Genomic DNA, 230,686 nt, shown 5'->3' on the forward strand with positions numbered 1-230,686 from the left:
GTTTCAGGAAGAACTATGTGTATGTGATTTGTCGGAGCTGCTGGAAATGACACACTCCGCAGTTTCCCATCAGCTGAGCGTTCTTCGGCAGAATCGCCTGATAAAGTACCGCAGAAGCGGGAAAAATATTTACTATTCTCTGGATGATGAACATATTCAGCTCATATTTGATGCAGGTTTATCCCATATTATGGAGGGATGATATGCTGTCGAAAAGGTTTTGTTTCAGGAAGGCACAGCCTATGACCTCTGGAATTCTGTATCCTTGCAGGATAGTGTCGCAGTTTCGCAGGCCAACCGGCTTTGGCGGACGCTGTGCAACGCGAGTAATGAATATTATGAATCGCGCACAGTATCACCGGGTCTTAAAGGAGCTGCCGCTGCAGGGATGTATTCTGGATATCGGCTTTGGAAACGGGAACATGCTGAAGCGAGTGTTGAAAAAGGGCTGCTGCAGTGTTTATGGGACGGAAATCAGTGAAAGCTGTATGACTGCGGTGGAATGGAAGCTGCTGCCAAGCCTGCAGCAGGGATATCTGAAGCTTGCTATGGGCAGTGCAGAATCCTTGCCATTTGCAGATGCCTGTATGGATACGGTATACAGCATTAACACGATTTATTTCTGGGAATCACTGGACAAGGGGCTGTGTGAGATAGCACGTATACTCAAGCCGCAGGGTACGCTGCTTTTGGCCTTCTATGATAAGCGTTTTATGTCACGTCTTCCCTTACGTGAATACGGCTTTCAGCTATACGATCCAAAGGATGTGAAAGCGGCACTGAAGCATAACGGATATACGTCTATTGAGGTTCATGAAGTGAAAAAGGAAAAATCCTATTGTATTCGTGCAAAACGCGGAAATGTTTAGGAACGTAGAACATAAAGCTTTTGTACAATTTTATACAGAAGAGGCAATAACACAAGTAATTATAAGGTAAGGAGGCAGCATATGGAACGCATATATATACTGGATGAGCTTGATTGCGCCAACTGTGCAATGAAGATTGAAAGGCATGTAGGAAAAATCAAGGGTGTGAAGGAATGCTCGGTGGATTTTGTTAGTAAAAGGATGTTTGTAGATATGGAGCATGAGGGGATTGAAGCTGTGCTCGAAGAAACGGTGCAGGCGATTGAACCGGATGTAATCCTGCGGCGTAAGGATGATAAAAAGGCAGCTTCTGCCGGAAAGCAGGGGGCAAGCGGGAAAGCTGGACATTCCAAGGCAGAGGAACACTATTCTGCACAGGAAGACTGCGGCTGCAAAAAAGCGCATCATCACGACCATGCAGATTGTGCCTGTGCACACACGGATGGACATGATCACCACGATGCCTGCAATGGGTCGCATGCACATGAAAACGACGGACACCATCATCATGAAGGCTGTGGCTGCGGGCATGACCATGCTCATGAAGCACATGAGGATCGTGAAATTCAGGGAGCACTCAAGCTGTATGTGAAAAATCTCGATTGTGCAAACTGTGCAAATAAAATCGAAGCATATGTCCGCAAGATGGACAATATAAAGGATGCCAGTATGAACTTTTCACAGGGAGTTCTGTTTGTTGAGCTGCAGGATGCAAGCCGCAGCGAGGACACCATCAAAGCGATTATGGCGGTTATACCTACCCTGGAGGACGGTGTGACTGTTGAGCGGGAGAAATCTACAGAAGAGGAAAAGCCTTCCCGAATGTTTTCCTTTCAGGAAAACGCACGGCTGTATCTGGGAATTCTGCTGTTTGCGGCAGCTGTTGTATTGGAAGCACAGTCCTGGTCTGTCTGGCTGTTTCTGGCTGCCTATGTGATGGCAGGAGGTAAGGTGGTCTATATTGCACTGCGCAATATACTGAAGGGGGAGGTTTTTGATGAAAACTTCCTGATGAGTGTTGCGACGATCGGAGCACTGGCTATCGGCTCCTATGAGGAAGCAGTTGCTGTTATGATTTTTTACGAAATCGGGGAGATGTTTCAGTCCTATGCAGTGAATCGTTCCAGAAAATCGATTTCCTCCCTGATGAATATCCGTGCAGACTATGCCAATCTGTGGAAGGATGGAAAAGAGGTCAGAGTTTCACCGGAGGCGGTTGGCCTTCATGATCTGATTGTGATCAAGCCGGGTGAGCGGGTACCGCTGGATGGTGTGATCGTTGAAGGAACGAGCTCTCTTGATACCTCGGCTCTGACAGGAGAATCCCTTCCAAGAGATGTCGGTGTGCAGGATGAGGTACTTGCAGGCGTCGTCAATCTAAGCGGTGTGCTGAAGGTGGAGGTCAGCAAGGCGTATGGGGAATCTACCGTATCGCGTATTCTGGAGCTGGTGGAGAATGCGAGCAGTAAAAAAGCACCGATGGAAAAATTCATCACACGCTTTGCAAAGGTGTATACGCCAACGGTTGTCTTTCTGGCAATCGCACTGGTTGTGCTGCCGATGCTGTTTATACCGGATGCCGTCTTCACTGACTGGCTGTATCGGGCACTGACCTTCCTTGTTGTGTCCTGTCCGTGTGCACTGGTTATCAGTGTTCCTCTGGGCATGTTTGCCGGGATTGGAGCAGCAAGCAAATCCGGTATACTGATTAAGGGCGGCAATTATCTGGAGGCATTGAAGGATATCGATACGGTTGTGTTTGATAAAACCGGTACTCTGACAAAGGGCGTATTTACAGTGACACAGATACATGCCATACAGCGCAGTGAGGATGAACTGCTGGAAATGGCAGCCTATGCGGAAAATTATTCCACTCACCCGATTGCACTTTCCATTCGCAAGGCATATGCAAAGACGATCGATGCGGAAAGACTGAGCCGGTATGAAGAGGTTGCCGGAAACGGGATTCATGTACAGCTGGATCAGCATGAGCTGCTGGTGGGAAATTACAAGCTGATGCAGGCAAATGGTATCACCTATGAAGAACATGATGCATTGGGAACAATCGTGCATATCGCCGTTGACGGCACATATGAGGGCTATATTGTTATTGATGATGAAATCAAGGAAACTAGTAAGGAAGCCATTGCTTCTTTGAAAAGCAGCGGTGTTAAGAAATGTGTTATGCTGAGCGGTGACCGCTATAAGGTGGGAGAGCATGTTGCGTCCGTTCTTGGATTGGATGAGGTTCACATGCAGCTGCTTCCTGCGGATAAGGTGGAAAAGGTCGAAGAACTGCTGCAGCAGGAGAGTGAGCATGGCAAGCTGGCCTTTGTCGGCGATGGCATCAACGATGCGCCGGTACTTGCAAGAGCTGATATCGGTGTTGCGATGGGAGGCATTGGAAGTGATGCCGCAATTGAAGCGGCGGATGTCGTCTTGATGAAGGATGATCCTTCTGCATTGAGCACTGCAATCCGCATCGCAGGAAAAACCATGCAGATTTTATGGCAGAACATTGTATTCTCTCTGGGAATCAAGGTTGTAATCCTGATCTTAACAGCCTTTGGCATGGCAAATATGTGGATGGGCGTGTTTGCGGATGTCGGTGTGACACTGATCGCCATTCTGAATTCCATGCGCGCTTTAAAGATACGGTAGTCTAACTGTTTGTATTGCATAGAAAGAGAAGCTTTTGGAAACAGAAGCCTCTTTTCTTTTGCTTTGTTTCACAGCTGCTTTTTTCTGATAGGAAGGAAAGCGATTATCCATACATATGACAGTGAAAGAGGAAGACTCAGCGTTTCAATGTGTCTGATTGCTGTTGAATAATGTAAGGGAAATGGGTATAATAGGGAATATTCCGAAAGGATGAGGTGATATCATGAAAAAATTTATACTGTCTGTTTTCTGTTGTATGCTTCTGCTTACCGGCTGCAGTAATAAGGTGCAGGAAAAGGGGAAGGTGCAACAGATTGGAATCGAGGATGCGTTTTCCAAAATGGATAAAAAAGAAACGTTTCTGCTTATGATTACAAGAGATAAATGCTATTATTGCCAGCTGATACACAAGATGCTTGACGATACGATCGAGGATCATCCGACGACCATCTATAATGTAAAAATGGATGATTCCACGACCGAGAATCTGTACGCGGATAATGACCTGTTGAAAACCAGACTGGAAAAGCCCGGGACAACACCGCATGTTTATTATATTAAGGATGGGGTGGTCAAGGATGACATCACCGGCTTTGATGAAGAAAATCCGCTGGAGTTCTGGGAATGGGTAAAGAAGCATAATATCGAGAATCTGAAATAGAAACAGGAGGATGGAAAAACGTTTATTTCATGCTTTAGAATATCGTTGCATCCTGGGACAGAAGGGAATCAATTTCATCGCTTAAAAACAATGAGGTTGATTCTTTTTTGTCTCGGTCATTACGACTTTGCCTATTTTCAGGTAGGAATCAGACAGGGGGTATTCTCTTATGTTATGTGTCCTGCACAGATTTTATGACAGGAGAATGACATAAAATGAAAAAACTTATGAAAATCTTTTAAAAGGATTGATAATTTTTTTCATAACCGCTATAATAGTAAAGTGAGTAAGAAAGCTTTTCATGGAAGTTGAAGAAAGTGATGTGTTGATATGAAAACGTGGCAGGAGGTTTATGCAAACGCAAAAACTCTGTGCGCAAAATGCAGATGCTGTCCGGTATGCAATGGATTGGCATGTCGAGGCGAAACACCCGGTCCCGGAGGAAAGGGCAGCGGGAGTGCATTTGTAAGAAATGCTGAAATGCTGAAAAAGGTATTCATTACCATGGATACAATCAGTGACAATACGGAAATCGATACGACTTCCGAATTTTTTGGCCATAAGGTATCATTTCCGGTGTATGCGGCACCAATCAGCGGTATCCTGCAGAATTATGGTGCAGAGCTGGATGATATGAGCTATACCAGAGCGCTGGTGGATGGCTGCCGCCGTGCGGGTACGCTGGCATTTACCGGAGACGGTATGCATGATGAAATGTTCAAAGGTCCGATGTCTGTGGTCGCACAGCATGAAGGCTTCGGTGTGCCGACGATTAAGCCGTGGAGCAGGGAACATATGGCTTGGCGGATCGAACTGGCGAAAGAAGGACATGCGCTGGCAATTGCCAGTGATATTGATGCCAGCGGTCTGACAAATCTGAGAACAAGCATTACACCAGTCGGGTTTAAAAATGTTGAGGAGCTAAAGGAAATTACGCGAATCTGTGGAGATGTTCCTTTTATTCTGAAGGGGATACTCAGCGTGAAGGGAGCCCGCAAGGCACTGGAGGCAGGAGCATCCGGTATTATTGTAAGCAACCATGGCGGCCGTGTTCTGGATGACTGTCTGTCCGGTATCGAAGTGCTGGAGGACATCGTAAAGGTGGTAGACGGACGTATGAAGGTATTTGTGGACGGCGCGTTCCGTACAGGAAATGACGTTTTCAAAGCACTTGCACTGGGAGCTGACGGCGTATTGATCGGCCGACCGGTATCCCAGGCGGTTATTGGAGATGGCAGCGACGGCCTTGTGACCTATTTGGAAAAAATCAGACTGGAGTTAAAAGAAGCGATGGCAATGGCTGGTTGTAAGACGATTCAGGATATAACCAGAGATTGCGTCAGCGTAACATTCTAAAGGAGGAGATCATTATGAATTCTTTTGAGAACAATGCATTTTTCTGGCAGAAGCTGGATACTTTGTTTTTATCAAGCAAGCTCGTAATCGACAGGCCTAGAAATACCTGTCATTACAAATACAGCAACCTGGTATATCCGGTGGATTACGGGTATCTGAATGATACCACAGGCTCTGATCAGGCACCGATTGATGTGTTCAGAGGCAGTGAGAAAAGCAATCTTGTACAATCCGTTGTAATCAGCGCAGATATATTGAAAAAAGACTGCGAGGTCAAGCTGCTGGTTGGCTGTACGGAGGAAGACGAAAATGATATTCTGGAATTTCTGAATCAGACAGAATTTCAGAAGGCTGTATTGATTCGTCGCGGAAATGAAGTTCCGGAATGGGCACAGAACGATTAGGCTGAAGTAATTCAGCTTTTTTTCATATTTATGGACAGGGAATAAAGCTGTTTTGTGATACAAGGCATATATAGAACGGGGAGGTGCTATCCCCTGTATGTGGAAAGAGCTTCCTGCCGTTTCCCGGTATTTTATGCAGGAGCTGTTGTTTTTTTGATTCTTACCATGCATGAATTCTTCTTTTTTTCCATACAGTAGAAAAGGAGGTCTTTTGCATGAAAAAACTATTGATTATAGGATTGCTGCTATGCCTGATGAGCGGGTGCCAAAAGAATACGGGTACCTTTGCACAGGGGGATAAAAATCTTTCCAGCGTATTTGCGGATATCAACGAACAGATTGCGGACGGAGCCTTTTCAATTCCATTGTTAAAGGACACTGCGCTGAGTGAGCGGGAGGTGGAAGCACTCTATCAGCTGGATATGACGAAAATAGAAAGCTGTATGGTGAAAACCGCTGCTGTGCAGGCACAGCTTGGAGAAATTGCATTGTTTCAGGTGAAGAAGGAACATGAGGGGGATGTGAAGAAGGCGATCAAAAGCCGCAAGGAAGCATTGAAAAAGCAGTGGGGCGCTTATGTTCCGGAGGCGGCAGACCTGCTGTATCAGGCAAAAGAAGGCAGAATCGGTCAGTATTATTACTTTGTTCTTGGTTCAGACAGTGAAAAGGTGGTAAACTATATGCAGAAGATGGATGCATAACGCATGCATTTATGGTATAGTAGAGCAGTTAATGAAGCAAGGCAGGTGAAGGTATGAAGTGGATCATGGATCTGTATCGGGAATTTACATCGTTTGAAGGAAGTCTCTTTAAATACTCCCTTTCTTTTTCTCTGCTGCTGGCACTTGCCCCCAGTCTGCTGCTGATTGCGATGCTGTTTCGCTTTGCATATCTGCCGATGGATATCATTATGAAGTTTCTGATCAGCTTTATGCCGGATATGAGTATGGACGGACTGGATCAGGTATTTCAGTTCTTCGCAAATCAGAATTACAACATCACCTCCTTTATTGTGACAATGTGCGTGTCCTTTTATCTGGCAAGCAGGAGCATTTTCTCCTTTCTGCTGATCAGTGCCTCCCATGAGAGTGTAGAGGTTCCCAAGTGGTCGATTCGCATTAAGTCCGTGGTGCTGTTTGTGTCCCTTGTTCTGTTGCTGGTCTTATCCATATTCATAGCAACAAGGCTGAATGAGTTTCTGCCGATTGTGTCCGCAGTTATCATGCTGCTGTTGTTCACCATGATGTATCGGGCATTGAGCTTTCGGAAGCGGAACTGGTCATTCGGTATCATCGGAGCGATGTTTTCAACCATCTGCATCCTGGGGCTGGCTGCCTTATTTGTAACAATTGTCAGTCATTTTACATCCTATAAGGATGTTTACGGCCCTCTTGCATCTCTGGTCACCCTGCTGCTGGCCATCTATCTGATATCCTGCATCATTTATCTGGGATTTTGTCTGAATCTGATTTGTGAGGAGGATTATGGCAGAGAGGAAGCACTGCCGTTAAAAAATGAGAAGTTTTTTATTCTGTGCAGTGAGCTGACGAAGAGAATACGCAGCCGTTTTTAAAGAAGGAAGAGGAAGAATTATATGAAAGTAACTATAAAGAAAACAGGGATCAACGGGGAAGGAATCGGGTATATCGACCGCATGCCGGTATTTGTACCGCAGGCACTGATCGGTGAGGAAGTGGAAATCCGCATTGTGGATAAACAGAAGCGCTATGCGACAGCGGAGCTGCTGCGGGTGGTTAAGAGCAGTAAGAACCGCATCCGTCCGAAATGTTTTATTCAGAATACCTGCGGTGCCTGTCCACTGATGATTGCCCGTTATCCGGCACAGCTGGAATACAAGCAGGATCTGTTGAAGCAGTCTCTGATAAAATATGCGCAAATCGATCCTAGAAAGGTTGCCCGTGTAAAGGCGAGTGAGGATGTATTCGGTTACCGGAATCAATTTAAGCTGCCCTGTGCCATGGAGGAAGGACGTCTGGTCAGCGGCTTGTTTATGCCGAATTCCAATTATTTTATCGATGTAAAAAAATGCTGGATACATGAGGACGGTCTGGAACGGGTCCGTATGGATATCATGCATGTGTTGAATACACACGGCTGTGTGTCCTATAATCCGCATGATAAAAAAGGTATCCGCAATCTGGTGGTTCGCGGCTTTGACAATCGCTACCAGTGTACAATTGTTACGGGCAATGATGAGCTTGATGAACGCCTGGTTTCTGATCTGATGCGGATAAAGGGGCTTACGAGTCTGTGGCAGAGTATACATACAATTAAAAAGACACCGGAGGTGTTCGGTAATAAAATGATGCATCTGGCAGGTGAAACGAGTCTTTCAATGGAGCTGGATGGCTTAAAGCTTCGAATTTCACCGCGGTCATTCTTTCAGCTGAACAGCAAACAGGCAGTGCAGCTGTATCGGACGATTGCATCCATGGTGAAGGAGGACAATGAGCTGATCGTGGAGGCCTACAGTGGTATCGGTGCAATTTCCTTATATCTGAAGGATAAGGCAAAGGAAATCATCGGAATCGAAAGCATAAAGGATGCGGTCGTGAATGCCAATCAAAATGCAGCGCTGAATGGCTGTGAGCATGTTTCCTTTCTGTGTGACGATGCGGCAAACAAGCTGACCTATCTGTCAAAGAAACGCAGTATTGATGTACTGGTTGTGGATCCGCCAAGAAGCGGTCTGGATGACGCCATGCTGGAATGCATTCTGCGAAGTAAAATAAAAAATATCATTTATGTTTCCTGTAATCCGGCAACGCTTGGAAAGAATCTGGCTGTGCTGTGCTCACGTTATAATGTAGACAGGATTCAGCCAATTGATATCTTTCCTCATACTCCACACGTTGAGAGTGTTGTCTTGATGTCACGAAAGAATAAATAAAGTGTCAAAGAACATCTAAAACAAGGGATTTCTGGTGTCAGGCGGAAAAGTGCTGGATATTGGAAATTCCTTTCCTTATATTTGTCAGAGTCAATCTATCTTTTTTCCAGAGGGTTATGTGTAAATAATCGCAAGGATACTAAGGAGACAGCCGTATGGATAGCGAACAGAAAAGAAGAATCCTAGATGCCCATATGCATCTGCCGACCCAGGGAATATCCTTGTCGGAGAAAAAAGAAATACTCCTTAAGGAAATGCAAAAAAACGGCATTGATGAGGGAATCGTCATCAGTGATTCCGCAATTACAAGTGAAATTGGAAGCTTAAAGGATTGTCTGGAACTGTTCTCAGATACCTGCTATGTTCATGTCGTTGGCGGAATCAGTCCTTTCTTCAATTACAAGGAGCAATGTAAACTGCTGGATACGGCTCTATCTGAAAAAAAGATTGTAGGAATCAAGCTGTTTTGCGGACATGAGTCGTTTTATCTGTCAGACAATATACTGGAGCCGGTTTATGCGCTTGCTGAAACATATAATGTGCCGGTGCTGTTTCATTCGGAAAAAGACAGCTCACAATATGCATCCTATTTTGCCGTATGCGAAGCGGTACGACAACATCCAAATATCACCTTTGTCTGCTGTCACTGCCATTATCCGAATGTAGAGGCATGCTTTCAACGGTATAAAAATGTAAATAACATCGTGTTTGATATTTCCTCCATTGCGGATGTACAAATGACAGCGGATATGAGAAAGGCTGTTCAATCCGAATTGCAAAGACATCCGGACGCTATCATGTTCGGCTCTGATTATGCAGGGTGCTCTCAGGCAGATCATTTGGAATTCGCGATGTCTCTGGCAGTATCGGATGATATACAAAGCAGGCTGTTGTATAAAACTGCATACCGTGTTTTTCATTTGGCGTAGGAAAATGAAGCACTGCATAAATTTATGAATATATATAGCCATATTGATATACATACAGCCTGTGTCTGTAGCTATCCACTATGGTGGACAGACAACTCGTGCAGTTGTATCCAATACATTCAGCTTTTCCTATGCCATTGGATGATTTGTATGCAGAATTCGCCTTTTTTTGCGGACTTACAGCAAAGAGAGTTCCTCTTTTCAACAATCTATAGTATAATACCTGTAATTGAATGTTGAGAGGGGGGCGCATATGTATTCCCTGGGAAAAAAGCAGAAAACGCATACAAAGCTGACCATCGGTATTCTGATTCTCATGATCATAACAATGATTGGTTTGAGTTCTATGATGATACAGCAGAGCAAATCACTGATTATGAATGAAACACAGCGGTATCTTTCTGAATTATCGAAACAGACATCAAGCAGAGTGGATCAAAACATTGCAAAGAATATTGCACAGCTGCGTGAGGTCAGTGCAAATCTGTCAGAGATTGCCACAACCGATGCTGTCGGACAGACCATCATAGACAGTGTTCTAAAGGAGAACGACTTCTCCTGGATTGGCTATGTGGATATGAACGGTCTTCTGCATGTAAAAAATCATAAGACAGTCTCTGTCACAAAGCTGGAAATCGTTCTGGATGCTCTCCATAAGCAGAAAAGCGGCGTGAGTAAGCAGCTGGAAACGCTGTATGATGAAACGGGAATTCTGTATGCGGTTCCTTTTTATGTACAGGGGCACATAAAAGGAGCGATGGTTGCCTGGAGCAATACGGAAAATCTGCAGCTGCTCTCGGATACCGATACCTTCAACGGCGTTGGCTTCAGCTATATCATTTCGCAGGATGGCGATTTTATAATGCATTCCAGTAATCCATACGCCGTATTCCTGAAAAATGACTTCTATAAAAGCATTCAGGATGTGGCGGATATCGACAGCGGAAGCTCTCTTTCTAAAATGAAGTCGGATATCCATAACAGAAAAAGCGGTACCATACATTATATGGTGCATCAGGATGTCCGTGGAGAACCTGAGGAAAGGACTCTGTACTATACACCTCTGCAGGAGGGGAGCTTGTACCTGTTGTCCATAGCACCAAGTATGATTTATGCCAAAAATATACAGGACTATACGAATTTTTCCGTTATGATCAATGTATTTATCTTTCTGGTCTTCGGTATCCTTATTCTCTATATTTTGTTTACGAATACGAAATTCAATAAGGAAATCTATCGTGTTGCCTATGTGGATCCTGTGACCAACGGCTTTACTGCACCACGGTTTGAAAAGGAGATGCAGGGAATTCTGGATAATTTTCAGCCCTTTGCGTTCGTTTCCGTCGATATTCGTAAATTCAAGCTCATCAATGACTCCTTCGGGAGCAGGGATGGAGATCGGGTATTGCAGTATGTGCATGACTGCCTGCAATCCTATTTGAAGGAAGGTGAATTTCTTGCCAGAATCTCATCGGATACATACAATCTGGTGTTGTTTACAACGGATATGGCAGAGATTCGTGAACGTCTGGAAGCAATGACGGATAAGGTGAACTCCTATAATCAGAGTAAGGAACAAACCTATTATCTGCCGTTGGATTGCGGCATCTATATTGTGACAGACAGCAGTATTGATATCGTCAATATACGTGATCGGGCAAACACCGCCAGAAAAAACAATAAGGACATGATCAGTCGCCATATGTGCTCCTGTGTATTTTATGATGACTATGACCGTGTGCAGATGCTGAAAGAGAAGAAAATGGAGAATTCCATGCAGCAGGCTCTTGAGAATGGTGAATTTATTGTATATCTGCAGCCGAAAATCAATCTGGAGAAGAGTGAAATCGTCGGAGCAGAGGCACTGGTTCGCTGGAATTCACAGGATGGACTGATATCACCCGGGGAATTTATTCCGTTCTTTGAGAAAAACGGCTTCATTGTCAAGCTGGATCTGTATGTGTTTGACTGCGTCTGCCGTTCTTGCAGGACTGGGAAAACAGGGGAATCGCGCCTATTCCAATCTCTGTGAACCTGTCAAGAAATCATCTTTTGGATCCGCAGTTTTTGAAAAAGTATGAGGCAATACAGAAAACATATGGTATAGCTTCCCATCTGCTTGAGTTTGAGCTTACGGAAACTGTGGTATTTGAAAATCTGGAGCTGCTGAAAAATGTCATTGCACAGATTCATGCGGCAGGCTTTCAATGCTCGATGGATGATTTTGGAAGCGGCTATTCCTCCCTGAACGTATTGAAGGAAATACCGGTTGACATATTAAAGCTGGATGGTGCATTCTTCGATAAGGAAGGGGATCCAAGAGGCAATGATGTTGTGGAGACTGCGATTGAGCTTGCCAGAAAGCTTGGGATGAAGACTGTGGCAGAGGGCGTGGAAACCTTTACACAGGTGGAATTTTTGCGAAATGCAGATTGCGATATGGTGCAGGGATATGTATTCTCCAAACCGTTGTCAATTGAGAATTTTGAAGTTTTGGCGTTTTCGGCAAGGAAAGCAAAAACGGACACGAATTCTGAATACAACAGGACGGGGAAGACTTCAAACGAATAAAGACGAAAACTGCCACAAACACAGGGCAGCCTTTCTGAAATTCAGTTTTAGTGGGATATGATGATCAATATCACCTGAAATACAGGTTTTGTGGCATAGGATGATCAATACCACATATTTGTCATAACCAATACGTTTGAAAGAATAACGGGATCGATTGAGACTCGTTCAGAATCATGTATTTCAAAACAGGCACAAGAGGAATATGAGATGATGCAGTTTCTCAGGTGCTTTCTCGATTTGTGGGTAAACTTAACATAGGGAGACATTCATACGATTGTAGTTATCAATAGAAGTTGAAGTCTCCCTTTGCAAACACCCTAAAGTAAGAAAGAACCGTTTCTCGATTTCCTCTTTTTCTTATACCGTTTTCAGAATTCATGATACGTTTGAATGATATATGCTTTTGTGCACAGGGTTTCTTTCAATGCAGCTTTTCGCATAACTTGCGATCATGCTTTGTTTTATTCGCAATCTGCAGGATAAGCTGCAGTATTACTTCACCGGCTCACTCTTATCCTGTGGTAGTATAGGAGCTGTACCTGAGCGATATCATATAAGGAAACATGTCCTGTTCTTACAAGCCGTTCAGGAGCACCTGTGATATCATACGTAAAAAGAAAGGAAGCGCAGCAGAATAGGCACTGCGCAGATTAGACAATGACAAACCTGGATATAACAAAAACAGGCCGATGGATGCATTGCAATGCCAGAGGGCTGGAGCTGGCAAAATGGCGTTTTTACTTTGAGGGTGGTGATGCAGGGGCAGTGGTTGACGAATTGCAGTATTATCAAAATACAGATGGAGGATTCGCTCATGCTTTGGAGGCGGACTGCTGGAATCCTGCCTCTGCACCCTCTCAGATGTTTTATGCGATACATATTCTTCATGAGCTTGATTACAAGGATAAAACACATCCGGTTATACAGGGGATGCTGCGCTATCTGGAAAGTGGAAAGGATATGGAGGACGGCTTCTGGATCAGTATTCTTTCCTCCAATAATGAATATCCGCATGCTCCATGGTGGACGAAGACAGATATAAAAACATTTGATGTCTATATGCCGAATGCAGATATATGCTGGTTCATTCTGAATTTCGCACAGAAAGACAGCTCTCTGTATACTAAAGCGGAATCAATGGTACAGCGGATGCTGGATTTATTCCTTTCGCAGAAAGAGGTTGAACCGCATTCTCTGGAGTCTATGATGTTTCTTCTGCGTGAACTGCAGAAGACGGGAAGCTTTTGCGGACCGCAGACAGATGCTGACGCTGCCCATGGAATTCAGCTGATGCGGGGATTGATTGAAGAAGATCCTGATCATTGGAATGCATACTGCATTACGCCGTCATTTTTCATACACGATCGTCTTCATCCGCTATATCCGGAGTATAGTACGCTTCTGAAGCTGGAGGTTCAAAGAATTACGGAAACAAGGGATGCCGAGGGTTGCTGGAATATCAACTGGGTATGGCAGGGGTATGAGAACGAATTTCGCCTGAGTGCAAACTGGTGGAAGAGCAGCGTTACCATGCAGAAGCTGATGCTGTATGAGACCTTTGCATAAAACCGTGCATTGTCGTAAGACTGTATCAAATCTCTGCTGTAAACGGCTGGATCCATCACATCCATGCCTATAGGACAGCATAGCCAACGGCTTGTGATAAAGCGGTTTTATGTCAGGGTAAATGTTTGACAGTAACGGAAAAATGAATGATTTATAGGAGGATGACTTATAGCGAATGCCTGGTCATCTTCTTTTTCATGCTTACAGGGAGGAGGCTGTGTGAGATCGTGGGAAGGTGAATATATGTAGGATATGTTTCATAAAAGTAATTGCTTCATCAGTATAACAAAGAACACGTGGTGATAAAAAATAGAGGATACAGGGAAGATACCGGAAAGTGAAGTGAACCCTTGGCTGTCCAAACTTTGGGGTTCGTTTCAAAGCATCTGTTTTTTACAGATTCAGCTGATCCTGTTTACTCACTATTATGAAATGCATATAATTATCAGGAACGCTTTTTCATACAAAAACAAACAAAAGGGAAAACAGATGGTTTACCATGAGAAATTACATTTTCTTTAGATGAAATACTATGACGATAAAGGAACTGCAAATCCAGGCTCTCAATATAATGGTTTAGGAAACGCATTGTCGGGATTATAAAGTAAGGGGGTCTATCCGTTAAGCCGCCTATGCATGGCTTGAAAGTGGAAAGCCATACGGATTTCTCTAAAAGACTTTTTATTTCAGGGGTTTTGTACTAGAATAAAGGAAGAGCATAAGAGGAGGGTATTATGAAGGATACAATTAAATTAAAGGATTTTCTGGATTTTACATATCTGAGTAATCTGTCATTTGCACTGGATGAGGAGCATGGTGTTTTTGTCGGAAGTAAGTGTGTGGAGAAAGATAACAGCTATCAGATGAAGCTGTATCTGACGGATGGCGATACTGTGCGGCAGCTGACCAGCCATGGAAAGGAACAGCTCTATTTATGGGATGATAATGAAACTGTTCTGTTTGCCAATATGCGGGATGAGGAGGATCGAAAGGCTGTTGAAAACGGAGAGGAGAGAACCTGCTTCTATCGAATCAGCATTCATGGAGGAGAGGCTGTTAAGGCTTTTACCATACCATTACAGGTAACTTCCATCAAGAAGGCGGCAGATGGAGAATATGTATTCTGTGCGGATTATCATTTGGAATATTCCCGCATGTATCAAATGAATGCCGATGAGAAGGATAAAATCCTTCAGGAAAAGAAGGATATGCAGGATTATGAGGTTCTGGATGAGCTGCCCTTTTATGGAAATGGCATGGGATATACGAATAAGAAACGAAACAGCCTGTTCCTGTATCGCGAGCATGATGAAGATATAGTGCGCATCAGTGAAGAAACCTGCAATGTATATGATGTAGAGCTTTCGGATAATCATGAGATTGTATATTACACAGGTGAGAGCTACGCATGTAAACCCATAAATAAGGAAGGGGTATATGCTTATTACCGAAATACAGGAGAGCATCGTGAAATTCTTCCTGCAGGGCAGTGGTCGATTGGGAAAATTCTGCCATGGAAGGATAACATTATGATGCTGGCGAGTGAACAGAAGCGCTACGGTCTGAATGAAAACGGCATGTTTTATCAGCTGAATCCAAAAAGCGGAGCGGTAGAGCTGTTTGCCTCCTATGAGGATGCTGTTGGCTCCAGCGTAGGCAGTGACTGTCGTTATGGTGGCGGTAAGAGCATCTGTCTGTATAAGGATACGGTGTATTTTATTACGACATTGTTCAATAGGAGCAGTGTATATGCATTGCATAGTGATGGAAGCATTACACCTGTGTATGACAGGGAGGGAAGTGTGGATGTCATCGCACTTGCAAAGGACCGTTTGTATTTTGCAGGTATGCAGGATATGCGTCTACAGGAGCTGTATTCATATGATATGCACGGAAAAAGCTGTAGGCAGTTAACCGGATTCAATGAGGAATTTTACGCGGAGAAGGATATTCGTCCATGCGTACCATGCAATTTCACACAGGATGGAATGGAGCTGTATGGCTGGGTGCTGGAGCCAAGGGGGGTTGATCCAAAGAAATCCTATCCGGCAATTCTGGATATTCATGGCGGACCGAAGACGGTGTATGGCGAGGTCTATTATCATGAAATGCAGGTGTGGGCAAATCAGGGATATTTTGTGTTTTTTATGAATCCGCGTGGAGGCGATGGCAGAGGTAACAGCTTTGCGGATATCCGTGGTAAGTACGGTACGATTGATTATGAGGATTTGATGAAATTCACAGATGAGGTACTGAAGAAATATCCGGCGATAGATACCGCGCGTGTCGGTGTGACAGGTGGCAGCTATGGCGGATTCATGACAAACTGGATCATCGGTCATACTGATCGATTTAAGGCTGCGGCAAGTCAGCGTTCTATCTCCAACTGGATAAGCTTTGCGCACACATCGGATATCGGAGAAATGTTCGGTGCTGATCAGCAGGGTGCTGACACATGGAAAAATGTAGATAAGCTGTGGTGGCACTCTCCTTTGAAATATGCAAATCAGTGTACGACGCCGACGCTGTTTATCCATAGTGATGAGGATTTCCGTTGTCCATACAGTGAGGGAATGCAGATGTACAGTGCCTTGTGCGAGCATGGTGTTGCGACACGCTTGTGCATGTTTAAGGGAGAGAATCACGAGCTGTCCAGGAGTGGAAAGCCAAGACACAGAGTAAAGCGTCTAAAGGAAATTACGACCTGGATGGATACCTATCTGAAGGATTAAATAGAAAAGAAAAACGAGCAGACTGTATTTGTTGAGGATACGAAGTCTGCTCGTTTTAATGCGGTTCAATTTCAAATAAGAGAGTAGGGTATTGTGACTTAGCAGTGCGGAATGCCGGTATGATTGGATATTTCTGAGCTGGTTGTGCAGAGATCTTCCCTGCTGAGGTCGTGAATACAGGTGTGTCCGCTGATTCTTGCGAAGGATTTCAATTCCTCCCGTAGTACATGCAGATAGTTTTCCAGGCGTTTCGCCCCTTTGTCTATGGAAAAATTCTTGCGTAGCTCAGGATCTTGCGTGGCAATGCCCATCGGGCATTTTCCATTGTGGCAGATACGGTACTGCTGACAGCCGATTGCTATCATGGCAGCACTTGCTATTGCGATGGCATCCGCTCCCATTGCCAGTGCCTTGATCATTTCTCCACTTGTACGAAAGCCTCCGGTAATGATGAGCTCCTGTGTCATATGGTGCTGATTCATGTATGCGCGGGCGCGGGCCAGGGCATATACGGTAGGCACTGTAGAGTTGTCTTTCAGGTATTTTGGAGATGCTCCAGTTGCGCCACCGCGGCCGTCAATGGTAATGAAGTCAGGCTGTGCATATGCTATCCATTCCAGATCTGTTTCGATATGCCCGGCTGCGATTTTTATACCGATCGGACGTCCGTCACTGCGTTCTCTGAGAGAGGTGACCAGCTGCTTTAAATCGTCCTTTGTTTTGATTTCTTCAAATTTCGATGGGGAAATGATGTCCTGATGCAGTGGCTTTCCACGTATGGCGGATATTTCCTCAGTGACTTTTTCTGCAGGAAGATGACCGCCCATGCCTGGTTTTGATCCCTGGCCGATTTTGATTTCGATTGCATCACTGCGTTTCAGGTTTTCATCGGTGACACTGTATTTGTTGGGAACATATTCAAAAATGTATTTGTAGGCATGATCGATTTCATCCGGGAGGATGCCGCCTTCTCCGCTGCATTGCGCGGTATGTACGGCTGCTGTTCCTTTTGCCAGTGCAGTTTTGGCTTCTTTGGAGAGGGCGCCGAAGGACATGTGGGATACGTAGACGGCATGATTAAGAACCATTGGCCTGCGTGCATTTTTCCCAATGATGGTTGTTGTATCAACATCAGCTTTATCAGCAAGTGGCGGGTGAGCGAGTTGTCCTCCTAATAGCAGGATGTCGTCCCATCCTGGTACGGATTTGTGTGTGCGCATTGCTTCGATACGGCTGGCGTTGTGAATAGCCATTTCATGAATGAGGGACATGCTGGTTTCCAGGATGTCTTCCTTTTTGGCATTTTTCTGTATGGCAAGGGAGGTGGCATCGTTGCTTTTGGATGTAGCTGACGCGTCTTCCTCTGATGCTACTTTTTTAAAGCATTCCTTTGGAGCGGTGCATAGCGGGCATTTCCATGTGCTATCAAGGTTGACCCAGGAGGTGCCTTCAACAGCTTCATCATACATGTAGCCGCATATTTCGCATACATATTTCATATAAAAAATCCCCTTCCTGTAAGCGTTTACTTTATGTGTTTATTGTACGCTGTTTAGAGAGAGATTGCAAATGGTATTGGATGGGAAGTAGTGTGGAGGAATGCAAAATCTGTACTGTGCTGTTTGATCGCCAAGCTCTGAAAAAGAGCTTGGCGGACAATTCAATCATACTGTCGATAAAGGCTGGAAATTTAGATCAACAAGCTCCGCGAAAGAGCTTGACCGTATTTTTCGGAAAAGATAAAATACAACAAAGTATTTAGATCCACAAGCTCCGCGAAAGAGCTTGACCGTATCGAAGGTCAATGACCATGACGCACCGTTATTTAGATCCACAAGCTCCGCGAAAGAGCTTGACTTCCTATAATGTCCATAGGGTGACCGCAACAATGAGATTTAGATCCACAAGCTCCGCGAAAGAGCTTGACCATATGGATACGTAAATAACTTATTGTTTTTAGATTTAGATCCACAAGCTCCGCGAAAGAGCTTGACAGGAGAAAGGTGGTATCCATGTGGAACTGGAGGATTTAGATCCACAAGCTCCGCGAAAGAGCTTGACGGAATGTATCACAACTGTATACGATACTGTGAGAAATTTAGATCCACAAGCTCCGCGAAAGAGCTTGACGGGTGCATAGACCAGATACCGTCTGACGACTTCGTGATTTAGATCCACAAGCTCCGCGAAAGAGCTTGACCGAATCCATCTATGGAATTCATGCCGGTTTTAAAAACAATTTAGATCCACAAGCTCCGCGAAAGAGCTTGACCTAGGTATTCATTCACTGCTGTTACACCAGCGTCGATTTAGATCCACAAGCTCCGCGAAAGAGCTTGACATATACATGATACGCACCTAGATTGCTGGAAAGTAATTTAGATCCACAAGCTCCGCGAAAGAGCTTGACTTTGCGCTGTACAGCCTTATAATTCGTCATATAGCCATTTAGATCCACAAGCTCCGCGAAAGAGCTTGACCATCAGCATCAATCATCCCTCCGCAATCTTCCACATTTAGATCCACAAGCTCCGCGAAAGAGCTTGACAATAAGCAATTTATATATTTACGTAGGTATAAAAGCATTTAGATCCACAAGCTCCGCGAAAGAGCTTGACTTGACATTAAATCATTCTTCTGTTATAATTAAGGAATTTAGATCCACAAGCTCCGCGAAAGAGCTTGACCTATCATATGGATTTATTTCCCATAACGACCATATTTAGATCCACAAGCTCCGCGAAAGAGCTTGACTTTTTAACCTTTAAAGTAGATAAATACAGTAATAGGATTTAGATCCACAAGCTCCGCGAAAGAGCTTGACAGGTAACCCCATCTTTGCGGAGTTCTCGACGATTATTTAGATCCACAAGCTCCGCGAAAGAGCTTGACATATAAGCGTTCGTATTAGTAACAGCGCTTAAAGATTTAGATCCACAAGCTCCGCGAAAGAGCTTGACCCTATTTTAATTAGACCTTGTTCTAACCACTGCTATTTAGATCCACAAGCTCCGCGAAAGAGCTTGACTGCGAGATTTGTGATAAACCACTCCGAATGTAACAAAAAATATTATTTACATTTAATTATCTATCGTACTTTTATTGTAAATTGTTACATTTTGTTTTAAAACACAATTATGTGGCGCGAACCTCCCTGGAAAATCATGTGAGCTTGGGGTTCGCGCAAAGAACATGTGAGTGGATATGATATCTCTACTTTTATTATAACAGAAACTTTACAAAGTGCTAAACAAAAATGTAATTGAGGTCAGTTTTTAGAATCTGTTAGTGTACACCATACGAAGGTTGTGAAATTCACCCATCAGCTATTGAAGGGACCGGTCTTTTCTTTTATAATGAGAGAAATATGAAATATCAGGAAAGAGGGAGAATATGAAATTTTCCAAACGAATGGATTTACTTGCGGAAGGTGTTTTCAGCAGGCTTGATGAAGAAAAACAAAACATGCTGGCTAGTGGGAAAGCCGTGTATGACTTTACAATAGGATCCCCTAACATAGCACCAAGTAAGGAGGTCATGGATGCACTAATCACTGCTGCACAGCAGCCGGAAAGCTATATGTATTCACTTCATGATACAAAAGAATTAAAAGAAACAATACAAGCCTGGTACAGAAAACGATATCAGGTAGAATTGGATACAGAAACAGAGATACTGTCTCTGCAGGGATCTCAGGAAGGACTTGCACATGTCGCATTGGCACTATGTGATGAGGGTGATATTGTTCTCATCCCTGCTCCCAGCTACCCTATCTTTGCGAATGGACCGAAAATAGCAGGGGCAGAGTTATATGAAATGCCGATGCTGAAAGAATATGATTATCTGATTCAATTCGATGCAATTCCTGAAGAAATAGCAGAAAAGGCTAAGATGATGATTATATCCTATCCGAATAATCCAACAGGCGCTACGGCTCCAGATAGCTTTTATGAAGAATTAATTCAATTTGCAAAGGCACATGATATTATCGTCATTCACGATACAGCCTACAGCAATCTTGTGTTTGATGGAGAGGAAGGAAAAAGCTTCTTATATTATGCGGGTGCAAAGGATATTGGTATCGAATTTAATTCCTTTAGTAAAACCTATGGCATGGCTGGAGCACGTATTGGAATATGTGTGGGTAATGCGGAAATCGTCGGTATTCTGAGAAAACTGAAAAGTAATATTGATTACGGTATGTTTTTACCTATTCAAAAAGCCGCAATCGCAGCTTTAACGCAAGACCAGAGCATTGTGAAGGAAACCCGTGAAACCTACCAGAGAAGAAGAAATCGTATTGTTGCTGGCGCTGCAGCTGCAGGCTGGCACATCGCTTCATGCAAGAGTACCATGTTCTTATGGGCACAGATACCGGAAGGCTATGGAAGCAGTGAAGAATTCGCTTTAAACCTGTTAAAATGCAGCGGAATGCTGGTGACTCCTGGCAGTTCTTTTGGAGCATATGGTGAGGGCTTTGTACGAATTGCACTTGTTCAAAGTGATGAAGTTATCGAACAGGCATTGCAGGCTTTAAAGGAAAGCCGGTTCTTTCTGAAATGAAAACACTGATTGCAATCGGCGGCGGAAGCTTTCAAAAGCAGGAAACAATGTCAATCGACACCTATGCGATTTCCAGGTGTGGAAAAACACAACCACATGTATTGTTTATTCCGCTAGCAAGCAGAGACGATCAGGGCTATGCGAAACGCTTCAAGCAATATTACCGCAGCCTTGGCTGTCAGGTCGAAGCTTTGCGTCTGCTGCATACAAAGCTGAGTAATGAAGAAATATATAAGAAATTCCGTTCACAGGATATGATATATCTTGGGGCAGGCGATACCGTGTTTCTCATGAAGCAGCTGAAACAGAGAAAGCTGGATTTGCTTTTAAAGGAGCTATCCCAGCAGGGAATCGTTATCTGCGGAATCAGTGCCGGGGCGAATGCTCTCTTTGAATATGGCTACAGCAACATCGCATCAGACACATTTGAACTTGTGAATGGTATGGGTATGATCGAAGGAGCGTTCTGTCCACATTATCAGAAGGAAGAACGTAAATCCTTCGATATGGTATGCAGGAAACAGAATTTGCCGGCTATCGGCTGTGCGGATCAGTGTGCTTATGTAGTTACGGATGAAAAGAGATTTTTCCTCGAGTGAAGAATCTTTTTCTTTTATCAGATCTTCGGGTAATATTACTTGCAAATTGTTTCATTTTTGTCTATAATGTACAAGTCTATAGAAACATCGTATATACTTTCGACATGATGGTGAAAGCGTTTCTACCTGAAAACCAATTTCAGACTACGATGGAAGCTTATATACGAATACTGCGGGTTGCGGTGTTTTTTTGTTTTGGGAGACAGAAAAGAGGGAATTATGTTAGAAAAATTATTCAAATTGAACGTGAAGCAGACTTCTGTGAAAACCGAGGTAATTGCCGGTATTACAACCTTTCTGGCAATGGCCTATATTCTTGGGGTAAACCCGTCTATTCTGCATGATGCAGGTATGGATCGCGCATCTGTTTTTATGGCAACAGCTATTTCTGCAGGCTTTGCCTCTATCGTTATGGGATTGGTGGCGAACTATCCGGTTGCGCTTGCTGCCGGTATGGGGGTAAATGCATTATTCGCCTACACGATCTGCGGGCAGATGGGGATGAGCTGGCAGGCTGCATTGGCTGGCGTATTCATTTCCGGTTTGATTTTCATCGTGATTTCTGTTACCGGTATTCGTAAGGCGATTATCAATGCAATTCCAAAGCAGCTGAAGATGGCAATTGGTGCCGGTATCGGTTTCTTTATCGCTTTTGTTGGATTGAAAAATGCAGGAATTGTCGCAGGGAGTGCATCTACCTTTGTGACAATCGGTAATTTTGCGGATCCACAGGTGTTGCTTGCACTCTTCGGTATTCTGCTGACCATCGCTTTGCTTGTTAAGAAGGTACCGGCTGCTGTTTTTGTCGGAATGGTGATTACTGCGGTGATTGGAATTGTCTGCGGTGCAGCATTTGGTTTAAAGGGAATGCCGGCATTGCCTGATACATTCTTCGAAATGAATTTTCATCTGAATGCGGCAGGTTCTTTTATGGATGGTTTCGGTGAGCTGTTCGCGAATCCGTTGAATGCGTTTGTTGTGATTTTCTCCTTTCTGTTTGTGGATTTCTTTGATACTGCCGGTACGCTGGTTGCTGTTGCGAACCGAATCGGTCTGGTGAATGAAAAGGGTGAGCTGGAGAATGTGGAGCGTGCACTTGTTGCGGATGCAGTAGGTACTGTTGCAGGTGCTGCGTTAGGAACTTCTACGGTTACCTCCTTTGTGGAATCAACTTCCGGTGTTGAGGTTGGCGGTAGAACCGGTTTAACTGCATGTACGACGGGTATACTGTTCTTTGTATCCATTCTGTTTTCACCCATCGTGTTATCTGCGGTAACAAATGCGGTTACGGCTCCTGCTCTTGTTGTTGTGGGTATTCTGATGGCGCAGCAGCTGAAGGAAATCGAATGGGATAACATGGTTTATGCGACAGCCGGATTCATTACTGTTCTTATGATGATTCTGACATATTCCATTTCCAATGGGATTGCGTTTGGATTTATTGCCTATGCGATTGCAATGACGGCTGCCGGTAAAACAAAGGAAGTACATATCACGGTGTGGGTATTGATGGTGATTTTCCTAATCTACTTCGCACTGCCGCAATTTATGTAGAAAAAGATTTTAAAATCAGAAAAATAATGATATTATAATACACGGAAATCTTAGTATTTCAACGACGCCGATACTATACATATTCGCTATGGTATCGGCTTCTTAATAAGGAGGATACATTCATGGCTGATAAAATTATCGTACTTGACTTCGGAAGTCAGTATAACCAGCTGATAGCACGTCGTATTCGTGAGTTTGGTGTTTATTCTGAATTGCACCCGCACACGATGACACTGGAAGAAATTCTGGCACTGAAGGATGTCCGGGGAATCATTTTCTCTGGTGGACCAAACAGTGTATATGATGAGGAAGCGTTTAAATGCGATTCTGCAATTTTTGAATCCGGTATTCCTATTCTTGGTATCTGTTATGGTATGCAGATGACACATTTTATGAATGGCGGAAGTGTGAAGGCTTGTGAAGCAAAGGAATATGGAAGAACAGAGATTACGGTTGAGACGGATTCTCCGATTTTCAAAGGACTGCCGGAAAAGCAGATTGTTTGGATGAGTCATGGTGATCAGGTGGATACACTGGCTGATGGCTTTGTGAAGGATGCGTACAGTGATACCTGTACATTTGCGGCTACTAGCAATATAGAGAAGAATATTTATACGCTGCAGTTCCATCCGGAGGTACGTCATTCCGAGTATGGAAACGAGATACTGAAAAATTTTGTTTTTGAGGTCTGCAAGGCGAAGAATGATTGGTCTATGCACAGCTTCATTGATATGGAAATTGAGAAGATTCGCAAGACTGTCGGTACAGACAAGGTGCTGTTGGGATTGAGCGGAGGCGTGGATTCCTCTGTTGTTGCGGCACTGCTGCATAAGGCGATCGGGGATCAGCTGATTTGTATGTTTATTGATCACGGCTTGCTGCGTAAAGGCGAGGCGGAAAGCGTTATGGAGACATTCGGGCGCGAGATGAATATCAATCTGGTGAAAATTGATGCAAAGGAGCGTTTCCTGAGTAAGCTGGCCGGTGTGAGTGATCCGGAGAAGAAGCGTAAAATCATCGGAAATGAATTTGTGTATACCTTTGATGAGGAAGTGAAGAAGCTGACTTCAGGTGAGGATATCAAGTGGCTGGCACAGGGTACGCTGTATACGGATGTCATTGAGTCGGGGACAAAGACAGCACAGACGATTAAGTCACATCACAATGTTGGTGGGTTGCCTGAGGATATGCAGTTCAAGCTGATTGAGCCGTTGAATACGCTGTTTAAGGATGAGGTGCGTGCATTGGGTACGGAGCTGGGATTGCCTGATGAGATGGTTTGGCGGCAGCCGTTCCCGGGTCCTGGCTTGGGTATCCGTGTGCTGGGCGATATTACAGAGGAGAAGCTGGAAATCGTTCGGGATTCTGATCTGATTCTGCGTGAGGAAGTTGCGAAAGCAGGGCTGCAGAAGGAGATTTGGCAGTATTTTACGTGTCTGACGAATATGCGTTCCGTTGGTGTTATGGGGGATCAACGTACATATGATTATGCGGTGGCTATCCGTGCGGTGACTTCGATTGACGGAATGACGGCGGATTGGGCAAAAATTCCGTATGAGGTGCTGGATGTTATCAGCAATCGTATTGTGAATGAGGTGAAGCATGTGAATCGGGTAGTGTATGATATTACGAGCAAGCCTCCAGGGACGATTGAGTTCGAATAAACAAAAATGCTTAGTAAATCCAGCGTTTATGCGGGTTTGCGGCATTTCAAAAGGTCTTTTGATAACAAATTGATAACAGTCGTTTGAGTGCGATTATTCTTACTGTCAAGTGGTTTGTTGGTGGGGAATGATTGAGAAGTGGCTGGCTAATGTTCAGAGCCATACTCGGAAATATTACATATTTCCGAGTTGTGGCGTATCCGCCAAATGGCGTTTTGCCAATATATGCTCTTGAATGTAAACATTCATCGCATATATTGTCCAAACTCCGCTTGGCTCTGAACGAATCCATATTAAAACGCCCTTAGCTGTGGGTAGGAACTCATGGCTAAGGGCGTTTTTGTCGTGCTTTTTAATTGATGAATGGGGGTGATGGTTAAAGTATTTTTTCCATAATGTAATTCGTCAAGGGGATATTTGACCTGATTACCTGTTGTTCCTTAATTGTGTTATATCCCCTGTGAAGAAAGAACGGCTTTGCAGTGATGGAAGCATGTGTGGTTATTTTGCTTACCTCAAAAGCATGTTCCAGTTTATCGCAGATAGAGGTGGCAATCCCTTGGCTTTGACAGTCTTTGTGGACATAAAGTCTGTCAAGGTAGCCTGTTTTGTCAATATCGCCAAACCCTGCTATAATGCCGCCTTTTATGGCAACAAGCGAGAAATGTTCGGATAAGGATTGATTCCATTCATTTATGTTTACATTGCCAGTTGCCCAGACATTTAACTGTTCGTCTGTATAGTCTTTGACATTTATGGAATGGACAGTCTGATAAAACAGCTCCGCTAAGTATTTACAGTCCGAGGGGTGGTATTCTCTGATAATCACGTTATTTACACCTTCCAATCTGGCTTTGTTATTCTGGCAGCTTGTCTTTGACCGCTTCAACTAAGGCATCGCCCAATTCTTTAGAGGGGACTTTCACCCAATGCTGCGTGGTGTCAAACTTCGGGTAATTGTACCGCCACTGGTCGTAATCTTCCTTGCTGATTTCCTCTGCAGAGAGCTTTGCAGCCTGTTCCTGCCAAGCGCAGAGCATTTTCATCAGTTCGGCGGTATCTTTGCTTTTGTCTTTGTTGACTTTTAAGCAGACTTCACCGTCTGTTTCGCTGACGGTAAGACCGTAAATATCTTCAAGGGCAAACAAGGTGTGCATAAGCCCGATGTAACTGTCAATGTCGGGTATTTCCAGAGCCTGCGGCGCAACATCGAGAGCCTGCGCCAGTGCAGCCGTCAAGTCTGCCTTTGGCTTTCGTGAGCCAGTTTCGTACTGTGCCAGCCGCACGTCTGCGCTCCGTTCGGGAAATCCGACAAGCATACCAAGGTATTTCTGTGTCATGCCCCGCATGATGCGGAAAAAATGTATTCTTTCACCAATCGCCATAATGTTTCACTCCTTGTGCTTATGTTTATAAGGAGTATAGCATATATGCTTAGAGAAAGTCAAGCATAAGCAAAACAAAAAAGTTTAATATTTTCTTACAAACCTATTGACAGTAGCAAAAATGTTTAGTATTATGAATTAAGCAAAAACGCTTAACAAGAAAGGAGAGGTTATATGGACAACAAATTTATCCGTGTGGACGAGGTGGCGCAGGAACTTTCTGTGTCAAAGCCTTACGCCTACAAGCTCATCAAGAAACTGAATGACGAGCTGAAGGAGCAGGGGTTTATCACGATTGCAGGGAGAGTCAACCGCCAGTATTTCCAAGAAAGGTTTTACGGGGCAGGAGAAAAACAGGGAAAGGAGATGGAGTAAATGCCAGTATTTAAGAATGAGGGCAACGGCACATGGTATGTGATGGCTCGGTATGTGAACTGGAAAGGGGAACGGAAACAGAAATGTAAGCGTGGATTTGCCACAAAGAGGGAAGCGCAGGAATGGGAACGGAAATTCCAGTTGCAAAATTCTGCTGACCTTGACATGGACTTTGAAGCATTTACGGAACTTTATGCGAATGATGTAAAGAACCGACTGAAAGAGAACACTTGGCTGACAAAGGAGTATATCATTCGGACGAAGATTATTCCGTATTTTGGGAAGATGAAGATTAGCGAAATTGGCACAAAAGAAATCATCGCATGGCAGAATGAGCTGCTTGCCTACCGCGATGAAAAACGTAATCCCTATTCGCAGACGTATCTGAAAACCGTCCATAACCAGCTTTCCGCTATCTTCAACCATGCAGTACGGTATTATGACCTCCGCTCCAATCCTGCGGCAAAGGCGGGGAACATGGGGAGCGAGGAACACAAGGAAATGCTGTTCTGGACAAAAGAGGAATATAAGAGGTTTGCGGATGAAATGATGGACAAGCCAGTTTCCTATTATGCGTTCCAGATGCTTTACTGGTGCGGAATCCGAGAGGGAGAATTATTAGCTTTAACCGCCGCTGATTTCAATTTTGATAAGGAAACGGTCACGATTAACAAATCTTACCAACGCCTGCATGGGGAGGACGTGATTACCTCTCCGAAAACAAAAAAGAGCAACCGCACAATCAAAATGCCGAACTTCCTCTGTGAGGAAATGCAGGAGTATATCAGTATGCTTTATGGGTTAAAAAAGAAAGACCGCATTTTCACGGTGACAAAGAGTTACCTCCACCACGAAATGGACAGGGGCGCAAAAGCCGCAGGGGTGAAACGCATACGGATTCACGATTTGCGCCATAGCCACATCAGTTTATTGATTGACATGGGTTTCTCGGCGGTGGCGATTGCTGACCGTGTAGGGCATGAGAGCATAGAAATCACTTATAGATATGCTCACCTGTTTCCGTCAAAGCAGACGGAAATGGCAGACAGGCTGGACGATTTAGGGAAAGGGGGTTTTTGATATGTCGGCAAAGAATTTAGACAACTGCAACCGTTGGAGGAACAAGACCGTCGCCTTTCGGGCATCTCCGGAAGAAAATGAGCAGATTGACAAAGCGGTGCGGCTTTCGGGGCTTACCAAGCAGGACTATATCACAAGGCGGCTCTTATGCAAAGACGTGGTCGTGCAGGGCAATCCGAGGGTATATAAGGCACTCCGCAATGAACTTGCCGCCGTCCTTGCAGAATTGCAGAGGATTGAAGCGGGTGAGGGTGTAAATGAAGAATTGCTTGACACAATCGAGCTGATTGCTGTTATCCTCGGCGGTCTGAAAGGAGAGTGTGAAGATGGCGAATAAAAAAGAAACGGCAGCCCCGAATGTATCTGTTGGCGCAGATACGGAGCAACCGCCTAATGTAAACAATAACAGTATAACCAATTACCCGCCGAAAAACAATAGCAAAGCTCTTGAAACTGTATCTATGGCTGAATTGTATGATTCTGTATATCCGAGCAAGCCGCCTTTGATTGACGGTCTGCTCTACCCTGGCACTTATCTTTTCGCAGGCGCGCCAAAAGTCGGCAAGAGCTTTCTTATAGCGCAGGTTGCGTACCATACCAGTATGGGAGTGCCGCTGTGGGAATATCCCGTCCGAAAAGGAACGGTCTTGTACCTTGCCCTTGAAGATGATTACCGCCGCCTGCAGGAAAGGCTGTACCGTATGTTCGGCACGGACGGGGCAGACAATTTATTCTTTTCTGTTTCGGCGGGTAATCTTGGCAATGGTTTGGATGAACAGTTGCAGGAATTTATGAAACAGCATACAGACACAAGACTGATTATTATTGACACCCTCCAAAAGGTGCGTGAAGTCGGCGGGGATAATTACAGTTACGCAAATGACTATGAGGTTATTACAAGGCTGAAACAGTTTGCAGACAGCTATGGCATCTGTATCTTGATTGTCCATCATACCAGAAAGCAGGGGGCTGATGATAAGTTTGACATGATTTCGGGGACTACTGGCTTGCTCGGTGCGGCTGACGGTGCGTTCCTGCTGCAGAAAGAAAAACGCATCGGCAACGCCGCCACGCTTGAAGTGTCGGGCAGAGACCAGCAAGAGCAGAAACTCTATCTTCTCCGCAATCCCGAAACATTGTTATGGGATTTTCAAAAGGCAGAAACAGAACTTTGGAAAGAGCCGCCAGAACCTTTACTTGAGGAAATAGATAAAAGAATTACTGCCGATTGCCCCTTGTGGAAGGGGACGGCGACGGAGCTTGCGGCTTGGCTGGAAACAGAGTTACAGCCGAATAGCCTTGCACGGAAACTGAATGTCCTGTCGGGACGTTTACTCAACGAATACGGCATCTTCTATAAACGTGAACGGTGCCACGAGGGGCGTATGATAAAGCTGTACCGTGGGGAGCGTGACGGTATGTGACGGTGTGACGGTATTTTTAGGAGCGGGGTGCGGTACGGAAATAACCGTCACATCGACGCAAACCGTCACGGATAAAGTTTTTGCGGGGTGCAGGGGGCTTTTTTCAAAAAGCCGCCCTTGCCCCTCGGAGAGCGCAAAACCTGCTTGCAGGTTGCATTTTTGTTGGCGTAGCTGACAAAAGTGCTTTTGCGTTACTTTCGGGAAAGTAACAAAGCCTACCAGCCGAAAAGAAAGGGCGTGATTTTATAAGACGGACGATTAGCGCAATGGTGGGGAAAGGCTCGGTCAACCATAACAGCCGAAAATTTAAGGCTGAAAATGTAGATGGGGAGCGTTCACATCTCAATGTAGATTACTGCAATGAGAATATAAAGAAAGTGTATCATAAGCTATTTGATGAAGCATTGCAGAGATATAACGAGAAACAGACAAGGACAGACCGACGCATTGCCGATTATTACGAGAAGATACGGAATTCAAAGCAGGAAAAGCCGTTCCATGAGTTGATTTTGCAGATTGGCGATAAGGAAAATATGAGTGCGGGAAGTGAAAACGGACAGCTTGCAAGGAAGATTTTAGATGAATATTATCATGGATTCCAAGAACGAAACACTAATCTCTATGTATTTTCTGCTTATATCCATATGGACGAAGCAACGCCGCATCTGCATATTGATTTCGTTCCGTTCACGACTGGCAGCAAGCGTGGGCTTGATACAAGGGTATCACTGAAACAGGCGTTAGCGGCGCAGGGATTCAAAGGCGGCTCCCGTGGCGATACGGAGTGGAGCCAGTGGGTACAGTCCGAAAAAGAGAGCCTTGCCGCTGTGATGGGGCGGCATGGCATTGAATGGGAGCATAAAGGCACACATGAAAAACATTTGTCTGTCCTTGATTATAAAAAACAGGAGCGGGAAAAAGAGGTTGTTCAGCTTGAGGGGCAGATTTCAGAGAAAAAAGAGGAATTTCAAGTATTGTCGAATAGGGTGGAGAACTACGACAAAGGCATGGAAAACCTAAAGGCGCTGGAGCAGGTGCTTGACACTTCTCCAGAATACCAGTTGCCAGAGCCGCAGGGGTTCATGTCAGCGAAGGCATACAGAAATAAAGTGGCAGAGCCTTTGGTGTTAAAACTGAAATCGCTTGTTAAAACGGCTCTTATAAGGTGTTTTGAAGCAAGGGACAGCTACTATCGGCTGAATGTTACAAACAGCAATCTCCACCGTGAGAATGAGGGTTTAAGGAAAACCAATGAGAAACTGGCAGGGGAAAATGAAAACCTCCGTGCGGAAAACAAAGATTATAAGCTGCTCCGCAAGGCATTTGGAAGTAAGCAGATAGACAATCTTTTAGAGCAGGCAAAAGCGGTACAGCAATCAAAACAGCGTGGAAAGCACTTTAAAAACAACAAAGAGGAAAGGTAGGAAACATTATGGAAAATAGGATTTATGACAAAAATAACGGTCTTTGGTATGCAAAGCAAGGCGACTATTACCTCACGATCTTGCATTACCTCCCGAAGAAGAAAAGCCGATAGGTATATGGGGACAGCGGCATTTGCGGTATCTCAAAGAGTACAAGCAGCTTGTATATCTTAATCTGCTGACAAGCGGCAGGTTGAATGAATATTTGTCAAGTGTGGATGAACAGGCAGAAGATATGTTTTTTCGGCTGGTAAAGGAGTATGCCGACAGGCAAGGTGTGACGGAACAGTTAAAGGCAGAAAATCAGCTTTTATGGGTTCAAAGGATGAATAATATTCGGGCTTGTGTGAGAGAAGTTGTGGAGAATGAGTTAATCTATTCATAAGTGATATATGGCACTTCTGCGGTATGTGGGAGTGCCGCTCAATTAAGTAAAGGCAGTTCGGAGAATTGAAAAATCTTATAATTTCGTGTATACTTAGAAAAAGGAATTAGACTGAGAAATCGGCATTTGTGGAGAAAAATAGAATGGATGTACAAGCTTTTTGGAATGTAATTGGACAATATAACCAGAATACAATTATTATTCAAGTAATACTGCTTATTTTAACTGTTATTGCATTGTCGCTGTCATATACCAACAAGGTAGCGTGTTTAGCGAAATTGATGTTGGGAATAGCAAATTTATTCATAGGAATGATGTTTTTCGGATACTATGGGACTCAACCGATTCAGAAATATTTTGCCTTTCCATTGTATTTGATTTGTGGTTTTCTGTTTTTATATGAATGCTTGCACAATAAAAATGATATACTTGAAAGACCTAATTTATTTCAGATTATATTGCTTTTGCTATATTGTTTATATCCCTTGATATCATTAGTGCTGGGAAATCAGTTTCCACAGATGGTTACACATATTATGCCTTGTCCTATTGTTAGTTTGAGCATAGCTGTGTATGCAGGGTATAAAAGAAAAAGTAAGTTGTTGCTTTTGCTATTGACGATATGGGGATTGACAGGAATTAAATCAGTAATTTTTGCCGCTTATGAAGATATTATTCTTTTGATATGTGGAATATATGGCTTATATCTTTTGGCAAAAGAATTTCGATTATTGAAATTGATGAAAGTAACTTAGAATATGCTATTCTAATCGAAAGAAGGAGAATCATGTGGATATTTATAATGTTGGAAACAGAATAATGAATACCTATGTGTATGCAAGCCCAAATGGTTACATTATGATAGATACAGGGTATGAACATAGTCTTAGAGATGTAGAGAAAAAGATAAATAAGGAGAATATTAGATTATCGGATATTAAGTATATATTTTTAACACATGCGCATGATGATCATGCAGGTTTTTTAAATGAATTATTGGGTAGAAACAAGGAACTCAAAGTGATTATGAGCAATAAAGCCATGATAACCTTGAAAAGAGGGCAGAACTCTTTTGAGGGAGGATGCAGTACATTTTTAGCATGGGTATTTTGTAAATTTATGGGGGCGTTTGGTAAAGCAGAGCACTTGTTTCCTTCAATTGAAGATAAATATGATGATAGGTTTATAGAAATTACAGAAGCAAACAAGACTGTATTAGAAGAATTGTTACAGGGAAAAATTTTGTATACGCCTGGTCATACTTCTGATTCAATTTCGCTTAGAGTTGATAATATCATTTTTTGCGGCGACGCTTCAATGAATGGTTTTCCAAGTATGAGAAGATTGACTATATGGATAGAGAATAAAGTTCAGTTTGAAAAATCTTTGGATATTTTGTTTGCAGAAGATGTTGATTGGATTTATCCTGCACATGGGAAGCCATTTCCAAAGAGTGACATAAAGAAATCTATAAAAGAAATTTCAAAGATAAAACTTTATAAATTAAAATAATATAGAATGATGAATTCTCATTTGATGAATTAGCAGATGTGGGGTTTTTCATAGACATGGATTATAAAATTCGACAAATTAGAAAAAATGAATATCCAGTATTATCTGATTTTCTGTATGAAGCAATTTTTATTCCAGAGGGCATGGACAAGCCGCCAAAATCTATTATTGAACAGCCAGAGCTGCAAGAATACCTTATTGAACATTAGCAGTTCAATAAGTAAGTATTGAGGATTTTGGGAAAGAAGATGATTGGTGTTTCGTTTTGGAAAAAAAGGAAAGATTGTAGGTGCAGTATGGGTTTGTATTATGAATGATTACGGGTATATTGATGATGAGACGCCCTCATTTGCTATGTCACTGTATGAGGAATACAGGAATATGGGCATTGGTACAGCACGTTTGCCTGTAGGATCCAGATAGCTCTTTGTGGAATCACTTTGAAAGGAATGACAATATGAAACAGTATCATTTACCTCCTGTATATTCAAAAAGGATCGTTTTAATCGGTCATTTCATATATATTTATTAACTATTCGAACTCGACAAATACTAATCAATTTTGTTTAGAAATTATTCTCTGTCGATTATGTAAATCTTTTGATTATTTGATATATCCATATTATCCTACCTATATGAGCTAATGTTATCATTTTGTTATCGCTGTTGATAAGATACCCTTGATTAGGTATCCATAATCTGATTTAGAAAGAAATTTTTACTTGATAAAAATGCTGTTGGAACTAATTCATTCATTCCTACAGGGAATATAGCAAAAAATGTGTAAATAGTAAGAAACGGGTGAGAATGTAGATATGAAACATACTTACAGGAGGAAAAATAGGTGCTCCAAAATTAGTTGGGGTTCACACAAAATGAACTAATAAAGTAACATGGGGTAGAGAAACCCCAAAAGGTCTTAAAGCAGTGAAAGAAGCCCGTATATCAAGAACGGATATCAGGCTTCTTTTTTAAGGGTATAGGGATCATTATACAAATGGCACTCAAAGACGACCATACCTGTGAGGTTCATAAAAATGTCCATATAACCATCGGAAGTATAAACACGAACCTGATTAGCCGCAATAAGTTCCAGACGCACAGCAGATTCTTCAAAATTAACTAAAATCCACCTGCACAAGAAATATTGATCAGTCGTATCACAGTGTATCATGAAGCATCACCTTTAATGGGATTGAGTCTGTAGGTGGCATCCTTATCCAAAACATACATGAGTCGGTTTCTGAAACGTTTCCAGTTCGAGTAACCGTTGGCATTATGTTTGATACACTTGATGACCTTATTTCTATTTTCAATGATTCCGTTATTCATCTTGAGAGGTTTGTATAGTACATTTTTAGCGTGAAATTATTCCCGCTTTTTTTCTTCAAACAATTTGACGTTAAAAGGATAAATAATTTGATTTTCTTTAAATGAGCACTGATTTTAGCCTTATTTAATCAGAAGTTTTTCCCCTTAGATGATATGGTAATCAATAATTATATTAGATGTCAATTACTAAATATATTCGTGATCAAGAATTATTCAAAACAGGTCTAAACATTTCAGAGTTGATAAGAAAAATCATTATCAATTATCATTCTAAATATAAAGATGATATCAATGAACTAAAAAATAAGATAAAGGATGCTGTTAAAAATGAAACCAGAAATCAACAGTTTAATGAGGATGAGTATCTAAATATAGCTTGGAAAATAACTAAATATTTATGTCAAAACCAAATCGTAATTGATGATGAAAAAAAAGATTAGCGTTAGGGAAAAGAAGCGTGATTCTGATTTAGAATTCATAATTCATGTCCTAAAAATGCTAGTGAATCTGAATACTTAGCTAACATTATTTACTCTTACCAAAAAGAGCCTCAATACGAAAGAGAAAAAATCATATATAAAGACATCGTAAAAAGCCTCAGTGAAGCAATCCAAAATAAGCAAAGTATACAAATAAAGACAAAATCTGATAATATAATTCGTTCTGTTCATCTAAAAGAAATTTGTACTATATAATTATCTTTTGTATCAAGGTTATGATGAAGATAAACAGAAATACGTTGCTAGAACTATACATATTTACAATATTTTGTATGTTCATCTTGATATAAATCTATCAACATTTCAAGCTTATATAGAAGAGCGATTCAAAAAAATGAAAAATAATGGAGTTCAGTTTTCAATTAATGAAGATACTATTTATAAGGTTAAACTAACTGAACATGGTAAAGAACTATTTAAATTAAGGTATCTTGAAAGGCCTAATCCTTTACCGGAAAGCGAAGAAGATAAGAGTATTTATTATTTTAATTGTTCTAAAATGCAATTCAAATCATATTTTGCACCTTTTCGTAAGGATGTGATTGTTTTAGAGCCTAGAGATATGATAGAAGAAATTCTGCAAGAATATATGGATGCAATAGATATTTATAAAGGTGATTAATTAAAGGTAAACTCCTAATGACAGCGCCATTATGAGTATAAGAAGGCAGTGGATGAAAATAGAATAGTTAAGACAATATCCAGTATTAATATGCTGATAATACCTATATTTGAAGGATTGATTAAATACTGTAATTGCTAATAAGTCAGTAAATATTTTTAAATCCTTCCATTTGTGTAACCCTTTACATTTCTTAATGTCACCTATATAATATACGTGAGCAGGGAAGAAAGTACATGATGAATTGCATAAGCATAAAATTTTTAAAATAAAGTTCATGTATTTTAGAGAGGGGAACGTATATGGATAACCGGCACATAAGAGAAGAAATATTAAAATATTGGCATGTAATTGAATTTTTGAATCAGAATGAGTTTCCTACAATTAAAAATAAAAAATCTATTTATGTTTCAACGATAGGTTACTTGATGTCTGAACAAATAGATATCTTTCATAAAGTGAAGCAAGATAATTTTAAAATAAAAGAGCTTCCAGAAACATCTGATAAAATTGAATTATGTCTAGGAAAAATATTAAGAGATGACTGTGTGAAAGCAATATATCAGCTTGCCAATGTATCTGATGAAAGAAATGAAATAACAAGAGGAAGTATTGCAATTATGGGATTGCAGGTTTCAACTATGAATCACTATGTTCCAGGAAGCTTTAATCTTTCTCCGATTGTATGGACAATTTATAGAATGTGGTCTCAACACAACAGTGATCTAACTGTCTTGATAAATGAAGCAGATTACGAAAAAGATATGGCAGAAATAGATTCTTGGTTACTAAAACAGGAAACTGTTGATATGGTTATCATTCGTGAGTGTTATGACAAAGTGATAAGTCAGTTTATTAATCTTGCATTATTACAACCTGAATACACAGGACTATTTGTATATCAAAGATTTAAAGATGAAAAAATGAAAGAACGTTATGAAGAAACTTTAGGATATGCAAATTTACATATGAATTTCTATTCCAAAGATCTGAGTTTTGCAATGAGATTAAATAAGAAAGACTTCATTCATAAAACAGAGTATGGGAAAGTATTCATAGAACCATACATAACAAGTGCATTATCAGATGAGGCAAAAGATCCTAGGATAGATTTATTAAATAGAAGTATTGAGAACAAAGAAATGCTACAGCGTGTTTTGCACATTGATCATGCACCATTAGGAAAATGGCCATCTCGTTATGCTCCTGCGTTTATGCAGCAGTTTGCTATAAATTTAGCTATATCCAATAATTCTGAATTTCCACCATTTTTATCTGTGAACGGTCCTCCTGGGACTGGTAAAACAACCATGTTAAAAGAAGTGATTGCAGATGCTATCGTAAAAAAAGCAATGGTGATGAGCAATTTCCCGGAATCCAATGATGCATTCACCGAATGCAACTTTGAAGAAGGGAACTGTATTAATCATGGATATAGCAAGTTTTTTAGTCACTACTATAAGGTTGATCGAAGAATTAATCAAATTTCTATCCTAGTTGCATCCTGCAACAATGCAGCAGTTGAAAATATTACAAAGGAACTTCCTGATGGGGAAGCTATTTGTAATGGTGTGAAAAATATAAATGATGAAGATGAAAACGAAATCAAATTAAGGCAAATCCGTCATTATTTTGATAAACAGGATGAGGATATCTACTTTACTGAATATGCAAATAGATTGTTTAATAAAAGCGACGGTGATAAAAAAATCGCTCCGCATTATTATTGGGGATTAATCTCTGTTCCACTTGGAAATAGAAAAAATCAAGGGAATTTTACACAGATACTAAATGATTTTACATTTGAAATGTTAGGCAAAAATGACTATATTGAGGAACATAAATCTAAATATACAAAGGCAGTTGAATTATTTCAAAAGCAACTGAGAGTAGTTGAACAAATAAAAATAAAACTGAAAACTGTTTGTGATACGGAACGGCATTATCAAAATGAGTTAGCAAACATAAAAGAGAAGATAAAAGAAAATGAAAATATTTTATCAATACAGAAACAGCAGATTGATACATTAAAAACAAATAGAAAACAAGAGCTTTGTATGAAAAAAGAAATGTTATCTTATTTAAATGCAGAAGAAAAGGAGGCGTCAAGTAAAGCACAGTTGGTATTGGATAAAAAGCAAGTAGTCTCAGAATTAAAAGATAGAGAAACGGTGTGCAGAGATGAAATAATGAGATTAGAGAGCAGTCGCTCTTTGAAAGAAACATTTATGGCGATATTTCGTGTTAAAACATTAAAAAGCAAAGAGATTTCTGACTTATACATCAAATTAAAAACTATAGAATCGGATATAACTTATGCGACATCTGTATGGGAAGATGCTGAGGCTGAATGTCATAAGCAAAGAGATAAATGTTCTGAAATGGATTTGCTAATAGAAAGTCAAGGTATAAAAATAAAATCTATCAGTGATGAGATAAAGAAAACTGAGAAAGCAATAGATCAATTAAATAAAGATATCGAACATGAAAATAAAAGATTACAGGAGATTGAGAACAATCTCTTGAAATGGCAGGAAAAACAGTTTAGATCTGACCAGAATTTTGATTCAGTAACTATAATGAATGATCATTTCTTTCAGCAGTTTTACGCACATAATAGTAAAGATGTACATTTACTAAATCCATGGGTGAGTGAGCGTTACCACAGAGAAAGGGAAAAGTTATTTTATTATGCGTTACAGGTGAATAAAGAATTCGTTTTATCTAGTACCTATATGAGAAGTAATTTGAAAAACCTATTGATGATGTGGAAAGGTACAGATGGTAATGAAACTATCAAATTTAAAGAGAACGATAAAATTAATGCATTTTCATCTTTATATCAGACAATTTCTATTCTTGTACCTGTAATTTCAACTACATTTGCATCAGTAGGAAGATTTTTGGAATATGTTCAAAAACCATATGAATTAGGAACATTGATTATTGATGAAGCAGGGCAGGCGCAACCACATTTCGCCCTGGGCGCTATGCTAAGGTGCAAAAAGGTACTCGTGGTTGGTGATCCTAAACACGTTGAACCTGTTGTAACAGATGATCTGGATGCAATTAAGCAACTGTTGAAAAATGAATATACAACACCATATAGTGATAAGCATATTTCAGTACAGCAGTTTTCGGATAAACTTAATCCATTTGGCACTTATTTAAATGATTCAAGCGGAGAAAAACTTTGGGTTGGATGTCCTCTGGTTGTCCATAGAAGATGTATCAATCCTATGTTTGATATATCAAATCGTATTTCATATGATGGTGTAATGATTCAGCAGACAAAAGAGCCTGATCAGAATACTGTGGATACATTTGCCATTCCTATTTCAAAGTGGTTACAATGCAGTGGTAAAGAAAAAAATCATTTAAGAAAAGATCATTATGTACCGGAACAAGGTAAAGAAACGTTGCATATTATTAAATTGGCGTTTGAAAAGGCTAAGGGAGATAAACCTGATTTGTATGTAATCTCACCGTTTACCTCAGTAGTAGAAGGTTTAAAGAAAGAGATAAGAGAGTCCGATTTTTACAAATTGAACAAGGAATATTATAATGAATGGATGGAGTCTAATATTGGTACAGTGCATACATTCCAGGGAAAAGAAGCAAATGAAGTTGTGTTGCTATTGGGATGTGATCAGGATGCGAAAGGCGCTGTTACATGGGTAAATGCCAATATTATCAATGTTGCTGTTACACGGGCCAAATATCGATTATGTATCATTGGTGACTATAAAATTTGGAAACAAAATCAAGTTTTAAAGATAACTAAGGGTGTAATTGATGCTTATACTTTACAATATTTAAATCAACTTAAAGAAGCTGATCAAACAGATCAAAATAAAGAGTTAATCACTTTATTAATGAAACAACTTCCTTCATCATCCGATTATATTAATGAAAAAGGAGATGGCGAAGAGGATATCATAGATACTTATATCTTGATGAAGGAATTAAAGAAAATCAAGTTTGCCAGGGATTTTCTTACAGAACAAGAGAAAAAGATTTATCATTTAACTGATGAAGATTTAAATGAACTCAGTTATCCAGTGAAGTCACACTTGATGACTGGTATTAAAATTCAAAGTATCTATGAAGCATATGCTGAAAATTTCAATATTGTATTTGAAGATGACTCATTTAAGAATATAATGTTTTGTAAGGCAACAGAGCTTTATATGAGGGAAAGCTTCAAAATTGCTTTTGATTATATCGATGATAGGAAAACTTCAAAACCAAGAACGTTAGGAAATATGGAAAATATGATAAAGATTAACATAAACAGATTTATCAAATTAACGCAAAGTGAGTATTACAATAGAAATTGGTGGAATGATTTCATATGTAAATTATCTAATATACGCGAATTAAGAAATGATTGTTGTCACGGAACATCCTTTAAACATAATCAAGAACAAAAATTAAGAAAACTGTTGTTTGATGATGAAGTATTTAAAAATTTGAAAGTAGGAAAGAAGATTGCCGAGAATATGAAAAAATCAATAAAATAACCACAAAGTTTCAATTACTTATTATTGAAAAATTATAATCTGTTTTAGATATAGATAAGCAAAGAATAAATGCATGAATCAAATTTTTCATAGTTAGAATTGTGGCGATAGATTTATATTTTACAATAAAGGTAAATATTCATTTTTATTGACATTACAATTTGTGCATTTTCATTATTTATAAAAAAGAAATAGATGAATAACACCTATTCCTATAGATTCCTAAGTTTTCCATACATAAGTAAAGCCTCTAAAGATTTGCAGTACATATGTTAGGCTCTAAATATATTTACATCATTTTCTAGGAATTTTAGAATTCGAGACAAATTAGTGCGACACTTTATCAAGATTTTTTAAAACAGCTTTCTATTGCGCAATAGAGAAAAGATACGTGAGTCGCGTTAATATATTTTTACAGCTATAATTTTCATATGATTACAAGCAGGTTGTCAGGCTTTGCATATTAATAACTGATTTTTAACTATTATTGCTGTCAAAATAGTACTTTTTTGTATGATACCATCCGTTTAGCCTATAAGACCTCCCTAAAAATTAAACTCCTTCTCCCATGCAAAACTACCCGATGCCTCCAGGCTTTTCGGCCAATGCGCACACCACGCAGGTACTTCAGGAGCCTCAATACGATCAAGACTAGGCGTATAAGGCTTTATATCCAGAACAGGTGAGCCATCATTCGCATCAATATAAGCAATCTGTACTACGCCCTTTTCATAATCAATATGAAGTTTCTCAACCGCGGTTAACGCAATCGGGTTCGGACGAATCGGAGATCTTGTCGCAAAGATTCCCATTTCCTCCGGAGCCTTTTTATATGGCTGTTTCGTCTTTAAAATAGTTCTGTACACATCCTCATCATAGCCGTCAAACCACCAGATAATTTGCAGATGGCTGAAACCATCCAATGCCTGCAACGCTGGAATATAATTCTCATCTACCTGAATAATTGTACCTCCCTCCTTACCACTGTGAATAGAACCTACTGAATGAACTTCAAATTTTGTCATAATTTTTTTCCTCCATTTTGTCTGTACTAATACGATAATCCCTCACACCATGTGAGGGTCAAGAGGTAAATTTCAATATTTGTTAAGCATGCGCAAAGGAATCTGCAATTCCGTGAGATAACTGCCAGCATCTTTCTCATTCCACGGACCACGGTGTATCATCTGCCGATTTGCACCTTTCATTTCATATTGTCTGTTTGTCTCCAGCCATTTTGCAAAGGATTGATAGGCCGCAGATATATTTGAAAAATCTCCATATACCATAAGTGAGGCCGTCAATGGCTCTTCTTCCACCTCACGACATTGGAATCCATCACAATCCCTGATTGCCTTTTTTACAGGCAGACACAATTCCACATCCACATTCGCTTCTCTGTAATCCTCATCATGATAAATGGAAAAAGTGGTTGGAGAACAATCAACTCTATGTTGCCTTGCAAAATCAGATAGCTTCTCCCAGAGCATTTCTTCCGCATAATAATCAGGAATTAGTTCTCTTATTGATACCACAAAACAGCTAGGAATCGATTTTATCGTAACATTGAAATGCAGATCAGCAGTTCCCTGGAGAAGGTCCTGCTTTGCATGATCAATTCTATGAAGCTTCTGTTCCTCTGCTTTTATCGCAAGTGCAATCTCCTTTTCCTTATTCTTTAATGCCTCCATCATCCTATCGTCATTTCCTAAAACTAAACCTTCCATCTCAGCAACTGTAAAACCACAATCCCGTAAATATAAAATCCTGTTCAAAACAGGAATCTGCTCCACAGAATACATGCGATATCCTGTCCATGGATCACTCTGTGCCGGATTTAGAAGTCCCACCTCATCATAATAACGCAGCATTCTGACAGAAACCTGCATTAGCTTGGAAAACTCACCAATACGAAACATAAACCGCCTCCTTTCTGCTTCTTATTATAAGGCAAGATTTTTATACTTCAATAGGAAACGTCATGTACATGCCAAGCACTGAATCTTACTTGAAAAGCCAGTAGACTACTGTAAAAATTACTATTTCTTCAAAACTATCCTAAATATGACTCTTAAAAAAATCTATAATAAAAACAATCATGGTATACAATTCGTCGCATTACTCAATCATATCTTTATGACCTACATCATTAATTGCCTATTCTTAAGTGAACCCTATCTGATTGATATGTACTTATTTCAAAGCTTACGATAAGGCTATCCAAATTTTTTAGGGGTTTTCGCCAGAAATTTGGGGGTCAACTTTGGGGGAGAGAAAAAATAAAGGCTAAAAATTAAGACCCCTAAAGTTAAAATCAAGAGAATCAGTGAAAAAACATTCTGATTCTCTTTTTTTGGTTATGCTTCTGTACAAATTCTTAATCTCTTTATTCTTTTACTTTATATTTACCACGTTTCTTTCCAACATAGCTATGTACTTCATTAGATGATTTGGGCGTATTTCTCAATGCAGGTCTATTTCTGGTAGACCATAAGATTCGATTTCTAGTATAATTAAAATTAGAGGAACCTCGTGAGTTTCTCTTATAATCTTTCGGCTTTCGGTTGAATGATTCCATAGGTCCATTGGATAAACGTGCATAGTAACGCTCATTATCCTTTGCACTACGTCTTGATACCTCAGTTATAGTAAATGAGCGGGCAATCTCATGCTTATATTTATCAAGGTATTGTGAGAAAAGACGAGGAATGTAACCTCTGAGAGCCTTAAATTCTTCAATCATTTTTAATAATTCTTGCATTACTTCATCTTCAGAACTAAAGTGAGTATTATTGAATCTAATATATTTTTCTTTCACATCTCTGATTATATTGAACTTAGGATCTAGTGAGAGAAATAGTTTTTCAATAGTATATGTATCTGCGTACATTCTAAGAGAGCTGTGGTAATACCTTTTGTCAGAGTAATTGATATTGTCTTGATTCTTCAAAAGCACCCAGCGATATTTTCTAAGCAAGATAACTTCTTGTGATTCCTGAATCGTTTTATTGTCTCTATTGGTGTCATGATTTTGTTTTTCAAGCCTTTTAAGATCTCTATCTTTATATGCTTTCATTACTGAATTGATATAAGTATTAATCAATCCTAATAAATATTTAACAACATGAAAACTATCTAAAATCGACACAGCATTTGGAAAGAAATGCTTGGGTAATTCAAGATAAGGCTTATATGCATCAGAAATAATATAACGAACATGTTTTCTTTCTTCGTATGGAATGGAGAAGAAGTAGTTTTCAATGGTATGATGCCATCGGTTATGCAAGATGTCAACAATCTCTCCAGAAGTAAAGTCCATAAGAATCAAGGCATATTTCTCTTTTTCAGAAATATCAATATGTACTTCATCAACGGAAAGAAACTCAGGAAGAGTTAAACGTGGCAAATCCACGTAAGCAGTGAAAAGATCGTGAACTTGAGTATCAGATAAATTGAATTGTCTGGCAATAGATGCGGTAGAACGATCAAGGTCTTTCATAGCCTCTAAAACTAGTAGAGGAGTAATATCAGAGGATTGTTTATAACGCTGAAAGAATGGGAAATCTTCATTAACATATGTGGAACAGTTAGTGCATTTCCACTTTCTTTGGCTCACGATAAAGATGATGCAAGTTCCGTCTTGTAAGACAGGGTGTTTGATTTTGCGCTTATAAATACCTTTTGAGTGCATTCTGCAAGAACAATTAGGGCAATAAGACGGGATAGATGGTCGAGAGATATATACATACTTGGTATCAGCGATGATTTCAACATCGTTGATGATAATAGAACCATCATCGGGAATGTTTAATAATTTAAATAGATAAGAATGATCCATGATTACCTCCTTCACAGAAGCATAACCAATAGAACATTATAGAAAAAGAAACAGATGAATGCCACCTGTTTCTTTTGGGATTTATCCCCCTAAAGTGTCCCTCAAAGTTCAGACCCCTAAATTGACCCCTAAAGTTTAGCCCCCCAAATATTTTGGATACCCTACGATAATCATTTTCATATTTCACTAGGCATGGTAAAATATGTATATCATTCATAAATCTAACACAAGAGGATTTTCTTACATCACAATATATATCATAAATCATATCGTTAAACTGAAGGAGCATGAGCCATGGAATATTTAGATAAAGTAAAAGCACAGCTAAAGAAAATGTCATTAGAAGAAAAGGACGCATGGATATTAACGCAGGCAAAATTGATCTCCAATTACAAGCAAAATGATTTTTTAATGTCACTATCCGGGACAAAGAAAATCATCAATATGCCGACACTTGATGATATAGATACCTTATGTACGAGGATTGAAACAGGTGATATTTATCTTGAATATATTACTCATTATCACGAGTTCGACGAAGATGGTAGTTATATGGATGATTGGGTAGTCTGGTATAATGATCCATTTTCAATACTGCCAATGATGCGGAGAATTTTTGCCGGGTGCCATCAGCTTGTAATGTTGGAGGAATATCAAACGGTATACGATTTGTTAAGCAGGATTTTTGAATTAAAACTCTTTATTCAGGAGGGCGAAAATTCTGAGGATGCACCGGAAGAGGAATATATTGAATTGTCAGATTCTAAAATAAAAGAAGAATTATCTTATAATTTAGACAAAGCAGCTGCGGACTGGATAATCTCATTTATGTATTTAACAACCAAACTAAGCGATAAAGATCGTGCAGAAAAGCTTATCAAAATGTTAGAAACATCCATCAGCAAGAATCTAAAACTAAGAATTCTGAAGGATTTAGGCGGAACTGAGAAATTGTTTGTTTCTATGCAATCTGCTTTAGAAATTGCAATTGCTGATTTGGAAACCCAAAAGAAAGAAATTCTGAAAGCCGGTAACAGAAATAGAAAATTTTTTGAAATAGAAGATAAATTAACTCGAAGCAACGAACTTCTGATAGATATTCGTATGCGATGCTTAGAAAGGAAAAAGATAAAACAAATGGAATCATTTTTAGAGGATAGCTGGAATGATGTGTGTGAGGTTGTTGAGTGGTTGAGCTTTGAGAAAGATATTGATGATCAACCGGAAATTGATACTGTTTTGGAAATTTGTAAAGAACTCGTTCAATCTGATGAGATTCAGTATGATGAATGGCAGTTAAGAAAAAAGGTGCTAACCGATATTGTTGAACATGATTACTATGATAATCTTGGCGCTTCCGATATCATGGAAGAGCTTGCTGAAAAACTATGTACAAATGATGAAGAATACCTGGCATATGCGGATATACTGTATATCAATGAAAATAAAGAAAAAGCAGCGTTATTATATAATCAACATGGCAGAGAAGATAAGTATATTACTTATTTAGAAAATCATTTAGGAAGTGAGCAAAAGAATTATAATGCTTTAATTACATACTACAATCAGCATAATCAAAAGGATGATGCAATACGTGTTGCTCAGCTGGGATTAAAAAATTGTAAAGATGATTTAACAGATATCTTTATTTTTCTCCTTTTGCATACAAGAGAAAATGATGCTACATGGTTTAAAAAATTATTTGCTAGCGCAAAACGGAGAAAGAATGTGGATATGATAAAAATTGATATAGCAATGCAAAGGTGAATAATGTAATATTGGCGAAGTGTACACAGGTTTATGGAAATGATTTAGATTTATCTACTTAACACTTTTATAAACAATGCAAAATCAGATAGATGAAGCGAATACAGAAGTAAAAAAAGCCAATAACATAAGCAAATAGACATCAATATTTTATCATGATAGGAGAACTCTTATGCAATACGAGGAAAGAATACAGCATCTGGAACAGGAAAATGCATTTCTAAAAGCTGAACTAAGAAAAAGAGGGTATTTTTATCTTTCCGCAAATGAAAAGCTATCTACTATAGATAAAATAGAAATCTATTTAAGTTATTTCAGAGGAAGACCGGATGTTTATGCCGAAAGATACTTTAGTAAAAAGCATCAGAAATTCGGTTGGAATCCCGCATGTGACAGGAGTTTTCAAGCAGGGTGTAAAAAGGGAAAAATAAAAAATTATTGTAGTATCTGTCCAATCTCTCAATTTCCATCTCTGGATGGGGTTATCCTAAAACATCACTTCACTGGGAAACTGACATGCGAAGGGATTGGAATTTATCCTTTACTAACGGATAATACCTGTTATCTTCTGGCAATGGATTTCGACGAGGATAACTGGTTTGATGATATGCTGAGTGTCTACAAAATTGCACTTCGCTATGATATTTACCCTTTAATGGAACGTTCATCCTCTGGTCATGGCGGACATCTGTGGCTGTTTTTCGAAATACCAGTAAAAGCATTAAAAGCAAGAAAACTCGGTTCTTTGCTCATTCAAGAGGCAATGGAAGGTAATAAAAATCTAAACTTTGATTCCTTTGACAGAATGTTTCCCAATCAGGATTATCTGCCACAGGGAGGCTTTGGAAATCTGATTGCCCTACCGCTGCGACATGATGCGTATTTAAAAGGTAATTCCTCTTTTATCAATGATTTACAGCAGGTGATCGACCATCCCATAGAATATCTTGCTTCCTTGCCTAAACTGCAGGGACAGCAGCTGGATCAGATTTTGAACAGCTATTATAAAAATGATTATTTCTTTGATCAACAACAAATGGGATTATCCTTAGATACAAATACGAAATATTCCAAACAAATGTATGGTCTGGAAAATACCATGCTTTGTATAGAAAAAAAGGAGTTGAATCTTTATACGTTATCTGTATTGAAAAGACTTGGCTCCATGTACAATCCGGAATATTTTTTGAAACAGAAATTGAAAAAACCGATTTATCGGGAAACAACTCCCAGAGTACTGAGCTATTATGAAGAAGATGACAGGTATTTATATTTGCCGAGAGGACAAAAATATAAACTGCAAGAAATCTTTCCGGAAGCTGAAATACAGCTCGAAGCACAGGTAACAAAGGGTCAGGTAATCGATATAGCGTTTACAGGAGAATTGCGGCAGAATCAACAGGAGGCTGTCAATACACTGATGCAGTATGATATGGGAATTATGAAGGCAGTTCCGGGTTTTGGTAAAACAGTTATGGCATTGTATATGATAGCGCAAAGAACAGTATCCACTTTAGTTATCGTACCCAATAAAGAAATACAAAAACAATGGGAACAACGGATTCATGAGTTTTTAACCATACCGCCAGGTAAATCAAAAAGAGATTCCTATATCGGAATCTATAACGGCTCCAAGAAAAAACTGAGAGGGCATTTAGATATCGCCGTTGCTGCATCTTTAGCAAATTTAGAAGACATTGCAGTTACCCTAAAGGAATATGGCATGATTATCGTTGATGAATGTCATCATGCCGCCAGCGATACATTTTCCAGAGTATTGAGAAACGTGAATGCAAGGTATATATGGCTTTTCGGCAACTCCCAAAAGAAAAGACGGGTTGGAGAAAATCATGCATATGTTCTGCGGTCCTATCCGCTATGAAACCAGTTCATTTCAAATACAGAATACATATAGGTTTCAACAGCTCCTGATTCCCAGAATGACGACTATGCGGTGTCTGGATGATAGTAAAACCTACACGCAGTATTGCAGCGATCTTATGAACGACCAGATTCGAAATTATCTGATTGTGAAGGATGTGGTGAAAGAATTTCAGAATGATGGTAAAATCATTATCCTGTCAGAGCGTAGGCAGCACCTGACAATCTTATATGAGATGTTGAAGCACCTGCATATACATGTGTATGTACTGACGGGTGAAAGGAAAACAAAAGAGAGAAATGAAATCATTGCAAAAGTACGGAATTTTAATAGCAAGGAGAAATTCATCCTCTTGGCAACCAGCAAGCTTCTTGGTGAAGGCTTTGATTTACCTGCCTTATCAACGTTATTTCTTGTTATGCCGATTTCTGATGAATCCAGAATAGAGCAGTATACAGGAAGAATTCATAAAAATGTGGAAGGTAAGGATATGGTGAAGGTATATGATTATGTGGATGCTCATATACCCATGCTGGAAGGAATGTTTCACAAAAGGTTGAAGCAGTACCAGAAGGAAGGCTACTTTTTGCAGGAACAAAATCAGATCGTTGAAGTTTCTCAGCTGATGTATGAGGGACAGAGCTATAAACATGTATTTCTTGAAGATATAAAGGCATCCAGCAGTGAAATTCTGATTATGAACGCGCATTATGAGTTAGGAAAAATCAAAAGCTATTTTGATGTCCTGCAGGAAAAGGCACATCAAAATGTTCAGCTGTATGTCGTCTTGAATGATGAGCAAAGACAAAAGGAAATGCTTGTGCGGACGATAGAAGGAATGGGCGCAGCTATTTTGTACTCCAATCATTCAGCACATTTTGTTGTGATCGATAAAGAAATTATCTGGTACAGTGATATGGATTTCCTTGGAAGGGCCAAAAAAGATGGTTTAAGTACAAGGCTGAAAGATCCGCATCTGGTAAATGAAATTATGAAAATTGCACAGGATGAACAACTGCAAAATATAGAGAATGATAAAAAGATAAGCTTATGGTGAATAAGAAAAGTGATGTAAAATATAAAAGCCAGATACTCCAATGCCATTTGGAAGAAAGGAAAAAAGCTGTATGAAAAACATGCCATTCTGGAAGCTTTTGCTGTAAATGATACCAAAGCCTGTTTCCGCGTAAAAAGGAAGGATTGACTAAACTGTGGTTTTACAGAAAACAGAGCATGCCGTTGCGATTGCTTGCAACTGTTCGTGTTTTGGAGAATGGTAGCACAAGGTAGCTGTATTACCGTATCTTAAAAAGCATCGCATCCAGTATTGAAAACCGAAAACAGACTGGTCACTATGGAGATTAGTCATTTGGATGATTTTAAGCTTGAGGTTGAGCAACAACTGTATGAACTGGATGAAAATGATGAGGATATATCGTATGAGGGATGACTGTATTTACGCTATCAGAAAATTCGACATGAAAGGCATATGGAAACAGCCACGGATGCCGATTTATTTATCAAAGAAAATCGTTGTATCACCTGATGTATAGATGGTGATTGTTAAGGATTTGAATGAGAATCCGGAATCTATAAAAGCGGTAATTTCAAACATGAAGGAACAGGATATGATGTTCATGCTAAGCGAAGCAATACGGGCTGTGAAGGAATCTGATTCCTCAGCATAGGAAGCATTGATGATATGCTTTCAAGAGAAACTGTTGGAATTGGAACATGTATTTAGAAATACAGTTCCATAAGGCAGGATAGCAGGAAAGTCAAAACTGTAATTACATTCTTATAAGAATCGGAGGTCCCCATATGGATGAGCATTTTATTTATATCGTACTGGAAATCGTATCGGAAATACCCAAAGGAAACGTTGCGACCTATAAACAGCTTGCAAAGCTGGCCGGCAGAGAGCGAAATGCCCGTCAGGTTGGCAAGATTCTTTCCGCATCCTCCCTGTATGGCGAATACCCGTGCCATCGCGTCGTTAACAGTGCCGGAAGGACTGCACCGAATTGGGATGAACAGAAAGATCTACTCATAGACGAGGGCGTTACCTTTAAACCCAACGGAAACGTTGATCTCAAAGCCTGTCAGTGGAAGATATAAAGCAAGCACCTCTTTATACCACAGACCCACCAACAAAATCCAAACAGAGGCACGCACAACCTGAAGAGCGAACTTCCCCAACTGCTGAGTGACAAATTATTTTCAAAAAGCATACATCAACCGTGCAGTTTCTAATGAGAAACCATCATTTCCTGAAATAACGCTAACAGATTCAGGGAAAGTGTTTTATAATGAACCTAATAGGGACCCTCCCTTAAAAACTTATCATACAAGGAGCAATCAATTATGAAAAAAATATTCGTCTGGTTATATGTGATATTGACAGTACACTCGTCACTACAGAAAGGGAGTTGACACCACGAACGCGAGATGTCATCAATCAGCTGCACGCACAGGGAATCTACTTCGGTATCGCATCTGGCAGGCCGTTAGATGAACTAGCAAAAAAAGCAGAGCTGTGGGGCATCCACTATGCTTTTGATATTCTCATCGGTATGAACGGCTCTGAGCTTTGGGATAACCTGCATCAAAAGGAATACAGTTATTTCAAAATGAAAAAGGACTGGATTCAGGAAACCATGAACTTAATGAAACCCTTCGATTCCAACTGCTTTATCTATCGGGATGACTGCCTGCTCTGCGAACGAGATGACGCACACATGCGGAAGTCTGCTTTGACCAGTGACAAGCGTATGGTTGTTGTGGACGCGCTTTCCGTTATGTATGAACAGGAGAATGCCAAAATCATGTACCGTGTCAAAGAAGCAGACGTTGATGAAATCGAGCAGTATTTAAAAGAACATCCATCTCCCTACTACAAGGGCTTCAAAACACAGCCGACCCTCATTGAATTTGCAGATCAGCGGGTTTCCAAGGCCTATGCTCTGAAAAAATTCTGTGAATTTAACAAGATAACCCCGGAAAAGGTGGTTGCCTTTGGTGACACGACGAATGACAATGATATGCTGCAATACAGCGGTCTGGGTGTCTGCATGAGCAATGGCAGTGATGACACAAAGGCGATTGCGGATGATATCACGAAATGCAGCAACGATGAAGACGGCTTTGCGCAATACATGGAAGAAAATTTTCTGAATATATAAAAGAGCATTTACGAAACCAGTGCAGACTTGAGCTGTTCACCTGCTTTCATGCCTTAACACAAAACCACAGGAAAAACGGTACTCCTCTCTCACCTCAGCATACTCCTGTATCCTGCAATGTGCTACAGGCAGACTTCAGTTTCTCCACACGGTTAATGTTACAGCGCTTTATGACTAACAAAGCAGACAAATGAGTACGAGAATATGTACATAAAAGTTATCCGTCAAAAAAGCTTTTATTTATGGGCAATGGTGTCAACCTCAGCCTTAGAAATATAGATGATGTCATTTCTTTTCTCCTTTAAAAGTTATGATAAACAAAGACATCGTATCGTAGTTAAGTTTTTGCACATTTCACTATTGTTTAATGCTAAATATGATTAACGTGTAGTTAAGCAAAGGTGGTATTTATATGTTCTTGTGAGTTATTCCAAACAAAAAAGGTAAGAAAAGACCTTTTTCTGCAATTTTGTAGAATCTTACAGGGGTGAAAATGGTAGGCCTAAACACCGGACTGTAGCTAAACTTAGACAAATTTGATGGCGAACGCATTCTTTATCTCAAGGCTGCTTTTGGGAAAGGTGAATCTAAGGAGATATTACATCATGAGCTACTCGTAGTTAAGAGTGTTGAAACGAAACAATCTGCATTATTTCTTAGATTTAGCAGATATATTTGCTCTGATAGAATCTGTGAACTTATACGCAAACATCCTAATAACTTTATTCGTGCTTATAAATTCCCATGGTATGATGTTCTTTTCTATCTGTTTTTCCGTTCTGAAAAAATGCATAGAATCTGAACCTTCAAAATATTATAGTGATATCGGAAAGCCTGATCTTCGTATTAGTAAACAAGCTGAAATGTGGATCACATAGCGGTAAGGAACCTTAAGCTGACTTACCAACGTAAAGCGTCTGAATATGGCGCTTTTAATTTTATACGACATATAGTGCGTATAAATGTGTATAAAAATATTGACATACGCATTAATACGTATTATAATAAAGACAGGAAGGGAGGTCATACGATGCCGATGACTTCAAAGCAGATGGTTAAACTGCTTAAACAGAACGGTTTTATTGAGATACGACAGGCAGGTTCGCATAAAATATTGAACAATCCTGTGACCAATAGAAGCGTCGTTGTTCCTATTCATGCAAAAGATTTACCAAAAGGCACTGAAAGGAATATTCTAAAACAGGCGGGGCTGTTATAGCCCATGACCTGAGATAAGAATATACCGAAAGAAATAAAATTAAAGGAGGAAATGATTATGAAGGTGATGTATCCAGCTTTGTTTGAAAAAGAAGATAGTCGCTACAATGTTACGTTTCCAGATTTGCCAGAAGCGATCACATGTGGAGACACATTAGAGCAGGCGATTGAGATGGCCAAAGAGTGTTTAGGTCTTTGTTTGGATGTGAGAAAAGAAAACAAAGAAGAAATTCCTGTAATGAGTGATCCATCTAGGATCAATTGTGCAAACGGAACGTTTGTTATGATGATTGAATTTGATTCCATCGATTTTAACAAACGTTATAACAAAAAAGCGATAAGGAAAAATGTTACGATTCCAGCTTGGCTTAATGAATTAGCTGAGGAAAAAAACGTTAACTTTTCAAACGTACTACAAAATGCGTTAATGAAGAAACTAAATATTTGAGATTAGCTATATTTAGTGAGCACCCAATGAGGTGCTTTTCTTTTACTCAGGAAGGAGTGTGATAAGATGCCGAAGAAACCGGATGAGCGAATAGAACCAGCCAAGCAAATGTATCTTGATGGTATGAAATTGATTGATATAGCAAAGTAGTCGGATCTGCCAGAAGGGACTGTTCGGCGTTGGAAGTCCACTCACAAATGGGATAGCGAGCGTTCGGATAAAAAGGATGCGAACGTTCGGAAAAAACGAGGAGGCCAGTAAGGTAACAAAAATGCCACTAGACCAACTGGAAATCAACATGCCCGTAAGCACAGGCTTTTTCAAGGGGGCTGCCTGAAATAATCAATACAACATATCTGGAGGCGCCTGCAGCACACATCCCCAAAGAAATACAAGCGTATCCTAAAACACTGTTCACCGCATATAAAAAGTATCCGTAAGGGATTAGCTTTCACTAGGAACGAATCCTACGACCATCCGGATACTTTTTTGTAGCTTCAAACATTCTGTCTGTAAACCTAACAATATATCTTCTCAACACTCACATGCAGCGCATCGACGATACAATCATCCAGCACATCTGCTCAGAAACACCGGGACACACCCTCTTGCCGCATGCAAAGCATATCTGTAGACCACTACTCCATACTCTTCAAAGACTCCACCATATCAATATGATTCAGTACACGGTTTGTAATCAGATTCACAACAACAGCGAACCCAAAGGATAACAGCACCGTATACAGATAACTGATCGGGCGTATAGTCACCGCAAAATGGATGGACGGCATATTCAGCACATACGTAAGACTCTGCGCAAGTATCGTACCGGCAGGAAGCCCAACCAGAATACCCAGCAATGTCAGAAGCAGCGTCTCCTTATTCACATAGGAATGCACTTCCTTATCATAAAAGCCCAGCACCTTGATGGTCGCAAGCTCCCGTACCCGCTCTGAAATATTTGTAGTCGACAACGTGAACAGAACAACGAAGGCAAGAGCGGCAGCCATGGCTAAAATCAGATACACAACCGAGGTTATCAGGGAAAAGGAGGTTTCAAATGCATTCTGCATCGACGAAGTGCTTACAACAGACAACACATCATCCCGCTCCTCCAGCTTCTGCACATACCTGTCCTTCTGCAGTTCACTGACCTTACCCTTATAATTCGCCAGCACTGCATTATCCTCATAAGAGCCGAACAGCTTCTCATAGGTGTTTTCACTCATATAAATCGTATTTCCCAGGTAATTCTGAACGATCCCCGTGACCTTTACACGCTCTTCCTTCAGATCGCTGTTTTGCACACGTATCGTATCCTTCACAGAAAAATCCAGAACCTGCGATGCATTCTGTGTCACATATACATCGCCCTCCTCAAGCGTTACCGGATCACCGTTCAAATCCTCCAGTGAGAGATACGAAGCCACATCCGCCTGTTTGGAAAAGACCATCAGCTGTACGCGTTCTTCCTTATTTCCGCTGCTCTTGATTGTGGCATTATCCACCAGCAGAGCCATGCACTCGCTCACCTCATCATTCTTTGAAAGCGATTGATATACATGCGCTTCATCCGTCATCACCATGAGATCATAGCGGTAAATATGCTCATACTGTCTCGGAATCAAGGCACTGACGGAATCATTGATCGCCATGGCACACAGCACCAGCGCACTGCAGCCCATAATCCCGAACACCGTCATCAGCATTCGTTTCTTATAGCGAAACAGATTCCTTGCCGTAACCTTATTCAAAAACGTCAGATTTCTCCATAACGGACGAATCCGCTCCAGCAGAACTCTTGCGCCTGTTCGTGGCGCCTTAGGCCGCATCAGTACAACCGGCATATGCTTTAGCTCTTCGTGAACCGCAATCCACACGGCAACCAGTATCCCACCAGTAAACAATGCAATTCCACCGATTCCATACCATGCGTCAAACTGCAGACTGTAATTCGGAATCAGGTATAATGTCTGAAAGATACGGAACACAAACTTCGGAAGCAGAAGGAATCCGCCGATATCCCCGATGATACCTCCCAGCAGACAGGCACTCCCCGCATACAGGAGATATTTCTTCATAATTTCTATATTTCGGAACCCCAGCGCCTTGTAGGTGCCGATCAACAGGCGTTCTTCCTCAACCATTCTGGTGATTGTCGTTAACGCAATCAGAATCGCAACCGTAAAAAATACAATAGGGAAGGCTGTACCAACCGCCTCGATGGAAGCCGCATCACTTTCAATATTGCTATAGCTGGAAAGTGATGAACGATCCTGGATGTACCATTTCGGATGCTGAATGGAAGAGGTATCCACATGGGCAGCGGCCTGCGGATCGACTGCATATGCCGCAAGCTTCATCTGCTCCACCAGCTCGTCATAGCGTCTGTCCTCCTGCTGCTGCTTCACATCCTGTTCCAGCGTTTTCTTTGCCCGTTTGATCAGCGCCTCATATTCCTGGGAATACGACGCCATATCCCGGCTGCCCTTCACCTGTACATAGGCTGCCGTATATGCAGGGAAAGAAATACCGTCCTCCCTGATAAAGCATACATAACGGCTGGCTGAAATGGAGCGAAAGGAAGCTGCCCCGTCTTTGTTATTCAAATCCGAAGGGTCCTGTACGATGGCCGATATGGTGTAAGTACTTCTAATCTGCGATGGTTCATGAAACTGAATCGTATCACCGATTGTTTTTTCGCTGTCATCCGCATAGGTTTTAGAAACAGCAATCTCTTTCTCGTTTTCAGGCAGTCTCCCCTTCAGGAGATAAGGTGTATTCAACTGTCCGCCCAGTGTCTGCACATCCATATTCTGTGAACTGCCATTTACGGAGGTGTACACCGTTTCACGATAGACGCCTTCTGCGCGCTCGATCCCATTCGCCTTTCGCAATGCCGCAAGATCGTCCTCGTTCAGCCCCATCGTTGACACAACCTGAATATCGAATACCTGCTGTTCATCGTAAAACTGATCCGCACTGTATCGCAGATCGTCACAGGCCGCCTTCAGACCACTCAGCATCATGACACCAAGCGCAGTGATAATCAGGATGGAACAAAAGCGCTTCTTATTGCGGAATATCGTTCTGCGGATATCTTTATTGGATGCTTTCATCATCTCACCACGCAATTTCGGAAATCGGCAGCGGTGTATTGCGTACCATTTCGCTGACTGTACCATTTTTAAAGCGAATAATGCGATCCGCCATCTGGGCAATGGCCGCATTGTGCGTAATGATGAGTACGGTCATCCCTTCCTGGCGGCTCAGCTTCTGTAACAGCTCCAAAACCATCCGCCCGCTTTGATCATCCAGCGCACCGGTCGGCTCATCACAAAGCAGCAGCTTTGGTTTTTTGGCAATGGCTCTGGCAATGGCAACCCGCTGCTGTTCTCCCCCGGAAAGCTGCCTGGGGAAATTACTGCTTCGATGGGACAATCCGACGAGCTTCAGAATTTCTCCTGCATCCATGCTGTCCTTCTTCATTTGGTTAGCCAGCTCGATATTCTCAAGGGCAGTCAGATTCGGTACCAGATTATAAAACTGAAGTACATACCCGATATCATAGCGCCGGTATTCCACCAGCTGTCTGCGATTGCAGGCGGTGATATCTCTGCCATCCACAAGCAATTTTCCGCTAGTAGCGGTATCCATACCGCCCAGAATATTCAATGCCGTCGTCTTGCCGGCACCCGATGGTCCCAGGATGACCGCAAGCTCGCCCTGCTCTATGGTAAAGCTGGCACCGTCCAGGGCTCTGGTTACGACATCTGCACTGTGATAATGCTTTGCGATGTTGTCAAATGTGATATATGCACTCATAAAGTCCTCCATAATTCCTATGAACTATTATAAAATGGAATGTAAAGCGTATCAATAAACAATATGCGACATGCTGTTGAGTGATTGAAATACAGTGACCGGCATGGTATCATAAAGCAAGGTGAAGTGTAAAAGAAACGCTGTGCAGGCAGCCTTGCATGATTAGAAATGAGAATATGCGATACCGCTGTTACGCTTTTGATTATGGTGTTCATTCGCAAGCCCTATTCCCGTGATACGCGTTCCTGATCTGTACGATTACCAGCAAAATCATACATAAGTGCCACATACATGTTTTGCAGTGTTATAAATTACACAGCAAATGATTCTTTCAGAAGTATGTATTCCCGTTATTCCATCCGATTCTATGCCAGCATAGCCGTCTTACCATACAAGAAGCAACCCGATAGCGGCATAGAACGAAGCAGCTTTGCTTAGGAAATACGTGTGTACCACCCTATAAACGTCAAGGGTTTTCCTAACAGTGCTGCATAATAGAAATCTCGCAATGCAAAATCCAAAACACCGCCACGTTTCACAGCTATGAATGAATTCTCAGAAAGAAAGGAACTACCACCATGAAAAAACAGCCGCAGATTACAGAACAGACAAAGGACAAGCTGCGTTCAGCCTTCTGGACGCTTTATACCAGTAAGCCGATCGATAAAATCACCATAAAGGAAATCACAGATCTGGCAGGCTATAACCGGGGAACCTTCTATTTATACTATAAGGATGTCTATGATATCTTTGCATCTATAGAGGCCGAGCTGCTGCAGGCATCTGAGCAGATTCTTGAAACAGCAAGAGAAAGCGAGCTGTCCGGGTTAAAAAATCACATGAGCATGGTTATGGAGCTGGCCAGGAAATATTCCGCCTATGTAAGTGTATTGCTGCGGGACCCTTCCAGCAACCAGTTCAGCAGGAAGCTGCGGGAAATGATATGGCCGGTACTGCGTCCGTATGTAATTCAGCATCCCTGTACCGAGCAGGAGGAAAGCCTTCTGGAGGAATTTTACCTCTGCGGTCTGCTTGCCGCAATTTCAAGCTGGGTCAAAGAGGAGGAGCCGCTTCCCATTGATCAGTTTATCAGCTTTGTGTTATCAAATATACTGCCATTCAGCTGGAAAGTCTGAACACAGTATTGCAGGCAATCAGGAATGTATGCAGGAAGCATATGCATACGGATGCTGCGCATACAGAACCGTGAAATTGTCTGCGGATTATCCACATGTATATAGGATGATCGAGCCAGCTGTGAATTGCATATATGCATACAGGCTGCAGGAAATCATGGAACTGTCTTATGAGGTGTGCGCATGAATTATGAAATGAGATGAGAGGGTGACGATATGAGGATAGCTATTGTAGAGGATGAGCAGGATTTAGCCTTGGAGCTGCATGCACTCCTGCAGAAGCTGGGCAGCCACAGCATTGCGCTGTTTCCCGGAGGAGAGCAGTTTCTATTCGCATGGGAGGAGCAGCCCTATGATCTTGTGTTTCTGGATATACAAATGAAGGGTATGAACGGTTTAAAGATAGCCCGCAAGGTGCGGGAAAAGGACGCACACGCCTATCTTGTGTTTCTGACAAATGATCCATCCTTCGTATTTGAAGGCTATGAGGTAAATGCTGTCCGCTATTGGCTGAAGCCGGTACAGGAGGAAAAGCTTTGTCAGCTTCTGGATCAGCTGGAAGCACCGAAAGCGTATCTGTTATGGTCCATAGATGGAGAACTGCGCAAGCTGTATGAGGAGGATATTTATTATTTGGAAAGTGATGCACATTATGTGCGCTGTCATCACCGCAAGGGGATCTTCCGCATGAAGGGCAGCTTTCAAAAGGAATGTGCCGGACTTTCCAGCGACTTTCTGAACTGCCATCGCAGCTACTGTGTGAATCTGAATCACATCCATGCTCTGCGCAAGGATGGCTGTGTGCTGGATAATCAGGAATGCATCCCGGTAAGCAGAGGTATGAAGCAGCGGGTGCAGGAGGAAATTATGAAGCGCTGCAAGCGGGATTTGTTATGCAGATTCTGATACTGCTGCCGCTGCTGGTTCACCTGTGGCTGCTACGGAAGCAGAGAAACAGACTGCTGTTGGAAGGCGCAGCTTCCCTGATCGTCTTTTCTGTACTCCTGTATACAGGGGATCGCCGGCTGTATGCCGCATTTCTTCTGCTTATTTTTATCCTGGATACAGGCGGGGAGTATATCCTGCATATCATCGTACCCGTTTTTATCCTACTGACCTGGCCGCTTTCGTATGCCCCCTTTGTCTGGACACTGATGGAGCTTGTGCTCGTACTCTATGATAAGCTGATGATCCGCAGCTATGAACAGCAGCTGCAGGAATATCAGAATAAGGTATTTGACCGGCAGGTGCAGGAGGTGGAGCATATGTATACCACCATGCGTGCATGGCGGCATGACTATCATAATCACCTGCAGAATCTCAAGGCGAAGCTGCGGAAAGCGGAGGTGGAGGAATCTCTCGGTTATCTGAATGAGCTGGAACAGGAGCTGGATGATATCCGTCAGCTGGTGGAAACCGGAAATGCCAATATGGATGCAATCCTCAACTCCAAGCTTTCTCTGGCACTGGCGCAGGGAATCGATATCCATGTAAAGGCTAGCGTTCCGGAAAGCATACCGTTTCAGGATACGGATATGTGTGCTCTGCTGGGAAATCTGACGGATAACGCGGTGGAGGCCTGTGCAAAGGTAAAGGAGCAGCCGTTTTTACGGCTGTATATCGGTCTGTACAAGGGACAGCTGTATATCTCCTGTACCAACGCCACCAGTGAAGTGGTGCGTAAGCTGGATGCGGATTATGTGACAAGGAAACGCGGCAATCACGGACACGGGTTAAAGCGTATGGATCTGATTGTTGAAAAATATGATGGCTTTATACAGCGAAAAAATGAGCCGGGGGTATTTACTACAGAGATTATGCTGCCGCTGCAGGAATCTGAAATACTCGGAAGGAAAATGCTGTAAGAACACTGATGAGGCATTCCTTCTGTATGCATCAGCCTCTGCACTGGCATGATCCGGTTTCTTTCAAACTGCGCCATATCCTGTAATGGAGAGGGGCTACAACCATTCGTGTACGGAAATCTGCAATTCGTGCACGTTTTGTTATTTTTGAGAGCTTTTGCTTTATACTGCAGATGTGAGGTGAGAATATGAAAAAAACGATACCGGGAAATATGCTGTATCTGCTTAACATTTTATGGAAAATTGACCGCAGCACCTTTTGGAGCATGCAGCTTCATATACTGCTTGGCGCAATTGTCCCCTTTATTTCTGTACTGATTCCCAGTGTGATTATAAATCTGCTGTTGAAGGAGCGCTCATTATCAACTTTTGTATTTGTATTGGGAGGGCTGTTGCTGCTGTATGGGATCCTGCAGGGACTGGTCAGCTATTTAAACGAATACAATGCATTTGCGTTTATCAAAAGCCGTGGACTGTATTTTGTCCGTAATGTATATCTGGGAAGAGCACATCTGGATTATGCTATGCTGGAAAATGAGGAATACAAGAAAATACTGGAGGATGCGGTAGAGGCAATCGAATCCAATAACAGCGGGCAGGAGGGGATGTTCCATGACTTCATCATCTTTGCCACATCACTTCTGGGGCTGATACTGTACGCACTGGCAAGCTTTGGACTCAGTATATGGTATGTACTTGGTCTGCTTCTGCTTGTGGTTTTGCAGTATGCATTGTTTTCCTTTGCCAGACATTATGAATATTCACACCGCTCAGAGCTGGACGGCTACCTGATTGAAACGCGCTATCTGAATCAGATTGCATACGACACAGCGGCAGGGAAGGACATCCGCCTGTATCAGCTGCAGGACTGGATCAACGATAAATTCGAGCATGTAAACCGTTTGATTGCCCGTATTCGCGCCAGAGATTACAGTGCCTATATGCTGGTGGATACACTGGGGGTGCTGCTGGATTTTGTGCGTGATGTCGCCTGCTATGCATTTTTGATCAACCGTCTGATTGCAGGCATGGCAATCGATGAGTTTGTATTCTATCTCGGTATTATTTCCGGCTTTTCCCTCTGGTTCAAAAAGGTGGAGGAAAGCTACGCGAGAATGTCGGTGAACAATGTACTCATCAACCGGATGCGTACGGCATTGCATATGAAAAACAGGATGCATCACGGCAGCGGTGTCAAATTGGATCAGAAAGAGATTACGATTACCTTTGATCACGTGTCCTTCTCTTATCCGAATCAGGATAGGAACATACTGGATGATGTTTCCTTTACCCTGCATGCCGGACAAAAGCTTGCACTGGTCGGCGCAAACGGAGCCGGGAAAAGTACGATTGTAAAGCTGATTCTGGGCTTTTATACACCAAGTGCGGGAAGCATTTATATCAACGGCACGGACATATGTGAGCTGGATCTGGATGATCTGTATACACATATCACAGGTATTTTTCAGGATGCTGTGATGCTCAGCTATTCCATTGCGGAAAATGTAAGCATGCAGGACATCACGGATACCGATCTGCAGCGGGTAAAGGACTGCCTGAAGCGCAGTGGACTCTGGGAGTTTATCTTTGCACTTCCACAGCAAGAGCTGACGCATATTGGCAAGGATATCGAAGAGGATGGAATTCAGCTGTCCGGAGGTCAGAAGCAGAAGCTGTTTATGGCCAGAGCGCTGTATCGCGACTTCGGGTGTCTGCTGCTGGATGAGCCGACTGCCGCGCTGGATGCACTTGCAGAAAAAGCGCTATATGAAAGCTATCACGAGCTGACACAGGGAACCTCCAGTCTGTTCATTTCGCATCGGCTCAGCTCCACGAGATTCTGTGATGAAATTCTCGTGCTTGATCAGGGACATATCGTAGAGCGGGGAAGCCATGAGGAGCTGCTGGGAAAACAGGGAATTTATGCGGCGATGTTTCAGGCACAATCGCAATATTATGAGGAAGAGGGTGATGAATGTGAATGCATGGCAGGAAATTAAAAAATTTACCGGCATTGTCCGGTTGAGCAATCCGCATATCGTCTGGATCTGGGGCGGCTATGGGATTACAAATGCGCTGTCTCCGTTTATCACCCTGTATTACTCTGCGGAAATTCTGAATCAGCTGATTGCTGAAGCATATACAACAGCATTTCAAACGGCGCTTCTCATGTGCACAGGGGTACTGATCTGCTCCCTGCTGGCAAAGGCGTTTTATAACCGTCTTCAGGTTATCTGCCGCACAGCGGTACAGCGAATTGATCAGAAGCTGCTGTATAAGGCGATGCGCATGGAATATGAGCTTATGGAAACACAGGAAACCATGGATACGCTTAGAAGAACACGGAATTCCAGCAATGGCTCCGGTAAGATTGACTCTGCAATCGAGAATTTCGCATTATGCAGTTCCTCACTCTGTACGATTCTTCTGGCACTGCTTGCGTTAGGTACTTTGATGCTGCAGATTCGCACCTGGGATATATACCTTCTTCTTCTGCTGGCAGTTCTGGCTGTATTTCTGCTATTTAAGAATGCATTCGCAAAGAAGCACGGTGCGCTGCTGGAAAAGCTCTGTAAGGAAAACGATCATAACAATGCTTTGGTTAATTATCTGTGGAGTCTGTTCTACAGGATGGAAACGGCTAAGGAAATCCGTCTTTATCATATGGATCCGCTGTTTGAAGTGAAAAATGAAAAACTTATGCAGGATCCGGCTTTCCGCAGCTTCGGAAAGGATAACGGAAAGCTGCTGTTTCAAAGTGATCTGCTGGGGCAGGTACTTTCCTTCAGTGCCTACATTTATGTAGCTACCCTGGCTATGCGCTCCATCATATCCATCGGACAGGTATTGTATATGGCTGGTATCATCCTGAAGGCAGTGGATGCGATTGCACAATTTCAGGTAGACTATGCACAGCTTCGCCATCAGCTCTCCTATCTGAATGCATTTTATGATTTTCTGCACCTTCCCAATATGCATTATGATGGAACGCTTCCCATTGAAAAGCGGGATGACGGAGAATACGAGTTTGAATTCCGTCATGTTTCCTTCCGTTATCCGCAACAGAAAAACGATGTCCTGCATGACGTGAATATACGGTTTCATTTAAAGGAAAAGCTGGCGATTGTGGGGATGAACGGCGCCGGAAAAACCACGATTGTGAAGCTGCTTTGCCGGCTGTATGATCCAAGTGAGGGTGAAATATTATTGAACGGTATCAATATTCAAAAGTACGATTATGCGGAATATACAAGTATCTTCTCTGTCGTATTTCAGGATTTTGCGTTATTCTCCTATCCGCTGGATGAAAATGTCGCAGGAGCATCGGCACCAAACGCCAAAAGGATTGCGTCTGTCCTGCAGCGGCTGGATATATGGGAGCGCATCAAGTCGTTTACCGATCAGGAGCATAGTCTTCTGTTTACGGATTATGCGAACGGTGTGAATGTGTCTGGCGGGGAGGCACAGAAGCTGGCCATTGCCAGAGCCCTGTATAAGGATGCTCCCTTTGTGATACTGGATGAGCCAACCGCCGCACTGGATCCGCTGTCGGAGGCGGAAATTTATGAGCATTTCGATATGCTGGTACAAGGAAAAACCACCCTGTATATCTCCCACCGTATGAGCTCCTGTAAATTCTGCGACCGCATCATTGTTATGGAACAGGGGGAGGTGGAGGAAGAGGGAACACACGATACTCTGCTGAAGGAAAATGGTGTGTACGCACAGCTTTGGAATGCGCAGGCGGAGTACTACAGTGAGTAATGCTGTTCCTGATAAATTCCTTATACGTGAACATTGCTCGGCATGGTACTCCGGTGTTGAAAAGAGAAGTCTGAAAAATGACTGCCTCCTAATGCTTGATATAGGAAAGCAGAAGAAAATTATTTGATAGCATGCACTTAGGATGATCCTGTATATCTTCATGATAGTAAATCAAAGCAATGAGAAAGAACTTCCCTGTGAGGTTCTTTTTTAACGAAGTCAAGACGATTTCCGTAGCGTATCTGATATCAGATATATGGAAGAACCAGCTTGAAATCGGACTGTGACAGTACTTTCATCCATAATTCGATGGGGATACACTGTTCTAAGAACACTTATGCATACACGCCATATGCTGGAGCATCCTGTATAGAATGTGATGAATCACCAATATTTCAGAAAGAAAGTCATACAGCTGCCGTATAGTAGGAGAAACTGTAACAATGTCTATGATCAGCCATGACATCCCTTATAGTTTGTGCAGGCTTTCTCAGAATTTCAACGGCAAACAGCCACTACAGCTTACGAAAAAAATGTAAAAAAAACTATCTTTTTATTTTCATACGGGGCAAAAAGCGTTAAAATGAATCTGTGCTATGCGCAAAAAAGAAAAGAAAGAGTTAATTGGAGGTAAGACATGAGCGGTTTTTTTGGAGTAGCTTCAAAAGAAAACTGTGTACTGGATGTGTTTTTTGGTGTAGACTACCATTCACATCTGGGCACGAGACGTGGAGGAATGGCGATACATGGAGAAAAGGGCTTTGCCCGTGCCATTCATAACATCGAGAATTCTCCGTTTCGTACGAAATTCGAAAAAGATATTGAAGAATTTGATGGAAATCTTGGAATCGGATGTATTTCAGACAATGAGGCACAGCCGCTTCTGGTAAAATCCCATCTGGGCTCCTTTGCCATCACAACGGTTGGCCGTATCAATAATCTGGAAGAGCTGCAGAGTCTATGCTTTGAACGCGGTGTTACACACTTTCTGGAGATGAGTACCGGAGAGGTGAATCCAACAGAGCTGATTGCTTCGTTAATCAATCACAAGGCAACCATCGTAGAAGGCCTGCAGTATGTACAAAGTCTGGTCAAGGGCAGTATGAGCATATTGCTGATGACACAGTATGGTATTTATGCGGCAAGGGATTTACTTGGAAGAACACCAATCGTTCTTGGAGAAAAGGAGACGGGCTTCTGCGCAACCTTCGAGAGCAGTGCATTTTTGAATCTGGGCTACCATCACTACCGTGATCTGGGAGCCGGAGAAATTGTCTTCATCACTCCGGAGCGTATTGAGGTACTGCAGAAACCAAGGGAAAAAATGAAAATCTGTTCCTTTCTGTGGGTTTATTACGGTTATCCGACGTCCACCTATGAGGGAGTCAATGTGGAATGTATGCGAAACCGCTGTGGTGAGCTGCTTGCCGGTCGTGATGATGTAGAGGTGGACAGTGTCGCAGGTGTTCCGGATTCCGGAATTGCACATGCAGTAGGGTATTCCAATGTCTCCAGTGTGCCGTTCGCAAGACCGTTTATCAAATATACACCGACGTGGCCGAGATCCTTTATGCCAACAGGACAGATGCAGCGGAATATGATTGCGAAAATGAAGCTGATACCGGTACAGGAGCTGATTCGGGATAAGCGCCTGCTGTTAATAGATGATTCCATTGTGCGGGGAACGCAGCTTGGGGAAACTACGGAATTCTTATATGAAAGCGGTGCGAAGGAAGTACATGTCCGTCCAGCCTGTCCGCCGATTATCTTTGGATGTAAATATCTTAATTTTTCACGCTCAAAATCGGAAATGGATCTGATTACACGCAGAGTCATCCGCAAATTGGAGGGTGATGATGTATCGAGTGAGGTACTGGCGGAATACGCAGATCCTGACAGCGAACGCTATCAGAAGATGTGTGAGGAAATCCGTCAGCGCTCCAACTTCACATCCCTTCGCTATCACCGTCTGGACGATATGATTGCATCCATCGGACTGGATAAATGCAAGCTGTGTACATATTGCTGGGATGGCAAGGAAGACGACGAGGAGTAGGGAAAAGAGGCTTTGTCTGCTTTCTGAAGGAGAATAGAGCGGATAGTGAGAACATCTTACCTGTTTTCGAAATAATAAAGAAATGGAGATACCTATGCAGTTGATGCAAGTCAGGCATACGTATCTCCTTTTTTTGTAGGAGCAATACTGCTTTCTGTGTAATTTACTGCAGTAAGATAAAAGAGCCAGTTGTTTTCACAAACAAAAAGAATACAGCGTATGTGCTTGATAGCTAACGATTATTAGCCTATACTGACAGTAGAAAGGCTAATGAATGTTAGTTGAAGGGAGAATAGCTATGAAACAGTTATCCACAAAGGAGCGTATCCGTACGGAGGCACTGCATTTGTTTGCACAATATGGATATGATGCAATCAGTTCGCACAGATCGCAAAGGCGGTCGGCATACAGGCTCCGTCCTTATACAAGCATTATGCAAGCAAGGAGGACATTTTTCTTGCCATCATAAAGGAAATGGAAAAGCGCTATGCACAGCACGCTGCCGGTATGCAGATCAATGGCAGTGATGCAGAGGAAGACGGAAAGCTGTACACCCGGATTACCGATGACCAGCTTATTGATATGGGGGTGCATATGTTTTCTTATTTTCTTCACGATGCGTATGAGAGCAGCTTTCGCAAAATGCTGAATATGGAGCGCTATCACAATCAACGACTAGCCAAGCTATTCCAGAAGCAGTATTTCGATGATGCAATTGCATATCAGACAGTGATCTTTCAGCACTTGATGAAAGCAGGTATTCTGAAGCCGCTTGATCCGCAGATTACGGCACTGCAGTTTTATTCACCAATCTTTCTGCTGCTTCAGCTATGCGATTCCAACCCACAGTATGAACGAACGGCAATCGAACTGCTTCAGCAGCACATTCGACAATTTCTGAAGCTGAATTCTACAAAGGGTGACTGATATGAAGGTTACGCTACTACATGGTCAGAATCACAGGCAGTCATCGTGGCATGCGGCACACCTGCTGCTGGAGCAGCTGCCGGTGGAAGCCCTGCATGAATTTTATTTACCTAAGGATATGCCGCATTTCTGCTGCGGCTGTTATCGCTGCATGGAGCTGGGAGAGGACTTCTGCCCGCACACAGCCTATATGGCTCCTATTATGAAGGCAATGAAAGAAGCAGACTTACTTATATTTACAACCCCTACCTACTGCTTGCGGACAAGCGGTTCCATGAAAGCATTTCTGGATCACTGCTTTCTAAATTTCGTTGTACATCGTCCCCTGCCTTCCATGTATCATAAGCAGGCGGTAATCTTAGCCTCCGGTGCAGGCAGCGGGATGAAAAAAGCCGCAAAGGATATTCGCACAAGTTTGACAGGATGGGGAATATCCCATATAAGCAGCTATGGCTTTCGATCCATGGCAACTACATGGGAGGCAGTACCCGAAAACATCAAACGAAGACTGACGACAGATCTTGCAAAGCTCGCCAGCCGTATCAAACGAAAGCAGCACCATAAGCGTATCAGCTGGAAACAGAAGCTGCTGTTTCATGCGATGCGGCAGATGCAAAAGCACGGGATGGGGGCAGGCGAGCTGGACTATCAATACTGGAAGGAACGGGACTGGCTTGGACGCAGTCGTCCATGGACGGATGATGAATAGAATACGTGTATTTACTTCCGGTGCACTACTTGCATTTGCCTGCTATTGTATGCTGTTTGATAGAAATCTGCCCTTTTCGCTTCCTTTCCCTGTTTATGCTGCCGCGTTTCTTTACTTTAGCGTGTTTCCGATAAAGGATATGCTGTCTTTCTGCAATACCACCCTGTATAAAGGTCGGCAGTTTGAGAAAAATTATGAGGCCGGGGAGGAATCAGCGCAGGTACTTCTCACGGAAAAACGCAGCTATGACCGGCGTGCTGCCGGCGCAATGCTGTTCTGGCTGACCTTTCTCGCCATCCCCGGGTATCTGTACTGCAACGGACTTCTCGATCGGATCTGGATATTCCTCCTGTTTACTCTCTCCAATTTTTCCGTATTCTTCGCCATATTCGGCTGGTGCCCGTTTCATTCCATCTTCATTCGTCCGGACTGCTGTATGGAATGCAGAATCTACAACTGGGACTCCTTCTTCCAATACAGCTTTCTGATCTTCTTTCCCAATGTATTCACCCTCACACTGGTTCTGCTCGGTGTGCTGTCCCTGATAGTCTGGGAAATTCGACATGCACTGCATCCGGAGCGCTTTTACAAATGCAGCAATGCACGTCTTACCTGTGAAAACTGTGACCTTGACGGCTGCCGAAAACACAAGAAAAAACTGTTCCATAAGACACTGAAAGAAGAATATAGAAACAAATGAATGGGATAACGCTGCTGTAAAGGATCAAAAGGTCATAAAACAGCCGGGTATTTTTGGATTATCAAAATCTGCTCTTGACGAAGCAGCATCGTGTGAGTATCATAAATACTAGCATTTAAAAAGGGAGAGTAGAAAATTTATGGAGGTAGAGGAATCAAAAAATTTAATGACAGAGGGAACGATATGGAAGAAAATCATATTCTTCGCCCTTCCTCTGTTTTTGGGAAATCTGTTTCAACAGCTGTACAATACAGCGGATTCATTGATTGTAGGAAATTTTCTTGGCAGCAATGCACTGGCTGCCGTCAGCTCGTCGGGAAATCTCATCTTTCTGATGGTCGGCTTTTTCAACGGTATCGCAATCGGTGCAGGGGTTGTGATTGCCCGTTATTTTGGAGCCAGAGATATCGACAATATGCAGCGGGCGATTCATACAACAGTCGCCTTCGGTCTTGTTTCCAGTTTGGTTCTAACGGTGCTCGGCGTTCTTCTGGCACCTCAGATTCTGATCTGGATGGATACACCGGCGAATGTTCTGCCGCAGTCGGTAACCTATTTCCGCATTTATTTTATGGGCTCTCTGGGGCTTGTCATGTACAACATCTTTGTGGGCATCCTGCAGGCGGTAGGTGACAGCAGACATCCGCTGAATTATCTGATCATTTCATCAATTATCAATATCGTGCTGGACATCGTATTGATCGTTGTCTTTCACATGGGGGTTGGCTCTGCGGCCTTTGCGACGATTCTTTCGCAATTCGTCAGTGCATTTCTGTGTATGAACCGGCTGCTGCGGACAAAGGACAGCTATCGGCTTTCCTTGCGCAAAATTCGCTTTCACAAGGATATGCTCGCACTGATTATCCGCTATGGTCTGCCAAGCGGTCTTCAGAATTCCATCATCGCCATCGCGAACGTGGTCGTGCAATCCAATATCAACGGCTTTGGGGAAATGGCAATGGCCGGATGCGGAGCCTATTCAAAAATCGAGGGGTTTGCGTTTTTGCCAATTACCAGCTTCACCATGGCACTGACAACCTTTGTCGGTCAGAACCTGGGGGCACGTCAATACGAACGTACGAAAAAGGGCGCAAAATTCGGTATGCTGTGCTCCATGGCGATTGCAGAGGTGATCGGAATTGTCATTTTTCTGGGGGCACCGCTATTGACAGCTGCCTTTAACAATGATCCGCAGGTGGTAATGTTTGGAACCGAGAGAGCCAGAACCTCGGCAATGTTCTTCTTCCTGCTGGCTTATTCACACTGCATATCCGCCATACTGCGCGGAGCCGGAAAATCCATGGTACCAATGATTGTCATGCTGCTGTTCTGGTGTGTGGTGCGGGTGACCTTTTTAACGGTTATGATTCACTTTTTGAATGATATCGCCGTTGTATACTGGGTATATCCGCTGACATGGTCCTTAAGCTCCATCGCCTTCTTCCTATATTATCGTAAGGTGAACTGGATGCATGCGTTCGAGGCGGCCTGAGACACACACACACATGTTTCCAACCGGAAGGCCTGTATGCGCGTCATAGTGGCTATGACATTTTCGCTAGTTGCAGGATAGGAGTCCAAATATTTGCCTTTTATTTCCAAGCGGCTTCAAAAAACGCTTCAAATCCGGGCATGATGACATACTGAGCTGAAAAGACTTTACGGAGATGAACATACATATTGAATGAACCGAAAGGAACAGGTAACCTACATGCGGGCACGCTGTTCTTTTTATATGCGATTTTTATAACATTAAGGAAGCATACAGCTGTAGGGCAAAGAATACAGCGGCTTTTGCTTCATGCGATTTCTGCCGAGAACGTACGGTGAACTGAAATTGCCTGTTCGCTATAGACAGGGAGCAGCTATAAACGGATAACGCCCCATCGATCAGGAAGCTGACAAAATTCTTTTCTTTTTTCCTCAGAACTCTTATAATGAAAAGAGCAGCTCAGAAAGAACAACAATACGTGATGCTTTACGCTGGATACTATGAAAGAAGTGAAATGATGAACAATATAAATATCGGAATGCTGGCACATGTGGATGCCGGCAAAACAACGCTGTCGGAAAGTCTGCTGTATGTGTCCGGGAGTATTCGTCAGCTGGGACGGGTGGACCATGGAAATGCCTTTCTGGATTATGATGCACAGGAAAAGGATCGCGGTATCACGATTTATGCCAAGCAGGCAATCTTTGACTGGAAGGATACACGCATTACCCTGCTGGATACACCGGGACATGTGGATTTCTCCGCAGAAATGGAGCGGGTGCTTCAGGTGCTGGACTATGCAGTGGTGATCATCAATGCACTGGATGGCATACAGTCCCATACGGAAACGATTTGGAAGCTGTTGCAGCATTATCATGTTCCTGCTCTCGTATTTGTGAATAAGATGGATGTCAGCCATACAGAGCGCACACAGATCATGGAGGATTTGAAACGGCATCTGGATGAGCATTGTGTGGATGTTACCCTGCAGGATGAAGCATGTCAGGAGCAGTTGGCCATGTGCAGTGATGAATTGCTGGAAAGCTATATGGAAACAGGAGGAATTACCGATGAGCAGCTGGCGGATGCGGTTGCGCAGCGAACCATCTTTCCCTGCTGCTTCGGCTCTGCACTGAAAATGGAAGGAATTCAGGAATTTCTTGATATGTTAAACTCCTGTACAAAGGCTCCGGCATATCCGGAAGCATTTGGTGCCCGGATATTTAAAATCAGTCGGGATGAGAATGGAAACCGTCTGACGCATATGAAAATCACCGGCGGCAGTCTCAAGGTAAAAACGAAGCTTGCGGAGGATGAAAAGGTCGATCAGATTCGTCTGTACTCCGGAACCCGTTATCAGCTTTGCGAGGAGGCATGCAGCGGCTGTGTATGTGCAGTAAAGGGATTGACCGGTTTTCATGCAGGGGATGGTCTTGGCTTTGAAAGGAGTCGGCAGGAGGTTCAGCTTACCTCGTTTATGAATTATCGTGTGCAGCTTCCAACGGGCTGTGATCCCTTTGTCATGCTGAAGCAGCTGCGCCAGCTGGCGGAGGAGGATCCACAGCTGCATGTAAGCTATGATACTCATTTAAAAGAGCTGCATGTACGGCTGATGGGGGATATTCAGACCGAGGTATTAAAGCATACCATACAGGAGCGTTATCATACCGCAGTGGACTTTGATGAGGGCAGTGTTGTATATAAGGAAACGATATTGAACACAGTTGAGGGGATTGGCCATTATGAGCCGCTGCGTCATTATGCAGAGGTGCATCTTCTTTTGGAGCCCCTGCCGAGAGGAAGCGGTCTGCTCTTTGAAAGTGACTGTAAGGATGAGGTGCTGGACCGTCACTGGCAGCGTCTTATTCTGAGTCATTTGCAGGAAACGGAGCATGTCGGCGTTTTGAGCGGGTCTCCCATTACCGATATGAAAATCACCCTGCTTTGCGGCCGTGCCCATCAAAAGCATACCGAGGGCGGAGATTTCCGGCAGGCAACCTATCGGGCATTGCGGCATGGACTGCGCAGTGCAGAAAGCATACTGCTGGAGCCTTACTATGAATTTACCCTTCGCATTCCCCCTTCCTGCGTCAGCCGTGCGGTATTTGACATCGAACGTTTTCACGGTACCTTTACCCTGCAGGAGGACAGTGGGGAGATGAGTGTCATCAGCGGCAGTGCACCGGTACGGAAGCTGCAGAGCTATCCACAGGAGGTATATGCCTATACCAAGGGGAAGGGACGCCTGTTCTGTACACTGAAGGGCTATGAGGCGTGCGCAGATGAGGAGGATGTGCTGAAGGAAGTGGCATATGACTGTGATGCAGACATGGATCATCCGTGTGGTTCCATCTTCTGTTCTCATGGAGCGGGCTATTATGTGCCTTGGAATGAAGTGAAGCAGCATATGCATATGCAGAGTGACTGGGGCCGTATGCAGCTGAAAAGGGAAAGCTATCAGAGCTATACGGCAAAGCCTGTGGATGAAAAGGAGCTGGAGGAAATCTTTATCCGTACATACGGTCCGATCAAGCGAAGACCACCGCAGAAAGCGAAACCCGCCTCGAATATTATAGATTTGGAAAAACAGAACATTTGCTATCAGCCGCTCCCGGAATGCCTGCTGGTGGACGGATATAATGTGATTCACGACTGGGAAGAGCTGAAAGCCATGGCAAAAGAGCATCTGGATGCGGCACGGCATCGATTGATCGACATCATGTGCAGCTATCAGGGGTATCGCGGCTGTGAATTGATTCTTGTCTTTGATGCCTATAAGGTAAAAGCAGGTATCGGCTCCTCTCATAAAGAGGGAACGATTCATGTTGTGTATACAAAACAGGCGCAGACAGCCGATATGTATATTGAACAGGCAACGCATCAGCTTGCGAGTGAATTCCGTGTAACTGTGGCAACCTCTGACGGTATGGAACAGCTGATTGCCAGCGGACAGGGGGCATCCCGTATGTCATCCCGCCAGCTGTATGCCGAGGTATTGCGCATGAAGAACACCTCGGTAAAGGAATTTGAGCGGAAGCAGCTACGCGGCGGTGCAGAGCCGCTGAAAAAACTGCGGGAATACCGGATTGAGGATGCTGATGAGGAAATGAAATCATAAAACAAAAGCACCGGAAAACATGGTATGATGGAAGCGTCAAAGGTTCCCTCTGCAGAAGATTGTGCAGGCATAAGCGCCTTTTGATTTAGAAAATACACCGCTGTAAGAGATGATACTGCAATGTATCGCCTTTCTACCGGTGTTTTTTCATATCCATCATGCACACACAAGCCTATCCGCTGTAGAAGGAAACAGGGCTGAACAAAACGAAAAAGAGACCTTCATGCTGCAGAGTATATAAATGAAAATGCCATGGAATCAAAGCAGACCCTATCTGTGCCGGCATGCAGACTGCTTAAATTTCTCATTCGTGCAGGACCACAAAACCATGGTATGCGCTTGGTTTCTGAAAAGCAAATACCCGCTATGATTCTACAGCGGCTTCATTTCTGTGTGCCGGAATAGAAAGCTTTTGAAAAACGGTATACACAGCAGTCCTGTGTTTTTTCTTTGTATGACAGGGGTAAAAGGATGCAGAGTGTGATAAAATAGAAAAAAGGGCAAGAGCATATGGCGGCAGCTTATCCTGATACAGGCGTTATTCAGAGTACCTGTGTTTGGGTGTGCCGGCCTAAAAGGAGGTAAGACCATGCACCGACTATCATGGAATAGCATAACAAGCGAAACACGGATTCCGCAGAAAACATCCGCAAATGCAGAGAAATACCGCAGTGAATTTGAAAGTGACTATCATCGGATCATCCGCAGTGCATCCTTTCGCAGACTGCAGGATAAGACACAGGTATTCCCGCTTGACAACAGTGATTTTGTGCGCACAAGACTGACGCATTCTCTGGAGGTATCCTCTATCGCAAAGCTGATTGGCAAGCAGGTATGCATACAGGTGCTTGATCAGCAGCTGGCACCTGCCGGGGATCAGCCGGATTCCTTGAAGGTTATTGAAATTCTCAACTGTGCAGGCCTTCTGCATGATATTGGCAATCCGCCCTTCGGTCATTTTGGAGAAAGTGCAATTCGCAACTGGTTTGAGAAAAATCTATCCCTGTTACAATTCAAGCAACGGCCTTTACAGGCATGGCTGGATGAGCAGCAGCAGGCAGACCTTCTGTATTATGAGGGCAATGCCCAGGCGCTGCGTATAATCACAAAGCTGCACCGTCTCACAGGACGAAGCGGTATGCATCTGACCAGCAGTGTTATGGATACGATTATCAAGTACCCGGTGAACTCTCTGGAAAAGCTGGCAGAGGATACAAAGGAAAAATCAAAGCGCAGTCTGCTCAGAAAAAAGGTCGGTTACTATCAGAGTGAAACGGATCAGTTTCTGGAAATCAAACAGAATACCGGTACAACGGGCTGCCGGAATCCGCTGTGCTTTATACTGGAGGCGGCAGATGATCTGGCTTATACCTTTGCGGATTTGGAGGATGGCTATAAAAAAGGTCTGTATTCCTATGAACAGCTGCTGGATGTAATCGTGGAAGCGCAGGATGAGCGGGGAGCGGAGCTGCTGCGGCAGGGGCTGGAGGAAGGACGCCAGCTGAAGAAAACGAGTGAGAAGGGCTTCGATCCTTATCAGCACGCAGTTTTCACATGGCTGACAAAGAAACAGCTGTTCAGTATTTCCGGTGTGTCTGATGCATTTTTGAAGCATTATGATGCGATTATGAACGGGGAATTTGATCAGGAGCTGCTTGCGGTAAGCAAGGAGGGACAGCTGATCCGAAGTCTGAAGCAATTCGCCTTTGACAGAGTTTATAATGATGCCGCAATACTAAAGCTCGAGCTGATGGGGAATGAAATCATCACCTTTCTGCTGGATCGCTTCATGGATGCACTGCTGCCCTATGACAGCGGCTTGAACATGAGTGAAATACAGGAAAAATACATTGATCTGCTTTCCGGAAACTACCTGAATACCTACCAGTATACTGCACAGGATAAGGAGGATGGCGAACGGCTGTATCTGCGTTTACTGCTGGGAGCGGATTTTGTGGCCGGCATGACAGACAGCTATGCAATCCGTCTGTATCAGGAGCTGAAAGGAATCTAGGTGATGCTATGAAGCAGGAAATCTTTGAACAGCTGAAAAGGGAGCTATGCGCCTGCCGGCTCTGTGAAGGAAAATTTGACCATGAGCCGCGTGCGATTTTTCAGGGGGCGCAGGACGCAAACATCATGCAGATTTCACAGGCGCCCTCTATTCATGTACATAACAGTGGTCTGCCCTTCCATGACGCCAGTGGGAAAAAGCTGCGCAGGGAATGGTATCAAATCGATGATGCACAGTTTTATGATGAGCATAACTTCTATATCGCTTCCATGGGACACTGCTATCCGGGAAAGGGGAAACAGGGAGATAAAAAGCCTCCCAGAATCTGTGCCAGAACCTGGCTTATGCGTGAGCTTGACGCGGTGGATAATCAGCTGTATATCATCATCGGGGCAATGGCCGCAAAGGAGCTGTTTCCCGAACGAAGCTTTGAGGAGCTCGTATTTCACGATCAGCAGCTGCGTGGAAAGCCGGCTCTGGTGCTGCCGCATCCATCTCCACTCAATGTACGCTGGATGAAGGAGCATCCGCAGTTCGAAGCGGATCGCCTGTTGCATATCCGAAGGCTGATACATAGGGCTTTGCAGCTTTGAAGGCAGGATTTCCTGTTGGATATCACCATATTCTATCGGAAAGACAATTAAGAATTGCAGGAAGCAGGATGCCATACAATGGGCATACTGCATGGATGTAAGGCTCTCTGTATTATCATGAGCAGTCCTGCACAGGTATGTTATACAGCAGTAGGGCTTAGAATAAGGAGTGCCGTTTGCTTGTTGCACAAAGCAGCATGCGGGTGCTCCCTTTTTATTTGTGAAAAAGTAAACCACCAATAAGGTTCAGCAGCTTCCGGTGATGTGGGAAGGCATGCAGGCGCTGAAAGCAGCCATTGCAGAAAATAAAAGAGCTGTATCTATCAGACGGTATAGATGATTGCTATGGTGCATTAAGTAAGGAACCTGCTGTGCCTGTTTGTTTGCACATCCGGCAGGGGTAAGCAGATTTCTGTGTTATTTTCCATAAACAGGAAAAAAATTACTTTCTTTATGCAAATCACTTTAAAAAATAAAGTTACTATGGTATAGTATGGATGTAAAGCAGGGAAACACATGCTGCAGGAGGTATTTATGAAATCTTACGACGCAATTATCATCGGCTTTGGAAAGGGTGGAAAGACCCTTGCCGGATATATGGCAAAACAGGGAAAACGGGTGGCAATGATTGAAAAATCAAATCAGATGTATGGAGGTACCTGCATCAACGAAGGCTGCATTCCCTCAAAATCCCTGATCATACAGGCAGATAAGCAGTCCTATGGGCAGGCGGTAGAGCGCAAGGAAGCACTCATCGAGAAGCTGCGAAAGAAAAATTTTGACAAGCTGGATTCTCTGGAGCCGGTCGATGTCATCACGGCAAAGGCTTCCTTTGTCAGTGACCACGAGGTACATGTACAGGGGGCAGGTGTGGATGAAACCCTCTATGGAGACTATATCTTCCTCAATACCGGTTCTGTTTCAAACATTCCCAATATAAAGGGGATACACGAGGCACGGCATATTTACACAAGTGCGGAAATGATGAAGGAACGCAGTCTTCCTGCGAAGCTGGCCATTATCGGCGGCGGCTACATCGGTCTAGAGTTTTCCAGCATGTATGCACGCTATGGAAGCACAGTCACTGTATTTGAGCATGGAAGCCGTCTGGTAAAGCGTGAGGATCAGGATGTTGCGGATGAGATTCAGAAGGTGCTGGAGAAGCAGGGGGTAGGCTTCGTATTTGAAAGCAGTGTAAAGGAGTTTGCCAATGACGGGGAACAGGTTGTGATTACGTATGATGATGCGCATGGCATACAGCAGAAGCTTACAGTGGATGCAGTCCTGCTGGCGGCCGGAAGAAGTGCCAATACAAAGCAGCTCCATCTGGAGAACACCGGAGTAAAGCTGGATCAGCGCGGCAATGTCATCGTGAATGAGTATCTGCAAACCAGTGTGCCTCATATATATGCGATGGGTGATGTAAAGGGTGGATTGCAGTTTACCTACATTTCTCTGGATGACTATCGCATTGTGAAGGATCATCTCTTCGGAAACAAGTAGCGAACTACAAAAAATCGCGGTCAAATCGCTTATTCCGTATTTATTTCACCAACCTTTTCCCGAGTGGGACTGAGCGAACAGGAGGCACGGGAACAGGGCTATGCCGTAAAAACGGTTTCCATGCCAGCCGCCGCAATTCCACGGGCGAATGTCATTTCACAGCCCGATGGTCTTTTAAAGGCGGTTATTGATACAAAAACAGATCAGATTCTAGGCTGTGTACTGTTTTGCGCAGAATCTGAGGAGGTTATCAATTTTGTACAGCTGGCTATGAATCAGAGGCTGACGTACCAGGAGGTCGGAAATCACATCTTTACACATCCGACGATGAGCGAGGCCCTGAATGATTTATTCAGCTGATAAAGCGGTTTAAAGCATTCGAAAGAAATGAGGCAGGAGGCGTGTCAGGAAGCTGTAGCTTTCTTCTATGGTTAGGAATTCTCATGATGCAGCCCTGTCTATCTTGTAAACAACATAAAATAAAGGAGGAAAACATGATGTCAAATGTAATACATGCAAAGGAAGCGGAATTTAACGAACTGATTCAAAAGGAGGAACTGGTACTGGTGGACTTCTTCGCTACCTGGTGCGGGCCATGTAAGATGCTGGCACCGGAAATCGAAAAGCTGGCAGATGAGTTAGAAGGAAAGGCGAAAATTTTAAAGGTGGATGTCGATCAGGAGCAGGCACTGGCTATGCGCTACGGGGTACAGTCCATTCCAACGCTGATCGTATTCAAAAACGGCGTACAGACTGAAAAGCGCCTGGGCTATCAGCCGTATCCGAAATTGAAAGAAATGTTAAACAGATAGGAGAATAGAATGCTGAATCCCAACGACGTATTAAGCCATATCAGCTTTCTGCTGGTCTTTCTGGAGGGCTTATTATCCTTTTTATCACCCTGTGTATTGCCGCTGCTGCCTGTCTATATGGGGTATCTGGCAGGGCAGGATCAAGAGCAGCCGCATTCGCAGCGCAGAATTTTCCTGCTGACGGTCAGCTTTGTCATCGGAATTTTTACCGCGATACTGCTGATGAATATTTCCGTACATGTGCTGAGCAGCTTTTTCAAGGATCACATGGTGTATTTCGTACGAATCGGGGGTATCCTGATTGTGCTTCTTGGCCTGCATCAGCTGGGAATCTGGAAATTCAAAAGTCTGGAGCGCACATGGAAGCTGCCGTTTCAGAAAAAAGGAAGTGTGAATGCAGTTATTGCCTTTCTGATGGGCTTTACATTCAGCTTTGCCTGGACACCGTGTATCGGCCCTGCGCTGTCTTCCATTTTGCTGCTGGCGTCATCCTCCGGCAGTCTTTGGGTGTCCACCTTCCTGATGATTGTATATGCACTGGGGTTTACAATTCCCTTCCTGATATTGGGATTGTTTACCGGAAAGGTACTGCACTGGATTTCCAATCATAAGAATATCATGAAGATTGCTGTCAAGCTGGGGGCTGTTATCTTAATTGCAATCGGTTTGATGATGTTTACCGGTAAAATGAATACCATCAGCTCGTACATGAGCACCTCGGATAAGGCAACTGCCAAAAAGGATACGGATACGGCCACACCAGAGCAGGAAGAGGAGGCTGCGGATACTCCGGATACACAGACCTCGGCGGAGCAGCTGGATTTTGTTCTGACGGATCAAAACGGAAAACAGGTATCCCTTGGCGATTATCGGGGAAAGGTTATTTTTCTGAATTTCTGGGCAACCTGGTGCCCGCCGTGTCAACGTGAGCTTCCGCATATTCAGGAGCTGTATGAGAAGTACAGGAATAGTGATGAGGTAGCTGTTTTAACGGTGGTGAATCCCGGCGGTCAGGAGAAATCTGCAGAAGGAATTCGGGCATTCCTTGATGAGCATGCATATTCCATGCCGGTTTTGTTTGATGATGGCTCCATGTATTATTATTTTCAGATAACAAGTATGCCGACGACGTTTATGATTGATAAGAACGGGAAGCCGTTTGGCTATATCAAGGGACAGCTGACGCCGGATATGATGGAGAATATGATACAGCAGACATTGTCAGGAAAAAAATAAGGAATTGATGGTATATATGGAAAGGGTTATAAAAGGTGATGGTATGAAAAAACAGTATGATATGCATTGCAATATCGCACAGACACTCAATCTGATCGGTGACAGATGGACACTGCTCATTTTGCATGCAGTACGTGAGGGGAGACGCACATATAAGGATTTGCAGGAGGGGCTGGAGGGCATACCGACAAATCTGCTGTCCAGCCGATTAAAGTCCTTGTGCGAGGATGAGCTTCTCAGCTGCAGCCTGTATCAGGAGCATCCGCCGCGCTATCAGTATGAGCTTACGGATAAGAGCAGGGATCTGGATGATATTTATAATGCGATGATGATCTGGGGGGACAGGCATCTGCATAAGAGCTATAAGTGTCTGAAGCATAAGTATTGCGGGGGGGCTGTTGATATACAGTATGTATGTAGGGAGTGCGGAAAGGTCATACGAAAAGAGGACCTGATTGCGAAACCGGTTGAGGGGTGAAGCGGGTACAGCTGGCGCGGGCTGGCTGTATCTTTTTTGTATGCATTCCTGGAATTTGAAAAGATTAACGATAAAGTATATGAAAAATATGATATGATAGTAGCTGAGGTGAGTCTTTCATGAAATTGATGTTTATTATTGCAGGAGATGAGTATGCTGCCGATATTTCGGAAAAGCTCAAAGAGCATGCATTTATGGCGACAGAGGTTGGAAGCACAGGTGATTTTCTGCAATATGGACAGACCGTTTTGCTGCTGGGGGTGAATGAGCAGGATTGTGACAGAATTTTATCAATTCTCGATCCGGAAGCTGACTGGAAGGGCACAGAACACGGATTTCCGTTTCATGAGGAGGTTTCTATATTTGTCACGGATGTAAATGATTATGTGAAGGTAAATGCATAGGGATGGTCGGTTTATTTCGGGCTTTAAAATGGATGACAGAGCATCCTTTTCTTTTGGAGTATTTGATTAAAAGGCCTTGTTTTAAAGGGGTTAAAGGGGTTCGATTTCGTTGGATAAAAAAATTCAAAAAAATTCAAAAAAGTTGTTGACATAAAAAAAGTCTAATGGTATTATATATGAGCGCTGATGAGAACGGCGCGAAAAAAGAAGTTCAAAAAACGTGGAGGCTTAGCTCAGCTGGGAGAGCGTCTGCCTTACAAGCAGAGGGTCGGGGGTTCGAGTCCCTCAGCCTCCACCATAAAAATGTGCCGACTTAGCTCAATTGGTAGAGCAACTGACTTGTAATCAGTAGGTTGTGGGTTCAATTCCTATAGTCGGCACCATCTTTTAAAAAAGAGTCGGGGAGGTAGCGAAGTGGCTAAACGCGGCTGACTGTAACTCAGTTCCTTTTGGTTCGGCAGTTCGAATCTGCCCCTCCCCACCATCTTTTATTGGGGCATAGCCAAGCGGTAAGGCACCAGACTTTGACTCTGGCATTCCACTGGTTCGATCCCAGTTGCCCCAGCCAATTAAATTCAACATATAAATGACCCGTTAGCTCAGTTGGTAGAGCATCTGACTTTTAATCAGAGGGTCGGGCGTTCGAATCGCCCACGGGTCACCATTTATCTGTTGCGGGTGTAGTTCAATGGTAGAACTTCAGCCTTCCAAGCTGACTACGTGAGTTCGATTCTCATCACCCGCTCCATTATGAGCAAGATTTATGCTCAGAGCCTATGGCTCTGGGCATTTTTGTTAAATCTTACGAAAAATCGGAAGCGAGTTCGTACGATATGTACACGGGATGTGTAAGGAATATTTCTCCTTATACATCCCTTTTTCTTTTTCCTCCACCATGGTCCATGATCCATGATCTTTGAAAATAAAATAGCGAGCGCTAAAACAAGAAGTGAGCGACATCTGATGATACGCCAAGACGGTATTATTGAATGCAAAAAGAAACCAATAATACAAGAGCGATTCATATCAGGCAGAAAAAGCGGTCTCGAAAGCCGATTCGCCATGACCTTCGTATAATGATACTTATAAATAAAATGCTCCGTGGAGGAGCTGGTGTGAATCCAATGAATGCTGCGATAGCTGTTTAGTGCTGCCCCTACCGAGGGATACGAAAGATATCGGTGTTTTGATTTTATAGTTTTATAAACGGGTCTTTGACTCGTTGTTACATAGAACTGCTGAGACTTTTTGTTTTCGGCAGTTTTCTTGTGCCAATAAGTCTTTTTGACTTTGTGGATATGATAATGGAAGGAGGTGTGTTCATGCAATCTAATGAGGAAGATCGTTGCGTCCATGGTACCTGTATTTGGTTCAGTGATGAGAAAGGTTATGGTTTCCTATTATCTGATGATGGTGTTTCCAGTATGGTTCATTACACAGATATAAAAGAACCGGGATTCAAGAGACTTTACAGAGGTCAAAGAGTCACCTATGAAGAATTGGAAACAGAGAGAGGAAGATCGGCCCGTCGAGTAAAATATATGAAGGATTTTACTTATATCGCAGATCATTCATCACTGTGATCCATTGCTTATTTTTGAAGATCTATCGTGTATAGCGGAAGAAACCGCATGGAGGAAAAACTATTATGAAAACGATCGCAATCTATAACATCAAAGGTGGAGATGGAAAAACGACCACCGCAAAACATCTGGCTGTCGGATTGGCCAAAAAAGGCATCCGTATATTACTTGCTGATGCTGACGGTCAAGCCAACTGTTCAAAGTCTTTCATCGACAAAAAATTAAAACGAGACCCTGCATATTATGAAAGCAGTCCCGATGGAGATAAAGAAGCAGCTTTCATCCGTCGTTATATGAATCAGGATCATGGCGCAACGATCTCTACGATCTTCGAAAGTCCGAAAGCAGTGAGCTCTTGTATCCACCGAACACCTTATGAAAATCTGGATATCATCCCCAGTGATCTAACGCTCTATCTGGCTGATACGAAGCTCCGTCTCAGTGATGGCACCAGAGAGAATAAGCTGAAGAGAGCTACGAATTTCATCAAGAACGAATATGACTATATGATCTTCGACTGCTCCCCTGTCAAATCCCTCGTATCGGTCAATGTCCTATATACGGAGCCTTTGGTCATCATTCCGGTCAGCCCTGCAGATGACTCCATGCAAGGATTGGCATTGACGCTCAATGAGATCAACGCTTTGAAAGATCTGTATGAAGACTTGGATATCGATTACAGGATCTTGATTGTCAAACGGAAAGATAATATCGAATATCGTGAGAATATCGCAGAGATACGCTCTGCCTTCGGAGGTAAGGTGTTCCAGACGATGATCCGTGATCAAAGCAAGCCGGTAGAAAAAGCAGTCAGAGAAAGAAAGACCGTACTGGATCTCCCATCGTCCTCCATCGCAGATGACTACCGAAACTTTCTTGATGAACTGGAGGTGATGTTACATGACTGATGTCATCGGAGAAATGCTGAATGATACCTCGAAGGATATGCGTTATAAGCGGATCTTTATCTACGACATCGACCCCTGTGAGTATAATATGTATCCGATGCAGGAGATCGAACAGCTCGCACAGAACATAAGCGAATGCGGACTGCTCCACCCTATCACCCTATACCGCAAAGCAGATGGGCGCTATATGATACTGAGCGGAGAACGACGGTATCGCGCGATGCTGCTAAATTATGAAAAAGGCGATGAACGTTGGGAAGAGATTCCGGCCATCGTCAAAATGCAGGAGCTTACAATGCGTGAGATCCGCAGATTCGTCCGCAGAGGGAATGCAAACCGGGAAACCTTACCAAAAGAGCTGAAATTGCAGATCGTAAAAGAATCGCTGCTGGACTACCAACAAACGAAAGAGGAAGGGCTCATACCTACCGGAACACTCAAAAGAGAGTGGATCGCAATGGATACCGGATTCAGTGCACGTTCCGTTCAGGACTATCTCAATCTATTGGAGGAGCATCCAAATAAGGAGAAAAAAGAATCGCGATCTTTAAAATACGAAGATATACAGAATTCGATGCATGATGTGCTCAGACTTCCAGTGAAGATCACGGACAAGCAGATCAGTATCAAGATAAAGGATGATCTCGATCTTGCGCGCGTCCTCGAGCTGCTGGGGATCGAAACCTTATAACGAAAACAGATATCTTATACTTATAGAAGGAGGGAGAGAATGACATCCAAAAAGAAAAGAAAGAAGAGAAAAGGACCAAGCCCACAAAAAGGGATAACGAATGAGAGATTAGCCGATCATCTGAAACACATACTGTGGAAGAAGAAGATATCGAAAGAAGAATTTGCCAGAAAGCTGGATGAACCATTACCTTATATCCTAGAGGTATTGAAAGGTAGGAGGAGTATCCAGCTTCCTACTCTGATACGGATGTGTAAGGTATTGGATGTACCTATCTTACATTTTGAAGATTGTATCCGAAAGGATGACGCTGCATGATCTCCGGATCAGCGAAGAAGGTGATGCTCATAGGAGTAGCCTTCTTTCTCGTGATCATGATGTTTGCGGCGGTCGGTATCGGAGGTGGCAGTACCGAAGATGATATCGATCTTTCGACTTCCCTATTGAGTGAAGCAGTCGAAAGATATCGTTCCTATGTGACGAAAAGAGCAGAGGTCTATGACATGGCGGATCATGTCGAATTGATCCTCTGTGTGATGGAAGTGGAATCTCATGGTGAAGGTATGGATCCGATGCAGGCTGCAGAGGGTCCTTTCAACAAGAAATATCCAAAGGTACCCAATGGCATCCGTGATCCTGAATATTCCATAGATTGCGGGATACAGGAACTGCGCTCCGTATTGAAGAAAGCAGGAGTGAAATCTGGAGAAGATAAGGAAAGGATAAAGGTGGCTTTGGCTGGATATAATTTTGGAAGTGGCTATATCGAATGGGTCGATGCGAACAAAGGTGGAAAATGGACATTAGAGAACGCGAAAGAATTCTCTGCAATGATGGCAGCCAAAATGGGATGGTCTGTTTATGGCGATCCGAACTATGTCAATAAGGTCATGGAATATTACGAAACAGCTGCTATCGGGATCGAAGGAAAAGATGCTTTTTTAGTGCCGATGAAGAGTTATACACTGACGAGCAGTGTAGGACAACGAAGTCTCGGAGATTATCACTATGGAACGGATATCGATGCAGGCTATGGTGCAAATATCTATGCACCTGCCGCAGGGATCGTCTATGAGGTATCTAACGATTGTCCGCCAAGTGATGGTTATTTGGGGAATTCCTGTCCCTATAGCGGAGGCTATATCGGTGGTGGAAATTATGTCATGCTGAAGGTCACCTACAAGAAAGAAGATTACTATATCTTCTTATGCCATATGAAAAGGACCCTAGTCAGCAAAGGACAGAAAGTAAAGAAAGGCCAAAAGATTGGCGAACAGGGACATAGCGGCAACAGCACCGCTTCACATCTGCATATCGAGATTCATAAAGGTACAGCCCGCATCGCTACGAAGGATGGGCTTGTGGATCCTGAGAAGATTATGAGTTTTAAAAAATGAAGAGGAGAAAGAAATTTTGAATAGATCATTATTGTTTTAGAAAGTAAAAGGAAGGTGATCCGAATTGATAAAGAAGAAGGATGTCATCCTATCAACCGTATGTATCTGTCTGGGTGCAGGAATAGGGTTTGGTACGAAAAGTATGCTTATGGAAGAAAAAGAACAGGAGCCTGCAGCTTCAGAGGTTCAAAAGCAGGAAGTCTCTGAGAAGGATGACAGTGAAGAAAAAACAAAGCTAGTAGATGCAGAGCAGAAGGAAGCTCCTGAGCGTTATACAGAACCGGCAGTACGATATATCAAGGTGATGAAGAGCGGAAGCTCAACAGATATCTATTACGAGCGTCTGGATAAAGTAAAGGATATACTGAGTGACAGCATGTATGAGACATTGTCCCCTGAAATGAGCAAGGAGGAAATACAAGCCGAAAAAGAACAGGCTGCAAAGGCAGACAAGGATTCTATCACGAAAACAAAGATCACAGATACACGATACAGTTACCGATGGAAGAAAGAAGGAAGCTACGAAGTCTCTGTGATCTACACACAGCGCATCACACGAGGAGATTTCAGCGATCAAGAACGATATCTGTGCCGTATGGAGGTTACGAAAAAAGATAAACGATATATCATCACGAACATATATGAGGACAGCGCCCTTTCTGATGGTCTATATTGAATATGACATTTTGATGAATATCAATATATAGAGTGACAGGAGGTGGTTCAGTTGCTTATTGATATCTATGAGAATATCGTAATGATATTTATCATAAATAACGGTATATGGCTTTGTCTTTTTGTACTCTCTGATCTTACGATCGAGTGGGATCTCGGCCTCGGTCCCCGTATAAACAATCTATCTTTTAAAATAGAATACGAAACGAGACATCCGATCATATATATCTATTCATTCATACGTTTTTTCTATATTTTGATTGTTGTAGTTTGGTTTTTGTATATCGTGTTTAGTATTCTAATCTATGTCATAGGAGGAATCATTATAAGTATTTTGTTTTGTCCGGGAGTTTGATTTTCTTTTTTCAAGTAATGATGTAAAACGACTATACTTTATCTTAGAACTGAGAATAAAGTTTTTTAGTATATTCATCACTTTATAAATTCCGCCCTCGAAGAAAAAGATTTTTGTATAGAACAGCACAGATACAGTTATAGAAGAAGGAAAAATCTTAAGCAACATATCCGTAAAGTAAGCAACTGCTGTGTTCTCTGTAACATCCCCTCCGGTTATGAGGAGTGCCCACGATAAAAAACATACATATCCCACAACAAAGCATATAAAAGCATATTTACGTGTTTTGGATATGTATCCGGCACGTTTCTTGATTCTATCATAGTTTCTTTCAACGACATTAGCAATAGCATAGAATAAAGAGCTTTCTTTCTTGAAATCGAACTCCTCATCGGACAAACAATAGTTCTCTAATACTTCAAAATGATCATCGATTTCTGCAATACCAAGTAATGTTTTGTATTTCTCATTTATCAGTTTATCTTTTAAATACCAATATAAATCGAAAGCCCTCATATTCCGTTTCTTTTCGCAGGATTTTATAAATGAAACTAACGGAAAGTAGACGTACTCAAGTCTCTCATGATTTATATGCTATGATTTTTGCTTATTGAAAGAACTGAGCGTCATAATAATACTCATCACGATACTGATTACTGAAATAGCCGGCATGATCCATTCATTACTTTTAACAATATAGCTTGAATCCATACGGACACCCTCCTTATACTATCGGATTATATGCCGAATAATTTTAACATGGAAAGGATGATATCGTAAATGCAAATAAAAGAAAATTTAAAAAAATGTAGAGAAAAAAAAGGTCTCTCGACATTAAAGCTTGCCAAAGAAATCGACATCGATGAAAGCGTACTCCGTCGGATAGAGAAAGGGCAAACAAGAGATCCTCAGATCAGTAATATCATGAAGCTCTGTGCCTATTTTGATGTTTCGATCGATGATTTCGTCCATAAAGATTTAGAATAGCTGTGTTTTATCCGGGTCTCATATTTACTATCGTGATTCTAACTTTCAAAAAAAGCTAGTTAATAAAACAGATCGAAAAACTAAAAACGCCGAATCATAGGTGGTTTGGTAAGATCAGAACGATCCGTTCTCTATAAAATGGAATTTCTATATGAGACTCTTGTTATCCCCACACCTTATCACCGCAGAAAAGCCTCTTATAGAGGTTTTTCTCATTTTTAGATAACGATTATATATATCATGACAAAACGATGCTCTGAAGCTTTGAAATAAAGTTTGAAGTCAAAATTAAACTATAAATAAAGGTCTATATAAACAAGTCGCGTACGAGCTTGTGTATAGATAAGAGAGCGCTGCTCCGATAGCACATAGCGATTTGTCAGTGCTATTTTCAGACATAAAAAAATAAAGAAAGGAATCATAAAATGGAACTCGACCAGATGATATTCGATGATCTCATCAAGTGTTATAAGACGAAGAACTATCGCTTCGATTTCGTATCTGATGAACTCTTCGTAGATGGATATTCCAAAGGATTGTATATCCACTTTGAACCTTTGAACAGGGATGCTTTTCTGAAGTATATAGAGGATACTCCTTTTTTCTTCGACATGAAACTTCCCATGCAAAAGGACGCCTTTTGTGAAGCCTATATGGATTTCATGGATTCCTATTGCTCAAAAAAACGCAATACCCGCTATGCGGTCTCCATCACCATCCTGTATCCGAAGAAGCTTCAGACCATTGAGGAACGGAAACGTTTCATACGCCAGTATGTCCTGCAACTGTGTGGTCTGAAACAGCCGATTCCCTATTTCGTTGAAAACATCACCATGGGATGCGGCGCCTATGCTAGAATAACCATGATAGACAGGATCTATATCGCCAGGACACAATGGATGGTCTACAAGAAGGATGGATGGTTCGACAGCAGGACCGGAAGATTTGCAAGTGCGGATTGTCCGGAAAGATACAAGGTGCTGAAATATAGAGCCGGGGACTATCGATTGGATAAGGATGGTAATCGTATCCCATCGAAGGCCGTCTTCAGCAATTCCCTGCAAAACTTCGTTTACGGAAAAGACATGCAGAGCGGCCGTAATCTGTGGGATGAATTCATTTGGAAGCTGCGTCAAAAGTTCCTGGACGCAGTATTGCGAGTGTGCGGTAAGACGGATCATGTCAAAAAAGGAAAACGGCTCCATAAAACGGCATGCAAGCCGGAGTATCATCACTATGTACGCAGACGCATCGCTGCATTGAATTTTGCAAAACAGACCATCGAATATACGACGAATTATCTATTGAAGAAGTTCTGCGCAGAGGATATCGTATTCACACACTACAATGAAGCGAAAGGCGGACGGACAGAGCATAGCCGGGCTTATAAACAGGTCTTGTCTATCTTTCACAAATACAGGACCAGGTTCCGTAACGGAGTCTTTCATGATGAGACAGGGAATGAACATCAGCTGGACTATTATCACCAGAACGTCTATGAATTAGACCGCAGTATCCGATGCCTACTGGATCTATTCTTTTCCGATATAAAGGCATTGTAGGATGAGGAGGAAAGAATACATGAAACAAGCGAAACTATTATTTTTATTACGGAATGATCAGACATCCACTTCACAAAGGATCGTCATCGAAATCAGCGAGGAAGATCATGAATACTGCATCGGACATGGAGATGATGACAGAGAATATGTACTAAAACAAAACGAGCGATACAGGATCCTTGAAGATTCGCGTGGTATACAGGTATTTGGAACGGATGAAGATATCTGCCACTATCTGCTATTCAAATACTGCAGAGACGTCGTACCGGATGTGGCATATCCCACAGGATGGCTGAAGGAGCTGGAAAAACGATTCGAACAGATCTGCTGTGACGATCTTTCCGTATTCTACAATAAAACAAACGAATAGATATCCCGCAACACTGCTTCTTATGCGGTGTTTATTTTCTTTCTCAGCCTGACCTCTGCTGGTAAAAGGACAAAAAAGTCCTTCAACTGGTCCAATAAATTCAAAAGACTGGATCAAAATACTCTATCGGCCATCCCTTGACGGTGTATGTAGAAGTATTACAAATCAGAAAAAGATAAAAAGGAGATACGATAAATGAATATCTTGGGTTATATAGCAGAATGTTTGTAGGCGATCACATTCTTCTCTGCAGTTGCATACAAGTAGTTGATACCCGGCAATCTGCCAGGTATCTTTTAGAATTCGCTCGAAAAGCTGCCGGCATGGGAGCCGGCGGCTACATGGCAAGTTGCCATGTAGCTATGGAATACCGCATGCGCCTACACCGTCAATGACCGGGTCGTATTTTCCTATCGGAAAATCTCCACCCTACGTTCCGTTCCTTGACTGCTCCGGTTCATCGCGGTTCGTAGAAAGTGTAAGGTACGTAGCTTCACGATAGAAGGAAAATATAAGGAGGACAGAAACTATGTTGACGTTTCATTTCAAAAACAAGGAAGAGTTTTATGAGCAGATCGCAGATGGTTCTCTGCAGAAGATCATGATGGAATATTTTAATAGATCGGCAGACATGGGGCTTCCGGTCGAGGAGGATACCCTGTTCTATAACTTTGAGGTAGAATTTGAATGTGTATTAGAAAATGGAAAGCGTTGTATCACGGATGAGGAAGTAGCACATCGACATGGGGAGATTGCCGTAAGACTCTATCATGTGATCCGCAGTGTCTGGAGGAGATATCAGAAAAGTGTCCCTATATCGGGAAAAGATTTCACTCTTACAGAGCTCAGCACGGATATGTGGCGGTTGGTCTGGATAGATTCGGAGATCCCGGAAAAGAAAGCAGAATACCTCTTTTGGAGGCATCAGATCTTCGTATGCAGTGCATTGGGGAATGCCGTCTTCACCTTCCCTCAGAGAGTGAGCTGGAAGGATGTTTGGACCAAGATGGAGACTTCTCAGTTTGCTGATGCCCTATCTATTGGGGATTTCAAAAGTCATATATGGCTTGGAAGTGCTGCATATGATGACATCATAGAGCGTTACCAACAGCGATACCAGAAGGTAGATAAGGAGGGAGCGATTTCTTTGATAGAATACGAACGATATCTGCAGTATGCACAAGAGTCCTCGTGCCATGAAGAATTTCTCCTGAGGATCGAGCTGGATGAGGACCTGCCCTACCGTCATGACCGGGAGGAGCGATGGCTGCGGACAGAATGCGGGATACGCCTGAACCCAATCGTTGCGTTTTACTTACATGGGCTTCAAGTCTTCTACAAACGTCAGATCGAGGGCAGATATCCGCTAAACGAAGAGAACCTTTTAAGTAATATGTAATCTATAGGAGGAAAAGAGTGAAAAGATTAAAATGCCGTAAATGTGGAAATGATAAAGAATTTTACGTGAAAGAAAGATTTAAAGGAAGATGCTTATTCTTTTTCCGAACAGATGGCGGTGAATCTGAAAATGGTGAAATATATCAAAATGCAGACCATTCGTTGGTCAGTAAATTCATCTATTGTGCAGAGTGTGATGCAAAGGTGACGAAACTTGCTGTTGGTGAGGAGATCAGTGACTATGAAAGCGGTGACTGTAATGAATGACAATGAGGTCCTACTGGAAAGAATCAAAGGGCAGATCCGGATATGGGAAGCGTATTATAACGAGACCGGTCATTATCGGGAGGATACGATCTTTCTGGATACCGGTGACACGGCTGTATATGATCCCTATGTCAGTGAATGTATGCGATTCAAAGTCGCTCCAAAATCTTATTACGGAGAAGAAGCATACCAAGCATGGCTGGAGGACATGAGAGCCTATCTAGGCGGTGATGAATGTGGCAAAAAGAATACTTGATGTTTGTTGTGGATCAAAATTATTTTGGTTTCAAAAACACCATCCTGATGTCGTTTATATGGATATTAGGCATGAAAATGGAGAAATCCATGGAAAGCATATCCATGTCGATCCTGATGTAATTGGAGACTTTCGAAACATCCCATATGGTGATGGACAATTCGATATGGTCGTATTCGATCCTCCACATCTGCGATGGGTTGGGCCGAACTCTATCATGAAGGCCCAGTACGGTCAGCTCAGTGATACTTGGCAGCAGGATATCGCTCAAGGATTTAAAGAATGTATGAGGGTGTTGAAATCAGGAGGCTTCTTAGTATTCAAATGGAACGAATGTCAGATCAAGGTCAATGAGATTTTGAATCTCATTGATACAACGCCTTTATTTGGAAACAGACGCGGGGATACACATTGGATGTTATTTACAAAAGAGGAATGTCAAAATGAAAAGATATCATAAATGGAATATATACAGAAACGTCTTCATGCTGAGATACCTGTTCCGTGGATGCGATGGTGTCCGGCAGCACGTCCAAATGATGAGATGGATATATAACAAAGGACTTACCGAGGTCTTCGATTTCACAGAAGAACACTTCGAAGAGACCTGGACGATGCCGATCCAAGAGCTTATTACGGAAAAGAAGCATACCAAGCATGATCGAAGAAGATAAAAGCATAGAGGATATATACCATATGAATATGTAAATGGGAGGAACTATCATGATCAATAGAGTCGTATTAGTGGGAAGATTGACGAAAGATCCTGTATTACGGAAGACAACGAATGGCGCATCGGTCGTGTCTTTTACGGTCGCATGCAACCGGCTTTTCAAACAGGAGGGACAGCCAGAAGCTGACTTCATCAACACTGTCGTCTGGAACAAGACCGCGGATAGTGTAGCGAAGTATATGCACAAGGGCTCTCTGGTAGGTGTAGAGGGCCGTATCCAGACGCGCAGCTATGATGACAAGGGTGGCAAGCGTGTATATGTAACAGAGGTGGTCGCGGATAATGTGCGCTTTCTGGACAGCCGGAATGCAGGAGATATGAACAGTGCCTACGTACCCGGACAGGAAAACACGCAGAGTAGCACTGCTGCGAGCAACAGCGCTCCATCCTCCTCCAGTGAGTTCACGAGCATTGCAGCGCTGGATATCTCCGATGACGATCTGCCATTTTGATGAAGGAGACGATACGGATGATAACGCAAAAAGAGATCGATGTGGAGGTGTGGAAGCTGGTCGATACGACGAAGAATCTTCATATCTCCAATATGGGAAGAGTCAAACGTATCTATGCAAACGGAAGAAAGCCTTTCGTGGGAATTATGATACGAGAAGCTATAGTCTGATCCACACAGGACTGAGGACAGATGACAGGCTGGTGAACCTGACTCTCTTGTCGAAACAAGAGGCAGGAAACATGTCCGCGAGTCGCAGCAGACGAAGAGGGATCTATAAGGTGAATCCGGGAAACAGGAACGTTCTTGCCTTCTACAAAAGCTCCAGAGAAGCAGCGGCCAAGGAATACTGCAGCTATCAGACGATCCTGGACAGCTGTAATGGCAAGACGAGAAGAAATGCGACCGGCTATAGCTTCGTATGGTCTGAGGTCGTAGATGATTCTTCAGGGTGAATATAAGAAAAAATCAATACAAAGGGAAATGATGAGGAGGATATAGAAATGAAAGAATACAGCATAAAACTAAGACTTACGGCAACAGAGGCAGAACAGCTCGTAAAAGCTGCAGCACAGCACGATCAGAAGGTTTCCGAACTCCTGGAATCCTTCGTATACGACTTGGTCTCTTCCGATGAGCATCGTGGAGGAGATGAGGAGACGGAAGCAGCACAACAGTGGTATCAGCGATGCAATGAGGCGTTATACCTACATCATACAACCTCATTAACAGAAACGGAAGCACTGCAACAGGCGGAAACGGATGCACAGAAGCGCTGCATACAGGAAGCTTTTCAGCACGTTCCTCTTTACTTTGAAGCATGGATCAAAGCTACGATGGCAGAGGATGGCGTGATCATGGAAGATCAGGATCATGAGCGTGTACACTTTTTTATCAATACATATAATACTGTCGAATTTGACGGTGGATACGGAAACAGCTGTAATGATTTGGAGCGTGTCTGTACATATGAAAAGATCACATGGGATGAGGTAGAAGCTCGTCTGCGCAGCTATACGAAAGAGCATCAACAGGAATTACAGTATCACCTGCGAGAATGTTTCAAACAACTGCCAAAGCAAGACGACAGTATCGACTATGTGCAGATAAAGATGACGAGGGATATATATCGTCTGGAGGCGATGCTGCGTGAGATCCTGGAAAGCACCTGTCATGTGTGAAGCTTGTCGAGCGCTTCAAGGTATCATCGGATGAAGTCATACATATATCCGTTTTTTCAGATAAGACCATCATGAGGAGGAATCATATGAAGAGTGAAACATATACAGGATTATCAGAAGCATTGCAGGCGGTAAAGACGAGATACGTGCAGCTGCCGGAGGAAGGAATCGATCAACAGACGCCGGAACCATTCGCATGCCTGATACGGGCATGTGAAGCTGTCCTTCAAGAGGAACAGATACGCAGAGATCGTCAGTTACGAGAGGTACGGAAAGCACGAAGAGACGGGATCATAGGGCGACCAGTCACCCCCTGCAGGGAAGACTTTCTGAAGCTGACGTATCTGCATGATAAAAAAATGGTGACAGCAATGGAAGCGACGAGAATGGATATAGGAATTGCCATTTCATGCAGAACGAAAAGGAGATATCAGGAGGACGAGGGATGGAAGATATAAGGAAGCTGATCGTATTCCTGATCATCAACATCTCGGCATTCCTCTGTTATCTGCTGGGAAAAGAAAATCGGAGAAAGAGAGAGGATGGACATGAAGAAGAATAAATATTTAAAAGCGAAACTGACTGCAGATACGGAAGAGGACTGTCTGTACAACACTTTCTGGATCTATGTTGCCGGTATATCGGAGCTGTTACTGATCGTCATGCTGCAGGGAAAGCTGAACTACATCAGTATCCCCTGCCTCATCGCAGCCAGCTTCTCTTTAGGCGTCTGCGCATACAAGATGGGACAAAACGCAAGGGAGCGATAAAACATGACCTTAGAAGATTACTTACCACAGATACAATTACTTACTTTACAGAATTACAACAATACCATCATCGCTTATGCGGCATATGTGCGTTTCGGGAAAAAAGCGATTGCAGACTATTGCAGGGAGAAGATCGGAAAAGAGGTCAGGGTCATCGTAAAGGATGATGATCCTATCAATGAAGATGGGTCGATCAGTCAAAATCGCTCGAAGCCTTCCAGATCGAGAACAGTGATCCTGGAGGTCATCAGCGAATGACGTACGTGGTCGTCACGATCACGTACGTCCTCCTCTTCTATATGAATGTGACCATCTTTTCTGACCTCCTCTATCAGGGCGCGGATATCCTACGTTCCCTGCTGTATCTGGTGTTTCTCATACTACATGCACTCTTTTGCGTCTGCGATGAGGGAAGGATGCAGACATACCGCAAAACAGTCGCGATCCTAACAGAGGAAGATATCGATATCATCGCCATCCATGAAGCCGGACATGCCATCATGTCGATGAACGATGGCGTGATACCGATGGAGATCGTCCTCCTGCAGGGGAAGGATGGTCCGGTGGGAGGATATTGCCGCTATGAGAAACAAGAATTGCCTCTGCGCATGATACTGTGCAAGTTACTCGCTGGAGATATCGCAGCGAGAAGATATGGGATGCTTGCACAGAAGATGGTCTATTCCGAGCTATCCTCAGTTGACGACCATAACCGGTGTTTCGAACTCCTGCAGCAGGTGCCGCGACAGGAGCGCTATACGCTGTATGAAGACTGCCGGAAGCACTGTACACAGGTCCTGTATGCGCACTGGGATCTGGTAGCCCTGATCGCACAGAGACTGCTCGAAGAGAAGAAACTTGAACGACAGGAGCTGGAACTGCTCTGGCAGACATACGGGAAGAAAGACGGGATGGACCATGAAGACGATCGGAAAGGAGGTCAGGGTCACAGTGAATCGTAATGCTCTGTTGAGTGTGGAAGAAATGCAAAGCCGGCACTATAAGAACTCTGACGCTCCACTGTGATCTTGGAAATCATCGAATGAAGAAAAAGAAATATCTGGTACTGAGAAACAAGGAGAACGGGAATATCGTAACCGTCGACAAGACTTGGTTCTATGGTCTGCCTAGGCATATCCAAGCGCTGTATCATGCAAAATGGCAGATCGTGATAAAGTAAGACATCACCTGGCAAGTTGCCAGATGATCGATCCAAACCATAAGGAAGAACAGAAGGTGTGAAAAAAACATGGAGTCATTCAAAAAAAAGTATGAAAAAATTCACTTTTGTAAATATACAACTACTGATCATATGGATAATCATTTGTGATATACTTCTTTCAAAAAGAAAAGAGGTATCTTCCATGGAAATTATAACGATCATGGTTTCGGCGCTTTTGGGAGCAGTACTTACATGGATTACATCCACAGTGCTCTACAAAAAACAATCTACGATTGAAATGAGATGGACATTATTTCAATCGATACGTGATGAAATGTATGCATCAAAAAAGCTTATTGCAACCTATTTCAATGAATTAGGCAAAATTGCAGCAGATATGCGCGAGGAAAAAGAGGCCAGCGAACATGTGCATATTGATTTTACAAATCTCTCCTCTATACATCAGGAATATTCTATTCTGACGAATAAATTTCTGGCTTATATGAAAATGTACGAACCTGATACGATCTGCAAAATAATGTCGCATCTGCCCTTTGTATTCAAAAACTCTGCACGAAAAATGAAATTCTATTTTTATCTGGAAACATGGAGAACTGCAATGTACTGTGATTTGAAATATCTGCTCGATGTAGAAAATAAACTACAGGAGATTTTGATTCCCTACCTTGATAAGACTGCTGCTCCAGATATATATGACGAAATATTAACAGTCATAAGCAATGTCCATGCATCCGACATGCAAACGATAGACCTTGATGAAATTGGACTGTATGACTTTATGGCAGAAAGCTTCAGAAAAATCGTCTGATAAATTTAGCTGCATGGCAATCAGATATTCTAAAGTCAACAGAAGAACTGCTGGATGACTATAAGAAAAGTGTTCATCAAAGATTGTCATAAAGTCTCAATAACAATGAATTACTTAGCAAACTGCTATGTAACACAGGAGGGAGAAGCATGATATCGATACTTTTTATAGGGATGATCGTTTCCCTCTTCATCATATTGTCCTATGCTCTTTGCAGAGCGAGTGATGAAGCTGACAGAATGTTCGGATATAAAACCATGAGCAGAGATCATGAGATGACATATGAAGATGACCATAAATCTTTAGAATGACAAAGGATCTTGTATCTACCTGGCAAATTGCCAGGTAGATAGAAAAGGAGGTGTTTGAAAGCAATGAATGACTTAAAAAGCAGAAAAGGATATATCAATACGAACTGTGAACGTAAGTATCCGGGAGTCAAAGACTATTATCTACGCTGCGTCAGTGACGAGGTCATAGACAGACTGCGAAAAGAATCTTTAGATGGTGTTTGCTTTCTATCTTTATCAGATCTCAGAGAAGCATATGATCTCACTAAGAGTGAAGGGCTAAAAGTGATGCTGTTGATCGATGATGAACCGGATATACAGCGTAAGGGCTGGCATAAGAATCTGGTCGAATATAGAATACAGGATCCAAAGGAAATGAAAAGCATAACAGTCCGGCTTCAGGACGAAGCTATGGATCTCTATGACGAAAAGGACGACGCACTTCAACTGCTCGGGCATAAGTTGCTGCCGGGACTTGTCTATTCCCTTGCGCAGGCACGAAAGATCGCAACGGATCTGGTCAACATTCTTCAGCATAAGGAGATGCCAAAGAAAGTACAGGAAGGACTATTGGAAGCGTACGTACGTGCACATAAAGGTTACACGCTGACAGAAGAGATCCAGGAAGATGGCACCCATCTTCAGGTCCTCTTATATGATGGTCTTCTGATAGCAAAAGGAAGCGGCACTGAGCTCTTGAAGATGATAGGAATCGAAGGTGTCACAGTTTCTGATCTGAACGTATACACGAAGGAAGATATGGAACCTGTCCTATCCCGCTATCACGAATATGTCCAAAAAGGACAGATCAGCGAGATACTGAAGGATCGCTGTGATGAGTGGTTAGCTTCACAAGACCTGGATGAAAACAGTTTGGAGGGAATCATCGATAAAGACGATCTAACACTGGAGCTATGGGACAAACGAGCAGCACTGGACCCTACTCTCCCTTTCCGCCCTGCTTTGAACACGGAGGACATGCGATGGATGCAGGAGGAAGCGGACATACAGCTAGAGCAGATGCTCATTACAGAACTGGAGAAAGAGAAGGTGTTATCCTATGGATCCTGATAGACTAGAGAAGTTCATGAGGAAGGACCATGCACGAATCTCCGGCTTTCACGGAGCGTCGTATACAAAAAAAATATTACGTCATCTCTTATGGATAACCGTGGGTGTCATCGTACTCATCCTTCTCACGATCATCACACTGCAGTTCCTGTACGATAGTATACGACTTGCGACTCTATCCCTCCTACTGATCATCGTCCTTGCCATAACGTTCCTGCTATATCGAAGGATGAGAAAAGCAAAACAAAGAAAGAAAATGAAAGAAATCGTAGATAGGCAGAGCGGGTAAACACTTGTCTTTGAACTTCTACTATAGTAGAATTTAGTTGGAAAAGAGTGTCTGAACCTGACCTGGCAAGTTGCCAGGTACAGAAATGAGGGAGAAGATCATGAAAACGATCATCAAATTACTATTGTCTTCCTTGCTCGTCCTTTCATCGACAGGCTGTTCACCGCATAGTACGAAGAACGAACAAGATGTATCATACATCGATATCTCCGAAATTCCAGCTTACTCCGGTACACCGTATGTGGAAATCGACGGCAATATACCGGCTTTCACGGAAGATGAGCTGTCTACGAAATCTTATGAGAGCTACAGTGAGCTGGATGAGCTAGGCCGGTGCGGAGCTGCGATGGCAAACATCGGAAAAGATCTGATGCCTACAGAAGAACGAGGCTCCATCGGAATGATAAAGCCTTCCGGCTGGCATACCGTCAGGTATGATGACCTGATAGATGGGAAATATCTCTATAACCGGTGCCATCTGATCGGATTCCAGCTGACCGGTGAAAATGCCAACGAGAAGAATCTGATAACCGGTACTCGGTATATGAACATGGAAGGTATGCTGCCATTTGAAGATATGGTTGCTGATCATATCCAGGAAACGAATAACCACGTACTGTATCGGGTCACTCCGATATTTGAAGGTGATGACCTCGTAGCATCAGGTGTACAGATGGAAGCGCAGTCGGTGGAAGACCATGGAGAAGGTATCCGGTTCAATGTCTTCGTATACAATGTACAGCCCGGTATTACGATCGACTATATCACCGGAGAGAGTCATTTGGAAAAAGGAGTAGAAAAAGAGCAAAACGCTACCGATGTGGAGATACGCGGAAACAAGGATTCGAAGATCTATCACTGTCCCGGCCAACGATCCTATGATGATATGGAGGACTCAAAAAATCTGATCATATTCAACAGTGAAGAAGAGGCACAGGCAGCTGGGTATAGAAGAGCACAGCGGTAGCCAGAAAGAAGGAAGATGCGATGAGTAGAAGAGATGTGCAACTGCAACAGATGCGGGAACAGCAGCTGGTAGAAACAACCAGCAGGATCTATGCATCGACCGTGGCAGAGGTATTATTTGAGGCAGGCATACCAAAGGAAGATATCGAGTATGTGCTTTCTCAAGTCATGGGCAAAGCAGAGAATCTTTCAAAAGGTTATATCGACGTAGATACGTATGTGGAATCAGTAGAAGAAAAAACAGGAATCACTTTAAAGTGACCTGATATAAAGTAAAAAAAACAAGCAAAATCAGCTACCTGGCAAGTTGCCATGTAGGAGTAGACAGCGGAGAGACCGCATGGAGAAAAAATATGAACGAAAACAAAAACAAAAAAATAGTCGAACATGGACCAACAGGTTTGAAGCGGATACCGATCGGTATCTCAGATTATCGAAAATTGAAAACAGGAGATTATTATATCGTCGATAAATCCTTATTGATAAAAGAATTTTTGGATAGTGGCGCAGAAGTAACACTGGTGACCCGTCCTCGACGCTTTGGGAAAACATTGAACATGAGTATGATGGCAGAATTCTTCGACATCACAAAGGATTCAAAGGATATCTTCAAGGATACTGCGATCATGGATACGGAATATATTCGTGAGATGAACCAATATCCTACGATCTTTCTGAGCTTTGCGGATGCGAAAGGCAGTCAGATGAGAATCGTAAAATGTATAAAGGAACAGCTACTGACAGCCTACAGATGTAACGCCCACCTATTGAAAGATCCGGATATGTTCGATAAACCAAAGTTCGACTTGATCATGAAAGGATTATCAAGCTTAGATGATGGAAGCTTAGAAACGATCGACCAGGCGATAGCATATCTCATGGAGAAGTGTCATCAGTATTACGGAAAGAAAGTGATGCTCATCATAGACGAATATGACACACCGTTTATAGAAGCGCATGTCGGAAATGTTTATAGCGAGATACACTCCGCACTTGCAGGATTGCTCAGCAGTGCACTGAAAGATAATCCGAATTTGCAAAATGCTATGCTTACCGGAATACAGCGGGTCGCAAAGGAAAATATCTTTTCCGGATTGAACAACCCGGAGGTACGGACTGTAAGTGATAAAGCCTATTCCCAACACTTTGGATTCGTGAAGAAAGAAGTGGATATCCTATTGAAGTATTATGGCTTAGAATGCTCTGATGAAGTGAAGGCAATGTATGATGGCTATAATATAGGTGGAACAGAAATCTATAATCCCTGGTCTATCCTCAATTATGCGAAGAATCATAAGCTGATTCCCTATTGGGTGAACGTAAGCTCTAATCAGCTTATAAAAAAAGCAATGGAGGAAATAAGGAAAAAACCAGAAACACACGGTGAACATAAATCCGGATTCGAAACCAAGTATGAAGAATTGATAGAAAAAAAACAGGTAGAGACCGTAATGGATCTTCAAAAATGTTTTTATGAAGAATCAGATGCTGTAAGTCTATGGGGTCTTTTCGTAAATGCAGGATATCTGACAATAAAACAAGAAAAATCGAGCACGTATTTATTGGAGATTCCAAACAATGAGGTCGCAGAGGAGTTTCAGAGACTTACTCTAAATTATTTGAATAAAGACTATGATATTTTCACTATGATGATGAGAGGCTTATACGATAAAGAACCTAATGTGTTCATAGAAAACTACCGAGACTTCCTATTGAATTCTACAAGTTATCATGATCTGATCAGTGAAAACAGTTACCATACTCTTCTATTAGGGATGTGTGCCTGCCTATATGCAGATTATGAGGTGAAGAGTAATCAGGAGGCTGGAAAAGGCAGATACGATATCGTCCTACAAAGCAAGACGAATAAGTTTCCTTCCTATATCATCGAATTAAAGTATTTAAAGAAAGAAGAATATGACAAGCATCCCAAACTGTTGAAAGAAAAATGTGAGGAAGCTTTACGACAGATCGAAATGAATCGTTATGATATCACATTGAGCGGACAGATCATCCATATCGCATTAACACACAGTGGTAAAGATGTAGAGATGCTTTGGAAAGAGGCTTGACGGACTATGTTTCAAACAACATGGCAACTTGCCATGTTGAAGAAATGCTTGGAGGAAAAAGCAGAAGGCTATCTGCTTTCCAACAGGCATATGAAAAAGAAGAAAAATTCGAACGGAAATATTTTGCAAAACGAAAGAAAAAATAAATCGATAAAAAAGTCTAAATGGGTGATGAGGAGGATTTAGAAAATGAAAAAGTTATTAAGTATGATAGCAATGGTAGCATTGATATTGACGGGCTGTGTCAAAGACCTACAGGTTAAAACGCCAGAGAAGCTAACTGTAGAGTACGGTGATAAGCTGGATAACGATAAACTATATGACGCAAAGGAGTCAGACGAGAATGTCAAAGTCGAGAAGGTTTCCGGATATGATACAAAGAAAGTCGGAGACCAGACGCTGAAAGTCACATTTACAGATGGTGATAAATCTACAGAAAAGGAAATCAAGATAACTGTCAAAGATACCAAAAAACCAAAAATCGTACTGAAGAAGGATAAGATCATGATCACAGCCGGAGATAAGCTGACATTGAAGGACAATGTAAAATCTGTAAAGGATCCCGTCGATGGCAGCTTGAAGTACAGTGACAAGGAAATCAAGAAATCCGGATACTATATTGACAAGGGCGAGCTGGATACGAAGAAAGCTGGAACCTATGAAGTAGTTGTCAAAGCATTCGATGCAAATGGAAATGCTACAGAAAAATCATTCAAGGTCACTGTGAAGAAAAATGTAGAGAAGAAAGCAACGACAGAACAGAATTCTGAGGCCGCAACTTCTCAAAACAGCAATACTGGCCAACAGGCTCAGGCAGCTTCCCCTTCCTCACCTGCACAATCGATTTCAGGATCCAGTGGACAGAGTGGTACGACATCAGGAGGATCATCTTCCGGAACCTCCAAACCAGCAGAAACACAGAAACCAACAACATGTTATGTTCCAAACAATCAGCTTGGTGAATCTGGGCAGATTTTCAAAACTGAAGCAGAAGCATATAAATATGGCGCAGATATGGAGAGCAATCCAAAAAATAATATTATGTCATACAGTGTTGGACCAGTTGTTGATACCTGTGATAATATCACTGGTTATACTGTTGGTTTCATTTATGGTAATTAAAAAGGCAGGATTCCTGTCTTTTCTTTTTGGAATAATAGAAAGGAAAATGTAAATGAATTATATTAAGCATAGACCACCATAGAGGGGTCACGCCCAACATAAATGAAAGGTCGTATCTGTACAGTCGTACATAACATCCTATATTTAAACAAGATCGGTTAATACCGGTCTTTTTCTATTTAGGCTGTGCAAAGAAAGGAGAGTCAATAATTTATGTTATACTTCAAAAATATCAAGAAAAAACTATTTAACTACATTGCAGTATTATTTTTGATTGTATCAAATATATCGAGCCCTCAAGTTGTAAAATCTGCTGGAAATGTCACCGTGAAAAATAGGATTCCTTATAGTTTTCAAGTGACAGATAAGGATGGACATATGGTTTGGGGCGCAGAAACAGAACATATATATGCAGATGGCGAAATTGCATTCTGTGTGCAACCTGGAATTTTGATAACCGAAGGTTCATCCTATACAAGGTCTAATTTCAGTCATAGTGAACTTCGTAAAATAGAACATATAGCTTATGTAGGTTGGCAATTATCTAGTAAGACAGATGAGGACTATCTAGCTACACAATTTATGATTTGGGAAGCTCTTGGTGCTACAATCAATAATACTTCCTATTCTGGATATACTTCAAAAAAAGCTCAGATACAAGATAAGGTAGATTCGCTTTTTAAGAAAAAGCCTTCATTCAACGGAATCGAAGAAAATATCAAAATAGGAGAATCCATCACACTGACAGATACCAATAAAGTATTTTCTAATTATTCGCTCACATCGAAAAGTGAAGGTATTACTATATCAAAAAGTGGAAATAAATTGACGATCACAGCTTCTAGTAATGCCCCAGAAAATGCAACAGTAAAATTTCAAGCAATAAAGGCAGAGTGTGTTGGGACATCTATTTTATTTTCATCCTCTACATCTCAAGATGTTGTATCCTTTAAAGTTGGCGACCCTGTAACTATCACCATTAACTTGAACGTTGAAAAATATGGCTCTTTGAAGATCACAAAGCAGGATGAAGATGGGACAGTGGTACCAAATACTTCTTTCAAGGTGTCCAAGAATTCCGATATGACCTCCCCTATTGGAACCTACACGACAGGTGCTGATGGCACTGTAACCGTCAATGACTTGTTACCACAGAAATATTATGTGCAAGAGACCGCGGTTCCTAGTCACCTGGTACTCGATAGTACCATCCGTGAAGTAACTGTCGAAGCTAATCAGACGACGAACTATACTGCTCGTAATAACTGGGTAAAAGGTAAGGTACAGCTACGTAAGATCGACCCTGATTCCGGAAAGCAGGTCGCAGGTGCTACCTATGCCATCTACAACGATAAAGGACAGGAGTTAGAAAGACTCGTGACAACTGCCACAGGCTTTGTAGAATCCGGATACTTGAGATTCGGTCAGTACACCGTGCGTGAGGTCATCGCTCCATCCGGATATATCTTAAACAAGACCTCCTACCCTGTTACGATCACTAGCAACGAACAAAAGATCACAGTAACCGGTGAAGATGAGCGACAGACTGGCCGCTTAGAGCTCACAAAAGAAGACAGCGTCACCGGCTTATCTGCTCAGGGTGAAGCTACTCTTAAAGGTGCTGTCTATGATCTCCGCGCAAAAGAAAATATCTTAGATCCGGCAGATCAATCAGTCAAATATGCGAAAGGTGCATTGGTTGCCACACTGACGACGGATGCTAATGCAAAAGCGTCTATAAGTAATCTTTACTTAGGTAAATATACCCTTCAGGAAAAAACGCCAAGTACCGGTTACACATTGGATCCTACCACCTATGATATCTCCATCGACTACGCAGGACAAAGCGTTGAAGTCGTAACGAAAAAACAAACGGTCAAGGAACGTGTCAAGGCGCAGGCATTCTCTATCATCAAGATGTCTGATAATGGTGCCGGTGAAGCAGATAAACTTGCAGGCGTAGAATTTACGATCAAGGCTCAGAAAGATATCGATAAATACGGTTCCTGGGAAAAAGCGCCAGTTGCGAAAAACGCAAAGGGACAGAATGCTGCTGTCCTAGTGACAGACAAGAATGGATATGCAGTTTCTGATGAACTTCCTTACGGTACGTATATCGTGCGAGAAACCAAGGTTCCGGATGACCACTACGCCGTACCAGATTTCAAGGTCGTGATCAACAAAGATAGCAGAGAGCCGCAGCCATGGAGAATCTTCAATGATGAAAAATTCAGAGCAGTCATCGCTATCGCCAAGCAGGATGCTGATACAGGGAAAACAATCAAGATCCCGGGCGCAACATTCAAGATTCGAGATCTAGAAACAAACGAATACGTAGGATACTGGGAATGGAATCCGCTTCCTCATTACGTGGATGAATGGGAAACAAATGAAGATGGTGTAGTAATGACCGGTGATGTTCTTGATCCAAAAGAATATCAGATTGAAGAGGTACGAAGTCCGGACGGTTATCTGTTAAACGTAGAACCAGTCAAATTCAAGGTATCTATGGATACAGCTTATGAAACTTTGCCGGATGGAAAAACACCTGTTATCACAGTAAAATTCAGTGATAAAGCTGTACAGGGACAGATAAATGTTCAAAAACTTGGCGAAGTATTAACAAATGTTAAAACCGATAAGATGGGAAACAAGCATTTTCAGTATGAAGAACGTGGACTTGCTGGTGCTGTATATGAAATAAAAGCCGCAGAAAACATCATGGACCCATCTAACGATGGTACGGTAATTTATAAGAAAGGAACTGTTGTGGTTACAGTTACAACAGCCGATGGAGGTAAAGCTACATCGAAGAAACTGCCTCTGGGATTGTACGAAGTTTCTGAAAAATGCTCACCGGACGGATTTGTCTTAAACGGTAAATCACAGACAGTAGAGCTGAAATATGAAGATCAGGAAACAGAAGTGGTGTTTGCAGATTCTTCCTTTAAGAATGAACGTCAGAAAGTTGATTTATCTATAGTGAAGAAAGATGCCGATACAGGAACTCCATTAGCAGGTGCGGTATTCGGACTTTATGCTAAAAATGATATTAAGAATGCTGATGGCAAGGTCGTAGTAAAAGCTGATGAGCTGGTTTATACAGCAGACAGTGATGAAAATGGAAAAGTCAGATTTGATGCAGATCTTCCTCTTTCTGAATATTACAGCAGAGAGCTGAAGGCACCGATCGGATATGCTTCTACCGATGAGGTCGTGGATTTCGATGCGACATATCAGGGTCAAAATAAAGCAGTCATCAAGTTGGAGTCGACCTTCCGGAATGAGATCACGAAGGTCGAAGTATCCAAGAAGGACATCACGAACGATGAAGAGATCGAAGGCGCACATCTGAGCGTATATCCAAAGGGAGAACCGGGCGCAGTATCAGACAGCTGGATCTCCGGGCAGGATGGAAAGGATGGGGATGGCAGCATCATCCCTCACCTGATCGAAGGGTTAGAGCCGGGTAAGACCTATGTCCTGCATGAAACGAGCAGTCCATATGGATATGCGATCGCAAAGGATGTAGAGTTCACTGTAGAGGATACCGGAAAGGTACAAAGCGTCGAAATGAAGGATGAGCTGGTATTCGGCCAATTAAAGTGGAACAAAGCCGGAGAAATCTTCATGGCTACGGATACAGGACAGACAGAATTCGGTACAGTTCATTCTCCAATCTGGGAGAAATCAAATCTGTTGGGTGCAGAGATTACGATTTATGCTGCACAAGATATTACAATCGGCAATCACACTTACTACAAAGCTGATGAAAAAGTTCAGACTTTAGAATCCGATTGGGATGCAGTATTGAGCAAGAAGCTCCCTGTAGGACGATATTATTATCGTGAAACAAAAGTTCCTCATGGTTATCTTGCGGATACAGAAAAACATTATTTCGAGGTAAAGGATAATCAGATCAATGAAATCCAGACCATCACTTCTACTTTGAAAAATGAACGTCCAACGGTTGATATCGATATGACAAAAGTATTAGAAGAACAGGAAACTTACAAAAATCCGGATGCTTATAAAGATATCGTATTCGGAATCTTTGCAAGAGAAGATATCTACAATTACAAAGGCGATGTAGCTATTCCTTATGACACATTGGTGTACACAAGCGGAATTACTAAAGACGGACATTTAACACTTGCTGATACATTTGATCTTCCTAATGGAGTATATTACATCAGAGAACTTTCTACTAACGGACAGTATGTATTGAACGATAATGAATATGACTTCGAGATTGCATATCATGGAGAAGATGTTTCCAACTATGTGGTACAGATCGGTGAAGACGGAAAAATCAATAATGAACTGGCGAGAGGAACAATCCAGGTTCAGAAAGCTGATTCAAGCGATGCCGATAAGAAACTGGAAGGCATCAAATTCAATATTTCTGCAGATAAAGACATGAGCAATATCATCAAAACTGCAGAAACAGATGCAAAAGGTATCGCAACATTCTCTGATCTGGAACTTGGAACGTATTTCATCCAAGAGGATGGACAGGTAGACGGTTATGTTCTGAATGACCATGTCTACAAAGTTGAAGTTACTGCAGACGGTGACCTGTTAACAATCACTTGTGAAAATACTCCTACGGAAATGGAATTCTCAAAAGTCGGAGAAACCGGCTCAGAAGAACTGGAAGGAGCTAAGCTGCAGGTCATCGATAAGGAGACCGGAAGCATCATCGATGAGTGGATATCCGGAAAGGAACCACACTACATCCACTATCTCGTAGAAGGTAAAGAATATGTAATGAAAGAACTCTCTGCACCGTATGGATATGAGATCGCAGAAGAGATTACCTTTACCGCAGGAGACGGACAGAAGATCACGATGAAAGACAACATGATCCGCTCCTATATCAAAGTAAATAAGGTCGATTATTATGAACATAAGGACATCCTGAAGGTCGCAGAGTTTACGCTGTATAGTGACGCAGTGTGCACGAAGAAGATCCGCACTGCAAAGACAGATACGAAGAATGGAATCGCACTGTTCGATGATCTGACATACGGTACGTATTTTATTAAAGAGACGAAAGCACCAGTCGGTTATGAGCTTTCCGACGAAGTCGTGAAGGTCACGATCGATGACGAATGGGTCAATGGTGATGACAAGCTGCGCACAATCATCTATGCGGATAAACCGTTATCCGGTGGGGTCGTTACAGGGGATACGACAGCGACTGGGATCCTGCTCAGTGTCGTAACACTGTCAGGCGCAGCACTCATCTTCGTATCTCATAAGCGTAGAAAAACGAAGAAATCAGAACAGTAGTATCCGAAAACGAACGTCTTGCCCTGTATATATGTGGTGGCTCTATATCCGAAAAAAGACACATTGCGTGTCTTTTTTCACTGTAAGAAAGAAAGGAAACGATATACCCTATGTTCAAGAAAAGATTAAAACCGACTCCTGCGACTGCAGGTATCCTCATCGCCTTCTATTCGACGATGACCCCTATACTGGCCAAACCAAAGCCGAATACTGCAGGAGTGAAAAATGAGGCAAAGCCTTGGTTGGATTCCTTTACGGATATCTGCCTGTGGGCGATACCTCTCGTTGCTGTCATTGCAAGTGCTGCTCATGGTCTATCATGGATGGTCAAGGACGAAGATGAGAAGAAACAAAAGCCTGTCTTAAAGATGCTCAAGATCATCTGGGGAATCGCAGTCGTCCTCGAGCTGATCCCGACGATCTATAAAATATACAATATGTAAAAAGGAGGTATCGTATGGATCTAGTAATCGATGGTGTCCGCTGGGTCTTGTGGATACTCGTCAAAGGAAGTATGTTCCTCATCGATAGTGTATATAACATCATACGACCGATCCTTTCTTTTGATATCGGCTCAAATTCAACGGTGTGGCAATGGTGGGACATCCTGATGATGTTCCTCTTGATGTTCACCTTGCTCAGAGCCTTCACGATGTTATTGAAAGCGACTATCGATGAAGAATATGTATTGAAACTGAGCGGATTACGGATGATCTTCCGTATCATCGCAATCGTTTTCGTCGTTGCCATGACTCCACTGGTGATCAAAGAATTCACCGCTTTTACGAGCGTCGTGATGGACAGTGTTCCGGATTCCTTCGTAGTAGAGAACAATTTCGCGACTACGAAGCCAAAAACAGACAACAAGCTTCAACAGGAGATTGTTGACAAACTGTACAAGGAATATGAAGGGATGCCTTCCCAGATCTTTATCAGTTCCGCAAGCAATGGTCAATATCCTCCCTACCAGCTGATCGATATCAACGCCACGGAAGGCGGTATGGATCATTGGTTCGACGGCGTACCGATTGTAGGAGGCTTCTTCAATATCACCTCTGCATTGATCGGAGCTGATGGTGATTATATCTATTTTCCGGATACCACCATGCTGATCTTTCTGATCGTAGAAGGGGTATGCGGCGCTTATATGTTTCTGCTTATGGCGATACAGATATCACAGAGGATGATCTCCATCGCGGTCAAGATCCTGATATCTCCCTATCCGATTTCCGGTATCATAAATCCGGATGATCGCAGTTTTGGTTTATGGGTCAAACTGATCAGTGCCGATCTGATCTCGAACGTCCTGCAATATATCATCCTATTGCTCGTCCTGGCTGTCACATCTTCTAAAACGGTACAAAACTTCGGCATCGTCGGCCAGGGGATCTTCTTCCTGGGGGGCATGCTGGCTGTCTTGGTCGGTCCCGGTCAAGTCGCTCAGCTCATCGGCGGGGATGGTATGGGACTCTTCATGACGATGCAGGGCTTCCAGGCGATGAGCGCATTGAAGGGCGTCACACAGGCGATCGGACAAAAAGGAATCGGGATGGCCACTGGAGCGGCAGCTCTGGGGACTTATGGAGCCGGCAGGATGCTGGGCCTGAACTCGCTCGGTAACTATCCGGATGGAGGTGGTATCGGCTCCAACAATCCTATGACAGGAGCATATGATCCGGGAAACGGTCCCGGAAATGGTTCAGGATCCGGAGGTGCAGGAAACATCCCGCCAAGAGCTTTTTCCGAACCACATACGGAGAAACAAGCGCAGGCAGCGAGGAAGTATGGAATCGACATCAGTGATATGAGCAAAGGAGATGCTTCCCTAGCTTTGGACAAAGCAGGTATGGATAAGAGCTACTGGAGAGGTTCGAATCCAGCAGGTGGTGGCGCATCCGGCACGATCGATAAGAGCAATCCAACCTATGGCTTCGGAAATACGCCGACATCAGTCTCTACAGATGGAGGGTATGATAGTGCGATGGAAGATGGCACAGATATAGGCGCATCAAGTAAAGGCATGGATAGTGATGAAGGGATCGATATCGGAACTCCTGCCGAAGGAAATGACGGCAGCTCAGGTGGTGCTTCACAGGATGAAGGAGGCATTCGTCTGAGTCGTGAGGGTACGACCGCAAGGCGTGTCGGTGATTCCTCCACCTTCCGTGCGAGAACCGTCTCCAAAGTAGGAAGATCGGCTTATCTGGCCGCAGGTAATCGACTGATGGGACAGAAGAGCATCGTCCGCGGAGGACGCTATGTAACGAAGAATACGCGTGCACAGAATCTTTCGAACATGCATGCCGGTTTCCAGGATCTGATCCATCCGAAACGCACCGATGAGCTGTCTTCCACGCATGCAGGAAAAAGAGATATGCAGGATATGAGAGAAATGGAGGACTTTGAACGATCATGAGATTCTACTCACCGAAGAATTTTAAGAAAGGAAGACATCTGGGAGGGATGTTCCGATGGATCGACATCGCACTGTTCGGCATAGCGACCCTGCTCTTCATCCCGGCATTCCTTATCAATATGACAGGAGATACGGTCAACGTCCCGCTCCTCATGTTGACCTTACTGCTCTATGGGATCGTAATCGTGCTCATCCAGCCATTCCCTCCCATCTATCACAACTTCCTGGTTTTCTTCTACCTACAGTATCTGTATATCAGACGACAGAAGGAATATATATGGGGAGGTATCGTAAAATATGAAGAAAAAGAAGAATAAAGAAAGAAGAGCAGAAAAGAAGGTCATGAAGCAGGCAGAGAAACAAAAGAAATATTGCAGTACGGCATTGGAATGGTCAGATATCGAGATGATCGATGGAGACGCGATCCATATAAGAGACGGCAGCACACGGGAGCGTATCATCGGTCTGAAGGTCACACCCAGGAACATCTTCATCGATACGAGCTATGTACAGGCCCGTATCGTGAACAACCTGCGCATCATCTTCAATAAGATCCGTTTCCCCATCTATTGGGGCTACGTATTCGTACCGGTACAGATCGACGATCATATCTCGATGCTGTTGCGGGAAGAGACGCAGGAAGAGGATCCGCGCATCCGTGCGATGATCCAAAATGATTTTGAAAAGGTCACCTGGTTCCAGGACACGCATCGTGAGTTGGAATTCTTTCTGATGCTGCGCGATGAGGATGAAACGACTCTGATGAAGAACTATGATGAGCTGGTCGCAGAGCTTCAGTATGCCGGTTTTCGGACGAAGGACCTGTGCATGCACGATCTCTATGACTATGTCGCTTATATGTATGAGAATCCGCTGATCAATGATTATTATTTCTCACGAGGTATCTTCAGCTGTCTGGCAGAGGAGAGTGAAGATATCTTCTTATCGGAAGACAACTATCATGAACCGGATTTCGATTATGATGACTATTACAGACTACGGAAGGAGGGAGAACATGTGGAATAATGACCTATTGAAGAAAAAAAGTACGTTCCAGCCGATCGGACTGAAGATCCAAAGAGGCCACTACATCCTGGGAGACCGTTATATCAGATCTCTGCTCGTCACCGAGCTCCCCCGGCAATTCGATCTCGGCCTCTTGAGCTCCTACGTTTCGAATCCGGAGATCAAGGTCTTCATGCGGACGGAGCCGTTGGATCTGGACTGTGCCGGTATGCTGAAGAAGGAATACAATGATAAGAGCAGAGAATATCAGAAGAGCGGGAACGACCCTACGAGGAGAGAGATCCTGGAGAATGAACTGATCTCCCTGAACACCTACATCAAGGAGATCGTCGACAATCACGATGTGACCTGGAACATCACCATCGTCTTCAGCGTCTATGCTGACACAGAAAAGGAGGTGAACAAACGATGTCAGGACCTCAATCTCCGCTTACGGGCAGAGGGCTTCAAGCTGACCAGTGCTCCCGTCATGCAGGAGAATCTGATGCGGGTCGCTTCCCCATTGTTCGTCGACAGTCTCCTCCCTGCTGAAGTGGAAAAGAATATCGGTATCCCGCTCCCTTCACTAGGTCTGGCCGGTCTCTATCCGTTCGTATTCGAAACACTGAAGGATCGTGACGGCTTCCTGCTGGGACATGAGCTGATGAATAAAGGAGCGATCCTATTCGATCAATTCCAATGGCTCGATGACCCGATGAGTGCCCGGGCACTGAATCGCCTGAGTGGGAATCTCGTCATCGTCGGAGGTACCGGATTCGGTAAGTCTACACTGATGAAGCTGTTGATCCGTTTCTATATCCGCACACACAAAAAGATCATCTGGATAGATCCGGAGAACAAGAACAGCTCCCTGACGAAGCGTTATGGAGGCACGTTCATCAACTGGGGACGGCGAGGCCATATCATCAATGTCTTCGATCTGAAGCCGATCTCCGTGGAAGAGGATGAGGACGCCAGTGTCAAATGGGATACAGAGCTTGCCATATACAACTGTGTCGATGATGTCAAGATCATCCTGCGCTATCTCGTACCCTCTATAAGTGATGACACCCTTTCCATCGTAGGAGATCAGATGGTCATGCTGTATGCCGATCATGGATTGACGCCGGAAACGGATTTCCGTGGACTTCCGGCTTCTGCATATCCGACCTTCTCTGATCTTGATGTACGTCTGCAGAAGAGCATAGAGGAGTGTCAACAGCAGCCGCATGCCGATACGAAGGAGCTGGAGCTGCTGCGGGATCTGCGGCTGAAGATAAAACCACTGCTCAAAGAATGGTCGATCTACTTCAATGGACATACATCACTGGGTCAGGAGGACTTATCGAAGGATATCATCGCGTTCGGTACGAAGACGCTGCTGGAGAAGCCGATGACATTGATCAATGCACTGAATCACATCATGTACCAATTTGCCTGGTCGTTATGTCTGGATGAGTCCGTAGAGTCTGCTTTCGTTCTGGATGAGGCGCATACGCAGATACTGACGCCGATGAGTGCAGAAAGAGTAGCACAATACACAAGAAGATCCAGAAAGTATCACAATGTCTGTACAATCGCGACGCAGGAGCCGAAAGACTTTGCAGGCAAAGATATCCTCGTACATGGAAAGGCGATCTTCAACAACAGCGTCTATAAGATGATCATGCATCTGGAGCGCGACGGGACCAACGATCTGAGCAAGTTTATCACCGTCAATGAGAATGAGAAAGGACTAATCGAACAGCTGCGTATGGGCGACGCGTTGTTCGTCTGTGGAGACCGGCATATCCCGTTGCATGTCCTTGCGACAGAGAACGAGTTGAAGGAGATGGCATGATCAAGGAACCGAAGACCAGGCACATGGATCTATTCTCTATCATTCAAACATCAGTTTTCATGACAGGTGGTCTACGAACGTGATAGATCCATCCGGAAAAGACTGCACATGGCAAGTTGCCAGATAAGATAAAAGTATACGGGATATTAACGTTTGAACACCTGAAGAAATCTTATCAGAAAAATCAAATATGCATATACGAATGAGTTTTCTTGTGATATCTTAAAATAAAGAGGTGTTAAAATTGAAGATCAAAAACATACAAATAGCTCATATATTTATAGAACTCACAAAGAAAACGAAATACGGAGGTAAGTTTATGGACTTATTCAAAAATGTTTTCAACGTGATCCGCATAGTTACTATGAAAGAATATCCTCTTTCAGAAATAAAGCAGCAGATCAGAAACAAGGTCATAGGACCAGGTGAGCGGATCAGAGTCAAAGGATATCTGAGCTGTTTTGCACCGATATGTGAACCTGATACATTCGTTCCTAAAATGATTACATACGATCGTAAAAATGATGAAGTACATGTGGTATTCTGTTCGCCAGTCGTAATGAACCTTCAATCTGAAGAATATGCAGTTGCATTTCTCTATCCGCAACAGGAAGGGCGTTTTGAATATGAGTTAGAAAACAGTGCGGAGAGATTGCAGATCACAGATAAGAATAGATTCATCCCAGTAGTTTTGAAAAAACAGGAGTATAGAAAATTTTCAGAAAAACAGATTGAGATGATCTGTTCCATCGAAGATATATGTGTATGTGATCCAAAAGATGAATTCATATTTAAGACTCGCGAATTCAGAAAAGTGAATGATTGGTTCACAGACCTTTATATTCCCCAATATTCAGCATATTGTCTAAAGGCGCAATCAATAATTCCGGATAAAAACGGAGATAGAAAAGATTCTGTTATCGTACCGTATGCCATCGAATATCGGGTACTTTGTAATGATGAAGAAATAGATCTATTCGAAGAGATCCACACAGCTCTTGTAAAAGCCTTCGTAAACGAAAATAGCCGATTCAAGATATGGCACATGGGAGAAGAAAGTTATGACTTCATACTAGCAGAAGATCCGGGCCTAAAGATCGTTTATATGTTTGATAGGAAAGTTGGCTTTTATCAAAATATAGATATAGCAGATACTTTGATTTATGAGCAGCAAATAACGCTATTGGAAGAACGATTATTGCAGTTCAAAGATCATTTACATGATTCGATACATCTGGATCTAGTATATCTATCCGATATTGGTATGTTAAGATCCCTGGATATAGATCGTTATAAACCAAAGGCAAATTTAGCCTAAAATAGATATGATCAGAAGATTGATATCTAGATCAAACAGAAGACCAATCTATTTTGTAGTCATTCTATTGAAATAATACAGAATTGCTGCAGATGGCAGGTGATCCACGAGCTAGATATCCCTATCCTAGAATGCATTACCTGGCAAGTTGCCAGGTAACTTATAAAATTGGAATGAAGAAAGGTTACGCCTTGGTTGATGGTATATGATTTTTTTAAATAGGCGGGAGATTTCCCGTTTTTTTGCTCGCAGATTGAAAGATTTCGGTACGGAAAGGAGTTGATACGAACGAAAAGAATAGGCAGCATAGCTTTGATCATCCTATTGGTCTCGATATCCTTATGTTCAAGCAGTCATTTTCGAATCTACTGTATTACGAGCGGATCTATGGAGCCGACGATATCCATCGGTAGTCTCATACTGGTCGATACCGACGCAGAACTGCATACGGAGGATATCGTTACCTTTCAAAAACAGGATTCCATCATCACACACAGGATCGTGAGACAGATTGATAATCAAAGAACCATCACAAAGGGAGACGCCAATGACAGAGATGATCCTACACCGCTCTATAAGACGCAGATCATCGGTAAGGTCATCCTGGTCATCCCTTACATCGGCTATATCGTCCTATTCATCAGACGATATCTCTGGCTGCTGTGCGCGGCCTTTTTGGCATGGCAGATCATACGAAAAAGGAAAAGGAGATAAGAAATTTATGGAAATCAGAAACAAGAAAAAAGTAGGCATCCTCTCGATTGCGGCATTGGCAGGGATCACTGTCATCGGATCCTCTATCGCATATTTCACTTCGACGGATACGAAGGACAATCTCTTTACCGTAGGCTCTGTGAGGACCGTCCTGCATGAGGACAGATGGGGCGATCTCGCAGATACCGATCATAATGGTATACCCGATATGGCAGAAGATATCATTCCTAATAAAACGATTCCAAAAGATCCGACAATCGAAAACACCGGCAAGAATCCTGCCTGGGTCTATCTGGAGATCAGAGTACCGATCGTGAATATCATCACCGCACAAGAGGATGGCTCACGGAATCCTAAAGCTGATACAGAGCTCTACCTCTTCAAGCCGGACCTGGATCACTGGCGACAGCTGAGTAAAATCGTCGAAGAGGATACCGATGGCAAGAAAACAGCGGTCTATGTCTTTGGTTATGAGGCTGTATTGAATCCGGGACAGACGACGACAGAGCTATTCTCATCTGTAACCTTCTGTAATGCCATCGAAGAGCAGGGACTGGAGGACAGCGAACAGACAATCACGGTCAAGAGCATAGCTATCCAGCTGGAGGAGACCGGAACGATGGAGGAAGCTTATGGAAGTTTCATCAATCAGGAACATGTCCGAAAGGATACCACAGATACCACAAACACGAAGGAACCTGCACCACAGATGCCGGAAAACAGAGAAGCTGCTGTCGATGATGGAGGCCACGATGAATGAAGCACAGGAAGAAATGGTCCCTCGTCTTCCTGCTGGCAGGGATCATCCTTATGATGGTCCCCTTCAGTATCGCCTATCTGACACATGTGGAAACGAGAGAGAACCGGATAACGATTGGACAGAACGATGTCATGATAGAAGAGGATTTCACACCTCCAAAGCAGTGGCAGCCGGATACGACGTACGAAAAGGACGTGAAGGTCCGCAATACCGGCAGCGTCCCTTGCTATGTCCGTGTCTATACGGCTCTTTCCGACCATACTGTCCCGGCAGAGCTGGACTTCGATACGAAGGACTGGACGCAGGCCGATGACGGCTACTGGTACTATGCCGGCATTGTGGAGCCGGGAGCTGTCACCTCCAGTCTGTTCACGAAGGTGATGATCCGAGATATCGAAACAGAGCAGCGGAAGACATTCGACATCATCATCTATGCAGAATCTGTACAGGCGGATGGCTATAGCGATATCCGGGATGCCTTCGCCGGTATACGGTAAAAGGAGGCAGAATCATGAAGAAAAGAAAAATACTTATTCCATCTCTTATCGTATCTCTGCTCATCTGCGGACTGATTATGGGGGATTCCCTCTCCTCCATATTACGTTCCTTCCGGCAGCGTTTCACCGCACAGACGGATACCGTGGAGGTGACATTGGTCGATGACTTGAAACGAAGTGTTCCGCTCGTACCGGGAAGCAGGATCCCCCTGGATATGGATGTGCAGAACCTGGGAGCTGCCTGTCGGGTACGTTTTAAGGTCTGTGTCTATACCGATGGTGAGCTGCTCCGTGAGCTTACAGAGGCGGAGCTGGAGCTGGCGGATGGCTGGGAACGGAAGAAGGACGGCTATCTCTACCATACAGGCATCCTGGAAGAGGATGGCATACTGGAGCTGTATGACGCTGTCATCGTGAGCAGTGACATCATCACGAAAGAAGATCAGACACTGGTACTGGAGACGACGATCCAGGCCGTACAGAGTGAGCATCTTGAGGTCTCTTCGGATGGCTGGGGAGATACCGAGATCCGACAAACGCTCCGTTCAAGGAATGAGGTGAGATCCGATGCGTAGGAAACTGCTGTTACTGACAATACTGCTATTACCCTTCCTCCCTGTAAGGATACAGGCAGAAGGATCAGGCAGGGACGACATTCACATCCGGATCACGGAAGCAGGGATGCAGAAGACATCGGCAGATGATATCGTACTACCACAGATGCTACCGGGAGATGAACAGATCTATACCCTAAGGGTGGAGAACCGAAGCAAGGAGGAACAGGAGCTCTATCTCAAGCTTTGCGCAGGAGAAGGACAGCTTACCGAGATACTGGAGCTGCAAGTGATGCAGGATGGCCACCGCCTCTATGAAGGAACTATGCAGGACGCGCAAAGCGGTATAGAGATGGGACGCTATGCACCACAGGAGATGACGACGCTCCGGATCACACTGCGTCTTCCAAAAGAGACAGATAACACATATTCGATCAGGGAGGCTGCTGTCGATGTCGAGCTCACTGCGCAGATGGTACGATCGAGCGTGGCCACAGGAGATAGGACGCAGCGGACACTGCTCATATCCAGCATCCTGGCATCCATCTCCTTCCTGATCATCATAAGAAGGAGGCGAAAAGATCATGAAGAAGCACGGTAGACTACTCATATCGTTCCTGTTGCTGTTCCTGCTGCTCATCCTTCCCCAGGATGGCCATATCACAGCAGCGACCATCCATGAGGTATCCGGAAGCAGCACCATCATCGATTCCTATTACAGCTTCGCACCGAAGTTCACGCCTGGGGTATCCTGGGCGGAATTCTATGGCTGCAGAAGCTATGACGACAGCGCGCTGTTCCGCAATGAGGGAGCGTCCAGTGGACGACTGCCGGCGAACAGTCACCTCGCCCTGTTATCGAGCAATGCGCTCGTGAGAAGTGGTACGATTGGCGTGCGATACAATAACATCGGCCACTATGACGGCTCGGCAATAGATCTAAAGATCATGCTGGTGGACGGAGAGATCCGCACGGCAACTACGACGACACATCCGGATACGAACATGCCGAGCGTCGCCTTCATGGACAACAGTATCGACATCTACCAGCAATCTTATCAGAGCAGGAATTTCGTTTGGCAGTTCACCTTCTATAGGAGAGGGACGAACACACCGATATCAGTACCCTTCCATGCGAATTTCAAAGATATCGATAATACGGAGATCTTAGGTCATGGCTATAGCGGGATCGACGGCGTCTATGTGATGAGCAGAGGCAGTGGCGGTAATCTGAGCTATAACAGTTCTCAAGTGTATGCACCGTCTGAATTGAGTGGAGATGATGACCGACAGAACTGGGCTACATTGATAGGAGCGGCCTCGAGCTTCCGGCTGGGGTATACGAGAAGACTGGATATCGATGTCGAGACATGGGACAAAGGAAGTGATTATCGAACGTTCTATCACTGGAAATGGTCCAACGATTCCCTCGTGAAGTTCGATACACCGGTCCCGACGAAACGCATCAACGGGAATACCTCCGCATCAATCTACGATACCACTGCTTTTGACTATACGATAGACTTTGCGGTCCCACCGGAAGCTGCATCCACCTATTACACGAGCTTCAAGCTCAACGATACCCTGGCAAGCTGTATACAGCTTGTCAATGGCGCAAGCAGTATCATCGTACGAGATTCAGCCGGTAACGATGTGACATCGAGATTCGATCGTACCATCAGCGGTCAGTCCATACAGCTGAGCCTTCGTAATGTCGGTGATGCTTCGTTCTATGGAAGGAGCTATACTGTCACGCTGAAGTGTAAAAAGAAAAGCGGTCATGACCTGTCTGCCTGGTTCAGCACATCCGGTTCCGGATCTGTCCGCAATACAGCGTCGATAACGACGGATAGAGGAACGAAGACATCGAATACAGTGACTGTGGGCTTCTATTTCAAGATAACGACATCTGTGATGAACGGGACGATCACGGCGAGCATAGCCTCCCAGCTGCCGAATACGAGCAGGACGATCAGCTACAGTCCCGTGGATAGCAACCATGTATTGGAGAGCGTCACCGTCGATGGGAAAGCAGTCGATATCAAGAAATATCCGAAGAGCTATACCTTCAGCGGTATAAAGGAGGATCACAGCGTACAAGTGAAATATAAACGAGTCTACAAGATCGAGACCGGTGCGAGCGGTGGGACGATCACATCCAAGGTGACCGGCATCGACAAAGGAGAAGAGAGAACGATCACATATACAGCGGATAAGGGATACTATCTGCGTAGACTGCGTGTAGACGGAAAGGAAGTAGACGTGAAGCGATACCCTACCTCGTATACCTTCTGTGATATCTCTTCAGACCATGTCATAAAGGCAGAATTCCTGCCGATACCGGAACTGCGGATCACGAAGCGGATCTATGGGGAGGAGATGTATCCAACGTCGGGAGATCCGACCTTCATCTTTCATATCGAAGGCACCGATTACACCGGGAAGAGGCAGGAATATACGGAGGTCATACGATTCACAGCGTCTGACAGGAAAGCGTCAGGAGGCATAGAGAAAACGATCGTACGGAAGGATATACCGGCCGGTGAATATGAGATCAGCGAGATCCCGGTATCGAGATATCGTTTGGAACGCATCACAGAGGTGGTATCCGGAAGCGTGAGCGGCAGTAAGGTGATACTCGATACCGATGGACAGGATGCGAAGGCGACCTTCGTGAATCGCAGGTCGAACTATAGAGATTACAGCGATAACGATCTGGTGGTCAATACGTTCCACTGATGATGAGGCTTACCTGGCAAGTTGCCATGTAGTTATGGAATACCGCTTACGGCTCCTCAGTCAAGGACCGGGTCGTATTTTCCTTTCGGAAAATCTCCACCCTGCCCACGGCTCCTTGACTGCTCCACCTCCAGCGGTGTGAAGAAAGTGTAAGGTAGCTACACTTACAGTCGATAGCGGCAGAACCGCACAGGAGGAAAGATATGCATTATTATGAAGTACAGTCACAATTAGTAGTTTTGAATAATGAGGATGCCTATATAGCATCCGAAAAAGCCCTAAATGAATTTGACCTTTTGGTCATCGATAGTAAGGAACACGGATTCATTACTGTTTCTATCTCTCGGAAACTCACGAATTTTGAGGCGATTTCCATGCCATTCGAAATCAGTACCTATCTCATGAAGATGGATATCGAGGGATATCTGAAAAAGAAGAAAGCGGAAATTAGTGCAGATGTCATCCTTAAAAAGGTGGAACTCAAAGTCAAGGAGATACAGTATATGGAGAAACTGAAAAAATATCAGAGAGACCCGAAAGTAAAAGCATTACTGGATGAATATGATGCTTTACAGAAAGATACGCCTATTCAAGCAGAAGCGGAAGAAAATACATATGATGGATTGTCATTGGATGACCTAGTCTAAACAAAGAAATCGGGAGAGACACCTCTCTCGATTTTTCTATCTCATTTTGATATCCGGCATTTGAATCAGTATATTAACTATGGCTGCGCCTCTACATGGCAAGTTGCCATGTAGCTATGGAATACCGCATCCGGCTCCTCAGTCAAGGACCGGGTCGTATTTTCCTTTCGGAAAATCTCCACCCTGCCTTGCGGCTCCCTGACTGCTCCACCTCCAGCGGTATGAAGAAAGTGTAAGGTATTCATCCTTACGATCGTAAGCGGTGACCCCGCAAGGAGAAGAATATGAAAAATATAGTGAACACGATCATCGGAAGCAACAACATTATAATCAGAAACAGCACGGTATCCCACATCAAAAATGTCGAGACCCTTTCACAAGGTTGGAACTGGGTCGAATCTACAGAGGGCTCAGGCTTTTTACTATCGCCTGAAGGAGATGGCGTCGTCGATTATGTCCTGATCATAGGGACAAGTGATATCCGTTACCGTTTCCGTGATACGGAGTCATGGATGCTGTTCGTAGGAACGGAAAAAGAATTCAAGGATTTCATCTTGAAGAAAGTGAGAGATAGGATATGATCTCCATAAATGAAGATAGAAAAAAGTTGATGGACGATATACTGACACTGCAGCAGAAAGAACTCGAAGCCTGTGATGATCTCCGAGCACTCTATATATCAATGCTCAACCATCACAATCATCACAATGACCATAGTTGTACGGAAAAAGGTGTCGATATCCGTGTAGGAGATATCTGTTATATCGATTTCGGAAATGCATTCATCGAAGAGATAGGCTTCCAGCATTTCGGACTCATTTTGAGCCTATGTAAAAATAAAGCGTATGTCGTACCGATGAGTGGTAATGAACGGGCTTATGCGCAAGCCTATAGTAAGGATAACCTAAACGGCAAAAAACATCTGATGCGCCTGGAAAAGGTCGGTAGGATGAAGAAACGTTCTGTCTTATTCATAAACGATTCCAAATGGATAAATACCGCGAGGGTCATAGACGTAAAAGGACATCTGAAAAGAGACAGCCAGGTCTTTCGAGAAATCATGAGCAGGGTCAAAGACATGATATCCTAGAGGAGCTCTCCTCTAGGATATTTCATATACTGGCGAGCAGTTGATCAAGTAAAAAGATGCCGGATAGCTCTGCCGGCTCAGGTGCCGGCCAACTACATGGCAAATTGCCATGTAGCTATGGAATACCGCTTACGGCTCCTCAATCAAGGATCGGGTCGTATTTTCCTTTCGGAAAATCTCCACCCTGCCTCTGGGCTCCTTTGACTGCTCCACCTCCAGCGGTGTGAAGAAAGTGTAAGGCAGCTACCTTATATGAAGTGAGCGGTAACCCCGCATGGAGGAATAATAAAATGACAAATAAAGAATTAAGCACAAAGATAAGAAAGACATTAAAGGAATCTGGATACACATCGAAAGATATAAAAGTATCTGTCCGCTCCAGCCTATACGACACGGTCGCAAAGATCACAATCCATAACCCGCACATCAATAAAAACGAGATTGAGAAATTGCTACTGACTGCATATGAAGAAATAGACAGAGATATAGTTACCGGTGAGATTCTACAAGGTGGGAACACAATGTTATTTATTGATTATGAATACGGAATCTTTGAAGAGGTAGCATTGGAATGGATGGCGACTGCGAAAGGACTCATGCAAAGCAAAGCAGAGGTGACAAGAATTTTTGATGGTCTGTATTTGCTCGATCCAGACCACTGCGGAGCGCTGGAGATCAGGCAACAAGACGAGAATACCACCTGCACATATAAAGTGCACAGTATTTCTCATCTGTGTGAATTCCTATACAAATTCGCAGAATTCAAAACGATCACAATATGATAGAGCGAGAAAGAAAACAGAAAAGATATGTTTGAAACGAAGTCATCGGAAAGATGGCTTTTTTACTTTCTTCATTATTCCATAGCTGCCGATGGCAGTGCCAGCGGCAGCAGAGCCGTGATCTATGCCGGCGGGAGAAAGAGAAAGACACGTTTCTATGACCTGGCAAGCTGCCAAGTCATAGATTCAAGAAGTGATATACAGGAATCGAAATGATGATAAGGAGGGTAAAAAGATGAGGAAGAACAATATGTATCAAGACTTCGATCACGGTAAAAAACACTTGAAGGAGTACCAGAGATGGCTGGCTCCCTCCCGGGAGCCGCCACTTCACTAAAAACGCTGTTTTTAGTGAAGCAGGATAAGGGATTTTGTCCGACAAAATCCGGTGGGACAAACGGTCAACGACCGTTTTCTAAAAACAAAAATGATGGGAAAATGCTTTATCTATCAGCTATTTTCGTATTTTCAAATCGTAAAATTATTGTAGGACATCTGTCAGACATTTGTCGGACTTTGTAGGACGGTTGTCCGACATGTAAAAAACACGATAAATAAAGGAGTTTGGAAAAAACTGTAGGACATACGTCCTACGATAAAATAGGGTTGTCCTACAATCGTCCTACACATTTTTATAAAAATTTTTTCTTCATCAAATAGATACCTGGCAAGTTGCCAGGTTATAAAATTGGAGGTAAGAAAGTGAAAGAAAGAAAATCATTCCGCTTTAGCTTGGATACATTTCAAAAGCTGGATACTTTACAAGAATTAGAAAAACAGCAAGCAGAAAAATTCAATATTACGCCTAAATCGATCACTGCAATAGTTGAAGATGCGATTGCAGAGTATTATGTTTTGAAGCTTGATAAAGATACCGGGACAGACTATCTTAGCAGAATGAATCTGATGATCCAAGATGCTCTGAAACAACAAAACCACCAAAGAGATATGACCCTCAATCATATCCTCCGCTATGCCATGATGTCTTATGAAGCTGCTGTCACCATGCTCAAAAATTTCAGGCTCTCCGATGAGGAACGTCCAAAGGATTTTGAAGATGCCAAGAATCTCGTTCAAAATCTGGACAGTATCTTCGAAGACAGCATCTTTGAAAAAGTTGCAAAAGAGCTTGGCGAGGAGGTCGATTGATCCATGCTTCTCATGGATGCTTTTGATAGATTGAGCGATCTCCTGGAAAAGGGATTCTCCTGTTATCGAAGGATGCGTGGTTCCGATCCGAACGGTTTCAATTATGACATGCTCGAGAATTCCCTGAACATCTCCAGACGAGCTTATATGGATTGCCTCGAAGATCATTTCGATCGTCCTCTGTTGGAACGTATCGAACGACAGTGTCAGAAAAAGGGACAACAGGTATTCAGTGCTGACTTCTTGAATGACCTCATGGAAGCCTATATGGAGGATCGATTCGCGAAGCCTCGATATTTCTTCGATATGGATGGCGTCCTATTCAAATTCGATGACACTCTGACTGCGCTTGAACCACTATATGAGGAAGGCTACTTCAGGAACCTTCTTCCTCATCGTCTCGCTGTCCACTGCCTGCAGGAGCTATTGTCAGAAGTTCCCGATCGGATCTATATCCTATCACACTATATCGACTCTCCCTTCGCCGAGTGTGAAAAGCGAGAGGTATTACAGGAGCTCTTCCCCTCTCTGAATCCGCACAACGTGATCCTGGTCCCTTACGGAGAAAACAAGACAGACCATGTACCGCTAAGAGTCAAAGAGAATGATTTCCTCATAGATGACTATGACCAAAACCTTGTATGCTGGAGAGATGCCGGCGGATATGCGATCAAATTCGTGAATGATATGAACGACAGACACGGATCCTGGAAAGGAAGCAGAGTCGAATATGATGATCCTGAGCTCATAAGTTCTCTGAACCATATATTTGAATACGCTGGCACAAGTGAAGATCTGGCAATGACTCTGGAGCCTTATATGAAACAGAAGCTGGAGGTATTACGTTCACATGCTGATATCGGTCTTTGATCACATGGCAACTTGCCAGGTAGGAGATATCCGACATGAGTAAGGCTCACGTCATCAGCAAATTCCGCTTCCTGGAATGTGGGAAAGCTCCACCGAAAGGCTCCCGATTCAAAGGTACGATCTCTACCGCATCACTATTGGACTGGTATGAGTATACCGGCAGAGAAAAAGCAGCTGACAGAAAGAAAGAACGTGGTATGCATGAAGGTGGACTCTTAGGCTATACGAGTCAGGATGATACGACGCGTACCTTCTCCAGCGATGGCTGGCTGACGAAAGACAAGATGCCGGGATTCAAGAAGAAGATAGCTAAGGCATTCCATAAAGACGGCGATATCTGTTGGGACACTGTCGTCTCTCTCAAGGACTATCAGGACTCCTTCCAAAGCAATATGAATGATGTCAACGATTATGCTGCGATCGTTTCCAAATCCCTGCCCGGATATTTCAAAAGTATCGGCCTCGACCCGGACAACATGATCTGGTGGATGAACTATCACAACAATAAGAAGAATCCCCATATGCATATCGTGTTCATGGAAAAGGTCCATACCAGAACGCGAGGTAAGCTGGCGCAGAAATACCTGGACAAATATAAAAGCACCTGGTTGAAGGAATTAGGTCTCCGTCAGGAATTCACTAAGAGATACGGAAAAGCTCCGAAGGATGTCTTCAGGGAAAAGGACGCTTTGCGCAAGACGCTGATCTCCGGGCTCGATATGAGATTCCATGATCAGCTGCTCCATAGCTTCTACACAACGATTCCGAAGAAAGGGAGACTATCCTATAATTCCAAGAACATGAAGCCATACAGGAGACAGCTCAACCTGATCATCCGCTCCCTGCTGCAGGATGAAGAGATACGACCGACGTACGAAGAGTGGCTCGGTAAGGTCGAGATGCTGGATGATCTTCAGAACACGCTTGCAAATGAAAAGATCTCCCACTTCAAAAAAACAGAGCTGGACAAACTCTACACCAGGATCGGGAATATGATCCTGGGACATGCGAAATATAAAGAAACAGAATGCAAACAAGGATATGATCTATGGTTCTCAAAACAGAATATCCGGTATCAGGATGAACAGATATATCGTATCAAGCTGCAGGATCGAGCAGCCTGTATCGACCTGCCATCCGATGCAGCCCTGTTCCTGGATGAACGGGGCTTTTATCATGTCGAGATCGAACAAGACAAAAGCTATACGCTCCATCGATATGCAAAAAATCTCGATGCCTGGAAAGACATCTCTGAAACAGATACATTGCAGATCGATAGAGACACCCTCTTCCGCTATATGCATGCGAAGGACATATCGTTATCCGAAGGTGAGCCTAAGATCTTTGTAGGTCAAGATAGTCGTATATCGCTCATGGATGGGACAGATGAGACCGCTGTGCCGCTTCTTACTGACGATCCAAAAGAGATACCTCCTGATCCACAAAAATCCTTGCACGCTCGATCAGAAGATCCCCCTGCCCGTATGGGGATGAGGAAGAGATCGAAAGTGATCCATAAGCAAAAACTGAGTGCAGTCCTGAAAAAAGGCTCCAAGCGGATCCTACATCAGGACGCGCAGGAAAAAGAAAGAGATCTGGAAAGATTCATAAGAGAATATGAAGAACAACAGATCCGGAGTGAAGAAAGGGGAAAAGAATATATATGATACGAAAACTCATCATCTCTCTGCTCGGAATAGCTCTCGCAAGGATACTCTTCATCCTTGCGGCCATCAACCTGACCAATATGCTCGTATTCGACAGACTGGAGCCATCCTTCGATCTCAGTCTACTGGATCAGATCCCGCAGACAAGGGCGGTCATCGATATACTGACGGTACTCATCGCAGTCTTCATCCTTCTGGGGATGTTTTCGAAAAGTACCAAGAAGAAGCTGGACGATGACAAGAAGAATTTTACACATCTCTCCTCTATCCATGAAGCGAAGCGCAGTCTGACAAGAGTGCAATTTCATGAAGCAGATAAAGGAAAGTCAACCAAAGAAGATATACGATGGGTATTGAACGAAACATCCTTTCTGACGAAAGCCGATCGTATCCTGAACTATCCGAAGCTTCCTTATAATGCACTCCTGACATTCTTCCGGATCGATGACTGGCACAAGCTCAATACCGTAAGACGTTGGGAGATAGATGGTAAGCCTGTCACACAGCGTGCCGGCCTCCCCATCTATATGCCGAGATTCCGGAAGCAGACGATCTTCGTCGATGCAAACGACAATCATTCTATTCTGATCGGTACGACGAATTCCGGTAAGACCTTCTCTGTCATCCTGCAGATGATCGAGCTCGTCTGTATGTCAGGTGAATGTGCCGTCATCAACGATCCCAAAGGAGAGCTCTACGAATATACGGCAAAGCAATTCGAAGAGGCCGGGTATGAGATCATCAAGCTGAATCTCGTCAATGCGAAGGCTTCCGATGCCTGGGCTCCCTTAGAACTGGCATGGGATACATGGAAGAAGGCCTATATGGATCATCAGGAGGCACTGAAGGAATGGAAAGCAGAAGAGACTACCTTCACACCTGCCGAGAAAGCAGAGTGGCTGGCCAGGATACCGGAGCCTGACTACTCTCAGGCGATCGAATTCCTCAAGGATCTTGCAAACAGTCTCACCTATGATCCGAATGTCAAGGATCCCTTCTGGAACGATTCCGCAAGGGACTGCATCATCGGGATGGCTGCTTTCCTGATGGAGGAAGCCGTCCGGAACGGAGATATGACAGATGGGATCATCAACTTCAAAGCGATCAAGCTGGGATTGAACTATGCAGATGTGAAGCTCACGAAGGAACAACAGAAGGCACTGCAGGTGCGCTCCGACAACATCCTGGGCGCAGTGTTGGAAAAATCAAGAAGGCTGGACGATACCAGTCATATGTATCTGATGGATTATTGTAATGCGCCGGAACAGACGCGGCAGAGCATCAAGAAGGTCCTTGCGACGAAGATCGATATCCTGACGATGAACGAACAGATCATGCGGATGACCTCCTATTCTGATTTCGATATGAAGGCTCTCGGACAGAAGAAGATGGTGATCTATCTGATCGTGCATGATGAGAAGAAGACCTACTATCCACTCGTCACGATCTTCCTAAAGCAGCTCTATGAGGTGATCATCAACGAAGCCAGAGGGAATAAAGGAAGACTCCCCATCCCTGTGAATGTCATATTGGATGAATTCGGTAACTGTCCTCCATTAAAGGATATCCAGAGCATGCTGACCGCATCCCGTTCCCGCGGTGTACGTTTCTCGCTGGTCGTGCAAGATCTCTCTCAGCTAGGAGAAGTCTATGGAGACAAAGTAGCGACGACGATCCAGAACAACTGCTCCAATACCGTGTATATCTTAGGCTCTCAGATGGATACACTGAAAAGGTTCAGTGAGATGTGTGGTTCCAGACAGATATGGCTGCCATCGAAAAGCTGGTATGAGACGCGTCCTGTCATAAGCATCGATCGTCTACAAAAATTGAATCTTGGTGAAGTCGTCATCCACAGACAGAGGAAATCCCCTTTCATCGCAAGGATGATCCCTTATGACAGATGTAAGTTCTATAGAGGCAAGAATATGAATCCAAACGAAGAGAGATCACCAAAGCCGGCTGTCAGATGGATCGATATGAAGGCTCTATTATCGAATTATGGAGATGTATTCTAACAACATGGTGATCTGCCATGTGTGTAATGACCATGAACACGATATTACCTGGCAACTTGCCAGGTAATGGAAAGGAGAAGAAAATGGAGGAAGAACAGATAAAGAGATTCGTACAAACGAATAGTGAGATATCATTGATGGATTTTTACAAAAGCTTGGAAAGACAGCAGCGAGAAGCCGGATATAGTATGCAAAAGACCAGTCTGATCTTTCCGCAGCGCCAGATCATCGAACTGGAAGGAAAGAGCTCCTGTAAGATATTCACTTCTTATTTCGAGAACTGTGAATTCATGAACCTGGAGCTAATGGATACGGCCGGATATGACCAAAGGATATTGGAGGGAAATATCTTCAAAGGCTGCACCTTCACGAACTGTAGAAACATCGCATCTATGAATGCATGTACGTTCATCGACTGTAATTTCAATGCCTGTGATCTCAGGCATACCTCATTCGTCCGCTGCAGGTTTGTAGATACGAGCGCAGGAGACTGCGATTTCCGGATGGCGAATTTCTCCCTCGCCGATCATGCAAAGCTGTATATCGCATATGAGACCTGCAAAGTAGAGGATACTCTGCTGCAGCCGCAGGTATCGGAAGAAGAGAGGAAGCAGACCGGCGATCCGATCAGAATGGATATCTTCCTCGATATGCTGGAGTGTTCCCTGAAACTGCTCCGTGATGCGATCCATCTCGACAGTGATGCGCAGATGACACTCGATCCGATCGCTCACGACCTGAATGCCTATATACAGATGACGCGAAAGGCGATGGAATCAGAAGGAATCCGGGAACGTGAGGAAACGGAGATACTGACCGATCTCGACGTGCATGAAGCATGGGCGAATCAGATCTGCCGCAAGACAGAGGAGATGCCTGTCATCGACTGGACGAAGAGCAATTACAGCAGGATGAACCTGAAGAACCGGAATCTGTCCGGTATCGACTTCACCGGTTCCCTCATGAAGAACTGTGACTTTACAGCCTGTAACCTCACCGGAGTCGATTTCACCGGCTGTAATCTCACCGGTGCCATATTTTTGAATGCGATCCTTGCGCAGAATACCTTCGATGGCGCAAAGCTGGAGGACATCAAGATCGACCAGAAGAACCTGCAGCTATTCGAAAATGCCGGCATCGCTGTGAATACGGACCAGACCGGCCCCATGAATATCTCTGTCAATCGCAGCGTCTTATCGAGGAAAGGAAATACGGCCGTCTGATGGAAGACAGATACCAACGCTATCAGAACACTGCCTTCACAAGCCAACAATGGTACATCATAAAAAAGGCGATCGATGAAGATATCGAAGTCAAGGATATCGCAGATCCAAGATTCAGCGTCGAACAGCTGACGCTACTCATAGACGCAAGGAGATCCGGTATCGACTTATCCGGATTGATAGATCCAGATATCAAGGAAGGACAGCTGAAGCAGATATTGGAAAAGATAGCGAATGAGATGGGTCTCTATGATGAGCATTATGAAAAGGTCAGGAGGAAGTGGCTCCGGAACATCACCTGGATGCTTCTCATCGGCTCTGTCCTCACGATCATTGTTTCTCTGCTCTATGTCACGAAGGATGAATGGCTGAAATACTTTGAAGAACTGTACCTGTCCTTCGATGAGACCGTACAACTTGAGGCAGGAGAACCGTTCGAGCCAGCCTCCTACATCCGTTCTTATGATCCCGAAGCGGTAATCACCTTTCCGAATCGTGATGAGATCGATACGAAAAAGCCCGGCACCTATTGGGCAGTCTACCATATCAGCAACGGCAAGAAGGAAAAGGATATGAAGCTGCTCGTGGAAGTGAAGGACACCAAATCACCGGTGATCAGCTTGAACAGATCCAGCATAACTGTGTCTGATCGTTCCGAGCTGAAGGCGGAGGAATATATAGATTCTGTCATCGATATCGTCGATGGCGATCTTCGCAGGAAGACGACGTTCGAAATGACAGAAGACCAGATCGTTTATAAAGTGAGCGACGCACATGGGAACGAAGCACGGAAGACCTTGGATATCCATATAGAAAAGCCAAAAAGTAATGAGACAGAGAGCGTTCCAAAGACAGAAGGGCCACAACCAGACGCTCCACAGCAACAGGAGCAGGGGGATTCACCAATAGAAAAAGATATACCTGTTACGGCACAGGGCAGATCGTTTCCTTTCATAGAAGGCAAGACCTTCGATCAGACGTATCAGGAATGTATGGCAGCCGGTAATGCAGCAGTAAGCGCAGGCCAGGCAAATACGGCGTCCTGTACCGTCTATGATGACGAGAATGGAATCCATAAAGGATACGTTTTAAATTTTAATTGATGATACCTGGCAAGTTGCCAGGTATTTTTTGGAGGTAAACGCAAATGAAAGAAATCATCAATATCAGTATTCCGAAATCACGGTTCAAACAGAAGATCAAACAGGCGAATGGCACGAAAAACAGTCACCGCGTCATCCTGCCAAAGGAGGCTGGAGCTTATAGATATCATGTCCTATTGATCAGTGAGGATTTCGTACAGGAGGATATCGACAATAAAGAAAATAACGTCCTACATTTCTATGCAGATCGAGAAATCCAGCTATCACAGCATCATCGAACGCCGAACGGAGAGGATGTCTATGAAAAAATCAGGGTCATGCCAAAGGAGTTATACAAGAACTTCTATGGTGAATATAAAGACAACAGCAGGAAGAGGTTCACGAATGAAGAGGTAGAATATCTAAAGAAGAATATATCTGTGATGGATTTCCTGCAGGATCGTGCAGGCTTCAGCTTCCAAAGACAAGGACAGCATTATTACCGCTGTGATCAGCATAGTTCTCTCGTCATCGATACGAGGAACAACGCTATGTTCTGGAACACCGAGCATATCAATGGATCCGCATTGGAATATTTGAGAAAGGCAGAAGGCAAGACGTTTCCAGAGGCGATGAATATCCTGATCGAATATCATAACGGACTTGCGCCTGACAAGAAGCAGTATATCGCACCGAAATATGAGCAGATAGAATTCAAGCTTCCGGATTCACAACAGAATATCTCGAAGATCTATGAGTATCTATGTGACAAGCGAAAGATCGACCGTGACCTCATCAAGCGATTCGTCGATGACGGTAAGATCTATCTGGATGCAAAAGGAAATTGCGTCTTCGCATGTGAGAACTACAAAGGAAAGGTAGATTCCGCCTTCGTACGTTCGACCTATTCAGGCTTTCGGGGAGATGTCGGTGGAGGAAATAAGTTTACCGGATTCTTCATCGAAATGGATCCAAAGGCTACGAAGCTTGTCCTGACAGAAGCCTATATCGATGGGTTGTCTTATATCACGGCCAAGAAGCAAGCCGGTGAGAAGATAGACTTCAATGTGCTCGCATGCGACAGCTGTAATGTCATGAATGAGACGTTCCGCGTAAATTATCTTACCCGACCTGTCCTGAATCAGAATATCGATACTGTCATACTTGCATCGGATAACGATAAAGCAGGCAGAGCTGCTGCGGAAGAGTTCAAAGCATTCGTCCGACCATTTCATAGGATACAGAATGTCATCGATGATCTTCCATCCCTTGGTTCTGACTGGAATAAGGACCTGCAGAAGATATATGAGAACCCGGAAGCAGTTCCGGAAAAAGCAATCATGTTGAAATAGCTCTTATTTCTCCTAAGATATTGACCCTTATACAAAGGATCTTCAGCATTATGGCATCGGCCTGCTTATCGTGGAGCCGCACTGGTGGGAGTTCAAAAGCCTATCTATTGATTTACAAATCGAGACGAAGTTCATCTGAAGGTGCAGGATAGGTCATAGGAGAAATCTGGAAGCAGATATCCTGTCGGGTCTGACGGACGATACGGATCGTTAGAGAATAGTGATGGCCTCATCAGGATCTCGTAGTCATCCTATCAAACAACGTACGCATTTTTTAATAATCTAGAATTTATATACATATGGATATGTAATATACTTTTTTTGTTCTCTACTCCTTTCGGAATATATCCCTACAGAGAGTCAGGTAGGTATATTCCGGCTTTTTATTTGTTGTTTCAAAATGATTGCAAAATATTTTTAATATGATAAAATGTTTTCGGCTGTTGAATATTGCCTAGGTATTGAACAGAGACGGCCACTATTTTTGGCAAAGTTCGGGTAAAACCGGACTTTTTTATTATCTTGCTGAATAATACTAAAATATTTTATTTACAAATATTACTTTAAACTATATAATGATTACATTGCCGCCTATTTCAAAAGTAAGAGATACCTAGGCAGTATTTGGCGGCAGTAGACCACCTTAATGGTGGTTTTTTTATTAACAGTTATCAAACGTTTTATCTTTTATCAATAAGTATTATAATAAGCCTAAATAGGCATTTAATTCCTCCATATCATATATTGAGATACGCAGATGAATCTCGATAACACGTAAGGAGGAAATATATATGTGTAACAGATGTAAATGTAATGATTATGACTTTAATGATTATGATTTTGACAGATTTGATTGTGATAGAAACCGTAGATGCGATGATGATTACGTCACAAACGCATTGAACGAAGCCGAACGAGTAGCTCGCAATACAATGCGTCAACACTGTAGAGAAAATCGCTGCGCGCGTCATTTTGTATGCTGCATGAGGAATGCTCGATGCGGATCTAATTGGTAACTCATTTATTATTAACTATTCGTTCACCCTCATTTAGCTTTTAACAGTGTATTTGCGATTTCATCAGTAAAATATGAGAATACTTGTAAATGAATTATCCTACTATTGACTCCTGCCATAAGGTGGGAGTCTTTATCTTGAACATAAAAGATAGCTGATGTGTAAATGCGAAAATCACACCCTATATAAAGATAGTTTTGTGCTCTCTGATCATTGGGAGCTTATGCTATATAAAATTAACATAATCTGACAGAAAGGTGTAAATGAACGAAGCATGAAAAAGATCAATCTAGATAAAAATGTCTATGAAGCGTTGCTAGAACGTCTTCATTTTATCTTTCAGGAATTTGAAAATATCTATATCTCCTTTTCCGGAGAAAAGATAGTGGTCTTTTATTGATATCCTGTTGGATTTTAGAGACCAGTATTATCCATCACAAATAATAGGAGTTTTCATCAGGACTTTGAAGCACAGCACAATGCAACGACTGATTATAGAAGAGGCCTTTCGGATGCTGGAAAAGCGTTCGCATCTCGGACTTTACTGGGTCTGTCTCCCTGTGCAACACGCTCTGCCTTGAGCAGCTATGAAATGTACTGGTACCCATGGGATAATAAGAAGGAAGATATCTGGATCCTTCCAATGCCTCAGCACGATTATATCATCAACCTAGAACAAATATCATGACATCCTAACACTATAAGATGCATCAGGGGGTCTTACTAAGCAATTTGGCAGATGGTACCGATTGTCTCATGAAAATAGGAAAACGATCTGCCGGTTGGGGATAAGGGCAGATTAATCCTTGCAGCGATACAGTGGTTTCATCAATAAGAAATATAGCTATAAGCAACGATGCTGGATCACGCAGCAAAGCCGCTTCACCGTTTCAGGACTATGCCAAAGAGGCACTCATCTTTACCGAGTCATCTGTCCTGAAATCTAGGTCAAGCTCATCGGATGTGTCAGAGGAGCGTATTTTACTGCTATATATGCTAAGACGAAGGCATTCGGATACCGTCATATAACATTTTCGGAGGGACATACATGCACAGTTCATACTGGCAACGTTGCCACCACAGTTGTATCGCAACTATATCAAGAAATTTAACAATTCCATCTGATTTCGGCATACAGTCGGAGGTGGGCATGAAGCGAAGTTTGAGAGAAATCAAGAATGTGTTTATGTCTATCCTACGGGACATTAAGAAAGAGATAGACAGCGGCAAACAGCCGGGGGAAACTGTCATTGACACCATGTTTTAAAATACCCAGAACGCCGTACAGAAAAAGAAACAGGAATTACATACCGTTGATGATGTGACAGCGTTGATTACAGAGCAGATAGAAAAGGTCATGCTGCTGGAAAAGGAAACTAGCGAACAATTCCAGCAGTTTTTATGTTAGATTTCCGAATTGTTTCCGAAATATTCTCATTTTATTGCCAATTAAAAATGGTATTTCCGTTTTACGAAACGAGTGGAATTGTAGTCCATGGGCGGAGAATTGGAAAACTGATAGGTTTGCCAACGGCAAATCTGAAAGTTGAAATGGACACGGATTTGCCGGAGCCGGCTGTGTATATATCAAAGGTTTTTCTCAAAGAGAAAACGCTCTATGGAATCACGCATATAGGAGCGCAATCAACAGTTGACGATAGTCAAGAAATATCTTTTGAAACACATTTTGAATTTATTATAAGAAATATACGGACTCAAAATGAAAGTACAGTTGTTTTCCAAAATCCGGATTCCACAAAAATCCGATGAATTATCCTTTCTTATAGAGCAGATCAGAAAAGATTGTTTGATCGTACAGAAATACTGGGGAATAAAACAGCTTGCTTCCGATTTTTTATAGATATTAGGAAACACCAAGTAAAGCTATGCAACCATAAAATAATCTTGTCCGCTAAAGAATTTGATGTCCTGTATTTATCATATTCAAATCTAGATGTTGCATTTATGATAAAACAAATCTATGAAGTAGTCTGGCATGATTCGGCAAATGGTATTTATCATGCAGTAAAAAATACAGTTTTTTAAACAAGAAAACGGATTAAAGCATTTTCAGCGAATCATGATTATATAAAGACAATCGTTGGATATGGTTACAAATATAATGCGTAATAGCAAAGTCAGTCGAGTCAATCAGCACAAGATGAGCAGTGCATAAATGTGCTGCCGTTGACAGTCCTGCCCGCCTTTGCTGACAGGCGATCAAGGCAGGAAAGCCCTTAAAATGGTTTCCAACACATTTCAATTTTATATAAAAAGTTTAAATTTTTTTCTGGATACAAAAAACCCGCACAAAACCTGGTGTCTGTACGGGCTTAAAGCCATCTTATATTCAATGATTGAAAGGCAAACGATAAAAGAATCTACTGCTCCTCCTATTCGTTTCCCATCTTTCCTTCTTCACTTCAATGTTCATAAAATGATAATCTTTATCTCAGCTGTCAATTCATCCAGCCTGTTTATTTTCTATCTCGTCAGTATATATATCCTGCTGTTGTCTCTGCTCATCTTTCCACTGTTTTCGGATCGGATATGAATATTTATAAAATGTCGAGAGTGCCATTCCAATATTCATACAATATTCTCCCAGAGGGCGCTTGCTATCCAGACATGCCCTGATATTTACTTCAAAATCTTCCGGAATTTGTACACGTGGTCTACCGTATACACCATTTCCTTCCCGTTTCCTCTTTAGTGCATTCTGGATTCCTATTTTTTGACGCTCTTTTAGGCACTGATAATACCAGTCCATGAATTCTCTGCAGAACTGATATACCAGAACAGCATCTGCACTCTTATTCTCCTTGATAAAAACTACATCTTCCTGTGCATACTGTTTCAGTTTTTCCATGACATCATCCCCTAAGCATGTCATGGACAAAAGTTCCATTTTCCTACCTGCCATCGTTTTTTCTTCCCTCCTACTGCAATCTTTTCATTGCTTCTACGATGTTCATTCTCACAATCATTTCAAAAATTCTTTCAAACATGCTGTTAAAAAATAGAGCTGTTACAGGCGCATGATACTATCTTTGACTGTTTTACTGAGAGGTTTCATCAGCTGATACGAGTACTTTTTTGAAATTCCCTCATGCAAAGATCATGTATCTATTATGAAAGGGAAACACGATACCTTCTTCCAGTATCAAAATAACTGTATAGGGAATTATTTATTTTGATACGAAGTGAAAGCATTGCATGAGACCTGATATAATATGGAAAACAACATGAGAGCTAACAGACGAACTGTATACCTCCCTTGTTGCTTTGTAAATAATCCTCGATTTCTTAAATGACTGGTACCATTTTTGTGACAAAAGATCAAGTATCGTTTTTTAAGTCGAAATATTATTTTATAGAATGCCATTTCTCATTTCTCGATATCAGGTCGCGTATTTCTCTTAAAAGAACTGCTTCCTCAGACGGCTCAACAGCTGCCGGTTCTGGAATGCTCTCTTCTTTCTTTCGGCGGAATTTGTTGATGATCCGGATGATCGTAAAAATCACCAGTGCAATCAGCAGAAAATTGATGATATTCTGGATGAATCTTCCGTAATAAATGGCTGCTTCCGCCATATATCTCCTGATGCCGGAGTGATAACATAGCGTAAACTTGTAAAATCGATTCCTCCAAACAGGATGCCGATAGCAGGCATGACGATGTCATTCACAAGAGAGGTCACGATTGCAGTAAAAGCCCCTCCAATGATAACATCGACTGCTAAATCAATCACACTTCCACGAGAAATGAATTCCCGAAAATCGGTAAAAAATCCTTTTGTCTATTTCAAATCATTTTCCACCTTCCCTACAAAATATCTCGGCATAAATAACACGCTATGGGATTACTGTTGTTCTATTTTTTCTTTTAATGCCTTCCCTGGCTTAAATTTAGGTGAAAAGTGCCCCGGTATGATAATTTTTTCTCCTGTTTGAGGATTTCGACTGCTTCTCTCACTGACAAATCGCGCCTCAAAAGTTCCAAATCCAGCAATCTGTATTTTTTCTCTTTGTGCCATCTTATCTCCAATGAGTTCGATAAACTGATCTATGATCCCCTTTGTAACTTCTGAAGAAATCCCCTGTTTATATGCGATTTCTCTAATGATTTCATTTTTATTCATAAATACTCCTCTTGACATTATAAAGTGTTTTTCCTATCGTTATCTTCTTTGCCTATGAAGTTTTGAATGAAAACAGCACAGCACCCTCTAAGAAGAGTACTGTACTGAATCAAGTCGTTATGCTATACAATCGTTGTTTCTTTTACTGTTCCTCGTCAACTTTTCTGCGTTTTCTCGCAAAGAATAGTCCGGCAAGGGTCGCAATAGAGCCAATCGCTGCTGCTGTATGCACACCTAGATTTGTAAAGTCGCCAGTCTTTGGTCCAGAAGTTGTGACCTTCGTCACCTTGTTCGTCTGCGTATTCTGCTGATTGTTAACCGGAGTTACTGTACTTGCAGGTTTTTCCACTGTGACTTTCACGGTTACCGTTTCCTTGCTTCCATCAGGATATTGGATTTCTAATGTTCCCTCATATTCTCCAGGTTTATTTGGATCAATAGTTCCCTCTGGAGTGATATCTTTAATTTGGGTTCCTTCTGGAAGGTCATCAAGATTTGTTACATTATCTGTTAAATCAGGGTTTTCTCCCGGCTTTATGATTTCCGGTTTCGTCTCCGGATCGTATTTATCCGCATCTGTACGCGGATCTGTCACATTGACCTTTACTTCCACTTCTTCTGTTGTTCCATCCGGATAAGTTACTACAATGATGCCCGGTGTTTCCCCTGGCTTATCGGTGTCTACCGGTGTCTTCCATTCATACTTCGTATCCTCTGGAAGGTCATCTTTATTTCTGATTCCATCCTCTGGATTTGGAGTTTCTCCCTTATTGACATTGACTTCCTGTCCCTCTGGAGTATATTTTTCTGCATCTGTCCGGTTGTCATTTACAATAACGTCCACTGTTATCTGATCCGTAGAACCGTCTGGATATGTTACAACTACAGTTCCCGATGTCGTACCCGGTGTACTGGTATCTACTGGTGCAGTCCATCCATAGGTTGTATTTGCTGGCAAGTCTGCTTTGTTGGCAATACCATCTGCTGCATTTGGCTGACTTCCTTTGTCGACTGTGACTGCCTGTCCTGCCGGATCATATGCATCTGTTGCCAAGCCATAGTTGACCGTTACAATGACTGTATCGTTTGATCCATCTGCATAGGTCACTTTCACATTCACTGGCTGATTCTGTCCTGTCGTTGGAATCGTATCTACTACCACGATCGACTGTATCTTCTCGGCTGGTGCATCTGTCGTTACGACACCTATGACTTCATCATTCGTAGCTGTCTGCCCATATGGTTTGTTTACAACTCCCCCCTGCGCCGTATATAGTTCTGTATCGGTCGCATTCTCATTTACAATAACATCCACTGTTACCTGATCCGTAGAACCGTCTGGATACGTTACTACGATTGTCCCCGAGGTTGTTCCTGGTGTGCTGGTATCCACTGGTGCAGTCCATCCATAGGTTGTATTTGCTGGTAAGTCTGCTTTGTTGGCAATACCATCTGCTGCATTTGGCTGACTTCCTTTGTCGACTGTGATTGCCTGTCCTGCCGGATCATATGCATCTGTTGCCAAGCCATAGTTGACCGTTACAATGACTGTATCGTTTGATCCATCTGCATAGGTCACTTTCACATTCACTGGCTGATTCTGTCCTGTCGTTGGAATCGCATCTACTACCACGATCGACTGTATCTTCTCGGCTGGTGCATCTGTCGTTACGACACCTATGACTTCATCATTCGTAGCTGTCTGCCCATATGGTTTGTTTACAACTCCCCCCTGCGCCGTATACAGTTCTGTATCAGTAGCCTGTGGTGTCGTGTCAACGACATTGACTGTAACTTCCACTTCTTCTTTGCTTCCATCTGGATAGGTTACTACAATCGTTCCTGTGGTTTCTCCCGGTGTATCCGTGTCCACTGGTGTCTTCCAATCATACGTTGTTCCTTCCGGAAGATCGTCTTTGTTCTTGATTCCGGCTTCTGCGCTTGGGTCTTCGCCTTTATTGACATCCACCTGCTGTCCTTCCGGAGCATAGGCATCCTTTGCTTCCCCGTAAGCAATCGTTACGGTAGCATCTTCCTTGGTTCCGTCAGCGTAGGTTACTTCCACGGTCACGGTCTGGTCTGCACCATCTGCAGTTGGAGTAGGAATCTCACCTTTGATCGCTTTGGATTTCACTTTCTCTGCTGGTGCCGGAGCCTCTTGACCATCCTTGGTTTCTGTGACTGTGACTTTGTCCAGAATGGCAGCCTCTTCCGCTTTCTTTCCGTAGTCCTGGTTCAGCGTGCCACCCTTTGCATTGTATTTGTCCGCATCTGTTGCCGGATCAACGACATTGACTGTAACTTCCACTTCTTCTTTGCTTCCATCTGGATAGGTTACTACAATCGTTCCTGTGGTTTCTCCCGGTGTATCCGTGTCCACTGGTGTCTTCCAATCATACGTTGTTCCTTCCGGAAGATCGTCTTTGTTCTTGATTCCGGCTTCTGCGCTTGGGTCTTCGCCTTTATTGACATCCACCTTCTGTCCTTCCGGAGCATAGGCATCCTTTGCTTCCCCGTAAGCGATCGTTACGGTAGCATCTTCCTTGGTTCCGTCAGCGTAGGTTACTTCCACGGTCACGGTCTGGTCTGCACCATCTGCAGTTGGAGTAGGAATCTCACCTTTGATCGCTTTGGATTTCACTTTCTCTGCTGGTGCCGGAGCCTCTTGGCCATCCTTGGTTTCTGTGACTGTGACTTTGTCCAGAATGGCAGCCTCTTCCGCTTTCTTTCCGTAGTCCTGATTCAGTGTGCCACCTTTGGCATCGTATTTGTCCTTGTCTGGTGTAGTGAATGTAAATGGGTCTCCTATAACGGGATTGTCTGCATTTGGACTATATGCAACCAGAACAACCTCTGTACCGTCTGGCACTACGTTTGCGTTAACATCCAAAGAGAAATTTCCGGCTACTAGATCATCAAACGAAATTTTCGTTGTACCATATTCCTGCTCATTGTATGTTTTCTTATCCTTGTCATACCCTTGAAGCTTGACGATCACATTTCCAGCATCTTCATTTGTGATTTGGATCAGTCTTGCCGGGTCTGCTGGATCAGCAATCAATGGCTTTGGAACAGTTCCTTCAATCGTTGTCTTTTTAGTGGAATCAAATGTTGTCGTTGTAGTAGTTGGTTTTGATACTAGATAATCGGCAGCGTTGTTTGGTTCTGTCTGATCTGTCATAAATTCCTGTCCATCAGGTACTCCATCACCATCTGTATCTACCTTAGTAGTATCGGTACCAATCTTCCATTCAACAAAATCAAACAGACCATCTTTGTCCGTATCATTCGCATCCAGATAAGCATTTGCATACGAATCATTCAACTGCTTTGGAGCATCTCCATTATCATTTGTTGATGTACCTTGTTTAGTGTTCAGATAGTCTGCTTCCATCCAGCTATCAAATAAGAAGGATTGCTGATTTTTCTCAATATATTCATTAACTGCACGTGCAAAATCGGAAAGAGTTACACTATCTTTCAGTTTATAGGAAATCGTATAGTTACGGCTTTGTCCAAGCGTTCCAAAAAAGATTCGGTCGTTGTTCTTTCTTGCTACATCTAACTGTGCCTTTGTATCATTGCCAATGATGCTTAGTTCTGGAACCTGACTTGTATCCACTAAGCCTTGGTTGTTAATTGGTACCGTAAATTCTTCATGTTTTTCGTTAATCTTTACGCCGTCCAAATCAGAGCAATATATTTTAATATTATCTGTGTCAATATATGGAAGCAACTCTGGTGGTATCTGTTCTTTCACATACACAACCCAGCTATAATCTGTCTGTAGGAAATTCTCATTAGGTTTAAATGTATGGATAGAACGAATGGTCATATCATCAACATTAAATTTAATTCTTTGATTAACTTTACCTTTTGTAAAACCTGATTCCTTTTCATTCTTATTCTTCTTATTATTCTGCAAGATATAACCATTAGAAATACTGTTCGAGGCTATAGCTCCTTTAGTGGTCGTCAAAATGGAATTAAATCCAATTGGAGTATCCTGTAAATTAAGACTTTCCAATGTCTGTCCATTTTTCAGCGTGATTTTAACAGGCTGGTTACGCGATACACCTATCAAAGCATAGTTAGGCAGTTTTGTAACTGGCAGAGACCACATTGCGCCATCGCTATGTTTTTCCAGACTAATATCATCTAAAATAACTTTATCGATCTGTTTATAAAAAGTATCGTTGGTAAAACTCAAAAGATATTTCCCAGCATATTCGTTCGTAGGGTCTGTCCCCCATCCTGCGCTTCCACTAAACCAATATGTAAACGTCATAGATAAACTGCCGTCATCCTCAACTTTATTGAAAACAGTAGAGCTATAACGTAGGTTGGCATTGTTATCAATTCCGGTTGCCGTATAATGTGTTGTAGTATCCAGTCCTCTGCTTTCCTGTGCATAGACGGTACCCAAAGACGGCACCATCAACGTGATGCCCAGTAATACAGAGCACCCGCCAATACTCAATTTTCGTATCGCCCATCTTTGTTGTCTTTTTGCACAGGAAAGAAACCTCGGCTTATTTTTCTCCATAAACGATTTCTCCTCTCTTTTCGTTTCTTTCTAAAATAATTAGAACCAGCTTGGTACCCTCATATTTACCTTCATTCCATTTCTAGAAGCTCCTGTATGCTTGTTGATAGCAGCATGTGATCCAGATACGACTGTATCTTTTCATAAAAATGACGGACCTGGCAAAAGGAACCGGCATCTCGACTGCAGTAACGGTCTTTTTCAAGGCACCGGTTGATCTGCATGGTCGTCTCCATTGCTCGAATCACATCATAGATGGGGATGTCTCTTGGATGCTTTACGAGTCGAAAACCGCCATCGATACCAGTAACCGCTTCCAGGATCTGTGCTTCTTTCAAGATACTGGCAACTTTTAAAACATAGCCCTGTGGAATATGCAGCTGTTCCGATAATTCCTTTGACTGAACAAGCTGCCTTTTTTTCGCAAGATAGAGAACGATTCGTACTGCATAATCGGTCGATATTTTTAAATGCATACATCACCCCCTCCTTTTTAAATTCTGGATAAATCAGGTTTATAGTATGACTGTACCAGAATATGGACTTATCCTTTTCAAGAAACAGCATAACAATATCATCCATAGAAACCTTGACTAGTGCTGCTTTTTTAGATAACGAAGATCTTTTATAATTCACGAATTGCAAACGGCACAGCAATTTATGCGTTATCCACCTAAATCAGCACATGATGCTTTTTGATAAATATTAAATTCAGTATATAGTCACATTCTTATCTTTGCGCATGACCGAATATCCATTTCCTTTCTCACATAAGGGTACTATCCTGCTGGTTCATAAACAGAATATACGCATTTATAATAGAAGTCTATTGATATTCTATACTGTAATAAAATAAGATTGTTTTATACAAAGATGTGATGTTTTTATACATTATTCTTATTTGTTATATTTCTAAAATCTCCGTATTCATACGATCTTCTCTGTTGGCAATCAAAGATATTCGTAAGCGGAAGACGCTTCCATCCAGCTATGAAAGAAAAGAACTGTGAAAAGTGATGCTTTATCCGCACCATTTTTCACAGTTCTTTTTGTATGTTTTATCAGCTAAGGTCAATAGAGTTCTTTGTCCAGAAGAAAATTTTCATCAAAATCTCTTTGGGTTGTTCTATTTAAGAATTGCTTTGGTGTAATTCCCTCATATTTTTTAAAGTTCCTATAGAAATGCGAACTGTCAAAAAAACCTAAACGTTTTGAACATTCTGCAATCGGCATCCCCGTGGCTAAAAAAATCTTTGAAATGGCTATCTTTCGTTGATTGGCATATTCTGTGATGCTCATATGTACCTCTCTTTTAAAGTGCCGCCGTAACGCACTTTCTGAAAGAAAAAAAATGCTTTGCCACATCAGATGTTTTATATGGTCCGTAAATCTTTAGGTTAATATACTGTATCACAGACAGTATGAAAGGTGAATAAGCACTGTTTGCCAGATTGTGCAGTTCTTTTGTGAAATGGATAATCGCACTATCCCTTACCGCCAGGACATCCACCAGTTTTTCTTTCTGTTCCAGTTTCTTTATGTAAAATTCTCGTAACCGGATCGTTTCCAGTACATCCTTTCCCATATGAAGAGCAAGGGAAGACAGTTTTTCCAGAATAACAATGGTATAGTTTTTTTCTGTGCGTACAGAATCATTATGCCAGGTGGGGATCACGCTGCATCCGATTTTGGCAACCCCCTGTTTCAAAGTATCCAGGTCTCCTTTTGCAACAAGTTCTAGTATTTTATTTTCATAATAGAAGGCATATTGCTCGGATTCAAAATTCTGAAAAAAAGGTCTCTTTAATGCCTGACTTTTTAATTCCAATTCATTCCGATAAACTTCTACATGAAGCCTTCTGGAATAAATTTCTTCCAGGTCGATTTTTAAGATTGCCCCCAGCAGTATGATGAAATCACGAATATCTCCTAATGCGTAGATCGATAGATTTTCATAGTAAGAAAACCACTCCTTCCCTGTGACAGAGAGCTGCGATTTCATTTTATCTCCTTCTACAAGTTTCTCGATTTCTTCTGGTTCTATTTGATTTGTCAGAAACGGGCCAAGCATGATAATGACATCCTTATGCCGTACAAATATCAAGATTTCTTTCAGCCATCCGTACTCATACCAGATAAGATCTCTGCAGTGCGCGTTTTCAGAATGAATCCGGGAGAAATCATAAGGAATCTCATACCGCTTCCCGGAACTGTACACTTTGAGCAGTTTAAAACAAAGATCATAGATATGCACTGGTATTTTCGTTGTCACATGGAGCGCTTTTATATTCTGCAATTCTTTTCCTGTAAGTTTCATCAAACTCAATCCTCCTCTATATTGGCGGTTTCTGTCATATGAGGTCAAATCCCGCAAATCACAATAAAAAGACGAAATTTACTTAAGTATAAAATAGCATAATTAAACGATAAAACACATTTAATTGATAAATAATATTAAAAACGCATCAATTATACAATTAAATTGGCCTTTTATACATTTATCAAATATTTTATTTAGAGATGCAGAATCTACAGAATCCTACCATACTTATACATGCCCTTTTCATCCATTTTGATGTACCGCTATTATAAAGAAAAAGAACGCAGTTTTGCCGATATTTCTTTTCAAATATATCATGATATGTTTTTTTTATGTATATTTGATTAAAACAGTAGTATAAAACGACCTTTTTTTGTGAAAATATTGTCGTGATATTGGATATTTTGGTTTTATATCTTAGAATAATCCTAACAGCAGTTTCTTTGACACAGTATCAGGAAACGGGAAAACTTTTTATAAAGGAAGGGGTGAACTTGCATTCTGCTGTCTTGCAGAAAGAACATGCAGTACATATTATGATAAAAAGATATCTGGATTTGAATGTATATGAAGCCTTATTGGAAAGATTTCATTTTATTTTCCAGGAATTCGATTCCATTTATATTTCTTTTTCCGGCGGAAAAGACAGTGGACTGCTGCTGTATCTTCTGCTTGATTTTCGGGATCGGAACTATCCGGATAAAACGATCGGAGTATTCCATCAGGATTTTGAAGCCCAGTATTCAGCCACGACAAGATACGTAGAGGAAACCTTTCAGATGCTGGAGAATCGCGCTCATGTAGAATTGTATTGGATCTGCCTTCCTATGGCTACACGTACGGCACTGAGCAGCTATGAAATGTACTGGTACCCTTGGGATGATAAAAAGGTAGACAGCTGGGTACGTCCGATGCCGGAACATGATTATGTGTTCAATTTGAGACATAATCCCATGACGACCTATCACTATAAGATGCACCAGGAAGACCTTGCAAAACAATTTGGCAGATGGTATCGTATGTCCCATAACAATAAGAAAACGATCTGTCTTCTGGGAATCCGTGCCGATGAATCCTTACAGCGCTACAGCGGTTTTCTTAATAAGAAATACGGCTACAAAGGACAATGCTGGATTACCCATCAGTTTAAAGATGTCTGGACTGTATCCCCTTTGTATGACTGGTCGGTCAATGATATCTGGCATGCCTACTATCGCTTTGATTATCCATATAATAAATTATATGATTTATTTTACAAGGCGGGCCTGACGGTTTCACAGATGCGCGTAGCCTCCCCTTTTCAAGATTATGCCAAGGATTCGCTGAATCTTTATCGGATCATCGATCACCAGATATGGACAAAGCTGCTTGGGCGTGTGCGGGGCGCAAATTTTACTTCTATCTATTCAAAAACAAGAGCTATGGGATACCGTAACATCACGCTTCCCGAGGGTCATACGTGGCAATCCTATACCAAATTTTTGCTGGCAACGCTGCCAAAGCGCCTGCAGAAAAATTATGTCGATAAGTTTAATAAATCTCTAAAGTTCTGGCATACTGTTGGCGGCGGATTAGAGGAAGAGACCATTCAAGAACTGATAGAACATGGATACCATATCAAGAGAAACGGCATATCCAACTATACGATTTTTAAAAATTCACGCATTATTTTTCTGGATAAGATTCCAGATCATACAGATGATATCAAGTCTACAAAGGATATACCAAGCTGGAAACGGATGTGTTTCTGCATTTTAAAAAACGATCATATCTGCCGTTTCATGGGATTTGGTTTGACACGTGAACAGCAAAAAAAGTTAGATTACTTAAAAGATAAATATAGAAGTGTGGAGGAACTAAACGATGACAAAAAGTCCCGTATATGACATACGAGCCGTACCTGTTGAAAAGATTCATCCCAATGATTACAACCCCAATGCAGTAGCACCACCGGAAATGAAACTTCTCTATGACAGTATCAAAGCAGACGGCTATACGATGCCGATTGTATGTTATTATGATAAACCAAACGATGAGTATATCATAGTGGATGGCTTTCATAGATACCGGATCATGAAAGAATATCCAGATATCTATGAGCGGGAACAGGGTCTATTGCCTGTTTCTGTGATCGATAAACCATTAGATCAGAGAATGGCGAGCACCATCCGTCATAACCGTGCAAGAGGTAGTCATGATGTAGATTTAATGAGCAATATCGTCAAAGAACTGCATGAATTCGGACGCTCAGATACATGGATCGCAAAACATCTTGGAATGGATCGAGATGAGATATTACGTTTGAAACAGATTACTGGGTTGGCTGCTTTATTCAAGGAAGTTGACTTTGGAGAATCCTGGGAACCGATAGAAGATCTTCCTTTTGAATCAGACAATATGGAGAAATAATTCCTGTAGTATGTGAATATCTAAAAATAGTGTTATCAATATTCATATGGTTTCAAGCATTGTATAAAACGCGTTTTTAATGTAATAATCGGGCCAAATGCAATATAGTATACGGTAAACAGCGAGTTATAATTACAGGTGTAGAAATCAAAAGGAGGTGAGCCAAATGTCAGACAAAGGATTTACAGACAAAGTAAAAGGTAAAGTAAAAAAAGCTGTTGGTGATGCAACAGGTGACAATTCTGCGTATTTATGCTTTTTGAAAAAGGTGTACTTTTTGATAGTTCAGGAATATAGCAATGATTTGTAAATAGTAAAAAGCGGGTAAGAATGTAGATACGAAACATACTTACAGGAGGAAAAATACTATGAATACATCTTTTATTTCGACAAAGCAGATCAAGGACCTTGTGAATGAACAAAAGTTTACATCAACACAGGACATTATGGAGTGCATGAAAGGCATGTTTGCGGATGTTTTAGAACAGACCTTACAGGCTGAAATGGATCAGCATTTAGGCTATGATCGTGCAGAAAGAACGACATGTGAAGGCAAGAAAAACTATCGCAACGGATCTGTAAAACGCACGATGAAAACACAGTTAGGTGAAGTGGATGTGAATGTACCACGTGATCGTAACGGTGAATTTGAACCTCAGATTATTGGAAAATATCAGAGAAATGCCGATGGCATTGAGAAACGCATCCTTTCCTTGTATGCTACTGGAATGTCCACAAGAGATATCAGAGACCAGATCAAAGGACTGTACGATGTAGAGATTTCAGAAGGACTGGTAAGCAAGATCAGCGAGCGCATTCTGCCCGAAGTAACAGAATGGCAAAACAGACCCTTAGAAGCCTTCTATCCATTCATATTTATGGATGCGATCCATTATAAAATCAGAGAAGATCATCAGGTCGTGGCTAAGGCTGCATACGTTGTTTTGGGCATCAATAACGAAGGAATGAAGGAAGTTTTAGGATTATGGGTAGGAGCCAGTGAATCTGCGAAATACTGGATGGGAGTGCTGAATGATTTGAAAAGCAGAGGGATTAAGGATGTTTCCTTATTCTGCGTAGATGGTCTTACAGGCTTCAGAGAAGCCATAGGAGCTGTCTATCCAAAGGCACGTATTCAGCGTTATATTATCCATCAAATTCGCAACAGCACACGCTTCGTGAGTTATAAGCATATCAAGGAGTTCACGCCAAGGGCGGGCAGCGCCTGAGGGATTTAAAAACTGTTTACCAAGCAAATACAGAGGAACAAGCATTGAATCAGTTAGCAATTTTCAAGGATAAATGGGGTAAGCAATATCCAACCGCAGTACGTAGCTGGGAAGAGAATTGGGATATACTAAGCACATACTTTGATTATCCAGTTGAAATCCGCAAAATCATTTACACGACAAATGTGATTGAAGGATTGAACAGACAGTTCAGAAAAGTCACGAAAACAAAGACCGTTTTCCCAAATGATGACAGTTTGAGAAAGATGCTTTACTTGGCTATTCAGAACCTCAGCAGCAAATGGACACAGAGATGTCGAAACTGGGATATGATTCAAAATCAACTTGCCATTATGGAAGCAGTAGAAGCATAATGAGTAATGATAAAGGCATATAAAAATTAGATAATAGAAATCAAGCCTAAATTTCAGAAAATATCACTTCATTATCAGTAGATCACTTGTCTACGACAAAAAGATGGAATCTTCCATTTTTTTGAAAAATATGTATAATATAAATAGGCTATCTTTGAAAGATAGTGTTGTTCTTGCACATACCGTAAATGATTTTAGCTAGTTTAGCGGTACATGCAACCTTGGCGGCTTTTGAATTGTTCAATTGCTGCCTTTTCTTTTGATAAAACTGATTGATGGGATTTACTTTCTTTAACCTTATATTACATGTGACCGCTAAATACAGTAGACATCGTAATTGCTTGTTTCCCTTCTTTGAGATAGATAAATGATCACCATCCAGTTGTCCTGATTGACTGATATTTGGATCTAAGCCAAGATAAGCTATCAATGCTTCCCGTGTCTTAAACCGCTTTATATCACCTATTTCTGCCAATATTCTAGATGCCAGGTTAGGACCGATTCCATCTATGCTTAAAATAAGATAATATTCATTTATCGTTTCCGCTATCTGAATTATTTTCCGTAGGGTTTCATCCGCATCGTTTCTGATCATCTCAACTTTCTCTAACAGGTCCTGTAATATCTTGACTTCAATATTATCATAATCGCATCCAGGGTATGTTTCATTCGCAAAATCAATGATCTTAACGGCATATCTCATGGAAACAACTTTTTTATGACATGTATGTTTTTCAATATATCTGGCAATCGTTTCCCGCTGCTTATTTTTTATCAAATCAGGGTGTGGATATTTTTTCAAAATAACCATCGCAAGTCCACTGTATCCATCATTGAATAAATCAAGGAAGCCCGGAAAACATATACTCAGACTGTTTTGAAAGGTCACTTTATATTTCCTTAGATGATTGATTTTGTCCTCGTACAAGCGGTTTAACTGCTTCATACGGTGGAATTTATCATCTTCGACCTCATTCTCTTGGCGATCATAGTAGACTTTAGAAATGGCTATCGGATCAAGCTTGAGTTTTTTTAGAATGGATACATTCTTTTCGTTTTCTGGCAGATTCTAGCGGCGAAATGATATATTGTTTGATATCATTTTTTCAAGAAATCTTTGAAGTGGATGTGTGTATATACCTGTAGCTTCATAAACCACACAGACTTTCTCGCCAACTTTATCAGAAAGCATTTTAATATCTGTTTTTAAACGAGCGAATCCTTCAACATCATGGTTGATTTTATGTACTCATCCAACTTTCTTATTATTCTTCTCAAAAAGAATATAGTGACTGTTTCCATTGGATACATCAATACTAATTATAGGTCCTTCCATCACTAGTTCCTCCTCACTAATATCATAGAGTTTACTTCCTGTATCTTGTTCCATATAGTTTCGTTGTACATACTGACTGAATCATAAACGATCGTCGTTTTAGATATAAGCTTATTCATAAACAAGAATAGGAAGAATGATGTTTTTTATTACTAACTCAAAGGTTTATAAAGCAAGCACGTCATTTCTTCTCTATCGACTTTATTCTGTTTGTATGCAACAAAAAGATAAAGCCAGGAATAATTATACACCCTGGCTTTCTATCATGAATATCAAATTTATAGTTGATTCTCTTTCCTACAGAAATTATTCTTTCTATTTCATATGGGTTATTCAATTCTAATTAAGCAGGTTGTTTTTCTTCCTGCTTTTATTATACGAAAAATCAGTATAACCCTTGATGAGTTGGGCATACTGATAATACATAAACAAATGATGATTAGACAAGATTCGTCATCTACTATCTATACCTGTCGATTTTTACTTACACATAATTCTTCACATTCCTAATAGTTCAGTATAGATCATTGCTGTTTCAACAAGCGATATTTATTAAATATCATTATACTAAAAAGACCGTAATACGAGGATTGTTTTATCCAAATATTACGGTTCCTTTTTGAGATTCGAGACTGTTTGTTGAATCAGTAATCACCTATTCCTAGTTACAACACCTCAGATCATTGATAAAGCGGGTATCACTTTTCATTTAAATTCATGAAAATCACCACGTTCAATCAAATCTGAATGGATTTAAAAGGAATATTCCTGCTCTGCAAGAATCACTTGCTGCATCTCTCCTTATTTCATAGTCTATCGATCTCTCAATGCTTTCTTTTTCTTCCATACCGCCAGGATAGCGATACATACTACACTCATTTCGAACAGAGAGGTATAGAAGCTTATATTGGTTCGATCTCCTGTTTCTACACTACCTGTATCTTTGTACTGCTCATCCGTATCCGGTTTATTTATATCTACTTTGGATTTTTTATCCTTTACGGTGATCGTTATCGTCTTCGTTGTGGACGCTCCTTCACTGTCTGTTACTTTATATGTAACTTCATATGTTCCGGCTTTTGTCATGTCTACTGTATTCTTGACGATCTCGATCTTAGCTGTAAGGTCGCCATCTTCCTTGTCAGTAGCTGTCACATCCTTCCTTGGATCAAATGTGTCTCCTACTGTAAGTGTTTTATCTTCTGCCTGAATAGTCGGAACTTCATTCAATTTTTCCATTTTTGGATTGACAGTGACTGTGATCGTCTTCGTTGTGGACGCTCCTTCACTGTCTGTTACTTTATATGTAACTTCATATGTTCCGGCTTTTGTCATGTCTACTGTATTCTTGACGATCTCGATCTTAGCTGTAAGGTCGCCATCTTCCTTGTCAGTAGCTGTCACATCCTTCTTTGGATCAAATGTGTCTCCTACTGTAAGTGTTTTATCTTCTGCCTGAATAGTCGGAACTTCATTCAATTTTTCCATTTTTGGATTGACAGTGACTGTGATCGTCTTCGTTGTGGACGCTCCTTCACTGTCTGTTACTTTATATGTAACTTCATATGTTCCGGCTTTTGTCATGTCTACTGTATTCTTGACGATCTCGATCTTAGCTGTAAGGTCGCCATCTTCCTTGTCAGTAGCTGTCACATCCTTCCTTGGATCAAATGTGTCTCCTACTGTAAGTGTTTTATCTTCTGCCTGAATAGTCGGAACTTCATTCAATTTTTCCATTTTTGGATTGACAGTGACTGTGATCGTCTTCGTTGTGGACGCTCCTTCACTGTCTGTTACTTTATATGTAACTTCATATGTTCCGGCTTTTGTCATGTCTACTGTATTCTTGACGATCTCGATCTTAGCTGTAAGGTCGCCATCTTCCTTGTCAGTAGCTGTCACATCCTTCCTTGGATCAAATGTGTCTCCTACTGTAAGTGTTTTATCTTCTGCCTGAATAGTCGGAACTTCATTCAATTTTTCCATTTTTGGATTGACAGTGACTGTGATCGTCTTCGTTGTGGACGCTCCTTCACTGTCTGTTACTTTATATGTAACTTCATATGTTCCGGCTTTTGTCATGTCTACTGTATTCTTGACGATCTCGATCTTAGCTGTAAGGTCACCATCTTCCTTGTCAGTAGCTGTCACATCCTTCTTTGGATCAAATGTGTCTCCTACTGTAAGTGTTTTATCTTCTGCGTTGATTTCAGGGACTTTGTTTAATGGCTCCATCCTTTTCTTCCATGTTGCTACATATGTCGTAGAAGCGCTCACGGTCTCACTGATTTCAGGTGTCCATCCGGTAAAGAGATATCCGGTTCTTTCCGGAGTCCCTTTGAAGGAAGGCGTTTCAGCTCCATAGACCAGATCAGTCGTAATCTGATTTTCAAACACTTCTTCATCCTCTACTCCATCTGTATATGTTACAGTATAACGCGTTTTGACACCTTGTCCTGCCGGAATAGGAAAATAAACTTTTTCCCCATCTGCCAGTGTGATATATGTTTTTCCATTGAGTGGATACCATTTTCCTTCATCGAAATCAATAGCATCTGCATTCAAGGTCACTTTATAAGTTAATCGATACGTATAATATTTTTTATTTCCCTCAGTGGATTCTTCTGCATTCTCAAGCTTCCATGTAAAACCTTCTTCATCTTGTACGATCGATTCGGGTAATCCACTTACTGAAACGAATGGCGCAGAACCATCGAATACAGATAATCCTTTACCGTCAAGACCGCTCGTGATCGTTTCTGTAATCGCCTTAAACGCATCCACCAGATCATCAGAATCATCTGCATCATAAGCATTCTTCATTTCACTGGCAATATTGTTTTTTAAATATGCAGAGACTGTTGGTCCTCCCTGATAGGTCATTTCACGACTCGCACCGTAACAGATCGTATAGACAGTTGATTTGCCTTTGAGTGTTTTTGCTTCAGCAGCAGTAGCGTCGTTGATCGTTTCACTTCCTTTATCTCCGTCACCACCTACATGATATCTGGTGTTGGAGATGGTTACATGTGTATAAAAGATACAATTGATATCAGAGGTACAGTTCTTCAAATAATAAGTTGGTGCACCATCTGTCAGTACGATCGTATTCTTGCTCTCAATATCCTGAATCGCAGTATCATCAAATAGTTGGCTAGCCTGTTTGATACCTGCGTGTAGATTTGTTCCGCCATCCGCATATAATTGATTTATAGCATTATCTGCAGACGCTTTCCCATCTGCAGATGAAACATCCGTCCAATTTAAGATAATATTCGTGTTAGTAGCAAAATTCACGATAGCGAGATAACGTCCACTATCCGGCTCATCTCCTGCATACTTTTTAACGAACTCCTTGGCTGTGTTCTTTGCATTTATCAATCGTTGATAATCTCCCATACTTCCTGATGTATCTATCACGAGGATCGTTGCAGATTTCTTCGTGAGCTTGCTTAGATTTTGTTCTGTTACGACTTCCAAAGTAATATCGTAAGTGTTATCGTCGTTTTCACTTTTGACAGCTGTTTTGTTAACGGAATGGATACCTTCTGGTAATGCTTGATCCAATTCACCCTCAACCCAAGTATTAGACTCGTTATAATAGCCGTTTTTAACTGTATCAGCATCGTTCATTGCCATTAAATCAGTTGGCAAAAACGATAAGCATAGGATACATGTAAGAAAAATACTAAAAAGTTTACTTATTTTCAATTTTCGCATAATTTCCCTCCTTAAATTTATCAATAAGTAGACTTTTTGAAATAAGTTATAAAAATTATTTATGTATGCCGATATTCTTATTTAAAGATAAAAAAACACTGGTAAAATTTGTAAATTTGTTTTAATATAGATGAAGAGAGGAGGTGTCAAAAGGTCTACTTTATGAAACTTCGTTTTTCATCCTATATTCTTTTAAGCGTCTATAAAAGGTTGCTTTACTTATACCGCATACTTTTAACACCTCCTCTATCGGAAGTTTTTTCTTTTCCCATTCGGAAACGAGTTTTCCAAAATTATCTGGTAATGCTATTTCTGGTCTGCCAAATTTTATTCCTTTTGCTTTGGCAACGGCAATACCCTGAGCCTGTCTTTTCCTTATATTTTCACGCTCATTCTGTGCTACAAATGATAGTATCTGCAACACAAGGTCAGCAATGAAAGTTCCCATCAAATCTTTTCCATTTCGTGTGTCCAGTAAGGGCATATCGAGCACACATATATCGATTCCTTTCTCTTTAGTTAGAATTCTCCATTGTTCCTGTATATCCAGATAATTTCTGCCTAGACGGTCTATACTCAGAATATAAAGTAAATCGCCGTATTTTAATTTTTTAACAAGTCTTTTGTATTGCAGACGTTCAAAACTTTTTCCAGACTGTTTATCTATGAAAATATTACTAGGAAGTACGTCTCTATGTGTTAACTCAACTATTTGTCGTTCCTCATTCTGATCTATACTTGAAACTCTTACATATCCATAACTTTGTGCCATACTTCTTGGTCCTCCTTTTTGATGTGGTAATATATGAAACACTAAAAATAAAAAAACACCTCACCATAAAAGTAAAGTGCTTCGTCAATAAATATTATATTGTTTACAAGGAAAGTTTTTTCAAAGGAAAAACAAAAGAAAAAAGCAAAATGTTCCATCAAAAAATAATTTACTTTTAGAAGACATTATAAAAAAGATGATTAAAAAGGTAAATCAGCAATATAAAATCAGATTTCTGTTTTTCAATTTCTTTCCTTTTTATTATACGCAATCATAACGCCATTGCATCTCAGATATTCAAGCAGTTTTCGTGTTTTTTTCTTGTAATCGTAGGTAGCTAATTCATCAGCAATTTCGACTTCAGCACACTTTTCATATCTTATTTAAGTTATTTGCTTTAAACATTCAGTTTCCATTATCATTGTATTCTCTCCTCAATTATCTAAAAACTCCATGTAATGGCCAAATAGACAAAGTGAAGTGTCATGATGAAATATATGTGTGATAAGAGCTCTCCAATTTTTCTTAAAAAGAGGAGCACGAATAAGCCTTTGTGTCATGACCTTCACAAGTGAAAGCAATTAACTGTATTCTAATGATATGCTAAAAAGAAGATGTGTTCTTAATCTCGCTCTCTTTCCGCAAAGGCTGAAATATATAAACGGAGATTCCGACTATACCTTTGGGCAATACGGAAAAAAGAGCAAGAAAATAACCCACACATAACATGAAGAATATATGAGCTAAGATATTAAAATATTCAGTTATGGTAGTACATGGGGCACTGTTTAGTCGTTCTTGAGTTTTTGGTAAATTGCTTAAAACACTTCATACACAATCCCTCGTATAATAGCATATAACCATTACCTTCAAACAATGAATACAACCTAATTTTGAAAACTGATTATTTCTTTTTCCATCATTGGATAAGATATGATTTTATCAGAATCTAAATCTTCCTTAAACATATCCACACCTATAATTTGGTGTCCGTTATACGTTGTGTAATAATATATTCCATTATACAAGTCGCAGCAAGAAGAATAGATGGTATATTCATATTCACCTTCACTCACCTCGCAAAGTCCCTTTTGCTGCTCTACTGATCCAAGGATATGAAAGAACTGACTCAAATCATTTTCGTCGCTTGTTGCATTGGATCGAGTAAAGGCAACACGAACAAATCGAGACGGACTTGATAAATCTCCAGGCAATCCAAATGCACCAAATCCGCGTGAATACGGGGCAAGATTTAAATCCTTTGAAAATGTATTTTCTGGTTGCTTATTGGTCAAATACATGTAGTCATTCAATCTAGAAATCTGTTCTTTAAATGGTGGATTGTTGGTTAAAACATGTGTAGGATTATCATAAATCAACGCATAATCGCCGGGAACGCCCAGTTTACGGGCATTGCGGCTGGTCGAGGGGTCGGTTTTACTACCGGATTACTACTTTTGAGGGAAGGCCTTGGGATGCGAGAGACCCCCATAAGACCACATTCATGGCATTGAAGCATGCAATCAGACTATCAATATGGCGGAAACAGAAAGAGACCCCCGGTGTGGAGAAGGCACCGGGGGTCTCTTCGCCCCAGAGGAAGGAATCTGGGAGGAGTGGAAGGGATACGGGGAGCTGCGGTTCGGGGTGCGACCCGTCCATCCACGCAAGGCGGTTACGAGTATATCACAGGCCGAGGCGCTTGCGCATGGCCTCACGCATCTCCATCATCTTGTATTCGCGGCGGTTCTCGCCCGCGAACTTGATTGGTGCGCAGCGCTCCAAGATGCGCGTGAAGATGCGCGGCCATGGGGCGTCGTCGGCATCGGACTTCGTAGCGATGTTTGGGTCGAGGTTCGTCGTGACGACCATCGGCCTGCGGTTCTTGTAACGCGAGTCGATGATGTCGTAGACATGCCCCATGACGTAATCGGTGCTGCGGTGCGCCCCCAAGTCGTCGATGACGAGGAGGTCATACTTGAGGAGGCGCGACTTCGCGTTCTCGCGCTCGTTGAACGGCACCGACTCGATGTGGGTCACGATGTCCTGCACGCTGGTCTGCAACGCGGAGAACCCGAGGTCGATGACCCGGTTGGCGATTGCCGAGGCATAGAAAGACTTACCTGTGCCCACCTTTCCCCAGAGGAGCAACCCATTCATGTCATCGCGTGAGAACGTGTCGGCATAGCCCTTGCAGATGGCAGCTATCTGGGGCGTCCTGCCGTCATCGGCATCGAAGGTGCATCCACGAAAGAAGGCGCATCCGGCGAAGCACTCAGTGCGCGCTCTCTCGATTTTGCGCTTCCGCTCTGCGGCAAGCTCGCGCTCACGGCGCTCCGCCTCCGCACGCTTCATGCACTCGCAGGGAATCGGCACGATTGCCGTGTGTCCGCCGAGAAGTTCCGTGGAAAGGCGCATTTCCTTCGGCGTTCCGCATCTTCCGCACACGAGCAGGCCATCTGAATTACGGTAATCATCATCGGCGATGGTTTCGGTAAATTTCTTCATTGTTGGTCAGTCCTTTCTTTTCTGAATTGCTGAGAGCCGTTTTACGGCCATCAGATTGCACATCAGTCCTCGGTGAGGAAGATGGCGTTAAAACGCTGTGTACGCGATTCTGTTCGCGCGGAGGCGTATGTCAGTACGTCCCGTCACAGAGCATTTCCTGAGCGGTGAAGTAATCGCACCCGTGTTTCTCCATGACCTCCTCCGGTGTCATCTCGCGCCGACCGGGATTCGATGCAAGGGGTTTATGCGAGGTCGCTTCGCGCTTGGCGTCCCTCCTTGCCCAGTTGCGGATGGTGGCGAGGTGGTTCTTGTAGCTCTTGCCGGAGCTGTCCATGTACGTGCTCAGGCGGTCGATGCGCTCCTGCCAATCTGCGGGGAACTCGGCCTTGAGCTTCGAGAGGTCGGTGTCCGTCAGTTTGACGTTGCGATACCGACCATAGGTGCCCTTCTTCTCGGGAGCAGCCTTCGCCGGGGCGGTCGCATATCCATCGGTACTTTCTCCATTCGTATTTTCTTCTTTAGTATTTTCTTCTTTAGTATTTAATTGTCGTTGGTTTCCCACATGTGGGCTATCCAGTTGTGGTTTACCCACATGTTGATTTTCCACATGTGGGTTTCCATCCTGTGGGTAATCCGAGAAAGTCCAAAGCCAATCGACGATTTTGCCCTTGTCATCACGTATGCGCTCTCGCGTGAGATAGCCATTTGTCTCCAATTCCTTGATGGCGGAGCGGATGATGCTCTCCCCATCAGATGGAAGGATGGAGGTTAAGCCTGTCGTGCTGAAATTCCAGTTATCATGAAGCGAGAGCATGGTGCTCAGGAGTCCCCGCGCTTTGAGTGACAGGTTGCTCTTGAACACTTGGTTGTCGATGACCGTGAAATTGCTCTTGTGTGCTTTACGAAGAACCGCCATAGATGTTTTCCTTCCTTGCGGGTGCCTTGATGGGAGCCGTCATGCGACGGCGTTTCCCGTCTCTGCCAACGTGTACCAGTTGCGGTAATCGGGGTCGAGACCGCCATATTCGCGCTCGGCGATGAGACCGCCTTCGCGAAGCTCCCTCAAGGCCTCTGTCGCCTGACGGAGGCTCATGAAGGGGAACATCTTCCAAAGGTACTCGGGCGACACATGCACGTAAGCGCGACCGCATGTATTGAAATGACCGGCCTGCGACCCGTCGGGGAACCGCATCAGGTGCGCGATATGATTGAGCACGACTGCGGCGCGGACGCCGTGCTCCGCCGCCACGTCAGCATCGAAACTGACCTCCATGTAAGTGCCTCCAAACGACAATACCCCGTGGCGATTGCGGACACCACGGGGTATTTCTATATATTTCCCGCCACGAGGGCTGAGAAAGCTAAGTTGTCCGGTTCCGCAATAAACCTCAATACCGAGGATACACCATTCGGCGATGGGATGCACATGACGCGGCGGTTCCATATTTCCACCACATTTGTAGTAAGATAGCATCCTACAATACTTGCAATATGCCATATCGCTCTCCACGTATCCTTCACACACCCATTTAATTATTTATAGGGACACGCGCGAGGGGTAGCCGAGTGCCAAATCGGTCGGGAATGTGAAATGTGGGTGCTGAAAGCGCCGAGGTGTTGTATCATCGAGTCAGTCCTTTCTGCTTGATGAGTTGCAGCAGAGACGGGAGACCCGCAGGGGGAGGCATCTGCCATCCGCTGCGGGTTTTTCCCTTTTGCGGCCTACCAGTCCGCCTGCTTCTCATCCTCGGCCATGTCGATGGTTTCCGGCATTTCGGTCACATCCTCGACCGCATCGGGTTTCCCTGTGCGCTTCGGCTTCGAGGAGCGCTTGAACGCGTCAAGCGCCTCCTTCGCCTCCACAGGCGTGCGCGGGTCGGTGACCGCCATGAGCCGGATGTCCTCGGCGTTGTCGGCGAGCCAGCCTTGCAGCCCTTCGAGGTCGATGTCGGTCCAATCCGCGCCGAGGGTCTTGAGCACGATTTCGCCGATTGCCGCGAGGGTCGCGGCTTTCCACTTCCTCGCCTGCTCGCGCTCCTTGGCGGCGGCTACCTTCCGCTGCTCCTTGAGTGCGGCGGCTTGCCGTTTCAGCTCATCGAGCTTCCCGTCGATTTCAGATACCGTTGCCATGTTAGGTCCTTTCCGTCTATTCGCCGACATGAGCCTCTATTATATGCCAGAGTCGGTTTCCCACCCTTCCAACAGCCTGCGGGTCGGGTTGGGAACCCTCCGGCCATTGAAAGCGTGGAAAACCGACAGAGGTGGTTGCCTCGGGAGAGGAGTTCAATCCATGGGTTTGAGGGACATGTACAGTGCCGGGGACATCATCGAGTACGAGGGGGGGGCGGGCGCGACTACCTCGTGTCAATCGAGGGCGAGGAGGGGCTGTGGGTGAACGCCTGCAATCCGTCGTGGATTGAGCGCGGCCTTCGCTCCTTCTGCGATGAGTGTTACCCGTTCTTCTCCGACCGCTTATACGAGGGTGCCGAAGTCGTGGGTCATTTGGGCGGGGGCACCGTCGAGGATGCCAGTCGATGGTACGAGGAGAACAAGGCGTTATATCGGGGCTGAGTGTGTTACGATGGACGGGCCGTCTCCTTTCTTGACGGTGGTTGCATATGGGGACCGGCGGGGCGCTGACGCGCACCCCCGGTCCCCTTGTCCGATTGGAGTCAAATCATGGAGAATCAGAACGACCAAGTGCTCGTGACGCGCAAGACGTTCCTCACGGGCGGTCAGAAGGCGGGCTACCTCTTCGCGGGCCTGCTCGGCGGTGCGGGATGCGCAATCTTGGCGTCCCTGTGCAACATGGACGCGCCGTACCGCTCCGATTGCACGAAGTTCGCGCTCATCGGCCTCGGCATCCGAATCGCGCTGTCGGTCATCGGCTACATCGCGGTGCTGCCCCTCTTGGCGATGCCCTACTAGGCGTGCGCAGTCGGGTCCCACCGATACGGCACCTCGGGTAAGACCGGCGATGCGGTGGAAAAGAGTATCGCGGCCAAGATTGGACCTGAGAAGGAAGAGCGTGGCGGAGTCGCGAATGGCTTGGCTATGGAATTACACACGGAAGGGGTCGCGCTTCGGCGCGGCTCCTTTTCTCATGGGAAGGCGGAAAGAAAGGCAGGGAGAGAGGAGGGTTGGTTGACGGTCACGGGAAGCGCGGTGCTGTGGATAGGGCTGCTTGTTCACATGGGTGACGAGAGAGGGGAAGGGCAAGGATAGGGGCTTAGCCCCTATGACCCATGTTCCCTGCGGGGGCGACCTTGTGAAGAAGGTATGTAGGAATGTAGTTTACCACATTGATAGCATGATAGGTTGATATAATTAAGGCACGGTAAGACCGAGAGAGGAAGGAACCGGGTATGCTTACTGCGGATATGGCTCGCGATATGAGCGGTGACGGAAAGGTGATGGAAGCGCTTGAGCGCTGCGAGCGCAGGATTCGCCAAGACGCGGAGCTGGGGGAGAGAGAATCGTGTCTCTTCTATTGCGACTGCATGGATGGGGCGAAGGAAAAGGCCCTCGAAATCCTGCGCCAGCGCGGGTTCGAGGTCAGGATGCATGTCAGCTACAGCGGCGGTATTCGGCAAACTCCCGCGTTCTACGCCTTCTGGTAATCACGTGAGGGGCATCCGAGAGGGTGCCCTTTTTCATGGAAGGATTATGTAGTATTATTGTTTACTATATTGGTAGAATGCTATATTGATATAATTAAGCCACAGGCAACCGAGAGAAGGGAGAAGGGAAATGGAGCGCGAGGAAGAGTACAAGCAGAAGTGCCGTCAGGTGAAAGATTACTACATTGAGGAAATCTGCGAGCACGAGAACGCGGGATGTTTCGGGGACGCAGAGAACGCGCGTAAGTGGCGGAGGCTTGAGCTTGAGGAGCTTGACCGTCAGTATCGCGAGGGCGAGCCGTTGACCGGATGCGGCATCGCGTTGCAGTAGTAGGGGATTTCGAGGGGCATCCGATGGGGTGCCCCTTTTCATGGAAAGACTATGTAGGAATATGGTTTGCTACATTAGTAGGATACCATATTGATATAATTAGGGCACAGGCAATCGAGAAGAGAGGAAATGACATGCTGTACACGTTGAAGAAGGGTGAGTACCCGGAGGGGCACCGCTACTGGTCGAACGCGACTGCGGACCTCACCGCCCCCGATGGGCGCGAAATCGGGCCGGAGGAGCTTCCCGTGCAACTCAGGCGCGTGCTGGACGATTTGTGGTCGGACGGCTACGGGGTGGAGTGCTACCTTGTTGAGTGGGATGGGCGGTACTGCGTCCGCTCTCCGCCATGTATGACGGGAGCTACGCAGCGGACCTCGGCATGGGCTACCCGGAGCTTGTCGAGCTGGCTCGCGGACGTGCGGAGGAGTTGGGAGCCGAGCGGCCAGACCTCCATGTGGTGTTCGCGGAGGATGTGGACCAGTGGAAGGCGAACGACCCCTTCACCGAGATATGGGTGGTCATGCCGTGGGACGTGGATGCAGACGCCTTCCATGAGGTGGCGGATTGGTTCAATTCGCGTTGCTACTTCAACGAGTAGCCGGAAATGGAAACGCGAAGGGCACCACGGTTGGTGCCCTTCTTCAAGTACCGAGACGTATATATCGCGCGATGGTGAGGGCAGGGCATATACCCAAGCGAGGGCATCCGGGAGGGTGCCCTTCTTTATGATGGATATGTGGATACCCTTCTTACTACATTTATAGTATTGTAGTTTGATACAATACTATTAACACAAGCCAATGAGGGAGGGATGGGGACATGGGGAAGATGGACAAGACCGAGAAGTACACGGTCGCGGGTCTCTGTTTCGGCGGGAGCGGTGTGTTCCTCTGCGAGGATGCCGTTGTCTGCGCCCGCGTCTACGGGTATTGCGACGGCACGGTGGTCGAGTTCTGCCTGGGAATCGCCTGCATCGTCATCGCGACCGTCTCGCTCTACATCGCCGGTATGCTCCGAGACCGCCGCATCCAAGCGGAGTTCGCCCGCCGTCGCGTCGAGCGCGAGCGCCGCAGGGCCGAACGGGAGAACCGGGGATGGTGACACCGTGGGGCACCCGAGAGGGTGCCCTTTGGCATGTGGCTCATATAGATAGATACTAATCTATCCTGATGGTATTGTGGTTTGATGTGATAGCACCTAGATAAGAGGTCGGGGAGGGGATATGCCGGATATGCGCGAAGGCGATTTGGGGACAGCCGCCTGTTACCTCATGGTCGAACGACTCGCCCTGCAAGCCGGGGTGGAAAGCCCCTTCTGGGACGAGGCCTCGTTGCTCATGAGCGGCTGCGAGGAGCCTTGGTACAAGAAGCCTCTCACGCCATGTAGGCTGCGATTATTCCTCAAGCGGTACGGCGGGAGCCTTCTTGACGATGGAGAGCAGTACGGACAAGCCGCGTTCGTGTTCTCGGATGTGATGCACCTGCACGGCATCCCCTTGGGAGGCGGGGCAGATGGCTTAGGTGCGCTCTACGTGAGGCGGGCGGAGTCGGTCGCGATGACCGTGGCCTTCCTCGCCACCGGATGCACCCTCGCCGATATGGCGGCAATCACGGGGCTTGGGGAGGAGGCGGTTGCCGAGCGCATCACGCGCACATGGGACGGCGATGCGCCGGGGCGGATATACGGACTCGCCCATGCCGCGCACCACGACCGCATCCCCGAGACCTTCGCATCATCAGATGACCTTGACGAGCCTTGGGATGATTGGATATGCCCATGTCGAGGATGACGAGGGAACTTCATCCCCTCGGACTCCCCAGAGGCATCGCCCTCCCCGTCGATTCACGGCTGCGCACATGACTCGACGGCTCACGCGATGGATAATGGGGGCGCATGGCATACACGGTTCGAGAGGAGACCGACATGAAGATACCGGCGAGCAAGGTACCGGCTCAGGTGTGGGCCGACAGGGCGAGGGCGCATTACGGCAACTTGAAGAAGATGGAGAAGGACGTCCTTGGCTATTGGGAGGAGAATAAGCAGGTCTACCGGATGAATGACGCGCTTTGGGACGAGATGTCGATTGACGAGGCGGAGGAGTTTCCGATGTCGCTGTTGGACAGGCTGCCTTACGATTGCGTGTTCATCTAACATCGCGAGACGATAGAGTTTCCCTTTGTTTTCAGGGGTCACGAGCTGAGCGGCACGGTCGAGCGCGAGGGCTATTTCTGCTTTCGTGACGCCGAGGGATTTCACATAGCCGCCCTCAATGGACAGGTCGATTTTATGATGGGAATGGATAACACCATCGCTCCGATACCAATCACACTTGAAGATTATAAAAGCATCGGTGATTGCAAAGATGCCGCAGCCATTGGGACCTTGGCGATAGCCGAAGAGGCGAAGATTGAGATGGCGGTGGAGACCGGCATCGTAGCCAAAGATGATAGTCTCGAAATGGCATCCAGATTGCAGATGGAAGCGGCAGGGGTGTCTGATATGGAAAAAATTCTCGGCACCCTCATGTACATCTCCTCCAAGGAGGCCGATGTGCGCACGGTCTACGTCCCCCAGAAGAACCAGACCCGCAAGAGCCGCCAGACCGATTGCACCGTCCATGACGTGGGATTCCGCGTCGCGCCGCAGCTCGGGGAGGTGCGCCGCGTCTACGAGCATGAGGCGAAGGGTCAGGATGGCGGCAAGACCGGACGGCATGTGGCACCCCATGTCAGGCGCGGCCATTGGCACGGGTACTGGACCGGCCCGAGGGAGAACCCCACCGGCCTCGAAATCAAGTGGGTCGCGCCGACAATCGTGAATGGCTCTCGTGGCGAGCTTGAGGGAACCGTCCATGAGGTCGGCGACCGTGACGGGCGATACACCCTCAAATCGACCCAGAGGGAGTGCGGCAGGGCAGCCGAGCAGCTGAACGGCGCGGGTCGTTCCGAAGAGCAGGCCCGAGATGGAAAGTCCGACCGATGACGCTCTGTGCGCATCTCATGGTATTGTGGATTTGCATCATTGTTGCTTTATAGTCTGATATAATCATATCCATATAGCATCATCTCGACTTGGAAGGGGTCGCATGGAAGAGGAGGAGCGCACGTTCACGCCCGGTCAGGCGGAGGCCATGGACGCCCTGCTGTCTGGCCGCAACGTGTTCCTATCGGGAAACGCGGGCACGGGCAAGAGCTACGTGCTCAACGCATTCATCGAGGAGCTTGAGGAGCGCGAGGTTCCCTACCTCGCCATGGCCCCGACGGGGATAGCCGCGCAGAACTTGCATAACGGCACGACCATCCACCGCACCTTGCAGGTGGGTTTCGGCGTGCTCGACCCGCACGACGAGAACAAGAAGACGCTCACGCGCAAGGTGCTCAACAAGGCCGAGGTCATCATCATCGACGAGGTATCCATGTGCCGCATCGACCTGTTCGAGCGCGTCATGAACATGGTGCTCGCAGCCAAGCGCGTCTCGGGTAGGAAGCAGGTCGTGCTCGTGGGCGATTTCTTCCAGCTCCCGCCGGTCGTGACCGATGATGACCGCAAGGTGCTGATGCAGCTGTGGCCGGGCAACGATGACGGCTACGCCTTCAAGTCGCAGCTGTGGAAGGGCATGGATTTTGAACCGCACGTCCTCACCGAGGTTGTGCGCCAGAGCGACCCCGAGTTCATCGGCCAGCTCAACCGCGCCCGCATCGGCGATAGGGACTGCATCGGCTATTTCAACGAGCGCTCCATATCCGACCGCAAGCGGGCACCGGAGGATGACCTGTGGCTGTGCGCGACGAATCGCATGGCATCCACCATCAATGACGAGCGCGTGGGGGAATTGGAGCGCATGGGCGCGAGGGCGCGGACGTATACGGCGTACTCCTACGGAGATGTGAAGCCCTCGGACAAGCCAACTGACGATAAGCTCCGTCTCGTGGAGGGCGCACGCGTGATGCTGCTGGCGAACATGCCAGACCACGGTCTTGCGAATGGCTCGCTGGGGACCATCTCGGAAGTCGGGGCGGATAGCGTGATAGTCGAGTTCGATGACTGCGAGTACCCCGTCGAGGTGACCGAGAAGGAGTGGAAAGTGCTGAAATCCTCCGTGCGGGACTTCATCGGCGATGACGGCAACCCCGCGCAGGAGCTAGTAACCGACACGGTGGGGTCATTCACGCAAATCCCTCTTCGCCTCGCGTTCGCCATCACCATCCACAAGTCGCAGGGTCAGACCTTCGAGCGCTGCGCCGTCCACTCCAAGGTGTTCGGCGCGGGCATGCTCTACGTCGCCCTGTCCCGCTGCACCACCTTTGATGGACTCACCGTGTGGCCGAAGATAGAGCGGCAGCGCCTCTACGCCAACGAGTCGGTCATCGAGTTCTACGACTCCCTCGCCGCCAAGGTCGAGGAGGTACACGAGCCGTCTCAAGGCGCTCTGTTCGATGTGGATGCGCCTACGGCGGCGCTGGCCGCATCCACGGAGAGCACCGAGCCGATGAAACCGGGAGACGAGGATAAGGTCTACATCAAGTGCCCCGTGCATCTGGCGGAGCGCGTGCGCGGCTACATCGACGCATTGATGGAGACGGTTCAGGCATAGGAGGGGAAATGGAATTGCGTCAGGAGAGCCTGTTCGCCGACGAGACCAAGGGAGGTATCGAGGTCATCTACTCGAAATTCATCGACCAGCGGAGGATGGATTACAAGGCCCTGTTCGGTGGCTTCGACCATCTGAGGGTCATCACGTTCTCATATGGGCTAGGCTTCGTGGAGACGGTTGCCGACATGTTCGAGGATGTCGAGATAATCATCGGCTCCATGAACACCGTGCGACCCGACATCGTGGATGTCGCCATGCACCAAAAGTTGGAGATGAAGCGCCTTTCCAAGCGGAAGCAACTCGTGGAACGCGTCAAGGACGGCTCCGTGCGCATCTACTTCAACATGCGCAAGATGTCGCATGAGAAGCTGTACATACTGTCTGCCGACGATGGGCGCTGCCGCATCATCACGGGTTCAGCGAACCTCTCCAAACGAGCCTTCACGGGCGGTCAGTACGAGGAGATAACCTGCTTCGACGGCGATGTCGTGATGTTTGATAACCGCCTCGCACGCTTCGAGTCGTTGAAGGGAATGTCGTCCACGACGCCGTTGGAACCCGCCGCCATGGTCGATTTCGCGAGTGTCGCCGGGGACTCCGAAGGTGAGTTAGAGGTGGTGCCGGTCATGCGGGCGAAGGGGGTCGTCTACCTCTGCGACATGCCGGAGGATGACGATGAGGTTGAGACCTTCTACACCTTCAACCCGAAGGACATGACGGAGGAGGAGCGCGAACAATATGCCGCGATGCGAGAGCATAAGGTGGACTACAAGCCGGTCACCGGTGGTCGCGTCATCATCCCTGATGAGGTGCGTCGCGTCATTCGCGCGGCAAGGGAGGCCAAAGCAGAGCGTGAGGTGCGTGCGGTCGCCTATCCGAAGTTCCATTATGACACCGAGAGCGGCGCGGCGACGTTGAACGGGGAGGCGTATGAAGTTCAGCCGGAGGGCGCGTGGGTGGATGATGCGCACCGCATCTCCGACATCATGCGCGGGTACGATTCGTTCATAGGTGATGTCGAGGTCACGAAGCAGCAGTTCTTCAAGGTGCTCGCCTTCATGTTCACCGCGCCGTTCATGACGAGGGTGCGAAAAGTCGCGATGCGCCACGGTTATTCCTTCACGCTGTTCCCCCTATACTGCATTCTTTACGGTGACTCCAATGCGGGCAAGACCACCTTTATGGAGCTGTGCCTGCAAGCGATGTACGGTTCTCCGCAGACGGGCAAGGTGTCACACGAGGAGTGGACACCGACTGGAATCAAGGCAATCAATAGCCTCTGCCCAGAGATGGGATTGCTGATTGACGATATGCCGTGGAAGCGATTCCAGACGAATGCCGACGCAATCATAAAGCGCGACGGGGCTTGGTTGAACCGCGAAGATGTCCTCAGCCCCATCTACACGTTGACGGTGAACAAGATGGGCGGATTGAAACCCGAGCTGGCGAAGCGCTCTGTTCCCATACGGACGGAGGTTCGCATCGACCGCGAGGTCGGCACGGTCGGCAAGAAGACTCTGAGCGATTCGATTGGGAGGCTCACAACCGCCTTCTTCCTCGAATACCTTGCCCGCATGGAACCGCTGGTCGAGGAGATGGAGGACATGATACGTGTCGGGTCGCGAGACTATCTTCCAGACCTCCTGAACCTGTCGAGTGTCACGTTGCGGGAGATGTTTAAGGAGGCTGGCGAGTCCGATACGTGGAACACGCCCTTGACGTTCCGCGATTTCATCGGTGAGACCGCGACCGCCCGTGTGGCGAGGGAGAAGCTGCTTGAGGCATGGCGCGTAGACCCCTCGCAGTTCAAGGTGCGTCCAAACAATCAAGGGGTGGAATACAAACCGGATGGCTCTGATGCCGATAGGACGCTCAAGTTCGAGGTGAAGGCCATCTATGACGAACTTCCGGCATATCTCAATGCGGCGATGGTGAACAGCGTCATCGTGTTCAAGGATACCGCCTCTCTTGAGTCGTTCCTTGGCGTGAGACTCGACAAGAGCCTCGGCGCGATGGTGCGCAGGGCTGTCCGCACGATGCGCGGAGGCAAGGCGGATTAGACGACAGGCGGTAGGTTTTAGATGGGCAAGTCATGGGTAGCTGCTGGTGGTCGAACAATAACGGACGAGATGGTCGAGCGCTGGGAGCGCGAGTTGGAGACGGGCGAGTTCTTCGACAAGGGGGTGACGGTCGGCGGTGTCGTGGACGGTCAACCTCACCGCTCGATGGATGAGGATGGGGAGATTCTTGGCTTCGACGGCGATGATGTATGATGTACCCGTACCGGCGAGGGCATTCAGGACTTCAAGAAACGTGTTCATAGGCATTGCCCCTCTCACCGTTCGCACACGGGGGTTAGCCGGTACGGGGATGTATGGGAGCTGATACGAGTCTCGACCTCGTTTTCAGTTATTCGCAGGCGCTACCAACACCTGCGAACGAACCCAGTTTCCCGGCAGCACTCCATATCCCAACTATGGGGTGCTGCACCCCTTGGATTGCATGATGATGGAAGGAAATCGACATGAGTTATTACAACCCAGAGGTGTACGACCCGAAGAAGCTGTTGGGGGAAGATGCGGCGGTGATGGAGGGGTTTTCGCTCTGCGGGCAGATGGTCCTCGACAGGCTCGATGAGATGGAGGACAACGGGCTGATGGATGAATCTATCCCCCTGTTCAGCGAGCTGTACCGTCAGGTGGCTCATGACATCAAGGGGCGTATCGCCAACCTTCTTGACTGTGAGAAAATCGAACTCACCGTCTCCCTCATGGAGGCCGAGCCGGAGCGCTACGCAGCCGATTAGCCGCCAATCTCCCGTTCCCACCGATATGGCACCTCAGGTAAGACCAGCGATGCGGTGGAAAGGCTTCGGATAGCGTCGAAGAGCGGAGAGATGGCAAGGAGACGAAAAGAGCTGACATGCTCGGCGATGGAAGAGCGAAGACTTCAACCGACTTGACGTGACTCGATAAGGAGCTGAGTTGCCAAGTTCAGATGGGATGCGAAAGGGAATAGCAGAGCAAAGAGCGGACTGGAGAAGCGGGGAGATGCCCGCACGGAAGGGGTTGCGCCTCGGCGCGGCCCCTTTTCTCATGGACGGAGAGGGAGGGAAGGCAAGGAGGGAGGAGAAAGGGTTGACGGTTCCAGAGATGGCGGCGGTGCAGAGATGGCGGGTGGTCCGCATGGGTGGCGGATGGGGGAGGGCAAGGATAGGGGCAAGCCCCTATGACCCAGTTCCACGCAGGGGCGACCTTGTGAAGAAGGTATGTAGGAATGTAGTTTACCACATTGATAGCATGATAGGTTGATATAATTAAGCCACAGGCAACCACGAGGGAAGGAACCCCACCATGAAGTACAAGGGCATCGAGCTTGAGGGTCTGGACAAGGATGTCAAGCTGGCGCACAGCCGCTTCACGGAGGCCGACGAGGGCACCGACTGGATTGACAAGTTGCTCACCTGTGACAAGGCCGCGCTCATGCCGACCCAATTCCACGAAGTCAGCGCCCTCAGCTCCGTCATCAATATGGACTACCAGATTTGCAACGGCGGCATCGGCCAGTACGTTACCAACGGCTACCACGAGTACCGCGCACCGCAATGCGATGGCGATGTGGAGCATTACGGTGCGGTCGAACAGGTGTATATGCTGCGGTCGCTGGCGGATTTCGGTGACAGCGTGTTCCCGTATGCCGATAGCTGTAATCGCGAGGTCTGGCAGTGGGCGAATCTCTTCGACCGCATCGACTTCGATTCGGTTGACTATTACGACGAGGTAATCGGTGAGTATGTTTCACCGGAGGCGGTCGAGGAGTGCGAGCGGCGCTACTATGACGGGGTTAGCGACCATGTGGGTCTGCTCTGCGAGGCATACGCCCAGTACCTCTGCAAGTCATACGGCATCGACTAGACGGACGATGGAAGGGGCACCCGGCATGGTGCCCCTTTCCTTGGCACGCCGAGCTGCCCAATGCGTGTCCATGGAAAAGGTTGTGTGCGATATGTGTAGCTTCCTACTTTACCATATTTGTGGGTTGGTAGTTTGCTATGATGATAGCGGCACAACGGAAAGGACACGCCATGGGCAGCTACTTCCACGTCATCGAGCGCAAGGTCGGCGGGAACCTCGACGCGTTCCGCCGTGAGCTTGGCCGTCTCCGCGAGAGCGGGCACTTCCACCGCGACCGCCATGAGCGCATTATGCGCATCGCCAAGACGGTGGGTTTCGGCCACATCGTCCGCCAGTGCCTCGTGGACACCGGGCACCGCGCCGGTTGCGAGGTCCATGTGCTCACGAGCACGGGAATAGTCCTCGTGTTCAACGCGCATTCGCGCAAGCTCATCACCGTCCTCGTGGCGCGTCCGGGTCAGGTCGCGCGTTATTACGAGCCTTTCGGTGAGGATGTGCCGGATTGGCTGATGAACCGGGCGTATGAGAACACCTGCGTCCGTCATCTGAACTATTAGGAGAAGGGAAGGGAACGACACCATGGATTACTACTTCTTCATCAAGCTGCGGCGCAAGGTGCCCACGCGGAAGCACAAGCTGGGCATGGACACCGCAGTTTGCCGCGCCCGCAGCAAGGAGGAGGCGGTTGCGCAGCTCCTACCTGAGATGCGGGATTGCGTCGAGTTCGTGTCCCAGCGCTGGACGATGCGCGATTGCTACCCGAACCCGAAAGGTATACTGAGGGACGAGATTATCTAGCCATCAAGGGAAAGGATTGAGATATGGCTGACAAGAAGGACGAGATGTATCTGGTGGGCTGGTGCCCCGATTGCGGCAGGACCGTGGTCGTGCGGAAGGAGGATGAATGGACGTGCGGGTGCGGCCATGACCTGCTGAACCTCACCGCCTGTTCCTCCCCCGTGGAGATTGCCGAGGCCGTCGCGCTGATGGAGACCGTCAAGAACGACGCTTTGCGCGAACCTGATGCCATCCACCGCCCCACGCTCGCCGAGGAGGCTGCGAACGCCCGTGCGGCTGCTGCGGCCTTGGCTGAGGAGGAGGCGCGTTGCGAGGATGACGATGATGATGGTGCCCCCGACATCATCAAGGAGCTGTTCTGCGAGCTGTTCCGTGACGATGATTGCGAGGGTTGCCCGCTCCATCGGGAGGGCGGTGGCACGACCGACTCCGACGAGCTGCCCGGTGATGGGGACCTGCGCATGTTCATGGTCTCGGCGACTCCGTTCCCGGTGTGGGTGCGCGGTGAGGGCTGGGTGGATGCCGCCTTCGCCCTGCGCGGGGAAATCGAGGACATCGCCGTCGCGGGATTCACTGCCGCGTTGAAGGAGGGTTCGGTGCATCTCAGCGCCGTGCCCGTCAGCGGTGACGAGGACGCGCCGGGTATGGTCATGTTGGAGAAGGTCGTGCGCGACTAACAGTCGGAGATGACCTTTTGCGGGGCCGTGTCGCAGGTGGCGCGGCCCTTTTTCAATCGAGAGGGAGAATGGAATGGAATCCAAGTACGATTACGTCGTGTTCGACATCGAGACCACGGGGCTGCACCCTGATAGCGACCAGATTTGCGAGATTGCCGCCATCGGCGTGAAGGACGGCCTGCCGCAGGGCTTGTTCTCGACGCTCGTGGCGATTGAGGGGTCTATGCCCGAGGCGGCGGGGCGCGTCAACGGCATCACCGACGATATGCTCAAGGGCGCTCCCGCCATCGGCGACGCGCTCGACGCGTTCCTCGACTTCATCGGGGAAGACGCGACCCTCGCGGGGCACAACATCGCCTCCTTCGACATCCCGTTCGTGCAGGCCGCAGCCGCCAAATCCGGTCGCGTCTTCATCTACCCCTATGTCATCGACACGTTGGAGGTGGCGAGGGAGCTGTGGCCCGACCTGCCCAGCCGCTCCATGGACAGCCTGCGCGACATCCTCGGAATCGAGCGCACGGACGCGCACCGAGCATTGGCGGATTGCTATGACGAGCTTGCGCTCTTGAACGCCGAGCTTTCGGTCATCATGCAGTCCTACGCCCGGAAGATGGATTACTGCCGAAGCGAGCTTCTGCATATCGCCGGTGAAATCGCCGAGGAGATTGGGGAGTAGGCGGTCGCCGTGGATGGCATGGACACCGTTTACAGCTTGGAGGTCTGGGTGCCGGACGGGGAGCAATGGCGCTGGTCCGCCATCGGCGCGTACCCGACCTTGGATATGGCCGTGGCCGTCGGCGAGGGCTTCCTGTCCGTCAAGCCCTACCGCGTGAGGCGGGTGACGGGTGTCGGTGGTGGCTTCCGCGACTTCCTTGCCGAGGAGGTCTTCGCCAACGCATTGACGGGGCGCATGAGGCTCCTGCGTGAGAAGTTCGGCCATAAGGGGAGGGGGTAGGGTCTCCCAAGTCATGATGGAATTATGCGTCTCAATGTTTCCATCATTATTGTTTTATAGTTTGCTATGATTGTAGGCAGCAGACGGCACCGAAGGGACGGTGCCGAGGACCATGGAAGGATGGTACGTATCATGAAGAAGGACGGGAACCGCCTTGAGGGCATCGGTGAGCGAATCGCCGTGCGCCTGATCCTGCTTGAGGAGGCTCTGGGCATGACCCCCGGCGACCCCGAGATTTACGGCAACTGGATTGCCTCGAAGGCCCCCGAGCCGGAGAACGGCGCTGAGGAGGTCGGGGTCATCGAGGGCATGGATGCCGTGGAGGACGCGACCACCTGCTTCCCCCGCACGGAGGATGGCGTGCCCTTCTGCTGGGACTACCAAATCAAGGGCTTCTTCAAGGACGCCTGCTCGGCCCTGCGCCGCGTGCCCGGTACCCGTTCGAGCAAGCTGACGGCCTTCAAGAAGGTTATCGACGGCACCGTGTTCGTGGAGCAGCGCAGAATCCCGTTCCAGCTCCCCAAGGGTGCCGAGTGCGGTCGCTGCGAGCGCCCGCTTCGCGCCAGCTCCGCCTCCGGCGAGCGCGTGGCGCTGGCCGCATCCGAGACCGTCCCAGCCGGTACCGTGCTTGAGTTCAGCATCCTCGTGATGAACCCCAAGGACGCGGAGACCGTGCGCGAGTGGCTGGACTACGGTGCCCTGCGCGGCCTGTTCCAATGGCGCAACAGCGGCAAGGGCCGCTTCGAGTGGGAGGAGGTCGCCAAAGAGGACTGACCGCGCGACCCATATACACAGATACGGCACCACGGGTAAGACCGGCAAAGCTGCGAGATGGAAAAGAAAAGCAGCGTGTTGAAGGGCGCTGAACCGAGAGGGATATGATATGTGCGAGGGGCCTCGACGCGAGGTGAGACGGCAGTGCCAAGAGCTGACGTGCAGTGGATTCGCACCGAAACGCACCGATACGAAAGGGAATGGAGAGGAACCGCGAGGCGCAGCGCGGATGCGCTCATAGGATGACGGCGGGTCATGGGGCATCGACACCCCCGTGGCCCGCCCACATAAGGTATACTCCTGATTACATGGAAGGATGATGCAGATGACATACCAGACGGACATCCTTCGCGCATCGACTCGGCAAGAACGATGATGACGAGACTACGGCTGCATGATGCCGTGAACTGCTCGTTTCCCGCCTGACGCGCTGTGAGCCGATTTTAGGCGGCATCATCCGACATAGGTCATCTGGGACATGGGTGACATTCAAGACCCCACAGGAGCGATTCTGTGGGGTCGTTTTTTCTCACGGAGCCGCAAATCGGGACGGTGGGAAGGCAGGGAGAGAGGCGGGAGGGGTGACGGTCACAAGAAGAGCGATGTTGCAGAGATGGCGGCTGGTTCGCATGGGTGACGGATGAGGGAGGGCAAGGATAGGGGCAAGCCCCTATGACCCATGTTCCCTGCGGGGGCGACCTTGTGGAGAGGGCGTGTAGGATTGTAGTTTACTACATTGGTAGTACGGCACGTTGCTATAATTAAGCCACAGGCAACCGAGAGAAAGGAACCGACATGTTCGAGCCGAAGTGCGACTGGTGGAGGAAGATTAAGTGTGAGGACAAGACGGTCCTGTTGAAGGGCATCCTCTCCATCAAGAGGAAGGATTACGGCAGGTTCGTCGAGCTGGCGCTGGACGCGGGCATGAGGGAGGCGCTTGCCGGGGATTACGACGAGGAGTCGCAGAGCGGCGAGTTCTGGTTCGATGCCGAGAAGGAGGGGCCGCGCGGCATCCTCAACTGGCTCGGCTTCTCGGTGGAGGACGAGACCGAGGATGGCATTGATTTCGTCTTCTTCGAGGACAGCGGCATCGCCGCGTACAGGGATGACATGGGCCGTGCCGTCTTCGAGGCCTGCGCCCCCGTCATCGGGGCGGGTTCGGTCCTCGTGTTCATGGAGAACTGGGACGAGGCAGAGGAGAAGGACCCGCGCATCTGGCGCTACACGTTCGATGGCGAGAAGATGCACGTCCAAGATGGTCGCTTCGTCTTCGACTAGGTGGCAAGAGGGGCATCCGCGAGGGTGCCCCTTCCTTATGGAGAGTCTATGTGGCATACTGTGTTACCATATTTATAGTATTGTAGGTTGCTATAATTAAAGCACGTTAAGACCCAAGGGAAGGAACCTACATGAAGCGCAACGACCTGAACGCCATCATCACGGGCATCGTGCATCGCTACATCGAGGACGGCTGGGTCCTTGAGATGGACAATGCGAGTTACAGCGATGTCGTGGGCGTGCATTTCCTCTCCCGTGGTCGCGAGCGCGTCGCCGTCGGCATCCGCCGCCCCGAGTTGAAAGAGGTGGCTGAGGACGGTCGCTTCGCGAATTTGCGGGGGTTGGACTCGCGCATCCTGTTCGAGTGCCGCGCCCCGAAGGGGTCCTTCGATTGGGTCGAGCCGGGGAACGTCATCAGCGAGCGTGTGTTCTTCAAGGTCGATGGTGATTGGTACGTCGATGATGCCCATGAGGCGGATGGAGCGAAGGCCAAGAGGCGCGAGAGGGCGAGGCGCGACTTCTACCGCAATGTCTCTTCCCGTTCATTCCACCCCACCAAGGCGTTCCTCGACAAGTGGGTTCGCGAGATGTACGGATGGAAGAACGTCAGACCCTCCGATGTTGTCATAGCGAAGGAGACTTGCGCAGAGGGGATTTATTACCGTGTGCGGAAGACCGTCGGCAATGGGGACTTCTTCTCGGTCACGAGCTTTGGAAAGCGCTAGGCGCGGCATGGGAGGGGCACCGGAAGACCGGCGACCCCTCCTTGATTTGTTGAAGGATTGGGAGGATGAAGAAGATGGAGAACCTTGTCGAGGACAACGGAATCTGCGATTGCCATTACCTGCTGACCATGCGTTTGGCTTTGCAAAAAGAGGTAGACAGCCCGTTCGGTATCAATTCCATATATGACTTGGGTGATTGGTGTGCTCCGTGGTGGCGCAAGCCCGTGAGCTACGCCGATTTGGATGCGTTCTTCGAGTCCCACGGGTGCGGTTGGCTCCGCCAGTCCATCGGCATCGGTAGTTGGCGCGGCGTGGCAGGGGAGGGTGAGAAGGCCGAGCGGATTATCCGCACGAGCCTTGAGCAGCATGGCCTCACGCTCGAACGGGCACGTGCCCGTTACGGCAAGAGGCGCGTCAGCGAAGCTAGGAAATGGGCTGAGACCGTGGCTTTCTTCGCCACCGGGTGCTCGTTCCTCGACATCGCCGAGGTCGTTGACAGGTCGGTGGCGCAGGTGTCCAAGGAGATATACGACACTTGGTGCGAGGATTATTACATCGGTTGCGTGGACAACATCGCCAAGTTGGCGTTCGACGGTTATCTGGTGCGCGAGCAGGGACTTGATGAAGATGGGGTCGAACCGGGCGAGGTCATCGTGCTTGAGGAGTACATGGAGGGCGTACCGCAGGAATCGCGCGGCCTTGGCACGTCCGACGTACACGGCGTGTAGAAGATATGGAGGTTACTACATTTCAACTATACTGGCATTGTAGTTTGCTATATTGGTAGTGCCGAAAAGGCAGGTAGTCACATCCGAGTAGATTGGATTCAGGCATGGCAATCAACCGAGTCATCATCGAGGGCAACCTGACGCGCGACGTGGAGATGCGCGCCACCGCCAGCGGCCTCGCGGTCGCGGGGTTCACCGTCGCGGTCAACGAGAAGCGCAAGAACGCCGAGGGCGAGTACGTCGATGCCCCCGTGTTCGTCAAGTGCTCCCTGTTCGGCACCCGCGCCGAGAAGCTGTCCAAGTACCTCTTGAAGGGCACCAAGGTCACCATCGACGGCAAGCTGCGCTACTCGCAGTGGGTCAAGGACGATGAGAAGCGCCATGAGCTGAGCGTCATCGTTGACCAGCTTGAGTTCAGCGGCGGCAAGCGCGAGCAGACCGGCGACGCGCCCGCGACCCCTTACGAGCCGTCCCACGCGGCACCCGCCCCGGTCCCCGAACCCGAACTCGACCTCTATGACGAGGACATCCCGTTCTAGGTCCGGTCGTGAGACCCGTCCTATTCGCGGTCGGCTGGGCGTCCCTGATGCTGGCGGTCGTGCTCGCGGCATCCGGCATCGCCCACGACGCCGCCTACATCTTCGCGCGGAGGAGGATGACCCGCGCACGGATGCTGCGAATCTCCCTGTTCGCCCTCCTCGCGCTTATCTTCATCCTCATCTCGTTCCAAGTCTGACATCTATGAAAGGTCCCGCATATGGCTATCTCGGATAAGGTCAAGGTCGGAATGGTGGAATACGGGGTCCCGGCCACCATCCTCGTGGAATTTGCGGCAATCGCCGCGCTCGCATGGCGTCTGGGCGGTTGGGTCTGGTCCGTGGCGTCGATGGTCGCCCTCGCCGCCCTGTTCCTTTTCGCCCTCGCGTTATGCAAGGCCGCGTCGTCCGCCGACCCCGACGGGGCCGATGACTGGTGGGGGGAGTGATGTGGATGAAGTCCAAGGGAGGGCATATGGCCCGGAACCCTCGCCCCATCGACGGGGGCCTCGCCATCATGGTGGCCGCTGCGGCACCGATGGGCGCTATCGTCTCCCTCGCCTTGGGCTGCTATATCGGCCTGAGCGCACCCGAAGTGCTCGCGGTCGCGTTCCTGTTCACCGCGCTGTTCACCATCTATGCCGTGACGGTCCGCACCCTCTGCCGCGAGTACCGCAAGCGCGGCCTCGCGGATTAAGCGACTCATGAATCGAGACACGAAAGGACTGATGTATATGTTCACGATTCTGTTCCTCAACCAGAAGGGCGGTGTGGGCAAGACCACCCTCGCCGACGAGCTGGCGTTCGCGCTTGAGCGCCGAGGCTCCACGGTGGCGTTCGTCTCCACCGACCCGCAGGGCGGCTCCGTTCACGAGGTCTGCGATGACCCGGACTACGCCGAGTCCTGCGATTACCAGATTGTCGATACGGCGGGCGTCCTGAACGACGGCATGGGCGATTGGTGCCGCGCCGCCGATGTCATCCTCATCCCCATGCTCCCGAGCACACGCGATGTGGAGCCGACCATGCGCACCTACCAAATCGCCAAGGACTCCGGCACAGGTGCGGCAATCCGCCTCGTGGTCAACAACTTCTACGCGTTCGGCAAGCTCGACAAGCAGCTCGTGGAGTTCCTTGAGTCCGAGCAGGTGCCGGTCATCGCGAAGGTGCCCCGCGCGGTCGCGCTCTCGCAGGCCGCAGCCGAGGGCAAGTCGGTCGCGGAGCACAGCCCGCACAGCCACGTCATCCCGGCTCTTGAGGAGCTGGCAGATTCCATCATCAATGAGAAGGAGGAGAAGTATGTCTAACAACAGCAACGCCTTCATGGCCTCCGCGAAGAAGTCCAAGCGCCAGCAGGCCTCCATCCAGCACGCGCAGCCGGAGGTCGATGAGCTGGTGTGCATCAACGTCCGCATCCCGAAGTCCATGCACACGAGGCTCCAATATCACAAGGTGGAGACGGGTGAGAACATGACCGTCCTCATCAACCGCCTCCTCGAAGCCGAGTTCGCGTAGGCGGTGCGCGATGGGAAAGCGAATCGGGGTGTACAAGTACATCCATGCGCTCCCCAGCGATGCCTACGGGAACCGCTATCGCATCGGGGGTCGAATCCTCTCCCAGAAGTTCGGTCTGGGCACGGTCATCGGGGTCGCGCGTGGCGGCGATGGGCGCATCTGCGTCGTCTGCAACTTCCGCGCGGCCTACGGCGAGGCGGGCAAGTTTACCTCTAAATGGCGCACGTGGCTCGTGCCCGCCGAGGAGGGCGTCGCGGTCGAGGTGAAGGAGGAGACGGATGTCGAAGCCCGATAAGCCCATATTCAACCAACAGGGCGGACGCGGGAAGCTCTACGGCCCGACTCATGGGGCGACGTACATGGGCACGTACCAGATGCCCGACGGCAAGATGGACCGCCGCATGTTCAACTGCGCCACCAACAAGGACGCCATCAAGGCCTACACCGATTGGTGCGCCGACATGGACGCGCGAATCTTGGAGGAGATGAAGGAGAAGGTGCGGCCCAAGGCGAAGGCGCAACAGCCGAAAGAGAAGCCTGCATACACGGAACCGTTCAAGAAGGACGAAGTGAAAGGAGCCGACATGGCGACAACGGCAGATGCGAAGCTCGACAAGATTTACGTCGTGATGGTGGTCGGCGGCGTGGCCGTCGCGTGGTGCGAGTCATTCGACAAGGCGGTGGCCGTCTGCGACGCGCTCACCCTCGGTGCGAAGGCCAGCGGTTTCGCCGCCACCTACGATGTGGTCGAGGTCAAGAAGTGGACGGCGTAGACATGTTGAAGTTGAATTTTGAAAAGTCGATTTTCATCCCGACGGGTTGGCCGGGTTTAGATGCCGAACTTAACGGTGGGCTGCTGTCGAAGACCGTGACGGCTGTTCTTGCAAAACCCGGCATGGGGACATCCGCATTCGCGATGAACATCTGTCTTAATGCCGCCGCGCAAGGCCATAGGTGTCTTCTCTTTACACATGATGGCGTCGATTTGTGCTTTGCGAAGATGCTTGCGTCAGAATCTCTCGCCTCCATTCATACAGCCCTGCGATTGCATTCTAATGCCGATGTCGTGAGCGATGAGATTCTGACTGCTTTAGAAGACCTCTCCAAAGTGGATATAAAACTTCGTGATATTCCATCTACTGTAGTTGAGCTAGAGAATGTTATCAGCGAGTTTGCGTATGTCGATAATTCTGGGCGCGGGAAATCGACCGTGATTGTGGTAGACGGATTGGATGATTTTGATTGCAGCCCCACTAGCCTCTGCAACTGTTTGAAGAAGTGCGCGGACTCTTGCAATGCGGCGGTCGTGTTGACTGCGCACGGTTGGCACGATAGCGCTGATGTGAAGAATGCCATGGAGCGTTGCGATGCCGTTCTGTCAATCGCGCAGGATGAGGACGAGGCCGCGACGGAGCTGTCCATCCATAAGTGTCGATACAGTGGCCCCTTCTACTATGGCGGACATACCGTGCGGTTGGTGTTTCTACCGCGTAACGCGAAGTTTTTCGAGTTGGACATGAGCGATGAGCATGAAGTCTTTTAGAAGAAGCATCGTCGAGATTTCCAGAAGATGAGAGGGTTGAGCGAGTTGAGCGCATCGAAACGTGAACGCAGACATGCCGAGCACAAGCGTTATTACGCACAGACCGCCTTCAAGTACGAGCGGCGAAAGTGGACGGATGACGAGGATAAGTTGGTTCTCATCCAGAGGATTCCCGATAGCGAGCTTTCACCAATCATCAAGCGTTCGATGAAGTCCATCTCGAACCGCCGCTGGCGTTTGCGCAAGGCGGCATCTGAGAACAAGCGAACCGGCAATGCCGGAGAGTAAGGAGAGAAAAAATGGAGAACAACAACCTGCCCGAAATGACCGACGAGCAGCGCAAGGCCGCGCTTGAGCGTTCAGCAGAGGCGCGGCGCGAGCGTATGGAGTTCAAGGAACTCGTGAAGAAGGGAGAGATTTCCCTTGCCGACGCCCTTGCAGATGACCGCGCCAAGCGCATCCGCGTCCACGAGTTCCTGATGTGCATCCCCGGCATCGGCAAGGCCAAGGCCGATGACATCATGCGCAAGCTCGGCATCGCGGAGAACCGCCGCGTGCAGGGTCTCGGTAGCCGACAGCGCGAGGGAATCATCGAGCTTGTCGCGAAGTTGAAGTAGGAATATGGAGCCGCCCGTGTGGGCGGTTTCCCATATCAGCCGTCCGCGACGAAGGGAGACGCAATATGGACGAGCGCAAGAACAAGATGACCGACCAACGCTATCGCGAGATTCTTCCGATGGCCTATATGACCGCCGCCATCGAGAAGGGCCGTCAACCCAGACCCGTAGAAGTAGGTCTATGCGCAAGGGCAATCGTCGATGCCGAGGATGAGAACAACCTAGCCTATCGCGTGGCGATGGCGACCAAGATTCACTGCACCATCGTCGGCGTGAAGCGTGTCTCCACGAAGACCGGTTACGACAAATACGAAATCACCTACCGCACGTTCGGGAAGGACGAGGACGAGACGATTCCGTCTCCGCTCATCGGAGATTTCCGATACGGCAAGGTGACCGAATGGCTGTGGGCCAAGAAGAACGATGACGGTACGGACTACTGGCCCGGAAGGCGTGCTGTGCTCTACAAGCACAACGACCCGCCCAAGGAGGGCGACATGTCGAGCGCGGGTTACCGCTGCTGCGTCTTCGCCGAAGCCCTCGACAAGTAACAGGTTGATTTTGAAAGGACATCGCATGTTCCACGATTACGCGCCCGTCTTCATCATCGGCATGTTGAACAGCTTCGCCGAGAAGACCGAGAACGGCATCATCGACTTTGACACTTACGTCACCGACCCTGAGAAGTACGATGGGTTCCTCATCTACGATAAATCTAACGGCAAGGTCGTTTGCGACATGTGCGTGGATGAGCTTCACAGCGACATCGTTGGCTACTTTGACTTCTTCGATGGCGTGGACATTCGCGTCATCGAGGATGATGGTATCTTTGTCGATGTCGATTTCGGCAGGAGCAGCATCGTGGTCGAGAATGGCCGTTGGTACGTTTCCAATTTCGATTAGACCCGTGGCCTGAAATCATCTTCTGAGATTCGCCGCCTCGCATCACCGCCATCCGAGATTTTCGATTCACCGCCATCCAGAAAACGGCGCGACCGATTTTGAGAATCACGCGATACCGGTTCACGGGGCGGCGTTCCCATGCCGAAGCAAAGTACATCCATCCGTTCGCGAGCGTCTGAAAATACATGACTGCCAAGTCGGGAATACCAAATCATCTGTCTGCGTTTCGCGGATTTGAGAAAGGTGGGGCGGCGGCACCCCACCTTTCTGTCTCCCTCCGCAAGCTCCGGGAGACACCGCCTTCCCGGCCAGAAAATAGGGGCGGCGGCACCCCTATTTCCCGTCCGGGAAGGCTCTCGCACTGCTACAATAGCAGTGCTCACCGACTAAAGTCGCTCTTCGAGTTGCAAGATGTAGGAAGTGTGGCCACAAACGCGGTAAAACCGCATTTGAACCACCCTTCCATCTTGCTTTCGGACGGCTTTAGGAGCCTACCCGAAAGGGGGTTCTCGACCGATAATCAGGTACCTAAAGATAGGGACCTGACCACCGTTCTCCAACCAGCGAAAAGGCGGCTTTTCGCAATCCCAGAACTTGGAAACGGCGGCGGCACCGTTTCAGAAGTTCCGTTTTATGAAAGTGAGGAGAAGAGTTTGTCGAACAGAGATATATGGCTGAAAGTCCGTGTGACAAATAAGGAAAGGGAAATCATCAAACGCAAGGCCGCTAAATTAGGGATGACGGTTTCGGATTATGTGCGCACGGCACTCATCCATTCCGACAATCTGAACGTCACGATGATTGATGTAGGACCCATCGAGGAGATTGCGACCGAGTTGCATAAACAGGGTGTGAACTTGAACCAGCTCATGAAGTTCCTGAACACATACGGCGCGGATGCCTATAACGCGGAGGAGACATTTCGGATTCTGACGCGAGAGGGTGACATGTTCCTGAAAGTCTCAGATGTGCTCGGTCAACTTTGCGAAGAGGCAACAAGGCATAAGGTCTATATCACAGTCCATGATTTCAGCGATGGCGATAGTGATGAGTCCTAAATACTGATTTACATAAACGACGATTTGCGAAAGGATGAGAATGATAAAGACACAACCTGTCATCTGTTTGGAGACTGGCGAGAAGTTCGAGTCATTCAATGAGTGTGCAAGGGCCATCGGAGTTCCCCGTTCGACTCTTTACAATGCGGTGACAAAAGGACATGCCACACGGGGGCATCACTATTTCTATGCCGAGAAACCGCAACCATCCGATGAGTTCTTCAACCATCCACGGGGAAAGGCTCGGGTAAGAGTTCGTTGTATCGAGACTGGTGAGGTATTCGAGAGCACGAGGAAGGCGATGGAGAAGACGGGGATTGACCGCAGGGAAATCTATCGCGCTATAAACAACAAAGCCGGTGGATTTCACTGGGAGGTTGTCGATGATTAGCGAGTTTCAGCGAGAGAGTGGAAAGGACAACTAATATGAACTCTCAAATTGAGCTTTACCAACATAACCAAATCGCCTACGACAAGCTATGCGATATGCTCTCGCAGAGCGACCGCGCCTGCGTCATCCAGCCGACGGGCACCGGCAAGTTCGTCATCATCGCGAAGCTGGTTCAGGACAACCCCGATAAGCGTTTCCTGCTTCTCGGCACGAACGACTACATGTTCATCGACCAGATGGACAACCTTGAGAAGATAGCACCGGGCTTCCATCCCGATAACCTGCAATTCAAGACGTACTCCGCTGCGATGGTACATGCAAGGAGCGAGCATGTAACTTTACAGTACGACTACATCATCCTAGACGAGTTCCATCATTGCGGGGCACCGGAGTGGAGCAAGGGTGTCCAGTGGTTCATCGACGGCAGTCCCGATGCGAAGCTGCTTGGTTTCAGCGCGACCCCAATTCGCTTCTCGGATGACGGGCGCAATATGGCCGATGAGATTTTCGAGGGCAACATCGTCAGCAGCATGGAGCTTGAGGAGGCTTGGCTTCGCGGCATCCTGCCCATCCCGAAGTACGTCATCGCGCTCTACGATGCGCCCAAGGAGTTTGGCGAGTTGAAGGTCTCCATCGAGAAGGTCAAGGACAAGAAGAAATACTCGAAGTTCACGAAGAAGTACGAGGAGTTGCGCCGCTCACTGCAAGATGCCGGAGGGGTTGACACGGTCATCGCGAAGCACTTGAAGAAAAGCGATGCGAAGATAATCGTGTTCTGCCCGAACAATGAGAAGCTGCAAGAGTTCATGGCGTTGAGCCATGAATGGTTCCATGGCGTGAACGAGAACATCCACGTCTATAAGACGACCAGCGCCGACCCGACCGCAGGCACAGAGGACTTCCAGATGTTCAAGGACGATGATAGCGGTGCCCTCAAGGTGCTCTATTGCATCAACCAGCTCAACGAGGCCGTGCATATCAGCGGCATCGACGCAATCGTGATGGTGCGTCCCACGAAGTCGCCTGTCATTTTCCATCAGCAGCTCGGTCGCGCACTTAGCTCTGGCGGTAACGGCACACCGCTTGTGTTCGACCTCTGCAACAACTTCGGCTCACTCGGCGGCATCACTGGGATGCAGAAGCGCTTGGAACGCGCATATGGTGAGATGACGGAATGTGGTGAGAAGCCAATCCACGACCCAAAGGATTTTAATGTCATTGACGAGATTAAGGACCCGCGCGAACTCGCGGCTGAACTTCGCGAGGCGTTGAATCCGAAGATGAGCATCGACGATAAGATTGCCTTCCTTGAGGAAGTTGCGGCGCAGAACGGAGGCATCCTATGAGAGATAAGAACCTGAATCAAATCGTCTCCGATGTAAGAAAGGCATATAAGAAAGGTAAGTTGGGGGAAGACCAGATTAGACGGTTGGATGACATCGGCTTTGACTTTATAGGTCAGAAAGCAAGAGACGTGACACTACGCGAGTCAGTTGCAGACCTCTTGAGAACATATCCGCATGAGTACACATATTCTGAAATCGCGAATATATTCGATGTTGATTGGAATGTGTGTTACAGAATAATACGTTATCAAGGGTTAGAGGAGTTAGTAAAGCCTGTAAGAGGTCGCGTGAACATTGCGGGGCTTCTGGATGACTACGAGAACATCCGAGATGTAAATGCTTTGGCTGTCCGTTATGGAATTACCGTAGATTATGTAAGAGCCATTCTGAGAAGAGCCGGTAAAACCTTGCCGAAGTTTATAGACAACAAAGAGGCAGAGCGGATTTGCGCACTGCGCTTGGAGGGTAAGTCCCTCACTGAGATAGCCAATATTGTCGGGCGAAATGCTGCCACAGTTGCAAAGGTGTTAAATGAGGCTGATATTGCAGCGGGTAGTAGAAAACTTTCAAAAACCGATATAGGAGAGATTGAGAAGTGTCTTAGAGAAGGAGTGAGTAGGGCGGCAATTGCTGATAGATTCGGTATCAGCAGGTCTAATGTTCACCGTATCGCAAGCGCTGCCGGTATACAAAGCGATTGGCGGCAAGGAAGAAAGCGCACACGTTGTATCGAGACAGGTGAGGTCTTCTTGTCAGCTCATGACGCTCAGAAGTCCGTCAGCCCTAACTCTGTGAATGGCAACCGTGTCTCATGTGCATGTCGTTCCGGCAATCGTTATCGCGGCTATCACTGGGAGTATGTAGATGACTGAGGTGGATAAAAACTCGACAATATGTTATCTGCGAAACGTATATCGTGCTGGCAGGCTTAATACTGAGCAGATACACCGTTTGGAGGAGATAGGCTTCGACTTCGACGGGCAGCTAAACCGTGCAAGAGAACGCAATAAGCCTTTACTCAATTTTCTTGTTGAGAACCCCCGTGTTTATACTAGATATGAATTGGCTGAAAGATTCGGGATAGACGCAAAAAAGTGCTATGAGATTGTAAGAAGGGCGGGTATGACCGCTCTCATTAGACCTGTACGTGAGAAGATTGATATTGAAAATCTCATCGCTGATTACGAAGCCGGTATGTCAATAGATGAACTTGCCTGTAAATATGACGCAGCTTATGCCTATGTCCGTAGGCTAACTAGCAGTTGTAGAAGATATTCAAAGGCGAAACCCATAAGTGACGAGGAAAAGAAGGAGATTATAAGGCTGCGTAATAATGGGATGACGATTACTGCGATAGCGAAATCAGTTGGACGCAGTGGTACCGCCGTCGGAGAGGTACTTCGTCAGAACGGTTTTGAGACAGATTTACGTATTCCGAAGCAAGTCATTGCTCAGGCAGAGACGCTAATCCGAGAAGGCGATAAGTCTTATCGGGAGATTGCAGCTTTATTGGGCATGTCAACCTCGAATGTCAGTCGCGTGGCAAAATCCATCGGGGCTGAGTCAAATTACAAGCATAATGCAAAGAGGGTGCTTTGTATCGAGAGTGGTGAAATCTTCTCCTCAGCGACGGAGGCACAACTACATCTGTCTACTCCAAACAGCGGAGGAGTAAGTGCAGCATGCAAGTCTGGCAAGAAATATAAAGGTTGCCATTGGAAATATGTAGATGATGAAGATGATAGGTGAGAGGAGGAATGACCATTGACCATCATCAAGCAGCGAGCCGTCACAGAGAATGGACATCAGCGCAACCTCCGCGCCTACATCAACGATGACAAGAAGGTTCTTCTCCGTGACTCTCAGAACATGGATGGATGCACCAACATCAAGCGTTGGGCGACTTTCATGGAAACCACGCGTAGGCGCTTCGGTCACGATAAGGCATCGCGAATGGTCCGGGACAAGAAGACCGGCGAGTTGAGGCAGTCGAGGAACACGATTATGTACCATCAGATACTCGCCTTCCTCCCGGATGAATGTGACATCAACGGCGGCAAGCTCACGCCAGAGGAGTGCATGGCTTACGCGAAGGAGTACGCGGCGAAGTTCTATCCGAATCAACAGGTGGTCTTCGCCCTGCACAACGAGTATTGCAAGGAGGACAAGACCCATCGCTATGCCGTTCATATGGTCATAAATCGCTCCGACATCCAGACGAAAAAGCGCCTCAATGAAGGGCGCGGGCAGAAGGCCAAGGTCGAACGTGCCTCCCGCATCCGCAAGATGGACAAGGCATGGGGCTTGAAGCAGGTGGAGCGCGACGAACGCAATTCCTCCGTTCATAAGAAGCAGCCGTCGAAGGTGGAGAAGGAGATTGAGGGTCGCGGCGGCAAGTCCTATAAGACGAACCTGCGCGAGCTGTGCCGCATCGCGGCGGAGCGCTCGCAGGACATCTACGAGTACCGGGAGATGCTTGAAGGCTGGGGCGTTGACACCCAGTTCCGCAAGGGCAGGCTCTATGTCACCGACACCGACAACTCCAAATACTCCTTCTCCCTCGCGAAGCTCGATGCCGATTTGAATCAGAATGGCCTTAACCGGACTTTTCGCGCCAACGTGGTCGCGGACATTCGCGAGAAGGGAAGACAAGCGCACGAAGAGCGCGTTGCCGTCGAGGCCGAGCGCCAGCGCGTCACCGGCATCCGCGATGCCTACCTAGAGGAGATGCGGAAGTCTTACCTCGATTACCGCAAGAAGGCGCATGGCTTGGAGGGCACCGCCCTCGCCGCGTTCCCGAAGCTCGAACTCAAGCGCCCGCCCAAGGAGGTCGTGGACGACCCCGAGGTGAAGCGCCTGTGGCTCGCGTACCGTCGCGGTGCCGACGAGCTGCGCGTCGAGATGGCTTCCGAGGTTCCCTATGCACGCAAGCCCAAGAAGGGCGGCGGCACGAGCGGGTCCGGCAGCCAACCGCGCCGCGAGGCTCCGTCCATGGGCAAGGACGAGCGCGGGCATGAGCGACCGGATGTGCGTTAAGTAGCGGTCCCGAGAAGATGCTCAACATCTCCACATTGGTAGGTTTATGGTATGCTACAATAGTAGCAACACACACGACCATGAGAGGGGCGTTGATGTATCTGAACGAGATTCTTCCCGGTAATTGGCGCGAGGATGAGTGGCCCGAGCACATCGAGGTCAGCCACGAATCCTCGCGCTTCAAGAGCCGCAGGTACGTGCCGCGCGTGAACTCCGCCAACAAGTCCTCGGCCAACCCGGTCGATGGCATCTGGTGCTCGCACTGCGGCTGGGCCGGTGTCATCGCGCAGGACATAACCGATTTCGACGAGTACAGCGAGCCGCAGTTCGACAGCCTCGCGGAGGACGTGCCGACCTTCTGCCCGAAGTGCGGCTCGCTTCTCATGTACTAGGGCGGGGGCACTGTGAACATCATCGAAGAGCGTAGGCGCAGGGCGTGGGCACATGCCACGTCGGTCGTCATGGACAAGGTGATTCGCGAAGCCTCCACCGGTATCCTCTTCATTTATGGTGAGGCCCTTCACGGCAAAGATTACTTCATCACGCCAGACGATGCTTTGGATGCGGTTCTCGGCACCATGGGTGTTCTGAAAAAGTTGTGGGAGCGCGACGGCGTGAAGCCGACGAAGCGGCTGTTCGCTGAGGTATGCCCGGATAGGGCAATCGGAGCCGTGGTCATGAAGATGTGGCGAGAGCCGTTCCGATACTGGAAATAGGGGAGAGAGATGGAAATCACGACGTGGGAGCAGTTAGAGAGCACTCTTAGCTATATCGGGCTTGGAGTCCTTCTAGGTTACCCGATTTATCTGACAGTTGTGTCGGCAATCTACTATGGTTTAGATACCGGTAAATGGCACTCGAAAATCAAAAAGCATGTCGCTCGATTCATCTACTTGGCGGTCATTGGCATTGGTGGTGTTATCTTCGTCGAGGGCTTAGCATTCAGCCTTGAATGCATGGAGTCGAAGAGCATAGAGGAAGTGGGCGAGCGTGAGGAGATAGTGGAGTCAACCCCTATTGTGACATTAGACGGCACGTCTTACATCTCTGGTGAGTTCGGCGGTAGCACCTCGCTCTTGGGTGGTAATCGTGTACACGGTAATATCAGTGAAGATGATTACTACACGGTGATGACAGCTGATGGGAACGGCGGCTACAAGAAGAAACGCTATCTCGCAAGCGAAGTGACCGTCCTGTTCGATTCTTCCAAAGAGGACGCACGGGTCGAGAGAGTCGCGATTATCAAGGACAAGAAGGTCACGTATATGTCATCTTCATCGTTGTTATTTGAGTCTCCTATCGAGTTCCCATACGGGCAAGAGTGCCAGTATGAAACGCGCATCCATATCCCAGAAGGCAGCTGGGGTGAATATCAATTCAATGTCAACTGATGCTAGGAAGGTGGAGAATATGAGCAAACACGCCTTAAAGCCCTGTCCCTTCTGCGGGAGTGAACCCATGCTCGGCGAGGTCAGGCCGGCGATGCGCAAGTCGCCACCTCTGTTCGGCATCACCTGCATCCATTGCGGTGCCGAGATGAGCGACGAGTTCGTCCCCGAGCTGATACAGCGATGGAACGCCCGAGCCGTTGCGACGGCTTCCATTGATAAGGAGGTGATGAAAGGGGCGTTTGACAAGGAGCGGCGCGATGTGGCGGAGCGGCTGTGGAAGCACATCGGCAAGCCTCTGTTCACGGGACAGGATATTGAGGACATCATAGGTGTACGGCGAAGTGACTTCAATCTCATTCTGGCCGACGCGTCGTATCGCCGCCTCGCCGACCTCATCGAGCCTGAACCAGAGCTGCCGCTTAATGTCTGCCCGTTTTGCGGGACGGGTGTTATGGGGGAGGGGCGAGATGCAGTCCATGGATAAGGACGGGGCCACCGTGGTGGATATGGTCGCGGATTGGCTTGAGGAGAACGGCTACGACGGGATGACCGACGGTCGGTGTTCCTGCACCGGCGGTTGCCTCATGCACTGCGGGTTGGTTCGCAGTCGCAGGTGCTCTGCGGCGCACCTGTTCCCCTGCACGCGATGCACCCACCTGACCACCTGCGACCGCACCACGGGTGCCGACGTGTACAGCACCGATGCCGATTGGTGCGGCGAGTTCGAGGAGGCGTGAATGCCGAAGACATTGAAGAACTTCGCGGACAGCGAGAGGGCAAGGGAGTACCGCAACCGACAGCGGGAGAGGAACTATGCCCTGTGCCCCGGCGATGATGATGTCCGTCACACGAGGTGGCAGGACTGGGAGAGGGAACTGGTGATGGAGCACACGATGCCGGACAGGGAAATCTCGCGTATGACCGGCAGGAGCGTGCGTGCCATACAGGTGATGCGACATAAGATGCGGAAGACGGGGGAGGCCCGCACCGATGAGTAAGTTGGACGGCGACCTCATCCAAAGCGTTCTCTGGTACGCGATGGCCGTTGCTTGGGCGCTCATCGCGATAGCGCGGTGGCTCAGCGGCGAACCCGAGGGGTCGGATGCCATGACCCACTTCGGCATCGCCTTCATCTTGGCGAACATCTTCGAGCTTCGGTCGGAGATGGGTAAAATTGGAGAAAAGTAGTTTACTATTGATATAGTATGGTATAATACTATTGCTTGGAAAGGAGAACGAATGGCTAACAATGAATGCAGGGAGGCGGATTGCGCCCATTGGCTCGGCAGAAATCTGGGGTGCGAATACCCTGATTTGGATGGGTGCCGCATCAGCCCGTCCAACTGCCCGGAATACATCAGTTGCGAGGATTATCAAGAGCAGGAGGAGTTCTATGAGTAAGAAGCAGTCGGAGGAGAAGTGGGTCGTGGAGGTGCGCCGTGCCCATGCGTTGGAGCATCGACCGGGCAACTGGTGCTGCGTCGCCCAGTGCGATGACGGCCAGACCGCCATCACGGTCGCCGATGCTTTGCAGAACTTCATGCGAACCGGACTCATAGGCGATGATTTCCACACCCGCACCAGACTGGTGGGCGAGAAGGAGGGTTAAACACATGGCACTGGACAATGAGGATATTCGTGGCGGTGGACATGCGCCAAGGCATCTGAGGAAGCCGGAAGTCGATGAAGATGATAGGACAGAGCCGCCGATGAGCGGAGTCATCCATCTTGCCGAGGAGGTGCGCGATGCGCGTGCTGCGGGGCGCAAGTTGGCGGATGCCGATAGCGACCTAGTAGAGGATGACATTGTGGGGGTGGTCATCAAGCTACGTGAGGAGGTTGCCGGTTTCAGACTGGACAATAAACGCGCCGTGAAGAAGATGGACCAGACGCTCTATGAGATGCGCAATCTGGTCGATAGAGTCGAGGAGCTGTACAACAGCGCCAAGGACGAGACCCATTCCGCAGAGCAGGCCGCGCTCAACGGCGTGAACAAGGCGCAGGAGAAGGCGCAGGAGATAACCCTCCGCAATATAGACGAGGCGACGCAGCGCAGCAAGAAGGCCATCGACACGATGGTCTTGGAGTCGAAGCGCCGCATCGAGCGCCTTGCGATGGTCACCCTGCCGGACCGCATGTTCCATTTCCTCAAGTGGACGGCGCTCATGCTCGTGCTGTTCATCTTGGTCCATATCGTCTGGCAGATGTTCTCGTAACACGCATGTGCGGATGACAAGGACACATACATATAGGTTCAAGTTGAAGAAAGCGCCGACCGGATGGCGTAGGATTGAAAGGAAGAGATTGGTCATGGAAGACAACAAGGATTTCGATAAGGATAAGCAGGAGACGGGCACGCAGCAGATGCCGCATAGACCGGCTGAGGGGGAGGAGGATGAGAAGAAGGGCACCATCGTGCTCTTCGGCCATGAGTTCGACAAGAAGAAGGCCGTGATGGCCGGACTCGGTGGGCTGCTGGCAATCGCCCTCATCGGCGGCGGTGTCTGGTACGCAGCTTCGCAAAAGCCGGAGCCGAAGGAGCCAACGCCCATCGAGCAGACTGAGAAGACCGAGCAGCATGTCATCCAGCTCGGTGCCAAGGCGGACGGTTGGGTGAAGGGCGAGTCCTCTCCGGTCATCGCCCACATCGTGAACAAGGAAGAGAAGGTGGACTACTACCACGCCTACGACGCGAACGAGCAGCATGCGCTCGACGTGCCCGCAGAGGGCGAGTATGAGGTCTCCTTCATCAGCCCCGTGGACAAGGACGGCTCCATCTATGAGGTGCCGAAGGCATCCAAGGTGAAAGCCGAGGTGGAGGATAAAGACGGGAAGGCGGCAAAGACCGACCTGCCCTTCGAGTTCAAGCCCATCGCGGCTGACAAGGCCGACGCGGATACGCTCAACGCCATCGTGAAATCCGTCGGCGACGCCGTGAAGAAGGGCGATGAGACCCTGACCGGCGCGAACGGCACCAAGGTCATCGAGCTGGTCAAGGAGAACGCCAAGGCAAACCCGAACGCCGACAAGGAGAAGGTCGAGGAGGAGAGCCAGAAGGCGGAGGATGATGCTGGGGACACCGGGGAATCCAAGCCGGGTAACAACGGAGACGGTGGAAATGGCAACAATAACGCCGGTGGTGAGTCAGGTGCCAATGGTCAGAATCAAGGCGGTAACGGTGGTGGTGGTTCCAACTCAGGTAACTCCGGTAACGGTGGTGGGCAGAGCGGGCACCAATGTGCACATAATTGGGTTGATGAAACCGCGACAGTGCATCACGACGCGGTATATGAGACAACTTATATCCATCACGACGCGGTAGTTGAGTATCACTGCATTTGTAATGGATGCGGGGCGGATATTACGGGCTTTGAGACATCACATTTCAAAGAAAACTTCTTTAATGGATGTCAATCATATACAAATACTCCTGTTACTGTTAAAGAAGCATGGGATGAACCTGTGCAGAAACTTGTAAAAGACGCTTGGGATGAAAAAGTCCCAACTGGTCGTCGTATCTGTACGAATTGCGGGAAAATCAAATAGGTAAATGTAAAGGGGAGCTTCTTTGAGTTCCCTTTTCTTTTGTAGTGTTATATATTTATAGTATTGTAGTTATCATATTACAGAAAGGCCAGTTATGCTTCTCGCAACTTACCAGCCCAAAGAACCTCAGTCTTCTCGGCAGGACCCGAGATATGATTGCTTCCGCGATAAACTCGGCGGCGAGTATCCCGTCTTCTGCTTTCCAGCGCGGACGGCTGATGAGTTCCGGTTTCGCTCGCTCCTTGCGGCTCCCTGCAAACCTGAATGCCTCATCTTTTTCGATACGAACGAATATGTCCGATTCGATGCAGTGACATGGAACAACATCCTCACTCTGCCGCGAGATGTCGATTTTGATGGGAAGTTCGCCACCATGTTCGATGATGTGGACGAACGCTTCTCCGAATACGTGGTGCCTCAGAGCTGTTTGAAGGAGAAGATAGAGGTCATCGACATCAAGCAACTCATCGAGGAGGATACCTTCGGATGTAAGACGCAGGACGGAGAGGTTATAGAAGCTGGAACTAAGATGGTGGGTGCTGCTCAAGAGTTTGCACGGAAGATGGTGCGTGACAACATGCCTGAAAAGCTGAATTGCGGGCGAAACGACTTGACGGCGATGCTCTACCAGAGCGCATTTGTCTATTACCTAGGTGGTTTCGTATGGAATGTCGTCAACGACGAGGTGAACGGTTTGCTTGATTTATTGCCGTTCATATGGAATGACGACAATGATTCATCCATAAGGAATTGGATGCGATTCAATGAGTTGCGTGGGAAGATTTACGATACGAACAATGGCGGCTCTCATGATGAGTACCTAGAGATGTGCGATGCACTTGCCCAATCGGTCGGAGCTGAACGCAGCATGTTCCTGTCGAGGTTCAAGAGGAACGACCCGTGCCCCTGTGGAAGCGGCAAGAAGCTCAAGAGATGCCATGGCCTGAAACCAGTTGACCTGTTTCCCTTCTAGGTCCAGATAGGTCATAGGATAAGCCCCCGGTCATCGACCAGGGGCTTCGTCATATCAGTGCGATGCAATCCATCTCGGGATTCCACCCCGAACCCCGCAAGGGACGCGTCCCTTGACCCGTATCTCGGGTTTCACCCGAACCCATCCTCGCCGGAGGGCAGGGAAAGCAGGAGGCCTCCTTTCCTTTACCAAAAGGATTTCCCGTGAGCCTCCTGTAAACGGGCTTTCGCGGCATATCCTCGCCAAGACTCCGGTATTCCACGCTCCCGTTGACAATGGCTCCGCGCCGATTGATGGCAGGAAAAAGCCCCGGTTTATAACCGAGGCCTCAGATTATTGCTAATTTATCATCGTTCGTTTTCTTGATGATATGCTTGGTCTTCACGAGATGCTTCCAATGCCCTCGAAGATTCCCGCATGGCATGAGCTTCGTCCTTGAGCCGTAAAGGCTCCGAGTGACTGACATCCGGTTCCTCAATGTCTTTGCCATTGCCGAGATGTTCCAGTACGTCGTGACGCTTACCGATTTCGGTGAGCGTTGCTACTTGAGCGCAATCCTTGAACCACGGATATGTCTTCTGCAAACCCTCCAACACCTTGTACGCTTGCAAGTAGGACATTCCATGAATGGATTCGTAGCCGGAATATTGGGTGTGCTCGAAGCCGTTCGCTTCCATGAAGGCCTGTATCTTGCCCCATGCGCTTTTGTAGCCCGTCTTACTTTCAGATGGATAAAGGGATTTCAACCTATCTTCATCCAAATCGAAATGGAATGCTTTTCTACGATTTGCCATGGCATATCACTTACGCATAAAGGCATTGAGGGTCGGTCTTGCGGAAGACGTCAAGGCAGTCGATGGCATCGGTGTCATCCTCGAAGGCGACGAGCGACTTGACGTTTCGCATGACCCATTTCGCATTGGAGAGCATGGAGAGCGCGAGGCATTGTGATTCCACCTCATCGCCGACCTTCGCCTTCCATGTCCCATGCCCGATGCGGGTGACTCCGTATTTCTCCACATTCCTGCCGACGTAATCGTACAGGGTCTCGATGTCATATCCGTTGCGCTTCGCCTTCTCCTCGTCAAACTCGATGGTGAAGCTCCACGGTATCGGTTCAATCACTTTAAACATATGTTTCTCCTCCTGATGGTGTAATCAACTTAGTAAAGAGAGGATGCAGCCGACACATACTAGGATGGCGACCATCGTGAACAAGCCGCGTGTCGCCCATGTTGCAGCGACTTCCCTTACCGTCTTGATTTGCGGAAACCGGATAGCGTAATAGATGACGGCGAAGAAGGGGGCGAATATCTGGAAGAACATGCCCAGCATGAACCACATCGCCTTCCAGTCCTTTGTGAACACCGGCACCTTGTAACCGCCCTCAATCGTGCGATATTTCATCCTACTTCACTCCTCTCGTAATCCCTTCCTATATCTAAAGGTTGATAGCTTTCTACACTACTATTATACTACATTTCAGCCATTTCCACAACTGTTTTCTACCGCGCGGAGACCGCGATTTCAGGCGCTTTGGCCTGCTCATCATGGCTCTTCGACGCGCCCTTCATGGCCGCGACTTCTCCCTTGAGGGACACCTTCTCAGGTGCGCGTTCCACGTCGCGGTCGCGGCGCTTCTCCAAGACATCGTTGTAGCGCCCGATGATGAGGGTGCCCGCCTTGTCGGCCTTTGCCGCAGCCTTGAACAGGTAGGATGGGTCGTCTTCCAGCGCGTGCATCCACGATTGCAGGTAGGAGACGTGGTTCTCGTAGTGCGCCCCCTCGTAATCGACGCTCTGGATGCCGAGGTCTGCGGAGAGGAAAAGGGAGCCGAGTTCGGCCACAAGCTCCTCCTGCGCGTACTCGGGACTTCCGAAGTCAGTGTTGCAGCCGCGATTGAGGGCGGATGGGTGCCCGGTCGAATGGGTCATCTCGTGCAGGAGCACGCGGGTGAACGTCTCATCTGAAAGGAAGGTCTCGCGCGGGGCGATGAGGATGCGGTCGGAGCCGGGGGCGTAACCGGCGCTCCCCTGATAGCGCATGGATTCCACGATGGGGCAGCGGGAGGAGAGGATAAGGTCGTCCGCGATGGCGGCGGTGCGGTCGCTCACATGCTCCGGTACCGGTGGGGCGGGGATGCCCTCGATTTCGCTTGCGTTGAAGACGTTCCAGTAGCCCACGCAGCGCAGGTAGTGGCCGGTGACCTCCTTCTCACCCGTGTCCTCGTTCTCCTCCTTGATGGAGAACTCGCGCCATTTCTCGATGAGGGCGGCTTTGGCACCTTTCTTCAGATGCCAGCCGCTATCGCGAATCTGGTTGAATGTGCACCAGCGGTTGTCCGTGAACTCGCGCATGTAGCCCACGAAACCGAGGTGGAAACGGTTGCCGCCCTGATACACCGTGCCTGATACCGGGTTGTGGGGGCTGAGGGAGGGGATGTAGGGTTCCGACCAATGGAGTCCGTCGCGCTTCATGTCCTCGATAATCTTCTCGACCACGAGCGCACGTTGCTTCTCCACGATTTCAAGCGACTTCGATTTCTTCTGCTCTTTCATTTCAGTCCTTTCCACGTCAGCCGTTGGCATCATTATATCAACGCGCATGGACGGCGACCCGATGCTGATTTTCAGAAGGTTGCAAGAAAAACGACCCCGCAGAATCGCGTCTGCGGGGCGTTGAGAGGGTCGGGCCTATGCTGATGCCAGCCGTATGTCGGATTGCCGCCAGAAGGCTCAGGATGCGTCTGGTGCGATTTGCGTATTTTCGGCTTGATTCTTGGCCGTTTCTTGCATACTCGTGACGAGGACGGTGCGCTCGTTATCGACCCAGATGTTGTAGGAGCAGGTGACGAGCGAGATGACCTGTTCCGGCTCCGTCTCGGCATCGAGCATCATGGCGGCGTTCGCACGCGATTCGCCGTACCATGCACGGAAGTCCGACTCGCCCTCGAAGTCGATGCGCTTATTGCGCTCGCGACCGTTGACTATCTGCGCGAACCGCGCCTCGTAGGTCATCTTCGTATTTGGGGTCTGGATGAGGACGAGGGAGTGTTCGCGGGCGAAATCTACATCCTTATAATCGGCGACGGTACCCATTGGGGCCACCTTCTTGTCGTTCCAGAAATGATGCCCCAAGATGACGGCGTTGCGGCTGGACAGCCCCAGTTCCTCGCAATCAGCATCAAGGTAGATGGCACCGGCTGGGTTGTAGTTGCCGTACACGTCGTGCTTGAGGTAATAGCCGGGGTCGTCCCCATGGGCTTGCAGGATGGGGGAGTCCACGGTGGTGCCGGGGATGGTGACCCAGCCGATGACATCCGGGTTGATGTCCTGCCAGTAATCCCAATCGACCGCAGGAAACCCATCGCCGTCCTCCACCATGGACTCGTGAGCCGCGTCTGGCGAGGGCGGTGTATGCGCCGCCTGCCTGCAATAGAGGAGGAAGGCGAACATCGCTGCGGCGCTCAGCAGGAATACCGCCGATGCCGCGAAAGCTATGCGCGATTTCGTTCTCTTCTTCAATTCCGTTCACCTCCTAGCTTCTAATCATATCATCCGTCGTTTCTGGCTTCTGAATCGCCTCCATGAGAAAGACCCGGCACCCCGATTGCAGGATGCCGGGTCTTGAAAAGGAGAGGGTCGCTACTCGGCAGTCGCCGGTTTCTCCTCGCCGCAGAGCGTGCAGACGAGCTTGTCCGGCACGGACTCATCGTAGGCCGGGGAATCGGTGACCTCGCGTGTGAAGCCCTCGCTCACCAGCACCTCGCCGGTGATGGGCACGTTGGTTGAGTAACCGGAGTGACCGGTGTCCTTGATATGCGCATCGGCGATGCCGTCGATGGTCTGCTGGCAGTCGTTGCACACGGTGTGGTAGCTGGTCTTGGTCTCGTAGACCGGTGGGACGTTCTCGGTGTGGGTCACCGCGTCGTGATGCACCGTCTTGTAGGTGACCGTCCAGTCGTGCTCGCAGGGCTTCTCGCCATCGACTTGCTCCTGTTGGCCGGTCGGGGTGCCGGAGCCGGGAGCTGCGGGCGTGCCGCCCTGCCTGCCGGACAGGTAGATGCCGCCAGTGATGAGACCGGCGACGAGCAGGGCACCCGCCGCGATACCGACGAGGATGCGACGCTTGGCCTTGGCCTCACGGTCGGCGGGGGTCTGCGGTTTCTCTCCGTCGTTCAGACGGTTCTTGTCATCCATGGGTGTCCCCCTTTCTGGGATAGGGCGGGCGCTCCCCATTTACATGGACGGAGCGCCCGCAGCATGTGCAGTGGGTTAGGCCTCGGAGTCGCCCGAGACATCCCCGTTGTCAGTGTCGCCGCCTTCATCGACTGCGGCATCCTCGGCCTTCGCGGCGCGGCGGTTCTTGATGCCGTAGTAGGCGCAGCCGCACGCGAGCACGGCGAGTGCCGCGATGGAGACCACGATGAAGAAGTCGTTGCCGCCGGTCTTGCCGAAGAACCCGCCGGGAGGCGTGGTGGTCACGGTGACCGTCTGCCCCTCATCGTCGATGTCCTTGTGCTCGGCGACCAGAACCTCGGTGGCCTCGTTGCCCTGCTCGGTCTGCTTGTACAGCTCCTCGAACACCACGAGGTCGTGGCCGTCGAGGGAGGAGGCGTCGAACTTGCCGAGGTCGATGTCGATGGTGCCGTTCTGGCTGTTGGGCGTGAACTTGAGTTCGGCGGTGACGTGCTGGTCGTTGATGGACAGCATCTCGCCGGTCTTCTTGTCCATAAGCGTCGCCTTGAGGGTGTATTCCTTGCCCGGAATCAGGCCCTCGTAGGTCACGCGGTCGGTGATTACCGCATCCTTACCGGCCATCAGCGTGTGGTCGCCGTCGGACTTGTCCGTGGCGGTGGTGCCGATGACGGTGGGCACGAGGTTCACGGTCTGCTCCTCGGAGTCGAGGTCGCATTCGGAGGCGACGATGACGGGGGCGGAACCCTCCTCATCCGCGACCGCGTTCTTGGACATGACCTCGAACACCACGATGTCCTTGGTCTCGCCGCCGAGGCGGTCGATGACATCGTTGGCGTTGAAGTGGAAGTCCATGGTCACGGTGCCGTCGTACTTCTCCGGGGTGAACTCGGCGGTCTGGTAGACCAGATGGGAGATGAGGTCTTCGTTGTCGGCGATGAACTTGCCGAGGGCATCCATGTCGATGGACACCGGCAGCTCGCCGGTGGCGGAGTAGTTGAGCACGATACCGGAGTCCTTGAGCACGGCCACGTCGGAGACGGCTTTCTTCTGCTCATCGGTCAGGGCATCGTAGCCAACCTTGCCGGATGCGTCCACGGTGGCGGAGGTCAGGCCGTCCTCATCGGTCTCATAGGTGGTGTCGATGACCTCGAAGGTGCCGTCCGCATGGACGCGCACGGTCTGGGACTTCTTCACCGAACCGTCCTCGGCGGTCTCATCGGAGACCACGATGTCGGCGATACCCTCATCCTCATCCTGCGCGGAGAGTCCGAGCACGTCGAGGAGCTGCTGCATGAACGCCGCGACATCCGCCTCGGTGTACTTCTCGCTGCCATCGCCCGTGAGGATGGGAAGGCCGGTCTCGGCATCCATGAGGATACCGGTCATGGTGTAACCGGTGCCGGTCAGGGCGTTCTCGTAGGCCACATCATCGGTGATGGTGGTCTCCGCATCCGCGATGACGTTCTTGTCCCCATCGAGGCCGTCGGTGGCCGTGGTGGAGATGCCCGTCACATGGGCGGTCGTGGTCTGCTTGCCGTCCTCGATGTCGGCGTGGGCCACAAGCTCGACGCCGTTCTTCTCAAGGCTCTCGAATGCGACCATCTCGGTGTCCTGCGGAATGCCGGTGGAGTCGAAGGTGAAGGTCACCTCGACCTTGCCGTCGCTCTTCTCGGGCGTGAAGGTGGTCTCTGCGGTGACGGGCTTGCCGTCCACCTCAAGAGCCTTCTCCGTGACGTTGCCCTCCTCGTCGGTCACCTTCACATGGAGGCTGCCCTTCAAGGTGTAGGTCTTGCCGGGGATGACGTTCTTGTACTCCACGGTGTCGATGACCGTGGTCTTGCCGTCGGTCACGACGTTCTTGTCGCCGTCATGGCCGTCCAGCGCGGTGGTGCCGATTTGCGGACGGGTGACCGTGGTGGTCTGCTTGCCGTCCTCGATGTCCGTATGGCTGGCGATTTCAACACCGGTGCGCTCAAGGGACTCGAAGACCACGATGTCCGTCTTGTCGGCGATGGTGCGGGAGTCGAAGGTGAAGGTCACCTCGACCTCGCCGCTGGCGGTCTCAGGCGTGAAGGTGGTCTCAGCCGTCACCGGCTCGCCATCCACCTCAAGAGGCTCCGCCGTGAGGTTGCCGTCCTCATCGGACTTCTTCACCTGCATGGCACCCTTCAAGGTGTACTCCTTGCCGGGGATGAGGCCGGAGTATTTCACGGTGTCCACGATGACCGTCTCGTCATCGGTGACGATGTTCTTGTCGCCGTCGATGCCGTCCAGTGCGGAGGTGGTGATGAACGGGTGCTTGACCGTGACGGTCTGCGCCTTGTCCTTGATGTCCGCATGGGCGGCGATTTCAACGCCGTTCTTCTCAAGGGACTCGAAGGCCACGATTTCCGTGTCGTGGGGGATGGTCAGGGAGTTGAAGTGGAACACCACATCGACCTTGCCGTCGGCCTTCTCGGGCGTGAAGGTGGTCTCAGCGGTGACGGGCTTGCCGTCCACCTCAAGGGGCTTCTCCGTTACCTTGCCCTCCTCATCGGTCACCTTCACATGGAGGGTGCCCTTCAAGGTGTACTCCTTGCCGGGGATGAGGCCCGTGTACTCCACGGTGTCGATGACCTCGGTGGAGTCATCGGTGATGACGTTCTTGTCGCCATCCGCGCCATCCACGGCGGTGGTGCCGATTTCAGGATGGGTCACGGTGACGGTCTGGTTCTCATCGTCGATGTCGGCGTGGGACGCAATCTCAGTGCCGGAGCGCACAAGGCTCTCGAAGACCACGATGTCCGTCTTGTCCTCAAGGTCGCGGGAGTCGAAGGTGAAGGTCACCTCGACCTTGCCGTCGGCCTTCTCGGGCGTGAAGACGGTCTGGCCCGTGACGGGCTTGTCGCCCACCATCAGGGGCTTGCCGTTGCTCTTGGAGTGGAGCTTGCCGTTCAGGGTGTACTCCCTGCCGGGTACGAGGTTCCGGTACTCCACGGTGTCGATGACCGTGGTCACATCGTCCACGACCACATCCTTGTCGCCGTCGATGGCATCGCGTGCGGAAGTAGAGATTGCCGGGGCGGTCACGGTGACGGTCTGGTTAACGTCCCCGATGTCCTCATGGGTCGCGAGCACGTTGCCGCCGCGCTCAAGGGACTCGAACATGACCAGCTCGGTGCCGGGTTCGATGTCGCGGGAGCTGAACCGGAAGGTCACGTTGGCGGTGCCGTCGGACTTCTCGGGGGTGAAGGTCGTCTCCGCCTTGACGGGCTTGCCGCCGACCTCAAGGGGCTTCGCCACGGGCTTGCCATCTTTCTCGGCCTTCACCTGCATGGAACCCTTCAAGGTGTACTCCCTGCCGGGTACGAGGTTTTCGTATGCCACGGTGTCGATGATGACCGTCTCATCGTCGGTGACGATGTTCTTGTCATTGTCGATGCCGTCGAGAGCTGTGGTGGAGATGCGGGGGTTGCGGACGGTGACCGTCTGCCCCTCATCCTCGATGTCGGCGTGGGACGCGAGTTCATGGCCGTCGTGCTCAAGGGACTCGAACGCGACGAGGTGCGTCTTGTCCTTGAGAGAGAGGGAGTCGAACGTGAAGGTCACGTCCACGGTGCCCTCGGCGCTCTCGGGCGTGAAGGTGGTTTCAGCCGTCACGGGCTTACCGTCCACTTTCAGAATTTCCTCGGTGACCTTGCCCTCATCATCGGTCTTCTTGATGTGCAGGGTGCCCTTGACGGTGTACTCCTTGCCGGGGATGAGGTTCTTGTAGGCCACACGGTCGGTGACGGTCGCCTTGTCGTCAGTCGCCACGTTCTTGTCGCCGTCCGCGCCATCCACAGCGGTGGTGCCGATTTCCGGCTCGATGACGGTCACCTGCTGGTTCACGTCGGACTTATCGGTGTGCTCAGCGATGAGGGAGCCACCATCATCGTACAGCTTCTCATAGACCGTGATGGTCTTGCCGCCGAGGGCGATGGTGTCGATGGTGAACTCCACGACCTCGAACCCGGTGGGGGACTGGGCCGTGAATCGCTTCTCCACGGTGATGGGGTGGCCGGAGGCGTCGAGCAGGACATCGCCGGTCGCGGAGTCGTGAAGCTCCGCCGTCAGCTTGTAGTCGCGGTTCGGGAAGAGGTTGGCGTAGGTCACCTTGTCGGAGACCTTGACCTCCCCCATGCCGACGAGGGAATCGCCGTCCATCGGGTCGTAGGCCTTGGTGGTGATGGACGCCTTCACGTCAGTGAGGGTGCCGAAGTCGTACACCTTGCCGTCGCGACCGATGATGACCGTGGTCTCGATGAGCTGGTAGCCCTCGTTGGCGGTGCAGCGCAGCTCCTCGATGGCGTAGGTGTCGTAGGGCAGAGCGCCCTTGGAGTCGTCGGGCTTCGTGCCGCCGAACCAGATGCCAGCGCCGTCGTCCAGCTTGGAGCTGTCGATGACGCCATCGGTCTTGAGCGCCCAATCGTTGCCGTTCGTCTCATGGGTGTGCTTGTTCCAAGAGGAGGCGGAGGAGAAATAGCCGTTCCCGTCGGTCACGGCCACATGGCTCTCGCCCGTGGTCTTGGAGGTCAGCTTGAACGCGACTCCCGCGAGGCGGTCTTGACCGTCCTCGCCCTTCTTGGTGAACTCAAGGTCGCTGCGCATGATTTGGTTCTCGATGGAGCCGTCATGGTCGATGGGGTTCACCAGCACACCGTCATCGACGATGCGGAACTCGTGAACCGTATCATCCAGCAGGTAGCCTTCGGGAGCCTTGACCTCTTGCACGGAGTAAGTGCCGTAGGGGAGCATGTGCGGGTCGGTCACGGCCTGACCGTCCTTGATGACGAGGGTGTCGATGACCTGATTCTTGGCGTAGGTCTTGCCGTCCACGATGATGGGATTGTCGTTGAGGGATTTCAACTCGAACTGGGTTCCGTCGAAGGAAAGGCCGTTCTGCGGGTCGCTGCCGGTCTCGGAGTCGGTCTTGACGAGTCGCACGCCGCCGCGCTCCACATCGTCCTCGGCAGAGAAGGAGTAGACCTTGCCGTCCTCGCGCACCTGCACGCGCATCTCGGCGGAGGTGTTGAGGTAGGAGCCGTTGGTCTTCGTCTCACGGATGATGTAATCGCCGTAGGGGAGGGTGTCGGCACCGGTGGTGGCGAAGCCCTTGGCATCGGTCGTGATGACCTTCACGGTCTCGCCCTTGGCGTAGGTCTTGCCGTCCACCTTCACGGTGTTCTCGTTGTCGTTGATGATGGAGAATGCGATGCCCTCAAGGGATGCTCCACCCTGCGGGGTCTTACCGGTCTCGGAGTCGAGCTTCTGCACGGACACGCCGCCGCGCTTCACGGATTCGGGAACCTCGGGCATGTTGAAGGTAGTGACACCAGTAAGAGGGGTTTCCTGAATCTTCTGGAAGTTGACCTTGCTATTTAGCTTGTATCCTTCGGGAGCCTTTGACTCATATATGGCGACAGAACCACGAGGTATGGTTACATTACCGCTTGCATCGTGGTAAATCTCATCACCAGAAACAAGGTAATCGTCAGACAGTTCGGCATAACCGTCTTTATCGGTGTGGACTACCCAAGAGCGGGTCGGTTTCACACCGGCCTTCTTGATTGCATCGTAGCTGTCGAAGTCAACGGTATCGAAGTACTCGATAGTGAACTCAGCGCCCTCAAGGGAGGCGGAACCTTGCGGCAGGTTGTTGGCTTTGTACTCCGTATCTCCGTCATACTTACCGACAACCATGCGCATCGGGTCACCAGAAGGTTGGTCGCTCACCTGAGCGGTTGTCTGCTGGCCTCCGCGCACCGTGATTTGCTGGTCGGGGGCGGGCAGATAGCCCTTGGGGGGCTTCGTCTCGCGCACCGTGTAGGTACCCTCGGGAAGCTCAAGGGTGTTGGTGTCGCCGTTGGCGTTGGTGCGCAGCACGCCCATGGACTGACCGGCCGCGTTGTAGACGGTGAATTCCGCACCCTCAAGGGAGTAGCAGTCGTTGCCGTCGGTGATGCCGGGGTTGGCACTGGACTTGTGGATGCTCAGCTTACCGGCGACCACGCGCCAGTCAATCTCGAAGAAGCCCGCACCGGGCTGGGTGTGACTTGTGGGGCAGACAACAGCAACGATTGCCTTACCTGCTGAGACTTGGAACACGCGGAACTGCTGACCGTAACGGTCAGTCCATTCGCTACCATCGCCGTCAACGTCGTTGGGGTTGTTCCAATTTGGATTGCTGTTGAAACTCGGGTCGAGCTGGGTTCCGGCATGGCAGCATAGGAGTGCCAAGTGCATATCATTAGCGATTCTGCCCACGGCAGTATCCTGCGCTGGAATGTCAGCACCGCGCATCAGGCTCGCGCTTGTGGTGTTCAGCTGAGAGAGGTCCACGGGCTGCCAGCCCATGGCCTGTTGAAGGGTCTTGGATTCCCATCTGCCATTGCCCTCGACTGCGGGACGCGTGTACCCGCCCCCCATCCCATAGGAGTTGTAATGATTTACGCCAGTCGTGTAGAAGGTTTGGCCGACCCACGGGGCGCTCTTGAACTCGATTGTCCCGATGTTGTTTATGGACATACGGGGTTCGGGCATACGGAGGAACGAGGCCACGCCCTTGACGAGGTTGTCGGACATCTTGACGCTCATGGCATGGATACCGGCAGGAGCCATGGCGAACTCCAAAGCGCCGGTTGCTGCGTCGTATTCCCACATCTCCATATCAGGGGTGTATTCGATGCCGTTGACCGTCACGCTGTCGATAGTCCGACCGTTGATGGAGTTTCGAGCATCGTCATCGTTTGCGAGCGTCACACGGGTGATGGCGGAGCTGACCGGCACGGAGAGCTTGCCATCATCAGCGACATTACCGGCCACATCGGCGGCGTCGCTATTGAAGTCGAAGGTTGCCACAGCATCCTTGTCGCTTGTGGTGTAGACGAGCTGGATGCGGGAGGTGGAGATGATAGGCTCGCCCTTGTCGTTCTTCTCCGTGTAGGACTTTGGAACGTACACGAGGCCGGTGGCCTCATCCACGATGAACCCATCGCGCATATTCGCATCGGCGTTGTTCTCGGCGGCGAGCCATTCGGTCAGCTTCGCGCCGGAGATGTCGGCACCTGCCCAGCCCACATAGTAATCCGCCTTCGGGTCAACCTCGAATAGCACGGCGTGGGACACGGCCTGCGAGAGCATGGCCTCCCAATGGTCGGACATCCCGTCGCCATCGTCATCCGCCCAGAGCGCGTCAAGCGTGCCCTCGGGAAGTTTGTTTCCGTCGATGACCGTGGTGGTCACGGTCAGCACATCCGCACGGGTAAGCTCATCGCCCTCGCCGACGTACTGGGCATCCGCATGGTCGCGCACGTAGCCCTCCACGCTCTTGACGGCCTTGCCCTCATCGACATCTACCGCCTTGAGGGCGGCGGAGCCGACCGTGCCGTTCTCGTAGAATGTGGAGGTGACGATGGTGTCACCCTCGACTGTGAAGGTGGCCTTGCCCTCCTTCACATCGACGGCCTTGCCGTCCTCCTCACCCTTGAAGACGGTGATGCTGTCGGAGAAGTAGCCTTCATCAGGGGCGACGTTCACAGTGACGTCAGTGCCGACCTCCACGGCCAGCGACATCTCATCGCTCCCATCGAAGGAGAGCTTGCCGTGCTCGGTCTCGGATAGGGAAACCGTCGCTAGTTCAGGCTCGGCTGCATACGCCGCGAGCGGTGTGAACGCGTTCATCACGGAACTTGCGATGAGCACAGCCGACATGAGCTTGGCGGTGATGCGCTTGCCGTCGAGCTTGCGCGACATCCGCTTAATCTTGCCGAAGATATGTTCCATAAGAGACTCCTTTCTGCTTCCTTGATTTTTTTGACTGTTCCTATATATCTCTAACCGAAGTTGTAGCCGCCGATACCGCCCTCGGTATCCACGTCGGCCTCCTCGGTGTCATCTTCGTCCTCGACCTCGATGAATTCGGGGTCTTGGCATAGCTCCGCATCTCGGATGCGGCGGATGGCCGATGCGGTGTAGCCCATGCTCTCGGCCACCTCATCCTCGTCCCATGTCGGATGGGCGTTCGCGAGGTAATCGTAGACCGCCACGGCGCGGCGGTTGATGGACTTGGTGGTCTCATCGGAGTAGCAAAGCTGCTCCTGCGCGAAGAAGCGCTCGCCGTTGATGAGGTCTTCGCCCTCGCGCCACAGCAACTTCTCGCCATCTTTCTTGAGCCACACGATTTCGTCCAGCTCGTCAGGGGAGACGAGCAGCATGGCGCACCCGACCTTGCGCACGGAGGCGGGAACCTCGACCCCCTCCAAGGTCACCTTGCCTTGGGAGGATGCCGGGTTCCCGTCATACCAGTGCTGCACGAGGATGATGCCGTTCTCCTCAAGGGAGCCGAGATAGAGGTTCCAGTCGGTGAGGACGTTCAGCCCCTTGCCGCGATACGGCTCCGGGCACGTCTGCGTGGACGAATCGAACTCCTCGTAACGGTGGCTCTTGAAAAGCACCTCGACCTTCATCTACCGTATTCCCCCCTTCCTTGGACCCTTAACGGGTGTTGGCGTGCTCCTCGGGCGTGTTGTCCCCGGCCAGCTTGGCGGAGGACTCGCGCATCTGCTCGGACTCGCCCTTGAGGGTCGCGCCCTGCTCCTTGGCCGCCTCGCGCTCGGCTGCCTTCTCGGCCTTGAAGCCCTCGTTGGCTGCCTTGAGGCCCTTGACCAAATCCCAAGGCTTGACCTCGTACTTCTTGTACGGGTTCTGCTCATCACCGGCCTTGCCCGTCCAGACCTGAACAGGCTCGTCGGCCTTGAAGCCGATGGTGACCTGCTCGCCGGAGAGCATCTGCTGCTTCATGCGCTCGTTGAGGAACACATCGCAGGAGTAGTGGCCGAGGTCGATTCCATTGACCTTGGTGCCCTCCGGGAAATGGACGTAGGCCTTCTCGAAGGTCCGACCGTCCTTGGCGGTGAACTCGTGCGGCGTGAGGAATGCAGCGGGCATCTTCACGTTGGCGTACTTCGCGTTCTCTGGCATGTCTATCACTCATCCTTTCTGTCCATAGAGTGCCTAAGACACCCTATATTGTATATCATCGGCAGGTGGGGTGAAGGGAAACCACACCATCAGGGTATCGGTTGCCCTAGCGGTTCCTGCTCTTTTCCTCTTTATCCTCAGCCTCCTCCTCGGCATCCATGTTTGCGGCCAGAACGGCAGCCGCCGCCCGTGCGCGGGCCGATTCCCCATGGATGGTGACGGGGCGCTCATGCACCGCGTTCGACACCACGCGCCCATGCGAGGTCACCTGAACCGCCTCGCGTAGGACGGCATGGCCGTCCTCATGCGCGTCAGAATCATCGTTCAATAGAGTCTGCACATCATAGAGCGAAGAGGTTACGGAGACGGTCGTGTCATCCACATCTGGCGTCACATCGCGGTCGTGTTCCATCTGAACATCCCTTCTAGCGTTCGTCTCTTCTGGTGGGGCTATCGGCACCGACGTTCTTGTCGAAAAGCTTAGCGGACGCTTCACGAGCCTCCATTGCTGCCTGCTTGAGACTTACACCCTGCGGATGGTCGTCAAGGGATGTTGCAAGTGAACTGCGCTTGAGGGTATTGATGATTTCCAATGCCCGTCCATCGTTTGCGACCTTTCCGAATGGCCCGTATTCTTCCCACGGCATATCGAGGCCGGGGATGACGTATGATGGATACTTGGAGCAATCTTCTATGAACTCCAACGCCTCTTCTTCCGTGACGGGGTTGCTTCCCATCTCTATATAATGGCGTGAGAGAGAGTCGGCTGCGGAGACGACCATGCGCAACTCATTCATATCCGGTAGATAGCGAAGCTCATTCTTTATCCTTGAGTACACTTGGTCGAGAAAACCATATTGCACTAGAGAGGCGATGAAGACATCATCTTTCATCATGAACTTCCTTCCTTATGACTAACGCTCATCCTTGCCGTCATGGTCATCGGTGCCACCGTTCTTCGCGGAGAGTCTGTCGGATGCCGCTCGGGATTCCAGCACTGCCTGCTTGAGGCTCATTCCCTGCGGTCGCTTGCGGTAATCGGAGATGGGCTTGTCCCCGTGGGAGTCGAGCAGGTCATCGACCTTGCGGGAGTCCTCGTAGGTCGTGCCCTTCATGACTTCGTAATCATGGCCGTCCACGGTGACCACGGTGCCGCAGCCCTTGAGGTCGATGCCGGATGCCTCCCTTGCGTCCACGAGATTGAAGCGATAACCCGCCGCGACCGCGATTTTCTCAGGCTGCTGAGAGATAGCTGGGGAGGGCAGAGGCGACTCATGGAGCCAACTGTCGTAGACCTCATCGTAGGTGTAGCCGTAACGGTTGCACAGCTCCTCGAAGATGCGCTCGCGCAGGAGGGAGTCCGCAGCGTCGCCGAGTGCGGTGTAGAAGCCGTCCCCCGTCGGTACAGCCGCGATGGCATCGTCGAATGTGAGGCTCGGGTTGATTGCCACTGCCAGCTCATCGCCGGGGAAGGCGAGCGCGTACCACTCGCGCACGTTGTCGGTCTGCTTGATGCCGAGCGCTCCCATGGCGCTCGCGAGGCCGTTATGGCCCGACATGTCCAGCCATCCCGCGCCGGTCGGCGACCACCTGCTCGCGATGAGTTCTTCCACCGAATCGAAAGACGCGCCCTCATGGTCGAAGCGGCGGGGGAGGCTCGGGTCAGCGAGGATGTCTTGGATGTCCATGACATCTGAATCAACCGTCACGTCGGCGTTTTTGCCGATGAGCGATGCCAGCGCGTAAGGTGTGTAGCCGTAGTAGGCCTCGATACGGGGAGATGTCTGCTCCAAGAGGAAGCTGGCGATGACGATGCCGCGCTCGGGATTGTAGTATGCACCGCCGTTCTCCATCGTCTCATTGATGTCGAATGGGATGCCGGTAAGGGAGTTTGTTCCGCCGTGGTGCTCCTCGCTCAGAACGGCGAGATAGCGCTTGAAATCGTCATGGTAATCACTCTTGACGGTGCTGTTCAGCTCATCGTAGATTTCATCCACGACCATATCGACGTTACGGGAGTTCATGAGTATATATTCATCCGGCGGGATGTCCGTGGTGTCCACATGGTAGAACCAGCCGTTGCCGATGGCGCACACCGTCTTCCAAGGGTCGTTCGGGTCGGGATTCGCCTCGAAGCGGATGACCCCGTGCTCGATTCCCGCGCGAATCATGTCCTTCGTGATGACATCGTTTTCCAGAGAAGCGAACCCACGGTCAGAGGTCCACGCATCGAACATTTCGCTGACGGTGAGGTTCACGCCTCTGGTCGATTCAAGTTCGTTTTGGTAGTAGGTCAGATTCTCCATCAGCTCATCGAGGCTGTGTTCGTGGTCTATCATCCATTCGAGCTGGTAGCGCTCGTAATCTGTGAGCATGTCGCATCACATCCTTTCCTATCGGGTTTCTAGCCCGATGTCGTGTTTTCCCGCGCCATCCGCCATCTCGGCTGACGCGACCTTCATGGCCTGAGCCTCGCCCCCGAGGGTGATGCGGTCGTCACCGGGCATTCCGCGCGTACTGTGCAACTGGTGACACTCGATTGCCCTGTCGAAGCTGCCCGGTTCGGTCGCATCGAAACCGTAGAGATGGGTTTCGCCGATTCGGTCGATGGGGCACACCTGCTCATGCCCGAAGTAGTCGATGTAGGAGAGGACGCGGTTGCCCTTGCGGCTCACGCGCTCTTGGCAGCACTCGGGGTGCTCATGGACGAACGCGGCCACCGTGTCGGGAGCGAATCCATGCTCTTCTCGGTATGCACGATGACGGTCCAACTGCTCAATCTCCGCAGCCCGCATGGCCTCGCGCACGGCCTTCTCCTCCTCGATGGCCTGTCTGCGCACCGCATCGCGCTCTGCGACCTCGGTCGGGTTCATCGGTCGAAATGACCCGCAGACCGCATCCTCATCGAGCTTGTAGAAATCCGTCTCGTTGAAGAACTTGGAGGTGTGGTGCCACGACGATTCGTGGAAGAACCGCTCGAACACCTCATCCTTGTGCATGCCCTTGAGCAAGTCGGGGTCGAAGAGCATGTCGAACTCATCGCAATAGGATTGGATGGCCGCGACCATGGCCTTTTTCGTCCATTTGCTCTTCGGCATCTCGCCGTCCTCGTAAGCCTCAGCTGCGCGTCGCGACATCGAGTAGCCGATGTACCCGGAGTTCACATCCATCATCGGAGACCCTAAGAGAGGTCTGGGGTGAAGGAAGGCTGGCACTCATCCTTGCCGTCGGGTGCATCGGTGCCGCCGTTGGCGGAGAGCGCCTGAGATGCCCTGCGCATGGACTCGGCCATGGCTTTCAGGGAGATGCCCCTATCGACGAAAGCCTCGGGGGCACCACCGCCGCCGCCACCGTTCGGCTCGATGTTGTTCACCGCATCTGCAATCATCTCGTTGCCCGTCTCGGCGAGGCGGTCATGGAAATTGCTGAGAATCGGTTCGCCGTCGAGGTCGAGGGCTTCGAGTGCAGCATCCACGTTCTCATCGTTCACTTCGGAGACCGGCTTCCTCAAGGGCAAATTCAATGTCATCGCGGTACCAGAAGTCGGGGCAGATGACCTCCATACCGGGGGCGGAGATGGCGCGACCCTCAAGGTCCGCCGCCGCGCTGGCGAGGGAATCGTAGTAGGTGCCGTGACCCCAGTGCCCGGTCTCCTCATCGTAGCCGTGGGCGACGATGAACTCGCGGCTCCCGTCGGCCATCTTGTGCATCACGAGCGCGTCATCGCCGTTGCGGTCGATGGGGACGTGCTTCTCCTTCCACGCGGCGATTTCTGCGGCCTTGTCCATGCCGTTCTCCTTTCCGGGGGCATCGGCCCCATTTTCAGTCATGTGCGATTGCACGGCCTTTCTCACGTTCTCGGGGGTCGCGATGACCCAACCGTCCTCGGAGGCGATTTGAGCGAACACCTCATCGCGCGGGTCAATTAGCGGAGCATTCTCCTCGCCGTCCTCGATGATGGTCTCGATGCTGTCGGTGATGTAACCCGTGTAGTTCAACCCGCCCACGATGTCCTCGTACAGGTCGAAGTCGGGATTGTCGATGACCGCCAACAGGTTCGGGTCGTCGAGGTGGACGTATGTATTGGCGATGCTTCCCGTGTAGTTATATTCCCACCAGAACTCGCCGGTCTCGGGGTTGTATAGGTCCTTGCCGGAAGCCAGTGCCTCCTTAACCGCCTGCGGCGTGTCGAGGCGGATGACCTTGCCGTCATTCACCATGTCCATGCGCTATCTCCTTGTTTTGTTGTACTTGCCCTTGGGCTTGCTATCGAACATCGGCTCTATCGTACCATCCTTCTTGAGCTTCGCCTTGCAGTCGAAGGTCTTGCCCGTGGTCTTGGACTTGCAGCCCTTGAGGGGTACCGCCTTGCCTTCGAGCAGGGATGCGACCTGCTTCGGCGTGAATGTCTTGCCGCACCAGCCCAGCAGCTTGAATCCGCAGCCCGCGACCTGTTTCCAAGTCCCGTCCTCCTGCTTCTCGCTCTTGTTCGAGGAGCAGGTATAGAAGGGCTTGCCGGATTTCGCCTTGCGCTGCACCACGTCCGCGCCGCAGAGGGGGCACTTGCCCACGACTGTGGCCTTGGGCGCGATGCTCGCGCCGACATATGCCGTTTCCCGATGCCCGTTGAAGACCTCGATGACGCTGCGCTGCAAATCGTTCACATCCGCCTTGCCATCGGCGATGTCCTGCTGGATGAGCCACCAGCGGGCGGTCACGTCCGCGCCGCGAATCTCGGGCGGCAGGAGGTGGTAGAAGGCTCGCGCCTTGTCGGTGGAGCGAATCTTGCCCTTCACGTCCTCAAGGTACCCGCGTTCCTTCAACTTCTCGATGATGGAGGCTCGGGTGGCCGTGGTGCCGATGCCGCCGTGCTCGCCCTTCTTGCCGTCGTCCTTCTGCTTGAGGATGGCCTTGACCTCCGGGTCGGTGACGTACTTGGCGATGGATGCCATGTCGGCGATGAGGGTGCCTTCCGTGTAGGGTTTGGGCGGGGCGGTCTCCTTTTCGGTGACGGCGCACTCGATGCGCTCAAGGCGATGGTCGCCTTCGTCAATCCAAGGGTTGCCGGATGCCGCGTCATCGCCGTCCTCATCGGAGACGTTGCCGAACACGGCCTTGAAACCGGCCTCGCGCACGCGCCGCGCAACGGCTTGGAACTCCCCGCCATCGACCGCGAAGGCACTGGTGCTCACATCGTAGGTGGCGGGTGGGAGGAACTGCATGGCATAGCGCTCGACGATGGCCGTGTAGACCTTGGCTTCATCCCCGGTCATGTCGGCCACGGGGGCGCTGACCTCCTGCGGGATGATGCCGTGATGAGCGGTCACGTTCTTCTCGTTGAACGCCTTGGAGTGGATGAAGTAGTCGAGCGGCCATGTCGCCCCGACGTTCTCCATGGCCTGCGCAAGCACCACCGGTGCCTGCGCGAAATGCTCCTCCTTGAGGTACTGGGAGTCCGAGCGGTTATAGGTTATCGCCTTGTACTTATCACGCAAATCCTGCGTGATTTGCTGGGTCTTCGATGCGGAGAAGCCGTAGCGGCGTGACATGTCGGAGAGAAGCACCGTCAGGTTGTAGGGCAGGGGAGGGTTCTCGACCTTCTTCGAGATGACCGTGGAGAAGGACATACCCGAGCCGTCCAGCTTCGCCTTGATGACATCGAGGACATCGCGGTCGAAGACGTGCTTTTCACCGGCCAACATGTCCTTGTCCGGCTTGAACTTGAACACCGGTGCTCCCGACGCGTCTGCACAGCCGCCGGTGGCGGTCAGCTCGTAATACTTCCGGGTGACGTGGTTCTCTATCGCCTCATCGCGGTTGACAACCAGCCCGAGGGTCGGGGTCTGCACGCGACCGACGGAGAACAGGCCCCCGAGCCGCTTGGTGGCAAGGCGGGTCTCGTTCACGCCGAAGCACTTGTCCGCCATCTGACGGGCGTATGCCGCGTCACCGGCAGGGCGGCACTGCTCGTTGGGTACCAGACGCTCGAACGCCTTGACGATGTTCTTCTCGATGTTGTCGTTGACGTAGACGCGCAGCACCTCGCCCTCGTAGCCGAGGTAGTCCAACACCTCATCAACGATGAGCTGGCCTTCATCGTCGGGGTCACCGGCGTTGATGACGCACTCGGCCTCCGGCAAAAGCGAGTCGATGCGCTCCACCAAGTCTTTCTTGTCCTCGGTCGGCTCCTTCGCCCAATCGTCGATTTGGATGGGCAGCACGTCCAACGACCAAGGTTTGCCCCATGCGGGGTTCACCGCATCCGGCTCCACCAGTTCGAGCAGGTGACCGGCGCAGGCGATGACCGTGTACCCGTTGCCCGAGATGGGCAGCCGCGCAGTCTCGGACACCTGCTTACCGCAGATGGCGCGGGCGATGTCGCGTGCGAGCATCGGCTTCTCAGCGATTACCAGTTTTTGTCCCATGTCCTATGCCTCCTTTTCATGTCGAGTGGTGACATCGCCGCCGAAGAGCGCGATGCGAAGGGCCTCCTGACGGGAAATGGAATGCTGCACGGTTCGGTTGGCAGATGCGAGTTCGTCCGTCCTCTTCTCACAGAGATTCAACGCCTTAGCGTAATAACTCTGCACGTTGTCGAGCTGCTGATGCAGCTCGTCGATTTCCTCTTGAGCCTTATCGAGCCGCGCATCCCTGTCCTTGAGTTGCATCAGGAGACACGAGATGGACGATTGCAAGTTCTTGATTTGGCTATCCTTAGTTTCAAGTTGCTTGAGGAGCACGCTGCGCTCATCATAGGTTGCAGTGATGTCAGTCTCATCTGCCTGCATATTGTCATCGGTGGCATCGCCAAGGGCATCTGCATTTGCTTGGGTGCTGGCGTCGAGGAGGTGCCAGCCGTTAATCAGCCTGCCGGACTTGATGGCGTTGTAGACGGCTGAGGCGGAGCAGCCAAGTGCCTTCGCAGCTTTACTGCGCGAGGTGTATATCTCACCGGTTTCGACGACTATCACCGGCTTAGCCATACCGGCATCATTTTGATTTGCCATTTTGTAACCCTTTCTATTGGTATTTCAGTTGACAGCCTTAGCGGGACTGCTCGATGGTAGGGGTAACGACAGTCTCACCATTCACGGGTTCCTTCGCGGCACTGCGTGCGACTTCCACCTCTGATTTAAGACTGTACCCGTGTTGACCTGCGGTTTTGCTATTGACGATGCACTGCGGCTGACGTATAATGACGCTATCAAGGTCGTGAGCGACGGGGTGACAACGGAACAATTGGAGTTCCGCCAGTGCCTCCAGCTTACGGCCTTGTTCCATGTTGAAATAAACGAGTTTATCCGGTGTGATGCGCTCGGAGAAATACTTCGCGAAGTCATCCTTTCCATAAACAGAGAGGATGAAGTTCGTCTCAATCTCCTGTAACTCATAGTTGCCCTTGCCATCCGGCTTGATTGCCACAATCAGCGGAAGTTTGTCGCCATCGACCTCAGCGAGGACGGCTAGAAGGGCATCTTTACGGGAGGGGCTGTCACTGAGTAGCACGGGGTTTTCCAAAAGATAAGGCAGTCTCTTCATCTGGGTTATTTCAAGACCGTGCCAGTGATAATTCTCCTCGCTCTTGGGGTGAAGTGCGTCCATGAGGTGACGTTGGGTATAGAGCATCGGTTTCTGGCTGAAACCAGCCTCTATGAGCAGAGCAGGTGTATCACATACCTTGATTTGGTTAATTGGCTCCATGCCGCCGCAGGAGGCAAGGTCAACGTCATCGCCGAAGCGAAGGTACTCCGCGCACTTCGCGGCATGCCCCGTGTAATCCGGTGCCTTATCGTCGCCGTCTTTCAGATGCACCCCGCCGCGCGGGTCGAGGTAGGTGACGCGCTCGCCCTCGGGCATCGCAACCGAGTTCTCGTACTCGCGGATGGTCAGGATGACCTCTCGCTTGTTCATCTCATCTGGCATATGGCCTCCTTTCCTTGTGGTCTGATAGTTTCCCATATGTATAGTCGAGGCGGTTTCCCACCCTTCCAACAGCCTTCGGGTCGGGTTGAGAACCCTCCGGCCATTGAAAGCGTGGAAAACCGCTAGAACGATGTCACGATGGTCGGCTTGAGGTCCGAGGACAGCAGAGCGTCCATAAACGGATTGCCGCGCATCCTCGGCTTCCGCAGGTAAAGCCCATGCAAATGAGGTACGCCTTGGTCTACATGCGTCACGGCGGACATCAACGTGAGCCGATTCGCCTCAAGCACTGGGTGCAGGGTCTTGAAGAGTTTGCCCCATGTCTTTGCCGGGATTATCTCGGTATCTGTGTTGATGACAAAAGCACGGGCGTATTTCGCGGCCTTGCTGTTCATCAGGTTCGTGGTGCCATAGTGACTTTTGAGCTTGCTGAGCGCGAGGTCATGCAGAAGTTCTCGATGCTCGATGTCTTGAAAGCGCTCTATGAAGTCAAGTGTGAGCGTTTCTTCTTTTTTTCCGCGTTTCAAAGTCGCAGTGGTAGTTGGGAACCAGAAATCTGCGTTTTTTTGCGTCATCTCATTCGTCCACTTCTGCGCTTCATCGGTGCGGTAGAGGTAGTTCAGAAAACCGTAGAGGTGACGGCAATCATCGAACTCGTAATCGCCATCGCCCTCAAGGAAGAACTTATATCCCTCGTATTTGAAGAAAAGCCCGTGCATTCTCTACTCCAACTCCTCGCGCTCGACGGCCTTAGCGCTGTGGCTCTCGGAGCCAAGCTGGGCGGAAGCCTCGCGGGACTCCTTGGCTGCCTCGTGGACGGAACCGGACTTCGCGGCATCGTCCTTGAGGTTCATGGACATGCCCATGACCTCCTTCTCGCGCTTGATTTCGTCGAGGGTCGCGCCCTGAGCGGCGCTGATATGAAGAGCGCCAATCTGGTTCGCGCTGTAACGCGGGTCGGCGATGACATCAAGAATCTCATCTGTGACCCACTTCTTGTCGGCTGCGGCATGATAGATGGTCTCCATCTGGCCGGGTTTGAAGGTGCCGTCGGCGAAGCGCGTCACCGTCTGGGTATCCAGTCCATAGGTCATGCCGGTGCGCATGGCGTTCATGACTTCGGCGGGCTTGGTCGGGTCGCACAGCACGTCGAGCTGCTCGCTCGTGAAGCGACCACCAGAGATGGCCGAATAGAAGCCCCAGACCTGCTCCATGGAGAGGTCATGGTTCATCAGGCGCTCGATTCCCGGCTTTTCCATGCCTTCGGTGAGCGCCATGGTGATGACGTTCATGTGGTCGGCGGTGTAGGTGCCGTCCGCGTATTCCTCCAAGGCGTCCATGGGGACATCGGACTTGAGGGCGTGACGCACGACCTCCATCTGGCGTGAGTCGAGTTTCAGCCAGTCGCGAGGGAACGCGATGTCATGGATGGCGGTGGTTTTCATAAGCTCACGGGCCTGATGTAGATGCTCGGCGGTGTACTCACCGTTCGAGAGCGTCTTGAAGACATCCTTTTTATAGGGGCTTGCGTCGTGGTCGGCGAAGTCGGTATGCACGGCGATGCGGCGAAGCTCGCGCATCTGGGCATGGTTCAGGACCGGGTTCGCGATGTGTTCCCCGATGACGTCCGCATCGACGCCTACCTCGAAAGCCTTGCAAATTTGGTATGCCTGCCACTCGGTGTAGTCTCCCTGCGAGATGACTTTGGCTGCTGGCAGACGCATGTTCACGGGCAGGTTGTTGAGTGCCGTCATGACGTTCTCAATCTGGTGCCCGTTCAACGCGTCCTTGATGTCGCATTCGTCGAGCGGAAGCACCTCGAAGCCCGTGAGCTGGCCGTCGAGGCAGTAGCCGAGGTCTACGGGGACGTACTCACCGGACTCGATGATGTCCGAGTCGATTTCCGTCTCGGGCACGAGGCCCATGGTGGTGCGAAGGTCGTCTGCGTTGCCGCCGTAGTCGAGGATGGTGTGCATCGTCTCCTCGATGGCACCCAACACGTCCATGGTGTCCGCATCATCGGCCACATCCACGAGGCAGTAGCGGGGGAAGTAATCGCCGTCGATAGAATACCGTGCGATGGTCGTGTCGCTCGGTACAGTGTAATCGACGTTACCGAGGTCGAGGCGCAGCAGTTGCAGCACGTCGGGGATGTTCTTGTCGTATGCCATGGTGTTTTCCTACCTTTCTACCATGATGGCTTTCTATATATCTACACGATGGAGGGGTCTTCTCGTGCCGGTGAGCCGGTGTCGCGTCCCTCGGCCAGTTTCTCGGAGGCGGCACGCGATGCCTGAGCCTCCCCCTTGAGGGTGACGCGGCCATCCTCCGAGCGGGCTTCCTCGCGGCGCTGTCCCATGCGGATTGCGATGACCTCCTCCTTTACCTCATCAAGCTCGTTGTCAAGGGTCTCCGCGATGTCGGAGATTTCAGAGGTCATGAGCTGCATATCGTTTTTGAGCCAGTCAAGGGTCTTATGGCAGGACTCGTAGGCGCGGATAGCCTGAGACGGCTTCTCGAAACCGAGTTCGTCGGCGAAGGTATCTACGAGTAAGCCATCGACCGCGAGCGCGTCGCTCGCCAGCGCGGCGAAAACGTCCGTCGCGGTCGGCTGGCCGTGGACATCGGGGTTGGACTGGTACGTGGTGGTGAATGGCTCGATGCCGGGTTTGCTGAACTCGCAGGTGTACTTGCGGTGCGAGGGCGAGAAGTCACCCGGACCCTCGCTGATGATATTGAAGTCGAATTGGGAGAGGAGGTCGGCGACCCCCTGTGCGTCGTTGTAGTTTGGCATGGCGGCTCCTTTCCAAGGCTCTTGCGATTGCCCAATAATATATTATTAAAGGAAAAGGGACGGTACCGAAGACCGTCCCTTTTCGGTTGATGGTGACATTTTCTCGGTGAACGGTTAGCTACCCAGAAGCTCCTTCGCCCAAGTGCCGGACTTGATGAGGCCAAGTGCGAGCAACACGGTTACCGCAAGCCATTCGAGAATCGCCAACGCAGATGAGATGCTGAGGATGTAAGTGACACCTGCACCTGCTCCTGCGGCCTGCGCAGTCAACAGGAAGAGGATGGGAATGTCACTATGCGGAAGTGAGTTGACTGACAAAGCCGTGAGAACCGACGGATAGATGACAAGAAGGAACATCATGATAGCTCCGGCGAGTACGGCGGCTGCGAAGTTCTTGAGGAATCCGATTGCCATCTGTTTCGTCTCCTCGAACCCCATAAGGGCCATGGGAATTGCAGAGAACGCCGCAAGGACGTAAATCTGCCATGCTCGTGCATAAGCCACGACGAACGCGATGCAATAGCTGATTGCACCACCGAGTACACTCAAGAAAGAAACGAAGAACGTGACGAGACATGCACCTATGCTGAGCGCATCCCAAGTTTCCTGCTTGATTACATCTGTTGAAAGCTGCTCTTCAAAGATTGAGTTTCCGGGACTTGCTGTTCCGATTTGCGGAATGATGTCCTTGACGGCAATCTCATAGACCGATTGTAATAGTTCCAGCGAATTGATGATGAGCCAGTGCATCAACACATAAGTGACCGCAAGAAATACGATGTCCTTGACGGCTGGCAATGTGGAAGTCGCGTCGATACGCTGACTTATCTTCACGAGCTGAACAAGCATGAACAGAGCAAGAATGGACTCGGCTATGGGAACGATTACTGTCTGATGGATGGTCGTGGCGATATTAAAAGTACTGGCTCCCAATAGGGAGTCAAAAGGCGCAGTGAGCATAGAACTGCTACCGATGTTGCTCACGATTCCATCGTAGAGATTGAAGAGCATCGCAGAGCCTTCGAGCAAGAACCAGCAGACGAAGTTCTTGAGGCTTGAGAGCGGACTAAAGAAATCGAAGTTTGGTGCATCGGCATACACCGGCTGCGGAATAATAAGAGCCACAGTAAAGGCGACTAAAAGTGCAAGGGGCATGGCTTTTAGCATGTGTCGATGCCGATAGGCAAACGCCTTGGCTTTGATTGCTATTGATTTCAAGATTTCCTCCTTTCTGCTTGTATTCAAAAGCTACATCTCAAAATTATAAATGCCCTCAGACCGTTTGTAGATGACGGACACGGAAGCGGTGCCCGCACCGTTCGGCGAATCAGAGGAGCCGTCGCCGATTATGAAGGCGGTTGAGATGGTGTCTTCGTTATAATCAATGGCGCAGTTGCCAATCCACGTAGCGGTGGTCGCCACGGGGAAGTGGATGGAGCACCAGTCGCTCAGCTCCTTCTTCATCTCATCCGTATCACCAAGAAGTTCCGTGATTTCGCTGTTGAGGCCGGTGACGTTGATTTCCTTAACCGCGTCCTTGCGCTCATACGGCATGTCCGTGAGTTTGAACATGGAGGTGGAGGCGATGGTGCATTCACCGGCAGCCGCGTTGTCGGCGCTGATGACGAGCGTGAAAGTCGCGATATGGGTTCCAGTGTCAGTCTCGAACACAATGCGGTCGATTTCGCTGTCCGAACCGTTGCTGCCGAACTCGACGGTGGAGATAGCGTAGGAGTGGTTCTGCTCTTTGCCGTTCACAGTCTCCACGTAATAGTCATCGTGGAAGCGGAGCGTGTTCCTGCCATTGTTGGCGGAGAACACGCTTGCGCTCAAGGTCTCGATAAGTTTCTTCGTCTCATCATCGTATCCGTCGATGAGCTTCTTTTGAGAAGATGAAAGCTCGACGTTTTCTTCGGCATCCTTTTCATCATCAGACGTGCCTTGCTCATCGACGGATTCGGTCTTCGCCGTCTCCTCGGCGGCTCGCTGACGCGCCACGTTCATGGCGCTTGTGGCGGAAAAGCCGATGAAGACGATAAGGGCGAACAAGGCGAGAAGGGAGGCCTTCTTATGCTGTGAGACCAGTGTCTTTATCTTTTCCATGTGAGTCATCCTTTCTGCTGTTAGTGGACACCCGGTGGGAAACCCCATCGGGGCTGGCTGAGCTGGCCGTTATAGGCAATCCAGCTATCCAAGTCGGTGGTCGCGATGTGGCCGACGTTCTCCATGACCTTGCCGTCTCCTATGTAGATTCCGACATGCCCGTACCCGAGATGCCCGCCGCACCAGTTGCTATTGCTGGTCGGGGAGCGCTGCACGCCGATGACCATGCCGACTTTCAGTTGGCTGCGGTCGGTGCTGGTGCAGAAGCTCAGGTATTGGCAGCAGGCGTTCCCACCGGGGCGGGGAAGTCCTGCGTTCTCGTAGACATTTGACACCCATGCGGCGCAGTAACCTGCACCGGGTGACGGGGTGCGCTTGGCGGCATCCACGATGGCCTTTTGAGTTTCATCGGAGGCGTTGTAATCCTGTCCGCCACCATCGGTGAGCTGTTCGTAGAACGATTGGGCTGCGGGCAGGCGCTTGTTCGGGAAGGATGTCTTCGCAGCCCACGCGGCGGGACGCTCATAGCACGCCATGAAGCAGTATGTGGCGAAACCGACGTCGTTCGTATTCAGCCAAGCATCATAACTGACATCCATCCCGTTATATTGCGGCGCGGCGGCGTAATAATAACCGGAGTAGTGGAGACCGGTGCTCCAAGAGGAAGAAAGCCTCCTTATGAGGTATTCGGTTTGGGCACCGGCGGTGTTCTTGTCTTTACCGTTGGCTGAGCACCAATTCGCGAAGTCGGTGTAGTTGTAGACGCCCTGCGATGGGGCGTCGGTGAATTGGAATAAGCCGAATCCGTATTCGCCATTTTCCCCATGGTACTCGGAGGTTGGATTCCAATCAGACGATTCGCCCGAGATGTTGCCCATAACGGCGGCGACTTGCGTCGTGTTGAGACCTGAGTCGTAAAGCGCCTGTGCGACTTCAAGTTGGATACCGCTTAGATTATTGAGGTTTCCACTCTGATTGACGACATTATTACCTCCCATGCTACCGAGTAAGGAGATGAGAAGAACGAGACCAAGTAGAATGATTATAGGAATTGCGAGAGTGGACATTCCTAAACTAGCAAGAGGTCCGAGACCGCCTTTACCAGCACCCGGCAATATCTTGATACCGCGTTTCGTTATGCTTGCGGCTTTTTTTACATTCTCAGATGTCTTATATACGTTCTTCTTAAAGTATCCTGCGGCCTGAGCTTTGCGCTTCGCCTCTACCGTGTTCGCCGCCTTCTTCGCGGACTTCTTCTCGGAGAGCTTGCCGAGGCTCTTGTCAGGCGAGAGGGGGTTTTCCCCGCCGAGGCGCTTCTTCACGCCCTTCACGACATGGTAACCGGCCCTCGCGCCATCGTATACGTTATCCATGCCCTCAAGCTCGGAGCCTTGGAGGGTGTCGCTCACCGCACCTCTTGCAGCTGCCTTACCGGCACCTTTCACCGCGCCCTTGATGTCGAGGGACGCGGACTTGCCGCTGATGCGCCTGCCGATGGCGCGACCTGCGCGGTACGCGCCTTTTCCGCTGTTGTAGAGGTCGTCCGCACCCTCAAGCTCGGAGCCTTCCAGAGCGCCGTGAACGGCATTGTGCGCCATGACGGCGGCACCGGCTTTCCCGGCCCTGCTCTTTGGAGATGCCCCATTAGATGCGGAACCGCCTTTGCCGCCTTTCCTGCCGTTGGTGACGGCGGCGAGGGCGGCGCTGGCGGCACCGCCCGTTGCTGCCTTCTTGCCGACCGAGTAAAGGCCGCTCTTCAACGACTTCTCGCTCTTGTCGGCGCGGTCCACGATGCCGGTGTTGACGGCATCCGTCATCTCCGTCTGCAACAGGGATTGCGACATGTCCTGCTTCTGGCCGGATGTCGATACGAAATCAGATGGCTTCATTGACGTTCACCGTCCTTTCCCGGCTTAGATGACCTTGCCGTCCTTCTTCTTGGAGCCGATTTTCAGCTCCTTGGTCTCGTTGGGGTTGGTGCTGAACAGGTCGTAGAGCACGTTGTCAGACGGGAACTTGCCGCGAATCGGCACACGAGCGTTGCCAGCGATGAGCAGGCCGTCACCGGCCTCGGCGGATTCGTCGATGCACTCCTCCTCCTGCTCGGAGAGGTTCAGCAGCTCCACCCAGCGCATACGGTCGAGCGGGGACTGCTTGAGCAGCATGATGAAGTCGGCGTTGAGCACGATGTTCTGCGCGGCCTCGTTGTTGAGCATCGCAACCGCGTTCTGGGTGATTCCAGTCAGCAGCAGGCCGAACTTGCGCCCCTCGTTGGAGAAGCGCGAGAAGTAGTTGAGCACCGTCGGGTAGGCGAAGAGCGACTGCATCTCCTCGACGTAGAGCCATGTGCGGACGTTGCGCTTCGCGTTGAAGTACATGCGGTTTCGCACGGCCTCGCAGACGTTGATGAGGGCGAAGACCAGCATGGAATCCGGCAGGTCCTTGAGGTTGAAGTCCACGATGCGGGTGTTGAAGTCCACGTTGGACTGGCGGTTGAAGAAGTCCATGGAACCCTTGACGAATCGCTCATAGCGAAGGGCGATGGTCTGCGCCTGATGCTCGGGCTGCTCAAGGGCGATGTCGTAGAAGTCCTGCAAGGTCGGCGGGAGGCCGTCGCCGCGCTCCTCGGCACGCTGGAACGCAAGCTCCACGCAGCGCTGGATGATGGACTGGTCAACCTCGGAGAGGGACTGCCCGGACTCGGCGGCGGAGGCACCCGCCTGCGCCAGCATCGCGTCGATTTTGAACGCAATCTGCTCGGTGCGGGGCATGTGCTCCACGGAAACCGTGTCGAAGGGGTTCAGGAACGTATCGGTGCCCACGCCGAAGTGGTAGGTGGTGCCGCCGTAGCGCTCGGCGATGGCCGTGTACTCACCGGCGCGGTCGATGACGTAAATCTCATCCGTTGGGTTGGAGAAGATGGTGCCCGTCATCTCGGTCTTGGTGAACATGCCCTTGCCCGAGCCGGTCTTGCCGCAGACGAAGCCCATGGGGCTGGTCAGCTTCTTGCGGTTGCACATGACGAGGTTGCGGGAGTGCTTGTTCTGGCCGTAGTAGTTGCCGCCCGCATCGTCAAGCTCCTGCGTGGCGAAGGGCACGAGGATGGCGACCTGCGCGGTGGTGAACATGCGGCTAATCTCGACATGGTTGTGACCGAGGGGCAACACGGAGTTGAGTCCCCTGCGCTGCCGGTAGTCGTAGGTGTCCACCTCGATGGAGTTCTGCCGCGCGGTGGAGATGATGCGCATGACCTGAGCGTCGAGCTGCTGCTTGCTCTCCGCGTAGGTGTAAATCAAGCCGGTGAAGACGTAGAGGCGCTGGTTCTTGTTCTGCAAGTGGTCCAGCACGTCCTCGGTCTCCTCCTTGGAGTACTTGAGTTCCTGCGGCAGGATGGAGAAGTCGTAGCCCTTGTTCACGGCGCTGCGCTGCTCCTCGATTATCTCCTTGTCAATCCACGCGCTGCGGGTGCGCACGAAGTTGATGGCCTTGGACTTGTCCATGGGCTGCACGAACCACGTGACCGCCATGGGGAGCGGCAGGTCAACGATGTCGGCAAGTGCCCGGTCGGAAAGCTCGGAGCCGAACTTCTTCATCACGAGGACTTGACCGTACACGCCGTTATCCAGCTTGAAGCAGTCGTTGAACATGCCGTCCGGTCGCCAGTCAATCTGCGTCGGGGCGATGCAGTCCTTGGTGGTCTGCACGCGCTTGGCGGAGATGTCCTTCTGGTAGTCGAAGTAGAACGGCTTGTAGGGGTTCAGGAGCGAATGGATGACCGACAACCGCTGGGTGCCGTTCATCAGGTGGGCCTTCGACCCCATGGAGTTGAAGATGCGGCTGGATTCCGTCTCGATGCGGGAGAGCTGACGTGCCGCGTCGTCCGCCGTCTCGGCGGTGACCGAATAGGTCAGGTAGCGGTTGCGGCGGATGTTGGACACGCCCTCGCGCACCTTGTCGTTCAGGATGTCGTTGAACACCTGCGCGTCGTTGCGGGCGGCGTCGTTTCCCTGACGGGCGACATCGAAGAACTTGCGGTTGCCGACCTCCTCCTTGAGCAGCGGCGTGTTGATGACGCTCATCTGGACCAGCGTGTTCGCGCCGAACTGGTCATACAGTCGCGTGAGCGCGGAGAACATGGATTTCTGCTGCTCGTCGCGCACGGAGTGGTAACTGGTGTCGCCGAAGGAGATGGAGGAGGAGAACAGGCCCTCCTCGACCTCGCAGATGCCGTCTTGGTACATGCGGTTGTAGCCGATGTAGTTCACCACGTCCTTCGCGCCCTCGCGCTTGCGGCGTGCGTCCACCGTCTTCGAGGTGAGTTCCTTGTCGCGGTCCTTGAGTTGGGACTTCACGGACGTGTAGCTCTTGCGGGCCTCCTTCTCGGCCAGCTTCGCCTCCTTCTTGAGGCGTGCGACCTCCCGTTTGGCCTGCTTCTTTTCCTTGCGGGACATCTTCTTGCCCGCAACGACAGGGGTACCGGCGACGGAGCCGAGCGCCGCCACATCGACCGAGCCGTTATCGGCATCCATGGGGCGGTCGTTGCCGAACCCCTCCCCGGAGGTGTGGACGAACTGCTCGATGTCGAAGTTCGCCTCGGTGTCAGCCGATGACGCGTCCTGCACGGGGGGAGTAGGCTTCGATTCCCTTGAGGGCGCATTGCTTTCGATAGTGTTTCCCATAGACCCTTCCTTTCTTGACGTTCTTCCCATCGGGCGAGCCGATGAGACCGCTGAGTTGCATAGATGGGACGTAGAAGATGCGCTCCACGCCGAAGTTCGCCTTGAGCCAGAGCGCGGCGAACTGCTCGAAGGGCATCCCCTTCGGGCGGATGAAGCCGCAGCACCAGAACGGGAGGCTCACGGCGTAGATGAGCATCATGTTGTCGCCGACGTTCCAGCCCAACACGAAGTAGATGTAGAGGCCGGTGAGGACGGAGCAACCGAGCGCCCCCGCGATTGACGCGAGGGTGCGCCCGGTCATCTTGCCCACGACCTTGGGCTGGTACTCGGCGATGTCCTTATGTACCGCTACGGATAGCATATAGGCACCGCCCCTTTCCTAGAGTCCGCCCGCCCAACCGGTGTTGAGCTGGCCGAAGTAGATGGCGGCACCGACGACGATGGCACCGCCGACAATCATGGCGATTGCGCCACTGAGCTGGCCGCCACCGCCCTGCATACCGTCCTTGATGGTCATACCGAGGTTGATAAGTCCAAAGACGACGAGGACGCCGCCGAGGAACGTCACGCCCTGCGTGAGCATGTTCACTGCGTTATCGAGCATAGTTGTTTACTTCCTTTCTGGATTGGTTGATTGATGGCGGGTCTCCACTTGGTCTAAAAGCCTGTGAAGCCGTAGATGGCCGCGAACCCGGTCACGGCGGCACCGGCGGCAATCATGGCGATGGCCTTCCGAAGTTCGCCGCCTCCCGCCCTCGCCCCGTCCCTCAGATTCATCCCGAGGTAAAGGAGGCCGAGGAAGATGACCGTGCAACCTATGTAGGCGATGGGCTTCGCGGCGAGCCTGACGAGTTCTTCCAATGTCCTTTCACCGTCCTCTCCTTTCTTGCCTGTGAGCCGCATGTGCGGCGCACCGCCGGAAGCGGATGCGCCGCCGAGTCACGTAGATTATAACCGTTTGCAAGGGCGGCTCGGAAAATCACCGCTTCTCGCCGGTATCGCCGTCATCATGGTCGTCATACGGCTCGCATCCGCCCTCCAAGTAGCGTTTGAAATCGAAGGGCTTGTCATGCAGGCGCTTCGGGTTGCGCTTGTCCACGATGTAGCAGTAGCGCTTGTGGGTGTGCGGGTCGAACTTGTCGTCCATGAGTGGGTTGGTGCCAGCGATGAGCAGGATGGCCTTCCTGCGGCTCATCTTGCCGATTTCCGCCGCGTCGATGAGGTCGCGACCTTGTATCTGCAAGTTCTTAGATGCCGAGCCTGACTGCCCTGTACTTTCCCCATAGGTCATCTGGTTGATGGTCTGCTTGCCAATCATCTCCGCGATTTCCTTGTTGGTGGAGTTCGACTTGCCGCCGAGGAACAGAGTGGAGTCGCAGCAGTCCACGATGGTCTGCGCCTTCTTGTCGTACTTCGATTCGAGCTGGGACATGGATTGCAGGATGATGGTGATGCCGATGTTGCGGGAGCGCGTGACGGCGATGGTCTCCTCAATCTGCGGGATGGTCCCGATGTTCGCGAACTCGTCGAAGATGAAATGGACCGGTGTCGGCAGCTTGCCGCCGTAGTCGGTGAGCGCCTTGCGGCAGAGCTGGTCGATGCACTGCCACATCATGATGGCGAACAGGAAGGAGAGCGTCTTGTCGGTATCCGAGAGGATGCCGAAGACCGCCACCTTCGCGTCCGGGTCGCCCAGCGTGTCAAGCTCCATCTCATCGTATTCGAGAAGGCTGCGCACACCGGCGGTGGCGATAGGGGCCAAGCGCACGTTGCAGGAGATGATGATGGACTTGAGGGTCTTGCCCGCCGCGACCTTGAAGTTCTTGTAGTTCATCAGCGCGAAGTCCTCATCGGGCGAAAGACCGCCGCAGTCGGCGGGACGCACGCCATCGGAGTTGCGCTTGAGGTTGGTCGGCTCCCACGACCAGTCCGAGTCGCCCGTCGCGCTCGTGCCGAAGCTGCGGGAGAGGCCGGAGATGCCCATCGACGGCGCGGGAGCGCCGCCCTCGTTCGGGATGTAGCGCTTGCCCTCCTCGATTTGGAGGAAGAGCAGGTCGAGCGGGGACTTGAAGTTCTCATCGTTCTCGCGGGCCTCGGCCATGGAGAGCAGCGTCAGCAGGCTCGAAAGGTTGTAGTCCTCCGGCGGGAACCAGTCGCGCAAGAGGGCGATGAGGGAGGTGTACAGCATCTTCTCGGAGTTCTCCCAGAAGGGGTCACCCGCCTTTCCGTCGCCGTTGGTGTTCATGATGTAGCAGTTGACGAACGACAGGATGTCGGTGTCCGTCTTCACGTACTTGAGCGGGTTGTAGTGCATCGACTCATCGAGGTTGATGGTGTTGAAGGACTTCACCTTGTAGCCGTTGTCCGTGAACAGGAACCCAGCGTCCTTGAGGAGCGTGCCCTTGGGGTCGGTGATGAAGTAGCTCGTGTTGAGCTGGCAGATGTTCGGAGTGACGTAGTTGAACGTCTTGCCGGAGCCAGAGCCGCCCACGACCAGCACGTTCAGGTTGCGGTCCAGTTCGGGGTTGAACTTGGGGCGGTGCAGGGCGAGACCGAAGTTCTGCGTGAAGATGAGGTTGTTGTCCTCCGTGGTGAGGTCGCGGAACTGCTTGCCCTCCTTGAGCGTGCCCCAGCGTGCCGAACCGCTCTCCTCACCGGCGCGGAAGTTGCCCACGAAGGCGACGTAGCGCAGCCAGAAGAGCCAGACGAGTACGCACATGGTCAGGCCCGCCAGCATGGCGTTGGGTGACATGTCGATGTGCGCCGGGTTCTCGGCGATGAGGGACCACATGAGGGCGAAACCATCTCCCCAGTGCTCGAAGAACTGCCCGCCGAGGGACGCCACCGCCTCCCAATAACGATTGCCAAGATAGAAACCTACGACGGAGACCAACAGCGTCACCAGAGCCGAGGTCGCGACCTTCTTGTTGATTTCAGGGTTTCCCTTGCCTTGAGCCATAAGCGACCCTCCTTCCTAACCCTCGCGTCCCGGCAGGGCGCGGGAGAGCGAGACGGCGATGGAGGCTCGGGTGGTCGGCGCGGTGCCCTGCGCGAAGCGCTTGTAGCAGCCGAGGCAGAAATCGTCCTCGGGGCGGATGCCGTTGGTGTCGCGGGGGCACGTGCCGTCGTTGCGCTCAAGTGCCGTCGGCTCCCAACTCATGGTGATGCCGTCCGCGCTGATGACGCGCTTGCAGCCAGACTCTATCTCGTAGAACAGGTCCCCGAGGTCGGTGGCGGCTGAACCCGGTGCGGAGGGATGCGCCGCGTCGAGGAGCGCCTTGAGGTTTCCGACCGTCCGCTGCTCATATGAGCACCAATCGCGCAGGTAGCCGAGGCAGGCGTAGAGGAGCTGCCTCGCGCTGTTCTTGAAAGCCGCGTCCCCGTCGCACTCATCGCGCAGAACGCTGGCGCTTATCACCGCATCGGCGATGGCCTCGATGTCGCTGTCGGACTCCATGGCCTGCAAGGGGTTCGCTGCAAGGCGCTCCGGCAGGTACTCGTTCATGTGGGTCATATCAGGCTCCCTTCTAGCGCTCTTGCTGGAACTTGTCGGAGATGTCGCGGTCGGGGGAGTCGTTGGTCTGCGAGAGCTGCTTGCTCGCGGCGCGGTTCTCATCGGCCTTGGACTTGAGGTTGTAACCCTCGCGGCTCCGGTTGGACTGCTCACGCACCATGGATGGTGAAACCTCGGTGCCGTTCTGCTCACGTTCGACGCGCAGCGTGCTCACCATCGTGTCCATGCCGTCATGGGACTCGATGCCCTGATTGATGTCGGGGGTCGAGCCGTTCATGTCGAGGGAACCATCGGTCACCTGCGATTCCTGAGCATCCATGGTCATTGAACCGATGTCGTGGTGCGGTTCGAGGATGATACCGAGTTCTTCCGGGGTGTGTCCGGGGAAGTGCTTCTCGACGGCATCTACTACCTGTTTCTTGTAGTCAATGTCCACGACGAACCCCATCTTGCCATCCGCGCGGTCGAGTGTCTGGATACCGCGCTCCTCAAGGTCGCTGCGCACAGCGTTGCAGATGAGGTTCAGGTCCTTCTGCGGTGGGATGGGCGAATGAGCGTGGTTGAGCGAGTCTATGCCACTCGGCTCCTTGGGAGTGTTCTTCTCGAACCAATCGAGGGTGGCATCGCACTGGTACTTGTCACCCGCAAGGGTCTTTGCATTGACCGGCCAGTCCGTGCCATTAACGAAATCGAGCATTTCGCCGTTCTCGCCAAGACGGCCCTCGTAGAATTGCAACTCCCCCTCGTCATTGAAGCGGGTGCCTATGCCGTTCTCGGCGAGTATCGCCTTGAAATCCTCGAAGTCGCGGCACTGCTCGCGGGCCGCGAGCACCTTATCGCGGATGAGGTCGGTATGGGAGTACGGGTCGTTGGCGAGGTCATGGCCTTGACGTTCATTGTGTCCCACATCAGGTTTACCCTTATCGGCGTGCCCCTTTTCGGCATTTTCGTGAAGTTCCATCGCCTTGACCTGATACGGCTCGCCGACCGCGCGGATGGTGACACCGCTGAACTCCTTGCCCACCATCTCCTTCATATGTTCGGCGCTCTGGTTGGACACGTTCACCTGCGCGTCGATGTCGAGGTTCTTCGTGTCCTGCTCAGCAAATGTCCACATCTCGTTCTTGCCGTCAACCTCGACCTGAACCGGGAAGAGGGTCACATCATGCTCATACAGGTTCTTGTCGATGTCGGGCAGGTCCATCTGTTTGAGTTTATCGAACATTTCCTGCGGCACAGGTTCGGCCTTCTCAAGGAGGTCGTTGATTTCTCGGTACTTGAGGGAGGTCATGACCTTGGAGAACTGCGGCACGCAGTCCTGAACCTTGGCGACATCATCCTTCGCGAAGCTGACATAGCCGTTTCCCTTGCCATCGGAGAAGGCGAATGCGCCGACCCCGTTGTCTTGGCAGACCTTCGCGAAGTAGGATGCGCGGGTCGCATCGCCGAACGGAACGCAAACCTGCGGGCGCTTTGCCAAGACCTCGGCCTCAGCCGCCGCCTCTTCCTTAGACTTTCCCTCAAGTTCGAGTTTCTGTTGATGATAGCGTTGCACGGCATCCGTAAGGGACGCTTTCAACACGATACCGGCTGCTTTCTCGCAATAGCGTCCGAGAAGGCGGATGAATAGCATCTCGCCTACGTCGTCTCCAAAATCTTGCGCCATGGTCTTCTTCCTTTCTACTCGTGGACGCAGCGGGGCGCGGATGTCCCGACACCCCTTTCGCCGCATTATAATATCCGAGCACCACGTCGGTGCCCCACATCCCATACACGCAGGCGGGGCGGAGGGTTGCCAATGTGGGAGGTGGAAGAGGGCAGATGGTGTGCATCTGATGTCATCTAACGCCATCAGAGGTAATCTACGGTAATCATCGCTCATTTTTTTCAGTCCAGTACGGTGCCTGAAAGTAAAGCATCTTCACGTCTTCTACACATCTCTCCTTCTTAGAACCTTTTTCCCCGGCAAACGACCGGCGGCGTATCGTGTTCCTTGTGGAAAGGAGGAATCACGATGATTTCAGAAGAAGAGAAACTGGCGGTAGTCAAGATGTTCTGCGCCTATTGCAGGAAGACGCTTCGCAACGCGAGGACGGACATCATTCGCAAGCAGGCGCGGGAGGCGCGATGGGAGACCGTGTTCTCCGACATGCACGAGAGCGAGCTGAACAGGCTGGCATCACCCGATGACCTCATATCGGAGGAGGTCGTGTTCGAGGTGGTCGGTCGGGAGGTCGTGGTGATGGACACCGTTCTCGCCGATGCCATCCATGGCCTCTCCAAAGGCGACCAAGCCATCGTCCTGCTCTACTACTTCGCGGAGTGGACGGACAGGCGCATCGCCGAGGAGCTTGGGTGCCCTCGCTCCACGGTCCAATTCAGGCGCTCGAAGGCGCTCCTCGCGCTGAGGGCGCGTTTAGAGGAGGTGATTGGCGATGATGAGCTATGAGGTGATGGTCGCGGCGGTCTCAGGCGACCCCGTTGCCATGCAGAAGGTCCTCGCCTACTTCGACGGTTACATGGACCAGCTCTGCACGCACGCCTTCCTCGATGAGTCCGGGCGCGTCGAGTACGGGGTCGATACCCTGAGAAAGACGCAGCTCCAAGGAAAGCTGCTCGCCGCGATGCTGCGGTTCGAGCCGTGATGAGGAGGTGGGCGTATGGGCGCGAAGGATATACCCGTATGGGAGAAGTACACGCTCACCATCGAGGAAGCGGCCCGGTACTTCCGCATAGGCGAGGGCAAGCTGCGCCGCCTTGCCTCGGAGTTGCCGACGCCTGACTGGGTGGTGATGAACGGCAATCGCGTTCAGGTCAAACGCAAGGCGTTCGAGCGGTTCATCGACTCGACGGACGTGATTTAGAGGATGAAAAAGAGCCTTGGATATGCTATAATGGAAGTAGCATACCAAGGCTCTTTCCATATGGAAGGAGCGATATATGGATGTCACAGAAAAGACGGGACAACAGGAATAGGGTACTGAACACCGGCGAGAGCCAGAGGACCAACGGACTCTACGTCTTCAAATACATCGACAGGGACAAAAAACCGAAGTTCGTCTACTCATGGCGGCTGGTGGAGACCGACAGGCTCCCTGCCGGTAAGAGGCCATGCAAGCCGCTGCGCGAGAAGGAGTGCGAGATACGCCGTGACCTTGAGGACGGGATAGACCCCATCGGCAAGAAGATGACGGTCAGCCAGCTCTACGCGAAGTTCACGAGATGCCGCCTCGACGTGCGCGAGGGGACGGAGAGGTCGAGGGCGCAGCTCAAGCGACTCCTCTTCGAGGATGCGATAGGCTCGCGGGAGATAGGCGGCGTGAAGCCGTCCGACGCGAAGGAATGGGCGCAGCGCATGAAGTCCAAGGGCTTCGCCTACTCCACCATCTCCAACCACAAGCGTTCGCTCAAGGCGGCGTTCTACTTGGCGATAGCCGATGACTGCATACGCAAGAACCCGTTCGATTTCAAGCTCGCGACCGTCATCAAGAGGGACGTGACGGAGAGGGAGCCGCTGAGTCGGGAACAGGTGGACGCGCTGCTCGGTTTCATGCGGTCGGATGCCGTTTACCACAGGTACACCGACGAGGTGGTCATCCTCCTCGGGACGGGGCTGCGCATATCGGAGATGTGCGGGCTGACCGAGACGGACATCGACCTGACGAACAGGGTGATTTTCGTGGACCACCAGCTCGCCCGCGCAGTCGGCGGGGGATACCGGGTCGATGAGCCTAAGACGGAGAGCGGCAAGCGCTACATCTACATGACCGACGAGGTGATGGCCGCGTTCGAGCATGTCGTGGCATCGAGGCCGAAGGCGAAGCCCATGAGCGTCGATGGGCGAACGGGCTTCATCTTCCTCAACAGGGACGGGCTGCCGAGGGTCGGCGGCGATTACGACCGGGTATTCAGGGGGCTGAGGCGCAAGTACGCGAAGGGCGGGGGAGTGCCGCTTCCCGAGGACATGACACCGCACACGCTGCGCCACACGTTCTGCACGGAGATGGCGAAAGCGGGCATGAACCCGAAGGCGCTGCAATACATCATGGGCCACAAGGACATCAAGATGACGCTCGGGTACTACGCCCATATGGACGGCTGCACGGCTGCGGAGGAGATGCGACGCGTCGCGGTGTAGTAAAAACGCGTTTTACTACTCGTTTTACTACTCACGGCCATCAAGATGCGCCGGGATTCATCAAGATACGGGAACTTCCCCAAAAGGCAAAAAAGCCGGGAACGCCCTTGGAATCGGGCATCACCGGCTTTCGGGAAGTTATGGGAACATGCTGGAAAATGTCGCGTTGATTTATGGTTATATATGCATACCATCTTTCATACATTCTATAACAATACTGTCTGTGTCATCGCTAATCATATAATGCAATTGTGCAGGTGGAAGTTTACTGTTGAAGGCGGTATTCACTACATTAGTATGTTCAAGTAATTCCTTGACTTCTTTAATATTCGCACATTGAGACAATACCCATGGAATAAACTCAAAGGATGTAATGTCATCCCTTCCATCTACATGAGCATTAAAATATGTATTTCCGACAAAATTTAATCCTGCCATTCCTACTCCTTTTTCGTTTATGGCATCGTAGTATAATGGATAATCTCCTACAATATATGCCATACCTATTATAGCATAATGTTTTCCTTGTTTATTTGTATGGCGAAACTTAAAATTATAATTTCTGGGCGAAACGGTAATTTTCTCCCCATAGGAAAATTCGTAGTCTAAATTTCTTCCAAAAAATTGTTTAAATCTCAGTGCTGTACACATTGTTGATTCCTCCTTACGCTTAAGCTTAACATATTGAATTAGTACTGCTTACCAGAACTTCAGGGTAGATGAAGTCTAATTGTCTTGGATGCAATAAAATAATAAAACCTCTTTAATATAATGTGATTTTGAAGCCCTAGATTCTTCTTTTCTCAATTCTCCTCAACGTCATTCTGCTTACCATAATCATGTATATCAGCCATACTGACTTATTCTCTTACCATTGAGCGTCTTCCTGAAACACCAGAGGTAATCTAGCTTATGGCTAAGAAGATATGATTAAAAGTAGAGAAAATGGCACAGTCCAGACGGAGCCTGCAATTGTGTCAAAAAATATTTGTGATTTGAATATAAAAATGAAGCAGTTAATATTTCCAAATAACACACCCTATGTTTTAAAATATAATGAATTGCTTTTTAATTTTTTTGTTGTTTCATAAGATAAATCTCCTTTTAGTTCTAATCTCAATTTAAAAGCTGATTTACTACTAACAGGAATTGTTCTCCATAAAAGTTTTAATAACCAAAGGTGTGGTGGCATTAGTATTTACAATATTGTCATTTATATTCAAAGGTAACCAATTACATAAATCAACACTTGAATGGGACAAATATTTTTTGAAAATGGAATCTACTTTCAAAAGTATCTAATTTACTATTTTTACCCTGTCTCAAAGATGATTTGCTTGACATTTTTTCTTAATATTTGTATTATAATGATGTATTCCTTAGAATACACCTACTGGTTAGTTCAATCAAAGCATCCTTGTAGATTCATACGTGGATGCTTTTTTTGTCCTAAAAAGCAAATAAAGGGCGGAGATATATGGAATATAATTTTTCTCTTCATATGTCAAAGAAAGGAACTTTGACATATGAGATAAAAATCATCCTCAGAAAGTGTGTGATATTCTCACACGAAGGAGGAAAAAACTATGAAAGTATTTGGCTATGCCAGAAGAAGTTCGTCAGAAAAAAGTAAATCGAACTACAGCATAGAATCACAAAAACGTGTATGCAATGAGCTTGCTGCAAGAGATAACAGGACGATTGAAAAATGGTATATTGATGAAGGATATTCCGGAACAACCTTAAAGCGTCCCCACATGCAGGAGATGTTGAAGGCCATAGCTGCAGCGAATCAAGAAATAATCATCTATGTCTGGTTAGCATCCAGATTATCCAGAGATGCGAATCATTGCAACTCTCTTCGTTATGTTTTTAGCAAGTACAATGTCACCGTCATCTCTGATAATAGAGATTGGGCTAGTTTAGAAGATATCGAATTACATCCGGATAAGACGATCGGTCCACGGATCATTACACTTTCCGATGAAACAGAAGTGCATCGTGATCGTAAGAGAACACGTATAGGTCTAACCACATCAGCTTACAAAGGTAATTACACAAAAGGAGGAAAGACGCCACCTACTGGATATCTATTTAAGAATAATCCAGGTGAGAATGCTAAAGGAAGAAAAGTAGAAATCGATATTGCATATGTCGAAACGATGCTATATATCCTAACTCAGATCCATGATTACAAAAGATCATTGGACTCACTGGCAATCGAATTAGATTCCAAACAGGCTTGTGGAGTACACTGGTCTTATACAAAAATCTACAGAGCAGTCACGGATCCTATCATATATGGAAGACTCTTGACATCGTATGTTGACATACGAGATCATTCTCCGGCATATTGTTCACAGAAATATTACGAAGAGATACAGAAAATATTGCATGGGAGAAGGAAAGAATATCATTACAAATATCTATTCAAAAATCTAATCAAATGTGAAGACTGTGATTGCTGGTGTAGTGAGATCCCTACGATCCACTATCCGCGCAACGGAAATAGAAAAGGAAGAAGAGTCTATAAATATTATTATTGTCCTAGTTGTAAAAAGAGGATCAACGAACAGATCCTTTTAAACAAAATAATCCATCATATCAATGAAATCCTGGATGAGACTACGAATTTTGAAGTTGTAGAAGATATCTCCAGAAGGATAGGCAAAATAGAGAAACGATTAAAATTCCTTGACTTTGAATATGAAGAGGGTTACCTCGATGATGATTCTTATATCGCAGAGCGCAAGAAACTGCTATCTAAGAAAAGGAATCTAGATAAGGATATGAAAAGATTGAGAAATAAAGCAATAAAAAAATTCAATGAGTATACATACATAGAACAAAAACAGATCATCAAAAGATCATTCCTTTGTATTCATTTAGATTTAAATACCAAGACCATCATCAAAATTGAAAAATTAGAGAAGTGAATAACAGAAGGCAGATACAGATATTGCCATTTTAATTTTTTTGAAAAAGGGGTTTACAATTCTATATATAGGGTATAAAATGTAGGTGACCAGAGGTGTCGAGGTCGAGGAGATAATATTTTGTTTTATCATCCGTTCTCCCTCCATATATCAAACAAGTCGATATTTATCGGCTTTTTTTGTCTTTTCCCGAAATTATGACCAACAAATGACCAACATGTTAAAGTAAGAAATCGTTCGCTTTTCAAAACCAGCTAATGTTATTTGGCTAGCTATCTTATTAAATGACTGTTCTATAGACACATGGATAACGCATATATGATACATAATGCTTTTCCATAATATATTGATGTAATTTAGACATAGAGACTCACAAAAAGGTATTTCATCTGAAGCCTGTAAATTTGTAAGAAAACTGGAGAGTGATACATACATGGCATGAGATCCAGCATGTAATCCATACATTTTGCAGGTATGAGAAAAAGGAAATCATCCATACTATGCATGAGGTGATATACAATGGATAACAACGCAATCGTAGAAGAATTAAACCAGCTGCTGAAGGGCACGCACATGGGAATCGGTATATTTGAAGATTTGGAAGGAAAGCTGCAGAGTGAACGACTGAAAACAGAATTTCACGGACTGCTGGACAAGCTGAAAATGCATGCACATTCCCTGAGCGCTTTGATTCAGACATGCGGCGGTGACCCCGTCGAAAGTGCCGGATGGAAAGGCATGGTGACCGATGCAGTTGAAATGCTGAAAAACCTGATGATCAGCAATGATAAGCAGGTTCTG

228 protein-coding genes, 6 tRNA genes, 6 pseudogenes, 1 CRISPR repeat array and 1 riboswitch (2 of these 242 only partly in view) are annotated in these 230,686 nt (G+C 47.5%); of the genes and pseudogenes, 181 read left to right on the top strand and 59 right to left on the bottom strand.

Going from position 1 to position 230,686, the window contains the following annotated elements; all coding sequences use genetic code 11:
- From ACG3M1_RS06245 to ACG3M1_RS06305, 13 genes and pseudogenes are all read left to right on the top strand, one after another.
- Window positions 1-202, top strand: the 3' portion of a protein-coding gene (locus ACG3M1_RS06245) for an ArsR/SmtB family transcription factor (protein WP_008819233.1). It extends 158 nt beyond the left edge of the window; only the last 202 of its 360 coding nucleotides appear in the window; the start codon falls outside the window, past its left edge; its stop codon occupies window positions 200-202.
- Window positions 203-242: 40 nt separating this feature from the next.
- Window positions 243-869, top strand: a complete 627-nt coding sequence (locus ACG3M1_RS06250; protein WP_233105061.1) for a class I SAM-dependent methyltransferase — start codon at window positions 243-245, stop codon at window positions 867-869.
- A gap of 81 nt (window positions 870-950) precedes the next feature.
- On the top strand, window positions 951-3,530 hold the full coding sequence (locus ACG3M1_RS06255) for a heavy metal translocating P-type ATPase (protein WP_009269549.1): 2,580 nt from the start codon (window positions 951-953) through the stop codon (window positions 3,528-3,530).
- Between the two features lie 223 nt (window positions 3,531-3,753).
- Complete coding sequence (locus tag ACG3M1_RS06260) at window positions 3,754-4,191, top strand: bacteriocin (RefSeq protein WP_008819230.1); 438 nt, start codon at window positions 3,754-3,756, stop codon at window positions 4,189-4,191.
- A 330-nt stretch (window positions 4,192-4,521) separates the two neighbouring features.
- Window positions 4,522-5,547, top strand: coding sequence for an alpha-hydroxy-acid oxidizing protein (locus ACG3M1_RS06265; RefSeq protein WP_008819229.1), 1,026 nt, complete (start codon window positions 4,522-4,524; stop codon window positions 5,545-5,547).
- A gap of 14 nt (window positions 5,548-5,561) precedes the next feature.
- On the top strand, window positions 5,562-5,951 hold the full coding sequence (locus ACG3M1_RS06270; RefSeq protein ID WP_002608173.1) for an inorganic diphosphatase: 390 nt from the start codon (window positions 5,562-5,564) through the stop codon (window positions 5,949-5,951).
- Window positions 5,952-6,166: 215 nt separating this feature from the next.
- Window positions 6,167-6,652 carry a DUF4358 domain-containing protein gene (locus ACG3M1_RS06275; RefSeq protein WP_008819228.1) on the top strand — a complete coding sequence of 162 codons (486 nt, stop codon included), beginning with the start codon at window positions 6,167-6,169 and terminating at the stop codon, window positions 6,650-6,652.
- A gap of 53 nt (window positions 6,653-6,705) precedes the next feature.
- Window positions 6,706-7,524, top strand: a complete 819-nt coding sequence (locus ACG3M1_RS06280; RefSeq protein ID WP_008819227.1) for a YihY/virulence factor BrkB family protein — start codon at window positions 6,706-6,708, stop codon at window positions 7,522-7,524.
- Between the two features lie 21 nt (window positions 7,525-7,545).
- On the top strand, window positions 7,546-8,862 hold the full coding sequence (gene rlmD / locus ACG3M1_RS06285) for a 23S rRNA (uracil(1939)-C(5))-methyltransferase RlmD (protein ID WP_100933882.1): 1,317 nt from the start codon (window positions 7,546-7,548) through the stop codon (window positions 8,860-8,862).
- Between the two features lie 155 nt (window positions 8,863-9,017).
- The gene (locus ACG3M1_RS06290) at window positions 9,018-9,791 is read left to right on the top strand and encodes an amidohydrolase family protein (protein WP_217793378.1); all 774 of its coding nucleotides are present in this window, start codon (window positions 9,018-9,020) and stop codon (window positions 9,789-9,791) included.
- Between the two features lie 1,297 nt (window positions 9,792-11,088).
- A pseudogene (locus tag ACG3M1_RS06295) lies at window positions 11,089-12,362 on the top strand (putative bifunctional diguanylate cyclase/phosphodiesterase).
- 660 nt (window positions 12,363-13,022) lie between these two features.
- The gene (locus tag ACG3M1_RS06300; protein WP_227761321.1) at window positions 13,023-13,931 is read left to right on the top strand and encodes a hypothetical protein; all 909 of its coding nucleotides are present in this window, start codon (window positions 13,023-13,025) and stop codon (window positions 13,929-13,931) included.
- A 734-nt stretch (window positions 13,932-14,665) separates the two neighbouring features.
- Window positions 14,666-16,663: an alpha/beta hydrolase family protein gene (locus tag ACG3M1_RS06305; protein WP_008819222.1), complete on the top strand. Its 1,998-nt coding sequence runs from the start codon at window positions 14,666-14,668 to the stop codon at window positions 16,661-16,663.
- 98 nt (window positions 16,664-16,761) lie between these two features.
- Here the strand turns inward: ACG3M1_RS06305 and ACG3M1_RS06310 are convergent, their stop codons facing one another.
- Entirely contained in the window at window positions 16,762-18,162 is a 1,401-nt protein-coding gene (locus ACG3M1_RS06310; protein WP_008819221.1) for a glutamate synthase-related protein, read from the bottom strand.
- Between the two features lie 189 nt (window positions 18,163-18,351).
- Window positions 18,352-19,691: direct repeats of the CRISPR family, unit length 34 nt; unit sequence ATTTAGATCCACAAGCTCCGCGAAAGAGCTTGAC.
- A gap of 365 nt (window positions 19,692-20,056) precedes the next feature.
- On the opposite strand from ACG3M1_RS06310, the gene ACG3M1_RS06315 reads away from it, so the two are divergent.
- The 4 genes from ACG3M1_RS06315 to guaA all read left to right on the top strand — a co-directional run bounded on the left by ACG3M1_RS06315 (window position 20,057) and on the right by guaA (window position 25,043).
- Window positions 20,057-21,226, top strand: a complete 1,170-nt coding sequence (locus tag ACG3M1_RS06315) for an aminotransferase class I/II-fold pyridoxal phosphate-dependent enzyme (protein ID WP_008819220.1) — start codon at window positions 20,057-20,059, stop codon at window positions 21,224-21,226.
- Window positions 21,223-21,825 (top strand): Type 1 glutamine amidotransferase-like domain-containing protein, encoded by a 603-nt coding sequence (locus ACG3M1_RS06320; RefSeq protein WP_008819219.1) that lies wholly within the window; start codon window positions 21,223-21,225, stop codon window positions 21,823-21,825. The genes ACG3M1_RS06315 and ACG3M1_RS06320 overlap by 4 nt, the downstream gene beginning before the upstream one ends.
- Window positions 21,826-21,892: 67 nt before the next feature.
- Window positions 21,893-21,992, top strand: a riboswitch (purine riboswitch).
- 52 nt (window positions 21,993-22,044) lie between these two features.
- Window positions 22,045-23,379, top strand: a complete 1,335-nt coding sequence (locus ACG3M1_RS06325; protein WP_008819218.1) for an NCS2 family permease — start codon at window positions 22,045-22,047, stop codon at window positions 23,377-23,379.
- 122 nt (window positions 23,380-23,501) lie between these two features.
- Window positions 23,502-25,043 (top strand): glutamine-hydrolyzing GMP synthase, encoded by a 1,542-nt coding sequence (gene guaA, locus ACG3M1_RS06330; protein ID WP_009269538.1) that lies wholly within the window; start codon window positions 23,502-23,504, stop codon window positions 25,041-25,043.
- Between the two features lie 376 nt (window positions 25,044-25,419).
- Here the strand turns inward: guaA and ACG3M1_RS06335 are convergent, their stop codons facing one another.
- Window positions 25,420-25,872, bottom strand: coding sequence for a GNAT family N-acetyltransferase (locus ACG3M1_RS06335; RefSeq protein ID WP_395815031.1), 453 nt, complete (start codon window positions 25,870-25,872; stop codon window positions 25,420-25,422).
- Window positions 25,873-25,900: 28 nt separating this feature from the next.
- A complete protein-coding gene (locus ACG3M1_RS06340) occupies window positions 25,901-26,428 on the bottom strand; it encodes a helix-turn-helix domain-containing protein (RefSeq protein ID WP_395815034.1) in 528 nt (175 codons plus the stop codon).
- 174 nt (window positions 26,429-26,602) lie between these two features.
- On the opposite strand from ACG3M1_RS06340, the gene ACG3M1_RS06345 reads away from it, so the two are divergent.
- The 9 genes and pseudogenes from ACG3M1_RS06345 to ACG3M1_RS06385 form a co-directional block, all read left to right on the top strand.
- On the top strand, window positions 26,603-26,803 hold the full coding sequence (locus ACG3M1_RS06345) for a helix-turn-helix transcriptional regulator (protein ID WP_016304095.1): 201 nt from the start codon (window positions 26,603-26,605) through the stop codon (window positions 26,801-26,803).
- Window positions 26,804-27,883, top strand: coding sequence for a tyrosine-type recombinase/integrase (locus ACG3M1_RS06350; protein WP_395815037.1), 1,080 nt, complete (start codon window positions 26,804-26,806; stop codon window positions 27,881-27,883).
- Window position 27,884: 1 nt separating this feature from the next.
- Entirely contained in the window at window positions 27,885-28,220 is a 336-nt protein-coding gene (locus ACG3M1_RS06355; RefSeq protein ID WP_395815040.1) for a plasmid mobilization protein, read from the top strand.
- A complete protein-coding gene (locus tag ACG3M1_RS06360; protein WP_395815043.1) occupies window positions 28,210-29,307 on the top strand; it encodes a helicase RepA family protein in 1,098 nt (365 codons plus the stop codon). Before ACG3M1_RS06355 ends, ACG3M1_RS06360 begins: the two co-directional genes overlap by 11 nt.
- Before the next feature lie 266 nt (window positions 29,308-29,573).
- Window positions 29,574-30,731 carry a plasmid recombination protein gene (locus ACG3M1_RS06365; RefSeq protein ID WP_395815046.1) on the top strand — a complete coding sequence of 386 codons (1,158 nt, stop codon included), beginning with the start codon at window positions 29,574-29,576 and terminating at the stop codon, window positions 30,729-30,731.
- Between the two features lie 8 nt (window positions 30,732-30,739).
- A pseudogene (locus ACG3M1_RS06370) lies at window positions 30,740-31,116 on the top strand (TnpV protein).
- Window positions 31,117-31,259: 143 nt separating this feature from the next.
- Window positions 31,260-31,871 carry a DUF6064 family protein gene (locus ACG3M1_RS06375; RefSeq protein ID WP_395815049.1) on the top strand — a complete coding sequence of 204 codons (612 nt, stop codon included), beginning with the start codon at window positions 31,260-31,262 and terminating at the stop codon, window positions 31,869-31,871.
- A gap of 34 nt (window positions 31,872-31,905) precedes the next feature.
- The gene (locus tag ACG3M1_RS06380; protein WP_395815052.1) at window positions 31,906-32,628 is read left to right on the top strand and encodes an MBL fold metallo-hydrolase; all 723 of its coding nucleotides are present in this window, start codon (window positions 31,906-31,908) and stop codon (window positions 32,626-32,628) included.
- A gap of 56 nt (window positions 32,629-32,684) precedes the next feature.
- Window positions 32,685-33,027 (top strand): annotated as a pseudogene (locus ACG3M1_RS06385) (GNAT family N-acetyltransferase); the annotation flags it as partial.
- Between the two features lie 559 nt (window positions 33,028-33,586).
- Here ACG3M1_RS06385 and ACG3M1_RS06390 read toward each other — a convergent pair.
- Window positions 33,587-33,802 (bottom strand): hypothetical protein, encoded by a 216-nt coding sequence (locus tag ACG3M1_RS06390; RefSeq protein WP_008819215.1) that lies wholly within the window; start codon window positions 33,800-33,802, stop codon window positions 33,587-33,589.
- On the bottom strand, window positions 33,799-33,960 hold the full coding sequence (locus tag ACG3M1_RS06395; RefSeq protein ID WP_207636080.1) for a transposase: 162 nt from the start codon (window positions 33,958-33,960) through the stop codon (window positions 33,799-33,801). The genes ACG3M1_RS06390 and ACG3M1_RS06395 overlap by 4 nt, the downstream gene beginning before the upstream one ends.
- Window positions 33,961-34,136: 176 nt before the next feature.
- Between ACG3M1_RS06395 and ACG3M1_RS06400 the strand changes: the two genes are divergently transcribed.
- From ACG3M1_RS06400 to ACG3M1_RS06410, 3 genes are all read left to right on the top strand, one after another.
- Window positions 34,137-34,400 (top strand): hypothetical protein, encoded by a 264-nt coding sequence (locus ACG3M1_RS06400; protein ID WP_035303261.1) that lies wholly within the window; start codon window positions 34,137-34,139, stop codon window positions 34,398-34,400.
- A 394-nt stretch (window positions 34,401-34,794) separates the two neighbouring features.
- Window positions 34,795-35,082, top strand: a complete 288-nt coding sequence (locus ACG3M1_RS06405; RefSeq protein WP_065530880.1) for a hypothetical protein — start codon at window positions 34,795-34,797, stop codon at window positions 35,080-35,082.
- Between the two features lie 302 nt (window positions 35,083-35,384).
- Window positions 35,385-39,605, top strand: coding sequence for an AAA domain-containing protein (locus ACG3M1_RS06410; protein WP_008819213.1), 4,221 nt, complete (start codon window positions 35,385-35,387; stop codon window positions 39,603-39,605).
- 545 nt (window positions 39,606-40,150) lie between these two features.
- Here the strand turns inward: ACG3M1_RS06410 and ACG3M1_RS06415 are convergent.
- The 3 genes from ACG3M1_RS06415 to ACG3M1_RS06425 all read right to left on the bottom strand — a co-directional run bounded on the left by ACG3M1_RS06415 (window position 40,151) and on the right by ACG3M1_RS06425 (window position 43,443).
- On the bottom strand, window positions 40,151-40,630 hold the full coding sequence (locus ACG3M1_RS06415) for an SAM-dependent methyltransferase (protein ID WP_008819212.1): 480 nt from the start codon (window positions 40,628-40,630) through the stop codon (window positions 40,151-40,153).
- Between the two features lie 72 nt (window positions 40,631-40,702).
- A complete protein-coding gene (locus ACG3M1_RS06420) occupies window positions 40,703-41,524 on the bottom strand; it encodes a MerR family transcriptional regulator (protein WP_009587877.1) in 822 nt (273 codons plus the stop codon).
- 467 nt (window positions 41,525-41,991) lie between these two features.
- On the bottom strand, window positions 41,992-43,443 hold the full coding sequence (locus tag ACG3M1_RS06425) for an ISL3 family transposase (protein ID WP_008819210.1): 1,452 nt from the start codon (window positions 43,441-43,443) through the stop codon (window positions 41,992-41,994).
- A gap of 294 nt (window positions 43,444-43,737) precedes the next feature.
- Here ACG3M1_RS06425 and ACG3M1_RS06430 point away from each other — a divergent pair, with 294 nt between their 5' ends.
- The 7 genes from ACG3M1_RS06430 to ACG3M1_RS06460 all read left to right on the top strand — a co-directional run bounded on the left by ACG3M1_RS06430 (window position 43,738) and on the right by ACG3M1_RS06460 (window position 51,940).
- Complete coding sequence (locus ACG3M1_RS06430) at window positions 43,738-45,210, top strand: hypothetical protein (protein ID WP_009587906.1); 1,473 nt, start codon at window positions 43,738-43,740, stop codon at window positions 45,208-45,210.
- 172 nt (window positions 45,211-45,382) lie between these two features.
- Window positions 45,383-47,092, top strand: a complete 1,710-nt coding sequence (locus ACG3M1_RS06435) for a TOTE conflict system archaeo-eukaryotic primase domain-containing protein (protein WP_008819208.1) — start codon at window positions 45,383-45,385, stop codon at window positions 47,090-47,092.
- A 67-nt stretch (window positions 47,093-47,159) separates the two neighbouring features.
- Window positions 47,160-48,149: a DEAD/DEAH box helicase gene (locus ACG3M1_RS06440; protein ID WP_257320304.1), complete on the top strand. Its 990-nt coding sequence runs from the start codon at window positions 47,160-47,162 to the stop codon at window positions 48,147-48,149.
- Between the two features lie 764 nt (window positions 48,150-48,913).
- A complete protein-coding gene (locus ACG3M1_RS06445; protein WP_008819206.1) occupies window positions 48,914-49,210 on the top strand; it encodes an MGMT family protein in 297 nt (98 codons plus the stop codon).
- A gap of 269 nt (window positions 49,211-49,479) precedes the next feature.
- Window positions 49,480-50,274, top strand: a complete 795-nt coding sequence (locus tag ACG3M1_RS06450) for a Cof-type HAD-IIB family hydrolase (protein ID WP_207636082.1) — start codon at window positions 49,480-49,482, stop codon at window positions 50,272-50,274.
- Window positions 50,275-51,304: 1,030 nt separating this feature from the next.
- On the top strand, window positions 51,305-51,493 hold the full coding sequence (locus ACG3M1_RS06455) for a type II toxin-antitoxin system HicA family toxin (protein ID WP_008819204.1): 189 nt from the start codon (window positions 51,305-51,307) through the stop codon (window positions 51,491-51,493).
- A 57-nt stretch (window positions 51,494-51,550) separates the two neighbouring features.
- Window positions 51,551-51,940 carry a type II toxin-antitoxin system HicB family antitoxin gene (locus ACG3M1_RS06460; protein WP_008819203.1) on the top strand — a complete coding sequence of 130 codons (390 nt, stop codon included), beginning with the start codon at window positions 51,551-51,553 and terminating at the stop codon, window positions 51,938-51,940.
- A 638-nt stretch (window positions 51,941-52,578) separates the two neighbouring features.
- Here the strand turns inward: ACG3M1_RS06460 and ACG3M1_RS06465 are convergent.
- Both ACG3M1_RS06465 and ACG3M1_RS06470 read right to left on the bottom strand, forming a co-directional pair.
- Window positions 52,579-55,059 (bottom strand): ABC transporter permease, encoded by a 2,481-nt coding sequence (locus ACG3M1_RS06465; protein WP_009587964.1) that lies wholly within the window; start codon window positions 55,057-55,059, stop codon window positions 52,579-52,581.
- Window positions 55,060-55,063: 4 nt separating this feature from the next.
- Complete coding sequence (locus ACG3M1_RS06470) at window positions 55,064-55,765, bottom strand: ABC transporter ATP-binding protein (RefSeq protein WP_217792933.1); 702 nt, start codon at window positions 55,763-55,765, stop codon at window positions 55,064-55,066.
- 578 nt (window positions 55,766-56,343) lie between these two features.
- On the opposite strand from ACG3M1_RS06470, the gene ACG3M1_RS06475 reads away from it, so the two are divergent.
- The 30 genes and pseudogenes from ACG3M1_RS06475 (at window position 56,344) to ACG3M1_RS06620 (ending at window position 83,828) form a co-directional block, all read left to right on the top strand.
- Window positions 56,344-56,901, top strand: coding sequence for a TetR/AcrR family transcriptional regulator (locus ACG3M1_RS06475; RefSeq protein WP_257320303.1), 558 nt, complete (start codon window positions 56,344-56,346; stop codon window positions 56,899-56,901).
- A 216-nt stretch (window positions 56,902-57,117) separates the two neighbouring features.
- Window positions 57,118-57,807 (top strand): LytR/AlgR family response regulator transcription factor, encoded by a 690-nt coding sequence (locus tag ACG3M1_RS06480; RefSeq protein WP_008819199.1) that lies wholly within the window; start codon window positions 57,118-57,120, stop codon window positions 57,805-57,807.
- Entirely contained in the window at window positions 57,795-58,766 is a 972-nt protein-coding gene (locus ACG3M1_RS06485) for a GHKL domain-containing protein (RefSeq protein WP_161129209.1), read from the top strand. Before ACG3M1_RS06480 ends, ACG3M1_RS06485 begins: the two co-directional genes overlap by 13 nt.
- Before the next feature lie 188 nt (window positions 58,767-58,954).
- On the top strand, window positions 58,955-60,766 hold the full coding sequence (locus ACG3M1_RS06490; RefSeq protein ID WP_395815055.1) for an ABC transporter ATP-binding protein: 1,812 nt from the start codon (window positions 58,955-58,957) through the stop codon (window positions 60,764-60,766).
- On the top strand, window positions 60,738-62,531 hold the full coding sequence (locus ACG3M1_RS06495) for an ABC transporter ATP-binding protein (protein ID WP_257320299.1): 1,794 nt from the start codon (window positions 60,738-60,740) through the stop codon (window positions 62,529-62,531). Before ACG3M1_RS06490 ends, ACG3M1_RS06495 begins: the two co-directional genes overlap by 29 nt.
- Before the next feature lie 637 nt (window positions 62,532-63,168).
- The gene (locus ACG3M1_RS06500) at window positions 63,169-64,587 is read left to right on the top strand and encodes an amidophosphoribosyltransferase (RefSeq protein ID WP_008819195.1); all 1,419 of its coding nucleotides are present in this window, start codon (window positions 63,169-63,171) and stop codon (window positions 64,585-64,587) included.
- 474 nt (window positions 64,588-65,061) lie between these two features.
- Complete coding sequence (locus ACG3M1_RS06505; RefSeq protein WP_254879662.1) at window positions 65,062-65,514, top strand: TetR/AcrR family transcriptional regulator; 453 nt, start codon at window positions 65,062-65,064, stop codon at window positions 65,512-65,514.
- Between the two features lies 1 nt (window position 65,515).
- Window positions 65,516-66,223, top strand: coding sequence for a flavodoxin family protein (locus tag ACG3M1_RS06510; RefSeq protein ID WP_009269508.1), 708 nt, complete (start codon window positions 65,516-65,518; stop codon window positions 66,221-66,223).
- Window positions 66,216-66,923, top strand: a complete 708-nt coding sequence (locus ACG3M1_RS06515) for a hypothetical protein (protein WP_008819192.1) — start codon at window positions 66,216-66,218, stop codon at window positions 66,921-66,923. Before ACG3M1_RS06510 ends, ACG3M1_RS06515 begins: the two co-directional genes overlap by 8 nt.
- Before the next feature lie 139 nt (window positions 66,924-67,062).
- Window positions 67,063-68,415 (top strand): MATE family efflux transporter, encoded by a 1,353-nt coding sequence (locus ACG3M1_RS06520; protein ID WP_008819191.1) that lies wholly within the window; start codon window positions 67,063-67,065, stop codon window positions 68,413-68,415.
- Window positions 68,416-68,929: 514 nt separating this feature from the next.
- Window positions 68,930-71,533 carry a translation factor GTPase family protein gene (locus tag ACG3M1_RS06525; RefSeq protein ID WP_009587903.1) on the top strand — a complete coding sequence of 868 codons (2,604 nt, stop codon included), beginning with the start codon at window positions 68,930-68,932 and terminating at the stop codon, window positions 71,531-71,533.
- A gap of 589 nt (window positions 71,534-72,122) precedes the next feature.
- Complete coding sequence (locus ACG3M1_RS06530) at window positions 72,123-73,547, top strand: deoxyguanosinetriphosphate triphosphohydrolase (RefSeq protein ID WP_008819189.1); 1,425 nt, start codon at window positions 72,123-72,125, stop codon at window positions 73,545-73,547.
- A gap of 8 nt (window positions 73,548-73,555) precedes the next feature.
- On the top strand, window positions 73,556-74,140 hold the full coding sequence (locus ACG3M1_RS06535) for a uracil-DNA glycosylase family protein (protein ID WP_008819188.1): 585 nt from the start codon (window positions 73,556-73,558) through the stop codon (window positions 74,138-74,140).
- Window positions 74,141-74,656: 516 nt separating this feature from the next.
- Window positions 74,657-76,003, top strand: a pseudogene (locus ACG3M1_RS06540) (FAD-dependent oxidoreductase).
- Between the two features lie 134 nt (window positions 76,004-76,137).
- Window positions 76,138-76,455: a thioredoxin gene (gene trxA / locus ACG3M1_RS06545; RefSeq protein WP_002608212.1), complete on the top strand. Its 318-nt coding sequence runs from the start codon at window positions 76,138-76,140 to the stop codon at window positions 76,453-76,455.
- A gap of 9 nt (window positions 76,456-76,464) precedes the next feature.
- Window positions 76,465-77,691 (top strand): cytochrome c biogenesis protein/redoxin, encoded by a 1,227-nt coding sequence (locus ACG3M1_RS06550; protein WP_021419740.1) that lies wholly within the window; start codon window positions 76,465-76,467, stop codon window positions 77,689-77,691.
- A 43-nt stretch (window positions 77,692-77,734) separates the two neighbouring features.
- Window positions 77,735-78,169 carry a winged helix-turn-helix transcriptional regulator gene (locus ACG3M1_RS06555; RefSeq protein WP_021419739.1) on the top strand — a complete coding sequence of 145 codons (435 nt, stop codon included), beginning with the start codon at window positions 77,735-77,737 and terminating at the stop codon, window positions 78,167-78,169.
- Window positions 78,170-78,288: 119 nt separating this feature from the next.
- Window positions 78,289-78,573 carry a cyclic-di-AMP receptor gene (locus tag ACG3M1_RS06560; RefSeq protein WP_002608215.1) on the top strand — a complete coding sequence of 95 codons (285 nt, stop codon included), beginning with the start codon at window positions 78,289-78,291 and terminating at the stop codon, window positions 78,571-78,573.
- 222 nt (window positions 78,574-78,795) lie between these two features.
- Window positions 78,796-78,871, top strand: a tRNA-Val gene (locus ACG3M1_RS06565).
- Between the two features lie 9 nt (window positions 78,872-78,880).
- Window positions 78,881-78,956: transfer RNA gene (locus ACG3M1_RS06570), tRNA-Thr, on the top strand.
- Window positions 78,957-78,973: 17 nt separating this feature from the next.
- Window positions 78,974-79,057, top strand: a tRNA-Tyr gene (locus ACG3M1_RS06575).
- Between the two features lie 8 nt (window positions 79,058-79,065).
- A tRNA-Gln gene (locus ACG3M1_RS06580) sits at window positions 79,066-79,141 on the top strand.
- 20 nt (window positions 79,142-79,161) lie between these two features.
- Window positions 79,162-79,237, top strand: a tRNA-Lys gene (locus ACG3M1_RS06585).
- 10 nt (window positions 79,238-79,247) lie between these two features.
- Window positions 79,248-79,321 (top strand) — tRNA-Gly (locus ACG3M1_RS06590).
- A 574-nt stretch (window positions 79,322-79,895) separates the two neighbouring features.
- Window positions 79,896-80,156, top strand: a complete 261-nt coding sequence (locus tag ACG3M1_RS06595; RefSeq protein WP_009271210.1) for a cold-shock protein — start codon at window positions 79,896-79,898, stop codon at window positions 80,154-80,156.
- Between the two features lie 65 nt (window positions 80,157-80,221).
- On the top strand, window positions 80,222-81,064 hold the full coding sequence (locus tag ACG3M1_RS06600) for a ParA family protein (RefSeq protein WP_118654811.1): 843 nt from the start codon (window positions 80,222-80,224) through the stop codon (window positions 81,062-81,064).
- Window positions 81,057-81,755, top strand: coding sequence for a ParB/RepB/Spo0J family partition protein (locus ACG3M1_RS06605; protein ID WP_002611891.1), 699 nt, complete (start codon window positions 81,057-81,059; stop codon window positions 81,753-81,755). Before ACG3M1_RS06600 ends, ACG3M1_RS06605 begins: the two co-directional genes overlap by 8 nt.
- 39 nt (window positions 81,756-81,794) lie before the next feature.
- Window positions 81,795-82,073: a helix-turn-helix domain-containing protein gene (locus tag ACG3M1_RS06610; protein WP_009271209.1), complete on the top strand. Its 279-nt coding sequence runs from the start codon at window positions 81,795-81,797 to the stop codon at window positions 82,071-82,073.
- Window positions 82,070-83,152, top strand: coding sequence for a lysozyme family protein (locus ACG3M1_RS06615; protein ID WP_009271208.1), 1,083 nt, complete (start codon window positions 82,070-82,072; stop codon window positions 83,150-83,152). The genes ACG3M1_RS06610 and ACG3M1_RS06615 overlap by 4 nt, the downstream gene beginning before the upstream one ends.
- A gap of 64 nt (window positions 83,153-83,216) precedes the next feature.
- Window positions 83,217-83,828: a hypothetical protein gene (locus tag ACG3M1_RS06620; protein ID WP_118654812.1), complete on the top strand. Its 612-nt coding sequence runs from the start codon at window positions 83,217-83,219 to the stop codon at window positions 83,826-83,828.
- Window positions 83,829-84,125: 297 nt separating this feature from the next.
- Here ACG3M1_RS06620 and ACG3M1_RS06625 read toward each other — a convergent pair whose 3' ends face one another.
- The gene (locus tag ACG3M1_RS06625) at window positions 84,126-84,698 is read right to left on the bottom strand and encodes a hypothetical protein (protein ID WP_009271205.1); all 573 of its coding nucleotides are present in this window, start codon (window positions 84,696-84,698) and stop codon (window positions 84,126-84,128) included.
- A 264-nt stretch (window positions 84,699-84,962) separates the two neighbouring features.
- Here ACG3M1_RS06625 and ACG3M1_RS06630 point away from each other — a divergent pair, with 264 nt between their 5' ends.
- The 53 genes from ACG3M1_RS06630 (at window position 84,963) to ACG3M1_RS06890 (ending at window position 131,852) form a co-directional block, all read left to right on the top strand.
- Entirely contained in the window at window positions 84,963-85,169 is a 207-nt protein-coding gene (locus ACG3M1_RS06630; RefSeq protein ID WP_009271204.1) for a helix-turn-helix transcriptional regulator, read from the top strand.
- A 425-nt stretch (window positions 85,170-85,594) separates the two neighbouring features.
- The gene (locus tag ACG3M1_RS06635; RefSeq protein WP_118654813.1) at window positions 85,595-86,731 is read left to right on the top strand and encodes a hypothetical protein; all 1,137 of its coding nucleotides are present in this window, start codon (window positions 85,595-85,597) and stop codon (window positions 86,729-86,731) included.
- Window positions 86,732-86,750: 19 nt separating this feature from the next.
- On the top strand, window positions 86,751-87,101 hold the full coding sequence (locus ACG3M1_RS06640) for a hypothetical protein (protein ID WP_009271202.1): 351 nt from the start codon (window positions 86,751-86,753) through the stop codon (window positions 87,099-87,101).
- Between the two features lie 529 nt (window positions 87,102-87,630).
- Window positions 87,631-88,500, top strand: coding sequence for a hypothetical protein (locus ACG3M1_RS06645; RefSeq protein ID WP_009271201.1), 870 nt, complete (start codon window positions 87,631-87,633; stop codon window positions 88,498-88,500).
- A 17-nt stretch (window positions 88,501-88,517) separates the two neighbouring features.
- A complete protein-coding gene (locus ACG3M1_RS06650; protein WP_009271200.1) occupies window positions 88,518-88,766 on the top strand; it encodes a hypothetical protein in 249 nt (82 codons plus the stop codon).
- A complete protein-coding gene (locus ACG3M1_RS06655; protein WP_009271199.1) occupies window positions 88,741-89,022 on the top strand; it encodes a hypothetical protein in 282 nt (93 codons plus the stop codon). The genes ACG3M1_RS06650 and ACG3M1_RS06655 overlap by 26 nt, the downstream gene beginning before the upstream one ends.
- Entirely contained in the window at window positions 88,997-89,482 is a 486-nt protein-coding gene (locus ACG3M1_RS06660) for a class I SAM-dependent methyltransferase (protein ID WP_040012766.1), read from the top strand. Before ACG3M1_RS06655 ends, ACG3M1_RS06660 begins: the two co-directional genes overlap by 26 nt.
- 76 nt (window positions 89,483-89,558) lie before the next feature.
- The gene (locus ACG3M1_RS06665; RefSeq protein ID WP_233105065.1) at window positions 89,559-89,696 is read left to right on the top strand and encodes a hypothetical protein; all 138 of its coding nucleotides are present in this window, start codon (window positions 89,559-89,561) and stop codon (window positions 89,694-89,696) included.
- Between the two features lie 49 nt (window positions 89,697-89,745).
- Window positions 89,746-90,207: a single-stranded DNA-binding protein gene (gene ssb, locus ACG3M1_RS06670; RefSeq protein ID WP_040012764.1), complete on the top strand. Its 462-nt coding sequence runs from the start codon at window positions 89,746-89,748 to the stop codon at window positions 90,205-90,207.
- A gap of 17 nt (window positions 90,208-90,224) precedes the next feature.
- A complete protein-coding gene (locus ACG3M1_RS06675; protein WP_009271196.1) occupies window positions 90,225-90,377 on the top strand; it encodes a hypothetical protein in 153 nt (50 codons plus the stop codon).
- Window positions 90,378-90,448: 71 nt separating this feature from the next.
- Window positions 90,449-90,661 carry a hypothetical protein gene (locus tag ACG3M1_RS06680; protein ID WP_009271195.1) on the top strand — a complete coding sequence of 71 codons (213 nt, stop codon included), beginning with the start codon at window positions 90,449-90,451 and terminating at the stop codon, window positions 90,659-90,661.
- Window positions 90,662-90,709: 48 nt separating this feature from the next.
- Window positions 90,710-91,387, top strand: coding sequence for a hypothetical protein (locus ACG3M1_RS06685; RefSeq protein ID WP_009271194.1), 678 nt, complete (start codon window positions 90,710-90,712; stop codon window positions 91,385-91,387).
- Window positions 91,388-91,473: 86 nt separating this feature from the next.
- On the top strand, window positions 91,474-91,845 hold the full coding sequence (locus ACG3M1_RS06690) for a hypothetical protein (RefSeq protein ID WP_009271193.1): 372 nt from the start codon (window positions 91,474-91,476) through the stop codon (window positions 91,843-91,845).
- Between the two features lie 84 nt (window positions 91,846-91,929).
- Complete coding sequence (locus tag ACG3M1_RS06695) at window positions 91,930-92,157, top strand: hypothetical protein (RefSeq protein ID WP_083785540.1); 228 nt, start codon at window positions 91,930-91,932, stop codon at window positions 92,155-92,157.
- A 3-nt stretch (window positions 92,158-92,160) separates the two neighbouring features.
- Window positions 92,161-92,415, top strand: coding sequence for a hypothetical protein (locus ACG3M1_RS06700; protein ID WP_002611232.1), 255 nt, complete (start codon window positions 92,161-92,163; stop codon window positions 92,413-92,415).
- Window positions 92,412-93,119: a hypothetical protein gene (locus ACG3M1_RS06705; RefSeq protein WP_009271191.1), complete on the top strand. Its 708-nt coding sequence runs from the start codon at window positions 92,412-92,414 to the stop codon at window positions 93,117-93,119. Before ACG3M1_RS06700 ends, ACG3M1_RS06705 begins: the two co-directional genes overlap by 4 nt.
- Before the next feature lie 80 nt (window positions 93,120-93,199).
- Complete coding sequence (locus ACG3M1_RS06710) at window positions 93,200-93,337, top strand: hypothetical protein (RefSeq protein WP_002611501.1); 138 nt, start codon at window positions 93,200-93,202, stop codon at window positions 93,335-93,337.
- A 184-nt stretch (window positions 93,338-93,521) separates the two neighbouring features.
- Entirely contained in the window at window positions 93,522-94,148 is a 627-nt protein-coding gene (locus ACG3M1_RS06715; protein WP_118654815.1) for a hypothetical protein, read from the top strand.
- Window positions 94,149-94,297: 149 nt separating this feature from the next.
- Window positions 94,298-94,459, top strand: a complete 162-nt coding sequence (locus tag ACG3M1_RS06720) for a hypothetical protein (RefSeq protein ID WP_002611225.1) — start codon at window positions 94,298-94,300, stop codon at window positions 94,457-94,459.
- Window positions 94,460-94,522: 63 nt separating this feature from the next.
- On the top strand, window positions 94,523-95,509 hold the full coding sequence (locus tag ACG3M1_RS06725; protein WP_040012762.1) for a hypothetical protein: 987 nt from the start codon (window positions 94,523-94,525) through the stop codon (window positions 95,507-95,509).
- Entirely contained in the window at window positions 95,499-95,798 is a 300-nt protein-coding gene (locus ACG3M1_RS06730) for a hypothetical protein (protein ID WP_040012761.1), read from the top strand. The genes ACG3M1_RS06725 and ACG3M1_RS06730 overlap by 11 nt, the downstream gene beginning before the upstream one ends.
- A 100-nt stretch (window positions 95,799-95,898) precedes the next feature.
- Window positions 95,899-96,765 (top strand): DNA/RNA non-specific endonuclease, encoded by an 867-nt coding sequence (locus tag ACG3M1_RS06735; protein ID WP_040012760.1) that lies wholly within the window; start codon window positions 95,899-95,901, stop codon window positions 96,763-96,765.
- Between the two features lie 20 nt (window positions 96,766-96,785).
- Window positions 96,786-97,025: a hypothetical protein gene (locus ACG3M1_RS06740; RefSeq protein ID WP_009271187.1), complete on the top strand. Its 240-nt coding sequence runs from the start codon at window positions 96,786-96,788 to the stop codon at window positions 97,023-97,025.
- Window positions 97,026-97,117: 92 nt separating this feature from the next.
- Window positions 97,118-98,836 carry an AAA family ATPase gene (locus tag ACG3M1_RS06745; RefSeq protein WP_118654834.1) on the top strand — a complete coding sequence of 573 codons (1,719 nt, stop codon included), beginning with the start codon at window positions 97,118-97,120 and terminating at the stop codon, window positions 98,834-98,836.
- Window positions 98,837-98,842: 6 nt separating this feature from the next.
- Window positions 98,843-99,022 carry a hypothetical protein gene (locus tag ACG3M1_RS06750; RefSeq protein WP_040012759.1) on the top strand — a complete coding sequence of 60 codons (180 nt, stop codon included), beginning with the start codon at window positions 98,843-98,845 and terminating at the stop codon, window positions 99,020-99,022.
- Window positions 99,023-99,025: 3 nt separating this feature from the next.
- Window positions 99,026-99,958 carry a bacterial Ig-like domain-containing protein gene (locus ACG3M1_RS06755; RefSeq protein ID WP_009271186.1) on the top strand — a complete coding sequence of 311 codons (933 nt, stop codon included), beginning with the start codon at window positions 99,026-99,028 and terminating at the stop codon, window positions 99,956-99,958.
- A 213-nt stretch (window positions 99,959-100,171) separates the two neighbouring features.
- A complete protein-coding gene (locus ACG3M1_RS06760; protein ID WP_395815059.1) occupies window positions 100,172-105,253 on the top strand; it encodes a SpaA isopeptide-forming pilin-related protein in 5,082 nt (1,693 codons plus the stop codon).
- 110 nt (window positions 105,254-105,363) lie between these two features.
- On the top strand, window positions 105,364-105,696 hold the full coding sequence (locus ACG3M1_RS06765; RefSeq protein ID WP_002610766.1) for a hypothetical protein: 333 nt from the start codon (window positions 105,364-105,366) through the stop codon (window positions 105,694-105,696).
- Window positions 105,697-105,710: 14 nt separating this feature from the next.
- The gene (locus ACG3M1_RS06770) at window positions 105,711-107,669 is read left to right on the top strand and encodes a hypothetical protein (protein WP_040012758.1); all 1,959 of its coding nucleotides are present in this window, start codon (window positions 105,711-105,713) and stop codon (window positions 107,667-107,669) included.
- The gene (locus tag ACG3M1_RS06775; RefSeq protein ID WP_009271182.1) at window positions 107,666-107,986 is read left to right on the top strand and encodes a hypothetical protein; all 321 of its coding nucleotides are present in this window, start codon (window positions 107,666-107,668) and stop codon (window positions 107,984-107,986) included. The genes ACG3M1_RS06770 and ACG3M1_RS06775 overlap by 4 nt, the downstream gene beginning before the upstream one ends.
- Window positions 107,967-108,695 (top strand): hypothetical protein, encoded by a 729-nt coding sequence (locus ACG3M1_RS06780; protein ID WP_009271181.1) that lies wholly within the window; start codon window positions 107,967-107,969, stop codon window positions 108,693-108,695. The genes ACG3M1_RS06775 and ACG3M1_RS06780 overlap by 20 nt, the downstream gene beginning before the upstream one ends.
- Complete coding sequence (locus ACG3M1_RS06785; RefSeq protein WP_009271180.1) at window positions 108,685-110,514, top strand: VirB4 family type IV secretion system protein; 1,830 nt, start codon at window positions 108,685-108,687, stop codon at window positions 110,512-110,514. The genes ACG3M1_RS06780 and ACG3M1_RS06785 overlap by 11 nt, the downstream gene beginning before the upstream one ends.
- 319 nt (window positions 110,515-110,833) lie before the next feature.
- Window positions 110,834-111,832 (top strand): hypothetical protein, encoded by a 999-nt coding sequence (locus tag ACG3M1_RS06790; RefSeq protein WP_009271179.1) that lies wholly within the window; start codon window positions 110,834-110,836, stop codon window positions 111,830-111,832.
- A 324-nt stretch (window positions 111,833-112,156) separates the two neighbouring features.
- The gene (locus tag ACG3M1_RS06795; RefSeq protein WP_242407635.1) at window positions 112,157-112,546 is read left to right on the top strand and encodes a signal peptidase I; all 390 of its coding nucleotides are present in this window, start codon (window positions 112,157-112,159) and stop codon (window positions 112,544-112,546) included.
- A 7-nt stretch (window positions 112,547-112,553) separates the two neighbouring features.
- Window positions 112,554-113,306 carry a SipW-dependent-type signal peptide-containing protein gene (locus ACG3M1_RS06800; RefSeq protein ID WP_009271177.1) on the top strand — a complete coding sequence of 251 codons (753 nt, stop codon included), beginning with the start codon at window positions 112,554-112,556 and terminating at the stop codon, window positions 113,304-113,306.
- Window positions 113,303-113,803 (top strand): hypothetical protein, encoded by a 501-nt coding sequence (locus ACG3M1_RS06805; RefSeq protein ID WP_009271176.1) that lies wholly within the window; start codon window positions 113,303-113,305, stop codon window positions 113,801-113,803. Before ACG3M1_RS06800 ends, ACG3M1_RS06805 begins: the two co-directional genes overlap by 4 nt.
- A 14-nt stretch (window positions 113,804-113,817) precedes the next feature.
- Window positions 113,818-114,378 (top strand): hypothetical protein, encoded by a 561-nt coding sequence (locus tag ACG3M1_RS06810; protein WP_009271175.1) that lies wholly within the window; start codon window positions 113,818-113,820, stop codon window positions 114,376-114,378.
- Window positions 114,371-114,958 (top strand): hypothetical protein, encoded by a 588-nt coding sequence (locus tag ACG3M1_RS06815; RefSeq protein ID WP_009271174.1) that lies wholly within the window; start codon window positions 114,371-114,373, stop codon window positions 114,956-114,958. Before ACG3M1_RS06810 ends, ACG3M1_RS06815 begins: the two co-directional genes overlap by 8 nt.
- On the top strand, window positions 114,942-117,095 hold the full coding sequence (locus ACG3M1_RS06820) for an isopeptide-forming domain-containing fimbrial protein (RefSeq protein WP_009271173.1): 2,154 nt from the start codon (window positions 114,942-114,944) through the stop codon (window positions 117,093-117,095). The genes ACG3M1_RS06815 and ACG3M1_RS06820 overlap by 17 nt, the downstream gene beginning before the upstream one ends.
- 203 nt (window positions 117,096-117,298) lie before the next feature.
- Entirely contained in the window at window positions 117,299-117,742 is a 444-nt protein-coding gene (locus ACG3M1_RS06825; protein ID WP_009271172.1) for a hypothetical protein, read from the top strand.
- A gap of 284 nt (window positions 117,743-118,026) precedes the next feature.
- Entirely contained in the window at window positions 118,027-118,323 is a 297-nt protein-coding gene (locus ACG3M1_RS06830; protein ID WP_040012756.1) for a hypothetical protein, read from the top strand.
- Entirely contained in the window at window positions 118,320-118,832 is a 513-nt protein-coding gene (locus ACG3M1_RS06835; protein WP_009271171.1) for a hypothetical protein, read from the top strand. Before ACG3M1_RS06830 ends, ACG3M1_RS06835 begins: the two co-directional genes overlap by 4 nt.
- A gap of 290 nt (window positions 118,833-119,122) precedes the next feature.
- A complete protein-coding gene (locus tag ACG3M1_RS06840; RefSeq protein ID WP_009271170.1) occupies window positions 119,123-119,614 on the top strand; it encodes a hypothetical protein in 492 nt (163 codons plus the stop codon).
- 702 nt (window positions 119,615-120,316) lie between these two features.
- A complete protein-coding gene (locus tag ACG3M1_RS06845; RefSeq protein WP_009271169.1) occupies window positions 120,317-120,763 on the top strand; it encodes a hypothetical protein in 447 nt (148 codons plus the stop codon).
- A gap of 3 nt (window positions 120,764-120,766) precedes the next feature.
- Window positions 120,767-121,633 (top strand): hypothetical protein, encoded by an 867-nt coding sequence (locus ACG3M1_RS06850; protein ID WP_040012754.1) that lies wholly within the window; start codon window positions 120,767-120,769, stop codon window positions 121,631-121,633.
- A gap of 35 nt (window positions 121,634-121,668) precedes the next feature.
- Window positions 121,669-123,300: a MobP3 family relaxase gene (gene mobP3, locus ACG3M1_RS06855; RefSeq protein WP_009271167.1), complete on the top strand. Its 1,632-nt coding sequence runs from the start codon at window positions 121,669-121,671 to the stop codon at window positions 123,298-123,300.
- Window positions 123,297-125,318 (top strand): type IV secretory system conjugative DNA transfer family protein, encoded by a 2,022-nt coding sequence (locus ACG3M1_RS06860; protein WP_040012753.1) that lies wholly within the window; start codon window positions 123,297-123,299, stop codon window positions 125,316-125,318. Before mobP3 ends, ACG3M1_RS06860 begins: the two co-directional genes overlap by 4 nt.
- 83 nt (window positions 125,319-125,401) lie before the next feature.
- The gene (locus tag ACG3M1_RS06865) at window positions 125,402-126,541 is read left to right on the top strand and encodes a pentapeptide repeat-containing protein (protein WP_040012752.1); all 1,140 of its coding nucleotides are present in this window, start codon (window positions 125,402-125,404) and stop codon (window positions 126,539-126,541) included.
- Window positions 126,541-127,644, top strand: coding sequence for a hypothetical protein (locus tag ACG3M1_RS06870; protein WP_009271164.1), 1,104 nt, complete (start codon window positions 126,541-126,543; stop codon window positions 127,642-127,644). Before ACG3M1_RS06865 ends, ACG3M1_RS06870 begins: the two co-directional genes overlap by 1 nt.
- A 44-nt stretch (window positions 127,645-127,688) precedes the next feature.
- Complete coding sequence (locus ACG3M1_RS06875; RefSeq protein ID WP_040012751.1) at window positions 127,689-128,975, top strand: DUF3991 and TOPRIM domain-containing protein; 1,287 nt, start codon at window positions 127,689-127,691, stop codon at window positions 128,973-128,975.
- A 2,005-nt stretch (window positions 128,976-130,980) separates the two neighbouring features.
- Window positions 130,981-131,103 carry a hypothetical protein gene (locus tag ACG3M1_RS06880; protein WP_254888058.1) on the top strand — a complete coding sequence of 41 codons (123 nt, stop codon included), beginning with the start codon at window positions 130,981-130,983 and terminating at the stop codon, window positions 131,101-131,103.
- A 289-nt stretch (window positions 131,104-131,392) separates the two neighbouring features.
- Entirely contained in the window at window positions 131,393-131,761 is a 369-nt protein-coding gene (locus tag ACG3M1_RS06885) for a riboflavin kinase (RefSeq protein WP_233105111.1), read from the top strand.
- Window positions 131,712-131,852 carry a hypothetical protein gene (locus ACG3M1_RS06890; RefSeq protein ID WP_373144305.1) on the top strand — a complete coding sequence of 47 codons (141 nt, stop codon included), beginning with the start codon at window positions 131,712-131,714 and terminating at the stop codon, window positions 131,850-131,852. Before ACG3M1_RS06885 ends, ACG3M1_RS06890 begins: the two co-directional genes overlap by 50 nt.
- 603 nt (window positions 131,853-132,455) lie before the next feature.
- Here the strand turns inward: ACG3M1_RS06890 and ACG3M1_RS06895 are convergent.
- The 8 genes from ACG3M1_RS06895 to ACG3M1_RS06930 form a co-directional block, all read right to left on the bottom strand.
- Window positions 132,456-132,860 carry a hypothetical protein gene (locus tag ACG3M1_RS06895; protein ID WP_233104820.1) on the bottom strand — a complete coding sequence of 135 codons (405 nt, stop codon included), beginning with the start codon at window positions 132,858-132,860 and terminating at the stop codon, window positions 132,456-132,458.
- A gap of 497 nt (window positions 132,861-133,357) precedes the next feature.
- Window positions 133,358-133,585: an MscL family protein gene (locus ACG3M1_RS06900; protein WP_009271161.1), complete on the bottom strand. Its 228-nt coding sequence runs from the start codon at window positions 133,583-133,585 to the stop codon at window positions 133,358-133,360.
- Window positions 133,525-133,743, bottom strand: coding sequence for an MscL family protein (locus ACG3M1_RS06905; RefSeq protein WP_336244763.1), 219 nt, complete (start codon window positions 133,741-133,743; stop codon window positions 133,525-133,527). Before ACG3M1_RS06905 ends, ACG3M1_RS06900 begins: the two co-directional genes overlap by 61 nt.
- Window positions 133,744-133,854: 111 nt before the next feature.
- Window positions 133,855-134,133 carry an HU family DNA-binding protein gene (locus tag ACG3M1_RS06910; RefSeq protein ID WP_120151211.1) on the bottom strand — a complete coding sequence of 93 codons (279 nt, stop codon included), beginning with the start codon at window positions 134,131-134,133 and terminating at the stop codon, window positions 133,855-133,857.
- A gap of 142 nt (window positions 134,134-134,275) precedes the next feature.
- Entirely contained in the window at window positions 134,276-138,679 is a 4,404-nt protein-coding gene (locus ACG3M1_RS06915; protein ID WP_257355186.1) for a Rib/alpha-like domain-containing protein, read from the bottom strand.
- A gap of 71 nt (window positions 138,680-138,750) precedes the next feature.
- On the bottom strand, window positions 138,751-139,155 hold the full coding sequence (locus tag ACG3M1_RS06920; RefSeq protein ID WP_002610684.1) for an RrF2 family transcriptional regulator: 405 nt from the start codon (window positions 139,153-139,155) through the stop codon (window positions 138,751-138,753).
- Window positions 139,156-139,750: 595 nt separating this feature from the next.
- On the bottom strand, window positions 139,751-139,978 hold the full coding sequence (locus tag ACG3M1_RS06925; protein WP_233105110.1) for a helix-turn-helix domain-containing protein: 228 nt from the start codon (window positions 139,976-139,978) through the stop codon (window positions 139,751-139,753).
- A 13-nt stretch (window positions 139,979-139,991) separates the two neighbouring features.
- Entirely contained in the window at window positions 139,992-140,996 is a 1,005-nt protein-coding gene (locus ACG3M1_RS06930; protein ID WP_233105113.1) for a YSIRK-targeted surface antigen transcriptional regulator, read from the bottom strand.
- A gap of 539 nt (window positions 140,997-141,535) precedes the next feature.
- Here ACG3M1_RS06930 and ACG3M1_RS06935 point away from each other — a divergent pair.
- The 4 genes and pseudogenes from ACG3M1_RS06935 (at window position 141,536) to ACG3M1_RS06950 (ending at window position 145,011) form a co-directional block, all read left to right on the top strand.
- Entirely contained in the window at window positions 141,536-142,885 is a 1,350-nt protein-coding gene (locus tag ACG3M1_RS06935; RefSeq protein WP_009271156.1) for a phosphoadenosine phosphosulfate reductase, read from the top strand.
- Window positions 142,863-143,408, top strand: coding sequence for an IbrB-like domain-containing protein (locus tag ACG3M1_RS06940; protein WP_002610678.1), 546 nt, complete (start codon window positions 142,863-142,865; stop codon window positions 143,406-143,408). Before ACG3M1_RS06935 ends, ACG3M1_RS06940 begins: the two co-directional genes overlap by 23 nt.
- Before the next feature lie 166 nt (window positions 143,409-143,574).
- The gene (locus ACG3M1_RS06945; RefSeq protein ID WP_165859564.1) at window positions 143,575-143,718 is read left to right on the top strand and encodes a hypothetical protein; all 144 of its coding nucleotides are present in this window, start codon (window positions 143,575-143,577) and stop codon (window positions 143,716-143,718) included.
- A gap of 58 nt (window positions 143,719-143,776) precedes the next feature.
- Window positions 143,777-145,011 (top strand): annotated as a pseudogene (locus ACG3M1_RS06950) (IS256 family transposase).
- 148 nt (window positions 145,012-145,159) lie between these two features.
- Here the strand turns inward: ACG3M1_RS06950 and ACG3M1_RS06955 are convergent.
- The 8 genes and pseudogenes from ACG3M1_RS06955 to ACG3M1_RS06990 all read right to left on the bottom strand — a co-directional run bounded on the left by ACG3M1_RS06955 (window position 145,160) and on the right by ACG3M1_RS06990 (window position 155,477).
- Window positions 145,160-145,957 carry an IS110 family transposase gene (locus ACG3M1_RS06955; protein WP_040012749.1) on the bottom strand — a complete coding sequence of 266 codons (798 nt, stop codon included), beginning with the start codon at window positions 145,955-145,957 and terminating at the stop codon, window positions 145,160-145,162.
- A 1,203-nt stretch (window positions 145,958-147,160) separates the two neighbouring features.
- On the bottom strand, window positions 147,161-150,067 hold the full coding sequence (locus ACG3M1_RS06960) for an immunoglobulin-like domain-containing protein (protein WP_395815062.1): 2,907 nt from the start codon (window positions 150,065-150,067) through the stop codon (window positions 147,161-147,163).
- A gap of 160 nt (window positions 150,068-150,227) precedes the next feature.
- Complete coding sequence (locus ACG3M1_RS06965; RefSeq protein ID WP_009271154.1) at window positions 150,228-150,839, bottom strand: recombinase family protein; 612 nt, start codon at window positions 150,837-150,839, stop codon at window positions 150,228-150,230.
- Between the two features lie 887 nt (window positions 150,840-151,726).
- Window positions 151,727-152,215, bottom strand: a pseudogene (locus ACG3M1_RS06970) (linear amide C-N hydrolase); the annotation flags it as partial.
- 310 nt (window positions 152,216-152,525) lie between these two features.
- Window positions 152,526-153,347, bottom strand: a complete 822-nt coding sequence (locus tag ACG3M1_RS06975; RefSeq protein ID WP_257322128.1) for an ATP-binding protein — start codon at window positions 153,345-153,347, stop codon at window positions 152,526-152,528.
- A gap of 130 nt (window positions 153,348-153,477) precedes the next feature.
- Window positions 153,478-154,263 (bottom strand): helix-turn-helix domain-containing protein, encoded by a 786-nt coding sequence (locus tag ACG3M1_RS06980; protein WP_395814733.1) that lies wholly within the window; start codon window positions 154,261-154,263, stop codon window positions 153,478-153,480.
- Between the two features lie 39 nt (window positions 154,264-154,302).
- Window positions 154,303-154,620, bottom strand: a complete 318-nt coding sequence (locus tag ACG3M1_RS06985) for a hypothetical protein (RefSeq protein WP_227402193.1) — start codon at window positions 154,618-154,620, stop codon at window positions 154,303-154,305.
- A gap of 449 nt (window positions 154,621-155,069) precedes the next feature.
- Window positions 155,070-155,477 (bottom strand): hypothetical protein, encoded by a 408-nt coding sequence (locus ACG3M1_RS06990; protein WP_395814735.1) that lies wholly within the window; start codon window positions 155,475-155,477, stop codon window positions 155,070-155,072.
- Between the two features lie 549 nt (window positions 155,478-156,026).
- Here ACG3M1_RS06990 and ACG3M1_RS06995 point away from each other — a divergent pair.
- The 52 genes from ACG3M1_RS06995 (at window position 156,027) to ACG3M1_RS07250 (ending at window position 188,599) form a co-directional block, all read left to right on the top strand.
- Window positions 156,027-156,275 carry a hypothetical protein gene (locus tag ACG3M1_RS06995; RefSeq protein WP_227402190.1) on the top strand — a complete coding sequence of 83 codons (249 nt, stop codon included), beginning with the start codon at window positions 156,027-156,029 and terminating at the stop codon, window positions 156,273-156,275.
- Window positions 156,276-156,712: 437 nt separating this feature from the next.
- Window positions 156,713-156,967 carry a hypothetical protein gene (locus tag ACG3M1_RS07000; protein WP_395814738.1) on the top strand — a complete coding sequence of 85 codons (255 nt, stop codon included), beginning with the start codon at window positions 156,713-156,715 and terminating at the stop codon, window positions 156,965-156,967.
- Window positions 156,968-157,097: 130 nt separating this feature from the next.
- Window positions 157,098-157,298 carry a hypothetical protein gene (locus tag ACG3M1_RS07005; protein WP_270854861.1) on the top strand — a complete coding sequence of 67 codons (201 nt, stop codon included), beginning with the start codon at window positions 157,098-157,100 and terminating at the stop codon, window positions 157,296-157,298.
- A 382-nt stretch (window positions 157,299-157,680) separates the two neighbouring features.
- The gene (locus ACG3M1_RS07010; RefSeq protein WP_395815065.1) at window positions 157,681-157,899 is read left to right on the top strand and encodes a hypothetical protein; all 219 of its coding nucleotides are present in this window, start codon (window positions 157,681-157,683) and stop codon (window positions 157,897-157,899) included.
- A 221-nt stretch (window positions 157,900-158,120) separates the two neighbouring features.
- Complete coding sequence (locus ACG3M1_RS07015; RefSeq protein WP_395814744.1) at window positions 158,121-158,402, top strand: hypothetical protein; 282 nt, start codon at window positions 158,121-158,123, stop codon at window positions 158,400-158,402.
- 121 nt (window positions 158,403-158,523) lie between these two features.
- The gene (locus ACG3M1_RS07020) at window positions 158,524-159,090 is read left to right on the top strand and encodes a hypothetical protein (RefSeq protein ID WP_270854865.1); all 567 of its coding nucleotides are present in this window, start codon (window positions 158,524-158,526) and stop codon (window positions 159,088-159,090) included.
- 134 nt (window positions 159,091-159,224) lie between these two features.
- Window positions 159,225-159,452: a hypothetical protein gene (locus tag ACG3M1_RS07025; protein ID WP_395815068.1), complete on the top strand. Its 228-nt coding sequence runs from the start codon at window positions 159,225-159,227 to the stop codon at window positions 159,450-159,452.
- Window positions 159,453-159,587: 135 nt separating this feature from the next.
- The gene (locus ACG3M1_RS07030) at window positions 159,588-160,283 is read left to right on the top strand and encodes a hypothetical protein (RefSeq protein WP_395815071.1); all 696 of its coding nucleotides are present in this window, start codon (window positions 159,588-159,590) and stop codon (window positions 160,281-160,283) included.
- A 103-nt stretch (window positions 160,284-160,386) separates the two neighbouring features.
- Entirely contained in the window at window positions 160,387-161,895 is a 1,509-nt protein-coding gene (locus ACG3M1_RS07035) for an ATP-dependent DNA helicase (protein ID WP_052015748.1), read from the top strand.
- Between the two features lie 8 nt (window positions 161,896-161,903).
- Window positions 161,904-163,955, top strand: a complete 2,052-nt coding sequence (locus ACG3M1_RS07040) for a phospholipase D family protein (RefSeq protein ID WP_021420673.1) — start codon at window positions 161,904-161,906, stop codon at window positions 163,953-163,955.
- A gap of 21 nt (window positions 163,956-163,976) precedes the next feature.
- Window positions 163,977-164,168 carry a hypothetical protein gene (locus tag ACG3M1_RS07045; RefSeq protein WP_395814751.1) on the top strand — a complete coding sequence of 64 codons (192 nt, stop codon included), beginning with the start codon at window positions 163,977-163,979 and terminating at the stop codon, window positions 164,166-164,168.
- 251 nt (window positions 164,169-164,419) lie between these two features.
- Window positions 164,420-164,701, top strand: coding sequence for a hypothetical protein (locus tag ACG3M1_RS07050; protein ID WP_227402180.1), 282 nt, complete (start codon window positions 164,420-164,422; stop codon window positions 164,699-164,701).
- A gap of 547 nt (window positions 164,702-165,248) precedes the next feature.
- On the top strand, window positions 165,249-165,809 hold the full coding sequence (locus ACG3M1_RS07055; protein WP_395815074.1) for a DMP19 family protein: 561 nt from the start codon (window positions 165,249-165,251) through the stop codon (window positions 165,807-165,809).
- Window positions 165,810-165,979: 170 nt separating this feature from the next.
- A complete protein-coding gene (locus tag ACG3M1_RS07060) occupies window positions 165,980-166,366 on the top strand; it encodes a hypothetical protein (RefSeq protein WP_395815077.1) in 387 nt (128 codons plus the stop codon).
- Window positions 166,367-166,388: 22 nt separating this feature from the next.
- Entirely contained in the window at window positions 166,389-166,607 is a 219-nt protein-coding gene (locus tag ACG3M1_RS07065) for a hypothetical protein (protein ID WP_250832307.1), read from the top strand.
- A 23-nt stretch (window positions 166,608-166,630) separates the two neighbouring features.
- Entirely contained in the window at window positions 166,631-167,284 is a 654-nt protein-coding gene (locus ACG3M1_RS07070; protein ID WP_257340320.1) for a hypothetical protein, read from the top strand.
- 73 nt (window positions 167,285-167,357) lie between these two features.
- A complete protein-coding gene (locus ACG3M1_RS07075) occupies window positions 167,358-167,960 on the top strand; it encodes a PolC-type DNA polymerase III (protein ID WP_395814760.1) in 603 nt (200 codons plus the stop codon).
- A gap of 9 nt (window positions 167,961-167,969) precedes the next feature.
- On the top strand, window positions 167,970-168,239 hold the full coding sequence (locus ACG3M1_RS07080) for a hypothetical protein (protein ID WP_161808251.1): 270 nt from the start codon (window positions 167,970-167,972) through the stop codon (window positions 168,237-168,239).
- A 132-nt stretch (window positions 168,240-168,371) separates the two neighbouring features.
- Window positions 168,372-169,013 carry a hypothetical protein gene (locus ACG3M1_RS07085; protein WP_395814763.1) on the top strand — a complete coding sequence of 214 codons (642 nt, stop codon included), beginning with the start codon at window positions 168,372-168,374 and terminating at the stop codon, window positions 169,011-169,013.
- Between the two features lie 795 nt (window positions 169,014-169,808).
- Window positions 169,809-170,291 carry a hypothetical protein gene (locus tag ACG3M1_RS07090; protein ID WP_395814766.1) on the top strand — a complete coding sequence of 161 codons (483 nt, stop codon included), beginning with the start codon at window positions 169,809-169,811 and terminating at the stop codon, window positions 170,289-170,291.
- Window positions 170,292-170,422: 131 nt separating this feature from the next.
- Window positions 170,423-171,016 carry a hypothetical protein gene (locus ACG3M1_RS07095; protein WP_021420664.1) on the top strand — a complete coding sequence of 198 codons (594 nt, stop codon included), beginning with the start codon at window positions 170,423-170,425 and terminating at the stop codon, window positions 171,014-171,016.
- Between the two features lie 65 nt (window positions 171,017-171,081).
- Complete coding sequence (locus ACG3M1_RS07100) at window positions 171,082-171,744, top strand: hypothetical protein (RefSeq protein WP_395814769.1); 663 nt, start codon at window positions 171,082-171,084, stop codon at window positions 171,742-171,744.
- Between the two features lie 104 nt (window positions 171,745-171,848).
- Entirely contained in the window at window positions 171,849-172,283 is a 435-nt protein-coding gene (locus ACG3M1_RS07105; RefSeq protein ID WP_227402164.1) for a single-stranded DNA-binding protein, read from the top strand.
- A 47-nt stretch (window positions 172,284-172,330) separates the two neighbouring features.
- On the top strand, window positions 172,331-172,480 hold the full coding sequence (locus ACG3M1_RS07110; protein ID WP_227402163.1) for a hypothetical protein: 150 nt from the start codon (window positions 172,331-172,333) through the stop codon (window positions 172,478-172,480).
- 21 nt (window positions 172,481-172,501) lie between these two features.
- Window positions 172,502-172,729, top strand: a complete 228-nt coding sequence (locus tag ACG3M1_RS07115; protein WP_395814771.1) for a hypothetical protein — start codon at window positions 172,502-172,504, stop codon at window positions 172,727-172,729.
- A 5-nt stretch (window positions 172,730-172,734) separates the two neighbouring features.
- A complete protein-coding gene (locus ACG3M1_RS07120; RefSeq protein WP_395814774.1) occupies window positions 172,735-172,977 on the top strand; it encodes a hypothetical protein in 243 nt (80 codons plus the stop codon).
- Between the two features lie 37 nt (window positions 172,978-173,014).
- Window positions 173,015-173,587, top strand: coding sequence for a P-loop NTPase (locus ACG3M1_RS07125; RefSeq protein WP_395815080.1), 573 nt, complete (start codon window positions 173,015-173,017; stop codon window positions 173,585-173,587).
- Window positions 173,580-173,795, top strand: coding sequence for a hypothetical protein (locus tag ACG3M1_RS07130; protein ID WP_227032118.1), 216 nt, complete (start codon window positions 173,580-173,582; stop codon window positions 173,793-173,795). The genes ACG3M1_RS07125 and ACG3M1_RS07130 overlap by 8 nt, the downstream gene beginning before the upstream one ends.
- Before the next feature lie 10 nt (window positions 173,796-173,805).
- Window positions 173,806-174,090 carry a hypothetical protein gene (locus tag ACG3M1_RS07135; protein ID WP_395814777.1) on the top strand — a complete coding sequence of 95 codons (285 nt, stop codon included), beginning with the start codon at window positions 173,806-173,808 and terminating at the stop codon, window positions 174,088-174,090.
- Window positions 174,074-174,568, top strand: coding sequence for a hypothetical protein (locus ACG3M1_RS07140; RefSeq protein WP_395814780.1), 495 nt, complete (start codon window positions 174,074-174,076; stop codon window positions 174,566-174,568). Before ACG3M1_RS07135 ends, ACG3M1_RS07140 begins: the two co-directional genes overlap by 17 nt.
- 2 nt (window positions 174,569-174,570) lie before the next feature.
- Window positions 174,571-175,338 carry an RAD55 family ATPase gene (locus ACG3M1_RS07145; protein WP_395814783.1) on the top strand — a complete coding sequence of 256 codons (768 nt, stop codon included), beginning with the start codon at window positions 174,571-174,573 and terminating at the stop codon, window positions 175,336-175,338.
- A gap of 36 nt (window positions 175,339-175,374) precedes the next feature.
- On the top strand, window positions 175,375-175,626 hold the full coding sequence (locus ACG3M1_RS07150) for a hypothetical protein (RefSeq protein ID WP_257340314.1): 252 nt from the start codon (window positions 175,375-175,377) through the stop codon (window positions 175,624-175,626).
- Window positions 175,627-175,637: 11 nt separating this feature from the next.
- Window positions 175,638-175,955, top strand: a complete 318-nt coding sequence (gene mihF / locus ACG3M1_RS07155; RefSeq protein WP_395814786.1) for an integration host factor, actinobacterial type — start codon at window positions 175,638-175,640, stop codon at window positions 175,953-175,955.
- Between the two features lie 65 nt (window positions 175,956-176,020).
- Window positions 176,021-176,506: a hypothetical protein gene (locus ACG3M1_RS07160; protein ID WP_129980607.1), complete on the top strand. Its 486-nt coding sequence runs from the start codon at window positions 176,021-176,023 to the stop codon at window positions 176,504-176,506.
- 10 nt (window positions 176,507-176,516) lie between these two features.
- Window positions 176,517-176,858 (top strand): hypothetical protein, encoded by a 342-nt coding sequence (locus tag ACG3M1_RS07165; protein WP_227402155.1) that lies wholly within the window; start codon window positions 176,517-176,519, stop codon window positions 176,856-176,858.
- 422 nt (window positions 176,859-177,280) lie between these two features.
- A complete protein-coding gene (locus ACG3M1_RS07170; protein WP_395814789.1) occupies window positions 177,281-177,916 on the top strand; it encodes a plasmid mobilization protein in 636 nt (211 codons plus the stop codon).
- A 426-nt stretch (window positions 177,917-178,342) separates the two neighbouring features.
- Window positions 178,343-179,653 (top strand): DEAD/DEAH box helicase, encoded by a 1,311-nt coding sequence (locus ACG3M1_RS07175; protein ID WP_303143844.1) that lies wholly within the window; start codon window positions 178,343-178,345, stop codon window positions 179,651-179,653.
- Complete coding sequence (locus ACG3M1_RS07180) at window positions 179,650-180,525, top strand: helix-turn-helix domain-containing protein (RefSeq protein WP_395815083.1); 876 nt, start codon at window positions 179,650-179,652, stop codon at window positions 180,523-180,525. Before ACG3M1_RS07175 ends, ACG3M1_RS07180 begins: the two co-directional genes overlap by 4 nt.
- The gene (locus tag ACG3M1_RS07185; RefSeq protein WP_395815086.1) at window positions 180,518-181,402 is read left to right on the top strand and encodes a hypothetical protein; all 885 of its coding nucleotides are present in this window, start codon (window positions 180,518-180,520) and stop codon (window positions 181,400-181,402) included. The genes ACG3M1_RS07180 and ACG3M1_RS07185 overlap by 8 nt, the downstream gene beginning before the upstream one ends.
- Window positions 181,403-181,417: 15 nt before the next feature.
- Window positions 181,418-182,689: a relaxase/mobilization nuclease domain-containing protein gene (locus ACG3M1_RS07190; RefSeq protein ID WP_395815089.1), complete on the top strand. Its 1,272-nt coding sequence runs from the start codon at window positions 181,418-181,420 to the stop codon at window positions 182,687-182,689.
- 95 nt (window positions 182,690-182,784) lie between these two features.
- Window positions 182,785-183,081: a hypothetical protein gene (locus tag ACG3M1_RS07195; protein WP_395815092.1), complete on the top strand. Its 297-nt coding sequence runs from the start codon at window positions 182,785-182,787 to the stop codon at window positions 183,079-183,081.
- Between the two features lie 12 nt (window positions 183,082-183,093).
- The gene (locus tag ACG3M1_RS07200) at window positions 183,094-183,405 is read left to right on the top strand and encodes a hypothetical protein (RefSeq protein WP_395815095.1); all 312 of its coding nucleotides are present in this window, start codon (window positions 183,094-183,096) and stop codon (window positions 183,403-183,405) included.
- Between the two features lie 9 nt (window positions 183,406-183,414).
- Window positions 183,415-184,080: a hypothetical protein gene (locus tag ACG3M1_RS07205; RefSeq protein WP_395815098.1), complete on the top strand. Its 666-nt coding sequence runs from the start codon at window positions 183,415-183,417 to the stop codon at window positions 184,078-184,080.
- Window positions 184,081-184,099: 19 nt separating this feature from the next.
- Window positions 184,100-184,564, top strand: a complete 465-nt coding sequence (locus ACG3M1_RS07210) for a Lar family restriction alleviation protein (protein ID WP_395815101.1) — start codon at window positions 184,100-184,102, stop codon at window positions 184,562-184,564.
- Window positions 184,548-184,817 (top strand): hypothetical protein, encoded by a 270-nt coding sequence (locus ACG3M1_RS07215; RefSeq protein ID WP_303143858.1) that lies wholly within the window; start codon window positions 184,548-184,550, stop codon window positions 184,815-184,817. Before ACG3M1_RS07210 ends, ACG3M1_RS07215 begins: the two co-directional genes overlap by 17 nt.
- Window positions 184,818-185,078, top strand: a complete 261-nt coding sequence (locus ACG3M1_RS07220; protein ID WP_395815104.1) for a hypothetical protein — start codon at window positions 184,818-184,820, stop codon at window positions 185,076-185,078.
- Window positions 185,071-185,268: a hypothetical protein gene (locus ACG3M1_RS07225; protein WP_395815106.1), complete on the top strand. Its 198-nt coding sequence runs from the start codon at window positions 185,071-185,073 to the stop codon at window positions 185,266-185,268. Before ACG3M1_RS07220 ends, ACG3M1_RS07225 begins: the two co-directional genes overlap by 8 nt.
- A gap of 51 nt (window positions 185,269-185,319) precedes the next feature.
- Window positions 185,320-185,481 (top strand): hypothetical protein, encoded by a 162-nt coding sequence (locus ACG3M1_RS07230; protein WP_395815109.1) that lies wholly within the window; start codon window positions 185,320-185,322, stop codon window positions 185,479-185,481.
- Complete coding sequence (locus ACG3M1_RS07235) at window positions 185,474-185,689, top strand: hypothetical protein (RefSeq protein ID WP_395815112.1); 216 nt, start codon at window positions 185,474-185,476, stop codon at window positions 185,687-185,689. The genes ACG3M1_RS07230 and ACG3M1_RS07235 overlap by 8 nt, the downstream gene beginning before the upstream one ends.
- A 4-nt stretch (window positions 185,690-185,693) precedes the next feature.
- Entirely contained in the window at window positions 185,694-186,296 is a 603-nt protein-coding gene (locus ACG3M1_RS07240; RefSeq protein ID WP_395815115.1) for a hypothetical protein, read from the top strand.
- A 94-nt stretch (window positions 186,297-186,390) separates the two neighbouring features.
- On the top strand, window positions 186,391-187,626 hold the full coding sequence (locus tag ACG3M1_RS07245; RefSeq protein ID WP_395815118.1) for a hypothetical protein: 1,236 nt from the start codon (window positions 186,391-186,393) through the stop codon (window positions 187,624-187,626).
- 94 nt (window positions 187,627-187,720) lie between these two features.
- The gene (locus ACG3M1_RS07250) at window positions 187,721-188,599 is read left to right on the top strand and encodes a YecA family protein (RefSeq protein ID WP_395815121.1); all 879 of its coding nucleotides are present in this window, start codon (window positions 187,721-187,723) and stop codon (window positions 188,597-188,599) included.
- A 347-nt stretch (window positions 188,600-188,946) separates the two neighbouring features.
- On the opposite strand, the gene ACG3M1_RS07255 is transcribed toward ACG3M1_RS07250, so the two are convergent.
- The 31 genes from ACG3M1_RS07255 to ACG3M1_RS07405 form a co-directional block, all read right to left on the bottom strand.
- Window positions 188,947-189,393, bottom strand: a complete 447-nt coding sequence (locus ACG3M1_RS07255) for a hypothetical protein (protein WP_227402143.1) — start codon at window positions 189,391-189,393, stop codon at window positions 188,947-188,949.
- Window positions 189,394-189,403: 10 nt separating this feature from the next.
- Complete coding sequence (locus tag ACG3M1_RS07260; protein WP_303143880.1) at window positions 189,404-189,733, bottom strand: hypothetical protein; 330 nt, start codon at window positions 189,731-189,733, stop codon at window positions 189,404-189,406.
- A gap of 24 nt (window positions 189,734-189,757) precedes the next feature.
- Window positions 189,758-190,006 carry a hypothetical protein gene (locus tag ACG3M1_RS07265; protein ID WP_395814832.1) on the bottom strand — a complete coding sequence of 83 codons (249 nt, stop codon included), beginning with the start codon at window positions 190,004-190,006 and terminating at the stop codon, window positions 189,758-189,760.
- A 98-nt stretch (window positions 190,007-190,104) separates the two neighbouring features.
- Window positions 190,105-191,157 carry an ArdC family protein gene (locus ACG3M1_RS07270; protein ID WP_395815124.1) on the bottom strand — a complete coding sequence of 351 codons (1,053 nt, stop codon included), beginning with the start codon at window positions 191,155-191,157 and terminating at the stop codon, window positions 190,105-190,107.
- Between the two features lie 177 nt (window positions 191,158-191,334).
- Window positions 191,335-192,123, bottom strand: a complete 789-nt coding sequence (locus ACG3M1_RS07275) for a class B sortase (RefSeq protein ID WP_395815127.1) — start codon at window positions 192,121-192,123, stop codon at window positions 191,335-191,337.
- Window positions 192,124-192,243: 120 nt separating this feature from the next.
- Complete coding sequence (locus ACG3M1_RS07280; RefSeq protein ID WP_395814842.1) at window positions 192,244-192,798, bottom strand: hypothetical protein; 555 nt, start codon at window positions 192,796-192,798, stop codon at window positions 192,244-192,246.
- 75 nt (window positions 192,799-192,873) lie between these two features.
- A complete protein-coding gene (locus ACG3M1_RS07285) occupies window positions 192,874-200,601 on the bottom strand; it encodes a VaFE repeat-containing surface-anchored protein (RefSeq protein ID WP_395815130.1) in 7,728 nt (2,575 codons plus the stop codon).
- Between the two features lie 50 nt (window positions 200,602-200,651).
- Complete coding sequence (locus ACG3M1_RS07290) at window positions 200,652-201,284, bottom strand: hypothetical protein (RefSeq protein ID WP_303143897.1); 633 nt, start codon at window positions 201,282-201,284, stop codon at window positions 200,652-200,654.
- Between the two features lie 28 nt (window positions 201,285-201,312).
- Window positions 201,313-201,798, bottom strand: coding sequence for a hypothetical protein (locus tag ACG3M1_RS07295; protein WP_129980621.1), 486 nt, complete (start codon window positions 201,796-201,798; stop codon window positions 201,313-201,315).
- 106 nt (window positions 201,799-201,904) lie between these two features.
- Window positions 201,905-202,210: a hypothetical protein gene (locus ACG3M1_RS07300; RefSeq protein ID WP_395815133.1), complete on the bottom strand. Its 306-nt coding sequence runs from the start codon at window positions 202,208-202,210 to the stop codon at window positions 201,905-201,907.
- 13 nt (window positions 202,211-202,223) lie between these two features.
- Window positions 202,224-202,694: a hypothetical protein gene (locus ACG3M1_RS07305; RefSeq protein ID WP_395814851.1), complete on the bottom strand. Its 471-nt coding sequence runs from the start codon at window positions 202,692-202,694 to the stop codon at window positions 202,224-202,226.
- Window positions 202,695-202,712: 18 nt separating this feature from the next.
- Window positions 202,713-204,173 (bottom strand): hypothetical protein, encoded by a 1,461-nt coding sequence (locus ACG3M1_RS07310; RefSeq protein WP_395815136.1) that lies wholly within the window; start codon window positions 204,171-204,173, stop codon window positions 202,713-202,715.
- Between the two features lie 18 nt (window positions 204,174-204,191).
- Window positions 204,192-204,896: a hypothetical protein gene (locus ACG3M1_RS07315; protein WP_395814857.1), complete on the bottom strand. Its 705-nt coding sequence runs from the start codon at window positions 204,894-204,896 to the stop codon at window positions 204,192-204,194.
- A gap of 83 nt (window positions 204,897-204,979) precedes the next feature.
- Complete coding sequence (locus tag ACG3M1_RS07320) at window positions 204,980-205,288, bottom strand: hypothetical protein (RefSeq protein ID WP_395814860.1); 309 nt, start codon at window positions 205,286-205,288, stop codon at window positions 204,980-204,982.
- Window positions 205,278-206,024 carry a hypothetical protein gene (locus ACG3M1_RS07325; protein WP_395814863.1) on the bottom strand — a complete coding sequence of 249 codons (747 nt, stop codon included), beginning with the start codon at window positions 206,022-206,024 and terminating at the stop codon, window positions 205,278-205,280. Before ACG3M1_RS07325 ends, ACG3M1_RS07320 begins: the two co-directional genes overlap by 11 nt.
- A 3-nt stretch (window positions 206,025-206,027) precedes the next feature.
- Window positions 206,028-208,223, bottom strand: a complete 2,196-nt coding sequence (locus ACG3M1_RS07330; protein WP_395815139.1) for a type IA DNA topoisomerase — start codon at window positions 208,221-208,223, stop codon at window positions 206,028-206,030.
- A 3-nt stretch (window positions 208,224-208,226) separates the two neighbouring features.
- On the bottom strand, window positions 208,227-208,805 hold the full coding sequence (locus ACG3M1_RS07335) for a hypothetical protein (RefSeq protein ID WP_395814869.1): 579 nt from the start codon (window positions 208,803-208,805) through the stop codon (window positions 208,227-208,229).
- Window positions 208,806-208,842: 37 nt separating this feature from the next.
- Window positions 208,843-209,721, bottom strand: coding sequence for a hypothetical protein (locus tag ACG3M1_RS07340; protein WP_395815142.1), 879 nt, complete (start codon window positions 209,719-209,721; stop codon window positions 208,843-208,845).
- 122 nt (window positions 209,722-209,843) lie between these two features.
- Window positions 209,844-210,440: a hypothetical protein gene (locus ACG3M1_RS07345; protein WP_303143912.1), complete on the bottom strand. Its 597-nt coding sequence runs from the start codon at window positions 210,438-210,440 to the stop codon at window positions 209,844-209,846.
- Window positions 210,441-210,443: 3 nt separating this feature from the next.
- Window positions 210,444-211,892, bottom strand: a complete 1,449-nt coding sequence (locus ACG3M1_RS07350; RefSeq protein WP_395814875.1) for a hypothetical protein — start codon at window positions 211,890-211,892, stop codon at window positions 210,444-210,446.
- Window positions 211,893-211,933: 41 nt separating this feature from the next.
- Window positions 211,934-212,515 carry a hypothetical protein gene (locus ACG3M1_RS07355; protein ID WP_395814878.1) on the bottom strand — a complete coding sequence of 194 codons (582 nt, stop codon included), beginning with the start codon at window positions 212,513-212,515 and terminating at the stop codon, window positions 211,934-211,936.
- 114 nt (window positions 212,516-212,629) lie between these two features.
- Window positions 212,630-213,733: a hypothetical protein gene (locus ACG3M1_RS07360; RefSeq protein ID WP_303143925.1), complete on the bottom strand. Its 1,104-nt coding sequence runs from the start codon at window positions 213,731-213,733 to the stop codon at window positions 212,630-212,632.
- A 30-nt stretch (window positions 213,734-213,763) separates the two neighbouring features.
- Window positions 213,764-214,618 carry a hypothetical protein gene (locus tag ACG3M1_RS07365; protein ID WP_303143927.1) on the bottom strand — a complete coding sequence of 285 codons (855 nt, stop codon included), beginning with the start codon at window positions 214,616-214,618 and terminating at the stop codon, window positions 213,764-213,766.
- Between the two features lie 20 nt (window positions 214,619-214,638).
- Window positions 214,639-216,507 carry a phage tail tip lysozyme gene (locus ACG3M1_RS07370; RefSeq protein WP_395815145.1) on the bottom strand — a complete coding sequence of 623 codons (1,869 nt, stop codon included), beginning with the start codon at window positions 216,505-216,507 and terminating at the stop codon, window positions 214,639-214,641.
- A gap of 24 nt (window positions 216,508-216,531) precedes the next feature.
- Window positions 216,532-219,297 carry a VirB4-like conjugal transfer ATPase, CD1110 family gene (locus ACG3M1_RS07375; RefSeq protein WP_303143931.1) on the bottom strand — a complete coding sequence of 922 codons (2,766 nt, stop codon included), beginning with the start codon at window positions 219,295-219,297 and terminating at the stop codon, window positions 216,532-216,534.
- Entirely contained in the window at window positions 219,218-219,658 is a 441-nt protein-coding gene (locus ACG3M1_RS07380) for a PrgI family protein (protein ID WP_303143933.1), read from the bottom strand. Before ACG3M1_RS07380 ends, ACG3M1_RS07375 begins: the two co-directional genes overlap by 80 nt.
- 18 nt (window positions 219,659-219,676) lie before the next feature.
- Window positions 219,677-219,901, bottom strand: a complete 225-nt coding sequence (locus ACG3M1_RS07385) for a hypothetical protein (protein ID WP_021420613.1) — start codon at window positions 219,899-219,901, stop codon at window positions 219,677-219,679.
- Between the two features lie 53 nt (window positions 219,902-219,954).
- Complete coding sequence (locus tag ACG3M1_RS07390; RefSeq protein ID WP_195190802.1) at window positions 219,955-220,158, bottom strand: hypothetical protein; 204 nt, start codon at window positions 220,156-220,158, stop codon at window positions 219,955-219,957.
- Between the two features lie 118 nt (window positions 220,159-220,276).
- Complete coding sequence (locus tag ACG3M1_RS07395) at window positions 220,277-222,256, bottom strand: VirD4-like conjugal transfer protein, CD1115 family (RefSeq protein ID WP_303143939.1); 1,980 nt, start codon at window positions 222,254-222,256, stop codon at window positions 220,277-220,279.
- A 15-nt stretch (window positions 222,257-222,271) separates the two neighbouring features.
- Window positions 222,272-222,811, bottom strand: a complete 540-nt coding sequence (locus tag ACG3M1_RS07400; protein ID WP_395815148.1) for a hypothetical protein — start codon at window positions 222,809-222,811, stop codon at window positions 222,272-222,274.
- Window positions 222,812-222,824: 13 nt separating this feature from the next.
- Window positions 222,825-224,477 (bottom strand): hypothetical protein, encoded by a 1,653-nt coding sequence (locus ACG3M1_RS07405; RefSeq protein ID WP_395814894.1) that lies wholly within the window; start codon window positions 224,475-224,477, stop codon window positions 222,825-222,827.
- 348 nt (window positions 224,478-224,825) lie between these two features.
- Here ACG3M1_RS07405 and ACG3M1_RS07410 point away from each other — a divergent pair, with 348 nt between their 5' ends.
- The 4 genes from ACG3M1_RS07410 to ACG3M1_RS07425 all read left to right on the top strand — a co-directional run bounded on the left by ACG3M1_RS07410 (window position 224,826) and on the right by ACG3M1_RS07425 (window position 226,949).
- Complete coding sequence (locus ACG3M1_RS07410) at window positions 224,826-225,260, top strand: RNA polymerase sigma factor (protein ID WP_395814897.1); 435 nt, start codon at window positions 224,826-224,828, stop codon at window positions 225,258-225,260.
- Complete coding sequence (locus ACG3M1_RS07415) at window positions 225,247-225,456, top strand: helix-turn-helix domain-containing protein (protein ID WP_156684572.1); 210 nt, start codon at window positions 225,247-225,249, stop codon at window positions 225,454-225,456. The genes ACG3M1_RS07410 and ACG3M1_RS07415 overlap by 14 nt, the downstream gene beginning before the upstream one ends.
- A 15-nt stretch (window positions 225,457-225,471) precedes the next feature.
- A complete protein-coding gene (locus ACG3M1_RS07420; RefSeq protein WP_227402113.1) occupies window positions 225,472-225,675 on the top strand; it encodes an excisionase in 204 nt (67 codons plus the stop codon).
- Window positions 225,676-225,755: 80 nt separating this feature from the next.
- Window positions 225,756-226,949 (top strand): tyrosine-type recombinase/integrase, encoded by a 1,194-nt coding sequence (locus ACG3M1_RS07425; RefSeq protein ID WP_395814901.1) that lies wholly within the window; start codon window positions 225,756-225,758, stop codon window positions 226,947-226,949.
- A 177-nt stretch (window positions 226,950-227,126) separates the two neighbouring features.
- Here ACG3M1_RS07425 and ACG3M1_RS07430 read toward each other — a convergent pair whose 3' ends face one another.
- Window positions 227,127-227,600, bottom strand: coding sequence for a linear amide C-N hydrolase (locus ACG3M1_RS07430; protein WP_395815151.1), 474 nt, complete (start codon window positions 227,598-227,600; stop codon window positions 227,127-227,129).
- A 935-nt stretch (window positions 227,601-228,535) separates the two neighbouring features.
- Between ACG3M1_RS07430 and ACG3M1_RS07435 the strand changes: the two genes are divergently transcribed.
- Both ACG3M1_RS07435 and ACG3M1_RS07440 read left to right on the top strand, forming a co-directional pair.
- Window positions 228,536-229,885 (top strand): recombinase family protein, encoded by a 1,350-nt coding sequence (locus ACG3M1_RS07435; RefSeq protein WP_009271152.1) that lies wholly within the window; start codon window positions 228,536-228,538, stop codon window positions 229,883-229,885.
- A 519-nt stretch (window positions 229,886-230,404) separates the two neighbouring features.
- A protein-coding gene (locus ACG3M1_RS07440; protein ID WP_008819183.1) for a DUF2383 domain-containing protein crosses the window boundary here: on the top strand, window positions 230,405-230,686 show its 5' portion. The gene runs 165 nt beyond the window's last position; the window shows 282 of its 447 coding nt (coding positions 1-282); the start codon lies at window positions 230,405-230,407; its stop codon lies off the right edge, out of view.

The organism is Clostridium sp. 10cd* (genome assembly GCF_044336395.1).
Classification (GTDB): Bacteria; Bacillota_I; Bacilli_A; order Erysipelotrichales; family Erysipelotrichaceae; genus Clostridium_AQ; species Clostridium_AQ innocuum.

Bases quoted from the DNA above. Each gene is read 5' to 3' on its own strand.
- ACG3M1_RS06250 (WP_233105061.1), top strand. From the start codon at position 243: ATGACCTCTGGAATTCTGTATCCTTGCAGGATAGTGTCGCAGTTTCGC.
- ACG3M1_RS06255 (WP_009269549.1), top strand. From the start codon at position 951: ATGGAACGCATATATATACTGGATGAGCTTGATTGCGCCAACTGTGCA.
- ACG3M1_RS06260 (WP_008819230.1), top strand. From the start codon at position 3,754: ATGAAAAAATTTATACTGTCTGTTTTCTGTTGTATGCTTCTGCTTACC.
- ACG3M1_RS06265 (WP_008819229.1), top strand. From the start codon at position 4,522: ATGAAAACGTGGCAGGAGGTTTATGCAAACGCAAAAACTCTGTGCGCA.
- ACG3M1_RS06270 (WP_002608173.1), top strand. From the start codon at position 5,562: ATGAATTCTTTTGAGAACAATGCATTTTTCTGGCAGAAGCTGGATACT.
- ACG3M1_RS06275 (WP_008819228.1), top strand. From the start codon at position 6,167: ATGAAAAAACTATTGATTATAGGATTGCTGCTATGCCTGATGAGCGGG.
- ACG3M1_RS06280 (WP_008819227.1), top strand. From the start codon at position 6,706: ATGAAGTGGATCATGGATCTGTATCGGGAATTTACATCGTTTGAAGGA.
- rlmD (WP_100933882.1), top strand. From the start codon at position 7,546: ATGAAAGTAACTATAAAGAAAACAGGGATCAACGGGGAAGGAATCGGG.
- ACG3M1_RS06290 (WP_217793378.1), top strand. From the start codon at position 9,018: ATGGATAGCGAACAGAAAAGAAGAATCCTAGATGCCCATATGCATCTG.
- ACG3M1_RS06300 (WP_227761321.1), top strand. From the start codon at position 13,023: ATGACAAACCTGGATATAACAAAAACAGGCCGATGGATGCATTGCAAT.
- ACG3M1_RS06305 (WP_008819222.1), top strand. From the start codon at position 14,666: ATGAAGGATACAATTAAATTAAAGGATTTTCTGGATTTTACATATCTG.
- ACG3M1_RS06310 (WP_008819221.1), bottom strand. From the start codon at position 18,162: ATGAAATATGTATGCGAAATATGCGGCTACATGTATGATGAAGCTGTT.
- ACG3M1_RS06315 (WP_008819220.1), top strand. From the start codon at position 20,057: ATGAAATTTTCCAAACGAATGGATTTACTTGCGGAAGGTGTTTTCAGC.
- ACG3M1_RS06320 (WP_008819219.1), top strand. From the start codon at position 21,223: ATGAAAACACTGATTGCAATCGGCGGCGGAAGCTTTCAAAAGCAGGAA.
- ACG3M1_RS06325 (WP_008819218.1), top strand. From the start codon at position 22,045: ATGTTAGAAAAATTATTCAAATTGAACGTGAAGCAGACTTCTGTGAAA.
- guaA (WP_009269538.1), top strand. From the start codon at position 23,502: ATGGCTGATAAAATTATCGTACTTGACTTCGGAAGTCAGTATAACCAG.
- ACG3M1_RS06340 (WP_395815034.1), bottom strand. From the start codon at position 26,428: ATGGCGATTGGTGAAAGAATACATTTTTTCCGCATCATGCGGGGCATG.
- ACG3M1_RS06345 (WP_016304095.1), top strand. From the start codon at position 26,603: ATGGACAACAAATTTATCCGTGTGGACGAGGTGGCGCAGGAACTTTCT.
- ACG3M1_RS06350 (WP_395815037.1), top strand. From the start codon at position 26,804: ATGCCAGTATTTAAGAATGAGGGCAACGGCACATGGTATGTGATGGCT.
- ACG3M1_RS06355 (WP_395815040.1), top strand. From the start codon at position 27,885: ATGTCGGCAAAGAATTTAGACAACTGCAACCGTTGGAGGAACAAGACC.
- ACG3M1_RS06360 (WP_395815043.1), top strand. From the start codon at position 28,210: ATGGCGAATAAAAAAGAAACGGCAGCCCCGAATGTATCTGTTGGCGCA.
- ACG3M1_RS06365 (WP_395815046.1), top strand. From the start codon at position 29,574: ATGGTGGGGAAAGGCTCGGTCAACCATAACAGCCGAAAATTTAAGGCT.
- ACG3M1_RS06375 (WP_395815049.1), top strand. From the start codon at position 31,260: ATGGATGTACAAGCTTTTTGGAATGTAATTGGACAATATAACCAGAAT.
- ACG3M1_RS06390 (WP_008819215.1), bottom strand. From the start codon at position 33,802: ATGATACACTGTGATACGACTGATCAATATTTCTTGTGCAGGTGGATT.
- ACG3M1_RS06395 (WP_207636080.1), bottom strand. From the start codon at position 33,960: ATGAATAACGGAATCATTGAAAATAGAAATAAGGTCATCAAGTGTATC.
- ACG3M1_RS06400 (WP_035303261.1), top strand. From the start codon at position 34,137: ATGTCAATTACTAAATATATTCGTGATCAAGAATTATTCAAAACAGGT.
- ACG3M1_RS06405 (WP_065530880.1), top strand. From the start codon at position 34,795: ATGAAAAATAATGGAGTTCAGTTTTCAATTAATGAAGATACTATTTAT.
- ACG3M1_RS06410 (WP_008819213.1), top strand. From the start codon at position 35,385: ATGGATAACCGGCACATAAGAGAAGAAATATTAAAATATTGGCATGTA.
- ACG3M1_RS06415 (WP_008819212.1), bottom strand. From the start codon at position 40,630: ATGACAAAATTTGAAGTTCATTCAGTAGGTTCTATTCACAGTGGTAAG.
- ACG3M1_RS06420 (WP_009587877.1), bottom strand. From the start codon at position 41,524: ATGTTTCGTATTGGTGAGTTTTCCAAGCTAATGCAGGTTTCTGTCAGA.
- ACG3M1_RS06425 (WP_008819210.1), bottom strand. From the start codon at position 43,443: ATGGATCATTCTTATCTATTTAAATTATTAAACATTCCCGATGATGGT.
- ACG3M1_RS06430 (WP_009587906.1), top strand. From the start codon at position 43,738: ATGGAATATTTAGATAAAGTAAAAGCACAGCTAAAGAAAATGTCATTA.
- ACG3M1_RS06435 (WP_008819208.1), top strand. From the start codon at position 45,383: ATGCAATACGAGGAAAGAATACAGCATCTGGAACAGGAAAATGCATTT.
- ACG3M1_RS06440 (WP_257320304.1), top strand. From the start codon at position 47,160: ATGCGGTGTCTGGATGATAGTAAAACCTACACGCAGTATTGCAGCGAT.
- ACG3M1_RS06445 (WP_008819206.1), top strand. From the start codon at position 48,914: ATGGATGAGCATTTTATTTATATCGTACTGGAAATCGTATCGGAAATA.
- ACG3M1_RS06455 (WP_008819204.1), top strand. From the start codon at position 51,305: ATGCCGATGACTTCAAAGCAGATGGTTAAACTGCTTAAACAGAACGGT.
- ACG3M1_RS06460 (WP_008819203.1), top strand. From the start codon at position 51,551: ATGAAGGTGATGTATCCAGCTTTGTTTGAAAAAGAAGATAGTCGCTAC.
- ACG3M1_RS06465 (WP_009587964.1), bottom strand. From the start codon at position 55,059: ATGAAAGCATCCAATAAAGATATCCGCAGAACGATATTCCGCAATAAG.
- ACG3M1_RS06470 (WP_217792933.1), bottom strand. From the start codon at position 55,765: ATGAGTGCATATATCACATTTGACAACATCGCAAAGCATTATCACAGT.
- ACG3M1_RS06475 (WP_257320303.1), top strand. From the start codon at position 56,344: ATGAAAAAACAGCCGCAGATTACAGAACAGACAAAGGACAAGCTGCGT.
- ACG3M1_RS06480 (WP_008819199.1), top strand. From the start codon at position 57,118: ATGAGGATAGCTATTGTAGAGGATGAGCAGGATTTAGCCTTGGAGCTG.
- ACG3M1_RS06485 (WP_161129209.1), top strand. From the start codon at position 57,795: ATGCAGATTCTGATACTGCTGCCGCTGCTGGTTCACCTGTGGCTGCTA.
- ACG3M1_RS06490 (WP_395815055.1), top strand. From the start codon at position 58,955: ATGAAAAAAACGATACCGGGAAATATGCTGTATCTGCTTAACATTTTA.
- ACG3M1_RS06495 (WP_257320299.1), top strand. From the start codon at position 60,738: ATGAATGTGAATGCATGGCAGGAAATTAAAAAATTTACCGGCATTGTC.
- ACG3M1_RS06500 (WP_008819195.1), top strand. From the start codon at position 63,169: ATGAGCGGTTTTTTTGGAGTAGCTTCAAAAGAAAACTGTGTACTGGAT.
- ACG3M1_RS06505 (WP_254879662.1), top strand. From the start codon at position 65,062: ATGGAAAAGCGCTATGCACAGCACGCTGCCGGTATGCAGATCAATGGC.
- ACG3M1_RS06510 (WP_009269508.1), top strand. From the start codon at position 65,516: ATGAAGGTTACGCTACTACATGGTCAGAATCACAGGCAGTCATCGTGG.
- ACG3M1_RS06515 (WP_008819192.1), top strand. From the start codon at position 66,216: ATGAATAGAATACGTGTATTTACTTCCGGTGCACTACTTGCATTTGCC.
- ACG3M1_RS06520 (WP_008819191.1), top strand. From the start codon at position 67,063: ATGGAGGTAGAGGAATCAAAAAATTTAATGACAGAGGGAACGATATGG.
- ACG3M1_RS06525 (WP_009587903.1), top strand. From the start codon at position 68,930: ATGATGAACAATATAAATATCGGAATGCTGGCACATGTGGATGCCGGC.
- ACG3M1_RS06530 (WP_008819189.1), top strand. From the start codon at position 72,123: ATGCACCGACTATCATGGAATAGCATAACAAGCGAAACACGGATTCCG.
- ACG3M1_RS06535 (WP_008819188.1), top strand. From the start codon at position 73,556: ATGAAGCAGGAAATCTTTGAACAGCTGAAAAGGGAGCTATGCGCCTGC.
- trxA (WP_002608212.1), top strand. From the start codon at position 76,138: ATGATGTCAAATGTAATACATGCAAAGGAAGCGGAATTTAACGAACTG.
- ACG3M1_RS06550 (WP_021419740.1), top strand. From the start codon at position 76,465: ATGCTGAATCCCAACGACGTATTAAGCCATATCAGCTTTCTGCTGGTC.
- ACG3M1_RS06555 (WP_021419739.1), top strand. From the start codon at position 77,735: ATGAAAAAACAGTATGATATGCATTGCAATATCGCACAGACACTCAAT.
- ACG3M1_RS06560 (WP_002608215.1), top strand. From the start codon at position 78,289: ATGAAATTGATGTTTATTATTGCAGGAGATGAGTATGCTGCCGATATT.
- ACG3M1_RS06595 (WP_009271210.1), top strand. From the start codon at position 79,896: ATGCAATCTAATGAGGAAGATCGTTGCGTCCATGGTACCTGTATTTGG.
- ACG3M1_RS06600 (WP_118654811.1), top strand. From the start codon at position 80,222: ATGAAAACGATCGCAATCTATAACATCAAAGGTGGAGATGGAAAAACG.
- ACG3M1_RS06605 (WP_002611891.1), top strand. From the start codon at position 81,057: ATGACTGATGTCATCGGAGAAATGCTGAATGATACCTCGAAGGATATG.
- ACG3M1_RS06610 (WP_009271209.1), top strand. From the start codon at position 81,795: ATGACATCCAAAAAGAAAAGAAAGAAGAGAAAAGGACCAAGCCCACAA.
- ACG3M1_RS06615 (WP_009271208.1), top strand. From the start codon at position 82,070: ATGATCTCCGGATCAGCGAAGAAGGTGATGCTCATAGGAGTAGCCTTC.
- ACG3M1_RS06625 (WP_009271205.1), bottom strand. From the start codon at position 84,698: ATGAGGGCTTTCGATTTATATTGGTATTTAAAAGATAAACTGATAAAT.
- ACG3M1_RS06630 (WP_009271204.1), top strand. From the start codon at position 84,963: ATGCAAATAAAAGAAAATTTAAAAAAATGTAGAGAAAAAAAAGGTCTC.
- ACG3M1_RS06635 (WP_118654813.1), top strand. From the start codon at position 85,595: ATGGAACTCGACCAGATGATATTCGATGATCTCATCAAGTGTTATAAG.
- ACG3M1_RS06640 (WP_009271202.1), top strand. From the start codon at position 86,751: ATGAAACAAGCGAAACTATTATTTTTATTACGGAATGATCAGACATCC.
- ACG3M1_RS06645 (WP_009271201.1), top strand. From the start codon at position 87,631: ATGTTGACGTTTCATTTCAAAAACAAGGAAGAGTTTTATGAGCAGATC.
- ACG3M1_RS06655 (WP_009271199.1), top strand. From the start codon at position 88,741: ATGAAAGCGGTGACTGTAATGAATGACAATGAGGTCCTACTGGAAAGA.
- ACG3M1_RS06660 (WP_040012766.1), top strand. From the start codon at position 88,997: ATGAATGTGGCAAAAAGAATACTTGATGTTTGTTGTGGATCAAAATTA.
- ACG3M1_RS06665 (WP_233105065.1), top strand. From the start codon at position 89,559: ATGATGAGATGGATATATAACAAAGGACTTACCGAGGTCTTCGATTTC.
- ssb (WP_040012764.1), top strand. From the start codon at position 89,746: ATGATCAATAGAGTCGTATTAGTGGGAAGATTGACGAAAGATCCTGTA.
- ACG3M1_RS06675 (WP_009271196.1), top strand. From the start codon at position 90,225: ATGATAACGCAAAAAGAGATCGATGTGGAGGTGTGGAAGCTGGTCGAT.
- ACG3M1_RS06680 (WP_009271195.1), top strand. From the start codon at position 90,449: ATGTCCGCGAGTCGCAGCAGACGAAGAGGGATCTATAAGGTGAATCCG.
- ACG3M1_RS06685 (WP_009271194.1), top strand. From the start codon at position 90,710: ATGAAAGAATACAGCATAAAACTAAGACTTACGGCAACAGAGGCAGAA.
- ACG3M1_RS06690 (WP_009271193.1), top strand. From the start codon at position 91,474: ATGAAGAGTGAAACATATACAGGATTATCAGAAGCATTGCAGGCGGTA.
- ACG3M1_RS06695 (WP_083785540.1), top strand. From the start codon at position 91,930: ATGGACATGAAGAAGAATAAATATTTAAAAGCGAAACTGACTGCAGAT.
- ACG3M1_RS06700 (WP_002611232.1), top strand. From the start codon at position 92,161: ATGACCTTAGAAGATTACTTACCACAGATACAATTACTTACTTTACAG.
- ACG3M1_RS06705 (WP_009271191.1), top strand. From the start codon at position 92,412: ATGACGTACGTGGTCGTCACGATCACGTACGTCCTCCTCTTCTATATG.
- ACG3M1_RS06710 (WP_002611501.1), top strand. From the start codon at position 93,200: ATGAAGAAAAAGAAATATCTGGTACTGAGAAACAAGGAGAACGGGAAT.
- ACG3M1_RS06715 (WP_118654815.1), top strand. From the start codon at position 93,522: ATGGAAATTATAACGATCATGGTTTCGGCGCTTTTGGGAGCAGTACTT.
- ACG3M1_RS06720 (WP_002611225.1), top strand. From the start codon at position 94,298: ATGATATCGATACTTTTTATAGGGATGATCGTTTCCCTCTTCATCATA.
- ACG3M1_RS06725 (WP_040012762.1), top strand. From the start codon at position 94,523: ATGAATGACTTAAAAAGCAGAAAAGGATATATCAATACGAACTGTGAA.
- ACG3M1_RS06730 (WP_040012761.1), top strand. From the start codon at position 95,499: ATGGATCCTGATAGACTAGAGAAGTTCATGAGGAAGGACCATGCACGA.
- ACG3M1_RS06735 (WP_040012760.1), top strand. From the start codon at position 95,899: ATGAAAACGATCATCAAATTACTATTGTCTTCCTTGCTCGTCCTTTCA.
- ACG3M1_RS06740 (WP_009271187.1), top strand. From the start codon at position 96,786: ATGAGTAGAAGAGATGTGCAACTGCAACAGATGCGGGAACAGCAGCTG.
- ACG3M1_RS06745 (WP_118654834.1), top strand. From the start codon at position 97,118: ATGAACGAAAACAAAAACAAAAAAATAGTCGAACATGGACCAACAGGT.
- ACG3M1_RS06750 (WP_040012759.1), top strand. From the start codon at position 98,843: ATGTTTCAAACAACATGGCAACTTGCCATGTTGAAGAAATGCTTGGAG.
- ACG3M1_RS06755 (WP_009271186.1), top strand. From the start codon at position 99,026: ATGAAAAAGTTATTAAGTATGATAGCAATGGTAGCATTGATATTGACG.
- ACG3M1_RS06760 (WP_395815059.1), top strand. From the start codon at position 100,172: ATGTTATACTTCAAAAATATCAAGAAAAAACTATTTAACTACATTGCA.
- ACG3M1_RS06765 (WP_002610766.1), top strand. From the start codon at position 105,364: ATGTTCAAGAAAAGATTAAAACCGACTCCTGCGACTGCAGGTATCCTC.
- ACG3M1_RS06770 (WP_040012758.1), top strand. From the start codon at position 105,711: ATGGATCTAGTAATCGATGGTGTCCGCTGGGTCTTGTGGATACTCGTC.
- ACG3M1_RS06775 (WP_009271182.1), top strand. From the start codon at position 107,666: ATGAGATTCTACTCACCGAAGAATTTTAAGAAAGGAAGACATCTGGGA.
- ACG3M1_RS06780 (WP_009271181.1), top strand. From the start codon at position 107,967: ATGAAGAAAAAGAAGAATAAAGAAAGAAGAGCAGAAAAGAAGGTCATG.
- ACG3M1_RS06785 (WP_009271180.1), top strand. From the start codon at position 108,685: ATGTGGAATAATGACCTATTGAAGAAAAAAAGTACGTTCCAGCCGATC.
- ACG3M1_RS06790 (WP_009271179.1), top strand. From the start codon at position 110,834: ATGGACTTATTCAAAAATGTTTTCAACGTGATCCGCATAGTTACTATG.
- ACG3M1_RS06800 (WP_009271177.1), top strand. From the start codon at position 112,554: ATGGAAATCAGAAACAAGAAAAAAGTAGGCATCCTCTCGATTGCGGCA.
- ACG3M1_RS06805 (WP_009271176.1), top strand. From the start codon at position 113,303: ATGAAGCACAGGAAGAAATGGTCCCTCGTCTTCCTGCTGGCAGGGATC.
- ACG3M1_RS06810 (WP_009271175.1), top strand. From the start codon at position 113,818: ATGAAGAAAAGAAAAATACTTATTCCATCTCTTATCGTATCTCTGCTC.
- ACG3M1_RS06815 (WP_009271174.1), top strand. From the start codon at position 114,371: ATGCGTAGGAAACTGCTGTTACTGACAATACTGCTATTACCCTTCCTC.
- ACG3M1_RS06820 (WP_009271173.1), top strand. From the start codon at position 114,942: ATGAAGAAGCACGGTAGACTACTCATATCGTTCCTGTTGCTGTTCCTG.
- ACG3M1_RS06825 (WP_009271172.1), top strand. From the start codon at position 117,299: ATGCATTATTATGAAGTACAGTCACAATTAGTAGTTTTGAATAATGAG.
- ACG3M1_RS06830 (WP_040012756.1), top strand. From the start codon at position 118,027: ATGAAAAATATAGTGAACACGATCATCGGAAGCAACAACATTATAATC.
- ACG3M1_RS06835 (WP_009271171.1), top strand. From the start codon at position 118,320: ATGATCTCCATAAATGAAGATAGAAAAAAGTTGATGGACGATATACTG.
- ACG3M1_RS06840 (WP_009271170.1), top strand. From the start codon at position 119,123: ATGACAAATAAAGAATTAAGCACAAAGATAAGAAAGACATTAAAGGAA.
- ACG3M1_RS06850 (WP_040012754.1), top strand. From the start codon at position 120,767: ATGCTTCTCATGGATGCTTTTGATAGATTGAGCGATCTCCTGGAAAAG.
- mobP3 (WP_009271167.1), top strand. From the start codon at position 121,669: ATGAGTAAGGCTCACGTCATCAGCAAATTCCGCTTCCTGGAATGTGGG.
- ACG3M1_RS06860 (WP_040012753.1), top strand. From the start codon at position 123,297: ATGATACGAAAACTCATCATCTCTCTGCTCGGAATAGCTCTCGCAAGG.
- ACG3M1_RS06865 (WP_040012752.1), top strand. From the start codon at position 125,402: ATGGAGGAAGAACAGATAAAGAGATTCGTACAAACGAATAGTGAGATA.
- ACG3M1_RS06870 (WP_009271164.1), top strand. From the start codon at position 126,541: ATGGAAGACAGATACCAACGCTATCAGAACACTGCCTTCACAAGCCAA.
- ACG3M1_RS06875 (WP_040012751.1), top strand. From the start codon at position 127,689: ATGAAAGAAATCATCAATATCAGTATTCCGAAATCACGGTTCAAACAG.
- ACG3M1_RS06885 (WP_233105111.1), top strand. From the start codon at position 131,393: ATGTTAGATTTCCGAATTGTTTCCGAAATATTCTCATTTTATTGCCAA.
- ACG3M1_RS06890 (WP_373144305.1), top strand. From the start codon at position 131,712: ATGAAAGTACAGTTGTTTTCCAAAATCCGGATTCCACAAAAATCCGAT.
- ACG3M1_RS06895 (WP_233104820.1), bottom strand. From the start codon at position 132,860: ATGGAAAAACTGAAACAGTATGCACAGGAAGATGTAGTTTTTATCAAG.
- ACG3M1_RS06900 (WP_009271161.1), bottom strand. From the start codon at position 133,585: ATGGCGGAAGCAGCCATTTATTACGGAAGATTCATCCAGAATATCATC.
- ACG3M1_RS06910 (WP_120151211.1), bottom strand. From the start codon at position 134,133: ATGAATAAAAATGAAATCATTAGAGAAATCGCATATAAACAGGGGATT.
- ACG3M1_RS06915 (WP_257355186.1), bottom strand. From the start codon at position 138,679: ATGGAGAAAAATAAGCCGAGGTTTCTTTCCTGTGCAAAAAGACAACAA.
- ACG3M1_RS06920 (WP_002610684.1), bottom strand. From the start codon at position 139,155: ATGCATTTAAAAATATCGACCGATTATGCAGTACGAATCGTTCTCTAT.
- ACG3M1_RS06925 (WP_233105110.1), bottom strand. From the start codon at position 139,978: ATGAGCATCACAGAATATGCCAATCAACGAAAGATAGCCATTTCAAAG.
- ACG3M1_RS06930 (WP_233105113.1), bottom strand. From the start codon at position 140,996: ATGAAACTTACAGGAAAAGAATTGCAGAATATAAAAGCGCTCCATGTG.
- ACG3M1_RS06935 (WP_009271156.1), top strand. From the start codon at position 141,536: ATGATAAAAAGATATCTGGATTTGAATGTATATGAAGCCTTATTGGAA.
- ACG3M1_RS06940 (WP_002610678.1), top strand. From the start codon at position 142,863: ATGACAAAAAGTCCCGTATATGACATACGAGCCGTACCTGTTGAAAAG.
- ACG3M1_RS06945 (WP_165859564.1), top strand. From the start codon at position 143,575: ATGTCAGACAAAGGATTTACAGACAAAGTAAAAGGTAAAGTAAAAAAA.
- ACG3M1_RS06955 (WP_040012749.1), bottom strand. From the start codon at position 145,957: ATGAAGCAGTTAAACCGCTTGTACGAGGACAAAATCAATCATCTAAGG.
- ACG3M1_RS06960 (WP_395815062.1), bottom strand. From the start codon at position 150,067: ATGCGAAAATTGAAAATAAGTAAACTTTTTAGTATTTTTCTTACATGT.
- ACG3M1_RS06965 (WP_009271154.1), bottom strand. From the start codon at position 150,839: ATGGCACAAAGTTATGGATATGTAAGAGTTTCAAGTATAGATCAGAAT.
- ACG3M1_RS06975 (WP_257322128.1), bottom strand. From the start codon at position 153,347: ATGAAGAAATTTACCGAAACCATCGCCGATGATGATTACCGTAATTCA.
- ACG3M1_RS06980 (WP_395814733.1), bottom strand. From the start codon at position 154,263: ATGGCGGTTCTTCGTAAAGCACACAAGAGCAATTTCACGGTCATCGAC.
- ACG3M1_RS06985 (WP_227402193.1), bottom strand. From the start codon at position 154,620: ATGGAGGTCAGTTTCGATGCTGACGTGGCGGCGGAGCACGGCGTCCGC.
- ACG3M1_RS06990 (WP_395814735.1), bottom strand. From the start codon at position 155,477: ATGGCAACGGTATCTGAAATCGACGGGAAGCTCGATGAGCTGAAACGG.
- ACG3M1_RS06995 (WP_227402190.1), top strand. From the start codon at position 156,027: ATGGAGAATCAGAACGACCAAGTGCTCGTGACGCGCAAGACGTTCCTC.
- ACG3M1_RS07000 (WP_395814738.1), top strand. From the start codon at position 156,713: ATGCTTACTGCGGATATGGCTCGCGATATGAGCGGTGACGGAAAGGTG.
- ACG3M1_RS07005 (WP_270854861.1), top strand. From the start codon at position 157,098: ATGGAGCGCGAGGAAGAGTACAAGCAGAAGTGCCGTCAGGTGAAAGAT.
- ACG3M1_RS07010 (WP_395815065.1), top strand. From the start codon at position 157,681: ATGGGCTACCCGGAGCTTGTCGAGCTGGCTCGCGGACGTGCGGAGGAG.
- ACG3M1_RS07015 (WP_395814744.1), top strand. From the start codon at position 158,121: ATGGGGAAGATGGACAAGACCGAGAAGTACACGGTCGCGGGTCTCTGT.
- ACG3M1_RS07020 (WP_270854865.1), top strand. From the start codon at position 158,524: ATGCCGGATATGCGCGAAGGCGATTTGGGGACAGCCGCCTGTTACCTC.
- ACG3M1_RS07025 (WP_395815068.1), top strand. From the start codon at position 159,225: ATGAAGATACCGGCGAGCAAGGTACCGGCTCAGGTGTGGGCCGACAGG.
- ACG3M1_RS07030 (WP_395815071.1), top strand. From the start codon at position 159,588: ATGATGGGAATGGATAACACCATCGCTCCGATACCAATCACACTTGAA.
- ACG3M1_RS07035 (WP_052015748.1), top strand. From the start codon at position 160,387: ATGGAAGAGGAGGAGCGCACGTTCACGCCCGGTCAGGCGGAGGCCATG.
- ACG3M1_RS07040 (WP_021420673.1), top strand. From the start codon at position 161,904: ATGGAATTGCGTCAGGAGAGCCTGTTCGCCGACGAGACCAAGGGAGGT.
- ACG3M1_RS07045 (WP_395814751.1), top strand. From the start codon at position 163,977: ATGGGCAAGTCATGGGTAGCTGCTGGTGGTCGAACAATAACGGACGAG.
- ACG3M1_RS07050 (WP_227402180.1), top strand. From the start codon at position 164,420: ATGAGTTATTACAACCCAGAGGTGTACGACCCGAAGAAGCTGTTGGGG.
- ACG3M1_RS07055 (WP_395815074.1), top strand. From the start codon at position 165,249: ATGAAGTACAAGGGCATCGAGCTTGAGGGTCTGGACAAGGATGTCAAG.
- ACG3M1_RS07060 (WP_395815077.1), top strand. From the start codon at position 165,980: ATGGGCAGCTACTTCCACGTCATCGAGCGCAAGGTCGGCGGGAACCTC.
- ACG3M1_RS07065 (WP_250832307.1), top strand. From the start codon at position 166,389: ATGGATTACTACTTCTTCATCAAGCTGCGGCGCAAGGTGCCCACGCGG.
- ACG3M1_RS07070 (WP_257340320.1), top strand. From the start codon at position 166,631: ATGGCTGACAAGAAGGACGAGATGTATCTGGTGGGCTGGTGCCCCGAT.
- ACG3M1_RS07075 (WP_395814760.1), top strand. From the start codon at position 167,358: ATGGAATCCAAGTACGATTACGTCGTGTTCGACATCGAGACCACGGGG.
- ACG3M1_RS07085 (WP_395814763.1), top strand. From the start codon at position 168,372: ATGAAGAAGGACGGGAACCGCCTTGAGGGCATCGGTGAGCGAATCGCC.
- ACG3M1_RS07090 (WP_395814766.1), top strand. From the start codon at position 169,809: ATGTTCGAGCCGAAGTGCGACTGGTGGAGGAAGATTAAGTGTGAGGAC.
- ACG3M1_RS07095 (WP_021420664.1), top strand. From the start codon at position 170,423: ATGAAGCGCAACGACCTGAACGCCATCATCACGGGCATCGTGCATCGC.
- ACG3M1_RS07100 (WP_395814769.1), top strand. From the start codon at position 171,082: ATGAAGAAGATGGAGAACCTTGTCGAGGACAACGGAATCTGCGATTGC.
- ACG3M1_RS07105 (WP_227402164.1), top strand. From the start codon at position 171,849: ATGGCAATCAACCGAGTCATCATCGAGGGCAACCTGACGCGCGACGTG.
- ACG3M1_RS07110 (WP_227402163.1), top strand. From the start codon at position 172,331: ATGCTGGCGGTCGTGCTCGCGGCATCCGGCATCGCCCACGACGCCGCC.
- ACG3M1_RS07115 (WP_395814771.1), top strand. From the start codon at position 172,502: ATGGCTATCTCGGATAAGGTCAAGGTCGGAATGGTGGAATACGGGGTC.
- ACG3M1_RS07120 (WP_395814774.1), top strand. From the start codon at position 172,735: ATGAAGTCCAAGGGAGGGCATATGGCCCGGAACCCTCGCCCCATCGAC.
- ACG3M1_RS07125 (WP_395815080.1), top strand. From the start codon at position 173,015: ATGTTCACGATTCTGTTCCTCAACCAGAAGGGCGGTGTGGGCAAGACC.
- ACG3M1_RS07130 (WP_227032118.1), top strand. From the start codon at position 173,580: ATGTCTAACAACAGCAACGCCTTCATGGCCTCCGCGAAGAAGTCCAAG.
- ACG3M1_RS07135 (WP_395814777.1), top strand. From the start codon at position 173,806: ATGGGAAAGCGAATCGGGGTGTACAAGTACATCCATGCGCTCCCCAGC.
- ACG3M1_RS07140 (WP_395814780.1), top strand. From the start codon at position 174,074: ATGTCGAAGCCCGATAAGCCCATATTCAACCAACAGGGCGGACGCGGG.
- ACG3M1_RS07145 (WP_395814783.1), top strand. From the start codon at position 174,571: ATGTTGAAGTTGAATTTTGAAAAGTCGATTTTCATCCCGACGGGTTGG.
- mihF (WP_395814786.1), top strand. From the start codon at position 175,638: ATGGAGAACAACAACCTGCCCGAAATGACCGACGAGCAGCGCAAGGCC.
- ACG3M1_RS07160 (WP_129980607.1), top strand. From the start codon at position 176,021: ATGGACGAGCGCAAGAACAAGATGACCGACCAACGCTATCGCGAGATT.
- ACG3M1_RS07175 (WP_303143844.1), top strand. From the start codon at position 178,343: ATGAACTCTCAAATTGAGCTTTACCAACATAACCAAATCGCCTACGAC.
- ACG3M1_RS07180 (WP_395815083.1), top strand. From the start codon at position 179,650: ATGAGAGATAAGAACCTGAATCAAATCGTCTCCGATGTAAGAAAGGCA.
- ACG3M1_RS07185 (WP_395815086.1), top strand. From the start codon at position 180,518: ATGACTGAGGTGGATAAAAACTCGACAATATGTTATCTGCGAAACGTA.
- ACG3M1_RS07195 (WP_395815092.1), top strand. From the start codon at position 182,785: ATGTATCTGAACGAGATTCTTCCCGGTAATTGGCGCGAGGATGAGTGG.
- ACG3M1_RS07205 (WP_395815098.1), top strand. From the start codon at position 183,415: ATGGAAATCACGACGTGGGAGCAGTTAGAGAGCACTCTTAGCTATATC.
- ACG3M1_RS07210 (WP_395815101.1), top strand. From the start codon at position 184,100: ATGAGCAAACACGCCTTAAAGCCCTGTCCCTTCTGCGGGAGTGAACCC.
- ACG3M1_RS07215 (WP_303143858.1), top strand. From the start codon at position 184,548: ATGCAGTCCATGGATAAGGACGGGGCCACCGTGGTGGATATGGTCGCG.
- ACG3M1_RS07220 (WP_395815104.1), top strand. From the start codon at position 184,818: ATGCCGAAGACATTGAAGAACTTCGCGGACAGCGAGAGGGCAAGGGAG.
- ACG3M1_RS07225 (WP_395815106.1), top strand. From the start codon at position 185,071: ATGAGTAAGTTGGACGGCGACCTCATCCAAAGCGTTCTCTGGTACGCG.
- ACG3M1_RS07230 (WP_395815109.1), top strand. From the start codon at position 185,320: ATGGCTAACAATGAATGCAGGGAGGCGGATTGCGCCCATTGGCTCGGC.
- ACG3M1_RS07235 (WP_395815112.1), top strand. From the start codon at position 185,474: ATGAGTAAGAAGCAGTCGGAGGAGAAGTGGGTCGTGGAGGTGCGCCGT.
- ACG3M1_RS07240 (WP_395815115.1), top strand. From the start codon at position 185,694: ATGGCACTGGACAATGAGGATATTCGTGGCGGTGGACATGCGCCAAGG.
- ACG3M1_RS07245 (WP_395815118.1), top strand. From the start codon at position 186,391: ATGGAAGACAACAAGGATTTCGATAAGGATAAGCAGGAGACGGGCACG.
- ACG3M1_RS07250 (WP_395815121.1), top strand. From the start codon at position 187,721: ATGCTTCTCGCAACTTACCAGCCCAAAGAACCTCAGTCTTCTCGGCAG.
- ACG3M1_RS07255 (WP_227402143.1), bottom strand. From the start codon at position 189,393: ATGGCAAATCGTAGAAAAGCATTCCATTTCGATTTGGATGAAGATAGG.
- ACG3M1_RS07260 (WP_303143880.1), bottom strand. From the start codon at position 189,733: ATGTTTAAAGTGATTGAACCGATACCGTGGAGCTTCACCATCGAGTTT.
- ACG3M1_RS07265 (WP_395814832.1), bottom strand. From the start codon at position 190,006: ATGAAATATCGCACGATTGAGGGCGGTTACAAGGTGCCGGTGTTCACA.
- ACG3M1_RS07270 (WP_395815124.1), bottom strand. From the start codon at position 191,157: ATGAAAGAGCAGAAGAAATCGAAGTCGCTTGAAATCGTGGAGAAGCAA.
- ACG3M1_RS07280 (WP_395814842.1), bottom strand. From the start codon at position 192,798: ATGGATGACAAGAACCGTCTGAACGACGGAGAGAAACCGCAGACCCCC.
- ACG3M1_RS07285 (WP_395815130.1), bottom strand. From the start codon at position 200,601: ATGGAACATATCTTCGGCAAGATTAAGCGGATGTCGCGCAAGCTCGAC.
- ACG3M1_RS07290 (WP_303143897.1), bottom strand. From the start codon at position 201,284: ATGAAGGTCGAGGTGCTTTTCAAGAGCCACCGTTACGAGGAGTTCGAT.
- ACG3M1_RS07295 (WP_129980621.1), bottom strand. From the start codon at position 201,798: ATGCCAGAGAACGCGAAGTACGCCAACGTGAAGATGCCCGCTGCATTC.
- ACG3M1_RS07300 (WP_395815133.1), bottom strand. From the start codon at position 202,210: ATGGAACACGACCGCGATGTGACGCCAGATGTGGATGACACGACCGTC.
- ACG3M1_RS07305 (WP_395814851.1), bottom strand. From the start codon at position 202,694: ATGATGAAAGATGATGTCTTCATCGCCTCTCTAGTGCAATATGGTTTT.
- ACG3M1_RS07310 (WP_395815136.1), bottom strand. From the start codon at position 204,173: ATGCTCACAGATTACGAGCGCTACCAGCTCGAATGGATGATAGACCAC.
- ACG3M1_RS07315 (WP_395814857.1), bottom strand. From the start codon at position 204,896: ATGCCGAAGAGCAAATGGACGAAAAAGGCCATGGTCGCGGCCATCCAA.
- ACG3M1_RS07325 (WP_395814863.1), bottom strand. From the start codon at position 206,024: ATGGACATGGTGAATGACGGCAAGGTCATCCGCCTCGACACGCCGCAG.
- ACG3M1_RS07330 (WP_395815139.1), bottom strand. From the start codon at position 208,223: ATGGGACAAAAACTGGTAATCGCTGAGAAGCCGATGCTCGCACGCGAC.
- ACG3M1_RS07335 (WP_395814869.1), bottom strand. From the start codon at position 208,805: ATGGCAAATCAAAATGATGCCGGTATGGCTAAGCCGGTGATAGTCGTC.
- ACG3M1_RS07340 (WP_395815142.1), bottom strand. From the start codon at position 209,721: ATGCCAGATGAGATGAACAAGCGAGAGGTCATCCTGACCATCCGCGAG.
- ACG3M1_RS07345 (WP_303143912.1), bottom strand. From the start codon at position 210,440: ATGCACGGGCTTTTCTTCAAATACGAGGGATATAAGTTCTTCCTTGAG.
- ACG3M1_RS07350 (WP_395814875.1), bottom strand. From the start codon at position 211,892: ATGGCATACGACAAGAACATCCCCGACGTGCTGCAACTGCTGCGCCTC.
- ACG3M1_RS07355 (WP_395814878.1), bottom strand. From the start codon at position 212,515: ATGCCAAACTACAACGACGCACAGGGGGTCGCCGACCTCCTCTCCCAA.
- ACG3M1_RS07365 (WP_303143927.1), bottom strand. From the start codon at position 214,618: ATGGAAAAGATAAAGACACTGGTCTCACAGCATAAGAAGGCCTCCCTT.
- ACG3M1_RS07370 (WP_395815145.1), bottom strand. From the start codon at position 216,507: ATGAAGCCATCTGATTTCGTATCGACATCCGGCCAGAAGCAGGACATG.
- ACG3M1_RS07375 (WP_303143931.1), bottom strand. From the start codon at position 219,297: ATGGGAAACACTATCGAAAGCAATGCGCCCTCAAGGGAATCGAAGCCT.
- ACG3M1_RS07380 (WP_303143933.1), bottom strand. From the start codon at position 219,658: ATGCTATCCGTAGCGGTACATAAGGACATCGCCGAGTACCAGCCCAAG.
- ACG3M1_RS07385 (WP_021420613.1), bottom strand. From the start codon at position 219,901: ATGCTCGATAACGCAGTGAACATGCTCACGCAGGGCGTGACGTTCCTC.
- ACG3M1_RS07395 (WP_303143939.1), bottom strand. From the start codon at position 222,256: ATGGCTCAAGGCAAGGGAAACCCTGAAATCAACAAGAAGGTCGCGACC.
- ACG3M1_RS07400 (WP_395815148.1), bottom strand. From the start codon at position 222,811: ATGACCCACATGAACGAGTACCTGCCGGAGCGCCTTGCAGCGAACCCC.
- ACG3M1_RS07405 (WP_395814894.1), bottom strand. From the start codon at position 224,477: ATGGCGCAAGATTTTGGAGACGACGTAGGCGAGATGCTATTCATCCGC.
- ACG3M1_RS07410 (WP_395814897.1), top strand. From the start codon at position 224,826: ATGATTTCAGAAGAAGAGAAACTGGCGGTAGTCAAGATGTTCTGCGCC.
- ACG3M1_RS07415 (WP_156684572.1), top strand. From the start codon at position 225,247: ATGATGAGCTATGAGGTGATGGTCGCGGCGGTCTCAGGCGACCCCGTT.
- ACG3M1_RS07420 (WP_227402113.1), top strand. From the start codon at position 225,472: ATGGGCGCGAAGGATATACCCGTATGGGAGAAGTACACGCTCACCATC.
- ACG3M1_RS07425 (WP_395814901.1), top strand. From the start codon at position 225,756: ATGTCACAGAAAAGACGGGACAACAGGAATAGGGTACTGAACACCGGC.
- ACG3M1_RS07430 (WP_395815151.1), bottom strand. From the start codon at position 227,600: ATGTGTACAGCACTGAGATTTAAACAATTTTTTGGAAGAAATTTAGAC.
- ACG3M1_RS07435 (WP_009271152.1), top strand. From the start codon at position 228,536: ATGAAAGTATTTGGCTATGCCAGAAGAAGTTCGTCAGAAAAAAGTAAA.